This window comes from Acetobacter sp. AC2005, assembly GCF_037901235.1.
Classification (GTDB): domain Bacteria; phylum Pseudomonadota; class Alphaproteobacteria; order Acetobacterales; family Acetobacteraceae; genus Acetobacter; species Acetobacter oryzoeni.
Genome location: NZ_CP149627.1, coordinates 57672 through 251772, shown reverse-complemented (window position 1 = coordinate 251772; position 194101 = coordinate 57672). Strand labels below are relative to the sequence as shown.

General features: G+C 52.7%; 167 protein-coding genes, 25 pseudogenes, 1 riboswitch and 1 other annotated feature (1 of these 194 running past the window's edge). Of the genes and pseudogenes, 105 read left to right on the top strand and 87 right to left on the bottom strand.

The features are described 5' to 3' along the window. Positions 1-191: 191 nt before the first annotated feature. Positions 192-1214: an IS110 family transposase gene (locus QQM41_RS14925; RefSeq protein ID WP_339076906.1), complete on the bottom strand. Its 1023-nt coding sequence runs from the start codon at positions 1212-1214 to the stop codon at positions 192-194. 87 nt (positions 1215-1301) lie between these two features. On the opposite strand from QQM41_RS14925, the pseudogene QQM41_RS14920 reads away from it, so the two are divergent. Continuing rightward, positions 1302-2093 (top strand): annotated as a pseudogene (locus QQM41_RS14920) (IS1380-like element IS1380A family transposase); the annotation flags it as partial. Between the two features lie 261 nt (positions 2094-2354). Then, on the top strand, positions 2355-3377 hold the full coding sequence (locus QQM41_RS14915; RefSeq protein WP_087652277.1) for an IS110 family transposase: 1023 nt from the start codon (positions 2355-2357) through the stop codon (positions 3375-3377). Between the two features lie 546 nt (positions 3378-3923). Here the strand turns inward: QQM41_RS14915 and QQM41_RS14910 are convergent. After that, the gene (locus QQM41_RS14910) at positions 3924-4964 is read right to left on the bottom strand and encodes an IS110 family transposase (RefSeq protein WP_339078246.1); all 1041 of its coding nucleotides are present in this window, start codon (positions 4962-4964) and stop codon (positions 3924-3926) included. A 14-nt stretch (positions 4965-4978) separates the two neighbouring features. Between QQM41_RS14910 and QQM41_RS14905 the strand changes: the two genes are divergently transcribed. From QQM41_RS14905 to QQM41_RS14880, 6 genes are all read left to right on the top strand, one after another. Continuing rightward, positions 4979-5305 carry a hypothetical protein gene (locus QQM41_RS14905; protein ID WP_339078245.1) on the top strand — a complete coding sequence of 109 codons (327 nt, stop codon included), beginning with the start codon at positions 4979-4981 and terminating at the stop codon, positions 5303-5305. A gap of 122 nt (positions 5306-5427) precedes the next feature. Continuing rightward, complete coding sequence (locus tag QQM41_RS14900; RefSeq protein WP_029604385.1) at positions 5428-6861, top strand: DUF6880 family protein; 1434 nt, start codon at positions 5428-5430, stop codon at positions 6859-6861. A 105-nt stretch (positions 6862-6966) separates the two neighbouring features. Further along, a complete protein-coding gene (gene vapB, locus QQM41_RS14895; protein WP_086653942.1) occupies positions 6967-7191 on the top strand; it encodes a type II toxin-antitoxin system VapB family antitoxin in 225 nt (74 codons plus the stop codon). After that, positions 7191-7595, top strand: a complete 405-nt coding sequence (vapC, locus tag QQM41_RS14890; RefSeq protein WP_124306977.1) for a tRNA(fMet)-specific endonuclease VapC — start codon at positions 7191-7193, stop codon at positions 7593-7595. Before vapB ends, vapC begins: the two co-directional genes overlap by 1 nt. 162 nt (positions 7596-7757) lie before the next feature. Beyond that, positions 7758-8003 (top strand): type II toxin-antitoxin system CcdA family antitoxin, encoded by a 246-nt coding sequence (locus QQM41_RS14885; protein WP_080587162.1) that lies wholly within the window; start codon positions 7758-7760, stop codon positions 8001-8003. Continuing rightward, positions 8004-8255: a CcdB family protein gene (locus QQM41_RS14880; protein WP_339078244.1), complete on the top strand. Its 252-nt coding sequence runs from the start codon at positions 8004-8006 to the stop codon at positions 8253-8255. Here QQM41_RS14880 and QQM41_RS14875 read toward each other — a convergent pair. Beyond that, positions 8244-9454, bottom strand: a protein-coding gene (locus QQM41_RS14875) for an IS3 family transposase (protein WP_339078243.1) whose coding sequence is annotated in 2 segments (ribosomal slippage) — positions 8244-9157 and positions 9157-9454 — 1212 coding nt in all. Because the reading frame shifts where the segments join, the coding sequence is not laid out codon by codon here. The two genes, QQM41_RS14880 and QQM41_RS14875, sit on opposite strands and share 12 nt — an antisense overlap. Then, positions 9060-9176 (bottom strand) — a sequence feature (AL1L pseudoknot). (Overlaps the previous gene by 117 nt.) A gap of 52 nt (positions 9455-9506) precedes the next feature. Here QQM41_RS14875 and QQM41_RS14870 point away from each other — a divergent pair. The 4 genes and pseudogenes from QQM41_RS14870 to QQM41_RS14855 form a co-directional block, all read left to right on the top strand. Then, positions 9507-9617, top strand: a pseudogene (locus QQM41_RS14870) (plasmid maintenance protein CcdB); the annotation flags it as partial. A gap of 284 nt (positions 9618-9901) precedes the next feature. After that, positions 9902-10195: a hypothetical protein gene (locus tag QQM41_RS14865; RefSeq protein WP_124298041.1), complete on the top strand. Its 294-nt coding sequence runs from the start codon at positions 9902-9904 to the stop codon at positions 10193-10195. 697 nt (positions 10196-10892) lie between these two features. Beyond that, on the top strand, positions 10893-11243 hold the full coding sequence (locus QQM41_RS14860; RefSeq protein ID WP_124297963.1) for a hypothetical protein: 351 nt from the start codon (positions 10893-10895) through the stop codon (positions 11241-11243). Beyond that, a complete protein-coding gene (locus QQM41_RS14855; RefSeq protein ID WP_339078242.1) occupies positions 11204-11890 on the top strand; it encodes a DUF3883 domain-containing protein in 687 nt (228 codons plus the stop codon). Before QQM41_RS14860 ends, QQM41_RS14855 begins: the two co-directional genes overlap by 40 nt. A gap of 88 nt (positions 11891-11978) precedes the next feature. Here the strand turns inward: QQM41_RS14855 and QQM41_RS14850 are convergent, their stop codons facing one another. Continuing rightward, on the bottom strand, positions 11979-12578 hold the full coding sequence (locus tag QQM41_RS14850; RefSeq protein WP_124297961.1) for a hypothetical protein: 600 nt from the start codon (positions 12576-12578) through the stop codon (positions 11979-11981). Positions 12579-13027: 449 nt separating this feature from the next. Between QQM41_RS14850 and QQM41_RS14845 the strand changes: the two genes are divergently transcribed. Then, entirely contained in the window at positions 13028-14101 is a 1074-nt protein-coding gene (locus QQM41_RS14845) for an alkene reductase (protein ID WP_339078241.1), read from the top strand. A 217-nt stretch (positions 14102-14318) separates the two neighbouring features. Here the strand turns inward: QQM41_RS14845 and QQM41_RS14840 are convergent, their stop codons facing one another. The 6 genes from QQM41_RS14840 to QQM41_RS14815 form a co-directional block, all read right to left on the bottom strand. Further along, the gene (locus QQM41_RS14840) at positions 14319-15056 is read right to left on the bottom strand and encodes a SprT family zinc-dependent metalloprotease (RefSeq protein WP_339078240.1); all 738 of its coding nucleotides are present in this window, start codon (positions 15054-15056) and stop codon (positions 14319-14321) included. Positions 15057-15058: 2 nt separating this feature from the next. Next, entirely contained in the window at positions 15059-18355 is a 3297-nt protein-coding gene (locus tag QQM41_RS14835; RefSeq protein WP_339078239.1) for an HsdR family type I site-specific deoxyribonuclease, read from the bottom strand. A 29-nt stretch (positions 18356-18384) separates the two neighbouring features. Beyond that, on the bottom strand, positions 18385-19524 hold the full coding sequence (locus tag QQM41_RS14830; RefSeq protein WP_339078238.1) for a restriction endonuclease subunit S: 1140 nt from the start codon (positions 19522-19524) through the stop codon (positions 18385-18387). Next, on the bottom strand, positions 19514-21040 hold the full coding sequence (locus QQM41_RS14825; RefSeq protein ID WP_339078237.1) for a type I restriction-modification system subunit M: 1527 nt from the start codon (positions 21038-21040) through the stop codon (positions 19514-19516). Before QQM41_RS14825 ends, QQM41_RS14830 begins: the two co-directional genes overlap by 11 nt. A gap of 35 nt (positions 21041-21075) precedes the next feature. Continuing rightward, positions 21076-21672, bottom strand: a complete 597-nt coding sequence (locus QQM41_RS14820) for a restriction endonuclease subunit S (protein WP_339078236.1) — start codon at positions 21670-21672, stop codon at positions 21076-21078. 235 nt (positions 21673-21907) lie between these two features. Continuing rightward, positions 21908-22995 (bottom strand): IS3 family transposase gene (locus QQM41_RS14815; RefSeq protein ID WP_339078235.1). Its coding sequence is split into 2 segments (ribosomal slippage): positions 21908-22734 and positions 22734-22995, totalling 1089 coding nucleotides; the frame shifts between segments, so codons are not numbered across the junction. Between the two features lie 149 nt (positions 22996-23144). Between QQM41_RS14815 and QQM41_RS14810 the strand changes: the two genes are divergently transcribed. The 4 genes and pseudogenes from QQM41_RS14810 (at position 23145) to QQM41_RS14795 (ending at position 24991) form a co-directional block, all read left to right on the top strand. Next, a complete protein-coding gene (locus QQM41_RS14810) occupies positions 23145-23507 on the top strand; it encodes a hypothetical protein (protein ID WP_012813198.1) in 363 nt (120 codons plus the stop codon). A 213-nt stretch (positions 23508-23720) separates the two neighbouring features. Continuing rightward, a complete protein-coding gene (locus tag QQM41_RS14805) occupies positions 23721-23981 on the top strand; it encodes a type II toxin-antitoxin system RelB/DinJ family antitoxin (RefSeq protein ID WP_003618686.1) in 261 nt (86 codons plus the stop codon). Then, positions 23978-24272 (top strand): annotated as a pseudogene (locus QQM41_RS14800) (type II toxin-antitoxin system RelE family toxin). The gene QQM41_RS14805 and the pseudogene QQM41_RS14800 overlap by 4 nt, the downstream one beginning before the upstream one ends. Positions 24273-24457: 185 nt before the next feature. Then, a complete protein-coding gene (locus tag QQM41_RS14795) occupies positions 24458-24991 on the top strand; it encodes a hypothetical protein (protein ID WP_006117365.1) in 534 nt (177 codons plus the stop codon). A gap of 69 nt (positions 24992-25060) precedes the next feature. On the opposite strand, the gene QQM41_RS14790 is transcribed toward QQM41_RS14795, so the two are convergent. From QQM41_RS14790 to QQM41_RS14780, 3 genes and pseudogenes are all read right to left on the bottom strand, one after another. Then, complete coding sequence (locus tag QQM41_RS14790) at positions 25061-26818, bottom strand: oleate hydratase (RefSeq protein ID WP_006117366.1); 1758 nt, start codon at positions 26816-26818, stop codon at positions 25061-25063. Positions 26819-26863: 45 nt separating this feature from the next. Continuing rightward, positions 26864-27682, bottom strand: a complete 819-nt coding sequence (locus QQM41_RS14785; protein WP_006117367.1) for a YoaK family protein — start codon at positions 27680-27682, stop codon at positions 26864-26866. A gap of 363 nt (positions 27683-28045) precedes the next feature. Next, positions 28046-28288 (bottom strand): annotated as a pseudogene (locus QQM41_RS14780) (IS5/IS1182 family transposase); the annotation flags it as partial. A gap of 94 nt (positions 28289-28382) precedes the next feature. Between QQM41_RS14780 and QQM41_RS14775 the strand changes: the two are divergent. Together QQM41_RS14775 and QQM41_RS14770 are read left to right on the top strand one after the other, a co-directional pair. Then, positions 28383-28985: pseudogene (locus QQM41_RS14775) on the top strand (IS1380-like element IS1380A family transposase); the annotation flags it as partial. 74 nt (positions 28986-29059) lie between these two features. Continuing rightward, positions 29060-30100 carry an IS110 family transposase gene (locus QQM41_RS14770; RefSeq protein WP_012813095.1) on the top strand — a complete coding sequence of 347 codons (1041 nt, stop codon included), beginning with the start codon at positions 29060-29062 and terminating at the stop codon, positions 30098-30100. 543 nt (positions 30101-30643) lie between these two features. On the opposite strand, the gene QQM41_RS14765 is transcribed toward QQM41_RS14770, so the two are convergent. Next, the gene (locus QQM41_RS14765; protein WP_339076906.1) at positions 30644-31666 is read right to left on the bottom strand and encodes an IS110 family transposase; all 1023 of its coding nucleotides are present in this window, start codon (positions 31664-31666) and stop codon (positions 30644-30646) included. An 87-nt stretch (positions 31667-31753) separates the two neighbouring features. Between QQM41_RS14765 and QQM41_RS14760 the strand changes: the two are divergent. The 6 genes and pseudogenes from QQM41_RS14760 to QQM41_RS14735 all read left to right on the top strand — a co-directional run. Beyond that, a pseudogene (locus tag QQM41_RS14760) lies at positions 31754-32545 on the top strand (IS1380-like element IS1380A family transposase); the annotation flags it as partial. A 261-nt stretch (positions 32546-32806) separates the two neighbouring features. After that, entirely contained in the window at positions 32807-33829 is a 1023-nt protein-coding gene (locus QQM41_RS14755; RefSeq protein WP_041247965.1) for an IS110 family transposase, read from the top strand. Positions 33830-34099: 270 nt separating this feature from the next. Beyond that, a pseudogene (locus tag QQM41_RS14750) lies at positions 34100-34390 on the top strand (integrase core domain-containing protein); the annotation flags it as partial. A 435-nt stretch (positions 34391-34825) separates the two neighbouring features. After that, entirely contained in the window at positions 34826-36259 is a 1434-nt protein-coding gene (locus QQM41_RS14745) for a cytochrome ubiquinol oxidase subunit I (protein ID WP_006115551.1), read from the top strand. Between the two features lie 2 nt (positions 36260-36261). Beyond that, complete coding sequence (gene cydB / locus QQM41_RS14740; protein WP_006115550.1) at positions 36262-37281, top strand: cytochrome d ubiquinol oxidase subunit II; 1020 nt, start codon at positions 36262-36264, stop codon at positions 37279-37281. After that, positions 37268-37417 (top strand): DUF2474 domain-containing protein, encoded by a 150-nt coding sequence (locus QQM41_RS14735; RefSeq protein WP_007397858.1) that lies wholly within the window; start codon positions 37268-37270, stop codon positions 37415-37417. Before cydB ends, QQM41_RS14735 begins: the two co-directional genes overlap by 14 nt. A gap of 66 nt (positions 37418-37483) precedes the next feature. Here the strand turns inward: QQM41_RS14735 and QQM41_RS14730 are convergent, their stop codons facing one another. Both QQM41_RS14730 and QQM41_RS14725 read right to left on the bottom strand, forming a co-directional pair. Beyond that, on the bottom strand, positions 37484-38248 hold the full coding sequence (locus QQM41_RS14730) for a type IV secretory system conjugative DNA transfer family protein (RefSeq protein ID WP_339078233.1): 765 nt from the start codon (positions 38246-38248) through the stop codon (positions 37484-37486). A 56-nt stretch (positions 38249-38304) separates the two neighbouring features. Continuing rightward, positions 38305-39392, bottom strand: a protein-coding gene (locus QQM41_RS14725; protein WP_339078232.1) for an IS3 family transposase whose coding sequence is annotated in 2 segments (ribosomal slippage) — positions 38305-39131 and positions 39131-39392 — 1089 coding nt in all. Because the reading frame shifts where the segments join, the coding sequence is not laid out codon by codon here. 218 nt (positions 39393-39610) lie between these two features. Here QQM41_RS14725 and QQM41_RS14720 point away from each other — a divergent pair. Beyond that, the gene (locus QQM41_RS14720; RefSeq protein WP_339078231.1) at positions 39611-40258 is read left to right on the top strand and encodes a transposase; all 648 of its coding nucleotides are present in this window, start codon (positions 39611-39613) and stop codon (positions 40256-40258) included. A 216-nt stretch (positions 40259-40474) separates the two neighbouring features. On the opposite strand, the gene QQM41_RS14715 is transcribed toward QQM41_RS14720, so the two are convergent. Then, positions 40475-41497 (bottom strand): IS110 family transposase, encoded by a 1023-nt coding sequence (locus tag QQM41_RS14715; RefSeq protein WP_339076906.1) that lies wholly within the window; start codon positions 41495-41497, stop codon positions 40475-40477. A gap of 87 nt (positions 41498-41584) precedes the next feature. Here QQM41_RS14715 and QQM41_RS14710 point away from each other — a divergent pair. From QQM41_RS14710 to QQM41_RS15755, 4 genes and pseudogenes are all read left to right on the top strand, one after another. After that, positions 41585-41977, top strand: a pseudogene (locus QQM41_RS14710) (transposase); the annotation flags it as partial. Positions 41978-42068: 91 nt separating this feature from the next. Then, positions 42069-43454, top strand: coding sequence for an IS1380-like element IS1380A family transposase (locus QQM41_RS14705; protein ID WP_339078230.1), 1386 nt, complete (start codon positions 42069-42071; stop codon positions 43452-43454). A 171-nt stretch (positions 43455-43625) separates the two neighbouring features. Continuing rightward, a pseudogene (locus tag QQM41_RS15760) lies at positions 43626-43906 on the top strand (recombinase family protein); the annotation flags it as partial. A 60-nt stretch (positions 43907-43966) separates the two neighbouring features. Beyond that, positions 43967-44122, top strand: a complete 156-nt coding sequence (locus tag QQM41_RS15755) for a helix-turn-helix domain-containing protein (protein WP_012813215.1) — start codon at positions 43967-43969, stop codon at positions 44120-44122. A gap of 313 nt (positions 44123-44435) precedes the next feature. Here QQM41_RS15755 and QQM41_RS14695 read toward each other — a convergent pair whose 3' ends face one another. Beyond that, the gene (locus QQM41_RS14695; protein WP_003631418.1) at positions 44436-45209 is read right to left on the bottom strand and encodes a TSUP family transporter; all 774 of its coding nucleotides are present in this window, start codon (positions 45207-45209) and stop codon (positions 44436-44438) included. A gap of 191 nt (positions 45210-45400) precedes the next feature. Here QQM41_RS14695 and QQM41_RS14690 point away from each other — a divergent pair, with 191 nt between their 5' ends. Further along, positions 45401-46651, top strand: a complete 1251-nt coding sequence (locus QQM41_RS14690; RefSeq protein ID WP_012812328.1) for an IS701-like element IS1452 family transposase — start codon at positions 45401-45403, stop codon at positions 46649-46651. Between the two features lie 123 nt (positions 46652-46774). Here QQM41_RS14690 and QQM41_RS14685 read toward each other — a convergent pair. From QQM41_RS14685 to QQM41_RS14605, 17 genes and pseudogenes are all read right to left on the bottom strand, one after another. Next, positions 46775-47662 (bottom strand): annotated as a pseudogene (locus QQM41_RS14685) (outer membrane beta-barrel protein); the annotation flags it as partial. 282 nt (positions 47663-47944) lie between these two features. Continuing rightward, complete coding sequence (locus tag QQM41_RS14680) at positions 47945-48967, bottom strand: IS110 family transposase (RefSeq protein WP_041247965.1); 1023 nt, start codon at positions 48965-48967, stop codon at positions 47945-47947. Between the two features lie 261 nt (positions 48968-49228). After that, positions 49229-50614, bottom strand: a complete 1386-nt coding sequence (locus QQM41_RS14675) for an IS1380-like element IS1380A family transposase (RefSeq protein WP_339078229.1) — start codon at positions 50612-50614, stop codon at positions 49229-49231. A 16-nt stretch (positions 50615-50630) separates the two neighbouring features. Beyond that, on the bottom strand, positions 50631-50915 hold the full coding sequence (locus tag QQM41_RS14670; protein WP_408874589.1) for a hypothetical protein: 285 nt from the start codon (positions 50913-50915) through the stop codon (positions 50631-50633). 7 nt (positions 50916-50922) lie between these two features. Then, positions 50923-53820, bottom strand: a pseudogene (nirB, locus tag QQM41_RS14665) (nitrite reductase large subunit NirB). Between the two features lie 29 nt (positions 53821-53849). Then, positions 53850-55505: an alginate export family protein gene (locus QQM41_RS14660; RefSeq protein ID WP_339078228.1), complete on the bottom strand. Its 1656-nt coding sequence runs from the start codon at positions 55503-55505 to the stop codon at positions 53850-53852. 33 nt (positions 55506-55538) lie between these two features. Continuing rightward, positions 55539-56759: a nitrate/nitrite transporter gene (locus tag QQM41_RS14655; protein WP_339078227.1), complete on the bottom strand. Its 1221-nt coding sequence runs from the start codon at positions 56757-56759 to the stop codon at positions 55539-55541. 483 nt (positions 56760-57242) lie between these two features. Continuing rightward, positions 57243-57947 (bottom strand): VIT family protein, encoded by a 705-nt coding sequence (locus tag QQM41_RS14650; RefSeq protein ID WP_168455090.1) that lies wholly within the window; start codon positions 57945-57947, stop codon positions 57243-57245. A 56-nt stretch (positions 57948-58003) separates the two neighbouring features. After that, positions 58004-59356 carry a HAMP domain-containing sensor histidine kinase gene (locus QQM41_RS14645; protein ID WP_339078226.1) on the bottom strand — a complete coding sequence of 451 codons (1353 nt, stop codon included), beginning with the start codon at positions 59354-59356 and terminating at the stop codon, positions 58004-58006. Beyond that, on the bottom strand, positions 59353-60024 hold the full coding sequence (locus QQM41_RS14640; RefSeq protein WP_339078225.1) for a response regulator transcription factor: 672 nt from the start codon (positions 60022-60024) through the stop codon (positions 59353-59355). The genes QQM41_RS14645 and QQM41_RS14640 overlap by 4 nt, the downstream gene beginning before the upstream one ends. Further along, on the bottom strand, positions 60024-63098 hold the full coding sequence (locus tag QQM41_RS14635) for a CusA/CzcA family heavy metal efflux RND transporter (RefSeq protein ID WP_339078224.1): 3075 nt from the start codon (positions 63096-63098) through the stop codon (positions 60024-60026). Before QQM41_RS14635 ends, QQM41_RS14640 begins: the two co-directional genes overlap by 1 nt. Further along, positions 63098-64252, bottom strand: a complete 1155-nt coding sequence (locus QQM41_RS14630) for an efflux RND transporter periplasmic adaptor subunit (RefSeq protein WP_339078223.1) — start codon at positions 64250-64252, stop codon at positions 63098-63100. The genes QQM41_RS14635 and QQM41_RS14630 overlap by 1 nt, the downstream gene beginning before the upstream one ends. Next, positions 64249-65484, bottom strand: a complete 1236-nt coding sequence (locus tag QQM41_RS14625; protein ID WP_006115452.1) for a TolC family protein — start codon at positions 65482-65484, stop codon at positions 64249-64251. The genes QQM41_RS14630 and QQM41_RS14625 overlap by 4 nt, the downstream gene beginning before the upstream one ends. 18 nt (positions 65485-65502) lie before the next feature. Next, positions 65503-65973 carry a hypothetical protein gene (locus QQM41_RS14620; RefSeq protein ID WP_012813266.1) on the bottom strand — a complete coding sequence of 157 codons (471 nt, stop codon included), beginning with the start codon at positions 65971-65973 and terminating at the stop codon, positions 65503-65505. 268 nt (positions 65974-66241) lie between these two features. After that, positions 66242-66540, bottom strand: a pseudogene (locus QQM41_RS14615) (recombinase family protein); the annotation flags it as partial. A gap of 115 nt (positions 66541-66655) precedes the next feature. Then, a complete protein-coding gene (locus QQM41_RS14610; RefSeq protein WP_012812328.1) occupies positions 66656-67906 on the bottom strand; it encodes an IS701-like element IS1452 family transposase in 1251 nt (416 codons plus the stop codon). Continuing rightward, positions 67869-68408, bottom strand: a complete 540-nt coding sequence (locus QQM41_RS14605; protein WP_012813355.1) for a phosphate-starvation-inducible PsiE family protein — start codon at positions 68406-68408, stop codon at positions 67869-67871. Before QQM41_RS14605 ends, QQM41_RS14610 begins: the two co-directional genes overlap by 38 nt. A gap of 1227 nt (positions 68409-69635) precedes the next feature. Between QQM41_RS14605 and QQM41_RS14600 the strand changes: the two genes are divergently transcribed. Together QQM41_RS14600 and QQM41_RS14595 are read left to right on the top strand one after the other, a co-directional pair. Then, positions 69636-71126: a tyrosine-type recombinase/integrase gene (locus QQM41_RS14600; RefSeq protein WP_006115745.1), complete on the top strand. Its 1491-nt coding sequence runs from the start codon at positions 69636-69638 to the stop codon at positions 71124-71126. Between the two features lie 491 nt (positions 71127-71617). Then, positions 71618-72541: a replication protein RepA gene (locus QQM41_RS14595; RefSeq protein WP_003631062.1), complete on the top strand. Its 924-nt coding sequence runs from the start codon at positions 71618-71620 to the stop codon at positions 72539-72541. A gap of 730 nt (positions 72542-73271) precedes the next feature. Here QQM41_RS14595 and QQM41_RS14590 read toward each other — a convergent pair. Beyond that, positions 73272-73970, bottom strand: coding sequence for a hypothetical protein (locus QQM41_RS14590; RefSeq protein WP_019088965.1), 699 nt, complete (start codon positions 73968-73970; stop codon positions 73272-73274). Further along, the gene (locus QQM41_RS14585) at positions 73967-74602 is read right to left on the bottom strand and encodes a ParA family protein (protein WP_081461418.1); all 636 of its coding nucleotides are present in this window, start codon (positions 74600-74602) and stop codon (positions 73967-73969) included. The genes QQM41_RS14590 and QQM41_RS14585 overlap by 4 nt, the downstream gene beginning before the upstream one ends. A gap of 454 nt (positions 74603-75056) precedes the next feature. Between QQM41_RS14585 and QQM41_RS14580 the strand changes: the two genes are divergently transcribed. From QQM41_RS14580 to QQM41_RS14500, 17 genes and pseudogenes are all read left to right on the top strand, one after another. Beyond that, positions 75057-80183: a DEAD/DEAH box helicase family protein gene (locus QQM41_RS14580; RefSeq protein WP_339078222.1), complete on the top strand. Its 5127-nt coding sequence runs from the start codon at positions 75057-75059 to the stop codon at positions 80181-80183. Positions 80184-80369: 186 nt separating this feature from the next. Continuing rightward, entirely contained in the window at positions 80370-82286 is a 1917-nt protein-coding gene (locus QQM41_RS14575; RefSeq protein ID WP_339078221.1) for a ParB N-terminal domain-containing protein, read from the top strand. A 74-nt stretch (positions 82287-82360) separates the two neighbouring features. Beyond that, the gene (locus QQM41_RS14570) at positions 82361-82852 is read left to right on the top strand and encodes a DUF3085 domain-containing protein (RefSeq protein WP_339078220.1); all 492 of its coding nucleotides are present in this window, start codon (positions 82361-82363) and stop codon (positions 82850-82852) included. Between the two features lie 237 nt (positions 82853-83089). After that, complete coding sequence (locus tag QQM41_RS14565) at positions 83090-83491, top strand: DUF6876 family protein (RefSeq protein ID WP_003630451.1); 402 nt, start codon at positions 83090-83092, stop codon at positions 83489-83491. 103 nt (positions 83492-83594) lie between these two features. Then, complete coding sequence (locus QQM41_RS14560; RefSeq protein ID WP_231869329.1) at positions 83595-83933, top strand: hypothetical protein; 339 nt, start codon at positions 83595-83597, stop codon at positions 83931-83933. 777 nt (positions 83934-84710) lie between these two features. Beyond that, positions 84711-84872: a hypothetical protein gene (locus tag QQM41_RS14555; RefSeq protein ID WP_155738466.1), complete on the top strand. Its 162-nt coding sequence runs from the start codon at positions 84711-84713 to the stop codon at positions 84870-84872. A gap of 22 nt (positions 84873-84894) precedes the next feature. Further along, positions 84895-85800, top strand: a complete 906-nt coding sequence (locus tag QQM41_RS14550; protein WP_061490295.1) for an ArdC family protein — start codon at positions 84895-84897, stop codon at positions 85798-85800. Between the two features lie 12 nt (positions 85801-85812). After that, positions 85813-86187 (top strand): hypothetical protein, encoded by a 375-nt coding sequence (locus QQM41_RS14545; protein ID WP_339078219.1) that lies wholly within the window; start codon positions 85813-85815, stop codon positions 86185-86187. 43 nt (positions 86188-86230) lie between these two features. Then, positions 86231-86626 carry a hypothetical protein gene (locus tag QQM41_RS14540; protein ID WP_064776428.1) on the top strand — a complete coding sequence of 132 codons (396 nt, stop codon included), beginning with the start codon at positions 86231-86233 and terminating at the stop codon, positions 86624-86626. Between the two features lie 355 nt (positions 86627-86981). After that, positions 86982-87281 (top strand): annotated as a pseudogene (locus tag QQM41_RS14535) (single-stranded DNA-binding protein); the annotation flags it as partial. Between the two features lie 34 nt (positions 87282-87315). Beyond that, a complete protein-coding gene (locus QQM41_RS14530) occupies positions 87316-87537 on the top strand; it encodes a hypothetical protein (protein WP_339078218.1) in 222 nt (73 codons plus the stop codon). 194 nt (positions 87538-87731) lie between these two features. Beyond that, positions 87732-88910 carry a DUF3991 and TOPRIM domain-containing protein gene (locus QQM41_RS14525; protein ID WP_339078217.1) on the top strand — a complete coding sequence of 393 codons (1179 nt, stop codon included), beginning with the start codon at positions 87732-87734 and terminating at the stop codon, positions 88908-88910. Between the two features lie 124 nt (positions 88911-89034). Then, positions 89035-89604, top strand: a complete 570-nt coding sequence (locus tag QQM41_RS14520; RefSeq protein WP_281855815.1) for a hypothetical protein — start codon at positions 89035-89037, stop codon at positions 89602-89604. Further along, a pseudogene (locus QQM41_RS14515) lies at positions 89601-90461 on the top strand (ATP-dependent helicase). Before QQM41_RS14520 ends, QQM41_RS14515 begins: the two are co-directional and overlap by 4 nt. A gap of 57 nt (positions 90462-90518) precedes the next feature. Then, positions 90519-91550: a tyrosine-type recombinase/integrase gene (locus QQM41_RS14510; RefSeq protein WP_339078216.1), complete on the top strand. Its 1032-nt coding sequence runs from the start codon at positions 90519-90521 to the stop codon at positions 91548-91550. Between the two features lie 4 nt (positions 91551-91554). After that, on the top strand, positions 91555-93780 hold the full coding sequence (locus tag QQM41_RS14505; RefSeq protein ID WP_339078215.1) for a site-specific integrase: 2226 nt from the start codon (positions 91555-91557) through the stop codon (positions 93778-93780). Next, positions 93777-95996, top strand: a complete 2220-nt coding sequence (locus QQM41_RS14500; protein ID WP_339078214.1) for an ATP-dependent RecD-like DNA helicase — start codon at positions 93777-93779, stop codon at positions 95994-95996. The genes QQM41_RS14505 and QQM41_RS14500 overlap by 4 nt, the downstream gene beginning before the upstream one ends. A 202-nt stretch (positions 95997-96198) precedes the next feature. Here QQM41_RS14500 and QQM41_RS14495 read toward each other — a convergent pair. Further along, positions 96199-97337 (bottom strand): IS3 family transposase gene (locus tag QQM41_RS14495; protein WP_124297756.1). Its coding sequence is split into 2 segments (ribosomal slippage): positions 96199-97094 and positions 97094-97337, totalling 1140 coding nucleotides; the frame shifts between segments, so codons are not numbered across the junction. A gap of 331 nt (positions 97338-97668) precedes the next feature. Here QQM41_RS14495 and QQM41_RS14490 point away from each other — a divergent pair. Next, complete coding sequence (locus tag QQM41_RS14490) at positions 97669-98781, top strand: Fic family protein (RefSeq protein WP_339078213.1); 1113 nt, start codon at positions 97669-97671, stop codon at positions 98779-98781. A gap of 50 nt (positions 98782-98831) precedes the next feature. On the opposite strand, the pseudogene QQM41_RS14485 reads toward QQM41_RS14490, so the two are convergent. Continuing rightward, positions 98832-99731, bottom strand: a pseudogene (locus QQM41_RS14485) (tyrosine-type recombinase/integrase); the annotation flags it as partial. 66 nt (positions 99732-99797) lie between these two features. Here QQM41_RS14485 and QQM41_RS14480 point away from each other — a divergent pair. The 4 genes from QQM41_RS14480 to QQM41_RS14465 all read left to right on the top strand — a co-directional run bounded on the left by QQM41_RS14480 (position 99798) and on the right by QQM41_RS14465 (position 102747). Beyond that, positions 99798-100885, top strand: a protein-coding gene (locus QQM41_RS14480; RefSeq protein ID WP_339078212.1) for an IS3 family transposase whose coding sequence is annotated in 2 segments (ribosomal slippage) — positions 99798-100059 and positions 100059-100885 — 1089 coding nt in all. Because the reading frame shifts where the segments join, the coding sequence is not laid out codon by codon here. A 178-nt stretch (positions 100886-101063) separates the two neighbouring features. Beyond that, entirely contained in the window at positions 101064-101678 is a 615-nt protein-coding gene (locus QQM41_RS14475; RefSeq protein ID WP_035366740.1) for a hypothetical protein, read from the top strand. An 11-nt stretch (positions 101679-101689) separates the two neighbouring features. Next, positions 101690-102052 (top strand): ABC transporter substrate-binding protein, encoded by a 363-nt coding sequence (locus QQM41_RS14470; protein ID WP_088365132.1) that lies wholly within the window; start codon positions 101690-101692, stop codon positions 102050-102052. A 59-nt stretch (positions 102053-102111) separates the two neighbouring features. Then, on the top strand, positions 102112-102747 hold the full coding sequence (locus QQM41_RS14465) for a hypothetical protein (RefSeq protein ID WP_003631237.1): 636 nt from the start codon (positions 102112-102114) through the stop codon (positions 102745-102747). On the opposite strand, the gene QQM41_RS14460 is transcribed toward QQM41_RS14465, so the two are convergent. Then, the gene (locus tag QQM41_RS14460) at positions 102702-103280 is read right to left on the bottom strand and encodes a nuclease-related domain-containing protein (RefSeq protein ID WP_035366739.1); all 579 of its coding nucleotides are present in this window, start codon (positions 103278-103280) and stop codon (positions 102702-102704) included. The two genes, QQM41_RS14465 and QQM41_RS14460, sit on opposite strands and share 46 nt — an antisense overlap. A 616-nt stretch (positions 103281-103896) precedes the next feature. Here QQM41_RS14460 and QQM41_RS14455 point away from each other — a divergent pair. Both QQM41_RS14455 and QQM41_RS14450 read left to right on the top strand, forming a co-directional pair. Further along, a complete protein-coding gene (locus tag QQM41_RS14455) occupies positions 103897-104601 on the top strand; it encodes a hypothetical protein (protein ID WP_339078211.1) in 705 nt (234 codons plus the stop codon). A gap of 167 nt (positions 104602-104768) precedes the next feature. Next, entirely contained in the window at positions 104769-105422 is a 654-nt protein-coding gene (locus tag QQM41_RS14450; RefSeq protein WP_176703016.1) for a hypothetical protein, read from the top strand. Between the two features lie 552 nt (positions 105423-105974). Here the strand turns inward: QQM41_RS14450 and QQM41_RS14445 are convergent. Both QQM41_RS14445 and QQM41_RS14440 read right to left on the bottom strand, forming a co-directional pair. Continuing rightward, complete coding sequence (locus tag QQM41_RS14445) at positions 105975-106550, bottom strand: MucR family transcriptional regulator (protein WP_339078210.1); 576 nt, start codon at positions 106548-106550, stop codon at positions 105975-105977. Between the two features lie 123 nt (positions 106551-106673). After that, positions 106674-106958, bottom strand: coding sequence for a hypothetical protein (locus QQM41_RS14440; RefSeq protein ID WP_339078209.1), 285 nt, complete (start codon positions 106956-106958; stop codon positions 106674-106676). Positions 106959-107004: 46 nt separating this feature from the next. Between QQM41_RS14440 and QQM41_RS14435 the strand changes: the two are divergent. Beyond that, positions 107005-107799 (top strand): annotated as a pseudogene (locus QQM41_RS14435) (IS5 family transposase). Positions 107800-107805: 6 nt separating this feature from the next. Here QQM41_RS14435 and QQM41_RS14430 read toward each other — a convergent pair. Beyond that, entirely contained in the window at positions 107806-108156 is a 351-nt protein-coding gene (locus QQM41_RS14430; protein ID WP_339078208.1) for a hypothetical protein, read from the bottom strand. Between the two features lie 554 nt (positions 108157-108710). Between QQM41_RS14430 and QQM41_RS14425 the strand changes: the two genes are divergently transcribed. The 7 genes from QQM41_RS14425 (at position 108711) to QQM41_RS14395 (ending at position 112979) form a co-directional block, all read left to right on the top strand. Continuing rightward, positions 108711-109391 carry a hypothetical protein gene (locus tag QQM41_RS14425; protein ID WP_124297879.1) on the top strand — a complete coding sequence of 227 codons (681 nt, stop codon included), beginning with the start codon at positions 108711-108713 and terminating at the stop codon, positions 109389-109391. Between the two features lie 795 nt (positions 109392-110186). Then, entirely contained in the window at positions 110187-110675 is a 489-nt protein-coding gene (gene ssb, locus QQM41_RS14420; RefSeq protein WP_070325413.1) for a single-stranded DNA-binding protein, read from the top strand. A gap of 62 nt (positions 110676-110737) precedes the next feature. After that, positions 110738-111175, top strand: a complete 438-nt coding sequence (locus tag QQM41_RS14415; RefSeq protein ID WP_339078207.1) for a plasmid protein — start codon at positions 110738-110740, stop codon at positions 111173-111175. Further along, positions 111172-111588, top strand: a complete 417-nt coding sequence (locus QQM41_RS14410; protein ID WP_087652305.1) for a hypothetical protein — start codon at positions 111172-111174, stop codon at positions 111586-111588. The genes QQM41_RS14415 and QQM41_RS14410 overlap by 4 nt, the downstream gene beginning before the upstream one ends. A gap of 70 nt (positions 111589-111658) precedes the next feature. Further along, positions 111659-111931 (top strand): antitoxin, encoded by a 273-nt coding sequence (locus QQM41_RS14405; RefSeq protein WP_064776521.1) that lies wholly within the window; start codon positions 111659-111661, stop codon positions 111929-111931. Then, positions 111928-112338 (top strand): type II toxin-antitoxin system VapC family toxin, encoded by a 411-nt coding sequence (locus QQM41_RS14400; protein ID WP_042788834.1) that lies wholly within the window; start codon positions 111928-111930, stop codon positions 112336-112338. Before QQM41_RS14405 ends, QQM41_RS14400 begins: the two co-directional genes overlap by 4 nt. Before the next feature lie 353 nt (positions 112339-112691). Next, positions 112692-112979, top strand: a complete 288-nt coding sequence (locus QQM41_RS14395) for a hypothetical protein (RefSeq protein WP_003630486.1) — start codon at positions 112692-112694, stop codon at positions 112977-112979. 63 nt (positions 112980-113042) lie between these two features. Here QQM41_RS14395 and QQM41_RS14390 read toward each other — a convergent pair whose 3' ends face one another. The 6 genes and pseudogenes from QQM41_RS14390 to QQM41_RS14365 form a co-directional block, all read right to left on the bottom strand. Next, positions 113043-113222, bottom strand: coding sequence for a hypothetical protein (locus QQM41_RS14390; RefSeq protein ID WP_003630485.1), 180 nt, complete (start codon positions 113220-113222; stop codon positions 113043-113045). Between the two features lie 6 nt (positions 113223-113228). Beyond that, positions 113229-113582 (bottom strand): hypothetical protein, encoded by a 354-nt coding sequence (locus QQM41_RS14385; RefSeq protein WP_081273974.1) that lies wholly within the window; start codon positions 113580-113582, stop codon positions 113229-113231. Between the two features lie 59 nt (positions 113583-113641). Then, a pseudogene (locus QQM41_RS14380) lies at positions 113642-114444 on the bottom strand (hypothetical protein). A gap of 96 nt (positions 114445-114540) precedes the next feature. After that, positions 114541-115005 carry a hypothetical protein gene (locus QQM41_RS14375; RefSeq protein WP_042788843.1) on the bottom strand — a complete coding sequence of 155 codons (465 nt, stop codon included), beginning with the start codon at positions 115003-115005 and terminating at the stop codon, positions 114541-114543. A gap of 2 nt (positions 115006-115007) precedes the next feature. Then, complete coding sequence (locus tag QQM41_RS14370; RefSeq protein ID WP_061500709.1) at positions 115008-115856, bottom strand: hypothetical protein; 849 nt, start codon at positions 115854-115856, stop codon at positions 115008-115010. 117 nt (positions 115857-115973) lie between these two features. Next, complete coding sequence (locus tag QQM41_RS14365) at positions 115974-116690, bottom strand: hypothetical protein (protein WP_185327961.1); 717 nt, start codon at positions 116688-116690, stop codon at positions 115974-115976. Between the two features lie 500 nt (positions 116691-117190). Here QQM41_RS14365 and QQM41_RS14360 point away from each other — a divergent pair, with 500 nt between their 5' ends. From QQM41_RS14360 to QQM41_RS14330, 7 genes are all read left to right on the top strand, one after another. Beyond that, entirely contained in the window at positions 117191-117937 is a 747-nt protein-coding gene (locus QQM41_RS14360) for a BRO family protein (protein ID WP_003630480.1), read from the top strand. A 45-nt stretch (positions 117938-117982) separates the two neighbouring features. Next, a protein-coding gene (locus QQM41_RS14355) for an IS5 family transposase (RefSeq protein ID WP_339076994.1) occupies positions 117983-118779 on the top strand; the annotation gives its coding sequence in 2 pieces (ribosomal slippage) (positions 117983-118322 and positions 118322-118779; 798 coding nt in all). 97 nt (positions 118780-118876) lie between these two features. Then, positions 118877-119155 carry an HU family DNA-binding protein gene (locus QQM41_RS14350; RefSeq protein WP_035366198.1) on the top strand — a complete coding sequence of 93 codons (279 nt, stop codon included), beginning with the start codon at positions 118877-118879 and terminating at the stop codon, positions 119153-119155. 8 nt (positions 119156-119163) lie between these two features. Next, positions 119164-119466 carry a WGR domain-containing protein gene (locus QQM41_RS14345; RefSeq protein WP_042788847.1) on the top strand — a complete coding sequence of 101 codons (303 nt, stop codon included), beginning with the start codon at positions 119164-119166 and terminating at the stop codon, positions 119464-119466. A gap of 85 nt (positions 119467-119551) precedes the next feature. Continuing rightward, the gene (locus QQM41_RS14340) at positions 119552-119860 is read left to right on the top strand and encodes a hypothetical protein (protein ID WP_012813124.1); all 309 of its coding nucleotides are present in this window, start codon (positions 119552-119554) and stop codon (positions 119858-119860) included. Further along, positions 119857-123063, top strand: coding sequence for a MobF family relaxase (gene mobF, locus QQM41_RS14335; RefSeq protein ID WP_087652306.1), 3207 nt, complete (start codon positions 119857-119859; stop codon positions 123061-123063). The genes QQM41_RS14340 and mobF overlap by 4 nt, the downstream gene beginning before the upstream one ends. A 92-nt stretch (positions 123064-123155) precedes the next feature. Beyond that, the gene (locus tag QQM41_RS14330; RefSeq protein WP_157668618.1) at positions 123156-123299 is read left to right on the top strand and encodes a hypothetical protein; all 144 of its coding nucleotides are present in this window, start codon (positions 123156-123158) and stop codon (positions 123297-123299) included. A gap of 147 nt (positions 123300-123446) precedes the next feature. On the opposite strand, the gene QQM41_RS14325 is transcribed toward QQM41_RS14330, so the two are convergent. Genes QQM41_RS14325 through QQM41_RS14280 form a run of 10 tightly spaced genes read right to left on the bottom strand, consistent with a single transcriptional unit; the run spans position 123447 to position 132714 of the window. Continuing rightward, complete coding sequence (locus QQM41_RS14325; protein ID WP_339078206.1) at positions 123447-124730, bottom strand: DUF1173 family protein; 1284 nt, start codon at positions 124728-124730, stop codon at positions 123447-123449. Next, complete coding sequence (locus QQM41_RS14320) at positions 124727-127078, bottom strand: type IV secretory system conjugative DNA transfer family protein (protein ID WP_231111233.1); 2352 nt, start codon at positions 127076-127078, stop codon at positions 124727-124729. Before QQM41_RS14320 ends, QQM41_RS14325 begins: the two co-directional genes overlap by 4 nt. 3 nt (positions 127079-127081) lie before the next feature. After that, positions 127082-127714, bottom strand: coding sequence for a hypothetical protein (locus QQM41_RS14315; RefSeq protein ID WP_012813300.1), 633 nt, complete (start codon positions 127712-127714; stop codon positions 127082-127084). Between the two features lie 12 nt (positions 127715-127726). Beyond that, entirely contained in the window at positions 127727-128875 is a 1149-nt protein-coding gene (locus tag QQM41_RS14310) for a hypothetical protein (protein ID WP_087652310.1), read from the bottom strand. Further along, the gene (locus QQM41_RS14305) at positions 128872-129387 is read right to left on the bottom strand and encodes a lytic transglycosylase domain-containing protein (protein WP_012813302.1); all 516 of its coding nucleotides are present in this window, start codon (positions 129385-129387) and stop codon (positions 128872-128874) included. Before QQM41_RS14305 ends, QQM41_RS14310 begins: the two co-directional genes overlap by 4 nt. Beyond that, positions 129387-129821: a hypothetical protein gene (locus QQM41_RS14300; RefSeq protein WP_064776532.1), complete on the bottom strand. Its 435-nt coding sequence runs from the start codon at positions 129819-129821 to the stop codon at positions 129387-129389. The genes QQM41_RS14305 and QQM41_RS14300 overlap by 1 nt, the downstream gene beginning before the upstream one ends. Continuing rightward, the gene (gene icmT / locus QQM41_RS14295) at positions 129818-130066 is read right to left on the bottom strand and encodes an IcmT/TraK family protein (protein WP_081273971.1); all 249 of its coding nucleotides are present in this window, start codon (positions 130064-130066) and stop codon (positions 129818-129820) included. The genes QQM41_RS14300 and icmT overlap by 4 nt, the downstream gene beginning before the upstream one ends. Further along, entirely contained in the window at positions 130066-131232 is a 1167-nt protein-coding gene (locus tag QQM41_RS14290; protein ID WP_064776517.1) for a type IV pilus twitching motility protein PilT, read from the bottom strand. The genes icmT and QQM41_RS14290 overlap by 1 nt, the downstream gene beginning before the upstream one ends. Beyond that, positions 131229-132263: a type IV secretory system conjugative DNA transfer family protein gene (locus QQM41_RS14285; protein ID WP_064776516.1), complete on the bottom strand. Its 1035-nt coding sequence runs from the start codon at positions 132261-132263 to the stop codon at positions 131229-131231. Before QQM41_RS14285 ends, QQM41_RS14290 begins: the two co-directional genes overlap by 4 nt. Then, on the bottom strand, positions 132256-132714 hold the full coding sequence (locus QQM41_RS14280; RefSeq protein ID WP_064776515.1) for a DotD/TraH family lipoprotein: 459 nt from the start codon (positions 132712-132714) through the stop codon (positions 132256-132258). Before QQM41_RS14280 ends, QQM41_RS14285 begins: the two co-directional genes overlap by 8 nt. A 137-nt stretch (positions 132715-132851) precedes the next feature. Here QQM41_RS14280 and QQM41_RS14275 point away from each other — a divergent pair. The 3 genes and pseudogenes from QQM41_RS14275 to QQM41_RS14265 form a co-directional block, all read left to right on the top strand. After that, positions 132852-133070 (top strand): annotated as a pseudogene (locus tag QQM41_RS14275) (transposase); the annotation flags it as partial. Positions 133071-133408: 338 nt separating this feature from the next. After that, complete coding sequence (locus QQM41_RS14270) at positions 133409-133678, top strand: type II toxin-antitoxin system RelB/DinJ family antitoxin (RefSeq protein WP_012813307.1); 270 nt, start codon at positions 133409-133411, stop codon at positions 133676-133678. Then, the gene (locus QQM41_RS14265) at positions 133650-133955 is read left to right on the top strand and encodes a type II toxin-antitoxin system RelE/ParE family toxin (protein ID WP_019089371.1); all 306 of its coding nucleotides are present in this window, start codon (positions 133650-133652) and stop codon (positions 133953-133955) included. The genes QQM41_RS14270 and QQM41_RS14265 overlap by 29 nt, the downstream gene beginning before the upstream one ends. A 222-nt stretch (positions 133956-134177) precedes the next feature. Here QQM41_RS14265 and QQM41_RS14260 read toward each other — a convergent pair whose 3' ends face one another. From QQM41_RS14260 to QQM41_RS14215, 10 genes are all read right to left on the bottom strand, one after another. After that, positions 134178-137261, bottom strand: coding sequence for an ATP-binding protein (locus tag QQM41_RS14260; RefSeq protein WP_124306709.1), 3084 nt, complete (start codon positions 137259-137261; stop codon positions 134178-134180). Between the two features lie 12 nt (positions 137262-137273). After that, a complete protein-coding gene (locus QQM41_RS14255) occupies positions 137274-137900 on the bottom strand; it encodes a hypothetical protein (protein WP_042788885.1) in 627 nt (208 codons plus the stop codon). Between the two features lie 11 nt (positions 137901-137911). Next, on the bottom strand, positions 137912-138358 hold the full coding sequence (locus QQM41_RS14250; RefSeq protein WP_042788886.1) for a hypothetical protein: 447 nt from the start codon (positions 138356-138358) through the stop codon (positions 137912-137914). A 91-nt stretch (positions 138359-138449) separates the two neighbouring features. Beyond that, the gene (locus QQM41_RS14245) at positions 138450-138986 is read right to left on the bottom strand and encodes a hypothetical protein (protein WP_042788888.1); all 537 of its coding nucleotides are present in this window, start codon (positions 138984-138986) and stop codon (positions 138450-138452) included. A 10-nt stretch (positions 138987-138996) separates the two neighbouring features. Beyond that, positions 138997-140175 carry a hypothetical protein gene (locus tag QQM41_RS14240; RefSeq protein WP_339078285.1) on the bottom strand — a complete coding sequence of 393 codons (1179 nt, stop codon included), beginning with the start codon at positions 140173-140175 and terminating at the stop codon, positions 138997-138999. A gap of 72 nt (positions 140176-140247) precedes the next feature. Continuing rightward, complete coding sequence (locus tag QQM41_RS14235; protein ID WP_087652315.1) at positions 140248-141483, bottom strand: DotG/IcmE/VirB10 family protein; 1236 nt, start codon at positions 141481-141483, stop codon at positions 140248-140250. Beyond that, a complete protein-coding gene (locus QQM41_RS14230; protein WP_339078284.1) occupies positions 141483-142463 on the bottom strand; it encodes a DotH/IcmK family type IV secretion protein in 981 nt (326 codons plus the stop codon). Before QQM41_RS14230 ends, QQM41_RS14235 begins: the two co-directional genes overlap by 1 nt. A 4-nt stretch (positions 142464-142467) precedes the next feature. Continuing rightward, positions 142468-143103 carry a DotI/IcmL/TraM family protein gene (locus QQM41_RS14225; RefSeq protein WP_087652353.1) on the bottom strand — a complete coding sequence of 212 codons (636 nt, stop codon included), beginning with the start codon at positions 143101-143103 and terminating at the stop codon, positions 142468-142470. A gap of 133 nt (positions 143104-143236) precedes the next feature. Then, a complete protein-coding gene (locus tag QQM41_RS14220; protein ID WP_339078283.1) occupies positions 143237-144043 on the bottom strand; it encodes a hypothetical protein in 807 nt (268 codons plus the stop codon). 498 nt (positions 144044-144541) lie between these two features. Then, positions 144542-145387: a helix-turn-helix domain-containing protein gene (locus QQM41_RS14215; RefSeq protein WP_064776538.1), complete on the bottom strand. Its 846-nt coding sequence runs from the start codon at positions 145385-145387 to the stop codon at positions 144542-144544. A 222-nt stretch (positions 145388-145609) separates the two neighbouring features. Here QQM41_RS14215 and QQM41_RS14210 point away from each other — a divergent pair, with 222 nt between their 5' ends. Genes QQM41_RS14210 through QQM41_RS14180 form a run of 7 tightly spaced genes read left to right on the top strand, consistent with a single transcriptional unit; the run spans position 145610 to position 152436 of the window. Beyond that, positions 145610-146077, top strand: a complete 468-nt coding sequence (locus QQM41_RS14210) for a hypothetical protein (RefSeq protein ID WP_231111235.1) — start codon at positions 145610-145612, stop codon at positions 146075-146077. A gap of 27 nt (positions 146078-146104) precedes the next feature. Continuing rightward, entirely contained in the window at positions 146105-146488 is a 384-nt protein-coding gene (locus QQM41_RS14205) for a hypothetical protein (protein WP_156474797.1), read from the top strand. Then, positions 146485-147048, top strand: coding sequence for a hypothetical protein (locus QQM41_RS14200; RefSeq protein ID WP_062144919.1), 564 nt, complete (start codon positions 146485-146487; stop codon positions 147046-147048). The genes QQM41_RS14205 and QQM41_RS14200 overlap by 4 nt, the downstream gene beginning before the upstream one ends. After that, on the top strand, positions 147048-148223 hold the full coding sequence (locus tag QQM41_RS14195) for a hypothetical protein (protein WP_339078282.1): 1176 nt from the start codon (positions 147048-147050) through the stop codon (positions 148221-148223). Before QQM41_RS14200 ends, QQM41_RS14195 begins: the two co-directional genes overlap by 1 nt. A 14-nt stretch (positions 148224-148237) precedes the next feature. After that, on the top strand, positions 148238-149614 hold the full coding sequence (locus QQM41_RS14190; protein ID WP_339078281.1) for a hypothetical protein: 1377 nt from the start codon (positions 148238-148240) through the stop codon (positions 149612-149614). 7 nt (positions 149615-149621) lie between these two features. Then, complete coding sequence (locus QQM41_RS14185) at positions 149622-152015, top strand: DotA/TraY family protein (protein ID WP_339078280.1); 2394 nt, start codon at positions 149622-149624, stop codon at positions 152013-152015. 25 nt (positions 152016-152040) lie between these two features. Then, a complete protein-coding gene (locus tag QQM41_RS14180) occupies positions 152041-152436 on the top strand; it encodes a hypothetical protein (protein ID WP_087652319.1) in 396 nt (131 codons plus the stop codon). Between the two features lie 381 nt (positions 152437-152817). On the opposite strand, the gene QQM41_RS14175 is transcribed toward QQM41_RS14180, so the two are convergent. From QQM41_RS14175 to QQM41_RS14165, 3 genes are all read right to left on the bottom strand, one after another. After that, entirely contained in the window at positions 152818-153432 is a 615-nt protein-coding gene (locus QQM41_RS14175; protein ID WP_339078279.1) for a hypothetical protein, read from the bottom strand. Beyond that, complete coding sequence (locus tag QQM41_RS14170; RefSeq protein WP_339078278.1) at positions 153429-154442, bottom strand: thiol:disulfide interchange protein; 1014 nt, start codon at positions 154440-154442, stop codon at positions 153429-153431. The genes QQM41_RS14175 and QQM41_RS14170 overlap by 4 nt, the downstream gene beginning before the upstream one ends. A gap of 69 nt (positions 154443-154511) precedes the next feature. Beyond that, the gene (locus QQM41_RS14165) at positions 154512-154790 is read right to left on the bottom strand and encodes a hypothetical protein (protein WP_259330958.1); all 279 of its coding nucleotides are present in this window, start codon (positions 154788-154790) and stop codon (positions 154512-154514) included. 337 nt (positions 154791-155127) lie between these two features. Between QQM41_RS14165 and QQM41_RS14160 the strand changes: the two genes are divergently transcribed. The 4 genes from QQM41_RS14160 (at position 155128) to QQM41_RS14145 (ending at position 158981) form a co-directional block, all read left to right on the top strand. Then, the gene (locus QQM41_RS14160; RefSeq protein WP_052013654.1) at positions 155128-155406 is read left to right on the top strand and encodes a DUF2312 domain-containing protein; all 279 of its coding nucleotides are present in this window, start codon (positions 155128-155130) and stop codon (positions 155404-155406) included. Positions 155407-156171: 765 nt separating this feature from the next. Next, the gene (gene repC, locus QQM41_RS14155) at positions 156172-157491 is read left to right on the top strand and encodes a plasmid replication protein RepC (RefSeq protein ID WP_301273845.1); all 1320 of its coding nucleotides are present in this window, start codon (positions 156172-156174) and stop codon (positions 157489-157491) included. A 153-nt stretch (positions 157492-157644) separates the two neighbouring features. Further along, positions 157645-157938: a hypothetical protein gene (locus QQM41_RS14150; RefSeq protein ID WP_061498350.1), complete on the top strand. Its 294-nt coding sequence runs from the start codon at positions 157645-157647 to the stop codon at positions 157936-157938. Beyond that, on the top strand, positions 157935-158981 hold the full coding sequence (locus QQM41_RS14145; RefSeq protein WP_339078277.1) for a Fic family protein: 1047 nt from the start codon (positions 157935-157937) through the stop codon (positions 158979-158981). The genes QQM41_RS14150 and QQM41_RS14145 overlap by 4 nt, the downstream gene beginning before the upstream one ends. A 12-nt stretch (positions 158982-158993) precedes the next feature. Here QQM41_RS14145 and QQM41_RS14140 read toward each other — a convergent pair whose 3' ends face one another. The 3 genes and pseudogenes from QQM41_RS14140 to QQM41_RS14130 all read right to left on the bottom strand — a co-directional run. Further along, positions 158994-159857, bottom strand: a complete 864-nt coding sequence (locus tag QQM41_RS14140) for a winged helix-turn-helix domain-containing protein (RefSeq protein WP_339078276.1) — start codon at positions 159855-159857, stop codon at positions 158994-158996. A 573-nt stretch (positions 159858-160430) separates the two neighbouring features. Then, on the bottom strand, positions 160431-160904 hold the full coding sequence (locus tag QQM41_RS14135) for an SGNH hydrolase domain-containing protein (protein WP_339078275.1): 474 nt from the start codon (positions 160902-160904) through the stop codon (positions 160431-160433). Between the two features lie 526 nt (positions 160905-161430). Further along, positions 161431-162315 (bottom strand): annotated as a pseudogene (locus QQM41_RS14130) (acyltransferase family protein); the annotation flags it as partial. Positions 162316-163246: 931 nt separating this feature from the next. Between QQM41_RS14130 and QQM41_RS14125 the strand changes: the two are divergent. Continuing rightward, the gene (locus QQM41_RS14125; RefSeq protein ID WP_087636501.1) at positions 163247-163579 is read left to right on the top strand and encodes a type II toxin-antitoxin system PrlF family antitoxin; all 333 of its coding nucleotides are present in this window, start codon (positions 163247-163249) and stop codon (positions 163577-163579) included. A 2-nt stretch (positions 163580-163581) separates the two neighbouring features. Then, positions 163582-164073 (top strand): type II toxin-antitoxin system YhaV family toxin, encoded by a 492-nt coding sequence (locus QQM41_RS14120; protein ID WP_124297984.1) that lies wholly within the window; start codon positions 163582-163584, stop codon positions 164071-164073. A 434-nt stretch (positions 164074-164507) separates the two neighbouring features. On the opposite strand, the gene QQM41_RS14115 is transcribed toward QQM41_RS14120, so the two are convergent. Next, a complete protein-coding gene (locus QQM41_RS14115) occupies positions 164508-164747 on the bottom strand; it encodes a hypothetical protein (protein WP_087652266.1) in 240 nt (79 codons plus the stop codon). Between the two features lie 423 nt (positions 164748-165170). Here QQM41_RS14115 and QQM41_RS14110 point away from each other — a divergent pair, with 423 nt between their 5' ends. From QQM41_RS14110 to QQM41_RS14095, 4 genes are all read left to right on the top strand, one after another. Beyond that, on the top strand, positions 165171-165986 hold the full coding sequence (locus tag QQM41_RS14110; protein ID WP_339078274.1) for a DNA/RNA non-specific endonuclease: 816 nt from the start codon (positions 165171-165173) through the stop codon (positions 165984-165986). A 27-nt stretch (positions 165987-166013) separates the two neighbouring features. Next, complete coding sequence (locus QQM41_RS14105; RefSeq protein ID WP_339078273.1) at positions 166014-166715, top strand: MucR family transcriptional regulator; 702 nt, start codon at positions 166014-166016, stop codon at positions 166713-166715. A gap of 287 nt (positions 166716-167002) precedes the next feature. Then, a complete protein-coding gene (locus QQM41_RS14100; protein ID WP_035366767.1) occupies positions 167003-167311 on the top strand; it encodes a hypothetical protein in 309 nt (102 codons plus the stop codon). A gap of 7 nt (positions 167312-167318) precedes the next feature. Next, complete coding sequence (locus tag QQM41_RS14095; RefSeq protein ID WP_003631295.1) at positions 167319-168176, top strand: restriction endonuclease; 858 nt, start codon at positions 167319-167321, stop codon at positions 168174-168176. A 110-nt stretch (positions 168177-168286) separates the two neighbouring features. On the opposite strand, the pseudogene QQM41_RS14090 reads toward QQM41_RS14095, so the two are convergent. Further along, positions 168287-168481, bottom strand: a pseudogene (locus QQM41_RS14090) (IS5/IS1182 family transposase); the annotation flags it as partial. 89 nt (positions 168482-168570) lie between these two features. Between QQM41_RS14090 and QQM41_RS14085 the strand changes: the two are divergent. Continuing rightward, positions 168571-169218, top strand: a complete 648-nt coding sequence (locus QQM41_RS14085) for a transposase (protein WP_339078272.1) — start codon at positions 168571-168573, stop codon at positions 169216-169218. A 216-nt stretch (positions 169219-169434) separates the two neighbouring features. Here the strand turns inward: QQM41_RS14085 and QQM41_RS14080 are convergent, their stop codons facing one another. Then, positions 169435-170457, bottom strand: a complete 1023-nt coding sequence (locus QQM41_RS14080; RefSeq protein WP_339076906.1) for an IS110 family transposase — start codon at positions 170455-170457, stop codon at positions 169435-169437. An 87-nt stretch (positions 170458-170544) separates the two neighbouring features. Between QQM41_RS14080 and QQM41_RS14075 the strand changes: the two are divergent. Continuing rightward, positions 170545-171336: pseudogene (locus QQM41_RS14075) on the top strand (IS1380-like element IS1380A family transposase); the annotation flags it as partial. Positions 171337-171614: 278 nt separating this feature from the next. On the opposite strand, the gene QQM41_RS14070 reads toward QQM41_RS14075, so the two are convergent. Continuing rightward, positions 171615-172376: a reverse transcriptase family protein gene (locus tag QQM41_RS14070; protein ID WP_339078271.1), complete on the bottom strand. Its 762-nt coding sequence runs from the start codon at positions 172374-172376 to the stop codon at positions 171615-171617. 113 nt (positions 172377-172489) lie between these two features. Then, positions 172490-172792, bottom strand: a complete 303-nt coding sequence (locus tag QQM41_RS14065; RefSeq protein WP_339078270.1) for a helix-turn-helix transcriptional regulator — start codon at positions 172790-172792, stop codon at positions 172490-172492. Positions 172793-173774: 982 nt separating this feature from the next. On the opposite strand from QQM41_RS14065, the pseudogene QQM41_RS14060 reads away from it, so the two are divergent. Beyond that, a pseudogene (locus QQM41_RS14060) lies at positions 173775-173927 on the top strand (transposase); the annotation flags it as partial. Between the two features lie 279 nt (positions 173928-174206). Here the strand turns inward: QQM41_RS14060 and QQM41_RS14055 are convergent. After that, on the bottom strand, positions 174207-175229 hold the full coding sequence (locus QQM41_RS14055; RefSeq protein ID WP_087652186.1) for an IS110 family transposase: 1023 nt from the start codon (positions 175227-175229) through the stop codon (positions 174207-174209). Positions 175230-175490: 261 nt separating this feature from the next. Continuing rightward, positions 175491-176282, bottom strand: a pseudogene (locus QQM41_RS14050) (IS1380-like element IS1380A family transposase); the annotation flags it as partial. A gap of 87 nt (positions 176283-176369) precedes the next feature. On the opposite strand from QQM41_RS14050, the gene QQM41_RS14045 reads away from it, so the two are divergent. After that, on the top strand, positions 176370-177392 hold the full coding sequence (locus tag QQM41_RS14045) for an IS110 family transposase (protein ID WP_339076906.1): 1023 nt from the start codon (positions 176370-176372) through the stop codon (positions 177390-177392). A 216-nt stretch (positions 177393-177608) separates the two neighbouring features. Here the strand turns inward: QQM41_RS14045 and QQM41_RS14040 are convergent, their stop codons facing one another. After that, positions 177609-178256, bottom strand: a complete 648-nt coding sequence (locus QQM41_RS14040) for a transposase (protein ID WP_339078269.1) — start codon at positions 178254-178256, stop codon at positions 177609-177611. A gap of 93 nt (positions 178257-178349) precedes the next feature. Here QQM41_RS14040 and QQM41_RS14035 point away from each other — a divergent pair. Further along, positions 178350-178721, top strand: a pseudogene (locus QQM41_RS14035) (integrase core domain-containing protein); the annotation flags it as partial. Between the two features lie 87 nt (positions 178722-178808). Here the strand turns inward: QQM41_RS14035 and QQM41_RS14030 are convergent. Beyond that, positions 178809-180908, bottom strand: coding sequence for an FUSC family protein (locus QQM41_RS14030; protein WP_339078268.1), 2100 nt, complete (start codon positions 180906-180908; stop codon positions 178809-178811). A 189-nt stretch (positions 180909-181097) separates the two neighbouring features. Between QQM41_RS14030 and QQM41_RS14025 the strand changes: the two genes are divergently transcribed. Further along, entirely contained in the window at positions 181098-181745 is a 648-nt protein-coding gene (locus QQM41_RS14025) for a transposase (protein WP_339078267.1), read from the top strand. A gap of 216 nt (positions 181746-181961) precedes the next feature. On the opposite strand, the gene QQM41_RS14020 is transcribed toward QQM41_RS14025, so the two are convergent. Then, on the bottom strand, positions 181962-182984 hold the full coding sequence (locus tag QQM41_RS14020; RefSeq protein WP_339076906.1) for an IS110 family transposase: 1023 nt from the start codon (positions 182982-182984) through the stop codon (positions 181962-181964). A gap of 87 nt (positions 182985-183071) precedes the next feature. On the opposite strand from QQM41_RS14020, the pseudogene QQM41_RS14015 reads away from it, so the two are divergent. The 3 genes and pseudogenes from QQM41_RS14015 to QQM41_RS14005 form a co-directional block, all read left to right on the top strand. Then, a pseudogene (locus QQM41_RS14015) lies at positions 183072-183863 on the top strand (IS1380-like element IS1380A family transposase); the annotation flags it as partial. A 261-nt stretch (positions 183864-184124) separates the two neighbouring features. Beyond that, a complete protein-coding gene (locus tag QQM41_RS14010) occupies positions 184125-185147 on the top strand; it encodes an IS110 family transposase (RefSeq protein ID WP_339078266.1) in 1023 nt (340 codons plus the stop codon). Positions 185148-185935: 788 nt separating this feature from the next. Further along, a protein-coding gene (locus QQM41_RS14005; protein ID WP_082779839.1) for an IS5 family transposase occupies positions 185936-186732 on the top strand; the annotation gives its coding sequence in 2 pieces (ribosomal slippage) (positions 185936-186275 and positions 186275-186732; 798 coding nt in all). Between the two features lie 354 nt (positions 186733-187086). Here QQM41_RS14005 and QQM41_RS14000 read toward each other — a convergent pair. Further along, positions 187087-188460, bottom strand: coding sequence for an Nramp family divalent metal transporter (locus QQM41_RS14000; RefSeq protein WP_012813165.1), 1374 nt, complete (start codon positions 188458-188460; stop codon positions 187087-187089). A gap of 185 nt (positions 188461-188645) precedes the next feature. Between QQM41_RS14000 and mntR the strand changes: the two genes are divergently transcribed. After that, positions 188646-189161 carry a manganese-binding transcriptional regulator MntR gene (gene mntR / locus QQM41_RS13995; protein ID WP_339078265.1) on the top strand — a complete coding sequence of 172 codons (516 nt, stop codon included), beginning with the start codon at positions 188646-188648 and terminating at the stop codon, positions 189159-189161. Here the strand turns inward: mntR and QQM41_RS13990 are convergent. After that, on the bottom strand, positions 189148-190878 hold the full coding sequence (locus QQM41_RS13990) for an ABC transporter ATP-binding protein/permease (RefSeq protein WP_339078264.1): 1731 nt from the start codon (positions 190876-190878) through the stop codon (positions 189148-189150). The genes mntR and QQM41_RS13990 overlap by 14 nt on opposite strands. Positions 190879-191092: 214 nt before the next feature. After that, positions 191093-191313, top strand: a riboswitch (cobalamin riboswitch). Positions 191314-191428: 115 nt separating this feature from the next. Here QQM41_RS13990 and QQM41_RS13985 point away from each other — a divergent pair. The 3 genes from QQM41_RS13985 to QQM41_RS13975 all read left to right on the top strand — a co-directional run. After that, complete coding sequence (locus QQM41_RS13985; protein ID WP_339078263.1) at positions 191429-193021, top strand: carbohydrate porin; 1593 nt, start codon at positions 191429-191431, stop codon at positions 193019-193021. Between the two features lie 145 nt (positions 193022-193166). Then, positions 193167-193385: a CbtB-domain containing protein gene (locus QQM41_RS13980; RefSeq protein ID WP_003627697.1), complete on the top strand. Its 219-nt coding sequence runs from the start codon at positions 193167-193169 to the stop codon at positions 193383-193385. Positions 193386-193408: 23 nt separating this feature from the next. Continuing rightward, positions 193409-194101, top strand: the 5' portion of a protein-coding gene (locus QQM41_RS13975) for a CbtA family protein (RefSeq protein ID WP_339078262.1). The gene runs 42 nt beyond the window's last position; only the first 693 of its 735 coding nucleotides appear in the window; it begins with the start codon at positions 193409-193411; the stop codon falls past the right edge of the window.

The following is a 194101-nucleotide window of genomic DNA, read 5'->3' as shown; positions in this document are numbered from 1 at the left end:
GTTGATGTGGCCTTTCAGAAGCCACTGGCCGGTATGGTGATCAGCGGATCAGATCCAAATCTGCGGGGCGTGCTTGAAAGTACGAAAAGACATACTGGTTTTTCCGATCCGGATCAAACGATCATGCGCCCATTCAGGTCATCGCCCTCTCACACCCCTACCGGTTCCATCCGCGGGAGCCGAGCCATCGCTCAGGCTGCCACGGACAGGGCCGGATCCCGATAATCCTCCTGTTTCGTTGCCATGGCCCAGATTGCCCTTGCCATCCTGTTGGCCAGGGCAATCGCTACCAGCATACGGGGCTTGCGGGCCAGCATCCGTGCCAGCCAGCTTCCCGGTGCTGGGCCCTTGCGACTGGCCCAGTTCACCTGGGTCATGGCACCCATGATGAGAAGCCTGCGGATATCAGCCTGTCCGGCTTTTGATATCCTCCCCAGCCTTTCCTTTCCGCCAGATGAGAACTGCCGGGGCACCAGTCCCAGCCACGCAGCAAAGTCGCGCCCGCGCCGGAAGGTCTGCAGGTCAGGCGCAAAAGCCTCAACCGCAAGAGCGGTCAGAGGACCCACTCCAGGCATGCTCTGCAATCTGCAGGCGGTTTCACTTCCCTGGGCAAGCATCCTGATCTTCTTTGTTCTGGCATCAATTCGCACACTCTGCTCCGAAATCTGTTGCAGCAGATCAAGGCATTCCTGCCTTACAAGCTCTGGCAGAACTGCCTCATCCAGCATGGCCTCAATGCGTTTGATATGCGCAATCCCCTGTGGCACGACGAGACCGAATTCATACAGAACGGCACGCAGGGCATTCACCAGTTCCGTGCGTTGGTGCACCAGACGCTCGCGGGAGCGAAAGAGAACGCTTCGGGCCTGCTGCGCTTGAGTGCGCGGTTCGACAAAGCGCATTTCCGGCTGACGGGCCGCAATGACGATCGCTTCCGCGTCGGCAGCATCGTTCTTCTGCCGCTTCACGAAAGGCTTCACATACTGCGGAGCGATCAGTCTGACCTCGTGACCAGATGCCGCCAGTTCGCGGGCCCAGTAATGCGCGCTCCCGCACGCTTCAAGAACGACCAGAGCAGGCGGCTGCGTTGCCATGAACTGCATAAACTGCTGACGACGCAGCTTTTTGCGAAACATCACCTCGCCCGCACGCGAAGCTCCATGAACCTGGAAAATGGTCTTTGCCAGATCAACGCCAATCACTGTATCCTTCATCTGCCGTCCTTTCACGCGGTTGTTTTTACTCAACGACCATTCTGGCACATTGCGATGCCGTGCGGGGAGGACGGCAACCACCCCATCTGCGGGGACCATCTCCTCAGCGCTACCCTGCGCACGGCAGACAGGGACCCGGGGAAGGAAGCACTGGCAGACATCCGCCGGATCGTGGAGCAGATCAGGAGCCGTTGGCCTCGGGTGCGTATCCTGGTGCGTGGGGACAGCGGTTTCGCCCGGGACAGTCTGATGACATGGTGCGAAGACAACCACGTTGACTTCCTGTTCGGGCTTGCAGGCAACACCCGCCTGTATGACCGGATTGCCTCTTTGTCCGCTGAGGTTCGTGACGAAGCCGCCACGACAGGCAGAGCGGCGCGCGGTTTCGCCTCCTTTGACTGGATCACAAAGGACAGCTGGACGCGCCGCAGGCGGGTGGTGGCCAAGGCCGAATGGCGCCACGGCAACCGCTATCATCGCTTTATTGTCACCACGCTACCGCAGGGAATGTCCGACCCCCGCCATCTCTACGAACAGATTTACTGCGCACGCGGGGATATGGAAAACCGCATCAAGGAATGCCAGATGGATCTGTTCTCAGACAGGACCTCGTCCCACACCATCCGGGCCAACCAGCTCCGGCTGTGGTTCTCGGCCGCAGCCTATGTCCTGCTGACCGCTCTGCAAAGACTGGCCCTTGGCCAGACCAGCCTGGAGACGGCGACCTGTGGCACCATACGCGCACGACTGCTCAAAATCGCGACACGTGTAACGCTCAGCGTCCGTCGGATTGTCCTGTTCATGCCGGACATGTTCCCCTGTCAGCACGAATTCGCCCTCGCTCATGCACGATTGCGAAGGCTCCGGCAGGCCATCTGAAGAAACAGACAGTGCACAGACCACATAGCTTCCACCAACACTGCCTTCTCAGGCCGTGACACCCTCACTGCGTTCAGAACCCGCCGCCAGAAGCAGAATATCGTCAATATTCCAGATCGGGCTCCTGTGGGATGACTGAATTCTACAAAATGACCCGAAATTGCCTCAAGTGTGAGATGGGGTGGTTGCCGTCCTCCCCGCACGGCATCGCAATGTGCCAGAATGGTCGTTGGAAGAAACGACTGCGCGAAAGGACGGCAGATGAAGGATACAGTGATAGGCGTTGATCTGGCAAAGAACATTTTCCAGGTTCATGGAGCTTCGCGTGCGGGCGAGGTGATGTTTCGCAAAAAGCTGCGTCGTCAGCAGTTTATGCAGTTCATGGCCACGCAGCCGCCTGCTCTGGTCGTTCTTGAAGCGTGCGGGAGCGCGCATTACTGGGCTCGCGAACTGGCAGGAGCTGGTCACGAGGTCAGACTGATCGCTCCGCAGTATGTGAAGCCTTTCGTGAAGCGCCAGAAGAACGATGCTGCTGATGCGGAAGCGATCGTCATTGCGGCCCGTCAGCCGGAAATGCGCTTTGTCGAACCACGCACTGAAGCGCAGCAGGCGCGTGGCGTTCTTTTCCGGGCCCGGCAGCGTCTGGTGCACCAGCGCACGGAACTGGTGAATGCCCTGCGTGCCGTTCTGTATGAATTCGGTCTCGTCGTGCCACAGGGGATTGCGCATATCAGACACATTGAAGCCATGCTGGATGAGGCGGTTCTGCCAGAGGCTGTGAAGCAGGAATGCCTTGATCTGCTGCGACAGATTTCGGAGCAGAGTGTGCGGATTGATGTCAGAACAAAGAAGATCAGGATGCTTGCCCAGGAAAGTGAAAACACCTGCAGATTGCAGAGCATGCCTGGAGTGGGTCCTCTGACCGCTCTTGCGATTGAAGCTTTTGCGCCTGACCTGCAGAGCTTCCGGCGCGGGCGCGACTTTGCTGCGTGGCTGGGGCTGGTGCCCCGTCAGTTCTCATCTGGCGGAAAGGAAAGGCTGGGGAAGATATCAAAAGCCGGGCAGGCTGATATCCGCAGGCTTCTCATCATGGGCGCCATGACCCAGGTGAACTGGGCCAGCCGTAAGGCCCCTGCACCGGGAAGCTGGCTGGCACGGATGCTGGCCCGCAAGCCCCGTATGCTGGTAGCCATTGCGCTGGCCAACAGGATGGCACGAGCCATCTGGGCCATGGCAACAAAACAGGAGGATTATCGGGATCCGGCCCTGTCCCTGGCAGCCTGAGCGATGGCTCGGCTCCCGCGGATGGAACCGGTAGGGGTGTGAGAGGGCGATGACCTGAATGGGCGCATGATCGTCTGATCCGGATCGGAAAAACCAGTGGATTTCTCTGTGCTTTAAAGCACGCCTGTGAGATTTGGATCTGATCCGCTGATCACCATACTGGCCAGTGGCTTCTGAAAGGCCACATCAACAGGCCTTACAGAAGACCGCACACGATCACACGTCAATATGGGTCAGAAAACTCTTGCATAACGGACGGCAACCATATGTGGACGGCTCCCCCTTGCAAGGGGCTAGGCAAGAAAATGATCGGATCTTTGCTTCCATATGTCCGGCCTGTTGATGCGGCCATAGGGTCGCTGGCCAAGATGGCTTCCGCAGCGTGAGCCCCAAACACAGAAGAAGCGGTCTTTGATGACCACTGGTTGCCACGGGTTTTCTCACGCCATGGATCGATCGATCACACCATCTGCTCTATTACTTGCAAGCCACGACCTCAGCTCGGCACGAGAGCGTCAAATGTCAGCGCATCGTGCCAGGCTAAGCTCAAACAGCAGCTGCGCCGGGTTGCTGCAGAAGGCGCTTATAGTGTTCGCCGCTGACCATCAGTTTCCAGGCAATCCGCGCAATCTTATTGGCAAGGGCCACCGCTGCGAGTTTCGGTTTTTTGCGCTCCAGCAATTCACGTAACCAAGATGAGGCATTCTTCCCATTGGTCCGCCGGGCATGCGACACGACTGCGGTCGCGCCAACCACCAGCGTGCTTCGCAAGACCTCATCGCCAGCGCGTGTGATTCTGCCAAGCCTTGTTTTTCCACCGGTTGAGTGATCCCTGGGCGTCAATCCGATCCAGGCCGCAAAGGCTCGACCCGATTTGAACAGATGCGGATCAGGCGTTTTCATCATCAGCAGCGCTGCGCCGATCGGACCAACGCCCGGAATTTTCGCAAGACGCTGACTGCATTCGTTGGCGCGGTGCCATGCCATCACCTTGCCCTCAAGCTGTTCGATTTCACCTTGCAATTCAGCATATTCCTTTGCGTGAAGGGCAAACAACTCGCGCGTCAATGTGGGCAGGCTTTCGTCCGCAGCGATCCGATCAAGGAGTGCCTCAATCCGGCACATGCCTTTGGGCGCCGTGATCCCAAACTCGGCAGCATATCCCCGGATCGTATTGGCGAGCTGTGTGCGGTTCCGGATAAGTCGTGCCCGCATTCCAATCAGCATCAACGCTGCCTGCTCTTCCTCGCTCTTGAGCGGGACGAACCGCATTGTAGGCCGACTCATCGCTTCACAGAGGGCTTCCGCGTCGGCGGCATCGTTTTTCCCGCGCTTGACATAAGGCTTCACGAGCTGCGGCGCGATCAACTTCACTGTGTGTCCCAGATACGAGAGCACCCGCCCCCAGTAATGGGAGGCGCCACAGGCCTCAATCGCGATTTCAATCGGGGGCAGTTTCTCAAAAAACTTTACCATCTCCCGGCGGGATAGCTTCCTGCGCAAAACAGGCTGCTCCTTCGCGTTTACACCGTGCAATTGGAAAACACTTTTTGACGTGTCCATGCCAATACGGATAATTTGTTCCATGGGTGGCCTCCTCTGTGAGTTCTGCAACGACTTCACCTTGGCACATCGCGATGCCGTTGGGAGCCGTCCACCCCATCACAGAAGAAATCCGCGTCGATCATCTCGAACGGGAAGGGCTTCGGATTGAGGCAGTTCCTGTGCCATCTCTGTCGCCGCCAGCGCTGGTCGCGGTGACTCTGGCCGCGTTCCTGGCTGCACGAGAAAGAACAACCTTGGCAGAAATCATGCAAAACGTGATCGACGTGCCGCCAGAAAAAGAGCTGCTTGTTATGCTCAAAAATGCAGGATGGGAGTCACGAAGGACTGCCACCGGGCGCTTCTGGGTGAAAACCAGGGGGTGAATAGCTGACATCGGATACGTCCGTCCGGCTTGGATGGGCGTATCCGATGAAAGGAAGGCCCTGACACGCCGGACCAACACTGGGCGATTGCGCTTCCTGAGGGAGAGCCATAACCTGCTTCCATGACTCGAAATCCCTCTGAAAAGCCCAAGTCCCGTGCCTCAGCGAAAGTCGGCACGACTGTCACGAAGGATAATCTGAAGGCGCTTGGTGCGGACCGACTTGCGGATCTGCTCATCGAACTGGCAGGGCAGGACACCGCACTGACCCGCAGGCTTCGCATGGCGCTGACAGCGGTTCACGCGAAGGATAAACTCGGCAAGGAGATCGAAAAGAGACTGCGCACGATCCAGCGTTCCCGTGGGTTTCTGCCCTGGGACCGGATCCGTCCTCTGGCTGCTGAACTTGATACCTTGCGGCAATCCATCCTGGGTGACGTTGCCTCTGCCGATGTCGGGCAGGCCATTTCAGCCATGAGGCTGCTTGTGGAGATTGCCCCATCCGTCTACGAGCGCTCGGACGACAGTTCCGGATACCTGTCGGACGTCTTCCGGGAGGCCGCTTCTGATCTTGGCGTTCTCTGGGGACGACAGGCCAACCGGGATCCCGCCATCGTTGTCACAGACCTTCTTACGCTTCTCGATGATGACGGGTATGGCACCTGTGATCGTCTGCTCGCCGCGTGCGGCACGGCATTAGGCGAAACGGGCGCAGCCATGCTCAGAACTATGCTTCTGGCACGACTGCGCGACCTTCCTGCGTCAAAGGGGAATAGCGATTATCATACCGACATCGCGCGTATGCAGGTGATCAGGCACCTGCGGGATCTTGCGGATGCCATGGGTGACGTTGATGCGTATAGTGAAGCTGTCAGCCTGAGTGACCGCCAGTATGCCTATACCGGCGACGTCGCACGCCGCTTGCTGGACAAGGGGCGCGCCCGGGAGGCACTTGACTGGCTCGACCGGGAAACTGAAGAGAACTCTCGCTTTTACAAGGAAAACGACGATCTGCGGATTGAAGCATACGAGGCCGTTGGAGACCGAGACAAAGCTCAGGCTCTGCGATGGAACGTTTTTCGGGAACGCCTGAGCCTGCCGCACTGGAAAGCCTATCAGCGTCATCTCAGTGATTATGATGCGATCGACGCCGAAGAGCAGGCACTCGATCACATCCGGAATTTCCCGAATAGAAGCGTGGTCCTGTCTACTCTTCTGGAATGGCCCGCTCTCGACGAAGCTGCCCGTCTCGTGCGGCATCATACAGCGGAACTGGACGGACGGGACTACGGGACGCTGCGTCCGGCAGCGGAACGTCTATCTGAAGCTTATCCCAACGAAGCGACGCTGCTCTACCGTCTGCTGGTCGAGGCCGTGCTGGACAGGGCGCTTTCCCGTTACTACGCCTATGCCGCAAAGGATCTTGCGTCCTGTCAGCGACTTGCACCCATGTTGACCATGGCTGAAGGCATGGAATCCCATGAAACGTTCATGACCCGGTTGAAGGCTTCACATAAGCGCAAACTGGGATTCTGGTCATTGATCGCCGTGCCCTGAGAGCAGGGTTGGGGGAAAATGGTCTGGCCAGTATTGCGAGCGAATTCCATTGTTACCCGGCAAGAGTTTGGATATACTGTCGGCATATCCCAAATGGAGGTTACGATGCTCACCCGCACGACGCTCTTTCTGTCCAATCGCTCTCAGGCCGTGCGTCTTCCCAAAGCGGTTGCGTTTGACGCCAGCCTGAAAGACGTCGTGATCATCCCGGACGGTGCGCGTCGCATAATCGCGCCCGCGAATGCCGCTTGGGACGATTTCTTTGCCGCGCCGGGCACTCCACTGCCTGAGCGTGATCAGCCGAGGATGCAGGAACGCGAAAGCTTCTGATGCTTCGTTATCTTCTGGATACAAACTTTTGCATTCGTGTCCTGCGTGATCGTCCGCAAGGCTTGCGTGAGCGTTTCAATGATAACGCCGAGGCGCTCTGCATCTCGGATGTCGTGCTTTACGAACTTCTCTATGGAGCCGAAAAATCTCACGATCCGGCAAAGATTCGACGTGAGGTTGAGCATTTTGCCGCACGTCTGTCTGTTTTGCCGTTTGATGATGACGCCGCAGCCCATACAGCGGAAATCAGGGCAGAGCTGGAAAAGCGTGGCTGTGTCATCGGCCCATACGATTTGATGATTGCCGGGCACGCTCGAAGCAGGGGGCTTGTCGTTGTGACTGGAAATCTACGAGAATTTACGAGGGTAGATGGGTTGCGATCTGAGGATTGGACGGCCGGTTAAGGGATAAGTGGAGCTTCTGCTTCGGCTTCTGCCTCATGTCAGACGTAACAGGAATTGCTGGAGTTTTCTGAAAGCAGGCATATAGCGAGATGATAATATGCGCATGGAAATGTGTATAAATATGTGCTATGTTTCAGTTCTCATGTAAATAGGATCAAAGCTATGGTTCGTGTGCACTCCACCAGCCCGTTGCGTCGTCCCACTAATGTGACGTTACCTGCTCAGTTACTCGAAGAAGCCAGATCGCTTGATCTCAACATATCGCAGGCCTGCGAACAGGGGTTGAAGTCAGCGATCGCTTCGGTTCGTGCTCAACAATGGCTCGCAGAAAATCGCTCCTCTCTTGAAGCATCCCGACAGTATGTCGAAAAGAATGGTCTTCCTCTGGCGGATTATCGGAACTTCTGAATGGCGCGTTTTGATGTGTATTGTTTGGCCGGACGAGGTGAAGCGCGTTTCGTTTTAGATGTGCAGGCAGACCTGCTGGACGAGTTGGGCACCCGCATTGTGGTGCCGCTTTTATCACAGAAAGTGGCACCCAGGCCGGCAAAGAGACTGAATCCGATTTTCGTAGTCGATGACCAGTCGTTCGTTATGATGACACAGTTTGAATTGCCCCGGGTTTTGTGGAGACGTTTTTTATCTGATTTAAGCGGCTAATGCATGTGATTTCTGTTGTGCATAAAAGCGTGCCTCAGCTTCTGCTGGCGGGATGTTTCCAATGGAGGACAGGAGCCGCCGATTATTGAACCAGTCGACCCATTTAAGTGTTGCCAGTTCAACAGCTTCCCTGTTTTTCCATGGCCCCTGCCGATAGATGAGTTCGGTTTTGTAAAGTCCGTTAATGGTCTCTGCTAAGGCGTTATCATAGGAATCCCCAACACTGCCGACAGAAGCAACGAGCCCCGCTTCAGCCAGTCTTTGCGTGTAACGAATGGACACATATTGACAGCCGCGGTCGGAATGGTGGGTCACTTTTCCCTCAGGTCGCCTCTGGCACAGAGCCTGCTCGAGAGCATCCAGCACGAAGTCGGTATGAGCCGTTGAGGAGACGCGCCAACCCACAATAACCCGTGCGAATACATCAATGATGAAGGCCACATAAACAAAGCCCTGCCATGTGGAAACGTAAGTAAAATCCGAAACCCAGAGTCTGTTGGGGGCAGGAGCATGAAACTGGCGCTGCACCAGATCCTGCGGACACGGACGTTGCGGATCAGGCCGTGTGGTTCTGACCCCCTTGCCACGAATGACGCCTTTCAGCCCCATCCGGCGCATCAGCCGCTCTACCGTGCAGCGGGCGACATCCAGACCTTCACGTCTGAGCTGATGCCAGACCTTGCGCGCTCCATAGACGCAGAAATTATTATTCCACACTCTACGGATGTCATCGCACAGTTCTTTGTCTTTCTGGCTGCGCACACACGGATTTTTCTGTCTGGCAACAGTTGCATAATAGGCAGATGGTGCAATCGACAGAACCCTGCAGATTGACCCGACACCATATGTCTGCCGGTGCTCCTCAATGAAGCGTGTCATGGCTTGAAGATGCGGTCGAGTTCTCCTTCCGCAAAATATGCCGACGCCTTACGCAGGATTTCATTGGCCTGCCGCAATTCGCGGTTCTCTCGCTCCAGTTGCCTGATCTTCTCTCGATCAGGCAGGTCACTCACCGCAGGCGCATTGGCCCGTTCATGCAGACGGGTCCATTTTGACAGCGTGTCAGGGTGAATATCCAGCTTTGGGGCGATCATCATCACTGCAGACCACCGCGAAGGATGGTTCTTCTCTTCCTCCAGAACCATGCGGGCTGCACGGTCACGAAACTCAGGCGGAAAACGCTTCGATTTATTGCTCATGAATTCTTCTTACCTCACGGGTCTTTCTGTCTCCACAAAACCCGGGGCAATTCAGTTTATGGCTGCTGTACCTGACCGTGATCTGAAAAAAGTCGTGACGTCATTGTCTCTTTATCAGGATGAAATCATCCAGGCTATTGATCTACTTTTAACTGGTTTCTGAGGGAGAGCCTTGGTCGGCTTCCGCCTCATCCAAGACATTACGAACGTCGTAGAACAATCTGCAAAGCAGACAAGAACTGACCAAATGTCTGTGCCTAGATTCTGGCAGGTAGCAGAGTGGTGGCTTTTAGAAATTAATTGGTCATTACGCGCCTCCTGTGGACGACGCTGCCTGAAGAGCTAGCGGAGCATAGTATAGGAATAAGGTCTGTCTAATCGGGCCATCTTTCATTAAAGATCTAGGGCTATGTAAAGAAACGTAAAACGTAAGGGAAGAGAGCAGAAATGACAGAACCAGATAGTCTCCGTCGAGGTGGAAAATTGCCACGAGACCGAGAAGGGTATGATGTAGGTACAGTTCGTGATGGTCACGGAAATATAATAGTCCGTCGACATGGTCCCCAAGGGGATGAGGACTGGGGGATTATGAGGTGGAATATAGATCTGGGGGAATATATATTTGAGAGCTCAAATGATGAAACTGCCGCTTCGGATGGCATTAGTGGGGATGAAGCTTTTGTTTTTGGCAAGGTTGTAATCAATGCGGGTGGTACACTACCTTGTTGGATTCCTGAATAAAAAATGAAAAACCAATAATATTGGAGGAAAATTATGACGGATACATTTGATATTTATATGCATTCTATTGCTGATCGCGATAAAATTTTGGAGAATATCTCATGTGCTTTACAAAAACCGGGAGCGAGCATTTTAGTTGATCGCCATGATTTTAGTAGATTGTTCGGGTACTCAAACTTCTGTGATGGCACGAGAGGTCTCGCAGAACAGTGGTTTAATAGCCTAAGTAGAGGAACGTTCGGTCACCTCAAAATTGATTATGCTTCACGAACCTCTTGGGGGAACGACCTTTTGTGTCTGAGTGTGTATTAAGCGGTAGCTTCGTCAGCATAGTAACTCTCATAACAGCAAAAGCGCGATATAGTTATACCTGACAATAAAATAACCTCTTTATCTCTCTTTTGCTTATCCCGGCCAAACAGCTTGTCTGCTCAGTGAGTGACAGTAGACAGGCTGTAGGCGTCCTCGTCTCGGACATACATAACGATGAACAGCTTTCCGCTTAGTCGACATGAGCAGCAAGGTGTATCTCGACCAAGTTGGGTCGATAGCAGAGCATCATTTTGTGAGGTCAAACGGCAATTGCTGACGCTTCCATACCCGAAACCGGTGGTGGATAACATCTGAGCGCTGGTGCGCAGAAAATATTCTGCACATAATCTACTAGATAAATGATGGGGCAATTAGGAGCTATCAATTGGCGAACGTGATTTGGGTAAACCATGGCTGGGCGGACTACTATCAAGGAGATGCAGTAGACGGAAACTATGCTTGGATTTCCGATGGTGGCGAGGGCCACGAAGCTTTCAATTTCTTGCCCGGCACCGATGGACGATATTACGGGTATGTGCCGCCCCAGGGGCGGTATGAGGGCTCTCCACACGACGAAACTGAGAGTTTGTGGACCGTTGTGTTCTTCGCCAAGCATGGCAATCAGAAGGGGGTCCATATCGTCGGCTGGTATGAAGACGCTCAATTGGTCGGAAAAAAAATGATGGCTCGGCGTTCGTGCGCCCGGAATACAAAGAGAAAACCGGCTTTAGGCTAGACACATCAGGCCAAAAATTTAGCTATTCGATTGTAGCCGATAAGGCTTTCCTTGTTCTTCCTAGTGATCGGACAAACCCGATTTCTCATCCCAACATCAAGCAATCTAAGTATTCGTACTTACTCCGTCCCGGCGAGAAAAAGCCGGCGACAGATGCAAAAGCCGAAATTCTTTCCGAGATCAACAAGCGTCTAACGACCCTACGAAAGGTCGCTATCACCCAGCCGAACCGAAGCAACGTTAAAACCAACATTGAGGACGATTCTGATCCACTAATCAATTTCGGAACCGCGGAGCAGCGTAAGAAAGTAGAAATGGCGGCTGAGGAGGCGGCCACGACGTACCTCGACGAACTCGGCTACACCGTCGTCAGGCGTTCTGACGAGAAAATAGGCTATGATCTGCAGGCCATCCCCAAAGATGGCGGACAGGATTTGTACGTTGAGGTCAAGGGCACATCGGGAAGCATTTCTCGGTTCTTCATGACCCCGAACGAGTTGTTGTTTTTGACTGCTAAGGGATGGCGCTTCGCGCTGGTGACGGACGCTTTGACCAAACCAGCGATCGAGTTCCTAGACCGTCGGCAATTCAAGGCGCGGTTTGATCTGCAGCCGGGCGTCTGGATCGGCGCGGCCAAGGAGAATTAAGCCAGCGTGTCCGTTTTCCTTTCACATCCCAGTTCAGGGGCCCCGCAAAGATCTGCGTGTTGTCTCTCTCCTAGGCAACGCGTGAAGATCAATCGTTTGACGTCTCGTTCATCGTGTCCACAATTGAGGATTCTTTGTCTTCCATTGAACTGTTCGAGAGAGCCTGGCGAAGATCAACTTTGAGATCGGAAGCCATGCTAAATATGTATTCGACTTTACTGCCAATGATGTCGTCGAGAAGATTAACCGCCATCGAGGCAGCTGCCTCGAAGGCAACCGGATTGTCAAACACACGAGGAACCACTGCCACGTTCGTATTTACATGGGCGATGTAGCGGTTACGATGCGACACTTTAAGATCGTTAACCAACGCACGGTACGTTTTGATCTTTCTGTTAAGATCGCTGGTACGCTTGGAATCTAGGCCTTCGCGTTTCAAAGCAGCAAACAGCGTTTGGAACGATCGATTGTTTCTGGTGTCGTCATCGAGTGCTGTTAATCGACTCACGATATCCCTGACAGCACTCTCCAGCAGAACCCAGTCCACTACGAACGCCTCACGGGACATTTTCCCGAGCCCCTCGAACCGACGGCGAGTCACATATGAGTATACTGTGATCAGCAGCCAGAGGACATCTTGCTTCAAGCCTTCGCTGATTATTTCGGATGAGTCGTATTCTTTTGCCATGGAGCTCAACATCTAGGGAGGCTAGCGCTATTTCTTTGTAAACGCGAAACTCGACCGTGACCATGTGGCAGTGATGAAAAAGTGTATCGACCAGATGTCCACGCCGATGATATGGGGACCAACGACTATAACTAAGTGCGCCGCCGACGAGCCGCCCCCGCAATCTCATCTACAGCTTTTATCAAGACCGGACGTTCGCTGAAGCGTATATGGAATACTGGTTCTTGTCGAAAGCTGCTAGGAACCTGAACGGTTACGAATCTCCGCTTTTGTTCATTTCTGCCCAATAGCCGCCATTCCGATTTCCCCCCAAATCTGCCTGTCGGCTTCACCAATTCAGCAGACAGGCAGTGCTCACCTCAAGTCAGACGAGGTTGTAAGCCTTCTGTTGTATTCCTCGTGAGGCTTCCCAAATTCATAGGAACTGCGTCTTTTAAGAAGGATCTGTCATGACCAGCCTGTTTGAGCCGATTGAACTGGGAAGCATTTACGCCAAAAACAGAATTCTCATGGCGCCGCTGACACGCGGTCGGGGCACCCGTGATCATGTGCCCACCCCCATCATGGCCGAATATTACGCGCAACGGGCCGGAGCCGGTCTGATCATCTCAGAAGCGGCCGGGATCAGCCGCGAAGGTCTTGGCTGGCCGTATGCGCCGGGCCTGTGGTCGCAGGAACAGGTGGAAGCCTGGAAGCCCATCACCGCCGCAGTTCACGCCAAGGGCGGAAAGATTGTGGCCCAGCTCTGGCATATGGGTCGGATGGTTCATTCCAGCGTGACGGGCCAGCAACCTGTGTCCTGCTCGGCGACAAAAGCGCCTGAAGCCCTCCATACTTACGATGGCAAGCAGGCTCCCGAAGTCGCCCGCCCTCTCACCAAGGAGGACATTGCCCGCATCCTGAACGACTACGAAAATGCTGCTCGCAATGCCCTTCAGGCAGGCTTTGACGGTGTGCAGATTCATGCCGCCAACGGTTATCTGATCGACGAATTTCTGCGGGACGGCACCAATCATCGTTCCGACGAATATGGCGGTTCGCCGGAAAACCGCATCCGCTTCCTGCGTGAAGTCACCGAACGCGTGATCGCAACGATTGGCGCGCACAAAACGTCAGTAAGGCTGTCCCCCAATGGCGATACGCAGGGCTGCATCGACAGTCATCCAGAGCAGGTTTTTGTGCCGGCCGCAAAGCTGCTGAATGACCTCGATATCGCTTTCCTTGAACTGCGCGAGCCCGGACCGAACGGCACGTTCGGCAAGAGCGACCAGCCCAAGTTGCATGGTCCGATCCGCGAAGTCTTCAGGAAGCCGCTGGTTCTGAATCAGGACTACACACGGGAAGAAGCGATCGAGACAGTCGCTACCGGTGTTGCGGACGCCATTTCGTTTGGTCGGCCTTTCCTCGCCAATCCGGACCTCGTGCGTCGTCTGGAAGACAATCTGCCCCAGAACAAGGACGATATCCGCACCTGGTACTCGCAGGGTGCAGAAGGCTATACGGATTATCCGCTTGCTCGCTGATACCCTATTTTTCCCGCAAGTTCCTTCCAATGGAAGGAACTTGCATTTGAACTATAGAAAATATTTAGCCGCCGACGTGATACTTGTCGTGAAGTAGGCGAAATCACCTGAATAGTTCTACTCCCTGCCATGAATGTGAACACTGCGAAAGGCTGTTTTCGGTAACTCTATCCCGATAGCCGACTGTCTGTTTCCCCCCCATAGCGGTCAAAGCGCACTAATTTTGCAACATCATTTCTGCCATCCCATCCAACCGTACCTTATGTCGTTCCCAGTCCGGCATGACACGCGCCAGAAGAGCCCAGAAGGCAGGTCCATGATTGTGCTCCTTCAGATGACACAGTTCATGCAGGATCACATAATCAATGCAGTCACGCGGGGCTTTGATCAGATGCGGGTTCAGCGTGATGGTCCCACCCGGTGAGCAATTGCCCCACTGCGTCTGCATCACCTGGAGCTTCAGGGCAGGGGGCGAGGTGACCCAGAGTGCTGACGGCAGCAGCGCATCAAGGCGGTTCCGAAACACATCCTGCGCCCGCGTAAAATACCAGAGTTCCAGCAGCTTCTGAATCCGTAAGGTATCGCGTTCCTGCACGGACACCTCCAACCGTCCACGCAACATCCGCACGGTCTCTGGCGCATCAGGCTGATGATGCACTTTCAACAGATGCCGCCGCCCCAGATAGAAATGGCTTTCCCCACTGACATACATGCGTGGCGTGGCATGTTCCTGCACCGCCCGGAAGTCCCGAAGCTTCTGCCATATCCAGCGGGTTTTCTGTTTTAACGCCCGTTCCAGATCGACATCGGGGGTGCCTTCGGGAACAACCACCTGCACAGTCAGGTCGGGATGCACCTTGATGCGCAATGTCGTTCCAGGACGAGCACGGGGCAGCAGTTCCACCCGGATATGCTCACCCCCATAGGTCAGAATACGCTGGTCCTTGCCGCCCATGCTTAGCCACGCACTGTATCAGCAGGGCCAGCCCGCATGATCTGGATAACCTGTTCAATGATCTCCTGCGCCTTGTCCACGCCAAAGCCCGCTTTCTGGCCCGTGCTGAACAGGAGCGGCAGCAGTTCCTTCCTGACCGCCTTTTCCATATCCGGGCGGCTGAGGGAGTTCTCCCGCACCGCCTTGTCCACGATTTTGTCGATCTCGAACGCCAGATCAATCCAGCGCCGTTTCTCCTCATCCGTCTGCTTATGGTTGAAGATGGCAGCGAGTGTTTTGAGGAATACGCCATAATAGGCCTGCGCATGGCGGTGCCCGTCAAAAACAGACGGGATGTTCTCCAGCTTGCGGTTGGCCACCTGTTCCTCAAACTCCTGGAACAGCATGAACTGCTTGAGCGGATGATCAAACAGGCTTTCCGCTTCTGCGATCACCTTGCGCAGCAGGGCCGAGAACGCTTCCTTGGCATAGGGGTCATCCTGCATCTCGTGGTCGATCATCTTCGTCACACGGGTGCGGATCAGATCGGTCTCATTACGGGTCTTTTCTTCGCTCCAGGTCTCAGGCTGGTTGTCTTCAGGCTTCTGGCCCATCTTGCCGACTGCATAGAGCCCTTCGGATTCATGGACCTTTACACCGGCCACATGCCGGTCCAGCAGCTTTTTCACCTGTTCGGCATACTGGTCAAAATCGACTTTTTCACCGGTATCCTGCATCACCATCTGCCGCAGGCTGGTCAGTTGCTTCAGTGTTTCCTTGTAGGTGGCGCGGTCCTTTTCCGTAAAGCTGGTGTCTTCAAAGAACGCCACGGATTGCAGTGCCACCTTCAGGCACGCGGCAAACTTTGTCAGCGCCTCATAGAAATCATCCCGGCGCTTGAGGTTCACATCCACCATCTGGCCGTGCTCTTCCACCATGCGCGGCATGAGCACGGCACGAAGCTGCTGGATGTCACTTTTATTCTTCACCCCATCAAAAATGGCCCACAGGGCTTTGTGTAGGGCAGGGAGTTCACGGTATTCCGTGCTCATCTGGCTATAGAGGCCGGCAATATCCTTCGGGTCATACCCGCCGACATTCTCGGCCGCCAGTTCATCATATTTGGCCAGTGTGGTGTCCAGCTCTGCCAGGATGCCGCGATAGTCAATCAGCAGCCCGTGCTTCTTCTGGTCATGCAGCCGATTCACGCGGGCAATGGCCTGAAGCAGATTGTGCTGCTTGAGGGGCTTGTCGATATAGAGCACCGCGTTCTTCGGTTCGTCAAAACCGGTCAGCAGCTTGTCGACCACGATGATGAGCTTGAGATTGGGATCGTTCTCAAAGCGGTCAATCACATCTCGCGTGTAGTCTTCCTCGCTCTGGCTGCCGACATTCTCCTTCCACCAGCTCTGGATTTCGGGCTGCTTGCGCTCATCCACTTCCGTATGGCCTTCGCGCGTATCGGGCGGGCTCATGACGATGGCACTCTCGAACAGACCCACCTCGTCCAGATACCGTTTGTAGCGGATGGCGGAGAGCTTGCTGTCACAGGCCAGCATGCCCTTGAGATCCTTGTCGATATTGTTATCAAAATGCGTTGCCAGATCCATGGCAATCAGCCGGATGCGGTCATCCGCCTTGTAAACCTGATTGGCGCGGGCAAAACGTTTCTTGAGGTCCGTGACCTGTTCTTCGGTCAGCCCCTGTGTGATGCGTTCGAACCAGGCATCAATGGCCTCATCATTCACGTTAAGATCGGGCTTGCGTTCTTCATAGAGCAGGGGCGTCACTGTCCCGTCCGCCACGGCCTGCTGCATGGTGTAGGAGTGGATGATCTTGCCAAAGCGGTTGGTGGTCTCGCTGCCCTTGAGCAGCGGTGTGCCAGTAAAGGCGATGAAGGCGGCGTTGGGCAGGGCATGCTTCATGCGGGCATGGTTCTCACCGCCCTGACTGCGATGGCCTTCATCCACCAGCACGATGATGTCTGCACTGTCATTATGGCATTCGGGATAGCCGGTGGCAGTGTGGAACTTGTTGATGAGCGAGAAGATGATCCGCTCCTGCCCATGCCCGATCTGCTGCGCCAGACGGCGGCCAGAGGTGGCGAGTGCCTCTTCCTTGTCCTTCTTGTCCGCCAGTTCACCTCCTGTGGAGAAGGTGGTGCTCAACTGGCGTTCCAGATCCTTGCGGTCTGTCACGACAATGATGCGACACTGCTTGAGGTCGTCATCCAGAATGAGGGCGCGGCTGAGGAACACCATGGTGAAGGACTTGCCAGACCCCGTGGTGTGCCAGACCACGCCGCCTTCACGCCCGCCATCGCTGCGGCGGGACTTGATGCGTTCCAAAAGGCGTTTGATGCCAAAGACCTGCTGATACCGGGCGACGATCTTGCCGGCCTTGCGGTCGACCAGCGTGAAGTATCGCGTCATGTCCAGCAGGCGCTCGGGCGAGAGCAGGCCAATCAGCAGCCGGTCCTGATCCGAGACATGCAGCGGGCGGGAGGCCCAGTCCTCGAACCATATCCGGGCCGGGGGTTTTCGATCAGCAAACAGCGCGTCTTTCTGGGTATCCGAAAGCGGCGTGTTCTTGAGCGCCTCCATCTGGCTTTCGGGAATGTCCTCTTCTTTCCAGCTGGCCCAGAACTTCTTGGGCGTACCGCAGGTGCCGTAGCGCCCGTCATGCCCGTTGATGGACAGCAGAAGCTGGCTGTAGGCAAAAAGCTGGGGGATTTCATCCTTGTTCTGGTTGCGAATGCTCTGGGAAATCCCGGCCTCTACCGTTGGACCTTTGCCCGGCTGGCCATCGGGGCGCTTGGCCTCGATCACGGCCAGTGGAATGCCGTTGACGAAGCAGACAATGTCCGGCCTGCGGGTCTGGGTCAGATCCGTGCGCAGGACGCTGAATTCCTCGGTGAAGGTAAAGCTGTTGTTCTCCGGGTTCTGCCAGTCGATCAGAGCGATGGTCGGGTTGGCCTTGTGCCCGTTGATGAACTCGGGAATGGCAATGCCGAACAGCAGATGCGTGGTCATCTTGTCATTGGCATCGCGCAGACCGGAGACAAAATCCGGATGTGTGACGTGGGAGACCAGTGTGTTGATCGCCTGATCGGACAGGCCGTGCTCCTGTCCTTCAAACGTGAAGCGCCGTTTTTTCAGCTCCGCCCGCAGGAGTGTGTCGAGCACCACGGCATCCTGTTTACCGCCCCGCAGGGCCAGCGCCTCGGATGGTGGCAAAAACCGCCAGCCGAGGGTGCTGAGCAGGGCCAGTGCGGGAAGTTTGGCGCTGTATTCTTCCTGAAATTTGGGAGCGGGAGCCATGTTTTCAAATATCCTGTTTCTGAAATGCCTTAATCGACCTTCACGCGACGCTTGCCCGTGAGAAGCTGCTGCATCAGGGCTTTCTTTTCCTGACGCAGGCGCGAGAGATCGGATTCAATCGCTGCGATTTCTTCGTCCGCTGTGCTTAGGACAGTAGCTATGACTTCCTGTTCGGGAAGTGGGGGAGTTAAAACAGAAAAGTCCTTTAATGTTCCGAGCTTGATATATGGCATTGCCCCATGTTGTTTTTCCTTTGAAATATCTAAAGGCAAGAAGAACTCTATGAAATGTAGAAGGAAAAATACTGATATATTCGTGAAATCACTCAATATATAAGTTCTCTGATAAGCCTCGAATTTTCCGTTGTAATAATGTGTTTTTCCGACTTCTCCATTTCCTGCGATGAGTATGGCTTCGCACTCATAAGAGTAATTATTGCTAAACGTATGCTGTTTTGCACAGGTGAAAAAAGGATATTTCCCATTTTCACACCCTTCGTTTACATCTTTTTTGCCTGTTTTTATCTGGCAGAAATTAGACAGTGTCTTTTTCTTCCACGCCCCCGTGAACCCCGGCAGGCGTTTTTTGCCTGTGAGGAGTTGCTGCATGAGGGCTTTTTTCTGCTGCTGGCTGTTGGCCAGAAGCTTTTCAGTTCCCTCAATCGCACGATCCCACGTCGAGAGGATCGCCGCGATCTTCTTCTGTTCGGGGAGAGGGGGGGTTGCTATGGAAAATCGTTCTATAAAATTTTTTGGGACCCGTTTTTGTCCGGCGGATCCCTGCATATTCATTTCACCAAGAGTTCGAAAGCGCTCGGACGTCGTTATGTAGTAGATGAATTTTCCATCTGCATTGGGAGACGGACGTAAAACGTGAAATTCGGTGCTGCCAAACCCATGTGATGTTGGAAGTTTATCTAGATAGCCACCTTTCCCATTTTCGAAGCATGGCGTAATTTTGGCAACAAGAATGTCATGTTCCTGAAAGTATGAAAATCCATTCTTTTCTTTTTTAAAGTGGTGTAGTGTGACGCGAGATATTTTTGCATCATTTGATACTCCGTCCATAGAAATGAAAGAGGTTAGTGAAGCACTTTGAATATGAGGGCATTTTGGGTTCAATGTACAAAGATCACCAAGTTTTTCACTTTTCCACCCCTCAGGAAGCATAACCCAGCTCCTTCAGATAAGCGTCCATCTGTGCTTCCAGCTTTGCCAGTTCCGCCTTGATCTCCGCCCGTTCCTTGCGCACGGCGTTCAGGTCAATCTCCTCTTCTTCCTCAAACGTATCGACATAACGCGGAATGTTCAGGTTGTAGTCGTTCTCCCTGATCTCGTCCGGCGTGGCGAGGTGGGCGTATTTGTCCACGTCCTTACGGGCACGGTAGGTGTCCACAATTTTCGTGATGTTCTCTTCGGTCAGTACGTTCTGGTTCTTGCCCGCCTTGAATTCGCGGCTGGCGTCAATGAACAGCACGTCCTTCGTCTTGCGGTCCTTGCGGAAGATCAGGATGGCAGCCGGAATCCCCGTGCCAAAAAACAGCTTTTCCGGCAGCCCGATCACGGCATCCAGCAGGTTTTCCTCAATCAGCTTCTGGCGGATCCTGCCTTCCGAACTGCCCCGGAACAGCACGCCATGTGGCACGACCACGCCCATGCGGCCGGTGCGGTCTTTCAGCGTGGAAATCATGTGCAGGATGAAGGCGTAATCGCCCTTGGTCTTGGGCGGCACGCCACGGGCAAAGCGGTGATGCACGTCTTCCGCGGCGTCTTCATGTCCCCATTTGTCGAGGCTGAAGGGCGGGTTAGCCGTCACCACGTCAAAGCGCATCAGATGGTTCTTGTCATCCAGCAGCTTGGGACTGCGGATGGTATCGCCCCATTCAATGCGGTGGTTGTCCTCGCCATGCAGGAACATGTTCATCTTGGCAAAGGACCAGGTGGAGCCAATGGCTTCCTGCCCATACAGGGCGTAATCCCGGCTGCCCTTGTGGTTCTGCGTGACCTGCTTGCCGCACTTCATGAGCAGGGAGGCCGAGCCACAGGCCGGATCACAGATGCTCTCACCCGGTTGCGGGTCCAGCAGACGGGCCAGCAGTTCACTCACTTCCGGCGGGGTGTAGAACTCGCCCGCCTTCTGGCCACCGCTGGCAGCAAAGTTCTTGATCAGGAATTCATAGCCATTGCCGATCACGTCCAGATTGCCCACGCGCGAGGGACGCAGGTTCAGGTCCGGTTTGGCAAAATCTTCAAGCAGATGCCGCAGAACGGTGTTTTTCTGCTTTTCATCACCTAGTCTATCCGAATTGAAGCTGATGTCCTGGAAGACGCTCTTGCCTGCGTCTTTCAGTTTGGTGCCATTGGCTTCTTCAATGGCGTGCAGCGCCTTGTCAATCCGCTCGCCATTGCCTGGGGTGTTGCGCTCTTTATAGAGTGTGTAGAAATCGGCACCTTTCGGCAGAACAAAGCGTTCCTGCGCCATCATGGCTTCAATCAGTTCGGGATTGTCGCCATATTCCTTTTTGTAAGTGTCATAATGATCCTGCCACACATCGGAGATGTATTTCAGGAACAGCATGGTCAACACGTAATCGCGATAGGTGTCAGGGCTGACAGTGCCACGGAATGTGTCACAGGCGTTCCACAGCGCCTTGTTGATGGTGTCTTGTGAAATCTGCTCGGTCACGAACTCAAATCCTGTTTCAAAACGTCAAGGGAGTGTCAGCCCGCCAGAAGGTCTCTGGCAAGCCCAGTCATGATCTGCTGGTTGGTCTGGCGCAGGCGGTGCAGAAGATCTTCCTCGCGCTGCATGGCGTTGGCCAGACCCACAATCTGTTCCTGTCGGGGCAGGGGAGGCAGCACAACGGGCGTGGCCTCCAGCACCGGCCGGGCAATGTTGCGCACAAGGGTGGAACTCTGGGCGTTCTGTTCCAGATGCCGCTGGGCTGGCTCCTGATTGAGCCACCATGCCAGATAGGCGGGCAGCACATTCGGATGCATTACGCGCAGAAGGAAGAAGTGCGGGGCCGCAACGGCCTGAAGGCTGCCGATGCTCTCATTAACCAGAACTGCCAGTGACACATTGCCACGGGCCGGAAAGAGAATATCACCCGGACGCAGCCAGTCGGGTTCACGCCGACCGGCTACCTCGGTGCGCACGCAGGACGTCCAGTCCACTCCTGAAGAGGAGGTGTCCCGCATCTGCACGACAGCTGTTTCAACTCCCGCAACGGGGTCAATCCGTCCTCTGAACGGGTGCCCCGCCGAGATGCTGGCGACTGCCACTAAATCCATTTTCTGTGCGCCATTTGGTTTCATGTGATTGTGGTAGGCGATCGGGAGGGCACCGTCAACAGGTTTTTGCCATTAGCTTTCGTGCAGAGAAACGCTCCCGAAAATTTTGTCTTTATGGGGTAATGACGCGTCATGACGGTGTCACTTGGGTGTCATTTCTATCGCACCTTTGGTGCTCTCTGAGAGGCCGGAATGACGGCGTCATGACGCCACCTTAAATGGTAATCCCCCCATTTTTAGTGGGGCATTGAATGAGACTTCAGGCAGCTGTTTTTAGTTTCTGGGCGGGGGTTAGCCCGCTGTTCCCCATGTTGGGTCTGTCATGGTTATATGTCCAGAGCCATTGTGTTGCGACCTCCTGCACGTCCTGAATGCTTTCAAACAAATACTGCTCCAGCCATTCCTGCCGGACAGTTCTGTTGTAGCGTTCAATAGAGGCGTTCTGCTGCGAATTACCCGGTTGCGTATAGATCAGGGTAATCCCCTGTTTTTCGGCCCATGAAACCAACGTATGACTGACATATTCAGGGCCATTATCCATTCGGATGGCTTCTGGCCTGCCACGCCACTCCATAACCTGTTCCAGACAGCGGACAACCCGACAGGCTGGCAGGGAAAAATCAACCTCGATCGCCAGTCCTTCACGATTGAAGTCATCCAGAATGTTCAGGAGCTGAAAAGCACGTCCATCCATCAGCCTGTCCGCCATAAAATCCATGGACCAGACCCTGTTGGGAAGGGCCGGAACCGACAGCTTTTCAGGCTTTTCGCGAACCAGACGCCTGCGGGGTTTAATCCGCAGGTTGAACTCCAGTTCCCGATAGATCCGATAAACCCGCTTATGATTCCAGAGCTGTCCCTGCACATTGCGCAGATACAGGAAACACAGACCAAATCCCCATCTCCTGTGAGCCTGGGTCAGTCCCACCAGAAGAGCGGCAATCCTGTCGTTCTCCGCTGCCAGTCGCGGACGATAGCGAAAGCAGGTCTCGGATATCCCAAAAATCCGACAGGCCAGCGCAATGCTGACCCCATGATGCGCCACAGCCTGTGCGGCCAGTTCCCGGCGCTGGGCTGGCCGCTTCATTTTTTTCCAAGGGCTTCCTTCAGGATATCCGTCTGCATGCTCAAATCCGCATACATGCGCTTCAGCCGACGGTTCTCCTCTTCCAAAGCCTTCATCTGACTGATCATCGAAGCATCCATGCCGCCATATTTCGCGCGCCACCGGTAAAACGTGGCGTTGCTAATCCCATGCTCCCGGCACAGGTCAGGAACCGGGACACCGCCCTCAGCCTGGCGGATCACACCCATGATCTGGGCGTCACTAAAGCGATCACTCTTCATCAGAATCTCCTCAATTCTTACGCTGAGAAAATTCTCATTCAAAAGTCACTCTTTTTATGGGGGGATTACCCTACTTCGTCGAACCAAACCTTTCTGGTCGCGCGGCAACCCGGCCTGAGACCTATCGGTCCTTCGGTCTCCGGTTTCCCATGAAAAAGCGAAGCGACACAAAAGAGCAATTTAAACGCAGGGTTTCCGGCCAGCAGGAGAAAGACACCCCCGGTGTACAACAGGAAGGCGCTTACTGGCTGCTTGGTTCGAATGCAACGCAAGCCGGGTCTCTTCATTGCGACCTCTGGCGCGGGCGGGCGATTGACCTCGCCTTGCATGATGCTATTGGGGTCTATCCTGTTACCGGCTGGTGGAAAACTCATCCCGGTCAGAAGAGGTTCAATGACAAGGGGCGTTATGCTTTGGTTGTTTCAATTTCCGCACCTGGACATAATGTCGATATGCATGCTGAGATTAGTGCCATCGTTGCCGCCAAGATAGCCTCGATGGTCACTTCGTAACCATTGGCTTGAGAAGTATGGTGGATTGCTTCTGAAGTTTCTTTGCGCATTGTCCTTTAAGTGCCGAGTATTTTGCCGTCTGTGAACGCCTCTTTTCTGCCGTTTCCGCAACCGATCAGGTTTCTCGAATGTAGACATCAGCATCGACCATCTTTCGCTTCATTTGTACCAACAGCTGTGATACATATGTGCATACACGCAAGGAGGCTTTGTATGTCTGCTGTTACATTCCGGGTAGATGAAACGCTGAAGGCAGCCGCAGTTAAGAAGTTGTCGGCTCAAGGCATTTCACTTTCTGACGCACTGCGCGATACGCTCGCGTATATTGCTGAAACGGGTCGCTCTCCCGTCAAGCGGAGGCTTGTCACAGACGAGGATGCGGAGCTTATCGAGATTGTGCGCGAACGCCTAAAAAACCCTGCCCAAAAGCATCGTATGACTTTTGCAGAGCTTAAGAACCGTCATCGCGAATGAAAGAGTATTGTCTTGAATTCGACGACAGAGCACTCAGCAGAGTGGGATGCTCTTGACGGCAGCGTGCGTAAGAAATTTGAAAAGAAGCTGGAAAAGCTGATCTGGAACCCTCACTCTCCAGGAAACGAACTGCATCGCGACCTATCAGGGTTTTATAAGATCAAGCTTCTGAAAGATGGTTACCGCCTTGTTTATCAGGTCATCGACGAACGGATCGTCATCTATGTAATTGCCGTTGGCCGGAGAGCCGATAATGAGATTTATGAACTGGCTTCGAAGCGAACAGAGTGAATTTACTTTCTTGGTAGAAAGTCAGCTCCCGCCTCATGTCGGTCATACAGTTGGTCAAATCGCTTTCCGTATAGCAGACACGACCATTACAAATTCCACTTGCCATCGAGGTGGCTATAAAGATGTCGGCAGCGTCGAGAGAGCGATCGGAGATAGTCGCATGCTTCACTACCTAAATTCTTAAAATGGATGAAGCAGATTTTTCAGCGGGCGATATCCGCATCATACAGGCGATGGCTGACTTCCAAATGGCCCTCAGCGCGCTCGACTTCGTTTCAGAGGTCAGTCCTGATGAACCGATTTCGCGGATCGAGCGTCGGCGCCTACGATGCTTTGAGGACGCCGCTGTCGTCGCATACTGGCGACCATTTTCCTACTCAAATGGGCTGCCAAAGCTCACGCTGGAGACGTTAGGCATCACGGCTACCACCGAGCAGTTGACCCTCCACGAGCGGCTGAAGGAGAGGCGTAACAAAGTCATTGCTCACACGGATGTCGATCGTATGCGCCTTGTGCTCAGCACATTCAGAGTGTCTGAAGATTCAGAAATCATGATGCCTCAATATAATTTCGACGATGCGCTAGAATTCTACCCGAACCTAGATACATTAATCATGTGGATACGCATCCTACATCAGGCCGCTACCAGAGCGATTTTCAAGCGCGTGCAAGGGCGGCGAGAGATTCATTTCAAGCGCGACCACACCGACCAAGGTTAGCCGAAGGCCCCTCTCTCACCGCTTTTGCAGACCGGCGGCTTTCGCGTAACGATGCCCCAAAGCCGACCTTCAGTTTACCCCCCAAACCAGCCCGTAGCGCTCCAGCAGATCGTCAATCTCCGTTCCGTGCGTCAGATGCCGGATCAGCCCCGACGCCGGTACCTTCTCTCCGTCCCGCAGTTCCGCTGCCGCCTGTAGCAGCATCCGGACATCGAAAATGCCGCCCGACACTTCCGGCACAGCCCGCCTGACGCCACACAGCGTATAGACCGCCTCCATCGCCGTGCGGACGGAATATTCCGTGGTGAAGACCGTATCGCGTGGCGTTTCGGTGAACTGCCCCAGAAAGGCCAGGTTGACGCTTCCATCCGGCACCACGTTCGGCCGGTCCGCCGGTGCGCGCGGCATGAACTGCGCCGTGATGAACGGCATCATGCACGGACGCGTCGTCGCCCCTGTCGCTGCCATATCGTCGATCTGGTCCATCGGCACGCCCATATGGAACAGCCACTCACGGGTGATTTCCTCCCCCGTGCAGTCCTGCATGGGCTTTTTCACGTAATCACCCGGCACGTCACTGAACAGACCATAGAGCCAGGCCACCACCTGACTTTCGGGCTGCCCTTTGAAATGGGGCTGACGGCTGACCACCCAGCTCATCAGCCAGGATGAATCGGCAATCGTGACCGGGCCACCCGTGATGATTTTCCCAGAAAACGGATCACGCCCCGTAATCCGCTTTACAAGCTCAGGAATCCGCGCATCCCGGGTCGTAACGGTTGCCGACAGCCAGCGGGATTTTGTTGTATCGCCACAGAAAACATCCGGGTTGCCGAATGCGGAATCCTGCGCTGCGATATTCCGCCAGAGCTGCCAGATGCTCCCCTCTTCGATAGCCGTGTCAATCGGCGCAGGTGTATGATGGTCGCCCCAGCGCGAATTCTCCACCATGGAACCGTTGGTCACGAACACCAGTTCCTCTGGCCCAAGATCAACACCGGCGGACGCGCCATTGTCCAGCCAGTCGAGATGGGTCGCAACTTTCTTTCCGCCAGAAACATCAACAGCAACATTTGTCACCTTCACGCCATGACGGAACACGACGCCCTGATCGGCAAGCCATGTGGCCAGTGGTTGGCTCAGGGATTCCTGTTGGTTGTATCTGGTGAACTTCAGCGTATGCAGATCCTTCAGTCCGAGAATCTGATGCACGAACCGTGCGAGGTAACGCTTCATCTCAATAGCGCTGTGCCAGGTCTCGAACGCAAACATCGACCGCCAGAACAGCCAGAAGTTCGAAGCCATGAAATCGCCGGACAGCACATCCGCGATCGTCTTTCCCGCCAGTTCGTCCTCATCGGTCAGAATGAGGGTAATGATCTCGCGTCGCGCCTTTCCCGTGAGCGTCAGCCTGTCACGATCAGCGAGGGGCTGCCCTTGATTACACATGGCGCGGATCGGACTGGTGGATGGATCGGCCTGATTGACCTGCCAGACCTCATCCAGCACCGATGCGCCGGGAATTTCCAGAGACGGAATGGAACGGTACAGATCCCACAGACACTGGAACTGCTCTTCCATCTCCCGACCGCCGCGGATCAGCCAGCCGGTCTCCGCATTCCCCGCTCCGTCCAGCGCGCCGCCGTCGCTGTCCGAGGCTTCAAGAATGGTGATGGCTGAAGGCGTCATGCCTGCATCCCGGATCAGGAACGCCGCCGCCGCCATGCCCGCCAGTCCTCCGCCCACGATCCACGCTGACCATCCTGCCATATCCTGTGGCGCAGGGGGTTGGACAAAAGCCTCATAATTGCTGTGGGCATATCTCATGGCGCGTGTCCTTTTCCGGAAAAGGGCCGATGGCGGGCGGCATTGCTATTCATACGACCCCCAATGACCCGATCTGTCCTTGCGATGTATCAAGTGCTGTAAACAGGAATACCTCTCCCCGCAAGAGGGGACCGGTGCCGGTTTATGCTCCACCACAGGCTCATGCGACAGCGCGCCCGGCAGGGAAAGGCAGGCCAGAAGCCCCGCCAGAACCAGAAGAAACAGACCGGACCACCAGCCATACAGAAAGGCGCCGGCCACGCCGCCCAGCGTGAAGGACAGCACGATGGCGGCATGCAGACCCAGGCGTTCGCGCGTACCGGTCCGTCGGGCCGGGTCAACCGGATGGAAAAACCCTTCCAGCCAGTCCGCCAGTTCCAGCCCCACATCGGTGAGCATTCCTGTCATATGGGTGGTGCGGACACGCGCCCCGGAAATGCGTGTGACCGTGGCGTTCTGGAGCCCCATGAGGAAACTCAGCCCGTAGGCCAGCACCGGATCCCGTGGCTGGGCCGAAAACAGAAAATCCACAGCCCCCAGAAGCCCAAGCAGGCAGGCTTCCAGCAGAATGCTCCGTGCGTAGATCGACGGCAGGTTGTGGCGACGGCCCGCATTGACCAGCAGCGCGGACAGCACCGCGCCGGCGACGAAGGCCAGTATCAGACCGCAGCAGGACAGGACCAGTTCCATGCGCCCTTCATGCAGGCCACTCGCCAGTGCGGAGACATTGCCTGTCATATTGGCCGAATAATAGCCTACGGCCAGAACCCCGGCAGCGTTCACTGCACCGGCGATGGCCGCCAGCGTACAGCCCAGACGCCTGTCGATGCTGGCGTTGCGCTCCGAGCCCTCGTGAACAAGCACCTGGAGGGATCGAAGAACCGTTTGTCGCGTTTCCCTAGATGATGACAAAGATCACATTGACGCTGCTTCGGGCCGTTTTTTGAAGCCTAATTGACTGCAAAATGTTCCCTCATTCCTGACAAAAAATACCCTGGTTGATTGCACTTGAATCTGTACGAACGACCGTTGGCACGCGCAGGTGGCTTGGCCACCTTTGCAAACGATCGTTTACGAATGTCTTCTTGAATTGTAAAAATGGACTCAGAAGGAGCTGGAGGGTTCGAAAAACCTTTGACTGAGTGCTCTTGTGCGTGATTTCAGGTTCCTTATCCTGATTTTTGCTCTGCGATTTGAGCAGACCGGGGAGTATCGCCACCGGGGTGACTACGTGCCCGCATTCAACCTCTCGAGGAAGAGGAAGCGGCGCATGTTGTAGACAATATTGGCCAGGCCGATCCTCATTGTGGCCCGGGTGATACCCACTGTTCGGACGAACAGCCCTGTCTGTGATTTCTGATCGGCAAAGACATGCTCGACACGCGAGCGGATCACCGACTTCCCTGCATTGGACCGTTGGATATGGCGTGGCATAGGCTTGAGATGCGGCTTTTTCCTGTGAACCTTCGACGCGGAAATCTCACAGAAGGGTTGTACATCGGGTTAGATTATGAAAAAGTCTATTTTGTGTAAAAGAAATTTTCGTAAGCTATAAGAAAACCCGATGCAGACAGAGTGTAGCGCAGGCGCGTATGAATTTCCAGCCTCCTGTGGACGGCGTGTTGTGGCCCGTTTTGACGGGGGTCGCATGAGTTCGGATGGGGGCGTCATTCTGGTGAAGCAGGCTGATGACATTCTGGGTCTCAGCCGCCGCTTTGCTGCCTGTTTTCGCGATAAGCGGCATCCCGGCTTTGTGGAATACCGGGTTGAAGACCTTGTCCGTCAGCGGATCATGGGCCTGGCACTGGGCTATGAAGATCTCAATGATCACGATGCCCTGCGGCATGACCTGATCTTTGGTCTGGCCTCGGGCCGTCTGTCAGGAGGCCGGGCAAACTGCGCAGCACTGGCAGGAAAATCCACGCTGAACCGGCTGGAGCGCAGTGGCCACAAGGCAGATCGTTACTGCCGCATCATTGCTGATCATGAGGCCCTGGCTACCCTGTTCGTCACGCTCTTCCTTGACCAGCATGAGCACGCACCCGCCCGGATCGTTCTGGATGTGGATGCCACCGATGACCGTATCCATGGCCATCAGGAAGGCCGCGCCTTTCATGGATATTACGGCCATAACTGCTATCTTCCCCTGTATGTCTTCTTCTGTGATGGGGTGGACGGCTCCCAACGGCATCGCGATGTGCCAAGGTGAAGTCGTTGCAGAATTCCCAGAGGAGGCCACCCATGGAACAAATTATCCGTATTGGCATGGACACGTCAAAAAGTGTTTTCCAATTGCACGGTGTAAACGCGAAGGAGCAGCCTGTTTTGCGCAGGAAGCTATCCCGCCGGGAGATGGTAAAGTTTTTTGAGAAACTGCCCCCGATTGAAATCGCGATTGAGGCCTGTGGCGCCTCCCATTACTGGGGGCGGGTGCTCTCGTGTCTGGGACACACAGTGAAGCTGATCGCGCCGCAGCTCGTGAAGCCTTATGTCAAGCGCGGGAAAAACGATGCCGCCGACGCGGAAGCCCTCTGTGAAGCGATGAGTCGGCCTACAATGCGGTTCGTCCCGCTCAAGAGCGAGGAAGAGCAGGCAGCGTTGATGCTGATTGGAATGCGGGCACGACTTATCCGGAACCGCACACAGCTCGCCAATACGATCCGGGGATATGCTGCCGAGTTTGGGATCACGGCGCCCAAAGGCATGTGCCGGATTGAGGCACTCCTTGATCGGATCGCTGCGGACGAAAGCCTGCCCACATTGACGCGCGAGTTGTTTGCCCTTCACGCAAAGGAATATGCTGAATTGCAAGGTGAAATCGAACAGCTTGAGGGCAAGGTGATGGCATGGCACCGCGCCAACGAATGCAGTCAGCGTCTTGCGAAAATTCCGGGCGTTGGCCCGATCGGCGCAGCGCTGCTGATGATGAAAACGCCTGATCCGCATCTGTTCAAATCGGGTCGAGCCTTTGCGGCCTGGATCGGATTGACGCCCAGGGATCACTCAACCGGTGGAAAAACAAGGCTTGGCAGAATCACACGCGCTGGCGATGAGGTCTTGCGAAGCACGCTGGTGGTTGGCGCGACCGCAGTCGTGTCGCATGCCCGGCGGACCAATGGGAAGAATGCCTCATCTTGGTTACGTGAATTGCTGGAGCGCAAAAAACCGAAACTCGCAGCGGTGGCCCTTGCCAATAAGATTGCGCGGATTGCCTGGAAACTGATGGTCAGCGGCGAACACTATAAGCGCCTTCTGCAGCAACCCGGCGCAGCTGCTGTTTGAGCTTAGCCTGGCACGATGCGCTGACATTTGACGCTCTCGTGCCGAGCTGAGGTCGTGGCTTGCAAGTAATAGAGCAGATGGTGTGATCGATCGATCCATGGCGTGAGAAAACCCGTGGCAACCAGTGGTCATCAAAGACCGCTTCTGTGTTTGGGGCTCACGCTGCGGAAGCCATCTTGGCCAGCGACCCTATGGCCGCATCAACAGGCCGGACATATGGAAGCAAAGATCCGATCATTTTCTTGCCTAGCCCCTTGCAAGGGGGAGCCGTCCACATATGGTTGCCGTCCGTTATGCAAGAGTTTTCTGACCCATATTGACGTGTGATCGTGTGCGGTCTTCTGTAAGGCCTGTTGATGTGGCCTTTCAGAAGCCACTGGCCGGTATGGTGATCAGCGGATCAGATCCAAATCTGCGGGGCGTGCTTGAAAGTACGAAAAGACATACTGGTTTTTCCGATCCGGATCAAACGATCATGCGCCCATTCAGGTCATCGCCCTCTCACACCCCTACCGGTTCCATCCGCGGGAGCCGAGCCATCGCTCAGGCTGCCACGGACAGGGCCGGATCCCGATAATCCTCCTGTTTCGTTGCCATGGCCCAGATTGCCCTTGCCATCCTGTTGGCCAGGGCAATCGCTACCAGCATACGGGGCTTGCGGGCCAGCATCCGTGCCAGCCAGCTTCCCGGTGCTGGGCCCTTGCGACTGGCCCAGTTCACCTGGGTCATGGCACCCATGATGAGAAGCCTGCGGATATCAGCCTGTCCGGCTTTTGATATCCTCCCCAGCCTTTCCTTTCCGCCAGATGAGAACTGCCGGGGCACCAGTCCCAGCCACGCAGCAAAGTCGCGCCCGCGCCGGAAGGTCTGCAGGTCAGGCGCAAAAGCCTCAACCGCAAGAGCGGTCAGAGGACCCACTCCAGGCATGCTCTGCAATCTGCAGGCGGTTTCACTTCCCTGGGCAAGCATCCTGATCTTCTTTGTTCTGGCATCAATTCGCACACTCTGCTCCGAAATCTGTTGCAGCAGATCAAGGCATTCCTGCCTTACAAGCTCTGGCAGAACTGCCTCATCCAGCATGGCCTCAATGCGTTTGATATGCGCAATCCCCTGTGGCACGACGAGACCGAATTCATACAGAACGGCACGCAGGGCATTCACCAGTTCCGTGCGTTGGTGCACCAGACGCTCGCGGGAGCGAAAGAGAACGCTTCGGGCCTGCTGCGCTTGAGTGCGCGGTTCGACAAAGCGCATTTCCGGCTGACGGGCCGCAATGACGATCGCTTCCGCGTCGGCAGCATCGTTCTTCTGCCGCTTCACGAAAGGCTTCACATACTGCGGAGCGATCAGTCTGACCTCGTGACCAGATGCCGCCAGTTCGCGGGCCCAGTAATGCGCGCTCCCGCACGCTTCAAGAACGACCAGAGCAGGCGGCTGCGTTGCCATGAACTGCATAAACTGCTGACGACGCAGCTTTTTGCGAAACATCACCTCGCCCGCACGCGAAGCTCCATGAACCTGGAAAATGGTCTTTGCCAGATCAACGCCAATCACTGTATCCTTCATCTGCCGTCCTTTCACGCGGTTGTTTTTACTCAACGACCATTCTGGCACATTGCGATGCCGTGCGGGGAGGACGGCAACCACCCCATCTGCGGGGACCATCTCCTCAGCGCTACCCTGCGCACGGCAGACAGGGACCCGGGGAAGGAAGCACTGGCAGACATCCGCCGGATCGTGGAGCAGATCAGGAGCCGTTGGCCTCGGGTGCGTATCCTGGTGCGTGGGGACAGCGGTTTCGCCCGGGACAGTCTGATGACATGGTGCGAAGACAACCACGTTGACTTCCTGTTCGGGCTTGCAGGCAACACCCGCCTGTATGACCGGATTGCCTCTTTGTCCGCTGAGGTTCGTGACGAAGCCGCCACGACAGGCAGAGCTGCGCGCGGTTTCGCCTCCTTTGACTGGATCACAAAGGACAGCTGGACGCGCCGCAGGCGGGTCGTGGCCAAGGTCGAATGGCGCCACGGCAACCGCTATCATCGCTTCATTGTCACCACGCTACCGCAGGGAATGTCCGGCCCTCGCCATCTCTACGAACAGATTTACTGCGCACGCGGGGATATGGAAAACCGCATCAAGGAATGCCAGATGGATCTGTTCTCAGACAGGACCTCGTCCCACACCATCCGGGCCAACCAGCTCCGGCTGTGGTTCTCGGCCGCAGCCTATGTCCTGCTGACCGCTCTGCAAAGACTGGCCCTTGGCCAGACCAGCCTGGAGACGGCGACCTGTGGCACCATACGCGCACGGCTGCTCAAAATCGCGACACGTGTAACGCTCAGCGTCCGTCGGATTGTCCTGTCCATGCCGGACATGTTCCCCTGTCAGCATGAATTCGCCCTCGCTCATGCACGATTGCGAAGGCTCCGGCAGGCCATCTGAAGAAACAGACAGTGCACAGACCACATAGCTTCCACCAACACTGCCTTCTCAGGTCGTGACACCCTCACTGCGTTCAGAACCCGCCGCCAGAAGCAGAATATCGTCAATATTCCAGATCGGGCTCCTGTGGGATGACTGAATTCTACAAAATGACCCGAAATTGCCTCAAGTGTGAGATGGGGTGGTTGCCGTCCTCCCCGCACGGCATCGCAATGTGCCAGAATGGTCGTTGAAAGAAACGACTGCGCGAAAGGACGGCAGATGAAGGATACAGTGATAGGCGTTGATCTGGCAAAGAACATTTTCCAGGTTCATGGAGCTTCGCGTGCGGGCGAGGTGATGTTTCGCAAAAAGCTGCGTCGTCAGCAGTTTATGCAGTTCATGGCCACGCAGCCGCCTGCTCTGGTCGTTCTTGAAGCGTGCGGGAGCGCGCATTACTGGGCTCGCGAACTGGCAGGAGCTGGTCACGAGGTCAGACTGATCGCTCCGCAGTATGTGAAGCCTTTCGTGAAGCGCCAGAAGAACGATGCTGCTGATGCGGAAGCGATCGTCATTGCGGCCCGTCAGCCGGAAATGCGCTTTGTCGAACCACGCACTGAAGCGCAGCAGGCGCGTGGCGTTCTTTTCCGGGCCCGGCAGCGTCTGGTGCACCAGCGCACGGAACTGGTGAATGCCCTGCGTGCCGTTCTGTATGAATTCGGTCTCGTCGTGCCACAGGGGATTGCGCATATCAGACACATTGAAGCCATGCTGGATGAGGCGGTTCTGCCAGAGGCTGTGAAGCAGGAATGCCTTGATCTGCTGCGACAGATTTCGGAGCAGAGTGTGCGGATTGATGTCAGAACAAAGAAGATCAGGATGCTTGCCCAGGAAAGTGAAAACACCTGCAGATTGCAGAGCATGCCTGGAGTGGGTCCTCTGACCGCTCTTGCGATTGAAGCTTTTGCGCCTGACCTGCAGAGCTTCCGGCGCGGGCGCGACTTTGCTGCGTGGCTGGGGCTGGTGCCCCGTCAGTTCTCATCTGGCGGAAAGGAAAGGCTGGGGAAGATATCAAAAGCCGGGCAGGCTGATATCCGCAGGCTTCTCATCATGGGCGCCATGACCCAGGTGAACTGGGCCAGCCGTAAGGCCCCTGCACCGGGAAGCTGGCTGGCACGGATGCTGGCCCGCAAGCCCCGTATGCTGGTAGCCATTGCGCTGGCCAACAGGATGGCACGAGCCATCTGGGCCATGGCAACAAAACAGGAGGATTATCGGGATCCGGCCCTGTCCGTGGCAGCCTGAGCGATGGCTCGGCTTCCGCGGATGGAACCGGTAGGGGTGTGAGAGGGCGATGACCTGAATGGGCGCATGATCGTTTGATCCGGATCGGAAAAACCAGTGGATTTCTCTGTGCTTTAAAGCACGCCTGTGAGATTTGGATCTGATCCGCTGATCACCATACCGGCCAGTGGCTTCTGAAAGGCCACATCAACAGGCCTTACAGAAGACCGCACACGATCACACGTCAATATGGGTCAGAAAACTCTTGCATAACGGACGGTAACCACAGAAGAAATCCGCGTCGAACATCGTCTGACGAAACCCAATCATCCCTGGACCAATGGTCAGGTTGAACGGATGAACCGGACAATCAAAGAGGCAACCGTCAAACGCTTCCATTACGACAGTCATGAGCAGTTGAGGACACACCTCAACGACTTCATGGCAGCTTATAATTTCGGGCGAAGGCTCAAGACGCTGAGTGGCCTCACGCCTTACGAATACGTCTGCAAAATATGGACTTCAGAGCCAGAAAGATTCATCATCAATCCAACCCATCAAACCCCGGGACCAAACACCTAACTCCGGTGTAAAAGTCATACCTTCTTCCGAGGAAATGATCGGACGGGTCAATCAGGCACTCGGTCGCTGGATTGGTCTTAAGGAAGTCCACTTCGTCAGACATCTGCCCACGACTGTCTCAGGAAAGATCACGCGGAAACTCCTGTTGGTATCTTAACGTTATCAGTCTCGTATAAGATCATTTTTATGAAAAAATGGCGAACTCATACCAGACAATCCGAAGACTCTGCACTTATCAATATGTCATGGTTGAAGGATTATTAGAAAGATGACTGTATGATAACCAAAGACGTTTCCAAAACCAAAACGGAACAGATATACACGCCTATCAGGCAGTGCGAATATTATAACAATAAAACCGTCTGACAGTCTGTCATTTATGGAAATTTTACGTTTCTTATAAATGCGGCTGGATCACGATTTGGGGAATTACCCATGCAACCATCTCACGATATCGCGCTGCTTCTGGCACGCTTCCAGTTCGCCTTTACCGTAGGCGTTCATATTGTTTTTCCCGCCTTCTCAATCGGACTGGCTGCCTATCTGGCCGTGCTGGAAGGATTATGGCTTAAAACCAGGCGGTCAGCTTATCTCGACCTCTACCGATACTGGATCAAGATATTCTCGATCGTCTTTGGCATGGGCGTCGTCTCCGGGCTGGTCATGTCGTATGAATTCGGCACGAACTGGTCGGTCTTCTCCCGGAAAGCCGGCCCTATTACAGGTGTTCTCCTATCGTATGAAGTCATGACAGCCTTCTTTCTCGAGGCGGGCTTCCTCGGGGTCATGCTCTTTGGCATGAACAAAGTAGGACGCGGCCTGCATTATGCAGCAACATGCTGTGTCTCGGTCGGTACACTCATCTCGATGACATGGATCCTAGCGTCAAACTCATGGATGCAGACGCCACAAGGATACACAATTGATGCTGCTACCGGTCGCTTCATACCCGCAGACTGGCTTGCCATTATTTTTAATCCCTCTTTTCCTTTCCGGCTTGTGCATATGGGTCTGGCGGCCTTTCTTTCGGTTGCCTTTATAGTAGGAGCGACAGGGGCGTGGCATCTGCTCAAGGCACGCCGTGCGGGCACACAGGCGAGCGAACCGGTGCGCCTGATGTTTTCCATGGCAATGTGGATGGCTGCCTTCGTTGCCCCGCTACAGGTCCTCGCCGGTGACGCCCATGGGCTGAACACGCTCAAATACCAGCCGGTCAAGATTGCCGCGATGGAAGGGGATTGGGAATCAGAAGCGCGTGCCCCGGAACTGCTGTTCGGTATTCCCAACATGAAAACCGAACATACGGATTATGCTATCAGGCTGCCGCTGGCCGGGTCACTCATCCTGACACATAGCCTGAATGGTAAAGTACCGGGCATGAAGGATTTCCCGCGTGACCAGCGGCCGCCTTCTCCCGTGATCTTCTTTTCCTTCCGCATCATGATCGCGCTGGCGATGCTGATGGTTCTTGTCGGGTTCTGGTCGCTCTGGTTAAGGCGCAGAGGAACCCTGTTTAGCAGTCCAGGATTTCATCGGGTCGCCGTATGCATGGCGCCCACCGGTTTCATCGCATTGTTGTGCGGCTGGGTTACGACCGAGGTCGGCCGTCAGCCCTGGACCGTCTACGGTCTGCTCAGGACATCCGACAGTGTTTCCCCAATCGCCCTGTCCAATATGGCGCTGACGATGACCGTCTTTGTTGTGGTCTACGTAATCGTATTCGGATCAGGGATCGGCATTCTGGGCCGCCTGCTGGCACGCGCGCCACAAGAAGGTGAACATGAAACCAGCCCCTCTCACGCCCCGAATATTCTGGCCACAAGCACTCATCCCAAAGTCATCAATCCCTCTTCTGGCGAAGGAGCCTGAACATGATGGACGTCGCATACTGGCTTCCGATCATATGGGCCGTTATTCTGGTCGCTGCGATCACCATCTATGTCATCCTTGATGGCTTTGACCTTGGCATTGGAATGCTGTTCGCCGTAGAGCGGCATGAAGCCCGCAGGGATGTGATGGTCAACACCATCGCCCCTGTATGGGATGGGAACGAAACGTGGATGGTCCTTGGCGGTGCTACGCTCTATGGGGTCTTTCCTGGGGCCTATTCAACACTACTCCCTGCGTTCTACCTGCCGATCGTGCTCATGCTGGTTGCCCTGATCTTCCGTGGTGTGGCCTTTGAATTTCGTATCATGACACGCGGCACTGGACGCGAAAAACTGTGGGACGCTGGCTTCATGGCAGGATCGGGCATCGCGGCCTTCTGTCAGGGCGCAATCCTTGGAGGGGTCGTCCAGGGAATCAAGGTCGTGGACGGGGCTTTTGTTGGCGGTTCACTGGATTGGCTAACCCCATTCAGCGTGCTGTGCGGAGTGGCCGTCATGTGCGGTTATGCCCTACTGGGTGCAACCTGGCTTATCTGGCGTACGACCGATGTGCTGGAAGCCTCCTGCCGGAAATGGGCGAAGCTGCTGGCGATCGGGCTGTTTGTATGTATCGTAGCTGTCAGCCTGTGGACGCCCATGTTGCACGCACCCTACCTGCGGCGCTGGACCGAGTGGCCAAATATCGCATTTGTCGCACCTGTTCCTCTTCTGGTAATCGCACTGGGTTTTCTGCTGACCATCGGTCTGCGCCGTGGACATTCCAAAGGACCTTTCCTGTGTGCTCTCGGATGGTTCTTTCTCTGCCTGTCCGGCCTCGGGATTACGGTGTGGCCATATGCTGTTCCACCCGAGTTGACGCTGTGGGATGTATCATCTCCCCCTTCCAGTCAGTTTTTCCAACTGGTCGGCACCGTCATCTTGTTGCCGATCATCCTGACCTACACGGTTTACTCCTATCGCGTGTTCCGCGGAAAGGTAACGGAAGCAGATGGCTATCATTGAAATCGTACAAGGCAATGGGGACAACGCGCCCCGGCGACTTAGCCAGCGTATCGGCTGGTTCATCGGCATCTGGGCGCTTAGCACAGTAGCGTTATTCGTAAGTGCCTCGCTTGTTCACCTGATCGTACCAAAATGACTAAACCTGTGGTTGTTTTGACAACCACAGGTTCATTTTTCAACATTGATTATACCCTCTCGAACCTCACCCCAAGTGCTTATTAAACCGATTAGCTGCAATCTTTTCCCTGATTTCAGGCCGCCGGAAATAGATCGGCATTCCACAACGCAATGGGCGACCGCCCCGAACCACAACAAACGCTTCATCCACCCGCGCATCATTGAGCAACTCTTCACGGCGGATCAGGGGACGACTAATTTCGTGGTAGCTGGTGTTCGTACCGCGTGAGCGGTTGCCGGCTTCCCACCCCTTTCCCGACGTGCCGGAATTACTACCTTCGGATGTCGCCATGACGCCATACTGACCAAAGGTTTCTTCTAGTTCCTTTGCCGTATCGAGGTCAGAGATCGCAACATATGTCCGATGCGCGGCCGCCTCGTACCATGCCCGCTTTCCCTCGCGCCCCCATTGTTCTTCAAGCTGGCCGACCGACTGGTAAAGTAGCCTCAGAGTGATGCCATATTTCCGGCCTGCATCCCGCGCCGTTGCCATGATTCGCATCCGCCCAAGACGAGCAACCTCATCCAACAGGAAAAGAACCCGATTCTGGATGTTGCCATCTGCCTCATAAACAGCGTTCAACAAGGCTCCAATGATCGTGCGGCCGATTTCTGGTGTATTTTCCAAGGCTCGCAAGGGCAACTGCACGAAAATATCCGTCTTGCCGTCTACCAGGTCAGACGACCGGAAACTATCTCCTGACACGAGATCTGAGAAAGCGGGATTACTGAGCCAGGATTTCTTGTCATCGGCATTGCCATACACGCCGGAGAATGTCTTATCGACCAATCCCTTAAGCGTGCCGGGGTAATCCCCCCATTTTTAGTGGGGCATTGAATGAGACTTCAGGCAGCTGTTTTTAGTTTCTGGGCGGGGGTTAGCCCGCTGTTCCCCATGTTGGGTCTGTCATGGTTATATGTCCAGAGCCATTGTGTTGCGACCTCCTGCACGTCCTGAATGCTTTCAAACAAATACTGCTCCAGCCATTCCTGCCGGACAGTTCTGTTGTAGCGTTCAATAGAGGCGTTCTGCTGCGAATTACCCGGTTGCGTATAGATCAGGGTAATCCCCTGTTTTTCGGCCCATGAAACCAACGTATGACTGACATATTCAGGGCCATTATCCATTCGGATGGCTTCTGGCCTGCCACGCCACTCCATAACCTGTTCCAGACAGCGGACAACCCGACAGGCTGGCAGGGAAAAATCAACCTCGATCGCCAGTCCTTCACGATTGAAGTCATCCAGAATGTTCAGGAGCTGAAAAGCACGTCCATCCAAAAGTCTGTCCGCCATAAAATCCATGGACCAGACCCTGTTGGGAAGGGCCGGAACCGACAGCTTTTCAGGCTTTTCGCGAACCAGACGCCTGCGGGGTTTAATCCGCAGGTTGAACTCCAGTTCCCGATAGATCCGATAAACCCGCTTATGATTCCAGAGCTGTCCCTGCACATTGCGCAGATACAGGAAACACAGACCAAATCCCCATCTCCTGTGAGCCTGGGTCAGTCCCACCAGAAGAGCGGCAATCCTGTCGTTCTCCGCTGCCAGTCGCGGACGATAGCGAAAGCAGGTCTCGGATATCCCAAAAATCCGACAGGCCAGCGCAATGCTGACCCCATGATGCGCCACAGCCTGTGCGGCCAGTTCCCGGCGCTGGGCTGGCCGCTTCATTTTTTTCCAAGGGCTTCCTTCAGGATATCCGTCTGCATGCTCAAATCCGCATACATGCGCTTCAGCCGACGGTTCTCCTCTTCCAGAGCCTTCATCTGACTGATCATCGAAGCATCCATGCCGCCATATTTCGCGCGCCACCGGTAAAACGTGGCGTTGCTAATCCCATGCTCCCGGCACAGGTCAGGAACCGGGACACCGCCCTCAGCCTGGCGGATCACACCCATGATCTGGGCGTCACTAAAGCGATCACTCTTCATCAGAATCTCCTCAATTCTTACGCTGAGAAAATTCTCATTCAAAAGTCACTCTTTTTATGGGGGGATTACCGAACGGCACCCTTAACATCAGGTTAAAACACTCAAAGATTACGGATGCCGTCGACGCGGAAATCTCACAGAAGGGTTGTACATCGGGTTAGATTATGAAAAAGACTATTTTGTGTAAAAGAAATTTCCATAATCATCAAGAAAACCCGATGCAGACAGAGTGTAGCGCAGGCGCGTATGAGTTTCCAGCCTCCTGTGGACGGCGTGTTGTGGCCCGTTTTGACGGGGGTCGCATGAGTTCGGATGGGGGCGTCATTCTGGTGAAGCAGGCTGATGACATTCTGGGTCTCAGCCGCCGCTTTGCTGCCTGTTTTCGCGATAAGCGGCATCCCGGCTTTGTGGAATACCGGGTTGAAGACCTTGTCCGTCAGCGGATCATGGGCCTGGCACTGGGCTATGAAGATCTCAATGATCACGATGCCCTGCGGCATGACCTGATCTTTGGTCTGGCCTCGGGTCGTCTGTCAGGAGGCCGGGCAAACTGCGCAGCATTGGCTGGCAAATCTACACTGAACCGGTTGGAGCGCAGTGGGCAGCAGGCAGATCGTTACTGTCGGATCATTGCTGATCATGAGGCCCTGGCTACCCTGTTCGTCACGCTCTTCCTTGACCAGCATGAGCACGCACCCGCCCGGATCGTTCTGGATGTGGATGCCACCGATGACCGTATCCATGGCCATCAGGAAGGCCGCGCCTTTCATGGATATTACGGCCATAACTGCTATCTTCCCCTGTATGTCTTCTTCTGTGGTTGCCGTCCGTTATGCAAGAGTTTTCTGACCCATATTGACGTGTGATCGTGTGCGGTCTTCTGTAAGGCCTGTTGATGTGGCCTTTCAGAAGCCACTGGCCGGTATGGTGATCAGCGGATCAGATCCAAATCTGCGGGGCGTGCTTGAAAGTACGAAAAGACATACTGGTTTTTCCGATCCGGATCAAACGATCATGCGCCCATTCAGGTCATCGCCCTCTCACACCCCTACCGGTTCCATCCGCGGGAGCCGAGCCATCGCTCAGGCTGCCACGGACAGGGCCGGATCCCGATAATCCTCCTGTTTCGTTGCCATGGCCCAGATTGCCCTTGCCATCCTGTTGGCCAGGGCAATCGCTACCAGCATACGGGGCTTGCGGGCCAGCATCCGTGCCAGCCAGCTTCCCGGTGCTGGGCCCTTGCGACTGGCCCAGTTCACCTGGGTCATGGCACCCATGATGAGAAGCCTGCGGATATCAGCCTGTCCGGCTTTTGATATCCTCCCCAGCCTTTCCTTTCCGCCAGATGAGAACTGCCGGGGCACCAGTCCCAGCCACGCAGCAAAGTCGCGCCCGCGCCGGAAGGTCTGCAGGTCAGGCGCAAAAGCCTCAACCGCAAGAGCGGTCAGAGGACCCACTCCAGGCATGCTCTGCAATCTGCAGGCGGTTTCACTTCCCTGGGCAAGCATCCTGATCTTCTTTGTTCTGGCATCAATTCGCACACTCTGCTCCGAAATCTGTTGCAGCAGATCAAGGCATTCCTGCCTTACAAGCTCTGGCAGAACTGCCTCATCCAGCATGGCCTCAATGCGTTTGATATGCGCAATCCCCTGTGGCACGACGAGACCGAATTCATACAGAACGGCACGCAGGGCATTCACCAGTTCCGTGCGTTGGTGCACCAGACGCTCGCGGGAGCGAAAGAGAACGCTTCGGGCCTGCTGCGCTTGAGTGCGCGGTTCGACAAAGCGCATTTCCGGCTGACGGGCCGCAATGACGATCGCTTCCGCGTCGGCAGCATCGTTCTTCTGCCGCTTCACGAAAGGCTTCACATACTGCGGAGCGATCAGTCTGACCTCGTGACCAGATGCCGCCAGTTCGCGGGCCCAGTAATGCGCGCTCCCGCACGCTTCAAGAACGACCAGAGCAGGCGGCTGCGTTGCCATGAACTGCATAAACTGCTGACGACGCAGCTTTTTGCGAAACATCACCTCGCCCGCACGCGAAGCTCCATGAACCTGGAAAATGGTCTTTGCCAGATCAACGCCAATCACTGTATCCTTCATCTGCCGTCCTTTCACGCGGTTGTTTTTACTCAACGACCATTCTGGCACATTGCGATGCCGTGCGGGGAGGACGGCAACCACCCCATCTGCGGGGACCATCTCCTCAGCGCTACCCTGCGCACGGCAGACAGGGACCCGGGGAAGGAAGCACTGGCAGACATCCGCCGGATCGTGGAGCAGATCAGGAACCGTTGGCCCCGGGTGCGTATCCTGGTGCGTGGGGACAGCGGTTTCGCCCGGGACAGTCTGATGACATGGTGCGAAGACAACCACGTTGACTTCCTGTTCGGGCTTGCAGGCAACACCCGCCTGTATGACCGGATTGCCTCTTTGTCCGCTGAGGTTCGTGACGAAGCCGCCACGACAGGCAGAGCTGCGCGCGGTTTCGCCTCCTTTGACTGGATCACAAAGGACAGCTGGACGCGCCGCAGGCGGGTCGTGGCCAAGGCCGAATGGCGCCACGGCAACCGCTATCATCGCGGAAATCTCACAGAAGGGTTGTACATCGGGTTAGATTATGAAAAAGTCTGTTTTGCACAAAAGAAATTTCCATAATCATCAAGAAAACCCGATGCAGACAGAGTGTAGCGCAGGCGCGTATGAGTTTCCAGCCTCCTGTGGACGGCGTGTTGTGGCCCGTTTTGACGGGGGTCGCATGAGTTCGGATGGGGGCGTCATTCTGGTGAAGCAGGCTGATGACATTCTGGGTCTCAGCCGCCGCTTTGCTGCCTGTTTTCGCGATAAGCGGCATCCCGGCTTTGTGGAATACCGGGTTGAAGACCTTGTCCGTCAGCGGATCATGGGCCTGGCACTGGGCTATGAAGATCTCAATGATCACGATGCCCTGCGGCATGACCTGATCTTTGGTCTGGCCTCGGGTCGTCTGTCAGGAGGCCGGGCAAACTGCGCAGCACTGGCTGGCAAATCTACACTGAACCGGTTGGAGCGCAGTGGCCACAAGGCAGATCGTTACTGCCGCATCATTGCTGATCATGAGGCCCTGGCTACCCTGTTCGTGACGCTCTTCATGGACCAGCATGAGCGCGCACCCGCCCGGATCGTTCTGGATGTGGATGCCACCGATGACCGTATCCATGGCCATCAGGAAGGCCGGGCCTTTCATGGGTATTACGGCCATAACTGCTATCTGCCGTTATACATCTTCTGCGGAGACCATCTCCTGAGCGCCACCCTGCGCACGGCAGACCGGGACCCGGGGAAGGAAGCACTGGCAGACATCAGCCGGATCGTGGAGCAGATTAGGAACCGCTGGCCCCGGGTGCGTATCCTGGCGCGTGGGGACAGCGGTTTCGCCCGGGACAGTCTGATGACATGGTGCGAAGACAACCACGTTGACTTCCTGTTCGGGCTTGCAGGCAACACCCGCCTGTATGACCGGATTGCCTCTTTGTCCGCTGAGGTTCGTGACGAAGCCGCCACGACAGGCAGAGCTGCGCGCGGTTTCGCCTCCTTTGACTGGATCACAAAGGACAGCTGGACGCGCCGCAGGCGGGTGGTGGCCAAGGCCGAATGGCGCCACGGCAACCGCTATCATCGCTTTATTGTCACCACGCTACCGCAGGGAATGTCCGACCCCCGCCATCTCTACGAACAGATTTACTGCGCACGCGGGGATATGGAAAACCGCATCAAGGAATGCCAGATGGATCTGTTCTCAGACAGGACCTCGTCCCACACCATCCGGGCCAACCAGCTCCGGCTGTGGTTCTCGGCCGCAGCCTATGTCCTGCTGACCGCTCTGCAAAGACTGGCCCTTGGCCAGACCAGCCTGGAGACGGCGACCTGTGGCACCATACGCGCACGACTGCTCAAAATCGCGACACGTGTAACGCTCAGCGTCCGTCGGATTGTCCTGTTCATGCCGGACATGTTCCCCTGTCAGCACGAATTCGCCCTCGCTCATGCACGATTGCGAAGGCTCCGGCAGGCCATCTGAAGAAACAGACAGTGCACAGACCACATGGCTTCCACCAACACTGCCTTCTCAGGCCGTGACACCCTCACTGCGTTCAGAACCCGCCGCCAGAAGCAGAATATCGTCAATATTCCAGATCGGGCTCCTGTGGGATGACTGAATTCTACAAAATGACCCGAAATTGCCTCAAGTGTGAGAAATCCGCGTCGAATCTATCGTGAAAAAGCTAGTGGGGCAGATGCAAACCGTGCAGAACTTCAGAAACTCATCGGTAATCTGAAAGAGGGACAATCAATTGTGGTCACTCGCCTTGATCGGCTGGCACGCAGTACGTTTGATTTATTCGCTATAGTTAAAAGTATTACCGAAAAAAAGCTCAGTTTTACTCTTTGGCAGAACCATGGACCGATACAACTACCAGCACGGGTCGGCTTATGCTTGCTGTCCTTGGAGGTTTAGCTGATGTCGAAAGAGATTTAATACGAACGCGCACTTCCGAAGGACGCGCCAGAGCCATCGCGCAAGGGAAAAAGATGGGGCGACCAAGTCTTGTCACCCCGTCACAACGACTTGAAATTATCAAAAAAAGAAAAAATGGCGAAAAATTGGAACAAATTGCAAAAGCTTTCGGCATAAGTTCGGGAACGGTCTATCGGATTGCCTCACAGGCCTTAAAACATAACTCATAAAGAAATTAAGGACCTGATTTCTTCCAATATCGCCATTTTTTTGATTGATATTGGATCATAAATACCTTGCTTTTGATCATTCCCTTTAATGCCCGATTTCAGCACAACTTGGGATTTAAGTTTATTCGAGAATTTGTTATAATATCATAAGCCAAGAGCCTGTCCGCTACCTATGGCGGCTCTTGGTCTGATATCTATTCTATCTTCGCTGTGAACTCTAAACTCGCAAACATCTTCATATCGCATCTTACCGATGCTGAAGGGCGAACGGGATACGAGAGGGGATATTCTCAATATTCATTCACCATTAAGGTTAAAACATTTTCCACAATGGATTATCGGGATTGGCAAGAAGCTTGACCGTAAGGGCCAAGGACATAATAACCAGCAGAGGTCGGATACCTTTGCCGCCATATCTGATTGCCAACCATGCTCCGACCTGGTTTCCAAGAATATTTGCTCCTGCCATTCCAAATCCGAGCATCCATAATACCTTTCCGCCAACAATCATGGCCGTAAGACCCGCGACATTGGTTAAAAGATTGATAAATTTGGTATTTGCAATTGCACGAACTAATCCAAGGCCAGCAAAAGCAACCAAGACAGTTGTTAGAAATGATCCCGTACCAGGACCAAAAAAACCATCATAAAATCCTATGCTGGTCATACATAGTGTAATCCCCATACGTCCAAGGCGAGCGTGGCGATCTTCCCCACTCAAGGGAGGGGCCAATAGAAAATAAGCAGCCATTCCGATTAACAAAAGCGGTACAATTGCTGATAAAAAGATAGGATTTACAAATTGTACGACCGTTGCGCCTGCAAGCGCTCCCAGGAAAGCTCCTATGGCTGGCAAAACAAATTGTCTGATATCGACATGCCCTGCCCTCAAAAAGGTCAGAAAAGCCGAAGAGGTCCCAATCGTGCTTTGCAGTTTATTGGTGGCAAGAGCCGAAACAGGTGGAATACCAGCCGCCATCAAAGCGGGAATTGTCACAAGACCGCCCCCACCCGCAAGAGCATCTATCCCACCAGCCACAAATGCGCTCGATATGAGAAACAGGATTGTATCAAATGTGAATTGCATGGTGAAAAACCAACTCGGACTCAAATATCTCTAATTAAAAAAACCGAATATTCTGAAGGCATCAGCATAGCCCCCCTCTACGATGGAGGAAATAGCGATATCAATGTAATCTGGCTGAATACGATCATCTCCTACCTGACCACTAGCACTACAGTTGCATTTTGTGTTGAGTTCTGAATCTATGGGTAACCATGATTCAGGATATGATGAGTGGCGGTACGTCTGTTGAAGAGACGCTGGAATTATGGGCGCGCTCGCTTCGGTCCGCCAAGGATCGGATGGCGCCGCTGTTCACGCAAAAACGTGTCGTAGATTCGGCCTGTGCTTTTCTTGATGTTTTGATTGGCAATGAACCACGCAAGACGGGATGGATGCGAGCGGAAGCCGCAGGAGATCCTGGTCCATGGCGGCAGCAGGCGCTTCTGGGACGCGGGCACTGGGATGCCGATGCCCTTCGTGACGTCGTCAGGGATTATGTGATTGAGCATCTGGGCACTGAAGAGGGCGTGCTGGTCATTGATGAGACCGGTTTTCTGAAGAAGGGTCAGGCGTCCTGCGGTGTGGGGCGGCAGTATACGGGATCTGCCGGCAAGATCACGAACTGCCAGATTGGTGTGTTTGGCGCTTATGTTTCGGAACGGGGGCATGCCTTTATTGACCGCGCCCTGTATCTCCCGAAAGACTGGACATCAAAGCCTGAGCGTCTGAAGCGGGCCCACGTTCCCGATGACGTGGTGTTTGCAACCAAACCGGCGTTAGCCTCGATGATGATTGAGCGAAGTATTGAGGCCGGTGTGCCGTTCCGCTGGGTTGCAGCAGACAGCGTGTATGGCGTGGGCGACGTAGAACGCACGCTTCGCCGGGCAGGAATTGGATATGTGCTTGGGGTCAAGGGCAATCACTGGTTCGGATCATGGGCAACGGAACCGCTGATTGCCGGAGAGGCGAAAGATATTGCAGCAGGACTGCCAGACCAGGCCTGGCGTCGTCTGTCAGCGGGGCACGGCACAAAAGGTGAGCGACTTTATGACTGGGCGTATCTTCCGCTTGCTGATCTGGATGCTGAAGAATTTGACTGCCCTATAGCCGGACCATGGACACGTGGCCTGTTGATCCGCCGAAACATCGCTGACGGGGACCTTGCCTATTTTACGACCTGGAGCCCGAAAGGGACAACCACGCAGGAACTCGTGAACGTTGAAGGGACGCGCTGGAGGATCGAAGAAGGGTTCGAGACGGCCAAAAACGAATTTGGTCTTGATCATAACGAGACCCGCTCCTGGCATGGTTGGCATCGGCATGTCTCTCTGGTCATGCTGGCCTATGCCGTCATGGCCAGTGTCCGTTACCAGGCAAACTCACTGAAACCGAAAAAAACACAACTCAGAACACGACAGTCCTTGTCCGCTGGTCCATTCAGGAGATCAGGCGCCTCGTCGTAAAACTTGCACAACGCAGACTACCCGTCTCTCACATCCTCAGATGGTCCGTCTTTCGACGAACGCATCAGGCCAGTGCTATCCGCGCTCACTCACGACACAAAATGCAACTGTAGTGCTAAACACCTAGAAAGACCAGGTTGCATCACAGCTGAACCAGAGCATGTTGTTTGTGCCGTTATTGACGGTTGGGTTCTGCACGGTTCCGGCCTGGTTGAATGGGTGCGTGCCGTTAAGGGATTTATCCAGCCGGATTTCAGGCCGGATGGTAAAGCCCCCCAGAGCCAGCTTCTTGTTCACGAACTCTGGCCGGTAGGAGACACCCAGCGTCAGTTCGCCATAGGTTGTGGGCAGAGCGTTGTAATAGGGAAATGGCTGGTTGCTGAGTGCTTGCGTGAGGGAGTTGAAGCTGGAATATTCCGTAATCACCCCACCCGTGTTGTCACGGAAGATTTCACCTCGTGCATTGAATGTCAGCCAGGGGTGGATGTCGTAGGAAAAGTAGGTTGTGACCCCATAGGCATCATCGCGCAGGGAATCATCGTGCAGATAGGTGCCATCCACGGAGACGGTCATCTTATCATTGATATGATACGTGGCCATAACGTCCGCATTATACTGCATGAGGCTGTTGGCCTGCTTGCCAATACCCGCACTCACCCACCCTGTGGGAGAGACAATGGTGCGGCCATTGTTGCCCTGTGGTCCAAAGTGCCCGATGGCATGCACATCCAGCTTGCCATCCATCAGCTTGTTCCACGCCAGACCAAAATAGCCCTTGGGCTTGTTGTTGTTGCCAGAAGCGCCAAAGGTTGTGGAGTTGCCTGCATCCACCCCCAAAATCCAGTCCATGTGGCGTGTCAGATGCATGGTGGCCAGAATACCCACTGTCTGAAACGGCACGATATAATCTGATGCGTAGTTGTAGGTGTAGAACGGCCGTGCCAGAGCGGGCGTGCCTTCCGCGCCCATAATGCCGTACATCTGGCCGATCTGCACATCAATGCCGCGCTTGACGCGGATTTCTTCTGTGGTTACCGTCCGTTATGCAAGAGTTTTCTGACCAATATTGACGTGTGATCGTGTGCGGTCTTCTGTAAGGCCTGTTGATGTGGCCTTTCAGAAGCCACTGGCCGGTATGGTGATCAGCGGATCAGATCCAAATCTCACAGGCGTGCTTTAAAGCACAGAGAAATCCACTGGTTTTTCCGATCCGGATCAAACGATCATGCGCCCATTCAGGTCATCGCCCTCTCACACCCCTACCGGTTCCATCCGCGGAAGCCGAGCCATCGCTCAGGCTGCCACGGACAGGGCCGGATCCCGATAATCCTCCTGTTTTGTTGCCATGGCCCAGATGGCTCGTGCCATCCTGTTGGCCAGCGCAATGGCTACCAGCATACGGGGCTTGCGGGCCAGCATCCGTGCCAGCCAGCTTCCCGGTGCAGGGGCCTTACGGCTGGCCCAGTTCACCTGGGTCATGGCGCCCATGATGAGAAGCCTGCGGATATCAGCCTGCCCGGCTTTTGATATCTTCCCCAGCCTTTCCTTTCCGCCAGATGAGAACTGACGGGGCACCAGCCCCAGCCACGCAGCAAAGTCGCGCCCGCGCCGGAAGCTCTGCAGGTCAGGCGCAAAAGCTTCAATCGCAAGAGCGGTCAGAGGACCCACTCCAGGCATGCTCTGCAATCTGCAGGTGTTTTCACTTTCCTGGGCAAGCATCCTGATCTTCTTTGTTCTGACATCAATCCGCACACTCTGCTCCGAAATCTGTCGCAGCAGATCAAGGCATTCCTGCTTCACAGCCTCTGGCAGAACCGCCTCATCCAGCATGGCTTCAATGTGTCTGATATGCGCAATCCCCTGTGGCACGACGAGACCGAATTCATACAGAACGGCACGCAGGGCATTCACCAGTTCCGTGCGCTGGTGCACCAGACGCTGCCGGGCCCGGAAAAGAACGCCACGCGCCTGCTGCGCTTCAGTGCGTGGTTCGACAAAGCGCATTTCCGGCTGACGGGCCGCAATGACGATCGCTTCCGCATCAGCAGCATCGTTCTTCTGGCGCTTCACGAAAGGCTTCACATACTGCGGAGCGATCAGTCTGACCTCGTGACCAGCTCCTGCCAGTTCGCGAGCCCAGTAATGCGCGCTCCCGCACGCTTCAAGAACGACCAGAGCAGGCGGCTGCGTGGCCATGAACTGCATAAACTGCTGACGACGCAGCTTTTTGCGAAACATCACCTCGCCCGCACGCGAAGCTCCATGAACCTGGAAAATGTTCTTTGCCAGATCAACGCCTATCACTGTATCCTTCATCTGCCGTCCTTTCGCGCAGTCGTTTCTTTCAACGACCATTCTGGCACATTGCGATGCCGTGCGGGGAGGACGGCAACCACCCCATCTCACACTTGAGGCAATTTCGGGTCATTTTGTAGAATTCAGTCATCCCACAGGAGCCCGATCTGGAATATTGACGATATTCTGCTTCTGGCGGCGGGTTCTGAACGCAGTGAGGGTGTCACGGCCTGAGAAGGCAGTGTTGGTGGAAGCTATGTGGTCTGTGCACTGTCTGTTTCTTCAGATGGCCTGCCGGAGCCTTCGCAATCGTGCATGAGCGAGGGCGAATTCATGCTGACAGGGGAACATGTCCGGCATGGACAGGACAATCCGACGGACGCTGAGCGTTACACGTGTCGCGATTTTGAGCAGTCGTGCGCGTATGGTGCCACAGGTCGCCGTCTCCAGGCTGGTCTGGCCAAGGGCCAGTCTTTGCAGAGCGGTCAGCAGGACATAGGCTGCGGCCGAGAACCACAGCCGGAGCTGGTTGGCCCGGATGGTGTGGGACGAGGTCCTGTCTGAGAACAGATCCATCTGGCATTCCTTGATGCGGTTTTCCATATCCCCGCGTGCGCAGTAAATCTGTTCGTAGAGATGGCGGGGGTCGGACATTCCCTGCGGTAGCGTGGTGACAATAAAGCGATGATAGCGGTTGCCGTGGCGCCATTCGGCCTTGGCCACCACCCGCCTGCGGCGCGTCCAGCTGTCCTTTGTGATCCAGTCAAAGGAGGCGAAACCGCGCGCCGCTCTGCCTGTCGTGGCGGCTTCGTCACGAACCTCAGCGGACAAAGAGGCAATCCGGTCATACAGGCGGGTGTTGCCTGCAAGCCCGAACAGGAAGTCAACGTGGTTGTCTTCGCACCATGTCATCAGACTGTCCCGGGCGAAACCGCTGTCCCCACGCACCAGGATACGCACCCGGGGCCAGCGGTTCCTAATCTGCTCCACGATCCGGCTGATGTCTGCCAGTGCTTCGTTCCCCGGGTCCCGGTCTGCCGTGCGCAGGGTGGCGCTCAGGAGATGGTCTCCGCAGAAGATGTATAACGGCAGATAGCAGTTATGGCCGTAATACCCATGAAAGGCCCGGCCTTCCTGATGGCCATGGATACGGTCATCGGTGGCATCCACATCCAGAACGATCCGGGCGGGTGCGCGCTCATGCTGGTCCATGAAGAGCGTCACGAACAGGGTAGCCAGGGCCTCATGATCAGCAATGATGCGGCAGTAACGATCTGCCTTGTGGCCACTGCGCTCCAGCCGGTTCAGCGTGGATTTTCCTGCCAGTGCTGCGCAGTTTGCCCGGCCTCCTGACAGACGGCCCGAGGCCAGACCAAAGATCAGGTCATGCCGCAGGGCATCGTGATCATTGAGATCTTCATAGCCCAGTGCCAGGCCCATGATCCGCTGACGGACAAGGTCTTCAACCCGGTATTCCACAAAGCCGGGATGCCGCTTATCGCGAAAACAGGCAGCAAAGCGGCGGCTGAGACCCAGAATGTCATCAGCCTGCTTCACCAGAATGACGCCCCCATCCGAACTCATGCGACCCCCGTCAAAACGGGCCACAACACGCCGTCCACAGGAGGCTGGAAACTCATACGCGCCTGCGCTACACTCTGTCTGCATCGGGTTTTCTTGATGATTATGGAAATTTCTTTTCTACAAAACAGACTTTTTCATAATCTAACCCGATGTACAACCCTTCTGTGAGATTTCCGCGTTGAGGGCGGATCAGCGCCTGATGCAGGCGCTGATCGGAAAGAAGAGGTTTGTCACAGGAACTTCCTTTGGTGCAAAGACGGCCGCCATTTGCAGGATGTGCTGTATCTCCCCGCACCTTTGCAATACGGTCATTCTCCACTTCCAGTATAATCCCGCATCCTACCCCACAATAAGGGCAAACCGTACGGACTTCTTCCCGCGCCATAATTAGGTCAGGCCAAGAGAGTTTCCGGCGTATATTCGTTTATTTTTGCCCGGATCATCACTTTCCCATTTTCCAAACGGGCATCCCATGTCCGTAAACGGATAGCCGGGTCTTCCAGGCACTGCCCATCCTCCAAACGGAAGTGCTGCTTATAAAGGGGAGATGCCACAACCAGTTGCCCTTTCAGATCCCCCATAATGCCGCGTCCAATAACATTGGCATTCGAAAATGGGTCATGGTTGTCAATCGCATAGACCTGCGCTGGTGCAACCTCTGTTTCTGGCAAGTAGAATAAAGCTATCTGATTACCATCATACCATGCCACAACACCTGATTTTGCAACCAGATCATCCCCTTGGCACAATTCTGTCCATTCTATCGGGCCTGCTGATGATGTGGTTTCTGGCAAATTGTCTGCCGGACGAACCTGATCACGCTCGGCAACGGTACGAATATTCGGATCCGGCCGCCGATCATTAACGAAGGTACGGAACCTCTTGAGTTTTTCGCGATCTGTCAGCGCATCGCGCCATTCACAGTGGTAGTTATCAACTACCATCTGCATCTGTTTCTCTAGTTCCGTACAAATACCCAAACTGTCAGCGATAATAACTTCACGAAGATAATCCAGCCCGCCTTCCAGGTTTTCCCGCCATACAGAGGTACGCTGGAGCTTATCTGCCGTACGGATATAAAACATCAGGAAACGATCAATATATTTCACAAGTGTTTCAGAATCCAGATCTGTTGCGAAAAGTTCCGCATGGCGGGGGCGCATACCGCCATTACCGCAAACATAAAGGTTCCAGCCATTTTCTGTGGCAATAACACCGACATCCTTGCTTTGAGCTTCAGCACATTCACGGGTGCATCCAGAAACGGCAAATTTCAGTTTATGCGGCGCACGCAAGCCTTTGTAGCGATTTTCCAGGTCCAGCGCCTTACCCACGCTATCCTGCACACCATAACGGCACCACGTGCTGCCCACGCAGGACTTCACCGTTCGGGTGGATTTGCCATAGGCTTGCCCGGTCTCAAACCCGGCATCCATCAATTCGCTCCAGATATCGGGGAGTTTGTCCAGTTGCGCACCAAACAGATCTATACGCTGGCCACCGGTAATCTTGGTATAAAGGCCGTATTTTTTGGCCACCTGCCCCAGAACAATCAGCTTTTCCGGTGTTATTTCTCCACCTGCAATACGGGGTACCACCGAATATGTTCCGTTTTTTTGCATATTGGCCATGAATGTATCATTCGTGTCCTGCAGCGGAATATAGAGAGGGTCTGTAATAGGTTTATTCCAGGCCGAAGCAAGGATTGAACCAACCGCAGGTTTGCAGATATCGCAACCCAAACCGCCATTGCCATATTGCGCCATAAGATCCTCAAACGTCTGAATCCCATGCACACGGACAAGCGCGTAAAGATCTTGGCGTGTATAGGAAAAATGTTCGCATAGGCTATAATCAACGGTAATGCCGCGTGCTTCCAGCTCCGTTTCAAATACATTTTTAAGCAAAGCTGAACATCCGCCGCAGCCCGTACTGGCTTTGGTGGATTGTTTCAGCCCTGCCAAGTCCGTACAGCCGTTCTCAATGGATGCGCAGATCGCTCCTTTCGTCACATTATGGCACGAACAGATCATGGCTGTATCAGGCAGCGCATCTGCTCCTAGCAGATCTGCTCCTTCCCCCCGCGGCAGGATGAGTGCCGCTGGATCTGCCGGGGGTTTAATATCATTCTGTACACATTGGAGAATGGTATCATAATAGGCATTGTCTCCCACAAGCACGGCACCAAGCACATGATGCCCATCTTCAGACAACACAAGGCGGCGATAGGAACCGTCTATTTCTCCAATAAATCTGTAACTGCGGCACCCCGGTGTACGACCGTGTGCATCTCCAATAGAGCCAACATCAACCCCCAGAAGCTTGAGCTTTGTGGACATATCCGCTCCGGCAAAGGCCACCTGCTCCCCTGCCAGTATGGATGCCACCGTACGGGCCATTGTATAACCTGGGGCAACCAGCCCAAAAACCTGCCCATTCCAGCAGGCACATTCCCCAATAGCAAAAATGGCTGCGTCAGAAGTACGGCATGTATCATCAATTACAACCCCGCCACGTGACCCGATAGCCAGCCCACATTCACGTGCCAAACGGTCCTGAGGACGAATGCCGGCAAAAAAAACGACCAGATCCGTTTCCAGAAACGTTCCATCGGCAAAAACAAGCCTATGCCTGTAGTTTTCTCCTGCAACAATTTCCTACGTGGCATGTGCGGTGAGGACATTGATCCCAAGGGCTTCAATCCGCTGTTTCAATGCCTGTCCGCCATCTTCATCAAGTTGCACCGGCATAAGGCGTGGTGCAAACTCCACCACAGCGGTGGACAAACCTAGCCCAGCCAATGCATTTGCGGCTTCCAGCCCAAGCAGGCCGCCGCCAATAACCACACCATGTGTAGCGCCATTGGCTGCTGCCCGGATCATGTCAAGATCATCAAGTGTCCGATAAACCAGCCCGGCTGTACCGGTGTTACCGGGTATGGGCGGCACAAATGGCGTAGAGCCGGTGGCAAGAATAAGCGTGCCATAAGGTAGAACGCCCTCGATGCTTTCAACCGTTTTGGCATCACGATCAATATGTTCCACCCTCACACCACGATGGAGTGTCAGGCCATGATGTGTATGAAAGTCGTCTTTATGCAGGCGCAATGCCAATGCATCTTGCCCACTCATATAATCAGTGAGATGCACACGATCATAGGCATCGTGAAGTTCATCACCAAAAATATGGATAGCGTGTGTTTTATGCAAACCATGCGTAACAAGCTGTTCAGCACAGTAATGCCCCACCATGCCGTTACCGATAATGACAATGTTTTCTGTAGTGATCATGACCGTCTCTCCTATTGTAAGGCTTGGCATCAGAATTTGAATTCCATGGTTTGCATATAAAAAGCGCCATCTTTTGCCCCGGCTTGTCTCATGCCATTCGAGGCCACAAATCCGGCGATATCATGTGTCCAGGTCCAATGTGGCGCAAAGTTCCATGCAATCTGTGTTTGTGGTGTGGCCCCAATAAACCCACCAGAAAGATTGTTGCGCCATGAGTATATTTTGCCAGTTCCATAAACAGCATCCTGCGTACTTTCCCGCCAGAAGACCGGCACATGCAATTTGAGAAGCAGATGAGGAACAGGCGTGGCCGTAATGACCGGCCCGACACCAATCAGGTTCTGAGATGTCAGGGCAAGCGTGACATCATTATAATAAGGGAAAGGAAAATATGGGGTCGCAAATGTTCCAACAGCACCATCCTTGCTATGATAGGACCCGCCAGAAAACATGTCTGCCTGCAATGAAAAAGACGGTGCAGATTTCAGATTTTTTGCTGTCCAACCAAATACACCATTAACCGCACAGGCACGAACTGCACGTGTTGCCCCCTGACTGGCTGCCGGGCGAAACTCTCCCCCCTGAAACACCCCTGTCAGGCTCACATTAAATGGCCCAACATTGCCCCAGATACGTGAACCAACATTATCGCGCCGGGTTGAACCACTTTGTGTGCCCGTTGTTGTGGAAATAGCCGCAGGTGTACCGTTAAATAGATACCCTATGAAAAAAACATCTGCAAAAATCTGGCTTTTTTGCCCCATAACGGTAAAGTTGGGCAGTGCTGTGGATGTATAAATGCCATACATGCGGGCATTATAATTTGTACCATCCGCAAAAACGTTACGAGGCAACTTGTTTGTTTGCATGAAATCAAACAGATCCATGCGGAATGATTTCCAAACCGCATATCCACGAAATCCATCCCATGTTTGCTGGGCATTCGTCAGATCTCGTGACGACTGCATGGACAAAGGAGCATCAAGAAAAACTTGCCTGCCCCCTATTGCTCCCATTTTTGCGCCCAGCAGGTTGCCTTTAACTTCCAAAATGCCTTGTTGAAGATCCAACCGTTCGCGCTGAACACCAGTTTGATAGCCGTAATAATTCGAACCACCAGCCACGCCCCAAAGAAATTCGGCATATGCACGAATATGTTCACCAATATGCAGATCTGCACCATACTGGTTACGGAGTAGAACACGGTTTGCATTGGTTTTGCCGGCAGTGCCCATCATGGGCTGGTTTTCAAAAATATAGCGTAAGCGTTCTTCTCCGTTGATCGATAGCCAGATATCACCATTATCTGTCAGCGGAATGTATTTCAGACGGTTAAACCAGTCTGCACACCTTTTTGCTGGGGACATGGTTGCCAAGTCACTCCAGTCTTCCGCCCAACGGGGCTGCCCAGGCCCCCCTATGATGCCAAAACCGGAGGCTACACCTTTACCTGTATTAAATACTCCCCAATCTGGACTATGTGGTGTTGAATTGGAATAAGGCGCTTTCTGTTTGAGCGCAGGCATGATGGTGCTTTTGGCAAGAACCTGCGCATTCGTTGTCTGCTTGTTTGCAGGCTGAGCATTATCTGCCCAAGCTGTCTGGTGCAGGCACAATCCTGCCAGCATAGCCACCGATGCGGTAGAAAAAGAGACCGAATGGGACGAAAAGAAAATACGGGTCACAGCAGTATTCCGGCTCTGGTAGGAAGGGAAGGATTACAGGGCACCAGGAGCATTTGCTCCCGTCGGAATTCCGTTGCTTTTGGCCATCCAGCGCCGACGGCAAAAACTGACACATGCAAGTGCAGCCAGCGCAATAACAGCAAAGCACAAAAACCCTGGGCCATAAGAGCCCGTCATCTGCCGGGCTGCGCCAAGGGATGACGCAAGATAGAACCCACCAACACCACCGCTCATACCCACCAGACCGGTAAGAATGCCTACACGTGTTGGAAAACGCGTAGGCACAAGCTGGAACACGGCGCCGTTTCCCAAACCCAGCACAAGCATGCCAAGAAAAAAGGCCGGAAAAGCAAGCCAGATTGTAGGAAGCCCGACCCCGATCACGGCAAAAATGCCCGCAGCAAGCGTATATAAAATGCTCAGCGCGCGTTCACCGCCAATACGGTCTGCCATGGCCCCTCCCAAGGAGCGCACGAACGAACCAACAAACACAACCAAAGCTGTGCAAGTACCCGCAATAGCGGGAGACAGACCATATTGATCGTTAAAATAAATTGTCAGAAATGAAGCCAGCCCGACAAAGCCACCGAACGTAACACCGTAGAAGAACATAAGCGCCCAACAATCGGCATTGCGCAAAACAGGCAGCCACGTTGTCAATCTGCCACCAACCCGACGTTCTGGTGGTTCACTGGCTAAAAAGCAAAAGACAATCAACACAGCCATCAATGGCAGAGTTGCCAACCCCAGAACATTAACCCAGCCGTAAAGTGCAGCCAGGCCGGGAGCAAACAAGGAAGCAAGCGCAGTGCCAGAATTACCAGCTCCGGCAATCCCTAGCGCAGTTCCCTGATATTGTGGTGGATACCAGGCAGAAGCAAGGGGAAGAGCAACAGCAAATGATGCACCTGCCACGCCTAGCACCAGCGCTACACCAAACAGCGCTGCGTAGCTGTGTGGAGCTACAAGCCATGTAACAAACAGCCCCGCGATAACAAATATCTGTGCACCAATTGCCACACGGCGCGGCCCAAAATGATCAACCAGCGCACCAGCAACCACACGTAATAAGGCACCAGCCAAAACAGGCGTGGCCACCAGCAGTCCTTTTTGGCCAGCATTCAGATGCAGATCATGTGCGATCGAAATACCCAGCGGCCCCAGAAGAACCCACACCATGAAGGAGACATCGAAGTAAAGAAAGGCCGCAAGCAAAGTGCGCGGATTACCTGCTTTAAGAAATCCTTTGTCCACGTCATCGCATCCAGTCTCCGTCATTAACATGAACGGAAACGCCTTTTTCAGGCACGGAGACCGTCGTTGGCCGTCCGGGTATCGTCGTGACCGATGCCGTCATTTCCCTATCATTCACCGCCATTGGCAAACGAAGTAATGAGAAATGTGCTTCCTTTCATTCGCACATACAACGATACGATGTCAAAACATTTTAACAGCATGCTCCATCTCTTTATGAAGCCTGCTTTTGAAGCAACGTGGCATAATCACTTCTTGATGCGGCTGAAGAGATCGAAGGTGAGACTTTCGAACTCCTGCCATCTTTTAGGCGGCAGGAATGGACGGGAAAGAACGTCAGTCATACCGATGACTTTAGACGTTCGCGGTTCAATCGCGCTCACTATCATCTAAAATAAAATCCAAGGAACTGAGATATTTATGTCCACTTTACAAGATATATTTATCATCATGTCATCTCTGAACGGGCAAATGATAATTTATTTACGAACCACCAAATATTTTCCCAACAAAAGTTGTTCCCACCATAGCGACAATACCCCAAAATATGACACGCAAGGTAGGCCGCAAAGGTGCAGCACCACCTGCACGGGCTCCCACAACTCCAAGTAACGCCAAGCTTATAAGTGAGACTGCAGACACAGCCCATGATACAATAGATGAAGATGAGAGTAATGCAGCCAACACCGGGAGTATTGCACCAGACGAAAATGCCCCAGCCGATGCACAGGCCGCTTGTATTGGTCGTGCAGATGTTGCATCGGAAATACCCAATTCATCACGGGCATGTGCCCCCAATGCGTCATGCTGCATGAGCTGCTGTGCAACTGTGCGGGCCAGAGCATCATCCAGCCCACGCTGGCGATATATATCAGCCAGTTCGCCAACTTCGGTATCCCAACTGCTACCGAGCTCCTGCTTTTCACGAGCAAGATCAGCTTTTTCTGAATCTGCCTGCGAACTGACAGAAACATACTCTCCTGCAGCCATAGACATGGCTCCGGCCACCAGGCTTGATATTCCAGCCAGCAAAATATTTTCCCGACCAGCATGTGCGCTGGCAACACCCATAATAAGACTGGATGTTGACAGAATACCATCATTCGCGCCCAACACAGCAGCCCGCAACCATCCCAAACGGGATGTTGCATGCGTTTCTTTCTGGCTGTTCAAGATATTATTTTCCATATTTCATCAAGAACACAATACACCACCAACATGACGCAAACCTGAACGCGTTACTGTCAGGTTTCTTCAGACAGCAATATGATTTCTGGGTTAGGGAAACACAGTGAAACACTTAATCCCCGCGCAGAACCAGTAAGAGGTGATTGTAATTGCAAGCGCGCATCCATCTGCCTGGCAATATTACTGGCGATTGCTAAACCAAGGCCGCTGCCATTGCTGGAACTGCCACCACGCACAAATGGGCTTGTCAGTTGGGCCAATGTATCCGGGGCCAAGGCAGGACAATCATTAATAACGTCAATACAGCCCTCAGGTTTTACCTCAACCTTTACTGGCATATCGGAAGTGCCATGCAAGAGGGCATTTTCAAGCAGATTGCGCAACAGAATACCGGTTGCGTCCATATCTCCATAAACAAAAATATGTCCAATACCCTTGGCTTTTAAATTAATACTCCGGCCATCACGTGGTAGATGCCCCAGATCATCAACCAGCACATATAATACGGCCAGCAGATCAAAACGATCTCGCCGAAAAGCAACGCCAGAAGATGCACGTGAAAACTGTAGAAGTTTTTCAACCGTTCGGGCCAATCTCTGGGTACGATCTGCTATAATTTCCACCCGCTTATTAGCCGAAGATCCTTCAGGCAGCATACGCCCCAGCATCTGCACCTGCGCAAGAAGGGCCCCAAGTGGGTTACGCAATTCATGCGCTGCACTTGCTGCAAAAGCGCGTTCAGTAGAAAGTGCTGTTTTCAGGCGGGATAGAAGCGTGTTTACGGCATGCTGGATGGAAACCAGTTCGACCGGCAAATCAAGTGATGAAATAGGGCTTAAATTGCCACTGCCACGAGATTGCATTTCATCATGCAAACGGTTCAAAGGTCGCAACGCCCGGCGCACAATCAGCCGCACCAGCACCCAAATTACGGGCAGAAAAATCAGTATCGGCAAGACCGCTATGGCCGTAGCACGCCATGTGGCCCCTCGCCGATGCAACGTGGGCTCACCAACAAGCACGCGATAAGCCGTGGCCGTAGGTGCCGCAATATAAACCCTGAACAAAGGGGTATTGGCAAAACCTGTATGAATATCAGACACAAAAGGTTCAACCGGTGCATTTTGAGAACGCAGAACAACATGGCCAGATTGGTCAACAACCTGATACGCGAGTGTTCGTGGCCCCACATCAGGCACCCATGCCACGTTGTCTGACTGGGCTTTATGCGGCTGTATGGTGATGATAGTCTGCAAACGTTCGGATACTTCCTGCAAGGAATTGTCCAGACGTTCTGTGATTTCGTAACGCGTAAAACCAGCAACGGCGATACTGAGGGCAAGAAAGCTCAGCGTGACCACACACAGAACACCACTGACAATCCGGGTCGCAAGGCTCCAGTTTTTCATGCGTCTGCTCTATCGGTCAGGCAATAGCCCCGGCCACGAACAGTTTTGATAACCGTATTGCCAACCTTTTTACGCAGGCGGCTAATAAAAACCTCAACCGTATTACTGCCAACATCCTGATCTAGCGCATACAAGGCTGTATCAATCTGATGGCGAGAATAAATGCGTCCGGGCCTGCGTGAGAGCAATTCCATAATCGCCCATTCCCGTGCTGTTAACTCAAGTTCCATCTCATTACGCGTTACGGAACGATTTTCGCGGTCAATAACAATCTCGCCTATCTGGTAGCTGACCTGCCTGCGTGGCGTGACGTACCGGCGCGCGACAGCTGCAATCCGGGCTACAAGTTCATTCAGGTCATAGGGTTTGACAATGTAATCATCCGCTCCATCGGACAAACCTGCAATCCTGTCACTGATCTGGTCTTCTGCCGTTGTGATCAGAATGGCGGTATCAAAGGACGTACGGCGGATCTCACGCAGCAGATCGCGCCCATTGCCATCTGGCAGCCCAAGATCCAGCAGCATGAAGTCGTAATCCACGGTTGCTACGGCTGCACGTGCATCTTCCAGTGTCATGAACCAGTCTACAGCATGCCCATCCTGCCTTACACGCTCCTGCACGGCGGCCCCAAGATCGTGCTCGTCTTCCACAATGAGGATACGCATCAGTTCTGAACCTCCTCTCGCATGACACGAGCATACAGGGATGGCAGCACCAGCAGGGTCAGCAGCGTGGATGTCACCAACCCACCAATCACCACGCTGGCCAAAGGCCGCTCCACCTCTGCGCCTGCACTTTCAGAAAACGCCATGGGAAAAAAGCCAAGGCTTGCTACCAATGCTGTTGCCATAACCGGCCTGAAGCGGGATTTGGCTCCCGCAAAAGCCGCCTGCGCCACGGCCATCCCTCGTGCGCGCAAGGCGGCTATTTCGCTCACCAGCACAACGCCATTCAGGATAGCCACCCCAAACAGGGCAATAAATCCAATACCGGCTGAAATGCTGAAGGGCATTCCACGTAATGTCAGCATAATAATGCCGCCGGTTGCAGCCACAGGCAGATTGATAAAAACCAAGAGTGCAGGCCGGATTGCGCCAAAGGTTACAACCAGCAATGCAAATATCAGACCAAGAGCTATCGGCAGAACAATTTCCAGACGTTGCACGGCTGAGTGCAGGTTACGGAACTGTCCATCCCATTGCATGGTGTAGCCCGATGGCAGATGCACATCATGCGCCACACGCATCTGCGCTTCAGCCACAAAGGAGGAAAGATCCCGCCCACGCACATTGGCCTGCACCACCATGCGGCGGCGTACACCATCACGACTGATACGTGGTGTACCGTCAACTTCATGCACATGCGCCACTTGTGAAAGCATGACATTCCCCTGTCCATCCATACGCCGAACAGGCAAAGCAGCAATAGCTGCTGCTGAAGCCACATGGCGGCTGTTCAGGCGCACCTGCGTGCTGATAATGGCATTGCCAACAATAACAGGCCGCGCACCAATATGGCCGCCTATGGCTTCTACCGTATCCAGAATATCCTGCACTGCCACGTTGCGGCTGGCAGCCTGTGCGCGATCAATGTCCACCACAACCAGCGGCACACTGCCATCACCCGCCGCAGCCACATCTGCAGCACCTTTTACACTTGAGATAGCAGCTACAACCTTGTCCCCCAGAGTGGCAAGTGTTGCCAGATCATCACCAAAAATCGAAACTGCAATCTGTGTTCTTACGCCAGAGAGCAGATCATCCATGCGCATCTGCACCGGCTGGCTCCAGGAATACAGCGCATCTGGCAATTCTCGCCGCAGCGTCTCATCCATTGCAGCCACCAGCCCGGCCTGCGTGCGCGCGGTTTTCCATGTTGATGGTGGATTGAGAAGAATGAAGCTGTCAGTCTCATTCACACCCATCGGGTCTGTGGGAATGGCGGATGTGCCTGTATTGCTGACAACCGTTTTTACTTCAGGAAACCCCTGCAGAATCTGTTCCTGCCTTGTCACCGATGCAAGCACTGTCTCCAAAGATGCTGAGGGCAGACGTGTGGTGGTAACAGCCAAAGCCCCTTCATCAAGCTGGGGAATGAACTCCCCGCCCAAACGTGTTGCAAGACCTGCCGATAACACCAGAACGGCCAGCGTGCCCCCAAACAGAAGCCGCGGATGTGCTTCTCCCCACTCTGTCAGATGTGCATATGGAGCACGCAGGCGAGCAATCAGCCATGTATCTCCTTTTGGCCGCACACGCGCCAGAGCCAGAACCGCAATTACGGGAATACAGATGAAGCAGTAAGCCAGCGAAGCTAGAAGCGCCATGATAACCGTTTGCGCCATAGGCCGGAACATATGCCCTTCAATGCCCTGCAGGGTAAGAATAGGCAGATAGACCATAATAATGACCAGTATGGCGAAGCCCACAGGCCGCATGACCTGCTGAACGGATGAGACAACCAGCGGCATAAACGCGGCTTCCGGCTCCTCCTCCCGCCTTGAAAGAATATGCTCAATAACTACCAATGAGCCATCAACAATCATGCCAAAATCAATTGCGCCAAGGCTAAGCAAATTGGCTGAAATGCCAAAATACCGCATACCGGCCATGGCGCAGACAAGAGCTACTGGAATAACGGAAGCAATCACCAGAGCGGCCTTCCAGCTTCCAATCACAACCACAAGCACCGCTATCACCAGCACGGCACCCATCAGCAGGTTATCGCGCACGGTCGCGATTGTTTGCCCGGTTAATGTGGCGCGGGTATAATAGGGCTCCAGCGTAACACCCGTTGGTAGGGATTGCCTTATGCTTGGCAAGGCACGATTGATGGCGGCCAATGTGGCGTTGGAACTTGCACCACTTTCCATCATCACCACGCCAATCACAATTTCACCCTGCCCATCACGGGTGACTGCGCCAAGGCGTGTGCGTGCGCCAGTTGTAATGCGCCCAAGATCTCGCAAACGTATGATGGAGCCATCGGCATTGGCGCATACGGCAATGTTGCCAAAATCCGCAAGGCTGCTGATCAACCCACGCCCGACAACACTTTGCTGTTCGGCATGATGGGTGATCCACCCACCGCCTGATGCCGCATTGTTTGCATCTACCGCGCGATAAACCTCACTCACTGAAAGGTTGCTGGCAATCAGCCGAGCAGGATCCAGCACAACCTCATAAGTTTCTTCCGCGCCACCATTGACGTTTACATCCACAACACCCGGCACAAGCCGCATCTGCGGCACTACCGTCCAGTTCATGATCCGGTTGAGTTCCATAAGTGAGCGCCCTGTCCCCTTGATCTGGAACTGCATGATTTCACCCATGCCCGTTGCAAGCGGCCCCATGCTTACAGTAATGCCCGAGACAGATATGGAGGCCCGTGCCTGCTGGATGCGCTCATTCACACGCGTGCGGTCAAGATTGATATCCGTGTCATCAGCAAACTGCACATAAACAACCGAAACCCCACCACGGGAAACAGAGCGCAGATCTGTGAGACCGGGAATACCGGTCATACTGGCTTCAACCGGAAAGGTGATCAGTTTTTCCACTTCCTCGGTCGCAAGGCCTGGAGCCACAACGGATACAAGAACCTGTTTTGGGGAAATATCAGGCACAGCCTCCACTGGCAGTTCCAGCACTGCCATCATACCTGCCGCCAATATCAGAGCCAATCCACCCAGCACCAGCATGCGGGCCCGCAGCAAAGCTTCCAGGTATTTACGGGCCATCAGTCTGCGTCCATTCCGGCCAGCCCGATGATTGATTTCAGGGCAAAACTGCCGTGGCTGACCACTGCCTCACCCTCTTCAAGGCCTGAGCGCACAACTGCATGCATGCCATTATCCAAGGCCACATCCACCACCACGGGCCGGTAATGTGTTTGATCCGCCTGCACAAATATGACGTTATGGCCATCAATTTTCTGAATAGCCTCTGCCGGCACAATAATACCCGTTACACTCTCACGCTCCGTCAGGCTGGCATCCAGCACCATGCCTGGAACCAACACACCAGTTGGGTTGGAAACACGGCTGATAACACGCACCAACCCTGTTTGCGGGTTGGCCATGCCATCCACTGTATCAATCCGGGATGTGATGGCACCATCGTTGGTCTCTGTGGTCTGTAATCCACCGGGCTGAAGACGTGCTGCCTGTTCCGGCGTAATGTCCGAAACAATCCACACGTCAGACAGATCCGCTACGCTCGCCACGTTTGTGGTTGGGGTTAGGTCTGCTGCAACAGATGTATCCAGCGTTTGCACCATACCATCAACCGGAGAGATCAGGGTTGATACCTCATCCTGCTGTTTCCGACTGCTTTGTTCAGAAGATGAATTGAACTCCTCATTAAACCGATGACCCAATGTATCCACATCTGCCTGTCGGGCACGCATGGTTGCATCTGCCTGCGCCAGAATATCCTGCCTGCGGCGCAGCTCTGCCAATGAAAGAGTTTGACCAACCAGTTGTTTTGCGCGCTGCACTGCGGCTGCGGCATCATTTCTACTGGCAATGGCGGCGGTTAACGCGGCACGCATCTGAATGGCTTGCAGTCGTGCACCATGGAGAGAATGATCCTGATAGCGCAACAGGACCTGTCCTTTACGGACCGAAGCACCTGGCTGCACCAAAACGTCCAGCACTTTGCCGCTTCCGGCTGGATGAATATACACAAGCCGCGTGGTATCGGGCATAACCCGGCTGATAACTGGCAGAATGCGAGAAACCTTACCGGATTTGGCAAAGGTCACTGTAATACCTTCATTTTTTATCGCTGCCATATCTAGCGCGACAACCGAAGGGAGTATCTGATCTTCGGCATTGGCGAGAGGTGACATACAAAAACACACAGCGAAATACGCAAGGATGCGTCCTTTCATGGTGTAATCCCCATGGCAATCATCATACGCAGCGTTGCGACATGCCACTCTACCTCAGCACGGGCGTTGGCAAATTGCGCATTGCAGGCAGCCTGTTCTGCCTGCATGACAGTTTCGAGCGTTGCCTCTCCCACCCGCCAGGCATGCTCTTCTGCCGCTGCACGCTTTTGCATATTTGCCGCGGCTATACGGGTGGTCTGCCGGGCAGCTGTGGCGGCCATCAGCCGAGCCCGCACACGGGATATTTCCAGATGTACCATGCGCCGGGCCTGTATTTCCTGACTATTGGCAGAAGCAAGCCTGTTGCTGGCCTCAGACATAATCGGTGTATTCCGGGCCTCGCTTGGTAGTGGGATGCTGAAGTTGACACCAACCCGGTCATCCCATGGGCTGCCATACTGTTTTTCATGAATCACATCGATACCCAGTTCTGGATTGGGCATAAAAGAGCGGCGGGCAAGCTTCATATTAGCTTGTGCAGCTTCTACATTTTTGTGTGCGGCTTTTACGCGCGGATCATTGTCTTCCATATCACGCGGTTCCACAAACCGCACATGTGCCATATCTGCACCATGAGAAAGATCAACCTCAACTGGCTGGGCAAATAAAACTTCCAGTTCAGCCTGAGAATTTTCCAGATATTCTTGCGCCAATGCCTGTTCATTACGGGCATTTTCCATTTCTGACTGTGCTATCTGGCTTTCCGAAGATGAAGATTCACCCACATGCGCAGAATGGGCAATCAAACTGTTTATCCTGCTTGCATACTCATACAGTTGATGTGCCGCCTTTAAACGTTCCTGCGCAATCTGTGCTTTGGCTGCCCCATCCAATACCCTTATGGAAAGCGACAGGTATTCAACATTTAGCTGCTCATCCAGAGATGCGGCTTCAGCACTTGCAACCTGACGTGTGGCACTTCCCTGCCCTGGTAACCAGAGTGGTACGGACACCCCTCCCTGATAAGTAGTGTACCCTTCATTACTCCCGATTGCATGGTCATCCATATATTCACCGGACAGAGTTGGTCCGCCAGCAAACCATGATCCTGCTGCACTGCTGCGCGCCTTTGCAGAATGATGGCCAACCTGCAATTCAGTGCGCACAGGATCAACCGCCCAAGCCATATTAACGGCTCTATGAAAATCTATTTTTTCTGGCATGTTCTGGGCATTTGCAGAAAATATGCCGAACGAAAATGTCACAATACTTAACAGCAGGATTTCACGCATGAGGTTACACGCAGCCTCCTACGGAATAATCGGCTTGTTATGCGTAATTCGGGAGGCGAGGTCATTCCATAGATTGACCGTTGCCAAGTTGATGTCGCCTTTTATGGATGAAGGTGACTGGGTGCGTGAAAAAGACGTCAGAGCCATGCGTTCACCAATCACAAAACGCCCTTGCGAAAATAATGTGACGGAAAGCGATCCCAACCTCCCCTGCCCGGCCGGACGCTTGATAGACACCCGCATATGTGGTGGTGGCACAGCAATGGCGTGAAATGCCTGAAGTTCTGTTTCTCCTGTAGGGCAGGCAACGCTTTGCAAAACTGCATGCCGTAAAACAGAATGTGGATAGCCCGCATATGAGCCATCTATATGCAGAAGAATACCTTCTTCCGTTCCCTTACAGATACTTTCTGTTTCGGTATAAGAGACACATCCGCACAGGCTGAGTGTTATCAGAATTGACAATCCGTAACGTATCACCCGTTGCATAACCTGTACTGGCCTTCCTAATACGATCACAGCACGCCATCATTGTGTTGGCGTCTTTGCCCCTATAACGCGCAAAGATGACGTGAACCTGAATGGCCACCAGACAACGGTTTCTACGGAGAAAGAAAATTTCTCATCACATCGCTCAGCTTCCTATTCCGAGTATCCAGGCTTTGGTCACGGAAACAGTGGCCGGCATCCATCGAGCTTCAGGAAAAGGAATGCCTCGTCAGGTCAAAGTCCTGATTTTTGCAAAAATCAGAATTTATTATAAGAAGGATCTATATTTTCCACGCGCAACCCGCGATGCAGTGCTTTCACTAATCTCATAGAAAGCTGCAATAGATTTTAAAGTTTCACCTTTTAAGCGTCTATCAATAATTTCCTGTCTTTGGACATCTGTCATGCGACAAGGACGTCCCATTTTTTCCCTTGCCGGATCGCTCGAATGCGTCCTTCTGATGTACGTGTACGAATTAGATCGCGTTCCACATCGGCAAGTCCACCCAAGACTGCAAGCATAAGCCGACCTGTACTAGTAGTAGTGTCAGTCCATGGTTCTGCTAGCACTACAGTTGCATTTTGTGTCGTGAGTGAGCGCGGATAGCACTGGCCTGATGCGTTCGTCGAAAGACGGACCATCTGAGGATGTGAGAGACGGGTAGTCTGCGTTGTGCAAGTTTTACGACGAGGCGCCTGATCTCCTGAATGGACCAGCGGACAAGGACTGTCGTGTTCTGAGTTGTGTTTTTTTCGGTTTCAGTGAGTTTGCCTGGTAACGGACACTGGCCATGACGGCATAGGCCAGCATGACCAGAGAGACATGCCGATGCCAACCATGCCAGGAGCGGGTCTCGTTATGATCAAGACCAAATTCGTTTTTGGCCGTCTCGAACCCTTCTTCGATCCTCCAGCGCGTCCCTTCAACGTTCACGAGTTCCTGCGTGGTTGTCCCTTTCGGGCTCCAGGTCGTAAAATAGGCAAGGTCCCCGTCAGCGATGTTTCGGCGGATCAACAGGCCACGTGTCCATGGTCCGGCTATAGGGCAGTCAAATTCTTCAGCATCCAGATCAGCAAGCGGAAGATACGCCCAGTCATAAAGTCGCTCACCTTTTGTGCCGTGCCCCGCTGACAGACGACGCCAGGCCTGGTCTGGCAGTCCTGCTGCAATATCTTTCGCCTCTCCGGCAATCAGCGGTTCCGTTGCCCATGATCCGAACCAGTGATTGCCCTTGACCCCAAGCACATATCCAATTCCTGCCCGGCGAAGCGTGCGTTCTACGTCGCCCACGCCATACACGCTGTCTGCTGCAACCCAGCGGAACGGCACACCGGCCTCAATACTTCGCTCAATCATCATCGAGGCTAACGCCGGTTTGGTTGCAAACACCACGTCATCGGGAACGTGGGCCCGCTTCAGACGCTCAGGCTTTGATGTCCAGTCTTTCGGGAGATACAGGGCGCGGTCAATAAAGGCATGCCCCCGTTCCGAAACATAAGCGCCAAACACACCAATCTGGCAGTTCGTGATCTTGCCGGCAGATCCCGTATACTGCCGCCCCACACCGCAGGACGCCTGACCCTTCTTCAGAAAACCGGTCTCATCAATGACCAGCACGCCCTCTTCAGTGCCCAGATGCTCAATCACATAATCCCTGACGACGTCACGAAGGGCATCGGCATCCCAGTGCCCGCGTCCCAGAAGCGCCTGCTGCCGCCATGGACCAGGATCTCCTGCGGCTTCCGCTCGCATCCATCCCGTCTTGCGTGGTTCATTGCCAATCAAAACATCAAGAAAAGCACAGGCCGAATCTACGACACGTTTTTGCGTGAACAGCGGCGCCATCCGATCCTTGGCGGACCGAAGCGAGCGCGCCCATAATTCCAGCGTCTCTTCAACAGACGTACCGCCACTCATCATATCCTGAATCATGGTTACCCATAGATTCAGAACTCAACACAAAATGCAACTGTAGTGCTAACCAGTAAACGATGCCCAGGGCCAAAACTGCGACAGAGAGCGCGAACAATTCCATGGCGGACACCTTATTCAGATCCAGCAGGATGAATTTACGGGCAACTGCTAAAAGGGCGATCAGAACGATGGTTCTCACCCGGATAACATTCTCGTGCTGGGCCAGAACGACAAGCAGGGAATGTTTAAATTCAAGGGCAATAATGACGGTAAAGATCGCACCAAAAATTTCCTGAAAGATCTCCTGCTTGATGGGATCGATCCCGATGTCAACGATCAGATGCCAGACCGCGCTGATCAGATGAACTGTCGCTATGGCAGTGACAAGCATGATGAGGGCAATCAGTATCAGAATAATGGCCTGTTCAAAGCGTTCATAGAATGTCAGACCATTAAACAGCCTGACCAGACGCGACCAATCCCTGCTGTGCCAGGAACGTTTCATGGAGATTTCTTCCATAACCGTTTTCCCATTAGATAATTGATATAGTTTTAAGTGTTTGGCTTTTCTTTCAATAATCTTGAGCGTCCTCACTCAGGACATGAACCGGACCACGATCGCTTATTGACTATTTGAGTTACCTCTCTTTTTCTTACGAGAAGAGACTACGCTAACGGCTAATGTCGACTTCAGATGCAGATAAATTACCTGTTGATCCTGACAAGGAGAAACTCGCCGAACCTCTGGATCCGGCTGATATGGGCACCGATTTCCATGCAGTCCCATGTGCTCTCCTAAGGGGTTGACTACCCCTCAAGCCGCACTTTCTCTCAGGAAACGATAATGATGGCTCTATCATTCCCAATGAATGCGATACAAAATCGTAATTATTCCAATATTGTCGGAGCGCTACGAGGTTAAGCAAATGGATTATGCTCGACATCTCCCTTTCCCTCTATCTTGAATACAATATTCCGAAACACGGGGCCTTTTATGGAAGGCCCAGCAGCCCTCTCGTTTTAATAAAAACCCAGACGAAAACGGCATCTTTGAGATAGGATGTACGTTTACGTTTTACGCCGCTATCGATGTCGATCGCGCGTTTTTTGCAGATAATGGCAAACGGAACGCAAAATCAGAAGCCAGAGGATCGCACCCAGCTGGGGCAAGTTTACCCCTCTGGACGAGACTTGCCAGCAAGGCACGAAGTCTAGTCCCAAGGACGCCGGTATAGGTCTGGAGTGATGTCAGAGTTACGCCCCGTCCATCATGGCCCAGACGGCGAAACAAGGAGATGACACGCTCTTCCAGCACATCATCACCAAAGATGGGACATGTTATCATCACACGCCTCCATCCAATCGGTTGCGCCTTTTCCGAGAAACCGTACGCAGAAAGCAGCGATAGCGTAAATAGAGTCTTTTCAGTTTCGACATCCATATCCTCCTATTAAAGCAACATGGATCTCAATCGTTTAGCTCAGGACGCTTAAGGTCAGACCCGAAGGCGTCTGACACACCTAAGATTGGAAGGGATTTTTCCCTCGTCAAGTGGTCCAAAAATATAGAAATTTCCTCATTATACGGGTGATGGAGCAACCTAGGAATATCAAGGGTATCGCAGGCTATCGGATGAAGAGACAAGAAACTGTTTGAACAGATTTTCTGAATCTCAAAGTTTCAGAGAGAACTTCGAAAACAAGTTTACTTCTGGTCTAATCTCCCAAGATCATTAGAATAACGAGTCATGCTTGATACCCTGCATATAACTGGCTCCTGGCCGGTTTTACGTTCTTATGTTCTTGAGCAGGTAGATCGTCTGACCTGCCAACGTCTGAATGATCCCCAGGCCTCAATTGATGTTTTGCGGCCTATTCTCTCGACGGCACATTTTTCCCCACCGCTTCCTGTGCTGATCGCCGGCAGTGCACTTCCCGATGGATCCTTCCTGCCAGATACCGAATTGCCCCGCCATGCGGAACATGCCGCCGCTGCAGGAGAAGCTGTCAAGGCGACCTTTCCTACTTTGCCTTCTGGCTATCAGATCGAACTGGCGTTGGAAATTGACTGCGAAAAGCTGGCGTTCGTTGCCACATTGGTGTCATCCAAGATCAGCAGTAACAGTGGCCCACGAGCCGAGAAAGAAGACACTTCAAAGATTCTGCCTCCCGCACCTATCGGGCAGGCTCCAGCCAACGTAACACGCTGGTTTTCAGCATTGTGCGAAATCGATATACCAGAGCACGATGGGCGGCTTGAAACATCGCAAGCAGCTGTGGGAGCATTCGTGCAACATGGCAAGTCCGCAAATACGCGGCGCGCCTATCGTTCAGCTATTAAGGGATGGTGTGCCTGGACAAACCGTCATGGTCTCCCTGCCCTGCCCGCACGCAGCACAGATGTGGCGACCTATCTCGCAGATCTTGCGCTCCGTGGTCGCAAGCCGACGACGATCGAACTGCATCGTGCAGCACTTCGCTACCTCCATCACATCGCTCAACTTCCTATCCCGACTGCCCAGGCTTTGGTCACGGAAACAGTGGCTGGTATCCATCGATCTCCTGGCAAGGAAATGCCGCGGCAGGTCAAAGGTCTGACATGGGACATGATGTGCGAAGTGATTGATGCAATCCCGATGACCACATTGGTAGACGCACGCGATCGAGCAATCCTCCTGATCGGCTATGGTGGGGCGTTACGACGCTCGGAGTTGGCGTCTATTCGGCTTGAATACGTCACTCTGGATGATGACTGCATGCGGATTACGCTCCCTCAATCCAAGGGCGATAAGCAGAACAAGGGCACTGTGGTCGCCATTCCCCGTGGTATTACGCGCTTTTGTCCAGTTCGTGCGTGGGAGACGTGGTTACGGCTATCGGGTCTTAAACCGCGCAAGAAAACGGCAAACGACCATTCCACGACTGCGGCCTTTCCACGCATCTGGTCTCCTGCGGCCTCGAAACCAGGTGTGTCACCCCCTCTCCCGAAAATTGGCACACAAAGTCTCTCTGACTGGTCTGTGGCCAAGATCATCAAACAACGATGCCTTGCCGCCGGCCTCGAAGGAGACTTTAGCGGACATAGTCTGCGTCGTGGGGCCATCACGACGGGGGCGCAAGACAATTACGATCTGATGGCGCTCAAGCGTTTCTCGCGTCACCGGGATTACCGAGTCCTGGAAGCTTATATTGAGGATGATCAGGCCCTAACCCGACATCCAGGAAAAAGTCGGTTTTGAATCGATATAGGCTTAATTCTGCCTTTCCTAATCTCAAAAACGAAGAAAGGCCGTCGCCTGATATTTCAAAATTCAGATATCTAAAATCGATGCATGAAGAATTTTTACACTCACAGTAATTCCTGCTTTTTGGGAGCCGACTCGTATTGGAGGTAATTTGGACTCTCTCCACGGGTATAAAATATATCCGTGACCCTTCGGTTTCATTGGACTCTTTCCACGATGTCCAACTTTTATCAAGCGGACTTATCCACAATCTAGTTTACGCACCAAATCTTATCCTTTGGACTCTACCCGCGATAAGTTTGGACTCTCTCCACGATAATGGGCTTATCCCTTGGACTTTGCCCACACATAAACTAATAAAGAATCAAATAATAACAAATAGCTTTTGCGGACAGAGTCCAAAGAACCGTGGACAGAGTCCAAATTCCTTCTCGTGGACAAAGTCCAAATTGACGAACAAATTTTCCTTATGACATTGTTCAAGTATGGGACAGATTCATAGCTTACTAGACAGATTTGGCGTTGAAGAAATGCGGCGATTAGCCTCACTTGAGGATAAAACGCAACGCCTGTGTGTCGAAGCCGCTCATGAAGTAATGTCTGATGAAGATCAGGCTATTGGTATAGCTCATGCAGGATTTGCAATGGCCGCTTTACCACATAAAAAAATCTCAGAATCTATTTGGCGCCGCGAAGGAGGTTCAATTCAACTTCTAGTAGAAAGTGGCTTAGATAAAGAAAATAAAGCCGTAGGCGTGCCATTTGGCGCAATGGCTAGACTTATCCTTCTATATCTACAAACACAAGCTGTAAGAACCAGATCCAGAGAAGTCGAGCTCGGATCCAGCATGAATGCTTGGTTAAAAGCAATGGGTGTTTCAGTTGGTGGCAAAACCTATATTGCCGTCAGAGATCAAGCTAATCGTATTAGTCGATGCCGTTTGACGTTCACTAGAATAAATGCTGGTGCAGAAATTATAACTAACGGTGCGTTTGTCCGTGACGCCATCATGCCAATTGAATCTGAAAATGGAAACCAACTATCATTTTGGAAAGAAGCCGTAAGACTAGATGAAGGCTTTTATGAGAGCCTTATTGAACATCCACTTCCTCTTCGTGAAATCGCAATTCGACAAATATCTAATAAATCTAAGGCTATCGATATTTATATCTGGTTGGCGTACAGATTACATGTACTTAACGATCCGCTTACTTTAAGTTGGAATACGTTAAAAAATCAGTTCGGCCCGGAATATAAAGAATTACGATATTTTAAAAAAGACATTGTTACTCCGCTTAAAATTGCTCTCTCAGTCTACCCGGAAGCTAAGGTACAAATGGACGATAAATATGGAATCATTCTTTATCCTTCTCCACCTCCAATTCCCGAAAAGCGAATTGGAAAGTAAATTTACATGTTAATAAGAAAAAATATATTAGTATTGCAGGAAGATTTTAGATTAACTACTTTTCGATAAGCGCAAATTAAAATTTTTGCAAACTTTGTGGACAGAGTCCAATCCTTATTACGAACGTAAATTTCTTACCGTAATAAGATCAATTTCTAAGAAACTTTCGTCACATCTAAACATTACCATTCATTTTTGAATTATTTTTGGACTCTGTCCACAATGAGGGATCAGCATTGGAAAGTCCATTATCCAATCCTCCGTTAACATACATTTTTTTAACCAGAAATCACAGGCATGACTATTTATCCGCATGCATCTTATCATAACGGGCTTTCCATAAAGATCAGCTTGCTCTTATTACCCATAATAGCGCACCGTTTCTCTTTTTCTCGAGAGAATTAGCCCTGCGGATCGCAAGAGAAAGCACAAAATCCTCGCAGTTCAAGTTGCTGCGCCAAAAACAGCCCGTAGTCCATCGAATGATATGTTAGAAATCTGAAATGAGAAGCCAGAAGCACTAAACTATAGTCTTGCTATCCCTCCAAATGTTAGTTTTTAACGAGTTTGTCACGATGATTACTCCTGTTAATTTAATGGGAAATACTCCGACATCAGTAAGACAATATTTGAATTCCCGCTACGACTTGTATGAATATGTATATGCTTACAAAACGTAGCGGATTCATCTAGAATTATGCTTTCTATTCGCAATAAATGAATGAGCTTATTAATCCTCATCAAGTAATGTTTGGATTTCTTTGAGACGAGTTCTTATCGCGATTAGCTGCTCAAGCATATGCCTTCGGGTAGATTTTAATCGCCGAGCCTCAGTAGATAATGCAGCAAAATCAACATGCGAAATATTCCGTTTGATTGATTTACGAAAAGCAATGATGGCTGACCTTGAAGTGTTTGGACCCACAAGACCTTGCGCACGAGCAATATCGAGCTCTTCTGGTGCAAGTAGACTTAATTGATAGGCAGCACTATATGAGCCAGGCAAAGAAGTCTCATCAAGACGGCCGCTATCTACGACATGAGCAATGCGTCTAAATTGAGAAGCAACAGGTTCTGAAAACGGAAAAAATTCTTCGAAGCTTGATTTAAGTCGATTTTTTTCTTCTCGAGAAAAAAGTACGTTATCGAGCGTATTTAATGCCCGTCCAATCTCCAAAAATGAACGCGCAGCCCTTTCCCATGCAGCATTAACGGCTCGTTGAGTTTCAAGAATAACGCGAATACGTGCTTGATCATTTGCCAGTTCAGTGCCAGAAAAAACGCTACTGATAGTCTCTAAGGTTTCCGATGATACAATAGTTAATTCCCGTAACTCTTGGGGACGGGCATCGAATGCAGGCACTTCATCTGCATCCAAATCCTGTAGAGCTCGCAGAGAAACGCCCCGCCTTGAAGTTGCTTTGCTCATAAATCCAACTCCTGCTTTAGGTATGCCCACAACGCACCGAAAGCTTCAGCATTTTTCGGTTTACTTAGGTCCATCACTCCAAGCCCTTTACCATTTGCTAAAGATATTTCTTCAGCTTGTGATATTTCTATTGGGCAGACTGGACCTACATTCATTAATTTTGAACGAATAGTCGCGTAGGAACGCGCACGTATATTAGCTCGATTAATAATAAAAGCCGCTTTTACATCACTTTGTTTCAGATGTCGCATCCATGGAGCGACACTATCAAAGTCATCTTGGGTCTGTTGGCAAGGTACAAGAACGAAATCAGCCCCTTCACACAGTCCGAGAATCGCGGTCATATTAATTTCTATTGATGGCGGTGTATCAATAACAATAAAGTCAGCTGTAGAATTACGCGCTTCTTTCAATGCGCCTCGCCAGTCATCTAGCATTACGCGACGCACTGGAATTTCCGAGACGCCAGAGATTCCAGCTCTGACGCGTTCACGTCGCTCTGCCCAGGTGGCTAGAGTTGCTTGTTTATCCATATCAAGACCGAGTACATTTTTCCCTGCCCTTGAAGCTAAAACCAAGATATTTCGTGACAAGGACGACTTACCTACTCCTCCTTTGGGAGAAGATAGCATTATTATAGATTGTCGGTGATTGTTTTTTGGCCTTACCATTGTGACCTCAGATCATGAGATAAAAACACGCTAAAAACGTGTAACCTAATTGCAGTATACCCGCAAAACATAACGTAGGCAGATAGATATATCCAGAATTTTTACACCGTAAAAATTTTACGGCGTAAAATAATGCGGTCAAATATACCATACACCAGCCCTGAGCATGTGGCGCAAGTGGTTGGTGCTCGCCATGCTCGCCCGCTACGCGGTCTGTGCGTGGCTCCGCTCCCGGCGCAGAGCGCCGCACTTGCCCCACCCACTCCGGCCCGGTTGTCAGGAAAGTATCAAGGAGAAGGAATAAGGAGAGAGTAAACACTCCCAGTCCTGCACTTGATCCCGACCAACCCAGCAATCAGGCCCCCGACCCTCAGAAGAGGTGTCGGGCGAAGCCGATTGGACGGAGTGCGCCATCATGTCCATGTCAGCCTCGCAACTCAATCTGTTCGATACCACTGTTCTTTCCGGTGAGCTCGCATCCCTCTGGTCTCTAGACGATGACCAGCCCATTCCCGAAGTCTGCATCCCCTCCCCTCACCCTTTCCGTATTCCACAGCGCGATTTCCGGCTGAAGGGACTGCGTGGTCTTGCAAGCGGATGGAAAGCTCGTGCTGAAGGTAATCTGGCTGCGATTGCCCTTCTTGGGGAACTTGAACGCGAGGATCGAAACGCCACGGCAGCAGAGCAGGACGTGCTGGCCCGTTTTACGGGCTTTGGCGCTGGTGAACTGGCCAACAACCTTTTCCCTCCAACAGGCAGAGAGGTACGCAAGGGATGGGAAAGTCTTGCTTCAGAACTTGAACAACTTACGACGGAGACTGAAAGGGCTGGCCTGCAGCGCGCCACGCAATATGCCCACTACACACCGGAACTGATTGTTCACTCGATGTGGGATATGGCCCTGCGTATGGGGTTTCGGGGCGGTTCGGTGCTTGAACCGGGATGTGGCACGGGGCTCTTCATTGCCGCACGACCTGAAAAACTGGAAGGCAAGATCGCTTTTACCGGCATTGAGAACGATCCCATCTCTGCCCGTATCGCGCGCAAGCTCTATCCGAACCAATGGATCCGCAGTGAGGACTTCACGCGTGCCCAGCTCCCACAGGGCTATGATCTGGCGATTGGCAATCCCCCGTTCAGCAACCGCACAGTGCATGGTCGTGAGGGACTGGAGAGGCAGGGTCTGAGCCTCCATGATTTCTTCATCGCCCGTTCGCTCGAAGCTCTGCGTCCAGGCGGGATCGCCCTGTTCGTGACCTCTCGTTACACATTGGACAAGACGGATCCGAATGCCCGACGGATCATTGGCGAGAGCGCTGACCTTCTTGGCGCAGTACGTTTACCTGAAGGCGCAATGCGGGACGATGCCGGAACTGATGTCGTGGTCGATGTACTGGCATTCCGCAAACGAGAAATGGGTGAAGAGCCGTCAAACGAGAGCTGGGTTGAAACTGCAGGCATCCCAGACTCAGATGAGGGGAATGGTCCGCTCGTCATAAACCGGTATTTCCATGACCATCCCGAACAGGTGCTCGGCAGTCATATCTGGACGACAACGCAGTTTGGTCCCGGTTACACATGCTCTGCCACCGCCGGCGCAGAACTAGACCTTCTTCTTCCGCAAGCCCTGAACCGGATAGCACCCAACACGCATTTCCTCCCCCCACGCGAGGCCCGCATTGTCCGACCAGCCGGTGAGGGCGTCACTATTGGAACTGCAGCAAGTGGGGCGGACCTCAAGGAGGGAAGCTACTTTGTTGATCGGAGTGTGCTGCACCAGATCATTGAGGGACAGGCGCAGATCGTGCCGATCCGCAAGGCAGGACAGACAGAAGGGATTTTTGCCAAACATGCGCGGATCATTCGTGCGCTGGTGCCCATCCGTGATGCCGCGCGAAGTGTGTTGCGGGCGCAGATGCAGAACCTGCCTTATGGAGCGCAGCAGCGCACTTTGAAGACGGCGTACCAGAGTTTCGTGCGAGAGTTTGGCCCCATCAATCATACCCGCACCACGCTACGCGAGAACCCTGAAACTGGGAAAACACGCGAAACCCAGCGGCGCCCGAACCTGCAGCCTTTTATGGATGATCCTGACGTCTGGCTGGTGGCTTCGATTGAGGAGTATGACGAACGCACGGACACGGGCCGCATGGGGCCGATATTCTCTGAGCGTGTCATTCATGCACCGACAGAGCCTGAAATACACGGAGCCCATGACGCGCTGGCTGTGTCCTTGCATGAAACGGGTCGTGTGGATCTGCCTCTCATTGCCGAATTGCTGGGACGGAGTGAAGCCGATACGTTGGCTGAACTGGGTGAGAGCATTTACCTCGATCCGGAATGCAGCGCGCAGGGCAGGGACGTCTGGGTCACGTCTGATGAGATGCTCTCAGGTGCGGTGCGCACCAAACTGGCGCTCGCACGCGAGGCCGCACATCATGATCAGCGGTATGCACGCAATGTCAGCGCCCTTGAAGGTGTGCAGCCTGCTGATCTGCGTCCCTCTGAAATTACAGCCCGTCTGGGAGCACCGTGGTTGCCCGTCACGGACATTCAGGACTTCGTACAAGAGGTCATGGGGATTGAAACAACCGTTCGTCATACCCCGGAAGTGGCATGCTGGAGTATCAATCGTGCGCCGTTTCTGTCTCGCGCTGAAGCAACATCCGTCTGGGGCACGGAACGACGCAATGCAGCGGAACTTCTGGAAGACGCGCTCTCTCAGTCCATTCCCAAGATCTGGGATCATTGGCGCGATGAGAATGGCAACGAACGACGCGAACTCAATACACAGGAAACGGAAGACGCCAAGGAAAAACTGGCGGCTATCAAGAGCGCGTTCGAAAAGTGGGTGTGGCAGGATCCCGACCGGTCTGACCGTCTCGTAAAGCTCTATAACGAGACCTACAATAACCTTGTGCCGCGTGCCTTTGATGGCAGTCATCTGCGTCTGCCTGGAGCGAGCAGTGTGATTACCCTGCGTGCTCATCAGAAGCGCGTGGTTTGGCGGATTATCGCTTCAGGACGCACCTACATGGCGCATGCTGTGGGGGCAGGAAAAACCTTTTCCATGGCGGCTGCCGTGATGGAGCAGAAACGCCTTGGACTGATCAGTAAGGCCGTTATCGTGGTTCCCGGCCACTGCCTTGCACAGATGGCGCGTGAATTTCTCATGCTCTATCCCACGGCGAGAATTCTCGTGGCGGACGAGACAAATTTCGTCAAAGCAAAACGTCAGCGTTTTATTGCCCGCGCAGCAACCGAAAACTGGGATGCGATCATCATAACCCATGACGCTTTCAAGTTTATTCCAGTTGAGGCGGGGTTTGAACGGGAGATGATTGAAGACCAGATTGCGTCATATGAGGCCATTCTGTCTGGCCTGGATGGCGATGACCGCATCTCCCGCAAGCGCATTGAACGCATGAAAGAAGGGATGGAGTCAAAACTGGAAGGATTGGCCGCCCAGAAAGATGATCTCCTTCATATGGGCGAAATGGGCATTGACCAGATCCTTGTCGATGAAGCCCAGCTCTTTCGGAAACTGTCCTACGCCACCAATCAGTCCGATCTGCGAGGTGTCGATCCCAATGGCTCTCAGCGTGCATGGGATCTGTTCGTGAAAACCCGTTACCTCGCGAAGACGGATCCAACACGTCCGCTGATTATGGCTTCAGGTTCGCCGATTACGAATACCATCGCCGAATTGTGGAATGTCGGGCGGTATATGGATCTGGATGCTCTTGTCGCACGCAATTTGCATGAATTTGATGCGTGGGCCGCCAACTTTGGGGAAACACGCACCGAACTGGAGCTTCAGCCTAACGGTCTCTACAAACCGGTCACACGCTTTACCGAATTCGTCAATGTGGCCGATCTGATGGCCATGTATCGTGACTTTGCGGACGTCGTTCAGTCTGATGAGTTGTCCCGATATGTAAAGCTGCCCTCAGTAAAGAGCGGTAACAGACAGATTGTCGTGGCCGAGAGCACAGAAGACTTTCGGGCATTCCAGCAGACCCTTGCAGAACGGATGCGCGCGATTGAAGCCCGTTCAGGTCGTCCTCAGAAGGGGGACGACATCATTCTGAGTGTGATGAATGATGCCCGGCATGGCGCGATCGATCTGCGGTTTATCGCACCATGGGCGGATAATGACCCGCATTCCAAGCTGAATGTGATGATCCGGAAGGTGTTTGAAATCTGGCATGAGACATCTGCCAATCGCTACACCAATCCCGAGACGGGTAGGGCCTATGATTTACCGGGGGCGGTGCAGATGATCTTCTCCGACCTCGGCACACAGGCCTCCCAGAGCAAGCGTGGGTTCTCGGCTTATAACTGGATCAGGTCAGAGCTGATCCGCATGGGTATCCCGGCCGAGCAGATTGCCTTCATGCAGGACTACGACAAGGCAGCAGCCAAGCTGCGTCTGTTTGGTGATCTCAATGCAGGCCGTAAGCGTATCCTGATCGGTTCAACAGCCACAATGGGAACGGGAGTGAATGCCCAGCAGCGCCTGAAAGCCCTGCATCATCTCGATGTGCCCTGGCTTGTGGCCGATATCATGCAACGGGAAGGTCGGATCGTGCGTCAGGGCAACCAGCATGACGAAGTGGAAGTTTACGCATACGCCCAGCAGGGATCTGTGGACGCCACCAACTGGCAGCTGCTTGAACGCAAGATGCGTTTTATCGGTCTTGCGATGTCGGGAGATCGAACCATTCGCCGGATTGAGGATGTGGGCGGTGAAGGCAACCAGTTTGCAATGGCCAAGGCGCTTGCATCAGGTGATATGCGTCTGATTCAGAAAGCAGGTCTGGAAGCCGATATTGCGCGTCTTGAGCGTTTGCAGGCCACACACTTCGATGATCAGTTCAATGTGCGTCGCCAGATCCAGAGAGCTGAACGCGACATCAGGACAGCGCAGACACGCATTCCGAAAATTGAGGCAGCACTCAATCAGCGGATATCCACGAAAGGGGAGGCGTTTGCGCTGCATCGTGACACCACGGTGGTTGAGAGCCGTGAAAAAGCTGGGGCATGGATACTGTCGCAGGCGCGGCTTGCTGAACGGGAAGGCCGGACCGGGCAGTGGAGCATGGGTCGGATCGCCGGATTTGAAGTGATGTGCGAAGCTCATGAACAGCAGTTCAGAACGTCCGACAAGAGAAAACCAGAAGTAGTCTCCTCCCTCTATCTGGATACACCTGCAGGAGACATTGAGGTCGAGACCGATCGTGAGACCAAGCCTCTGGGACTGATTTCACGGATTGAGCACGCAGCCTTACGTCTGGACAGCGATCTGGCTGAAGCACGTCGCAGTCTGGATGAGGCACAGCGCCGACTGCCAGCTTATCGCTCACGAGAAGGACTTCCTTTTGCGGAAGCCGACGATCTCACGGCGAAATGTGCCGAGCTATCCGCATTGGATGCTGAGTTGGAAGCGGAAGGCAAGGAAAAGGAAGCTGCGCTGAAATCGGCGACAGCAAATGATGATACTGCTTCTGCTGTTGCAGAGAAAATAGAGGAGGTGGCCTGAGAAAAAAGGAAAACAGAAATCCGAAAAGGGAAGGGCGGGCCACAGGCCGCCTACACGCCGCAAGGGTTCGCCCCGTTCCGGGGCCTCGCTGACGCTCGCCCTTGCCCCGTGTAGGCGTCTGCGGCGGTGCCGAAGGTATGAGGTCAGAAAATTACACCTCATGACCCTGAAAGTGAGGAGCGTATCATGACGGAACTTCGCCGCGTCGATCCCAGAACACTCGTACCAAACCCGAACAATCCACGTAAGACCCAGCCAGATGCTCGTGCGGAACATCAGCTTGCGCTGAATATCAAGACAGTGGGCCTGATTCATGCGCCCTGCGTGCGGGAACTTGAGGATGGTCGGTTGATGATTGTCGCTGGTCACAGACGGGTGCGGGCCTGTATTGCTGCGAAACTGGACGAAATTGACGTGCATGTCCGTTCTGGTGATGAAAAAAGCGATACGATGGCCGCTGTTGCCGAGAACGTCGTGCGTGCCGACATGGCGGAATCCGAACAATGGCGTGGTGTGCTGGATATGCGCGAGAAGGGCGCTTCTGATACAGAAATCTGTCGGGCTTTTATGGTCACACCAGCCTATCTCCGTGGCCTGATGCTGTTATCCCAGATTCATCCGCCCATTATTGCGGCAATAGATGGTGGGATTGGGCCTTCCTATACGGAACGGAACGCAATTGCGCGCACGCCGCTGGAGCGCCAACGCGATGTATGGGCCGAGATCTGGGCGGAAAGCGCTGACGAAGGATCAGATCCGGCCGACTATGAGATGAGTAGGGAAGATGCCGCACATTTCGACTGGTCAGACTTTGTAAGATATCTTGATCAGGTCGAGTTATATGCTCGCGACTACGAGTTTGACGACGAGACTGCCAAAGAAGCTGGTGTCGTCTGGGAAGAAGATCTCTTCGGGCAGGGTGGAGAAGATAATCGATACTGCACCCAATATGCCGCTATGTTTAAGGCGCAGCAGATCTGGGCCGAAAAAACCAGACCTGAAGGAACCATTTACCTCCAGAGCAACGAATACGGGGAAGGAATTGCACCAGACGGATACCGGAAGGTGGGGTCCTGGGAAATGGAACGGGACGGAGATATCCTGGCGATCTGGCTTAACCCACGCACACTGCAGATTCAAAAAGGGCGGCTACGCGAACTGGGAGAACAGTCAACCCGCAGGACAGAAAGTGACGCACTTTCTTTACCGTCAGCCCAAAACCCCGAAAAACCTAAAGAGCGCGCTGATATTTCAGGTACAGGGCTTAAAATTATCGGTGAGGTCCGTACTCAGGCATTGCGAGAGGCACTGGCAGCGGCCCGCGAGAGCGCGGACCCATGGGATCTGATAGGGGCGTTCCTGCTGGCCCTGAGTGCTGACAATGTGAATATCCATGGAGATAACACTTATGATCCCTATGGTGCGGCTTCCGAACGGGACCGGGCCGTTGCAAGTGTCTTTCCAGAGGGCGTGCTCGTGCGCGATCCGGCAGTGCTCCGGAACGCTGCTCTTGAAGTGCTCTGCAGTTTCATGAACTGCGAGGTGAGCATGCATAGTGGAAGTGGACTGCCTGCCCAGATTCTTGGTGTGCTGTTCAATGCCGATGCCCATATGCCGACGATGGCTTTTGAGGATTTCCTCAAGACTTACAGCAAACCTGGGATTACCAAGGCAGTCCAGGCTGAAGGACTGGAAGAAAAACCCACGGGAAAGGCGATGCGTGAAGCCTTGATGGCGCACGTTGGTGAAAAACGCTGGGTGCCCGAACCTGCGACGTTTGCAGCCGGCATTCCGGCATGGAAAGCCAAAATAAAAAAACAGGCAGCGCGTGCAGCAGCACGGGCCCAATTGGACGCACAGACTGAAGAAGATGATGAGATCGATGACCAGTCATCAGACATGGAACACTGTGACGAACAAGATGTGGCTGAAGCTGATGAAGAGACGCTGACACCTGAGGAAGACGTGTCAGCAGATGACACATCGTCTGTGTCTGAGACGACTTCCTCACACACCGAATTACCAGATGATCCACGCATACCGACACAACTTGCAGAGCTGGCGCGCAAGATGCCTGAGCATCTTGAAATCATCATGGTCTGACAAATACAGGCGGCCCATCGAACGGGCCGCCTTTTTTATGTCCATCCAGAGGCATGTTTTAAGGAAATACCGTCATGAAACTTCATTTTGATCATGCGCTCGTGACACAGTTGCTGGCTCACGCTGAAGCAGCAAAAGAGCATACGCCCACCTTTGACCAACTCTATGAGCCCACCTTTCTAAAAGATGGGAAAGAGACACAGTCGCCGTCTTATGATGACATCGATCTCACCAAAGTTCCTGCCGGGCTGATGCTGGTGGGAGATAACGGAATTTATCTGATGTCGAATGGCAAGCCTGCGCTCAAGGATCCTGAACGCACAGGGAACCTTATCGCCTATGCTTTTGAAGCTGATCCACAAAAGAAGCCTGACGATTGGTGGCACGTGAAACGAGCAGCCTTTGGTGGTGATGACGGGGCAGAATTTCTTGCAGCCAAAGCCATCAGGAATGCACTTGAAGCGACCAAAGGAGGCCGCTTCTGGCTTGATGTGTCGCCGACACGGATTTCCAGTCCCTATCTTGCGCCACCACGTCGCAAACGTGCGTTGGCATCAAAAAAATAGGAAAAGATAAAAGGCAATATGAGAGCAGGAGAGAGCCATAGTCTGCTGTCTGGAGCAAACGGTTGGTTCTCCCCATGCTCGACCGCAGTGCGGTCTGCGCGTGGGTCCGATCCCGGCGCTGCGCGCCGCGTTTGCTCCAGCCTACAGACTATGCCCCGCGTGGAGATGTCAGGAAATGCAACCCGATATCCAGAAATATGCATTTCCAGAAAATCATCGTTTTCAAGGAGAGTTTTCATGTCTGCAACGCTGGAACCGACACACGCCATTACTTCTTCTGCTCTTGCTGGATTTACCGGGACTGTTCGCTACTATCGCTGGCATAGCGGTCTTCTGCTGACAGATGGCGCCCATTATCTTGCAGCCAATGGTGCCGCGTGGCTGATTGATATACTGGCAAGCGTTCAGCATATGCCGACTATGCGTGAGGAAGATCGACAGTTCTGGACCTTGAAGGTTGATCTCGAAAAACACACAGCCGTTATTATTTGTACCGATGGAGATAAGACAGGGGATGGGGAAGTCGAACTCTATCGTCAGGACATCCCGTATACTGATTTCCCCCTAAAGGAAGCCAAATTATTCGCTTTCAGTGAGCCCGGCATAGGGCGCATTGTCCTGCTTCCCAGCGAATACTGAAAACGCTGACGCTCTCTACTGGAAGGCCGCCCTAAAGGGCGGCTTTTTTATATCTGTCATCCAACAGCACCATAAAATACAGTGGTGATAGGGACGTTTTGAAATGAGCAAGACACTCGATGTCACGCGACAGACATGTGGTCGATATGTTGTCGAAACTTGCCTTCGGCCTGATGGAGCCGTTTTTTTACGCACCCCGGACATATTCCCGGTCAATGCCCGCAACTGGCATGGTCCGTATGACACTATGGACGCTGCCATAACTGATTTTTTGGACCGGACGGCAATACCGAAGATCACACGTAAGAAACTCTCCTCTCTGCGCGATCACGGCTATGCCGGGGATGTTGGTGGAAAGGAGATGATCCTCCATCTTGATCGCTGGACCGGAGCCACAACACTCAGTGATTTCGAATTGGTCGAGGAGAGCGTCCAGACCTGATTCCCTTTCATTCATATCTCTCAAAAAATCAGTCAGGAGAATGATCTCATGTTGAAACACAGGATCGTTTCTGGAAACCACTGGCCCCGTCCTGCAAAGCCAACCCGCTGGATTTGTACAGATGAACCGGTCACATGTCGGCGTTGCCACATCGAGTGGCTGGACGGCGACCCGGCATTATCCATTGAGTGTCCTGGCTGTGGTGCGGAAGCTGGCTACCCTTGTCAGCGGCCACAGGGGGGAAATGAACGCGTCTGTTTCCAGCGTGACCGTCAGGCTATTCGTGATGGTTTGCTGATGCCGTGTGAAGGATTATCGTGGGATGGACGTCACGATAAACGCCTGATGATGACCTTACATCCTTACCCTCACGCCATTCCAATCATGAGTGGCGCACCCGTAAGCCGGTTTTCTGCGTAAGTGTGTCCAATATGGCCACACTTTCAGCTTTCTCGTGATCAGGAAGAGGTCTTTTCTAACATGAATGATCTGGCACGTCATGCTCTGTTTAATACGTGCAGTCGAAAATAATGAGCTGGCGTTAGCCTGATCACTCCCAGATCAGACAGAAAATTTGATCAAAAAAATAAAGAGAAAAACGGGAAAACTAAGAATGAGCACCAGAGCGCCGTGGCGGGGGCAAGAGGTGGGTTCTCGCCATGCTCGACCGCAAGCGGTCTGTGCGTGGCTCCGATCCCGGTGCTGACGCACCGCTCTTGCCCCCGCCACACCGCTCCGGTTGCGCGAAGGTATCCAAAAGAAAAAAGGACACCGACGATGCGCGATACGAAACTCCCTCTTCCCACAACAGCACGCGATTATCTGGAACTCGCAGGTTTCCTGGCAGGAACAATTCTTCTGGGGCTGACACTTATCATCCTGATCTGCGGCCCAGCCTTTGTGCTCCCTCACAGCATGACCTTTGCCGGTTTGGGTTAACGTCTAAGGAGAGGAATGGATCATGACCAAGCATGAACGTATTGATCTCTATCAGGATGTGACCAACCGGATAGTGGAGCAGTTAGAAAACGGAGTGGCCCCGTGGGTGCAGCCTTGGTCTAGTACCGCTTCAGGCCCGTCACTCCCACTCAATGTCACCACTGGTCGCCGCTACAGCGGCATCAACGTGCTGCTGTTGTGGGGAACCGTGCAGATGTGTGGTTTTACCTCCCAGAGATGGCTGACGTTTAACCAGGCACGCAAAGTTGGCGGGAGCGTCAGAAAAGGTGAAAAGGGCACGACCGTTTTCTATGCGGACAGCTTTGTGCCCGGTGGCAAGGAGGCTGAAGAGGAAGCGCGTGCCGTTCAGTTTCTGAAGCGCTATACGGTTTTCAACATTGACCAGTGCGAACACCTCCCCGAAGACATGACAGGAACTGTCGCATCGTTACCGGAACGAGAAACCGTCCCTCATGCAGAAGCTCTGCTGCAGGCCACTGGTGCGGATATCCGAATTGGTGGGGACAAGGCATTCTATGCCCCTGATCCAGACTATATTCGGCTTCCCCCACAGAATGCCTATTTTGAGCAGATTAACTGGTATCGCACAGCTTTTCACGAGACTGCACACTGGAGTGGCCATAAGAGCCGTCTCGACCGTGACCTCTCAGGACGGTTCGGCTCACACAAATATATGGCTGAGGAGATTGTGGCTGAGCTCACAGCGGCATTCGTTCTTGCCGAGTTGAACATTACGCCGACAGTGCGACACGCTGATTACATTGGAAGTTGGATTTCACTTCTGAAGGAAGACAAGCGGGCCGTTTTTACGGCAGCCCGTCTCGCGTCACAGGCAGCGGAATACATACTGGCGTTTCAGAGTAACGATAGCTGTTTAGCTGCACCATTTTCACGGATGGTGGCCTGAATGGGACAGGGGATGCGGGCACTTGTGTCCGTATTCTGGGCTAACCCGAATACGATGCCCCCTCCAACAAGTGACACACTGCCGGACGGCAAGAGTTTATGGCTCTGCACCATACTGGACCGGACTGTAGAGCGTGAGATCATTTCTCACTATGCCCCGCGTGTCCGCCCTGGTTCAGGATGGTCACACGGTTGGTCTCCTTTGCTCGACCCACCCAAACGCTGGAGTGGCACACGCAAAGCGGCAGCACGTCGGCGAAATCTACGCCGACGGCTGGAAAAGGCAGTTCCACTCTTTGCCGATCAGTTCGAAGAACAGGAACTTCAACGCCGGCCTGACTACTTCGATGCCGACAGCATTGAGCGAGAACAGTGCAATAAAAACTAATGACTGATTGCACAAAATACCTACCCACGGGAAAACACGTATCATGAATAGACAGTATTACACGTCACCTTTTCAGGGTGGGGACAATCCGTTGCGCGTCGGAACCATAGCGCTTGGTGCAATCTATCACATGCCACTTGGCGATTATATCGGTCCTCGCGAGCCATGGATCGTCGAAGCATTTTTGAACGGCCAGTATCATGCCGCCCGTCGTGATCCTCTAACAGGCAAATGGCTCAGTGTGTTTGTTAGCAGCCGGTCAGATCGGGCTCAACTTCGTAATCTTGCTACAGGAAAACGAATGACATTGGCCACTCACTGGTTAGTCAGCAACGCACGTCAATTTGGTGATGACAACGCTTATCCCAACCTGCCCGATACCGAACGGTTTTACAGAAAATCTCAAATAAAATGGGAAGAAAGAAGGAATAATAAATAACAGAAAAGAAGAAAGAAAAGAGAAGACAACACACTGCCGCACATCTTTCCGGGTCAGTGCGGTGTGAAGCGACCGTCGTCGGGGTCAAGCCCCAAGCCTTCGGTCGTGACGGCACCGTGAAGCCGCACGCGGCTTCCGCACCACTGCCGTCCCGAGGGCCTGACCCCGACGCCTATGGCCGCTTCTTAAGGACCGCACCCGGAAAGATGATGCGGCAGCGGGCCGTCTCAAATCCGGGAAAAACAGAAAGAAAATCTGTCATGGGCGGAACGGTTAATCGCGTCATCCTTGTGGGAAATCTCGGCAAGGATCCCTTACGGGAAGATCAGGAAAATGGGGGAAGCGGGTTTCTTTCCCCTTGGCGACCTCAGAGATCTGGTCAGATCAGTCTCAGGGCAAGCGGAAACAAATGCGGGAATGGCATCAGATTGTCTGTCTCGATCAACGTCTTGCAGACATGACGATGCGCAAATGCCGAAAGGGCACGCAGGTTCTGGTTGAAGGACGCCTACGCGCCACACTCGTCAGTGAAGGGCCGGCTCAGTGGGTGCGAACCGAGATCGTCATTGATGGGTCTGGTTGCGACATCACAATTCTTGAACTCAGCAAACCGACCAGGCGGAAGGTCAAAAAACCACGGGTTCGCAAAAACTGAAATCCAGAAATTAAAACAGCAAAGGACAAACGTCATGACGATGCAGATGCAGATGACCCCCTTATCTTCCGTACGCCCGAATGCACGTTCGAGCTGGCGCCAACTGTCGTCTGAAGCCTCCTTCCTGGATTACAGTATCGGCTGCCATGCTCTTCCGTCCCGATTTGAGGCGGCCTTGCGGCGCAAAGCGGAGCGGGCACGGCGTAAAGCCTGGGAACACATGCTTGATAGCAGTCACCCGGAGCGTCGGTCATGAACACATCACAAATCGTCATTGACCATAATTTTTCAAACTCGTCGCATCATGCACTTGCAGGATGGATCTCCGAGAGGGGAGAACCGACATGCACCGAACTGCCTGCAGGCCGACTGCCAACGGTCAAACGTGCTTACAAAAGACTGGGCTCACGGAAAGAAAACAAAGCTTTCAGGCCTCGGGGAGTGCTGGTCATGGGAGATAACCGTGCCATCGACGCACAACGGGATGAGCTTGCAACACTCCGTGAGCGTGTTCGGTGCGAACTGGTCCTTGAACGCGAAGGCTATCGTCTTGACAAAGAAGCCACAGCGCAACGGTCGGCCAAAAACCTCAAATTCCGCCGTGGTGAAGGCGAAATCATCATTGTCAACCACGGTGGTAAGGGCTGGTGGGATCCGACAAATCCAGATCGTAGCGCGCGTGGTGATGTCATCAAACTTGTTCAACACCTCAAGCCCGGTCTTAATCTTGGTCATGTTCGGCGCGAGTTACGCAACCTGATCGGTCTGGAGCCTAGCTACGAAGTCAAGGAACGGATCAAACCGACTTCGATAGATGCGAACCAGAAACGTGACCCAGCATGGATGTGGGAACATCGTAATCCACCCCAGCAGGGATCAGCTGCATGGCGCTATCTTTCCGAAGAGCGAGGATTGCCAGATCGCATACTGGATGCAGCCGCAAAACAGAACCTGTTACGAGAAGGTCCAAACGGGACAGCCTGGTTCGCACATCGTGACAACCAGGGAGCTTTAAGCGGCATGGAAATGCGTGGGCCGGAATATCGAGGGTTTTCGACAGGAGGCATTGGTAAGCGGTTATTTCGGTTTGAATCTGATCCGGGTGTGCCACCGTCTCGTGTTGTCATTGCTGAAGCAGCAATAGATGCCCTGTCTTTTGCCTCTATGGACCGTTTTTCCCGCAACACGCTTTACTTGTCCACGGGTGGGGGCATGAGTCCAGAAAGTGTTGCTGAGCTGAAGGACATGCTGGCGGACGTGGCCAAACGGCCAGAAGGCCGTTTGGTTATCGCGGTCGATAATGATCACCAGGGCGATCACTATGCTGCACTATACTCAAAAATGGCTCAGGAGGTCGGGTTGTGGAATGGGCGGGCCTCCCCCAAAGCACCCGGATCTGACTGGAATCAGGTTTTAAGGGCACGCGGCAACAAGGAAAGTTCGGCTCCTCGCCCTTTTGGGGAACTGGCGGGGTCAGTGACATCCGCCACGTCAAACCCTCAGGTCGCAGCAGGATGGGTGGATGACCTTAAATCACGCAAACGCCAGCAATCTGAACAAGTCCTTCAGGCAGATCAGGCCGCGCCTTCTGTAAGGCGCTCTGGTGGCCCCTCATTGGGAGGTCGATAACGTCATGTTCGCTCAGAATCATCATGACCAAAGAAGCGAAATCCACGACCCAAGGTGGAGACGCGCAATTCTGGAAGTTTTCAACAGTAATGAACCCGCCAGAAGAGTCTGGGAAAAGCATTGTGTGGATGCTGCGAAGGCACCCTGCCAGTTCGTCAGTTGTACGGATGGCACTCGTGATCTGATCGGTGTGGTGATCGGGGGAACTCTCTCAGATGCTGAAGACACAAGGCTCTGGGACTTGGAGTGTGCGTTCACCATGCTCACTAAAGATGCCGAAATCCTGATTGTTAAAGGCTGGTACGCCACAGCAGTCGAACAGGTCGTTGAGGATATCACAGGAGGAATTGAAGCCATGAAATCAAACGAACAAACATATCGCGATGACGTTCTTGACCTTCTGGTTATCAAGGCGGGTCTTGCGCAGCAGCTTGATCAGTCCCCAGCGGCAAAAGCGTTCTGGGATATCCATCTTGAACGCCTTGGGGCAGCAAAATGGCCAGAGGGGCCTTTGCCACAATGTCTTGTGCGTTTTGATGAGCGAACCGGTGCCAAACTCGGTCTCGTTATCAGTGGCGTCTGGGTCGAGCGTTTGGGAGACTGGGATCTGAATGAACCATTTCTTGTGCTCTCAACGGATGGAGAAATCCAGCGGTGTGAGGGGCGCGTTGTAGAACAGGTCAGTGTGTTATGAGCGCCTCGCTGAGCATCCCGCCGCGGCTCGCTCCTGTGCTGGACGACCTCACTCCAGCGCAGCGTGCTGCAGCTTTGGCGCTAGGCCGCGTTCTGGTGCTTGCTGGTGCTGGGACAGGGAAGACTAAGACCCTGACGGCTGGTGTCGCCACGCGGATCGAACTGTATGGCATGGAGCCATCACGTATTCTCTGCGTGACGTTTACCAACAAGGCGGCCCGCGAAATGCGGGAACGGATTACACGGGCTTGCGGAGAGGGGATGGCACCTTCATGGCTCGGCACATTCCACGCGCTGTGCGCGCGCCAGTTGCGTGCTGAACCAGACATTGCCCATTTGCGGCCAGGATTTGATATCAGGGACGCGGATGACGTGCTGGCAATTGTCCGCCGTCTGATCAAGTCTGTTCCTGTTGAACAGCTACCGCGTCCGATGGAGGGCGAGCCGGGAGATGCGCGTCAGATTACCAAGATGGCAGAACGTATCTCACGTCTGAAGGAAGAGCTGGTGACGCCTGAAATGGCGGGGCATCATGTGGAGGCCATGATTGCGCGGGCGCATGCCCAGAAGCGTTTCGTTGATGATGCAGGCTGGCGTTTTGTTGTCGGGTTGTATGCACGCTATCAGAGTTTGCTGCGTGAGCAGAATGCCGCGGATTTTGGCGATCTGCTGATGTGGCCTACCTTGACCATGCTTCAAAACGAGATCTATCGCTATCGGTAGTCCCGCCGTTTTACAGCTGTCATGGCCGATGAATTTCAGGACGTGAACCGCGCCCAGTTTCTCTGGCTCAAAATGATCTCTGAGGTGTCAGGAGAGCTTTTTGCTGTGGGCGATGATTCACAGAGCATCTTATAAGTTAGTTGGAATACATCGGCTTGAATCTATACCTTCGTGTTGCAAAGGGAGGGTACGATGCCTGAGCCTAAATGGTCACGATATCCGCAGGTTTCTGAGAACTCTCAAGGATGCTTATGGCTTTCGTTGCTCGACAATCTTGGCCGTTCGCCCGCTACCATAGACGCCTATGCCAGAGGTCTGGAACAGTATCTGTTTTTTTGTGAGGCAGCAGGTGTTGCTCCTGAGGCAGCAACTTTGAGTCATGTTTCACTATTTGTAAGGTATTTACGTGGAGAAGACGTTCCTTTCCTATCCACTCGCGCTGCTGTGAGCAATGCTACGCTTCATCAGCGCCTGTCCGCCGTCCGACTTTGGTATGATCATTTGGTCTTTGAAGGAATCAAACATCGAAATCCGGTGCCGCGAGGGCAGGCTGTTGCAGGACGGGGGCCACTCTCTGAACATGTCGGGTTTCGATATGGTTTGGTACGTCGTTCCAAACTGTTGCCGCATTTGCCGTCCGATCCAGAATGGGGACGCTTGCAAGAAGTGGTCGCACAGGACACGGTGAGAAACCGTCTCATGTTTGCACTGGCGTATTACGGCGCATTGCGCCGAGAAGAATTAGTAAATTTGCGCGTCTCGGATATCGACCCAGCGAGACGTCTGCTCACCATTCGGGCCGAAACAAGTAAAAGCGCCCGCCCGCGTGTGGTTTGTTATTCAGCGGTGCTCTGTCCTGTGTTGGCGGTATATCTGCATCGGAGGCGCAACGCAGCGACCCATTCAGCAGCCCTGTTTCTATCTGAGTCAGATCGGAACTTTCGGCAGCCTATTACGAAGTGGTCATGGAGCAAAACTGTCAGACGTCTTGCTCTTCAGGCTGATATGCCATTGTTCAGTACGCACACTTTGCGTCACCTGAGATTGACGCATCTGGCCCGTGCTGGCTGGTGTCTACACGATATTGCGACCTATGCTGGGCATCGCAATGTTCAAAGCACGACACTCTATATCCATCTTTCCGGTGAAGATCTGCTTCGCAAGATCGCAAACTCAGTCGAACAAATGGATATGAAGCTTGGTAACAGGGTCTTCGGAGGATAGAAAAGTGGCAGAATTTCAGGCTCCTCACGTCCCATCCAAATACAAATTCCACATTAATCTCGATGAATACGACAGACGGGCGACATTGTCTGCAGACGAATTAAAAGTTGTCAGACGTTGGAAAGAAGAAAATCTTGTTATTACAAAACGGCAGGTTCCGCGTCTTCATAAGCCTCTGACGGACATCCTGTATCGCAGCAATCTCGACCGCGCTAACAGCCATCGTGCTTTGAAGTATTTGCTTCTGACGGTCGCACACCAGGAAAAACCCTACTGGGGGTGGAGTGAAGACCTCTGGGTTGAGATTATCAATAATAGTCCTGTTCTGAAAAAAACCGGAATGGTACCGCAGTTGATTGCAGTCGCTTATCTTCTGTGTGGTTTTCGAAGCGTGTACAAAATTCAACGCAATGTGGCGACGGCTGTCGTTGCCCGCTTGGTTTTTGGAGCGGAGATTGTTGATACAGAATGTGAGCGTCTGTTCTCGGCCCTAACCCGTGTCGGCTTCGTCTGTCAGACCGTTCGGCCCCTCGTACCATCAGTATTTGCTGCAGTTGCATTACAAGGCGAGAATCCAAAACTCGAAAGTTTTGACAGGAAGATACTGGAACATACACGAGAGTGTTACACAGGAAATCATATCGCCAAGCGGATTGGAATATTGTCAAACGGTTTGGCGGCAATGGGGCTTACATCGAAGGTTATTCATTTCCGGGCATACCAACCTCGTCATGGAACTGAAACTGATAATATCAATCCTGAGTGGATGACATGGTGCCGACGTTGGTTGGAAACAACAACGTTGCGAGAAGGGTCGAGGCGAGCAGTTTACAACACTCTAACCCGTATCGGAATCTGGTTGGGTCGCGAGCACCCTGAGGTCACAGGACCAGAGCAATGGACGGTATCGGTATGTGCCGACTATCTCGCCGCCGTCGACAGGTTACGTGTTGGCGATTGGGGCGGTTCCACCTTTGATTATCGTCTGATCCCAACAGTTGGCCAGCCTCTGCAGGCTCCAACGAAAGTTGCTTATTATCAGGTTATGCGCCGGTTTTTATCTGATATTCAGAGTTGGGAATGGGCGCGGCTCAGGTGTAATCCGCGATATCATCTCTCGACACCGAAGAATATTGCGAAATATCTTGGCGTGAATCCCAGGACCATAGATGATGCTTCTTGGCTGAAACTGACCTGGACCAGCTTCAACATTGAACCAGACGATCTTTCTCCTGACTGTTTCTATCCATTCGCCCTGTTGCAGGCAATCGCCGTGGTGTGGACACATGCAGGCCTTCGGAGCAATGAGATCGCCCGACTTCGGGTCGGCTGCACGCGCGAACAATCAGAGGATGTGGTTGATCAGTCTGGCAACGTCGTTCCGGCAGGGCAGGTCTGCTGGCTTGATGTTCCGGAAGGCAAAACTTCGGTTGCGTACACCAAACCGGTCGGCCATGCTGTTCATAAGTACATTACGGCCTGGATGAAAAAACGTGCGTCACCCCGCAAACATCTTGATCGGAGAACCGGTGAACATGTGCATTTTCTCTTTCAACTTCGAAACAGGCCAATCGCGAAGGAAGTTTTAAATCAGACTGTTATCCCGCTTTTGTGCAAAAAGGCTGGTATTCCGATTGAGGACAGTAAAGGCCGTATTACAAGTCACCGTGGACGGGCTTCAGCCGTTTCTATGCTGGCCAGTGTTCCGCAAGGAATGACAATATTCGATTTGGCAAAATGGTGCGGCCATACGTCCGTTCAATCGACGATGAGCTATGTTCGGTCGAAACCTACGCAATTGGCGAGTGCGTTTGCCAAGGCGGATCAGGCGGCGCGGATGATCGAAATTGTTATTGATAAGGAGGTTATTGTGGCAGGCGCAACGAAGGATGGAGCACCTTGGAAGTATTACGATTTAGGTGATTCTTACTGTAGCAATGCGTTTTGGAGCACTTGTCCGCATCGCATGGCATGCGCACGCTGTTATTTCAATATTCCGAAGCCAAGCGCCAAGGGCGTTGTCCTGGCCGCTCAGCAAGCAGCCAATCGTTTACTGGAAGAGGTCTGGTTAAGCCCAGAGGAACGGGATGCCGTGTCCGGAGACGTTGAAGCATTGGAGGGAATGTTAAACAAGCTTCGAGATAAGCCAGCGCTGGATGGCCGAACGCCTGGCGAAATTTCGGCAACATGCGGTTCCCAAGTGTCCTCTCCGTTCACAGAATCAGAATGACCAGTGCCGTGGTTGGAGAACAATGCCAAACGGAAGCGCTGGCCGGCCTCGTGGAGCGGGTGACGTTCCACAATGCCGAGAACGGTTTCTGCGTCCTGCGGGTGAAGGTGCGGGGGCAGCGCGATCTGGTCACTGTCGTCGGCCATGCCGCCATGATCTCGGCGGGTGAGTTCGTGCAGATGTCGGGGCGCTGGTTCAACGACCACACCCACGGCTTGCAGTTCAAGGCGGAGTTCCTCAAGGCCAGTCCGCCGACCACGGTCGAAGGCATAGAGCGCTATCTCGGCTCGGGCATGATCCGGGGCATTGGTCCCGTCTATGCCAAAAAACTGGTGAAAGCGTTCGGCGAGGCCGTGTTCGACCTGATCGAGCAGGAACCGCATCGCCTGCGGGAAGTGACAGGCATTGGTCCCAAGCGGGCCGAACGGATTGTCGGTGGCTGGGCAGACCAGAAGGTGATCCGCGAGATCATGCTGTTCCTGCACAGCAACGGCGTCGGCACGTCGCGGGCGGTACGGATCTTCAAGACCTACGGGCAGGATGCGGTCAGACTGATCAGCGAGAACCCCTATCGGTTGGCGAAGGACATCCGGGGCATCGGCTTCAAAACCGCCGACCAGATCGCCCGGAAGATGGGGATCGCGCCTGATGCCATGATCCGGGTGAGGGCCGGGATCTCCTATGCCCTTGGTAAGGCGATGGATGAAGGGCATTGCGGCCTCCCGGTCGGTGAACTCCTGACCAGCACCGCCGAACTGCTGGAGGTCGCCGCCCCTCTGATCGAAACAGCCCTCGCGCTGGAGCTGGAAGCGGGAGACGTGGTCGCTGATAGCGTGGGAGAGACGAGTTGCATCTTCTTGGCTGGTCTCTATCGCGCGGAGCAGAGCATCGCCGAGCGATTGCGCGCCTGCGCCGTGGGTCGGCCGCCCTGGCCGGAGATCGATGCTGAAAAGGCCATGACTTGGGTGGAAGGCAAGACCGGACTTGCCATGGCGCCCAGCCAGCAGGAAGCGGTGCGCCTTGCACTGCGTAGCAAGGTGCTGGTGATCACGGGTGGTCCTGGCGTGGGCAAGACCACGCTGGTCAACGCCATTCTGAAGATCGTGACTGCCAAGGGCACAGACGTGCAACTTTGCGCGCCGACCGGCCGGGCGGCGAAGCGCCTGTCGGAAAGCACGGGGCTGGAAGGCAAGACCATCCATAGACTGCTGGAGACGGATCCGGGCAATGGCAGTTTCAAACGGGACGATACCAACCCGCTGACCTGCGACCTGCTGGTTGTGGACGAGGCCAGCATGGTCGACGTGCTGCTGATGCGTTCCCTGCTGCGCGCGTTACCTGACAGCGCGGCTCTGCTGATCGTCGGCGACGTGGACCAGTTGCCTTCTGTCGGACCGGGGCAGGTGCTGGCCGATATCATTGGCTCCGATGCTGTCCCTGTGGTGCGCCTGACCGAGGTGTTCCGCCAGGCGGCACAGAGCCGGATCATCACCAACGCGCACCGGATCAACGAAGGGAAGATGCCGGAGCTGAGCGCGGAAGAGGGATCGGATTTCTATTTCGTGGAGGCGGCTGAGCCCGAGGTCGGACTGCGCAAGTTGCTGGCCGTGGTGAAGGACCGCATCCCGGCGCGGTTCGGGCTGGACCCGGTCCGCGACGTGCAGGTGTTGTGCCCGATGAACCGGGGTGGGCTGGGCGCACGGTCGCTGAATATCGAGTTGCAGCAGGCGCTGAACCCGGCAGGCGACGTGAAGATCGAGCGGTTCGGCTGGACCTACGGTCCCGGCGACAAGGTGATGCAGATCGCCAACGATTATGACCGGGACGTCTTCAACGGGGATCTCGGCGTTATCGACAAGATCGATGTGGAAGAGGGCGAACTGACGGTCTTATTCGATGGACGGGAGGTCGTTTACGGCTTCGGCGAGTTGGACGAACTGGTGCTGGCCTACGCGACGACCATTCACAAGAGCCAGGGCTCGGAATATCCGGTAGTGGTCATCCCGCTGGTGACGCAGCATTATACGATGCTGGCGCGGAACCTGCTTTATACCGGTGTTACACGGGGGCGGAAGCTCGTCGTGCTGGTCGGGCAGAAGAAGGCTCTGGCCATAGCTGTGCGAAATCAGGGCGGAAGGCTACGTTGGTCAAAACTGAGAGACTGGCTGGTGGGTACGTCAGGTACAGGTCATCTATCCCGCCTAAAGAAACCTTAAAATTGCTTTTTTGAGGTTGTGAAATTGTATTCCACATAAATTCATGGCGTGGAGCGAAAATAGGATTTATCCGGGGGTTTTCAAAAGAATTTCCAGACGCGCAGACATTTAAACTGGAAGAAAATTTCCGATCGACAGGTCATATACTTGATGCATCGAATGCATGGACTTGTGACGGTTTTGTGCCGGTATGTGATCTCTTTTACGCGGCTCTGGCCTCGAAAGCGAGGGGGCTGATACTCCCGAGATAGGAATGGCGCCGTCGCGAATTATAGAAGCCGTTGATGTATTGAAAGATGGCGGCAGTTGCCTGATGCCGTGTTGGCCAACTTTGTCTCCAGAGCATTTCGGCCTTGAGGCTCTTGAAAAAGGTCTCGACCACGGCGTTGTCGTAGCAGTTTCCCTTGCCGGACATAGACGGTATCATCCTGTATTCCATTAATTTTTTCTGGAAATCATGGGAGCAGTATTGGCTGCCGCGATCAGAATGGAAAATGCAGCCAGACAACGGATTGCGTAGATGTACCGCCATATCGAGCGCCCTGATCGCGAGGTCCTTTCTCATCCGGTCACTGGCGGCCCAACCGATAACGCGGCGGCTGAACAGGTCAATGACGACGGCAAGGTAAAGCCAGCCTTCGCTGGTCCAGATATAACTGATGTCGCCTGCCCATTTCCGATTGGCGGTATCGGCCATGAAGTTGCGGTCCAGAATATTGTCAGCAAAACCAAGGGAATGCCGACTATCGGTCGTAACTTTGTGCCGACGTGTACGCACGGGACGAATATCGTTGGCTTTCATCAGTCGCCCCACACGACGCTCACCAACATCAAGCCCTGCTTCCTTGAGTTCCATGGTCATCCGCGGACGACCATAGGTCCGGTTGCTCAGGGCATAATGCTCGCGGATATGCGCTAGAACCTTCAGGTCAGTGCGCTGGCGCTCGCACAGGGGCCTGGAAACCCACGCCCGATAGCCACGCGTCGAGACTTGCAGGACCCGACACAAGCGCACGATGGGCCAGCGGTCACGATGTTCCCTGATAAACGCGAACCTCACGTCTTTTGGCTCGCGAAGAACTGCGTGGCTTTTTTTAATATGTCCCTCTCCTCCCGCAGAACACGGTTTTCCAGGCGAAGACGCTCGTTCTCCCGGGCGAGGTCCATCTGCGTTTCAGACACTGTCGCTGTCAGATCGCTCGACCGATACTGCGAAATCCAGTGGCTCAGCGTTGATTTGCCAATCCCCAGATCCGCCGCAACCCGTGCCCTGGGCAAACCGCTGCTCAGCACGATCCTGACCGCCTCACGGCGAAACTCTTCCGTCTGCTTCAATGCCATGGTCTCATGCCTTTTCCTATTGAAAGCTTTAAACGCTTAGTCAACCGGCACAAAACCGTCACAAGTCCAGGTTAACCCTTGACCAAGATATTCCGCTTTTCCCCAATTGCCGTCATTTTCCGTCGGGAAGAAGGGTGATCTGGTGTTGCTGCCGGAATAAAAAACCGTCACAGCTTTTCGGGAGGGGCGGTAAAGGCAGCGGGAACTTCTGTGACAGATGTTCGACCAGTGTGTGCAGAAATAACGGATTTATTCGCCGCATATCATGCGGATATAGCCTTGCGGTTTGCGGTAATTAAGCGCCATATTCTCCGCAAGGAGTGCAGGGAATATGGCGCGGTATATTTATCAGCACGGAAACTGGCCGGACTTTCGGTGGGACAAGGATACCATTGCCCATGAACTGGCCACGGTGCGTCATCGGCAGGGACGCCTCCTCGGCCGTATGGAAAGCCTTGGCTTCGATTTCAGGTCGGAGGCCGTGCTCCAGACCCTGACGGAAGATGTCATCAAGTCGAGCGAGATCGAGGGCGAAAACCTCGATCGTGAGCAGGTACGGTCTTCCATTGCCCGGCGACTGGGCATGGATATTGGCGCGCTGGCACCGGTGGATCGGGATGTCGAAGGCGTTGTGGAGATGATGTTGGATGCGACCCGGCATTATGCTGATCCGCTGACCGAGGAAAGGCTGTTCGCCTGGCATGCGGCTTTGTTTCCCACTGGCCGAAACGGCATGTCACGCATTCTGGTCGGAGAGTGGCGTGACGACAAAACCGGCCCGATGCAGGTCGTGTCAGGCCCTGTCGGACGGGAGAATGTTCATTATGAAGCGCCGGCAGCCAGCAGAGTACCCGCAGAGATGCAGGTCTTCCTCAACTGGTGCAATACCGGGCAAGCGCTGGATCCTGTGCTGAAGGCAGCCATCGCACATCTGTGGTTTGTTACCATTCATCCGTTTGAAGACGGAAACGGGCGCATGGCGCGGGCCATCGGCGACCTCATGCTGGCGCGCTCGGAACACACAGATCAGCGTTTCTATAGCCTGTCAGCCCAGATCCGTCAGGAGCGGAAGGATTATTATGCAATCCTTGAGGCTACACAGAAAGGGGATATGGACATCACGGCCTGGCTGCACTGGTTTCTGGGGGCTCTGGATCGCGCCTTTGATCGCGCTGAACTGGTTCTGGGAAAGGTCATCCAGAAGGCCCGTTTCTGGGATAATCTGGCCGGACAATCGATCAATGACCGGCAACGCCTTATGCTGAACCGTCTGCTCGATGGGTTTGAGGGCAAGCTGACCTCATCCAAATGGGCGAAGCTTGCAAAGACGTCACCGGATACAGCCCTGCGTGATATCAATGATCTCGTATCGCGCGATATTCTGGCCAGGGAGGCTGCAGGAGGAAGGAGCACCAGCTATGTGCTGGTTGTTCCCGAGACGTAAAACGCGGATCGATGCTGACGGACAGGCCGCTGATTGGGTATGATCGGCATTTAGGCCTGTATCCTTGCATCGGTGAGCGCGGATGAAATGCGCAGGGCGACCTGATCCGTCGAGCGTTTGACATTTTCTCGCTTCAGATGGGCGTAGCAGGAGGTGGTCTTGATGTCGCTATGGCCCAGCATCCGGCCAATCATTGTCAGGTCCGCTCCCATCTCCAGAGCATCCGATGCAAAGGAATGACGGAGATCGTGGAGCCTGACGCCATCCAGGCCTGCCGCCTTGCGGATACGACGCCACGGCTTTTGCAGGTCAGTGAGATATTCGCCAGCCTTGCGTCCGGTGATGACATAGGGATTGTCGGGCAGGCGAGGGGTGGCCTTCAGGACATCAACCGCCGCCTTGCCCAACTGGACAGTTTTTGCTCCGGTTTTGCTGTCGGGGAGGCGCAGTTCGGCTTCACCCAGCCAGACATGCGCCCACTGGAGCGTCTGGATTTCCCGCAACCGGCAACCCGTGAGGGCAAGTAGACGGATGGCCCGTGCCGCTTCGGGCATATCTTCGGCGGCCTCGTCGAGGCTGCTTCCTAGACGGGCATACTCTTCTCTGGTGAGGAAACGCTCGCGTCTTTCCTCCCGGTAGCGTTTGACGCCCCGGCATGGATTCACACCATCCTGGCGGATACCCCACAGATTGGCGAGGCTGAACATTTTTGACAGCACGCCCAGCGTCCGGTTGGCCTGATAGGGGATATGCCGGAAGCTGCCATGAAATTCGACGACTTCAGCCCGCGAAAGGTCAGCCATCCGCCAGCTTCCGAATTTCGCCACAATGAACAGTTCCACCGAGCGTCTGTACTCTCCCCGTGTTCTGGGTTTCAGGTGGACATCGACATATTCGTCGAGAAAGCGTCTGGAGAAGCTCGTGACAGTCATGGCCTTGCGATCGTCGGTAATCCCCCCATAAAAAGAGTGGCTTTTGGATGAGAATTTTCTCAGCGTAAGGATGAGGAGATTCTGATGAAGAGTGGTCGCTTTACTGACGCCCAGATCATGGGTGTGATCCGTCAGGCTGAGGGCGGTGTCCCGGTTCCTGACCTGTGCCGGGAGCATGGGATTAGCAACGCCACGTTTTACCGATGGCGCGCGAAATATGGCGGCATGGATGCTTCGATGATCAGTCAGATGAAGGCTCTGGAAGAGGAGAACCGTCGGCTGAAGCGCATGTATGCGGATCTGAGCATGCAGACGGATATCCTGAAGGAAGCCCTTGGAAAAAAATGAAGCGGCCAGCCCAGCGCCGGGAACTGGCCGCACAGGCTGTGGCGCATCATGGGGTCAGCATTGCGCTGGCCTGCCGGATTTTTGGGATATCGGAGACCTGCTTTCGCTATCGTCCACGACTGGCGGCGGAGAACGACAGGATTGCCGATCTTCTGGTAGGACTGACCCAGGTTCACAGGAGATGGGGATTTGGCCTGTGTTTCCTGTATCTGCGCAATGTGCAGGGACGTGTCTGGAATCATAAGCGGGTTTATCGGATCTATCGGGAACTGGAGTTCAACCTGCGGATTAAACCCCGCAGGCGTCTGGTTCGCGAAAAGCCTGAAAAGCTGTCGGTTCCGGCCCTTCCCAACAGGGTCTGGTCCATGGATTTCATGGCGGACAGGCTGATGGATGGACGTGCTTTTCGGCTCCTGAACATTCTGGATGATTTCAATCGTGAAGGACTGGCGATTGAGGTTGATTTTTCCCTGCCGGCCTGTCGGGTTGTCCGCTGTCTGGAGCAGGTTATGGAGTGGCGTGGCAGGCCAGAGGCTATCCGAATGGACAATGGCCCTGAATATGTCAGTCATACGTTGGTTTCATGGGCCGAAAAGCAGGGGATTACCCTGATCTATACACAACCGGGTAATCCGCAGCAGAACGCCTATATTGAACGCTACAACAGGACTGTCCGGCAGGAATGGCTGGAGCAGCATCTGTTTGAAAGCATCCAGGACGTACAGGAGGTCGCAACACAATGGCTCTGGACATATAACAATGACAGACCCAACATGGGAAACGGTGGGTTCACACCCGCCCAGAAACTAAAAGTAGCTGCCTGAATTCTCAGTCAGAACCCCACTAAAAATGGGGGGATTACCGTTCTCCTTTAGGGATGAGTATTCCCTCTCATCATGCGACCAGATTCACTTTTTTAGACGAATCTGGCGAGACTAAGTTTTTCGTCGCATCCTGTGACGCAAAGATAGGGGCTCACGGGAATAAGGAGACGAAACTGTTATGCAACATGGCGTCAATCCGAGTTGTGACGCGGTAAGCACCTGGGAAGATACTGGAATACAGGGTGAGCACCTGAAACTGGAGGAAACATCCACCAGCGTGGTGACATTCCGCACTCCAAGTTCACCAGAGGTGAGAGCGCGTTATAGGCAAATTGCCCAGGATGGAGAAGGAGACGTACCGCACCCCCGTTTTGGTGACGGATGGCGGTTGCGTGTCGATATCCTGAGTGAAGATGGCAGCATAGTCGATGGGAGCGTCTTTTTCAGACTGTTCCGGGGACCTGAACAGATCGTCAGACCATATTTGTTAGGGCTGATGACATGGGACGAAGACATGCGTCTTGGAGCGTTGATAACTGCCAGTTTACTGGGTTCCCTTGGATATGCTCAGGGAAAGATCAACCCGACAGAGAAACCCAAAGAAATCAAAAAGAGCGGCATACTTCCCCAACTTATTACCCTGATTTCAAACACGCCGCATGGGCCGCGTCCATCTGAAGCTCCGCATATGATGGAACTCATTCACGAAATTGCCGCCGTGCTCATGCAGGAAGTAAAGCGGCGGGTTGGAGAAATCGCTCCCCCACCACCTATGGTGAAATTCTGTCTGTGAAAGAACTTATTGTGAAATTAACGTATAGCCTGCCACTGGCAGCTCTTTCTGGTTTGATGACACTGTCACAGCCGGCTTCAGCGCAAAACATGATCAGCAGCGGGACGAGCCAGTTTGCGCCAAAAACCACGCCACACGCTGTTCCCACTCTCTTTTCAGAACACCCGGCTTCTTTGGAGCAGTTGCTGAACTCTGGATATGAAATCCGTTCCAGCGCAAGTAGCGAAACAGGTTCATCCATGATTCTTTTCCGGCCGGCCCAGCCAGACCAGAAGGCATCATGGGTAAGGTGTGAATTGATTGGAGACAGGAACGGCAACGTTGTGTTGCGTTCGAGCCATAATGTTACATCAGACTGTCGCAATTTGAACTGAGAAGACCAAGCGTCTTGCGGTATTAAACTCTCGTTTTTAGTCAACCACACAGGTCCGTTATGACAACCAAGAAACCATCTCGCACCAAAAAACCAGTCGTATCCAAAGCTCCAGAAGATCCTGCACGGCATCGTTATACAGAAGAAGAAATGGATGCGCTTATTGATAAAGCGTGGCCAGAGGAAAAAGTGGAGGCGTATTTCCGAGCCGAGCGAGAAGATGCACCCATTCCTGTTGTGCATGATTTTGCCGTCATGAGGCCCCAGACAGCACGGCTGGCGAAGGCTCTGGCCGACATGTTTCCTGGCCAGTTCAAAGGCGTGGAAATCGGCGCATGGCCCCCGATCAATGCGGAAGATGGCATGATAGACGTGATCTATCTCGGTGAGAGCTGGATTGTGCAGCTTGGATATGACGGCTACGAGCCTTCAAGACTGGGATTTGTTAATGCGACATGTGACGGGCTGGACTACGAGGAAGCTCTGGAAATTGATTGTGGTCTCTACCAGCAAGAGGGCTTTGATACCTACGAGGCAGCGTTTCCGTTGACAGATGAAGACCGAGAGGAATTCATTGATTACATGCAACGCAATTTTAACCGACCGGCCGAAAAGGTCATTCTTGTTCGAGAAGATGATCGCGAAGCAAATCAGGCAAATGGGGATAAGGTCGTTCCTTTCCGCAAGCCCTCATGATGTTTTGCTGCTTCAGTTAGACGATCCCAGGCATGCTGGAGCAGCTCTGAAACAGAGTTGTTCCGTAGGTTTTCCAGTTCCTTCGCAAACGTTTCACGTGTGTGGACCACAGAGAGAAGCTCCGGAGCAACTTCTGCAGGCCCCGTCATGACAATTCTGCTGAGTGTCTGAATGCCAGGATCTATGTGACGGACAATCTCGTACACTGCGGCACAATGACTGGCATTCTGTCGCAGAGGGCTGTAGATTTTCTCTGACCAGCCAGAAGGCAAGGTTTGCTGCCAATAATCGTTGCGAACATCCCCACTCAATCGGCCTCGTAAGTGCTTTGTTTCAACGACGAGGATGCCAAGAGGCGTCAGAGCCACATGATCAATCTGAGTTGGGTTTCCTGATCGGGTTGGCAACACAATATCATGGTGACTGGGTAGACCATATTCAGCAAGAATGTTCCTGACGTCCGTCTCACCTTTGCGCCCCTGAATGTCAGATTTGAAAGCTTTCAAGAACGAGTTTTCTCGTGCAGACCTCATGGGAGCCCCGTATCGCCGACGCATTAGATGTCCTCCATTTTCTGGGATACCCGCAACACTTTCTTGCGGCGCCTGGCTTCACGCTGGCGTGCACAAACTAACTCGCGATTTCGAGCATAGTATCGTTGATGCTTTGACATGTTATCGCCAGAGGTGCGCGGATAATGAGTTGTTTTGTGCGGGGAACCGTTGGGTGCAATGACAATGTTTTCAGTTTCGACAGGGGACGTCATGACCGAATGGTTCGACAGTTTGCTCTCAACAGACTGGGGACTGGATTTTCGCGGCATTACAAACTCCTCACTGATCGGGAACCAGTTTGGAGTGTGCTGATGCGACGAAAAATACTCATTTTTTCAGGAAAGAGACTTTTATGATGCCTTGAGCACACAGAACAACACGCTCGCCGCAATGGTGCGGCCTGGCGGCCCGCGCCCTTAATGGCGCGCCATTGCCCCGACCGGTTGTCTGTGCCCCACGAAATTGGGACCTAAATCAAAGGATCCCAATGATGAGTATATCCACAATATCAGTCCAGACACTCACTGGCCCAGCCTCGCTCCTCAACAGGCTCGTGAAAGAGCTAGTTGAGGGATACTGTCACTCCGAAGACATCATGTTTCTGGATGAAAAAACGGTTCAAGTCACACTGTATAATGGCTCTGGATCGACCCTTCTCCATCATGCAGACGCTCTTTCTGTGGAATATCCAGCACTGAATATCCGTGCCGTAGAATGGGTTGATTGTTTCGAGGACGTCAGTGTTGCTTATTGGAAGTGCGAACGTAAAATCTATCAGTGTGATATGTGCGAGATCGTATCGTGTGAGAAGCCTGAAGGCTACAGTGGACCGTTAGCCGATAAAAGGATCAGGTTCTGGCAAGCTGTGCCCGATTTAAAGGTGGCGATACAGCATATCCTGCCTGATTACGATCTGATGGCTCTCTCAGGGCTTATTACGTTGTCTGGCGGCTGGCTTGCCCTGCACAATGCAGACAGCAAAGTTCTCTTGCGGCTCCCTTCGCAACCCGACCTGAACGATGGATGCCTTGTCCAGCTTTCATCTGAAATAGGGCGCGTTGCTATCGTACAGGGCATAGATCGCTATGGATGTTGCGCTTCTGAACAGTCTGTTGCCTATGCGGATGTAACAGCCCGTTGGCCCGAGTTGCGACCGTTTCTGCGCTCGTATTGGCGCTCAGGAAAAAAGCAGCGCAGGCGCAATAGAAGATGGTGTCAACTTCAACAGAGAAAGGCTGGAAAGCCCATGAAGTCGAGATTATCGCTTAGGCACAATGAGGAACAGGAGATTCCTTTCTAAGACAGGAGCCCTCTGACCGAAACGGTCTCTCGCATCAAGCGGTGGCTCCTCGTCCGTCTGGCTGCGCCAGACGGCCTGCGGTGCCGGCGCTGTGCGCCGCGCATGACCCGACAGCCCGCTCCGGTCCGACCTGAAGAGGTTCATAACTCTTAAGAAAGCGACATCTCATGTCCTATCGTATTGTTTATGACCTCGCAGCCACGAGGTTTTCTACGGACACTCTAAACGCAGTTTTCCCAGATCATGGGTTTTCGAGTGACCAGTATCTCTTCTTCGAATTAGGCGGTGACAACAACCTCTATGAATCCTATGCGTCCCGTCAGCGCATCCTCCAACGGCGTGTCAGAAACTGGTCACTGATTGCAATGGGAGCAGAGTGGGAAGTCATGCGTCAGCTCGTCACTTTTGCTGCGTCATGTGAAGGGGGTGGTATGCGCTTCAGTGGGGCATCTGACACCGCTGCCGAGACATACATCCGCAAATGTAGGGCAATAGTCTCTGAGGCAGTAACGCCTGATACCCTCTTGCAAAAAATGGGCTGTGGAGTGTCTTTGCAGATTGCGACACTCGGTGACGAGTGTCCTGAGTGGAGAAAGAGGAAAATTGAGACGCTGACAGCGCTCCTTGGCCAGCCTAAAGGAACAGACACTCACCAATGGTTTGTCCGGCCCTTGCATGAAATGAAGGATGCGGCGGCTTTATTTGCCTTTGGCTACATGGATGGCCGGCCAATTTATAACATGGCGAGCGTCTCAGTCATCCACCAGTCCAAACTGCCTCTGATGAAAGACTTGGCAATGCGGAAACCTTTCGCATTCTAGCGCCAGAGTTATCCCACCTGCATAGCCTGTCTTGCAGGTGGGAGGAGAATGCTTCACCGTATCTTCGCGGCTTTCATCATGTAACCCCAGGCTAACATACCCGTCACAGTGGTAGGAATCATCATCCATTGGGCGACGGTCGTGTGCCCAGAACAGGCAAGGCCAATGGCGGCGCAGCCAATGGCTATTTCTGCAAACCCGCTAAGTCACGCCTTGGGTTATGGTGCGTGTATTATCGTTGAGATCCATCATCAAGTGTTTTCCTTGTTAGGGCACATTGCTGAACAATGAGTCCGAACCACCACACAATGCCGCCAGAAAGGCGGGTACTGTAAGTAAACAGAATGCGAGTATACACTGTCTGCGTTCGCTAAACCAAAGCCAGGTGACGATGAAAATCACAACAGAATAAAGCAACAGAAATAAAAGTACGTTTATTCTCAGGCTATTACTGTCCATTTCTCGTTTTCCTTTTCGCGTGCGATGTCTCTGGTGTCACCCATCGTCATGCGACCGAAAACGAGAAATGGTTTTTCTGTAAAACGCTCGGATTTATTTCGTTTTCCGACCGCGTGCCTTCCGGTCTGAGGGGATGTCTGCTTCACCTGATAAGAGTGTCGCATTGGTGTCATCGCCACGTCGCCCCAGAGAGTTGCGCTTGGCAATGGCGGCCCGCTGTGCGGAATAGTTTGGGGCCACCATGGGATATTCTGGGGGCAATCCCCAGCGTGCGCGGTACTCTTCAGGCGTCAGGTTGAAATGTCTCTGAAGGTAGGATTTCAGCATCTTGGTTTTCTTACCGTCCTCAAGACAGACGATATAATCGGGAAAGACCGAGCGCTTGATGGGGACCGCCGGTGTGCGGTCCTGAGATACGATTTTTTCGGGAGCTGGTGGTGCAGGTGTGACGTCAGGGACCGGCGCAACGGAAGGCCTTTTGGCTTTCTCTGGCTTTTCAGGAGCAGGTTGGGAGAGTGAGAGTGTATCGAGCGTCGCATAGACTGATCTGATCAGATCTGGAAGGGCTTCGGCGCTGACCGTGTTGTGGCCAACGTAGGCTGATATGATTGTAACGGTCTGCTCCACCTTTTGTGTGTCAGGTTCGTGAACGGATGCGGACTCTGTCATTGCGCCTGTCTTTCTGTTATCTGAATGTCGTCTCAATAGTAAATCTCTGACCTGTAATGGAAAAACCCATTTAACATGTCGTAAATCATAGGCAAGGTATTGCTGCTATCGCGTACAGGGTGCTTAATCCGCCAACGATCCTTTGGCTTGGTCGTTGCATTTCATACAGGGCACGCCCTGCAGAACATGTGTTTTGTTCCGACGTTCAAGCCAGCCACTTTCCCAACCACAGCGGGCGCATGAAAACAGGGCAACGCATGTATTGCCCGGTTCGTAAATACAGCCGTGATCTCCAACATCACTCATGTGTGCCAGGTAGCGCCGTGGTGCGCGCGGCTTGCGGTATCCAAATAGATCGGCCTGACGACTGGATGCTCCTGGCTGGGAGGAAGGCGTGTGTCTGTCCATGAGGTTAGGGCCTGTTAGATCTTGAATTTCTTCCCATATTGTAGGGATGGAAGAAGGAGACAGAACAGGCACCTTTACGGACGAGACATGGGCGATCTGGGAACCTCTGATTGAGGAGGTTCGCCCGAGGGGCAAGACGCCGCCACATGATCTGCGGCGGACGATAGCAGCGATTTTCTGACGTCATGAGAATGGCGCGAAATGGCGGAGTATCCCCGCTGAACTGGGTCCGTGGTGGCGGGCTGCGCAGCTTTTCATCCGCTGGGCGAAGCTCGGCGTATGGGAGCGGCTGCTCGCACTGGTTCAGGAACAACAGGAAGTGGCATTCGGAATGACTTTTCTGGATGGCACGAACATCAGGGCTCACCACAAAGCGGCGGGAGCCCAAAAAAAGGGGCCTCTTTCGAAGAGCGAGACCATCGTGAAGCACTTGGCCGCTCTCGCGGTGGCTATGGCACAAAAGTCTGCGTGATCGCTGATGGACATGGAAAAGCCTTCGGTTTTGCGCTGGCCCCTGGACAGGCTCATGAACTGCCTCTGGCACCAGCCATGCTCGACAGCCTTCCCGCCACTCCCCTGTGGGTAGTAGCGGACAAGGGCTACGCGTCGAACGCCATGCGTGAACGGATATGGGACATGGGAGCGGCCAGCCATTCCCGCGAAACGACGCGATGGCCCGGTCGCCTGCCCCAAATGGGCCTATCGGTGTCGGCATCTCGTTGAGAACCTCTGGGCTCGCCTCAAGGAGTGGCGCGCTGTCGCAACCAGATATGAAAAAACAGCAACGTCGTTCCTCGCGGTCATCCACATCGCTGCCGCAGCAGACTGGATCAAGCCCTAACAGGCCCTAGCCCATCCCTGAAAAAACAGCATAGTCCTTATCTTTGTGGATATCCATGCAGAGATCCACGATGAAGGCGAGCGTCTCATGCGATGTGTCAGGGCCATCCAGCCAATGCGCCTGATTGTTTTCGGATACCAGAAGCCAGATTTGGAAGGCACAAGGTGTCGTGATGTAAATGCCTATGCTCGCGAGTGCCGCCACAACAAGGTCCACTGTCGCAAGTTCATCACGAGGGGCAAAGCTGATCTCATCCGATCCCACTGCGTTCTGATGCGCGATTTTGACAAGCTGTTCCAATGCCGATTGCAGATGCGTGGGAAACATGCTGCTGATCTGGTCTCTATCGCTGATCATCAACGAGGTCCTCTTCCTTTCACGTCAGTAGTGGACACTCTAGAAGGGCATTATGCGACCAGATAGGAAAATGACGGCTGTAATGTCATCGTGATTTTGCTGTCCGCTGACTGAAAGGTTGTGTGCTTTGTACATTTCCTTTCGCCGCAAGCCCTGTCGTCTGTGAAAAAGTGCCGAAAAGGCCCGGGGGCGCCCCTGTCGGGGTGCGTTCGCCCAGCATCTCTAGGCGGCAAAGCCGCCAAGAGATGTCGAGCCCCCTAAACGGGGTCTCGCCACTTTCGTGCTAATGCTCACCGCCATTCTTTCTATACTCGCCTCTCCCACATCATTGAAAGTAAATAAAGGGTGCACGGAAAAGAAAGCAGAAGTAAATACCTCTGTAAATAGAAATAAATTGAGTATTTTCTTGTATTTATTGCATTTTGTTCTTGCAATACTTGGGCGGTTTGTACTATCTTTTACTTGTGAGAGGGAAATACCTCCCAAACACAAAGCGCCCCGCGCCAGTGCTGGAATCACTGAAACGGGGCTAACGCCAGACAGGAGTAGAATTCATGTCAAACGCTGCTACCGCTATCGCTCAAGCCCACACCGAAGCGCAAGAAAAGAAAGCCGCAAAGGCCACAAAAAACGCATCCCGCGCCCGGTCCTTTCAGGAAACCGTGGACCGCAAGGCCGCAGCCCCCATCGCAACCCTTGAAGCCGTCAAGGCACTCATTCCCACCGATGTACAGGCAGCAGCTATTGCCCGCGCCTTTGCCATTGATGAAGTGGACACCGATGAAGTGTTCGGTGCCGGTTACAATTCCGTGATGGACGAAATCAAGATCATGGAACCCATTCTTGCAACCACCGTAAACGGTGAAAAGAATTATCGCGCTCTTGAAATGCACATGCAGCGCATCGTGGGAGCCCGCGTGGCCTCTGCTTTCGGGCAGGCCCAGTTTTACGAAACCAAGCGGCAGGCCGCCCGTGAAATGTCCTCTGGCTTTACAAACGAAAACCGCGACGAAGATCGCATGGGCATCGATGGACAGGCAAACCGCGCCGCCTTTGCCCGTGAATTTGCCGCCCAACTCGGCATGAAAGCCTATGGCCTTTCAGCCCTCGCAGACGGTGCCGCCAAGGCTTACGCGGAATACTTTGGCTCTGAATGGAAGCCCTACAGCCGCACTTCCGCCCGCTCTCTTGATCGCCAGATCGCCGATGCACAGGCCGACGCCCTTGGCTTCTGATACAGCGGCCGGGCGGCTTCGCCGCCCGGTTTTCATCCTTCACACCGGAAAAAATGGGTTGGACACGCAGCAGATTACAGACCGAGAGCGCCGCCTTTCTCTTGTGCCTCGCACCCGCGCGGGGAAAAGGGGGCCAGCAGAGCTGGCCAACTATGAACGGCCGGGGCGCAGCCCCGGCAGCTCTTGGACTGTCCTCACACTCTTACGCTCCAGGTCTCCTATGTGATCTGCTTGCTTCTGCTCATGAAGGGGATCACTGCACCCCTTGTCCTCTTCATGTGAGGCTGGATGTGGAGCAGGGCGTTCTAGGTGGTCTCACGCTTTTGGCCGCCAGTTTGAATCGTCCTTGTCACGATAGCCATATCCTTGTGTTTCCTGTCGGGTTGCTTCCTTTCCCTCAGCCTGTTCCAACCTTGGTTCGTGATCCTCTGCATTGTCCGGGGCGCCCCTGCCGGGGTACGTTCGCTCAGCATCTCTAAGCGGCAAAGCCGCTAAGAGATGTCGAGCCCCCTCAATCGGGGTCTCGCCACTTTCGTGCTAATGCTCACCGCCGTCCTTTTCTATACTTGTTTATTACTTTTATATTTGTAAGTAAATAAAGGGCATGCGGAAAGAAAAGGTTTGTTATTGGCGGTTTAATTTGAAAAAAACCTATTTTTATTTGCTGTTTTTTATTATTTTTTCTTGCCTTGCGCCCGTATTCGTAATATCTTTTACTTGTAGGCGGAAGAAACAACACCGCCAACGGCCAGTAAAGCCGGTTTTTCAGAAGTATAGCTGTGTAGGAGATGTGTTATGGCTGGTTCCGTTAATAAAGTTATTCTTGTCGGCAACCTCGGCAAAGACCCCGAAGTGCGTCACTCCCAGTCGGGGCAGAAGATTGTTTCTTTCACCCTGGCCACGTCTGATACGTGGAACGACCGCCAGTCTGGCGAACGGCGTGAGCGCACCGAATGGCATCGCATCGTTATTTTCAATGAACGTCTGGCAGATGTGGCGGAACGCTTCCTGCGCAAGGGCCGCAAGGTCTATCTCGAAGGCTCACTCCAGACACGGAAATGGCAGGGGCAGGACGGCAAGGACAACTACACCACCGAAATTGTGCTGCCTCGTTTTGGGGGCGAGCTGACCATTCTGGATACGCGGCACACTGAGGAGGGTGAACAGAGTGGCGGATACAGCAACGCCCCACGGAACTCTGGCACCCGCGATAACGGTGGTCAGGCCGGTGGGTGGGATGCGCCGCAGTCAAACGCTGGTCTCGATGACGAGATCCCGTTCTGAGTGCCCTTTTTTTCCTCTAAGGCCGGGGAGGTGCCCCGGCCAGTTCAGCCGGAGTATTCCTCATGTGTGATGTCGCAGAACTGTATGAAACAGCCAATTCCGCAGCCAGCATGGGCTGTGGCTGCTCTTATGAACTCTATGTTCAGAAACTGACAAGAGAGATTGATCTCACAGCCTCTCATCTCGCTCCCGATCAGGCTGCCGCTCTGCAAGAGTATGCCAGACAGAAAGGGGACTATGCCCCAGACGCCGATGAGGGGCATCTTGAGGGGTTCTGCTGTCACGGCATTGAATACGGCTGCTGCCCCGCAGGATGCGAAGCACCAGAAGAGGATGAGTGGGAGAGTGAAGACGAAGAGGCTGCCAGAATAGCCCTGAATGAGGAGATCATGGCAGAAATCGAGGCAGAGGAAGAGCTGGCCCGTCTGTCCGCCATTGCTGTACGTGATGCCCAGGTGCTTGACCGGATCAGCTCAATCCGCAGGAGATTGGCAGCATGATGCAGCTTGTCCAGGAACTGGGACGGACGGCATTTCATATCGTGAATGGGATGCCCTCACCTTCCTTTGTCACTCTTTCCACACTCAGGCGGTTTGAAGGGCTGTTGCTTGATATTCAGGAAGACAAGGAAGCCACTGCGCTGCTTCGGTCTTTGGTACCAGAGCAGGACCCAACGCCACAGGATGTTGCACGCGGGCTGGCCGACCTTGTTCCACTCCGGTTCCAGTTGCGTGGAGATCAGTCCTTCAGGCCCTTTTCAAGAGGCAGTGCGCTGGCCTTTATCGCTGCACGCCGAGACGAAGCTCTTGTGGAAGGGTTGCAGGGCCTCGCCGAGCCCCTCTCACTCGCAGGAGCGGAATACATGGTGCACTACTTGCGGGGGCAGGATGGGGTGGTCGTTGGCCACCTCTGAAGGCAATCAAAAGGCTTGAAGCCTGAGTGTTTGGCATATACAATAAGGGATATACACACAGGAGGCCATTATGCCAGTTCCTAAAGTGACTCCCCGACCACGCGAAGTAAAACTGTTCTGGAACAACCGCAGTCAGGCAGTGCGGATTCCGGTTGAATTTCAAATGCCAGGAGACCGGGTGCTGATCCGCCGTGACGGTGAGAAACTCGTTCTGGAGCCAGTGAAAACGCCTTCTACGCTGAAGGAGCTTCTCATGACATGGCGTGAAGAGCCGCAGCTCAGGCCCGAAGATGATTTTCCTGATATTCAGGACGTTGCCGCCACACCGGAAGATATTCTGTGAGCACCTATCTTCTTGATACCAACATCATCAGTGATCTGGTTCGCAATCCTTCCGGCTTATGTGCGCAACGCATTGAGCTTATCGACCCCGGCGACCTTTGCACCAGCATCATTGTGGCTGCTGAGTTGCGTTATGGATGCGCAAAAAAAGGCTCTGCGAAGCTATTGAACCGGGTTGAGAGCGTGCTGGCTTTTATCCCCGTCCTGCCACTCGATATTCCTGCTGACGGTGAATACGGTGGCATCCGTGCCGAACTCGAAGCCGCAGGGCAGACGATCGGCATGAATGATCTGCTCATCGCGGCGCATGCCTACACCCTCAAAGCAACTCTGGTGACGAACAACACACGTGAGTTTATGCGTATCAGAGGCTTGAGGCTCGAAAACTGGCTGGAGAATGAGACGTGACTGTCTTTTGCCCCACTGGACCGTCACAGTGCCTGGGTCAGAAGTTATCGGCATCGTGGAAAAGCTCTGCGGCGGCAGTCCAGTTTGCGAGAGAGGTATGTCATGAATCTTGCCCGTGCAATCATGATCCGCAAGGAGCGGAAACGGCAACGCAGAGAGGGTGCGACCCGACGAGAGAAGTTGTCCGTCTCGCCTTTGCTGTGGGACACTCTGGCAGCTGATCGGCAACTCCAGCAGACATGGAGGGCAGAAGGGGTGCCATTTTGGAAGCGGCTGCTCAGGGCATTCATAATTCAGGGCTAAAACCCATCTGAAGGTTGGTCGGTCGCATCATGGCCAGCCAACATCACACTATGAAAACGACAGACACCCCCTCTTCTTCCGAACGCCCAGCTCTACGGCTTTCAGGCCGCCGACTGTTCCAGTGTCTCATGGTGTTGGGCTGGACAGAACGTCTCGCGGCCGAGAGATGCGATATGCATCGCACACAGTTTCGACGCGCTATTGCCGGGACATCGTCATTGCCTCCTGATCTCTCAGCATGGTTGCTTGATCTGGAAGCAGCAATTCTAGCGCGGCCTTCGCCCCGTAAACGATTGCATGACCCGGCTTTTCAAGAACACAGCCTGATCACCGTCTGAACCACAAAAAAAGCCGCCATAGGGCGGCTTTTCTGTGGGACAGAACTGATGCAGAAGACGCTTTCAGTGTCCAGAGAGATAGGCTTTGGCAATCACCATGCCCAACGTCACTGCTTCAGCTATGGTGAGGCCGACTGCTTGCCTGCGTTGGATAAAGCTATTGCTGGCTTCATATTTTCGCCCACCCGTGAAGATGAGCGCAGACGCCATACAGGGCAGGAGCAGTAACGCAAGAAGATCCATGTTGGCCTAATGCCCGAAAACGAATCCTAGCTTCCCGTCATCCATTACGTAGGGCGTACATGTGTTCCCCGGATGAACCTTAGCATAGGGTTTGACATATTTGGCTGGAACCCATCCAGTTTTGAATGCAAGGTTCATGCTCTGAACATAGCCATTCGTTTCTGGAACGTTCGTGGCTACGGGTAGAACACCAAGCGCTGGTGCTATCATCGGCGCTCCATCGCGAGGCTCAGTCTGGAGCGGGATGGGATGATCAAAATTCATCATGACAGAATCAGGCGCATCAAGCGCCATACAGACATATCCCGATACCGGCTTGATAGGCTTATGTTCTGCAGCCATCACGATTACAGGCGTCATGTGCAAGATCGCCATTCCTAAGGCGAGACGTAGATGTTTCAGTGTCATGCTGTCTTATCCTACGAGCTGAGAATTGGAGAACTGGCGGCGGAGCCCATCTTTGCGGCGATGGAAGATTTCCACTGACCGACTGTTTCATCTGATGAGATTCCGTTGCTAGCTAGCTGGTTACTGGGAACATAACTGGACATCAATGCGCTGTCATTCGCAGTAGCGATTTGTGCGCCTCTCTGTGGGCCGAAATTGTAATAGGCTCGTGTGTCTAGGGCGGTTGGGTTGCTAATTCCAGCGTTTTGTAGCGTGGTTGCGCATCCTTGAGATACTGTGCTGCAGCAACCGCCTGAGTGGCCGGATCCTGCTGGCCAGATACTCCCGTGTTGGTAATACTGGATGCAAGGCTGGGGTTAGAGGCCAACGCCTTTTGCAGAGCTTCATTGTAGGTGCCGTTCGACATTTGAAATGCACCAGTAATGGATGAGTTGCCATTTGCTGTATAAACGTTACGACATCCTGACTCGACAACGCACGTCGCCGCCAGAGCATCTGGGTTGACCCCAAGGGCACTGGCATTTTGGGCTGCTGCATATCCCCACGACTGGGAATACATCGATTGCAGAGCATCAGTTCCGCTGCCATTGGATGTCGTTGTAGAGACTACGGACCCACTCCCGCTGATCTGCTGTGTTGTTGAGGGGGTCGGTGGTGTCCAGCCTCCCATCCCAACTTCCTGATAGGTTGCATTGACCGTTGGCGGCAGACCTGCAGGGACATTGACGGTCTGTGCCAATGCAGGATAAATAAAGAAGGAAGAGCCAAGCACAGGCCAGACCTTCCATGCGGATCGTCTCTTTCTCACGAGCATCTCCTCTGGTTGCGATGCAGTGATTTTTCCCCATCATCATGCGACGGAATTAAAAAAAGAGCGGGCAGGGAAAGTGTGTCCATTATGGTCACACTTTCACGGAAGACGTCCCAGCACGAAACCGATGAGAACAAGCACCATTCCCCAGAAAATGATGAGGCCAGTTGATCGCCATTGATACCGGTCGGCGATCAATTTTGCCCGCCGACTGATCTCAGGTTGCAAGGATTGGAAAACCTTGCTGACGACATCCAGAATGCGTTGCTCAACCATCCGTTCGTTGATCTGGTTCAGCGCCTTCGCAGCATCCACACCGTCCTGCAAGGTCAGCTCGATTGAGCGGCGTTCTGCTTTAACCAGGACGAGAGCCTCATTCAGGCACCTGGGCATCGCTTCGAGTGTGCGGTTTTGTGCCTCTAGCACGGCCAGTATGGCCAGGAAGAAACGCCCGTTCGCAGTATCCGGCCTGACAGTGAAGTGCTGAAGCGCATGCTTCAGCTCCTCAATCGCCTGCGCGGGAGTGGGTGGATTGTCCGGCTGTCTGTCGTTTTTCTGACTCATGGCTACTCAAAGTCTTTCGGGACAGGCAGGCCTTTGGGCATGTCGGGAAGGAGACTAGGGTCAATCTGTGCAAGAAACTCGGGAAAAGAGCGATGAAACCAGACTTCTGCGCGCATCCGGTCAAAAAGACCGCTGGGTGGATGGCCCTCGACGTTCTTGTCATCAATGAAGTCTGCGTAGGACATGCGGCGGTCCGTGATTTCGTCCATACCGTCCAACTCGGGCAAGAAGTAAATTCCGCCATCGTCATCTGACGCATCTACCGTGGCGTTCATGACTGCCGGTGTCTGACGGATTTTGTCGAAGTGGCTGTTGTTTGTGTAACCCAGCGGCAGCAAGCCACGGTTCATCACGATGATGCTGTGGCCGGGAAGGAAGCGCCGTTTTTCCTGAAGATCCTGCAGATAGTCCGCGTCAGCCAGTTCTGTGCCGAGCATATAGACCACAACGACCTTGATCCCCAGTTTGGACAGTTGCGGCACAAGAGGGGTGCTGTTGATGATTTCGTGGAAGGCCGTCCATCCGCCGCCGATATCGAGTATCACGTCCTTCTGTCGCTTCACCATGCCTTCGATCTGTTGCTCCAGCCAGGATTTCTGTTCCTTGAGATTGCCGGTAGCAGGTTTCTTTGCATTGGGATGGAAGTGCGAGATGGAGTGGGAGACATTCAGGTGATCCGTGTTCCAGACCTCCACATCGCCCCCTTGACGTATAACGGTTTCCGTCAACGCATTCAGGAAAACAGTCTTGCCCGTGCGCTGCCGACCAACCGCAGTCAGGAGCACGGGAGGTTTTGTACGGGCAGGCTTGGCGGGTTTGGCCTGAGCTTGGTCCACTTTGGTTGCAGTCATTGAATCGTCCTCATTCTGGTACGGCACTTCTCAGTAAGGAGTGTGCCGTTCAGAAGGATTTCATCGTGTCATCATGCGACCAGATAGGATTTCTGGAAAAAAATTCAAAAAACCCGCTCAGTCAGAATATTCTTCTTCTTCTCTCTCGCGAGGCGATTTGAATTCCAGCTCTTCGTCGGGAACATCCTCACCAGCAAGGAGGCGGTCATAAATGGCCCGTCTTTGCTTGATGATCTCCCGAAGACCAGGCAATTTGGCTTCCCCTTCCCTTGCAAGCATTGGAGCCCCTTGATTGTCGTTCAGCCGGATCTGCTCTTTTGCCATCGTGAGGTCGAATTTCGCCTGACCAAGGGTGAAGCGGGCTTTGTCAATTTTCTCCTTCATAGTCTTGGAGGCGTTGGCCGGCAGTTTGTCGCGCTTGACCGTCAAAGCCTGACTTTGTGGAGCTTGCTGGACGGGTTGAGCGTCAGGTTGGGGTATCTCAACGAACTCGGGTGTCCAGTCAGCAGGTAGTCGGCTGGGCATGATGGGCCCTGGCTCAGAAGGAGAAACTTGCCCCCGATGACGTTCCTGCTTGTTCTGTTTGTGTGAAATCGCACGACAGACAACCCGCCATTTGCGTTCAATCTTTTTAAGATCCTGACGTGACGTGCCAATATTGATCCCATCATCAGCAGCCACAGTTGCGACGATTTTCCAGCTTGTTGTAACGAGCCGCAGTTCGGCAATAGCGTCGTGATGTTGATATAACCACTGGTACAATTCTCCACTTAGCGGCGGGCAGCTCGATTGTTGGGCGAGTTTGACGAGTTTTTCTCTTACAGACGCCATCATGTCCTCCTTGCTTCATGTCAGCATGTCTTTTCATCATGCGACCGAAACCCCCTCCCCATAATTTTCCTGTGGATGGCCGTACGTTTGCCGTCTGATCGCCAGTGGTATGCCCCTCGCTTGCCGCCATGATGCCGTCTGGTGTGCCGTTACATTGCCGTAGGGCTGCCGTGGTGTTGCCGATGGGATTGCCGCATGATTGCCGCCGGGTCTGCCGTAGGGTTTTTTAGGGCCTTCATACACCATTGCACCCTCAGTGCGGCGGCTTCGCCGCCAGGATTGGGCGAACGGAGAAAGGATGCCATTACTAATGGCTACCTTTGTGCTGAAACTTGGTTGCCAGAAATGATTCACTCGACTTGAATTTGCGGTTCACTACGTAAAATCAGTTAGGATGCCGGATAGTGGATTTGTGTATTTTCCGTCGCATGATGACACGATGAAATCCCTTCTGAACGGCACACTCCATACTGAGAGGAGCCGTACCAGAAGAGGACAATTCAATGATTGCAACCAAAGATGAGGTAACAAAGACAGGAACGATTGAGGCTTTGCCTATATTGACCTTCGAAGCAGCTTCAATTCGATCCATACAAAAGGACGGTCAACGGTGGTTTGTCGCTATGGATGTTTGCCTCGCTTTAGGACTCTCTCGTTCGAGAGCCGCTGTTTCTAGATTAGACGATGATGAATCTGCCTTCGTTTTGATCCCAACGGCTGGTGGGCCACAAAAAACCCATATCGTGAGCGAGAGTGGCGCGTATCATCTCACGTTTGCTTCCAGAAAACCCGTGGCCAAGAAGTTTCGGCGTTGGGTGACGGAAGAGGTCTTGCCACAGATCCGTCGCACGGGAGAATACCGGCCTGATGCAGGTGCGCAGGCCGACAATGGCTCACCCAAGCTTGAGATCAGCGCGGCAGATCTGCGTCTTCTGGCGGAGTTGAAAGAGGGTGATATCTATCAAGCAACCCGACACCTGGTGACCCGCATGAACGGAAAGTTCTCCGTTGAAAGAGCACTAAGCGAGGCCAAACGCCCGTGGTCCTATGATCTGGATATTCTGGAACTCATTCATCTGGTGAAGCTTGTGCAAATCAGTTGGTTTGCTCTTGGACAGAATAGTGAGAGGTCTGACCAAATGCGCCAGTATATGTGCCGTTTGTCAGCTGTGATGCGGCTACTTGATGATAAGCTGGGTACGGGTCCCTACTTTGAGCCGGTAACGTCTGCATCATCAGTAAGGTCATAAATTCTAGGGCCTGTTAGATCTTGAATTTCTTCCCATATTGTAGGGATGGAAGAAGGAGACAGAACAGGCACCTTTACGGACGAGACATGGGCGATCTGGGAACCTCTGATTGAGGAGGTTCGCCCGAGGGGCAAGACGCCGCCACATGATCTGCGGCGGACGATAGCAGCGATTTTCTGGCGTCATGAGAATGGCGCGAAATGGCGGAGTATCCCCGCTGAACTGGGTCCGTGGTGGCGGGCTGCGCAGCTTTTCATCCGCTGGGCGAAGCTCGGCGTATGGGAGCGGCTGCTCGCACTGGTTCAGGAACAACAGGGAGTGGCATTCGGAATGACTTTTCTGGATGGCACGAACATCAGGGCTCACCACAAAGCGGCGGGAGCCCAAAAAAAGGGGCCTCTTTCGAAGAGCGAGACCATCGTGAAGCACTTGGCCGCTCTCGCGGCGGCTATGGCACAAAAGTCTGCGTGATCGCTGATGGACATGGAAAAGCCTTCGGTTTTGCGCTGGCCCCTGGACAGGCTCATGAACTGCCTCTGGCACCAGCCATGCTCGACAGCCTTCCCGCCACTCCCCTGTGGGTAGTAGCGGACAAGGGTTACGCGTCGAATGCCTTTCGTGAACGGATATGGGACATGGGAGCACGGCCAGCCATTCCCGCGAAACGACGCGATGGCCCGGTCGCCTGCCCCAAATGGGCCTATCGGTGTCGGCATCTCGTTGAGAACCTCTGGGCTCGCCTCAAGGAGTGGCGCGCTGTCGCAACCAGATATGAAAAAACAGCAACGTCGTTCCTCGCCGTCATCCACATCGCTGCCGCAGCAGACTGGATCAAGCTCTAACAGGCCCTAGCATCGTGAGACTGGAAGGTAAGCTCTTGTAGTCAGGTTGTTAAATCTACTATCTTCCAGTCCACCATTACTCATGTTGGGACATCAGATGAACAGCCAGGACTTGATTGAACGTATTGTTGCTACAACGGATATTCAGAAGAAGGATGCAAAAGCGGTTTTGGAAACCGTTTTTGCTGCGATCACTGAGGCTGCCAGCAAAGGCGAAGAAACAACCATTCCTGGCTTTGGAAAATTTGTTGTGCGCCACACTGCCGAGCGCAAAGGGCGTAATCCGCAAACGGGCGCTGATCTGGTGATTCCTGCATCCCGTAAACTCGCCTTTACGCCAGCAAAGGCCGTCAAGGATGCTCTGACGGGAAAATAAGACCATCCGTGGCACCACAGAAGCGGCGGAATGATCTGGTGTTGTCAGATGGAGAGTTCCTGCAACTTCCTCTTTTTCCGGACGCCGTTTCTCTGGTGCGCATATCCCCACCTTGCAACATGTGGCGCTATTATGATCTATCCATCCAACAGGATTTGTTCGGTGGCGCGTTGCTTATCCGCCGATGGGGCAGGATAGGGGCACCTGGAAAGGTAAGACATGACCTTTTCCCAGATGCCGGAGCCGCAGCCAATCAGCTTGCGGTTATATTCCGGAAAAAACTCAAGCGCGGTTATATCGTTAGACCTTGAACGTCGTCTTTTTCTATCCATCCTTTTTCGTCGCATGATCATTGATGATCCTGTTCATCCGTTTTGAGGAACAGGACATACTGGAATGACAGGCTCTGACGAACCCACCCATGCCGCGTGGCGTGCTCATGTGGATGAGCAGTTTGATGCAATCCATGAATCACTTCGCGCACTTCATCAACGCCAGACACTTATTCTCGAATTACTGACCCCAGAAGAGCGGGAAGGCCCAACTCTGGATGACCTGCTCGCACGCATTGTCACCTTGATTGCCGATCAAAGGCCCGTTCTGCGTCGCATTGACCACACTACAGGCACGGCTCTGGATCTTCTTGAAGGACGTTCATCTCGCACACCCCCGGATACAAATGCGGATGAGGTCCCCGAAGAATGATGACATTCCGGAAAATCTCTGCGGGCTGTAGAGGTCAGGTTATCTCGAACTATTACCTGCAGGACATTCCTGATCCTGATATTGATTTTCGTTTGGATCCGACCAAAGCACCAGATAGCGATGGCGCACGTCTGACAAATTATTATACAGGCCGCGACGGGCGTGCATCATGGCGTCCGGATATGTCGTGGCGTGCGGCTGAGGCCCTAGGCATTGACCGTTTCAAGCCACCAACCCGAGAGCAGCTTTCCCATCTCTATGAAGCTAGACGGGCCGATAATGGGGAGGAATGGTCAGCACACCAGCGTAAAATCAGCGCATATGATCTGACATTGGCCCCTCATAAGTCTGTAACTCTGGCTGCAGAGTTTGCGGAAACAGACGCAGAGCGTGCCGCTATCTGGCATGCCATGCAGGTCGCGAACGACGAGACTATGCGTTATGTCGCCCGTGAACTGGGGCTAGCCAGACGGGGCCGGGGAGGGAAGGACGGTGCCGAAGAAGGACATGTTGCGTGGGTAACTTACCGCCATACCACAGCAAGACCAACAGTCGAGGCGTTAGACCCCGAGAGCAATCAGACCTACCTGATTGATATGCCGACCGGTGGTGATCCTCATGCTCATTTTCATAACACGATGTTCAATATGGTTGTCACAGATGACGGTCATGTTGGATCCTTGGATACAAAACAGCTCCGATCTCGTGTCCACGAGTTTGGTGCTTACTTCCAGGCTATTCTTGCCCAGGAATTGCGTAAAATTGGTATTGCCCAGACGTATGACGCCAATGAACAGGCAACCGTCGTCTCAGCGGTGCCACAGGAAATTTCCGATTTTTTCAGCAAAGGTCGCCGCAACGTCCTGAAAGCCGCTCAGTCCTATGCCTCTGAACAGGGGCTGGAATGGGATAAACTGTCCATCGAGCGGAAGCAGAAAATGCTTTCCATGGCAGGATTAGCCGCCCGATTGGGTAAGGATCTGGACGCTGACGACCACGATATTTGGAAGCGGCAGGCGAAGGAGCTTGGTTGGGTTGAGCAAAGCCTGATGGGTCCAGAGATTGATCCGGGCTTAGATCGACAGCAACGACTTGATCAGGCATGGCGTTTTGTTGCCAGACATCTGGAAAAGGAATTTGAGACGGCTGCGGTCATAGATCATCAGAAACTCCGAACCTATGCCGCGCGAGGGCTCATAGCGACAGGTATTGAAGGTGGAATTTCTGATATAGATGACGTCGTTGACTTGACGGAAAAGCGCGGGATCGAAGTGCGTGGCCAGAAAGTGCAGCTTGTTATCAAGATGAAGGGCGACCGCGAACGGGTCACACATACCGAGCAGATCAGACTGGAGGAAGATCTGGCCATCCATATTGCTCGTGCCGCGGCTGACAGGAGTGGGGCTCTCGGAAAGGAAGCCATTGAGGCTGCCATTGCGCGCTCAGGGCTGGACTTTACCTCGGAACATGGCCATGCACAGCGTCAGGCTGTGCTCACTTTGGGTCAAAGCGGCAGGATTGCCATGCTTACGGGTGTGGCCGGAGCAGGGAAGACCACCCTGCTGAAGCCACTGGTGGATGCGTGGCGCAATGATACTCAGGGAAACCCATCAGGAAGGCGTATAATTGGCGTGTCCAATGCGTGGCGTCAGGCTGATGCTATGAAAGACGCAGGTATTGAGGAAACATATGCCCTTTCTCCTTTTCTGGCCCGTATTGATCGGGGCGACCTCAAGTTGGATGAGCATACCGTCATAGCCCTTGATGAAGTAGGGCAGGTGGCACCGCGTCAGATGTTGAGGCTTCTGGAGCTGCAACGTGATACGGGACTGACCTTACGTATGATGGGTGACAGAGAACAGGCACAGGCTATCGAGGCCGGTGATGCTCTGGAGATCATCAAGCGGGTGCTGGAGCCAGAAGATCAGGCCGAGTTGCTTTCAACCGTACGTCAGAAAACAAAGCGCAATCGTGAAATTGCAGCGCTCTTTCGTGGTGAAGAGCCTAGTGATGAGCAGCTAAAAGCGCTTGAGACCAAGGGCAAAGCCGTCGCCGCTGAGACTGATGCGGATCGTGACGATGACATCAGAAACCGTTTTCATACCGAGGAGGTCAGGCAGGCCATCGAGATGAAGCGCCAGGACGGCAGCATCAGTTTAGTCACCGGAGACCATCAGAATGTTCTGGAGACCATCGCTCAACATTATGTTTCTTGTAGAGATGCCCTGAAGGCCGAAGGCCCTAAGGCTGATGGATCATTCAAGACGATCACCATGTCAGCGCTGACGAACAAGGATGCTGCTGATCTCAGTCTTGCGGTACGTCAGGTACTGCAAAAGCGCGGTGAGATCGGTGCGGACGAAAAGATCATCAAAGCCATAGATCAACGTGGCGAAGAGTATGACATGGCTTTGGCTGCTGGAGATAAAGTGCGCCTTTACCGTCGTGTCTGGGGTCGAGTGGGCGATAAACTGAGCTGGGTGGGTAATAACGGTGACATTTGTGAGGTTATTAACGCTTCAGACGCCGGTCTGAAACTGAGGTTGGCGGATGGGCAGGAAGCACAAGTGGAATGGCGCCGTCTATCAGATCCACGCTCTCATCGCGTTTTGTTGGGATTTGGTCATGCCATGACAATTGATGCCGCTCAGGGGCTGACCTCTGATGAGCATATCAATGCCATGCCGCGTGGTGTCGATCTGGCAACAGGATTTACGTCGTATGTTGCGGAAAGTCGTGCGCGAGGGACAACGTGGACGATGATATCTGATGGTGCAACTTTTGAAGCGGTCAGGAACGGTCGCGCCCTGGGTGATCAGGAGCCAATCACCAGTGAACAGTTGTGGGATTATGTTGCCAAGAAGATGGCGCATAAACCCTACAAGGCATTGGGAATGGATCTGCCTCATAGAAAGAGAAAAGCGCGTGACAAGCGGGTACGTGAACTCATTGAGATCGGCCGGAAAATGGAACAGGCGCGCATTCAAGGACGTGATGTTGGGCGAGAGAACCTCATGGCTATCAGAGGGCGTCAGATTGATGTCGCACATGGTGATGTCATTAGCCGTCTGGACGCGGAACTGAAGAAGATACTGGATAAGGCTCCTAAGGTCATGAGCCGCAAGGAGCTGGATCTACGTCAGAACTATGCGCAAATAGCGACAACAACGGTCACCTCTCAATCACCGAGACCCCTGTCCTGAAATTTGCTTCACTCAAACGTGATGCTTTAGAATTATAAGTAGGACATAATTAAGAAAACTTGTTGTTATTTCATCAGGAATAATTCAGAAAAATGGAAAGTCAGCGTGATGTTGCAACACAAGTTTTTTATGATCCATACGTATCACCACCTTCAACTGACCGGATGCAACGTGCCGAAGAAGCAGACCCGATAGAAAAGGCACTTAAAGCTGGAGAATTGGAATATACTCCATGAAGTATTGCAAGAATATTGCGTTGGCTGTGTTATTTTTAATAAAAACAGGATCGGAATAAATTCCGTCCTGTTTTTATGGATGTTGAAAAGCAGCTTGCCCGGTAAAGGCGGTCAAGATGGGTTCAACAGGTGACATGTATATTTTGGTTAGAAAGCGTCAGGAAAAGGCGGAATGGGTGCGTTATGGGCAGCGTCCCATGACCACCAGTTGTCAGAACCAAATACTCGCGCGTAGTAGCTTTCTTTCTCAGCTTTACGTGCGAGATATTTTTCATCCGTTCGCCCGAATACTTCCATTGGACAGCCCTCCCTTTCTCTGACATCTGTCAAAATGAAGTCTGGCCGGACAAGGTCTCTTGTCGCATCGAAGCGGAGAGGCTTAATGAAGCTCCGCTTCTGATTGACGAGTAGATCTGCGATATTTGCCTCGAAACGGCTTTCGACAGGAATGAGTTGGTCAGTTGTTGTCATCAGAGCCGCATCATCAACCTGAACGGTACTGAAATTAGTGTATTTCCCCTTTTTTATCGGGTCTATGGTGACGAGGAACAAGCCAAAGACGGACAGCCCTTCCTCATTACGAAAAAATTCTGCCAGTTCTCGTGGATACGATCTTTCCACTCGCTCCCACCTCGATTGTGAAATCGTCATGAACATACGGTAACCGTCACGAATTCCAGCTAATTCGATATTCTGTCCTTTGCCATAAGGATTAGCCTGAGCGCTGCTCAAACGCCCAATCACATACAGTCTTAATTTTTCTGAATGATTTCTAATTGTCCTGTGCGTAGAGTACAAAATATTCCGATCATCTGATACGACTGGACACAGTACCTGATCCAGCCTGATGCCATGTTGGATCTTGATGTTTCGAGATGTTGCGTAGGCTCGTCTGAGGGCTTTGGAATCAGTTCGGTGTCCATTAAACTGCGGTCGCCAATAGTGCAGGCCGGCACGCTCCCACAGGAGGTGCAGCAAACCAAGAGTGGTCATGCGTCTCTGCGTTTTGCCGCCAGATCTTGTTCCTACAGGCGTGGAAGACGGAGCTTGCGAATTCACAGGACTGTTGCGTTTCAAAGAACTGATCAGTTTAACACTGACTTCATGCTCTGTGTCCTCTTTGACTACGCCTTCCACATAAGCAGCCTGCCCGCTTTTTTCGGGGTTTGGTTTATAAAATGGACAGGTTGGCTGGTGATACGGCCCCGTATTTTGCATGCATGCAAAATGATACGTTTCACCACGTTGTTTTATCTGTAGCTCCAGATAACGTCCCTGATGGACGCACAGGCAATGTGCCTTTTCTCCGGGACCTGCTTTGCTATTGTCAGCATGCTTTGCCTTGAGTCGGCGCTGATATCGCTCTGGGTCTGTCTGTTTCCATTCCAGAGACAGTTTCTCTCTACCAGGGAGAACAACAATATCATTCATGCAACGAGCCTTTTTGAAAGTGTGTGTATCTGACGGGCTAGTTCTGTATGGTCAATAGTTTGCGGAATATCGTCCTCAAATCGCTTTTGGGCATCCTTCACGAGATCGTAAACACCCAGCAGAAGCAGCGCCTGCTTACGCGCGATGCCAGGGCGTGGATCAATCGCGCGTTCTATCGCGTCCAGTGTCCCAAGAAGCACACCATCCAGGGGCGGGCGGGGAGAAGGAATTTTTTCATAGCCGGGTTTTGGATTCATGGCCGCGTCACGCAGCATCAGCGAGAAGGGGGTTCTTTCCTCTTCCGGTCGTCGAGAAGGGAAGTTGACCAACGTATTGTCATTCCCTGGAATAGCTTCGACGGAGAGACCGACAGTCGCCTGCGCAATGATCGGAAATCTCCTTCCAATAGCTGCGGGTGTGTTGCCTGCCGATTTGACCTCTGCAACCAGACGCTCAAAGGCAGGTTCCGTTACTGGCGCATGGAGCTCCGAACGATAACTGCCGTTTTCGATGGTTTCCAGCACAGCTCGGGTTTCATCGTCCGGTGCACTGCCATCCAGCACCAGCGGAGCGGACAACATAACAGGTTGCGCTGTACGGATGACGCCTGTTCGTCCGTTGACGGCCGCGAAGAATGTCTTGGAATGGACGACCTTGCCACCAAACATGGTGATCGCCTCGCCTTCAATAAGGGATTGTAGATCTGCCCATGGAATTCGTGCGACTTCGCGGATTTCTGCACCGCGACCTTCGCGATAACTGCCTGCCGAATTGCCCTCATAGTGAGTGGCTTGTGTGACTTCCACACGGTCTGCCTGCTTTTCGATCCACTCGCGCGTCCTCATGGCGTCCTGCAGACGCATGGCATGGGTCAGATTGGCATTTCCCAAAAGCGTAAATGCCTTATCTCCAATCCGGCTGGTCAGGCCCGGCAGATCCTGAAATCCCAACCAGAACATGCAGTTCAGGCCGCGTCCCATAGCGAGCATCCGGTCCATGCCATCTGTGGCGTAGGCACTCAGTTCGTCGAAGAAAAACTGGTAAGGCGCATCCCCTGATCCGGCCTTGAGTTTGAAGATCTCGGAAGCAGGACCATTGAGGCGGGCACCAAGGAGTTGAGCCATAACAGCCCGCACTGATGCTACGATGATCTTCCCCAGTCCTGCCAGCGTGTCAGAAGAGTTCTCCAGTGACGGCAGGATCACGACCAGAACACGACGGTTGAGCACCACATCACGCATGTCGATATCGCCGTTTTCACATTTGAAAATATGCCCAAGCGAAACAGCGAACTGGGTGAAGATTTTGGAGAAATACATGGTCGCAAAGCCATGTTGCTCAGAAGGACGGCTTTCTTTCTGCTGATTCCATTCCAGCCCGATATCGTAGCCGGGAAGCTCACCCAGATAGGCCTGAAAAGGATAGAGTACATCATCAGGAATGTCTGGAACCGGGATCTTGATGGGCTGTGGCTGACCGGGGCTGCGGACAAGGAAGATCTTGTGTCGGGCCAAGGTTGCCAGCCAACGCAATTCCGTTGCGAAACGGATGGTTTCAATGTTGATGGAGATACCATGCCGATCGCGCATCCAGACCAATGCAGGCGTCAGTGTTCCGATCAGATTGACGGCACGGTCGCGGAAGACGCCGTTGGCATCGTTGGAAACAGGTTCACCCAACTGACTGACCAGCATTTCGCGGATGGCGTCAGCATTGCCTGTCGCAAACGGATTAAACGTATTTGATTCCCGGATGGAGCTGGCGGTCAGAAGATTGAGGGTCAGGAGTTGATCATCCAGCCCGAAGCGTCTGAGGAGTGCTGCGACATCACCATAGACCGTATTGTCGCCTTTCCCATCTATCAGCAGAAACCCAGACCCATGAGAGAGGGGATTGGCCATCAGGGAGAGCGCCGAGGTTGTTTTGCCGGCCCCTGTTGTTCCAGGCATGGCGGCATGCTGGCGGCCGGCATCAGAGGAGAACCAGAGTTGCTGGCCTGTATGCGCATCAGTGCCCAGATAGATGATCCCGCCCGCTTTCTTGGGTTTGCGTGTGCTGGGATCGAGATCATGTGCATCAGGAAGTTCTGAATATCGCGGCAGATGAAAAGGAAGCAACGGCTTGCGGGTAACAACCCAACACGTCAGGAGAAGAGCTAGAGGAAGGGTGAGACCGACCAGGGCGGGGATAAACCAACTCAGCCCGGCCACAATCAGGAGCACAAAGCCTGACGAGGATGTCCGCATTTCCGCTGTAAAACGCTCGAACAGCGGGCGGGTATCACGGTAGGTCGCACCCCGCTTGATTTGTTGATGGCCAAGTGGACCACCAATCTGACGTTTCACCATCGATCAGGGCTCCAGACCGAACGGAGAGTTGCTTTTGGAACTGGTGTCAGATGAGCCGGGTTGGGGCAGACCCACGACTGGCGCGCCTTTTATGGTCGGTGCAACGCCAGCTGTTGGGGCACCCCCTTGATTCAGCCCGGCTCCAGTTGGGCCTGTTCCATCAGGTCTTTGTTGGGGAAGCCCTATACGGTCTGATGCTATTGCCCGTTGCGTATCTCTGACGGTTTCGTTAACGCTTCGCGGTCCTTCTTGACCGTCTGGACCGTACCCGCCTGAGGGAGATGAGGCCCCGATCGGCCCACCGGAGAGCGGCGGTAGCATGGGTTGCTGGGGTATCGTATTTCCGGGATCCTGCATCATGGGCGTAGGTATCTGTGCTGGTCGGGAACCGATGATCACAATGGCAGCAATGACCCCGAGCGCGACACCTGGCGCATAGTTTCTGAGGCAGTTTTTCCATCCAGATGGTGACGCAGCAGTTGGGGACGTGGACGGTAAGGCATGGGCTGGCGGAGAAAGAGGATGGGGCTGAGGGTGTGTCAGATAATCCTTTTTGCTGACAGTCATGGTGTTGGAGTGTCCAACGGTGATGACGATAGGGGGCTGACCTTCGGTTTCAATGGTGATCGTGGTCATCTTGGTTGTCCTTCAGCTCTGATCTGAATTTTTCTGGAGTGTTGCGACAGCAACCGAAACGGTTGGCGTGTAGATCGGGCGACGTGCCTTGCGTTCGGCTTCCCAGTGGGCACGTGCACCGGCTGCTTCAACACGGGGATTGGGGTGGACGTCTTCCTCAGGCCGCTCGTGAGGGAAACCCAGTGAATGCAGAGCGTACCAGAGAGATCGATCTATCAGCTTGACGATTGCAAAGGCTGGTGGCGCCAGAACGCCTGCCTTGCGCCGTGCTTCGGTCAGAAGGGTCATAAGCGCAGTCGTGGTCCATCCATTGCGAGCGCAAATCGTATCGATTTTCGCACTTACACCGGGAACACTCAGCTTTTCGTCGGCAATGGAGATAATTTCGCTGGGAACAGAAAGGGCTGATTTGGGACCCTCTGGTCCATCCAGTCCGGCCTTGCGCAGACTTTCGGATAGCCGACCAAGCAGATCCATCGCCTCAGCCCGTTCCTGGCTATGATGAGCGATGAAGGCAGCGAACAGAACGCGTTCAACGGGCGTGGCCGCGTCAAGTCCGGTCCAGTGCCTGCCAAGTTGCGCCGTAAACGCCGAAATGGCGCCTGCCTCGCTGAAATGACCGTTCCGATCTGTAGCGAACCGAGCCCGCCATTCATGGGCGTGAAGCGCAGGATCCGCAGGGCGGGGCATTCCTTGGGCTGGAGCCACCAATTTGGTCAGGCGCCGCTCGGCGAAACCACGCAGTGTCGGAAACATACGGGCCTGGACTTCAATCAGTCCCTCAAGGTCAAGGGCTTTAGCGAAGCGACCAGGCGTTGCTCTGAAGATGCATGTGATCCCCAGCGCAGCAATGATGATGGCAACAGGCCAGCGCAATGCGCTGCCCAGTATCATCAAACCGTACCAGAGTTGAATGGCCCGCACATGCTCTGGCGACCACGAGGCTGTTACGAGCTGCTGGCGTAACTGAACGAGCGGCTGTGAATGCAGGTGCAGGAAGTCAATCTGCCAGACGAGTGCTCGGATATACAGCAGGGAGATCTCGGCGTGCCAGTTGGACCACACCATGTAGGAAAGTCCGGCTCCGCCAACAATAATGGCAATGATGGAGAACAGGGCATAGTCATCGCTGGATGACCAGGGAGTGCTACTGCTGCTCATGACGCACGTCCTTTGCGGGCACGTACCATCATATCCGTTGCGATGTGGTAGAAACGTCTGAGATACGCTTCTCCGTAACGTGGGGTATGTGAGTGGTAATAGGCGACAGCCTGCCAGAGATCTCCATGCGTCTCGGACAGAGCCTGTCCCAGGATCCAGCTTCCAGCCTCGATATTGGCGCAAACATTGTCTCGTAATGCCGTGTAGGTACGGAGCGGCGTGCTGTGCCAATGTGCTGCGACCTTGCGAACCCAGGTCGAATTGACCTGCATGGGCCCCAGATCCACCGTGCCATTGGAATTGGTGCTCACCATCCCTGGACGCCCGTTTTCGACATAAAGCAGAACGAGGAGAACGCCAGCAGGCACGCGCGCATTGGATGCTGCAGCCGTGAGACAGGCCTGTACACGTTGTCCCTGCACAAAGGCATCGTCCTGTGCTGTCTGGGCGTGCGAGATGCGCGTAAGTCCGAGTGCCAGAAATGTGGCGGTAAGAAGCGAGAGGCTTTTCATCAGCTTGCCTCCTGAAGTGGTACGGGAACAGTCTGTAGACGGGATCGGGCGTTGCCCCAGAGCTCGACTAGATCGTTCAGACGCAGCGTCTCTTCGTTCAGGGCAAGTGTTTCGAAAAGGTCTATGATGCACAGCATCAGTACAGACCATGATCCGGCCCGTATGCCGTGGAGAGAGTAGCCCAGTGTGGCCTCAGCATTTTCGCGCACATCAAGCGCAAAACCGGTGCCTGTCAGGTCAAACCAGAGCGCTTCGGCTGCCACGACAATGACAGGAAGATAACCATCGGCACGGGCGATTTCCTCGTGACTGACCGAGGCCTCTTGTCCGGTAGCACGATCGACCACAATGGCTGGACGTTCAATTTCTGACAGAAGGGTAAGGACACCATGTGCGACATCATCAACCCGCACGATGGAAGCAGATATGTTCATGAGTATCTCCGTCGCTTCCATGTCGGGACTGCCGTGCGTCTCCTGCCAATGAGCCAGCGGCGCGCCGTCCGCAGGGCAGCAGGCAAGGTGAGCCCAAAAAACGAAATGGTGCCAAAAAAGGCTGTGCCCAGCACTCCGATGATCAATGTTGTCCAACTCCAGTGAACAACTGCCAGCAAAATGGGCAGACAGCTTCTGGCGTCCAGAATAAGAAACTTTACGGGTAAGCCTGTTCCGCGCCACATCAGTCATCTCTCCTTTTTGCCATGAGTGCGGTTTCTTCGGTGATCAGGCCCTGTTCGAGGCGGGCATCGATGGCACGCGCATAGCTTTGGCCATCCGTTTTCAAGACATCATTGATGAACTCGGGCCAGCATTGTGGATCGGTGCGCATCAGCCTGAAGCGCAGGTCGCGGTCAAAGGTCAGGAATTCGCGGATCGCCACACGACCTCCTCCTTTGCGTGGGAGGAGACGCTGGTTCAGACAGAAGCGCATTGATTGGGCCAGAGCGGAGACAAGATTGTCACGTTCTTCACGGGCACAGAGTGAGACAGCCCGTTGCATCATGAGACCCACATTGTCTGCATGGATTGTTGTGCCCAAAATGCTTCCGGTGATCGCGCAGTTGATCGCGGCATCCATGGTCTTGTGATCGCGGCACTCACCGACAATCAGTTCTGTCATCTCCCGACGGGTCGTTCCGCGCACGAATTTCGCAAACGTCATGTGGGGCGGCCGGATCTCGGTCTGGGTGATTTTTGATCCCGTGGGAGACCGGATATAGTCCATCAGGAATTCGACTGGAGATTCTCCGGTTGCAATGTTGCAGTTTGCATCAGGCCGCATGACTTTTTCTTCGGCCAAAGCAAAGGTGAGAGATGACTTTCCTTGCCCGGTTGCGCCACCGATGAGTTTCATGCCCGACGGAATGTCGTTGCTGGCCAAAACTTCAGGTTCGACATTCTGAGAAGCTAGACTGGGCGGTCGGGAAGGAATAGGGCGCATGACGATGTTCACACCCTGTCCACGCATGACTTCGCACGGGGTGAAGTTCACTCGAAAACGCAGGGTTTCTCGCCGGTTGAGTGAAACGGAATATGCGCTATCCAGATCATGGTAGATGGCGAGCATGGACATCCCGTCCTGCGCATACATATGGCTGACAATGTCGGCAATTGCGAAGTCATCTGTCGCGCCACGTGTCGCACAGCGAACTTTCCCATGCACCAGAATGGTGACGGGATGGCCTGTCTTGAAATCGATACGGGAGGCGCCCAGCCGGTAGGCCCATTTCAGAAGGTCATCCAGTCCTGGCGCATATTTGCGGCGTTCAACCACCCATGTGTAGCCGGAACGCCCTTCGTTTTCCCAGGTTTCGCGTTCTTCAGGGGGAGTAATGATGACGTTCATCGGCAGCGCTCCGGGTAAAGAGGGGCAGAGAAGCCATATCCACGATCACGACGTAGCCCGCGAAGACCAGGTTGGCTGGTGATGCGCACAACACGATCCCCAACATGCAGGGTGTCGCCACCACCGACCGATGCCTTTTGTTCAAACACCACATGGGGTTCTTCAACTCTGCCGTTGGCCAGAAGAACCCGATAGCGGGCCATACCTACGATATCGCGCTGAAGGCGGGACAGGTCGGAGAGAAAAATCTCCGTGGCCTGCTTTTCTCCGGCAGCCCAGCCTTCCGCAACCCAGTCGTTCCAGTATCCCACTTCCTTTCTGTTCATGGGAAGAGCGGCTGCGGCAGGATGTTGTGGCTTGCGCCATGATCTGACCAGATAGGTTCGCCAGTTGGGCGGAGCTGATGTCAGCTGTGCTTCTCGGGTAATTTCAAAAACACATTGAGTTTCATGCGCGACCTGACCTGTGCCGTTGAGGGCGAATGCCATCTGGGCCTCGGTGACGATTGGGGGCTGCATAAGCGTCTGACCGCCCCCGATGGGCAGGACAAGGGAGCGAAAATCAAATGTCGCATCCAGTGTATCTTCATAGCGGCGCAGCATTTCATTGATGGCGAAACTTCGTGCTGCAAGCCCACCCTGAGCGCCATAGATGTGAGCCGCTTCCTGCAACGCCTCCTTGCGTCCGGGTTTTAAGCCGTCAGATCCTTCATCATTGGGGCGCGTGTTTTGCAGGGCTTCAAGAGACAGTGGCCGATCACCTCCAACAATCTTGTCGAGTTCCTGAGCGCCAGTAATCGGCTTGTTGGTCGGATTAGCCAATGCCGGCTCAGCCTGTTCAATGTCGTCGGCCGCTGGTTCTGGGGGCTGAGGCATTGGAACAAGAGTGCCATTGGGAGCTGGAGGTGGTGCGCTTGTCTTGAAAGGAATAAGGCGCCCGTCGATATGCGGTGCCTCCTCAGCCAGACCGGGCCGAACGAAGGTTGCCAGCATCGTGCAGGCCATAAGTGTGTAGTGGACAGTCTTACGCATGATAGACCACCGCAATCTGATGATGGAGGGGATCGACCTGAACTGTGGCCGCATCACCGGCCTGATCACCGAATGATCGGAGAATATCGATTACCGCAGTTACACTGTTTGTTTGGACGGGAATATCATGGCTTTTGCCAAATATGGTTACAGTGTAACCGATTTCCTTACCGAGCTTACGGACACCAGCATTCAGTGGTCCTTTCCAGACAAACCATATCCGACGATTGATATCATCAGGAGTGCTGGACTGGTCTGCGACGGGGACAGATGGTGAGGCATGAATCGTACCCAGTTCACGCAGATCCGCAGTGGTACTCGAAATGGAGCGTTGCAGCGCCAATTCCGGATTGGGCATGCCGGTCGTTTCAATAAGGCCGGATTTTATGTGCCCTGAACAGGCTGTAAGCCCGATAGTGAGGGTTGCGAATAGAAAGGAGGTCTTTTTCATGGTCAACTCCGTTTATGAAAACAGAGTGAGCCTTCATGATGCGACCAGTTTAAAAAAAATGGGTTCCAGAGGATTTAATCCCGCAAAAAAAGGCGTTAGAGCCTGTTAGCACTTAAAATTCTTTCTATCTTTTATAGATGGAAGGAGGAGACGGAACAGTCACTTTTACAGACAAGACATGGTCGTTCTGTGAACCTCTAATTGAGGCTGTTCGGCCGAGGGGTAAGACACTGCCACGGGATCTGCGGCGCACGATAGCAGCGATTTTCTGGCATCATGAGAACGGTGCGAAATAGCGGACTATCCCTGCTGAACTGGGTCCGTGGTGGCGGGCGGCACAACTTTTTATCCGCTGGCTCCAGATATGCTCGATATCCTTCCCGCCGTTCCTTAGTTGGTGGGGCGGACAAGGCACATTTAAGGGGAGAGAGCGTTGTCTTTTCTCCCATTTTCTATGAGCCTGAAATAAGAGCTTTACAAAAGGTAGATTTTAGCTATATTTTGAACGATGAAACAGATAAGGAGACCAGATTTCCCATCCCTCTAACGCCTGCCACATAAGGCTGTGAACAGCCTGCAAGACATCCATTTAAAGATGGACCCCAGATCAAAAGCAAATCCTAATGTGATTAGCTAAAAACAATCATATAATCGAATTGTTTTCTGTAGTGGATACAGGAGGCAAGGAAACATCATGACATCTTCAAATGCAATCTCTCAGGTCAACCTGAAAGTTAATACCCAACTAAAGGAAAACGCTTATGCGACATTAAAAGAACTGGGAACAACACCAAGCGATTTCTTCAGAGATATTCTCGAATACGTTGTGAGGGAAAAAAAATTGCCGATAAAACGGCTGACGGTATCCGACGAGGATGCCGAGTTTTACGCGCTTGTCCGTGAACGATTGAAGAATCCGGGCAAGATTCATAGGAATGTTGATCTTGAGTCTCTACTCCGTTGATATGTTGGATGCGGCCAAAAAAGAACTGGCCGCACTTCCTAAGACAGAAAACAATCAGATTATTAAACGTCTCATTAAGCTACAACATAACCCTCATATCCCGGCTTTAGCCCTGAGCGGCAATTTAGCTGGATGCTATGAAATCAAGCTGAGGACCGCTGGAATACGCGCCGTTTACAGTGTTGATGATGGAAAGATGACTTTGTTGGTCATAGCCATTGGTAAACGAGAGCGGAAACAGGTTTATAAGACAGCATCAGATCGATTTAACGAATGACATAACAGAAAAGCCGGTAGGAAATCCTACCGGCTTTTCTGCGAAAAAAAACATGAGTTCACACGTCTATTTAGTACATAATACCGGAGACGCATTTACCGGATACAGCTGAATAGGACCTAGATTTCTGGACGCTTATACACATCGCTGCAGCGAGAAATTGGATCAAGTGCTAACAGGCCCTAAGGAAAAGATATAATCATCCCCGTAGAGCCAGTGTTTTTATTCGGCAGCAATAGGTATATCGTTATCATGATCCATTGAACGAACTCTATCGTGAACGCCAACGGCAATCCCGCGGCCTTCAAGAATTTCCTTGGCGAGATCATCAATCACGCCTAACTCTGCTTCTTCTGCCGACAGACCTGTTTCGTTAATGCGAGCATGCCGTCGTCGCGTGATTTCGCCTATCGCGGATCCATCGGGAAATACTACAGCGAGATACCGCAATGCCATTTGGGAGCCTATGGCGTTGAACAATCGTGATCTAAGTGCTGTATCTCCAGGGGTGGAACTAAAACTCCACAACTCAATAGGGCCGAGAACGTTGATTAGCTGAACTTCATACATCCCTTCAGCGGCATTGAGCTGCAAAAAGAAGGGAGCGCCATTCCGACCCGGGCCAGGGAGCGCATTTCTGACGATCCATGCACTGGCCGTGGTTAATTCCCATCGTGATATCAGTTGCTCAGCGTCTTTCCCATCGCCCTTTTTAAGCACCCAACGCCCCGTACTCTGTCCCATAAGATCATCAGAAAAATCTCGTGGACGTTGCGAAATAAACCCAAGCTGGACGCCGTGTTTTCGGCCTTCACGTGCGTCTCTTACTGCCTGTGCATTAACTTGTGGTGCCGATTCAGCACGATGCCATTCGTCGTAATCAAGGCGTTTGACCGCCTCCTTCATTTCCGTGAAACGCGCGAGGTGATAATCTCGCATTTTGGAGGGCATCACGGGTTCATCGGCATATTCTGGATGAAGGAAAAAGTTTCGCGCAATGAGATGTCGGGCAAGCATATACATCAAAGCCGTCTGACGATCGGCTGCCGCTGAGCCTTTGGGAGCAACTTCTGCTAGATCAATCATGATCACACGGGCATCGCCCAGATCGAGTTGGGTTGGGGCCGCTAATGTCGGAAAGTTCTTGATGACATTCATGATATAACGATCAAAAACATCAATTAGGCTTTCCCCTGTTTCAATCCTGATTTTTTCGTAACGCTTGGAAATTTCGGGTGTTCTGGCGGCTCGCAGCAGATCCTGCAGGACTGGCACGGCATGACGTTGAGCAATCCCGGCCATTCTGTAGTCGCCAACGTCAATCAAGGCGTCAACGACATCTCGCCACCAGGTTGGATCCTCTTCTCCACCGTGATGTGGCAATGTCAGGTTATGATGCTGGATGGCAGCATCAACCATAGGCTCAGTTCCGGGTCGGTAGAGTTTGGGTTCACCTCCCGAAACGTCCGTGCACAGACGGTATGCCTCATCAATCACGTCCTGTACAAGATGATCCATCCCTTCAAAGGGGGGCTTGCCCAGCGGCGTTGCAAGCAGGGAAATAAAGTTTTCAAGGAACACGCGCTCCAATGGGAGCGGGTATTCAAGTCCCAATTGAAGGTCAAAGACGTTGACTTCATAACCTTGGGTTTTCTGCATTTTCAGGTAAGCCGCTTCATGAGCGCGTTCTTGTCCCAGCGCAGCTTGCAGCAGTGAGACAAAACCCTGACCGCCGGGGCCAATATCCACTTTCCCGATGAACGGCAGTTTGGCACCGTTTCCCGAAAGAGCTGCTGAACTTAACACAAGACCAAGATTGATTGTGTTGCTCATCACGGTCTTTCCCCCACCGGGCGGCGCAACAATGATATCAACAATTGCCTCTCGCAGTCCTCCCCCAGTCGGATCGAAAGACCAGATTGACCCATCGGGCCTGCGGAAAAGAATACTCCCCCGTTGCCATGGCGATGCGCTTCGCACCCATGGCATCATGGTAAAAGCCTCGCCTAAAGGTGCGAGTGAGGGATTGGCGGTACTGCCCAGAGAAAGTGTTGGCACCGAGCCCATCGCTGCCTCCAAGGGGTCGCCACTAACCCGTGTTGTCTTACAGTTGCCCCATCCTTCAATCGCCTGTGATAAAGCTGAGGCCTGACGGCGCAATTTGGCATCCTCACCTATGGGAGCCCATGTTGCGGCCGTCATGCGTAGGCGAACGGAATTGTGGTTTTTCTTTTCCCGCATTGTCCTCAACGCGGCAAATGAACGGCGGATATCTTCGTTTCCCGGTAACATTGCCAGAAAACCTGCGCCGACCTCCTTCAGGGCGAAGGCGGCTCCACCACCGCTTTCCAAAATCATCGCACTGCGCCACGGGATACGCTTGCGTCCAAGGGTCGCTGACAATTCCGAAAATGGACGCGGATCTTCAGGTCCGAGTTCCATATCGACCGGCGCGTAGCAATAATCTCCGATGTTGACCAGTTGACCGCCTATGGTATCGGCATCCGCATTGAATATCTGGTCACGGATGGCAGGCCAGAGTTCCCCCTCAAGCAGAGGACCTTCCGCATCAGGGGCATCAGGCAGACGTGGCATAACACGGTCGCCTATCAGGCAGGGATTCCACTTTGAAGCTGCTGTTTCGCGATAAACAATTTCACGCGTGATGCGCAGAGCTTCATGCGGGTTGATGAGAGTGCAGGATATATCCAGACCATTCAAAGCGCCTTCAATGCGATGCACAGCTGCGGTGTGCCGTGCCAGCATGATTTCGCTGCGCAGGGCAAAGCGTTGGGTGTCTCCAATATTGGGAAACGCTTTTGCTGTTGCGGCCTGTTCTTCGGAAACCTGTTTGCGTTCTTCACGGCTCAATACACCCTTGCGTGTCCAGAGCACATAATACGCCACTTCTGAGCGCATGACATTTGGCCAACGCTTGCTTCGTTCACCAAGGAGGTCATTAAGATCCAGACCCTGTCTGGCGGCAATGGCACGGCAGGATCGGAGACAGAGTTGATCAATTTCCTGCAGAGCTGTGTCAGGGTCAGACAAGTACCATCCGACCAGTGCATGTCCTTTTTCTTCAAGCACACCCTGGAGTTCGATCCGCTGTTGCTCTGCCAACTCGGCAATTTCCTGTCGGGTGCACATCCGACGTAAACCGTTAATACGCAGCACAGAAATATATTCACCACGTTTGGTAACCAGATGATCATCGTGGGTCGTTTCAACGTCACAAAAAGATTGCAACGGTTGACGGAGTAAAAGGCTGAGGCCTGCAAGAAGGGTGGAGATATAGCCTGCCATTATCTGAACCTGTCAGGAGTTTTGAGGAAGAAGGCGTAAGCGCGCTTCCAAAATATCGGGATAGATGTCATCAGCGCCTTCGTAGAGACGACCCAGCGGTAAAAGCCTGAGATTTTGGCCCAGATAAGTCAGTCCTTGGGTCACCCCTTTACGGGATGTATCTGCCATTTGAAGTGCGATACTGACGTGGGATGGTGCTGAGGACTGCAGACGCCGGAATGTCTCATCCGACCTTGCCAGCAAGGTGCGAAATGTCTGTGCTGCGGCGATACCTTCGGGAGATAACATTCCTGGCTCACGCCCCGTGGCCAGAGTTGTGACGATCTGCGTCCATTCACGCAATTTTTTACCGCATGCCCTATAGAGAGCGAGATGGGCATAAGCTGTCAGGGCCAGGATCTGTCTTTGCTCGAATTCGGGACACCAGATCAGGATGCTCTCCCGATCTATGGAGGGACGGTTCAGGGATTGTAACAGGTTGCAGGGATGGCATATGTGCACGCCTGAACCGCCCCATGAAAAGCTGGCCCCGCCAAATGGGAGGCCACAGCACGCGCAAGTCGTGGTGCCAGCTTCTGCCTTTACGGGCTGAAGTCTTACAAAGGGATGGACGCAAAGGCGGAAGTCCGGCTGTGTCATGACCCTGTGCCTCAGTTACCGCCAGTGAACTGGTAGGCCTGTGCCTGGGTGCCGACTGTTGCCTGACCGCCAGAAGCGGTATTGGCAGCTTTGTTGACCCACTTGGGTCCGGTTGCAAACAGACCGCAAAGAACCAGTCCGGCAATCCCCATGCCAATCTTGCCAGGGGTACGGGTCTGCTGGTTGCGGCTTTCCCACAAAGCCCAGACGCCAGCGATAAAGCAGACAAAAGCAAGCACGTACATCACTGCGGCGGCAACCGTCCCACCGGTTGTCAGCCCTTCTTGAGACATGCTTTGAATCTGCTTGCCCAGTCCATCACCAGATGACTCTACAGCCTGTGCGAAGGCATGATTGGCTGCCAGTGCCAATGTCACACCACTGACGGCTGCCAGTCTCGATGTGCGACCGATCAGAGTGCGAGTGGACGGTGTTGGTTTTTCAATGAGTGCGTTCATTTGTTTTGCTCCGATTGTCATGACTCTGGGGTGATCCCCACGATTGAGAAAAGCTGTTCATCATGCGACGGAAAACAGGTTCTTTTCTCCGTCAGCTTGGCCAGTAGCTAAGCAGCCAGTTTGCTTCCTTGACCGGGTTGAGAAGAGCCACTCCCAAAGCAAACTGACAAACAAGACCCAGCTTGCTTCGGTTGTTCTTGCCGGTCATGGCGCCTTGCCAGGAGAGAAGGGCGAAAAAGGCGACCCACGCACCGAATGTTTCGAAAAACAACGAGAAATCTTTGACAATTTCTATGATGGCGTCGTGTGGTCCTGCCCCTGCGATCGGTGATGTGCCGTCTGTATATCCCGTGGGGGATGCAGATTTCAGGCTGACCTGAACATTCAGTTTTGCGGATGTCGCGGATTTCGTCAGTATCCGATCGAAGGCTGCAAAGGCACCTGAGAGGACAAGAGACAGGTAGGGCACCCATGGTTTGCCAACGAAAGGATTCTGAGGCTGGCTCTGCTGCCACATTCCCCATACGGCGACAATGAAGCAGTAGCATGCTGCGATATAGCAGGCCGTGGGGAGAAGCCACGATGCACCGATGGCAATATCATTGAGAAAATTGACGAGCCCTTCCACGTCTATCTCCTCAATTAATCAGACCATGATCAGTTTTGATCACCCAGTTGGTACCAGCCTGATAAATAGATTTAACGACACCATAGCCTCGCAAATTGGTTCCTGGCTCAACTTCATACTGGCTTTGCTCACCGGCTGGCGCGTTATCGTCCTGCACCATACCCAATAACGGTGAGGCGGAAACAATGCGGTAGTGCGGTACCCAGTTATGGTTAGGCCGCGCTTGTTCTGAGGTCGGTGTTGCCTGCGGAGGCCGAGAGGACGGGCTTGCGGAAGGAGGTGGTGGGCTATTTTGCTGACTGTTCATGGCAGCCGCTAACGCGCGTTTGGCCTGATCTGCGGCATTCTCTCTAGCCTGATTTGGGAGATCAGTTGCATCTGCGACAGCTTTTCTGGCTTCAAGCAGGGCGAGACGGCGCGTAAAATCCGCACGGGCTTTCAGCGCCTCGTCACGCTCCTTCTGAAGTTCCTGGCGGAGAGAAAGCATCTCTGTCCGTGTATTTTGGACGAGAGCTGCTTCCATGGTAACCAGTTGTAAGACATCAATCTGATCCTTCGAGCTCATGGGAGCCGCAATGAGGTGACGTGCGGTCTCGGTTGCTGTCTGTGGTGTCGAAGGAGGAGGCGGGGACACAGGATTAATTGCGGCGGCTTGTGCCGCCTGGAGTGGGGGTTCGGAACGAGCCTGAGCAGCGGCTGGTGTGTTTTGGGGGGTTTTTGCATGTGGCCCAGCAGCTATCATTGCGCTGAGATCATCAGTCGGTGCAGCCTGTTTGGTATTAGACGTCTGCTGGGGGCTTGCTACCTGAAGCTGGGGTTGAGAGTGAGGGGCAGGTTGGTGTTTCTGCACCACAGGTTGGGCCGGCAGCGTTTGGGCAGTCATACCGACTTCCTGTCCAACTGGCTGCAAGGTGCTGGGACTTGAATGAAAAGCCCACCAACCGCCGAAAAGTAGCAAAAAAACCCCTGAGGCTGCTCCTGCCATCAGGATACGTTTATCAGGCAGTTTCTTCTTTGCTTCCGCCTGCCCAGAATCTTCTGGGACAGTGTCTGCAATCTGGTCCTGTTCGTTCTCAGAGGGAGTTTGTTCTGAGGGTTCAACTGCGGTCTGCTGATTATGTGGACGTAGGTGCCGGATTGTTCCGGTATCATCCTGCGGAAATGCAGTCTGACGGGGTTCTGCTGACATGATCCTGTCCTTTGTAGATGAGACTAAGGACAGGATCACGCATCATGATGCGACGAGTTTAAAAAAACGGATTTAGTTTTTTGTTTCAACGTTGGTTGTAAACACGACACCAACACTGACATTTGCGGCCATATTAACTCTTGCCTGCGTTGGCATCTGTTGCATCAAGGCACTATTAACCTGGCTAGCTGCCTGTCCGGCCGCGACACCAAGTTGCTGGGGAAAATTGAGGCGTTGGACGTAATTGACGTTACCCAGTCCACCGATTGAACCAACGGTATTCGATGTTGTTTCAAGCGCGGACCCGAGACCTTGAACAAAGGCGGCGGCTCCTGGCAATATGAAGCGTTCGACGTAGAGTTGATCAACGCTCGACGCAACTGCTGCCTCCATTGTTTTAGGTGCTACGACCATCCCGGTGACAGTGAGTGGGTTACCTTTGTGGTAAACAGTTCTAACTGATAGCACCAAACGATTCATATGGCCGCCTGCGCGTGAGACGGAAGCTATCATTCTGTCGCCCGCAATCGGACCGGAATCCGCTTCCAGTACAATATCACCATTCAGATCGCTGTTTGTAGCGGTTACGGTGTGAGCATAAATCCCTCGACCTGCGGGGATCAGCACATGATTTTTGGACACAACCGAGTTGCTTGCAGACTGAGAAAGAGAGCTGGTTGATGATTTGTCGTTCTTGCTGCTATCGGTAGCATCGTTCTTAACCGTCAGATCCTCCTGAGTGAACATAACGGATGTGACTGGAATATGTCCCACCATACGATTTCGGAGTGCGTTAATGGCGCCCGTATACTTTGCTATAGCTGGGTTAGGTCCCTGACCGTCGGACGAAGGCGCTACTGCATAGGCTGGCGCAGTCTGGACAGGTGCCTGAACGGGTACTGGAGCAACTTGAGCAGAAGGAATTGGCAGGCGTTTCGCCATTGACGGATCCTCCTCCTCACCCACTTCATGAATTGGCTCTGGCGGGGTTACAGACTTTCCTGGGGCAAAATCAGGAGTGTAAGAGTTACCAGTCTTTTGGGCAGTGCGAGCACTGTCCTCAATCTCTTCGTGTCGTAGTTGCTCCTGTTTTGGCGTTGCATTGAGACCACCAGGCAAAGGGTTTATAGTCTGTGTCATACCCGCGTTGGATTGCGGCATGTCACGGTGATGAATGGAACTCACCGCTAGTACAACAATGACTAAAGACGCAACGAACCCGCCAATTATAAACAGCCGACGATTACCACCTTCTCCAGCGCGGCTAAGGATTTGTCTGAATTTGATCTGTTTGAAGTTGAAAGACATTACTGAGCCTCCCGAATGCTGGCCGAAACGGTGCGACCTGAATCTGACAGCAGAACATAGGGCGTCTCATGAAACGCATAGATGGTGTAACCACCTTCACCATGCTCTGAGCTATCCCATGCAGGTGTCATGAGAATGAGCTTGGTTCTCAGGTACATTTCGTTGCCAATTTTCCATGCTCGAACGTCGTCGGGGGAAACGCCTTCAACGCTTAAAGGAACTGCAGCGGCTGGTGCAATGCCACTTAACATCGCATTGAGATATGGGTCTCCTGTAGCAGGAGCACCGGGACGGGTATCAATCTCAACTTTTGCGTTGGGACCATCGCCTGCGACACGGACAGTCAGATTGTCATCGTATGAGCCACGACCGGCCAGCAACAGAAAGGAAATAGGTTTTGGGGCATCCTTCAGAGTGACCAACAATCCCCCGCGAGGCTGCAGCGACAGCGGTTGGATGTTAATCGTATTGCTGCCTTTGTAGGGGACGCAAACGTAAAACCCTGATGTTTCCACTGCCGGAGAACCAGACTTATCAGATGATCCATTGGCAGACGCACCACAATTAGTCCCACCAGAAGGATTGGCCGTCATACTTCCTAGATTCCAAGCAATCGGCCAGGGCTGTCCAGTGCGGTCTACAAACGAAATTGCAGTCGGATACCCCTTAGCAGTGAAAATTATGCTTGTTTGTTGGCCTGGTTGGAAAGATACACGAATAGCCGGTCTTACGTTCGGAGTTGCCATCTCGGTCTGAACAGCTTCTTGTGCGCGATCGACCTCCTTCAGCCGCTTGCCAAGCCTCATAATTTCCTCAGGTGTCAACGGAATTGCTTCACGTTCAGCCTGTTGACGTGCCAACTGATCCTGGTCTGGTAAACTATTGATCTGTGTCGATTGGTTGGCTGGCGCAGTCTGGGCGTGGGCTGCCATAGGAAGGAGGGCAAACGGAAGAATGAGGAGAGTTTTTACTATTTTCATTGCCTTAGTTCCCCATCGGCCCGACAACCAGTTGGCTTATGGCCAGCCCATCAGGGTGATCCATATCGTCAACTCGATCTATGATCATGGTCGCCATCAGTGTTTGGGTGTTCTGTTGGTTGACGTTTTCGCACGTCTGAATGAAAGGAAACTGGACTACGTAATGGGCGCGACCGTTCACTATTTTCTGGTCACGAATGGTCGCAGCGCGTGTCGGCTGCGCGAAGCATAGTAATTTGGCCTGTTTCAGCTTATCGAGATTACCTGCTTTAATAAAAGATCGCGCAAAACTGTTCCATCCATCAATGGTGTAATGCGCACCTGCAGTATTTAGCTGCGAAGGGTAGTCGCGATAGTTGATGTTATACGGTGCTATACCCCATCGTACAGCCCATGACAGGAGCTGATCCTGACCCAGAATAGGACTATCCAAAGGCACAGCGGGGCGCGGTGGGTTTTGTCCATCCACGAAAAAAAACTTTGGGCGTGGCGGATTGGCCCATACGTAAATATCATGAATAACGAACACCGTGAGCAGGGCACAGAGAGTAATATTTACCCACAATGATCTTTCAACAACACGTCCCTGAAAATCCGGGTCACTGAGACGCCGGAGAAGGGCCTGTTTCCGAATTTTCATAGCGTCCACCCCCCAAGAGCGCGGACAATTCTATTTAGACCTATCATTGATCTGTCCTTCTTAGATGTTTCTGAGGACAGCCTGATAGTTTCAGATGCGACCAGATGCTTTTATTTTCAGTTCTGTGATTTTTTTATGCTGCTAGATCGTATGCGGCTACGAGACCACGCAAACGGCGGGAGTTCCGGGCACGGCGGCTAATCCGACGCAATTTGCTATTTGTCCAGAAACGTGCCCCTTCCATGACGTTGCAATCCCGACGGAAAATGCCTCGCGATTGAATATAAGAGATCGCATTTTCGTAAATAAAGTAATCCAGTTTCTTACGTCTGGATTCAGGGATGCACTCTTCCAGGCTGGCATGAGACCTGATGGCGTCTGATGTGAGAAGAAAATCCTTAGCGATGATATGATGACTTTGAAGCGCAAAATAACGATAGGCGCATTCAATATTGGCAGCCTCATTCCAACGAGTTTTGTCTGATCTTTTGTTGCAGGTGATTGTCACAAGGTTTCTGCAGCAGCGCACACGGTAGGTTCGACCACGTAATTCTTCGCGTGTGAGCACACTGGCCTGCGCCCAGGTCAACAAGGTTTTTTTGTTAGATTTGAGAGCGCTATTGCGTAATTCTTTATTGTGTTTTTCTGCTGTCTCACGAGAGATTTGTGTACGGGCAGAAAGTCCCAATGCGCGACGTTTTCCAGAAACACTGGAACGGGAGCGCTTCAGTTTTTTGGCAATCTCCCCCGCCTGTTCGCCTCTGTTCCACATTTGACCGAGGATAATCAGTTCTTCTCTTTGCCATGCCTTTTGACGATCCGGCGCCCGGTAGCCATGCATGACGGGCGCTTTGTCCCAGCCTTCATATGCGGTTTCAGCTTCCTCAATAGTGACCCCAAGCAGTTCTGAGGTGAGTGTGAAATCACGCGTCAGACGCATAACCTTTCTGATCATTTGTAAGGTTACAGACTGAGGGATCCAGAAGCGATCATTTCTGGTGATGACAGCGCAATCAAGCATGACCAAATTCCGTCATAAGGTAACTGATTTGGTTCGCATAGCATGTTAACCGTTCAACAAGTCAACAAAAAACGCGACTAGAAAAACCCACCCGCAGATATTGAAATATATCTCTTCGTGGTATGACGATTGAAATTTGTTTTTAAGGTATCAATTTGATGATGTTTTTAGCCAGCTTGATAATTCTGTCCGTCATCAATCAAGTGTCTGTAATTTAAGGATATAATATATGTTGGGCGTTAAATAGAGTCTCTCTTCCGTAACGAAAAGGATGGTTGTGCCCGCTAGCGGATCTATATCACCCGCATCGCCGACATCACGCCATCGTGATTATTCCTGTAATTAATTTGTGAAATTTCGCTCTTGAATAACTTCGCCCCTTTCCCGACTGAGGAAAAACGGAGCGAAGCTTTAGCATTAATTAGTATTTGTATCGTTCAGTGCGTCAGCGGGGCTGGTTGTTCGACGTATGTATTCGAGTGTGGCCAACAAGTCGCTCACCTGACTGATTTGATCACCAGCAATCATAGATGCTGCACGCCGCTCAAGATCGATTTGTTGATTTGCAGCAACTTCATCATAACGTATAAAAAAAGCTGGGTGAACATTCAGTGCTTCGGCAAGCTGGTAGAGTGTCTGAAGAGATGGATTTTGCATGCCGGCTTCGATGACAAATATCGAGCCTAGAGCTACACCTGCAGTATTTGCCAGATCAGCCCTTGACCAGTCCTTTAATATTCTCAGGCTACGCAACCGCCGACCAAAAGTGATCAGGCTCTCAAGTGAATTCTGTGGGGCAACGTTATAGGTTTCTTCCGCCGTAAAAACAGCTAACGCAGCATCCACGTCAGGTTTCACAACCCGAGCGACATCCGTAAGAGATCTAATAAGATCCAGAATTTGAGGCTTGAAGGTTTTTAGATTGTCGGTCGATTGTAATAACAGCTTCACCTTGCTGGCGGTTAGTTTGGGTGGAAAATCAACGATTATACCTCCGTGTGACGGTAGAACCTTCATCGGATCAAGTTTCATGGCCTTTATCAGTCCTGCAACAGTCCCGACAGAAAAACCTTTCCCGTTTTCACGGCTTAATTCGAAATATTTTATAGTGGTTACCGTGACCCCTGAAATCAAAGAAAGTCTTTTCACCGATAGTCCAATTTTTTTACGATGTTCAGTTAGCTCTGTACTTACCCTCTTATATAGAAGACTATCGATAAACAGCCTTGCATTGGCCTGCGTCTCTTTCGGTTTCTTCGCCATTTCATAACTCTTTCTCGGCAGGCGCCCCGACCGCCATAAGATCGGGGACAAAACACCGTCATTAAGGTGCTTTTAACAGTGCGTGTGGTCCTTTCGTTCGTTAAACTCCACTCCACTCCAGTCAATACCAGTCAATACCTATATATCGAGTGTTAACTCGACTTAATATGCTTTTTGGTCGCATCATAACGGGTTTCATATGGTTTCAAAGGAGAGAAACCTATGATTATCCCCACTATCTGCCTTGCTATCGGCCTAGCCACCCCCAATGGTCACCACCTGTCAATGTTCCATCATGCGGCATTTGAGCTGGTTCAGCCTGGTCATTCGATACGTGCAGACACATTGAAGCTGAACGATACTGCATCGAGTGATAAACCCCGGCAAATGTCGGAAATGACGACAACGGATGTCACGGTTAAATCGACACATAACCATTTTCGTCGTGTTGATGGCTTTGGCCACCACGTACCTTTGGACTTTGCCGTAAGACAGATCGTGCCTCCTCACGTCAAAGTAACGTCTGCGCCGGATGTTGACCTCTCCCGGCAGGTGAACTGGGCAGGCGGAGATACATGGAACAGAGTGTTGGCCTCTACTGTGGCCCCTCTCGGTTACGCCATAGACGTTGGGCACAATTCCGTCCGAATTCTAACAAAAAAATCTGTTTCGTCGCATCATGATCACTGACGGTTACCTCAATACAGGAGGTAACCCATGGCGCAGGCGACAACACCGCACGGCAATCGAGACAGAACGCAACACGGCGATGTCTTGATGGCTCTTGAAAATCTTGCCCGAGACATTTCGCAGCACGGTTCTGATTACACTCTTCATCGTCTTCAGGACCCCGAAGTTCGATTAGTCTGGACCAGAACGCTAGAGTTAATACCACCCCAATACTGGAATGAACTGAGACAGGCTCTTGATGAGCTGACGGGTCCACATGGAAGTCTATCAGGGCTGCTTAGTGGGGATTCTCCCTTCACCAGAGGTGTCTTTGCTCGCGCAAGGGTGGAAACACTGGGCCGTCTGATTGCTCCTGAACGCTTGCAAACCCTCGCTAATATCATCCCCTCACATGCAAAGACTTCCTCATGAAGGTAAGAGATCACCTTTTCTCAGCCGTCATTCTGGCTGGGCTTCTGTCGAACCCTGCTTTGGCGCAACAGACTGAACAGGGCAGTGTCGGATGCGCTGATTTAACCCAAGCGGCGGCAAACGCTATCAACCAACGCGTTCAGGCTAATGATGCCTATGAAAAACAACCTGAAAGCGTCGGCGCGCTCTCCTGTCTGGACGGCTTCCTTCATGGTCAGGGCCTGAATGTCATCACGAGTGGCTTGGATCCTGCATCGCTCATCCAAAGTCTTGAAGACCAGTTGGGCTCGCAGATCTGTCAGGCTGCTCAGAGTGCATGGGGAAACGCTATGGGCGGCACACAGTGTAGCCTGAGTTTATCAGGCATCAATCTGGGCCTTGGTTTTGGAAACGTCGGCAGTGGCACGATGTGCCCTTCGCTCAATTTTGGCGGTGGTGGTCCCCCACTGGCATCAGGTGGAATTGGCACAACGGCGGGCTCAGGGTCGCTTTACGTTCAGAGCAATCCACTTCTGCCGGCCGGTTATAGCGCTAATAGCGTCATGGACGGAGTGTTCTGATGACGAAGCAGACAACTCGGACACTTCTTCTCGCTGCTGGCGTGTGCATAATGACCACCAGCTTGCAACCTCGTCAGGCATACGGATGGGGTGAGGCAGCTGTTGTGGCAGCGATCAAAGCCCTTCAGCAATTTACCGGCAAGCAGATGGATAAGGTTGGAGGTAACATCACCAACAGCCTCAATGACATGACTAATCCGCATTCTGTCTCGTCAATGATACGCGATGCAGCAACCCAGCAGGCTAATTATGCCAAAGGGCAAGTCGCCGCACAAAGTCGGATTGCCGATGCGCAGAACACTGCTATGGCGGCCTTCCTAAGACGACAACAAGAAACGGGCATCCGTGATGAACACATGATGTCGCCAGAATTCTGCAGCGGATTGGATAGTCAACAAGCGACAATGGCTGCAGCGAAAGCCTCCAGAACAGCCCTGGGAGCGATTACTACGATAGTTGAGCCGCGGGGGGAGGCAGCAAAGGGTACTCCTTCTTACTATGGCCGCGCGCAAGGGGTCGATGCCAATACAGTTTTCCATCTGAGGCGTTACTGCTCACAGGAGGATGTTGACGCCGGACTATGCAGTTCTGTTTCCCGACTGCCCAATGCAGATCAGCGGGCAAGCACGCTTTTTATGAGCGATACACTCTCTAGTGATGGTGCTGTCGATGCGGCCAATGATTACTCTACCAGCCTTATCCAGCCTGTAGCTCCAGCTGCAATCCGAGGAGAGCAAGCGAGTAGCACCATGGGTCGTGAGCAGATGATTCAACGGCGCTCATACAATGCCCGTATGTCTCTGGCACGGTTTATTCTCGCTTTTATAACGGCCCTTGAGACCCCTTCTGTATCGCTCACAGCAGATCAGAAGAAAGAAATGCAGGCAGAAGGGCTCCAGCCTCTTGATCGCGCATCATGGCTTCAGGCCATGAGTCTTGAAGTCAATCGCCGCGTATCCAGCGTTAGCTGGAATGCGTCATTACAGGCTATGCCAACCGCAAGTGTTCTGCGTGAAATCGCAACAGAGCTGGCACAATCAAACTATTTGGCCATGCAAAATTACCGCCTTGGTCTTTATCAGGCGTCGGTGGGTGCGACCGGTATCGCACAGACAGAGGAAGCTCATATGCAGCACGCCTCTAACAAAATGCCCTCTCCGACCATCAATCCTTAACACAAGGGAAAACTATGTCCGACACTCTGAAACAGACCACTGATCTAGCCAATGTCTTAGATTATTTGGATCGCACAAAAGGTGTAGTGCAGGAAAATGCACCCAACATCGCGCAGCGATTTGAACGATTAAAAGAACAGATTGGTCAATCTCATGAAGACGATCCGTATTTTCGGACCCTAGTCGCTTATGCCGTACAGGATTTTTCCCGCGTAGCTGGACAAGTTCTCCCTGACAGTCATCCCCTTGCAAAAGAGATGACAGAATTAGCGACATCAGCCCCTAATATTCAGTCAAAAGAGGTCCAACAGTTGATGGTCGAGACCTCCAAACTTAAAGACCAGAGGCTTGTCGATCAAATACGAGAAGTCGTTGATCAAGTCTCCTCTGGTATGGCTGATCCTGAGCATCCTGACGTGCTGTTTTCTCTGGACAAGATTCATGAGGCTATCAACGCAACTTCCCCAGAAAACCACGCCCCTGATGATATGCCAACAGCTGGTGGCGAACAGATGAAACCAGGACTCCATCCGTCTCCCGGAGGAGGGCAACCGGAAGGCAACGGGTCTCCATCAGAACAGACTGGCCCGAAGCAGGAGCCTGAGAGTGCTAAACCAAATACTGAAGGGGCAGCATTACGAGATCCAGCAGGCGGCGATAAGAACGCTAGTTCGAAAAAGCCGGAGCCTGACGCACAGACCGAGCCAGAGCAACCCGTGGTGCAGAAGATGAGCATGGGCGCAGCACTCGTTGGCGGCTTCTCTCGGCTGGCAGGCGCTTTAGCTAGTAAAATTGAAGCAGAACCCAGTTCTCTCTCTCCTGGATGGCTCGACAGAGCGCGTGAGAAGAGCAGCCAGCATGACGCGGCAAGAGCTGAGAACGATATGGATCGCACGGCTCAGCTGGGCTCAGAAGCCGTAGAAGCTATGCAAGCCCTGCGTCAGGGACCAGGTTCCAGCATTATGGCCGCGATCGCAGAAGCCGCGGCAAACAACCCCGGCGGGATGTCAGCAGTGCTATCTGAAATGAAACCTGGTGGGAGATATGAATCCCTCCATGGGCAATTCGTCTCCGAAAAAGAGAATAATCAGGCATTCGCTAGTAACCTCGAAAGCGCGGCCGAGAAGCTTGGGGCTTACGGAAAAGGAAGAGAAGCCGCCCAGAAAATTGCTGAAACCATGGGAACAACAACCCGCGTGGAACAGCGGTTTGCACAGATTGATGCCCAGATTGGTAAGGAAGCTGAAGGATTGCCCGGAACCAAACCAGGCACCTCAATGATTGAGGAACTAAGCGAAAAAGCTAAGGAACTGGTCAAAAAGGCTGCCGAAACCCTTGCTTCAATCTTTCGCGCCGCACCGACAAGTGGCCCAACAATGTCACCAGGCTGAGAAAACCATGACTAAGACGCTCCGAAGGGTTCTGGCAACAGCGATCATGGTGCTCGGACTCATAGCATACCTCCCATCTGCGTTAGCGCAGACAGGTTCTATTACTGGGGGGACGACGCAGAATTCCGCTGCGGGTTCTTCATCAGATGCATCCGGATCTCATACAGTGACCTGGGATTTGCTGGATCCGGGGAGCGATTGGGCTGCTGTCGTGGTGCGTTCCATTTTCCCAGTATTCTCGTCTGGTGATTCTTCTATTGGTTCCGAAAATACCGTCATTGGTACCATGCTTGCGTGGCTGTCTGCTTTTGCGGGCGTGATTGCCGCAGGTTGGGTGACTTACCTGTGGTTTACAACGAACTTTCGGGGCGCAGAGACAGCAAAATTATTGGGAGATAATCAATCCCAGATGTCGATTGTTAAGATCGGATTGGCTGCATTGATGATGTTTCCAACGGTATCAGGTTTTGGTGGTGGTCAGGCTGTAGTCGTTCAGGGCTCTCTCTGGTCCATTGGTATGGCAAAGACCATCTATCACTATGCTGAGAAAGCTATTGGGCCGGATGGAAAAGCCATCGCTACTCCTATCGTCCCAGGCACAAAAGGAATCGTTCTTAATCTCGTTAAAGATGAATTCTGCCGATCCTTGCTGAATGCTGCATCGAACAATCCCGATCTTATCCCCATCCCAGTAGGACGCACGATCAGGGGTATTTCTGGGAACTCAGAGGGGATTATTGTCAACTATGCCTATAACATGACTTTGGGTGATGGCACGCCCACGTGTGGCGCGATCAACCTTGAAACACCGGCAATGGGAAAGACCAACCTTGCTGGTGTGTCTGTAGACACAGCGACAATGCAGCGGAATGTTCTTGATGCTGTTCTTGCAGCAGATATCCGCGGGCAGGTGGAAACTGTTGCCCGTAATTTCTGGATGTCCAAGAAGACACAGGATCTCGCCCCATTGATGGATATCGTGACAACTGCGACAAATGATTACACGTCACGATTGACTGAGAAAGCGGCACAGATGCGCTCTGAACTGGAGAAATCAATCAGCGATCGTTCAACCACTTTAAACCAATGGGGACTTGGTACGAACGGAGATGCGACCAACACCGCCAACCGACTGGATAGCCTAAGCTGGTCTGGGGCAGGGGCCTATTATCTGGAGTTTGCCAGATTGAACGGTCAGACACTGAGCCTCATGACAGCCACCCCGAATGTCACAACTCCTAGTTACAGTGGCATTGGTTCTGCACTGTCTTCTGACGTAGCCCCTCTTATCCAGTCGGCACATACATTTCTGGGTAATATCGATGCCCTGGTTGACACAACGGATGGGATGAGTGCGCCGGGAGGTAACAGCGATCTCTATTCAGGGGCCATGCCTGGTGGCGATGGCTCAAGCACCGTCACGCAGCTCTTCCGTGCGCTGCATCTTAACGACTACGCACTGCAGATGCTGATAGGCTTTATGGAACCATCAGGTACTGGAGGCTACTGGATAGATCCTTTTGGGAACCTGATGTCGCTGGGACATTGGCTGATTACGATATCTGTTACGACCATGGGGACTGCTTCTGTCCTTTCTTCGACTGCGGGCACAATCAGCACTGGCATTCTATCCCTGATGGCAGGCCAGCCTGAAGGCGCAGTGGCGGCCGGGATTGGACACATAGCAATGCAGTTTTTCTCAACGCCTGTTATGCTTGGCTGTATGGCCATGTTGATACCAGGTTTGACAATGGCTTTTGTTCTCCCGATGGTACCTTATGTTATGTGGATGGCCGGTATCGCCAGTTGGCTCATTCTGGTGTGTGAAGCTGTTGTGGCAGCACCCTTATGGATGCTGGCGCACATGACACTCAATGGAGAAGGTCTGCATGGAAACGCACGTCAAGGCTATGCGCTCCTGTTTGATGTAGTGTTCAGACCGACCCTGATGCTGTTTGGCCTGTTTTTCGGCTACTTTGTGTTTGATGCCATGTCATGGCTGGTACATCAGACTTTCGGTGTGGCGGCAGGATTTGCTCTCTCGCACGGTTGGCTGGTCAGCAACTTTCTGGGCATGCTCCTTTTGGTATGGATGTTTGTGCTGCTCCACATGATCCTCGCACTTGCATCGTTCAGATTAATCGCAATCATCCCGAACCGTGTTCCACAAATCCTTGGTTTTGGTGGCGGTGAGCGAATTGATGTTGATGCGTTTAGCAGGGATGTTGCTGCGATTGGTATGGCCGGCGCGATGCAAAAAATGCAGGATGCTTTGAGACCAAATGTTAACGACCATGACAGCCAGAACGTACCACCAGCGAGCAATAAACAAAAATTATCTGGTGGAATTAGTCATAGCGGCGCTATTGGTATAGACACTACAATGAACAAAACATCGTAACTGAGGATATGAAAGGAGATCGCTAATGTCTGAGTCAGGTTTTGGTGCACTCTTCGCTTACGCCTTGGGACGAAATGCTACGGCTGATGCTGCTTTTTCCTCGGCTTTCAAACGTAAGATGAGTGGTGAGCGGACATGGCGTGATGCTTATCATGAATTGGAAATAGCTCATAATAAAGATGTAGACACAGCCCGCCAACAGTTTGCGAAGTATGAAGCGAGGATTGCAGAAAAAGAGAAGAAGCAGAAACATCTTGAACAACAGTTAGCAGCGGCAAATGCGGCGAAAGATGAACTGAAACGACAGCTTGATGCTGCGAAAGCTCATGCCATTATGCTTGATGATCGTTTGTTCGATCTTACACGACGCCATGTCAGGTTGTGCAAGCAAACTGGCACCAAAGAAACGTCATCTACATAGGTGTTTCTTGTCGCATGATGAGGCCGCATCGTCAGATCCACCACAATGGAGAAGACAATGCGGCCTTATTTTTATCTTCCGATTGCCCTGATGTTAGGTTTGACAGCCTGTGATGGGGGAAACGTTGAATCGGCGTCCCGCGCCCATGGTCCGATGCCCCCTAAGCTCCATAATTTGTATTATGAGCCCAACGGAGCATACGGCTCTGCAAGAGCTATCTGGGCACCACCAGTTTACAATCGCCAAGGCACCATCGTGAAACCTACGGATACACGTAACGATACCGGCCGGGAAGATTATGAACATTCGCCTTGGGCGACAGGAGCAAGCGGTGGCGATCAGAACGCCCCGCCAGGAACGTGGTAAATAAAAAGGGCCGCTCTATTTGAGCGGCCCTTTCATTATGGGCAGTCGGGGAAAAATACTCTCTGCTCTATCCATGAATTGTCTGAAAGTTGCGATCTGGCCTGTCCGTAACTGCCAGTTGAGTGAGCAATTCCACAAAGAGACTGACCCCAGAAGGGCGAGGAAAGGCAAGAACGCAATGGAGGCAAGAAGTCGGTTGCCTGTCCATGGGAAAAAAATCATTTCCAATGCCCACATCCCAAACAGCACTGTTGCAATCAGTCCAGCACTATAGGCCCGAATAAAGGTCTCTTTCTGCCGTCTCATGATAACAAGTGCCAGATCTTGGTCACTCAGGTGACTATATGAGACAGCCTGACGAATGCTGGGCAATTGCCGGCCGGCAACATCGGCCTGAGCAGGCCTGTCTAAAATCTCCTGCCTTTTGCCATTTACAGTATCTTCAGGATTTGGCCGCGCAGATAACTTTAGAATTGTCCAAAGCAACCTGATGACATTGAAATTACTTATTATACGCCGCCACCCAACAGCTTCCACGGGAGAGCCTGTGATGTGGGTGGCTACTTTAACCGAGGTCCGGATGATCCCTTTTTTCGTAGTCTGAGGCGGCGGGTTGTCTTTTTTGCTCATTGGCTCAACTCGCGCAGAAAAGACTCTTTATCAGTCGGGTTGCCCTCAAATCGGCCCAGTGACCCGTCTTTTTTGATCCATAGAAATGTTGGGGTTCCTTTCAAAGAGATACTCTTGGCAAAAGCCCCATTCGACTCCAGTTGGTCTGTTGCTTCAGTTGAAGGGGAGGCAGCCCGCTCATGTAAATGGCCGTCGATCCAGGCGCGCACCATATCCCGAGATGAATAGGACAACATGGCCTTGGCATTGAGGGTGCTTTCACCGCGATCTTCATAATCAAGAACTGAAAGGGGCACGACTTTCAGATGAAGTTTACCAGACTGGACCAGGGGCATGAGATTTTGAGCCGCCCGGATAGAGTACATGCACTGTGGATCTATCAACATGACTGCAGAGGGAGCAGAAACTAAACCCACCTCTCCTCCATGCAACGAAGCGAGAGCGGTTTCAGTAATCTGAGCATTGTCCATATGCACAGTTGGAACAGCTCCTGGGATGTGCTGGATCTGTTGCCGGGTGATATCCCGTCCAGATGCGTCCCAAAGTGAACCTGCTATCGCTGCCTGACCATCAGGCGCGGCATATATTACCTGAAAATGTGTCCCGTTCTGCAGAAACATCCCCCGTATACCTTGCCAGGGTTCGAGATCTGTTGCTCGCTTTCCTGACAAGGAACGTAAAGTATCATACGGCACAGGAATGGCCGTACCGCCTAATACCCCTCGACGACCTTTAGGCATGAAATAAACGAAGACACGATCTGACGTGTAAGCAACACCGGTCTCAAAACCATGAAACACACCTTGCCCCGAAAGCCGAGCACCTGAACCTGTAAGGTGCTTTAAGGCATCTTCCGTATCAGGTGTGTTTTCGTGTTGAGCAGGGGGCAGGAGTACCGCCGTGGCTGGAGATCCCGTTTTGCTATCACTAGAGACTGCGCATTGTTGCGCCCAGGCGAAGGTCGGAGCAACCAGCGTAACAGCAAGGGCAAGCGGATAGAAACGTAGCACGATATTCTCCCAACGTGATGTTGGGAGAAAATTTATCGGGTCAGGATGCGACCGAATGGTTTTTTTCCATTATTTCCAATCTTGGGCAATCATAGGAGGTATTGAGCTAACAGGCTCACTTGTTTCTTCTGGTAGTAGTGGTCTTATGATTTTCATAAAACGTGTAATTAGCTTACGATCGTTAACAGAAGCAGTGCGGCGATAGCGTCTGATGGCTTTGATGAGATATCCCCAGTGTTGCTGAGGATATATAATTTGCACCGCTTTAGAACCAATAGTAATTGGATAAGGTAAACCGGGCACAGAACGGCACATACTTGTTTCTAAAAAGAAAATAGCTTCTAGCACACAGGAAGGGAGTTCCTCCTTTAATAGTGGAGCCAGATCCGCAATACTTCGGTAGAACTCCCCATGCATAAAAAATACCCCTGATTTTATCGTTTTCTGACTAACACTTCCTTTCCGCAACGGACTGTTACGGTTTTTGACTGAATGTGCAGTCAAATAAACCATTTTTCATAAATGACTGGAAACCCCAGTACACGTAACCGTGATAGCTTTGGCTATCGGGGAATTTAGTATGTGTCGCTTTTGTCACAATAGATCACGCTATCGCCGTATTTTCTTTCTGTTCGGTCGCATCATTGGTTTGCATATTTTTTCCATAACGTGAGGAGGAGGAAATATGCTCGCTACGATTGAAAATCAGGAAACTGATTCAGATAGGCAGGTAGGCGGTATTGCTGCTGATCGGTTGCGTTCAATTATAGAACGAGTTGAACGTCTTGAAGAAGAGCGCAAAGCACTCGCAGCGGATATCAAGGACGTCTTCACTGAAGCAAAGTCAGCCGGGTTTGACGTTAGAACCGTCAAACAGATTATTCGCCTGCGTAAGCAGGAGCCCGCTGAGATTGAAGAACAGGAAACACTTCTCGACATCTATCGGCGTGCTCTCGGTATGTGAACTCGTTTCACTGGCCGCTAACTGAGCGTATTAATCTTCAATATAGCAACCTGACCCCTAATACGGCCATCGTGGAGTTAAAACCCTTGCAAGGAACTGATCCTGCGAGAACCATTATGGCTGTAAACCGCGACTGTACCGCCATTTCTGGTTTTGACGAGAAGGTTTGATTTGTGAATTTTCGAAATCCATCACTCAAGAATCCGGTGGGTGGTAGCGAGAGGAATTCGTTATTCCACGACTCCCTTTTGGGATCCGTCTAGTCCCGGTTTTCTGGGCATAAATGTCTGTTTTTGCACAAATAGTGGTGCTGTTTGTTGTGGAATCAGTCTCAAACATTTATGCCCTTGTGGTTGGTCGCATCTTGATTGTGCATCCTGTCGCATGACGAGCACATAGTGGGTGCGCCAACCAAAGGTCTCGTTTGCATCGGTTTTTCCTATTGTAAGGAAAAGATCGTGCAGTGAGGAATATGTAAGAGGTGATGGATAGGGCAGCCAGTGCGGCCTGCTTCGTCAGTATGACTGAGAGGAAGAATGAGCCATGACATAGTTTCCCCCAAAAACGACTGAGGCCCCGCTTTCGCGAGGCCTGCAGACACAAAGAACATTCCCAAGGGGATGTCGGAAGAAAAAAAGTTTGGCGACAATTTTTCTCCGACATTTGCCGTAAAATTGCAAGCCTTTTCTTGCCATAGGGGATGTTTGTCCTGCGGGTCAGGAGCGCGACGGGGGTTTTTTACCCATTCGTCGGAAAAAAAGAATAATGATAACAGAAGGTTACGCCCGTTCTGCGGGTATCAGGAAAATCACGCCTGCCATGGTTGCTGCGCGTACAACAGCTGAGGCCCTACCGCTGCAGGCTGTGGAAATGAGCGACCTTTATCGCTATTTGCGTCAGGGACGGTCGATTCTCGGCCTGACATGCCAACAGACAGAATTGCTCTGTTATCTGATCGCATTTACGCAACCTGCCGACTGGTCGGGTGAGGACGATGTTCTGCCCGTCTCGACGGCTTCCAATCTGGATATACAACAACGCTTCGACCTCGGCCGAACCCGCGTCAAAACTCTGTTGCGCGAACTTGCCGAAGCAGGGTGGCTTCTCTACCGGGATAGCCCCAACGGACAGCGATACAGGCGATCAGGCCCGTTTGCTCCAAGGGGACAGCAGGCTTACGGGTTTGATCTTTCTCCGCTCGCCCGCCGATTTGACGATTTAGAACGCGCAGCACAAACGGCTCTGTGGCGGCAACAGGAAGGTCGCCGCCTGCATCGCGAAGTCACGATGATTGCCAGAACCATCTATGCCCTTTTCCAGACGGCTGATGAGGCAGGGCTTACGGTAAAAGATAGACAACAGATACTCGCTCGTACCTCTGCGTTGGTCGGTCAGCGTGGGACAGATCGGGATCCTCAGTGGCTTGACCCCATATGTCAGGAGCTACGCCAGATTCACGATCAGCTGGAGAGGGATATTTCATATCTTCAAGAGGTCGAACATCACCCTGAGGAGACCAAAGCGTCTTCTCTTTTAACTGTGGAAAGTGACCCCATGGGGTCACCTGAGCGACCCCAATATACTAATACAAACCCATCCACATTAGCTAAAGCTACTGTAAAAGCAGACGGCTTCGCCGAAAATTGCATTGAAGCTACGCGTAGTCGGCCGTCCTCGTCTTCCCGTGTCGCAGAACATCAGGCGCCACCCCCTTCTGCGGCGGATCCATTGAGGGGATTCCGGGCCAAGCCGACATTCGTGCTGCATATTGCCCCGATTTTCCGTCAATATTGCAGTTCCGATAGGCCGGCCGAGACGCAAATCATCCAGGCGGCGCTCTATGCGTGCGAACAGTTGGGAATTTCCAGGCACGCCTGGGCTCAGGGACAAGCTGTTTTTGGGGATTATCCGAATGCAGTGGTGATCGCAGCAATTGCAGCACGGACAGATGCAGGAGAAGTCCGTTCACCGGGAGGACTGCTCCGTGCGATGATTTCGCGCTACCTGTCGGGTCAACTCGCACTGGATCGTACACTTTACGGGCTGGCGGAGAAGTTGAAAAACGGCCCGACAGTTGTGCAGTAAGCGCCGATCAGGTGTTTTCAGGCTCAAGCAAAAAAGGTGTTTTTGGTCGCATCATGCTCTGGCTGAGTCGTGATCGTAGGAGATCATACGATGCAGACGATAAGGGAGCTGTTTCCCCCTTCGCTCGGCACAACCGGGAGGACCGAGGGCACCATGCTTGAACCAACACGCTTTCCACGTGTCGAGCGTTATCGAGAAGAACTGGCAACCCTAAGGTTTGAACCCGTTTCAGTCGAAATGACGTCCTTTTACAAGGCTCTGGTTCAGGATGCGATTAGTGCAGCCGCCAAACAACACGATGACTCCCTCAAACATGTGGGGGAATTAAGATTAATGATGACGATCCTTATTAATGCGCGAGTGCCTGCTGATATTTTTTCAGATCTGCTCGATAGGCTCCTTGAGGAACAAGAGACGGATGTCATTCCTACGGAAGGAGATGAATGATGCCCGTCACCGACCCTTATCTCTATCCTGGCACGGAAGTTCTCGTGAACAAGAAGGGCTATCAGAATGCTGAACGCCTTCGCATTTTTGAAACAACCCGGTATCTCAGCCGTGCGATAACCATGCCCACGGATACCAACTCGACGTCCGCCCTTAAAGATTTGCATCATCATCTCTTTCAGGATGTCTACGACTGGGCCGGACAATACCGGACGTGCGACCTCGCTGTTGATGGTCGGAAAGGTCTTCATCCAGACCGGATTTCCCAGTCAGTTCAAAGCGTATTCCAAACCCTGAATGCCAATAATGGGTTGCGGGATCTCTCTTCCGACCGTTTTGCGCGGGGAGCTGCCACCCATATTGCCGCTTTGGATAAAATCCTGCCTTTTCGGCAAGGCAACCAGCAGGTCACCCTGCTTCATCTCTCACACCTAGCACGGAACGCCGGTCATAATTTTGATCTCAGCCAACTCAATCACGATCAATGGAACAGAGCCTGCAGCAAAGCATCAGTCAATGACGAGCGTCTTATGATGCATGCTATCGCGACGTTATTTAAGTCTGGCCGAACAATAACGCCCGACCAGGCGCGTCGGGAAGCGCTGTCGCTCCGTGATCCAGCACGCCAGGAACTGCAATCGGGGATTGATGCGGCCACCAGAACACTTAACGCAGGCCAGGCAGATAGTGCCACGTTGAAAGAGCTGAGGGGCTTACGGGGAGAACTGAAAGCTCTTGAGAGTGATACACAGGTTGGCACAGTTCTGCGTCATATCGATCAGGCCCAAAAGGCCGGCATTGAAAAGCTGACCGTTCTACCCGGACGGGACGGATCGGCGCGTGACGCCATCTATGCCATCGGTCGGGCAGCCGTTCGCAGTCTAGATTTGCGTGAGGATCAGCGAGCAGGGCATGGAATGAGTGCCGAACAGACACAATCTCCTGAATCGTGGTTCGATCGGGCCAGTCAGAAACTGTCTGCGTCAGAAGGAACGGCCCCGCAATCAAATGGGCCAAAATCGCGAGGCCCACAGATTGGATAGAACACTCTGTGCCTAATCAGCACGATAGCGGCGTATGATGCGTTCTGCGTTCTCTATCGCGCGCTCCAGCTCCTCATAATTTATGGGTGCAAACGTGGGCACTGGCTCCAAGGGCCGGATGTCCACGTCCTCCTCTGGAGGAGTGGTCTCCAGACTTTCGCTTTTTCTCGGCCGCCCGCGTTTCCTGCCGGGTAGGGGTCTTTTGGGAGGGCGCACGATCTCGCGGAGTGGTTCAAGTTCTTTCAGGGCGAATAATCGCCTTGCGGTGCGATGCGTGACTTCAACAATCAGACCATCTGACAGAAATCGTTCCAGATAGATGTAAGCCGCTTTTAGAGATAACCCCAGTTCGTCCGAGAGGCGTGTTGCAGATATCAGTGGGTATGCGGCAAGGATATCTATGACCTTATCGGCACGTGATGTGCTTCTCTGGGCACCTGATTGCATGCGTGCGTGACGCCAGCTTCGTTCGAGTGCACGCGTACGGTTTTCTACGGCCGTCATTTCATCATACAGACAGTTGAGGAAGCACGGGATCCATTCTGATGGTTCCCAGGGTGCATCCGCTATAAAAGCTCTGGCGCCAACAAGGGGAAGCGGAAAATGAAGGATATCCGTACGTCGCCAATGTCGGATCAAGGCTGCGCGCATTGGGGCACGGGCATGACCAGCTTCTACCCAGGCATGAAATGCAGTAGCAGCGCCAAGAAGAGGGCCTGATGCCTTGCTGTGTTCAGAAAGCCACCCCAGGGCGCTCTCTATCGCGTTGCGTTGTGCTTCATCTGGCTTAACGAGCCATTGGTATTGTGCAAAAGCAGCATGTGCCGCATCAACAGAGGACCCCCGCTCAAAGACATCAGAGCCGAGAGGTACCACTCTCAAGCCCTCAAGTTCGGCGGCAAGTCGCCAGGGATCTATGAGGTGGCCATCGACAGCTGCACAGGCACGTGAGGCTTCTAGCCGTTCCCGAAAGAGGATGGCAAGGAGAAGAGGGTGATGACGGAGCCGCTGATCAATGCGGCCGAATGCAATCGCCGTCTGGGTGAGGTTTTTATTCAGATGTCCATCTGAATGTTTGAGTGTTTCCGATCCAAACATGCTCAGATACAGCGGTTTGCATCATCATAAACCTCATTGGCGTCCCTGCGGCCAAGAGCGATGACTAATACAATGAGTTTTACCATCGTCCATCTGGTGCACCAGACGATACCCAGATGGGCGAAGCCTGATTTTGTAACAGCTCCGTAAGTCACCGGATAATTCGGCTGACAAAACATATGTATCAACTCACAGATTATCCAGCATGAAATTTATCTGGGGGTATTATGACTGACCGCAAATATGCACTATCATATGATGATAAAGTAGAAAATATTCTTGAGAGTTGTTTCAAACTCCTTATCTTTCACAATTAGATCAAACTGTTGGTATCATGAAAAATTGTGACCGTCAGGGTTTCGAAATATTTTTCAGGAAACCGGAAAAGTTTTTATAAAGAATTTCAGAACCGTAAACATTCAGGTGATCCTTGTCGCGATACAAGGGAATTCCATTTCTGACGGGAGAACAAGAGGTTAATTCTTCCGGACATATTTCTGAGAATGCATCAAACACATAAAGATTTTTGTGGTTTTCCTGAACATCTATCATAGCGTGCATGATGTCATTCAGGGGTTTTGCTTCGTCCTTTCGCTTGATGTCGCACGTCGTATTATTCGATTGGGATGGAGCGCAGTTATATAATGAATCAAATCTGAACATCGGGATGGGAGACATAATGATAATGGAGACATTTTTGGCCTCCAGAGATGATGTGATCTTTCCGACTTGCTGCAGCCAGTTCTCGATATCCGGCAAAGGTTTGATCTCGCCGTCTCGGGTTAGAAAAATTCGTCCCAGAACAACGAAATCGCCACTTTTCATCCGTGCAAGAGCTGCATTCCAAATGCTTTTGACGCTCTGGAGAAGAAATACCACCTGAGGCTGGGAAGGGCTCACCAACCGTTTCGACAAGATGAATGCCGTAACCAGACTTCTGTTGCAGTTGGGAAAGTAGTCCCATCAAATGACCTGCGTGACTATCTCCCATGACCCAAAGAGTGGGAAGGTTTTTATTCGCCGGTGGAATTGTACATTTCTCCATCGTGTTGCTATGTAGAGGGCGTTTTGGGAGTTCTACAGTACAGTAAAAAAAGTTGGTATGTTTTACAGGAAAATTCTCATATGAATCAGGAATATAACGAAACCCATTTATAGCAAGAGGATGGGGATTATGAGATTTGTGTAATGTAAATACATACAAAGACGAGAATAAAATGAGAGGCAATGACAATAAATATGAAAATACATTTCCTTTATTTTGTAAAAATGTCTTCAGGCGCTTTTCCAAAATGAAATATGACGATATGGACGTAAAGAATGTCAATAAAAGGAAGTTATAAAGATACGACGTGTTAGATTTCATATACAGATTGAGTAAAGATAGAATGGGCCAATGCCATAAGTATAACGAATACGATATTTTCCCTAAAAACTGTAATACGTTGCCACTCAGGAAAAGACGTGCCTTGTTTGTATGAGGTAGAAACAGGATCAGTACAGCTGTTGCCGGGGCTGCCAGAAAGCTCCACAGCACATTCTGATATTGCGGTAGAACGGCAGAAAAAATAACGCATAGAAAAGACAGGTAACAAATAACGCTTTTAATATTTTTCTGATCACGATTTTCGAAATGAAGGGACAAGAGGCATGCAATACATCCGATGCCAAACTCCCAAAAACGACCAAAAGGAAGCAGGTAGGCAGCGCCTCCCGTTGTATGTCCTGGCAGGATCATCAAAACGATGGCCGAGACTATTGAAAGTGCGCATATAGCGGTCAATGGAAAAAGTCTGGAAGTCTTTTCGTTAAAAAATCCGGTTATTTTCAAGAGACATGGATAGAGCAGATATATCTGCTCTTCTACGCCTAACGACCAGGTATGGGTAAAGGCATTCAGTTTTGTAGAGGGAGAAAAATAATCCTGGGATATTTTCCATAAGTAAAAATTGGAGAAACCGAATAGCGCGAGAAAACCGGTTTGAAGTGAAATCTGTGGCTGGGGATCAATTATCCAGACTGCAGTACTGCAAATGACAATATTCGTTAGCAGTGCTGGCGTGATGCGACGTAGTCGTTTGGCATAAAAATCATATAGGAGAGAGGGTAAACCTTTCCCGTGCCCATAATTAAATAAGCTTCCGGTAATCACAAATCCTGATATGACGAAGAATATATCTACACCCAGATATCCACCTGGAAGCCATTTGGTATTCAGATGATTGATGATGACCATGAGGATGGCGATAGCTCGTATCCCATCAATGTCTTTTCTATACGAGAATTTTTTCACGGTTTCTGAAAAAGATATGCTGCCAATATTCATTATTTCTACATGTTAAAATTAAAATATAATAGTTTTGTCCAACTCTTATAAGGAGCGTGTATCTTAAAACAAGTCTATCTCTCGTAAATATTTAATATATAATCCATTTATTATTGATGGTTTTTCGTAATTTCTTAAAATATTTTTTATATATAGGGAAATTTTATATATTTTATGAGTCTATAGTTTATATTTGAATGCTTCTACAGATCATCAAAATAAGTAAAGACTGATATTTGATTGTCCATCTTTCAGTTTAATAAACATGCTCCATAAGCCAAAAAACAAAAATTTCGCAGGCATCTGGTAAAGAAAAAGGCTCAAGGTAGATATAGGCGGCTTTCAGAGAAAGCTTCAGTTCAACCGAGATCCGTATTGCTGACGCCAAAGGATAGCCGTGCGGATCCGCACGTCATTCACCTCGATATCCCGCCAAGTAAAGCCCGGCAATAAATCGGGAAATTTCCTGATTGCGGTCATGTTTTTACCTGCATTGGTCCAGTGGACACACGGCAAAAAAGCAGAATATCAGGAAACCATTGTTTCCGTGATGAAGACCTGTTGATTATCTCCCTGCCGCGACTGACAACGGCGTCACTGGGTAGATCAGTTGGGACACTCATCAACACGGGCTTCTATCGTGGCTCTTTGGGAAAAAGGGCCGCAGACGCTCCATTTGTTCGTTCGTCAGCCAAAACAGGTCGCTCATCTCCAGTCACTTCACTGAGCCTGAATCAGATTTCCGCAATCAAATCATTAGATCCTGAGCCGAGGCATGACCATCTTGACAAAGTAAGGGAATTTCCTTACCTATAAAGAAAGTTAAAACTGGAGTTAAGCCATGGTCGACTTGCTGAAAGCAGAAAGCACTATCACCGCTAAGGGCCAGACGACTATTCCCAAGAGCGTCCGGAAGGCTTTAGGTGTAGACTATGGTGGGCGTATTGCGTTCGTCGTGGACGATCAGCGCCGTGTTCATGTCGAGAAGGCTACAGAAGAGACAAGCGATCCAGTCGTTGAGCGCTTCCTCGAATTTCTGGAGAAGGACATGCTCGACCATTCCCGTTCACGCCTTGTCAGCTTACCTGCCAGTCTGCCTGATCGCGTAGCCGCGCTCGTCGGGAATATGGACGTTGATCTCGATGATGAGATTGAAGGTGATGTGGCGCTCTGACTATGCTGACGATTAATGGCTGGACCATCCTCGCGCATCCGCTCTTTCTCGATCAGTTGGAAAAGCTCATCGGCGCTGTTGAAGAGTTGAAGGAAAAAAAGCCCCACGAATATCAAAAGAAACCGAGCACGAAGTTATTGGCCGCCTTGAACAAGCTGCTCTTCCAGTCAATCCCTACCGATCCGACAGCAGCCGTCTATAGACAAGGCGGAACGCTTGGTGAAGCGCACAAGCATTGGTTTAGGGCAAAGTTCGGGAATGGTCGCTTTCGCCTGTTCTTCCGCTATAGTTCGGCTGAAAAAATCATCATCTTCGCTTGGGTGAACGATGAGACGAAATTGCGCACCTATGGTTCAAGGACTGACGCTTACAAAGTTTTCAAGGCGATGCTACAGAAGGGCAACCCGCCAGACGATTGGGACGCTCTTTGTGCGGCTGCGTCCGATCAGGCTACAGTTGACCGGCTGGGTAAGTCCTCTCCTCCAAATTCGTGACGAATGCAGTTTAACGTTACAGCATTGCATATTGTCCTTTGGATCGGACTGTGGGCTGCGCCTGAACCATGCTAAGGATGCGTTTTCGCCATTAGGCTTAAATCCAATAGCGCAATGGCGGTTGGGGACACACGAAGCCTCGACCGTAAATCACGTTGGCAGCATGCTAACTAGTTTTGACGGTTAGGCATCAAGCGCGATGATAGCAGGACTATATCGCGCTGATTACTTCGGATATCCATCAGTTTAATCACGCCTGAATGTCATCAGGAAATGGCAAAGTCGGCCATTTACTTTACTTAAACTTACTTGACTTCAAACTCCGCCCTCTTCCCCATACCTACCTGCGATAATATCAATATCCCGCTAAACCATTATGAAGATGCGCTAAACGAACAGGAATAACGGGATATGCATACATTGATGATGCGGTATTAATCTGTCTGTTTTTGTTTGGAAATCTCGCCAAGGTGCTCAAGGATTGCCAGCAAAATGCGCGGTGCACCACGATAGCCTTCGTCTCCTTCCGTTTCCTTAATGTTAACCATGGCATCAAACAGGCGATAAGCTGGGCCATCCCTATTTGAGATAACTTCTTCAATCGCATCCAGGTCTAATTCGAGAGTTTTCTGTCCAGCGTTCCGTAGGGCAGTATATTTATCAAGCGCATCCACGAAATAAGGATCTGATGACCAATGTCTCGACATTCTGATGTGGGCCTTATTGTTCAAGTTTGAAACCATAGTACATATACTTTTTTATATCAGCCGAAATAATCTGTTCGTAAAGATGAGAAAGAACTTTCGCGCAGACAGAAATTCATTGCAAACTGACATTCTAGTGGTCGCTATTTCTATAACAGAATAATTATTTCGCATGTAAAATCGAGATGGTGTCTTAATATGTAGAAAATATTTTCGACAGGTGCGTGCGCAGAAGAATACACTTGCGTTGCCTTCTGAACGTCATCCAGTGCCAGCCGTATCAAGTAGGGCCAAACTTCGATGCTTCATAATCAGCATGCGTTGCAGATTTGAAGGACGTGTTGCAGGTAAACACGCGTGTATCTTCCGAAGTATCTCAAGGCGCGTAAAGGAATGCTGGATTTTCGACTTTGTCGAAGGGTAGGGAATTCGTGTTCATTCTGTTATCAGCCCCTCATGAGACGACTAGCCTTGATATTTCTCTGCGTCTTTTACGCAGGCTCCCTTCATGCAGAAGAAGATAACTGCAACGATTTTGGGGCGAATAGCCATCTACCAAAGATTGTAAATTCCAAGCTAAGCGTAGGCACTAAATTACTGTGCAACAAAGGCTATGCGGTCTTAGCTTCCTCTATTTCGCATGGCCCTCTCTGGTCTGCCGAACATCTCTGGTCGGATGATGTGGAGGCAGCGGAAAGGTTAAAAAGGGCAGGCCATTTCTATGCAGACACTCGGTTTGCGGGCAGCGCGGATTTACAGGACTATTATAACTCCATTTATGACCGTGGACATATGGCACCGAGTGGTGACCAACCTACAGAAGCATCCCAGGCAGAGACTTACGCACTCTCAAATGTGGTGCCTCAGACAGCCAGTCTGAATGAAGGCATCTGGTCACGTGTGGAGCGGCGTGTGCGGGATATGGCAGATGATGAAGGAGAGCTGTATGTGGTGACAGGTCCCGCTTTTCATTTGCGCCCTATTCAGACCATGGGACATGACCACGTGTACGTGCCGTCCTCAACGTGGAAAGCGGTTTATTCGCCCAGCAAGAATAAAGCGTCAGCGTATGTGTGTAAAAACGCACAACAGCATCCACACTGCACGCAGGTTACAGTCGCAACACTGATACGAAATGTCGGGATTGATCCGTTTCCAGGAGTGTCAGCGCAGATTAAGGCGCAAGCATGGAAGTTGCCCGCACCTTAATCGGATTTAAAGCCGCTGGATCTCGTTATGGAATTAACTGTTCCAATCAATGATATTCCAGATATATCGTGTTTTATCTATCGTCTTTTTAACTACATTGAAAAACTGAATTCTAGCAAAAACCGAATGTATATTACTTTTGGTAAACAATTTACTATTTATAATTTTTTTCTTATGTTGATACAGTTATCTTGTTATGAGGAAGATATTCCAAAGGATCTGAAAATTATGGTACATAATAAACACGTAGATAATTATTTGCATCATTTGACATGTGATATTGTCGTTGCTTATTTGTCTGGAAATGCCATACCATTTTCCGATGTACCTTTACTGATACAACAGATTTATCGTGCTCTTGCGGGCGTTGAAATGGACGTAAGTGATGATAAAGAACTAGTTCCTGCTGTGCCCATTAAGAAATCGGTGTTTCCTGATTATATTATCTGTTTAGAAGATGGGAAAAAGGTGAAAATGCTCAAACGCCATCTGATGTCAGCGTTTGGCCTCACCCCTTCAGCTTATCGTCAAAAATGGGGATTGCCGGCTAATTATCCGATGGTCGCGCCTGCTTATTCAGAACAACGATCACGTTTAGCGCGATCCTTAGGATTGGGGAATAACAAGTCACAAGAGATTACCGAGCTACAGCACGAAAAATCAGAAGAAGATGCCATTGTGACACGTTTACCTGAGGTCAAAAGGGGACGTAAAAAGAAACTCGGTTGATTAAGGCTGCTTTTTCCTGCCCCAATGATGATTTTATTCAATGAACAAGACAATAGGTCTTCATGGGGGGAACTGGTCGGTTTCCATGGTCTTAATTTTTGGTGTGCGAACTTTCTGGTTAAGTTATTTTGTGAACTGTACATTCAGGAAGGCATCCTTTTAAGGCCTTCTATCAAACGTAAGATTAACGTGTTATTATGTCCACGACATCGAAAAGAAGTGTGTTAGTGAAAATTATCTTTTGTTGAACAAAATATAAACAAAAGTCATTTGGTGGGGATCTATCTATGGACAATAATCTACTAAAAAAAATCAGAGATAAAGCCCTTTCTGATTTTCCGAATGATTACGAAACTGCTTTGTTTCAAATAGAAAATCAAATTCAAGCAATAAATGATATTAATAATTTTAAGGATGATGAAGTCCCTAATAATATTTTACTCGATATACAGAAAAAAGCACTTTCAGATTTTGATGATGACTTTGAGACAGCTCTTTATCAAATAAAGAATCAAATAAAAGCTTGGAAAAAAATAAATAAAATTGATTTTATAATCAAAAACAAACAACCTTTCCAAAATAAAAAATTGGGCTAAATTTCTAATGCCATTGTTGATATTATTTATAATATTTTGTTTTTTTATCGGTTTAGGGATTAAGATTTTTATAATCTCTCTTTCTGTAATTTTAGTGGCAGTTATGATTATAGTTCCTGCTTATATGATATTTTTAGAGGTAAATAGAACAAAAAAACAGATTGAACTGCCTGCACAAGAGAAAAAAATACTCCCATCAGAAACAAAGCCGGTAATTGTAGAAAAGAGAATTTGGACACAAGAACTGAAAAATAAAAGTCAAAATAAAATAAAATCAATAATAGATAAATATAAAATAAACCTCCAAATAGCTAGTAACAAATGTTTGAAAGTAAATAATTATGGTAGAGTAATAGATTCTGGATGGCAAGAAGAGATGGAGTTTTTTTTGAAGACGGAAGTTAGACCACTTTTATCATACTACGATAGAATTTACTTGGATGCAAATATTTATAATGTCTTTGATTATATAAATACTATTGTTTCAGAGAAAAAGAATGTTGAAATTTTAACTCCTTATGAGTATGAACAAAAGTGTGCTGATATTTTTATAATGCATGGTTGGAATGCTATTGTAACTTCTGGAAGTGGTGATCAAGGTGCCGATGTTATTGCGGAAAAAAATAATAAAAAAATTGCAATACAATGTAAAATGTATTCAAATACCGTAGGAAATTCTGCCGTTCAAGAGGTTTTTTCTGCAAAAAAATATTATAATGCAACAGAAGCCGCAGTGATAACTACTATTGGTTATACAAAATCAGCATTGGATTTGGCAAGAAAAACTAATGTTCATTTAATAACGGATAAAAATATTACTGATTTTATATTGTCTTTTGAGGTGGAGGGATCGATGAACCGTTGATTGATGCGCCTTTTTCTGGATTTTGGGTTTGTGGCGTTTTGATTAATGGTTGCCGTGGTAGCATTCGATCTGCATTTTAAGCTGATCGGAAGGTACCATCCGCTGAATTGCTATGCTGTGGCGCTGACGCGCTCTATGAAGAAGAAGCGGCGCATGTTGTAGACAATATTGGCTAGCCTGACCCTCATTGTGGCCCGGGTGATACCTACTGTCCGGATGAACGGTCCCGTTTGTGACTTTTGCTCGACAAAAAGGTGCTCGACGCGGGATCGGATCACCGACTTCCCTGCGTTGGATCGACGCGGAAATCTCACAGAAGGATTGTACATCGGGTTAGATTATGAAAAAGTCTGTTTTGTAGAAAAGAAATTTCCATAATCATCAAGAAAACCCGATGCAGACAGAGTGTAGCGCAGGCGCGTATGAGTTTCCAGCCTCCTGTGGACGGCGTGTTGTGGCCCGTTTTGACGGGGGTCGCATGAGTTCGGATGGGGGCGTCATTCTGGTGAAGCAGGCTGATGACATTCTGGGTCTCAGCCGCCGCTTTGCTGCCTGTTTTCGCGATAAGCGGCATCCTGCCTTTGTGGAATACCGGGTTGAAGACCTTGTCCGTCAGCGGATCATGGGCCTGGCACTGGGCTATGAAGATCTCAATGATCACGATGCCCTGCGGCATGACCTGATCTTTGGTCTGGCCTCGGGTCGTCTGTCAGGAGGCCGGGCAAACTGCGCAGCATTGGCTGGCAAATCTACACTGAACCGGTTGGAGCGCAGTGGGCACAAGGCAGATCGTTACTGTCGGATCATTGCTGATCATGAGGCCCTGGCTACCCTGTTCGTCACGCTCTTCCTTGACCAGCATGAGCGCGCACCCGCCCGGATCGTTCTGGATGTGGATGCCACCGATGACCGTATCCATGGCCATCAGGAAGGCCGCGCCTTTCATGGATATTACGGCCATAACTGCTATCTTCCCCTGTATGTCTTCTTCTGTGGTTGCCGTCCGTTATGCAAGAGTTTTCTGACCCATATTGACGTGTGATCGTGTGCGGTCTTCTGTAAGGCCTGTTGATGTGGCCTTTCAGAAGCCACTGGCCGGTATGGTGATCAGCGGATCAGATCCAAATCTGCGGGGCGTGCTTGAAAGTACGAAAAGACATACTGGTTTTTCCGATCCGGATCAAACGATCATGCGCCCATTCAGGTCATCGCCCTCTCACACCCCTACCGGTTCCATCCGCGGGAGCCGAGCCATCGCTCAGGCTGCCACGGACAGGGCCGGATCCCGATAATCCTCCTGTTTCGTTGCCATGGCCCAGATTGCCCTTGCCATCCTGTTGGCCAGGGCAATCGCTACCAGCATACGGGGCTTGCGGGCCAGCATCCGTGCCAGCCAGCTTCCCGGTGCTGGGCCCTTGCGACTGGCCCAGTTCACCTGGGTCATGGCACCCATGATGAGAAGCCTGCGGATATCAGCCTGTCCGGCTTTTGATATCCTCCCCAGCCTTTCCTTTCCGCCAGATGAGAACTGCCGGGGCACCAGTCCCAGCCACGCAGCAAAGTCGCGCCCGCGCCGGAAGGTCTGCAGGTCAGGCGCAAAAGCCTCAACCGCAAGAGCGGTCAGAGGACCCACTCCAGGCATGCTCTGCAATCTGCAGGCGGTTTCACTTCCCTGGGCAAGCATCCTGATCTTCTTTGTTCTGGCATCAATTCGCACACTCTGCTCCGAAATCTGTTGCAGCAGATCAAGGCATTCCTGCCTTACAAGCTCTGGCAGAACTGCCTCATCCAGCATGGCCTCAATGCGTTTGATATGCGCAATCCCCTGTGGCACGACGAGACCGAATTCATACAGAACGGCACGCAGGGCATTCACCAGTTCCGTGCGTTGGTGCACCAGACGCTCGCGGGAGCGAAAGAGAACGCTTCGGGCCTGCTGCGCTTGAGTGCGCGGTTCGACAAAGCGCATTTCCGGCTGACGGGCCGCAATGACGATCGCTTCCGCGTCGGCAGCATCGTTCTTCTGCCGCTTCACGAAAGGCTTCACATACTGCGGAGCGATCAGTCTGACCTCGTGACCAGATGCCGCCAGTTCGCGGGCCCAGTAATGCGCGCTCCCGCACGCTTCAAGAACGACCAGAGCAGGCGGCTGCGTTGCCATGAACTGCATAAACTGCTGACGACGCAGCTTTTTGCGAAACATCACCTCGCCCGCACGCGAAGCTCCATGAACCTGGAAAATGGTCTTTGCCAGATCAACGCCAATCACTGTATCCTTCATCTGCCGTCCTTTCACGCGGTTGTTTTTACTCAACGACCATTCTGGCACATTGCGATGCCGTGCGGGGAGGACGGCAACCACCCCATCTGCGGGGACCATCTCCTCAGCGCTACCCTGCGCACGGCAGACAGGGACCCGGGGAAGGAAGCACTGGCAGACATCCGCCGGATCGTGGAGCAGATCAGGAGCCGTTGGCCCCGGGTGCGTATCCTGGTGCGTGGGGACAGCGGTTTCGCCCGGGACAGTCTGATGACATGGTGCGAAGACAACCACGTTGACTTCCTGTTCGGGCTTGCAGGCAACACCCGCCTGTATGACCGGATTGCCTCTTTGTCCGCTGAGGTTCGTGACGAAGCCGCCACGACAGGCAGAGCTGCGCGCGGTTTCGCCTCCTTTGACTGGATCACAAAGGACAGCTGGACGCGCCGCAGGCGGGTCGTGGCCAAGGCCGAATGGCGCCACGGCAACCGCTATCATCGCTTTATTGTCACCACGCTACCGCAGGGAATGTCCGACCCTCGCCATCTCTACGAACAGATTTACTGCGCACGCGGGGATATGGAAAACCGCATCAAGGAATGCCAGATGGATCTGTTCTCAGACAGGACCTCGTCCCACACCATCCGGGCCAACCAGCTCCGGCTGTGGTTCTCGGCCGCAGCCTATGTCCTGCTGACCGCTCTGCAAAGACTGGCCCTTGGCCAGACCAGCCTGGAGACGGCGACCTGTGGCACCATACGCGCACGGCTGCTCAAAATCGCGACACGTGTAACGCTCAGCGTCCGTCGGATTGTCCTGTCCATGCCGGACATGTTCCCCTGTCAGCATGAATTCGCCCTCGCTCATGCACGATTGCGAAGGCTCCGGCAGGCCATCTGAAGAAACAGACAGTGCACAGACCACATAGCTTCCACCAACACTGCCTTCTCAGGCCGTGACACCCTCACTGCGTTCAGAACCCGCCGCCAGAAGCAGAATATCGTCAATATTCCAGATCGGGCTCCTGTGGGATGACTGAATTCTACAAAATGACCCGAAATTGCCTCAAGTGTGAGAAATCCGCGTCGAATTGGCCGCGTTTAGAATACGTGTGGACTGAAATTTTTCGTATCAATGTTATCAGATTAAATGAAATGTAAAGTCGCTTGAAAACGAGTTCATCTTGCATTTTCGACTTGTTTTCTCTGGGTTTCAAGACCTTTTAAACTTAGAGAAATTGTAATCCTGTTTTCCTCGTTTGTCTCTTGGTAAAGTTTTTTACGTAATAGATGCGACTTCTGATGTTGCCTGTTTGGTAGGCTTAAGCCCTCTTCATCAACGATAACTCCCGTAATTTCAGCTACTCCATTAAAGAAATTACGTTCTTTATGATAAACTAATCCACGAGCATGAATTTGTTTTTTAATTTCCCATAATAGCCAGTCAGGGACGACATTTCCTGAAATTGTTATATCATCGATGTAGACAGAAAGTTTGCATCCATTTCCAAGCGTTAGGCGGGAAATCTCATTCCACATGTCATAGAAAGAAAAAAATGATAGAATGGGGCTGACCGGACTGCCCGTTGCAAGATGACCATTCACTGTTAGTAGTCTGCCTAGAATAGACGCTATATCTCTTTCACATTGAAGAATATGGTTGAAAAACCAGAAAACGCGATGTTCAGGCGTTGCCGGAAAATAGGTTTTTATATCAAGAGTCCGAACTTGCTTGGCACCGATATGATGAGCAGCGTTGGAAACGTAAGAGCGCCGTTTTACAGGGCAGAATAAGAAATCTGGTGGTTCTATACGAGATAGAAGAACAGCCAAGCGTGCATGAATAGATCTTAAAACCCCTCGGGGTTCCTGAATTTCTCGTATTTTTTTTGTAGTGCCACGATAAAGCTCAAGGCTACGTTCGCTATATGGATGTTTCATCACAATAGCGTCCTTAAGTTCGGCAGAAGTTATTCCCAGAACCTCAGCGAGACGACGTCGGGAACGAATTTTGAATAACCTTGACTGATTAAGAAGATGTCTTTTGGGGGGCATTAGGCAACTTCCCTGCCTGCCTTAGCAGCGACCATTTGTAATAATGATAGAACTTTCGATGAGATGGTCAGTCTAAGTTTTTCTGATTTTGAGGGGTTGGCCATTTCTTCAGAAAAAAACATAATGGACGAGACAGGCATTTTGAATTCGCATGCATAACGCTGAAGTAAATCAAGCGTGGGTTTTTTCTTACCCTTTTCGATTTCCGAAAGGAAAGATGGAGCTATTCCAAGCTTTTCTGCGGTATTTTTTTGTGAGAGATCATGGAAAACCCGGATCATGCGTAAAGCGTCTCCAATCACAGGCTTTCTCCTAATCAGTAAGATGTTAACAGTTGGATTACCGGGCCTTGAGTTTCATTGCCTCTGGATAAATCGCAGTATTTCGTAAATCATACGAGATACTGCAATAATTGTCCGCAACACGAGTGGATTACAGCTAACGCGGCATATCGCTGCCACTGCTTGTCCCCACCTAGAAACCCCACGTTGCCTATCAGCACCTGACCAATTACTCATTGGCTTGTCCTCCATCACCACCACGAAATTGTGGTAGCCCGCCGAGATGGATTACTTGGGTGACAACGCTTTAAGCCCGGTTCTCCTTCCAGGCGCGGCTTCCACCGGGCCGCGCCCCCTCTGCGCCGACTGACGCTGACGGATGGGAGAGAGCTTTCGCTCTCCACGGATCGGAAAACGATCCAAACAATGACGGAAATCCCTCAGTTGCTGATAAGCATTATGAATGCATGATCGATCTTGGCACGTCAAGAATATAATTCGCTGAGGGCGAATTATATTTTGTGTAGGGCTATCGGCCTCGTTGGAGCTCAACGTAATTTGGAGGGTTCGAAATACTCTTTGGTTTTATGACCTGCTGTCGAAAACCAGAAGATAATGATAATCAAAGTTATTATTTATCAGCCGCTTATGAATCCATTTAATCTGGATAATGTTCTACCGAGGCCATAAAAATCCACTTATTAATGATAAAAATATCAGGCTAATTTCATGAGAATTTAACTGCGTATTCTGGTGGAAATTACGTCAGCAATGGGGGCGCAAGCCGCATGTTCGCTTACCGTGTGCAAAGCGGACATGGTTACATAGAAGCTTCGAGACGGTATTTTTTAGATATCAAGCTGTATATGAGGCCGTCGTAATTACGCTATTAAAATGCAAAGTTGGAAACTAAATCAGATAGCTTGTGTGGAAAGAGAGAAGTGGTCCCCATTTTTCGGACAGGGCGATAAGCTATCATCTGGCCTGAACGAGGACGGGTTTTATGGGCAAGGTTACGCGGAAACGGTATGCGGCGGAGTTCAAATCACGGGTTGCCCTGGAGGCGATCCGTGGCGAACTGACGCTGGCGGAGTTGGCGTCGAAACATGGCGTGCATCAGACGATGATCGCCCAATGGAAGCGCCAGGCGATCGACGCGGATTTCTTCTGTGGTTACCGTCCGTTATGCAAGAGTTTTCTGACCAATATTGACGTGTGATCGTGTGCGGTCTTCTGTAAGGCCTGTTGATGTGGCCTTTCAGAAGCCACTGGCCGGTATGGTGATCAGCGGATCAGATCCAAATCTCACAGGCGTGCTTTAAAGCACAGAGAAATCCACTGGTTTTTCCGATCCGGATCAAACGATCATGCGCCCATTCAGGTCATCGCCCTCTCACACCCCTACCGGTTCCATCCGCGGGAGCCGAGCCATCGCTCAGGCTGCCAGGGACAGGGCCGGATCCCGATAATCCTCCTGTTTTGTTGCCATGGCCCAGATGGCTCGTGCCATCCTGTTGGCCAGCGCAATGGCTACCAGCATACGGGGCTTGCGGGCCAGCATCCGTGCCAGCCAGCTTCCCGGTGCAGGGGCCTTACGGCTGGCCCAGTTCACCTGGGTCATGGCGCCCATGATGAGAAGCCTGCGGATATCAGCCTGCCCGGCTTTTGATATCTTCCCCAGCCTTTCCTTTCCGCCAGATGAGAACTGACGGGGCACCAGGCCCAGCCACGCAGCAAAGTCGCGCCCGCGCCGGAAGCTCTGCAGGTCAGGCGCAAAAGCTTCAATCGCAAGAGCGGTCAGAGGACCCACTCCAGGCATGCTCTGCAATCTGCAGGTGTTTTCACTTTCCTGGGCAAGCATCCTGATCTTCTTTGTTCTGACATCAATCCGCACACTCTGCTCCGAAATCTGTCGCAGCAGATCAAGGCATTCCTGCTTCACAGCCTCTGGCAGAACCGCCTCATCCAGCATGGCTTCAATGTGTCTGATATGCGCAATCCCCTGTGGCACGACGAGACCGAATTCATACAGAACGGCACGCAGGGCATTCACCAGTTCCGTGCGCTGGTGCACCAGACGCTGCCGGGCCCGGAAAAGAACGCCACGCGCCTGCTGCGCTTCAGTGCGTGGTTCGACAAAGCGCATTTCCGGCTGACGGGCCGCAATGACGATCGCTTCCGCATCAGCAGCATCGTTCTTCTGGCGCTTCACGAAAGGCTTCACATACTGCGGAGCGATCAGTCTGACCTCGTGACCAGCTCCTGCCAGTTCGCGAGCCCAGTAATGCGCGCTCCCGCACGCTTCAAGAACGACCAGAGCAGGCGGCTGCGTGGCCATGAACTGCATAAACTGCTGACGACGCAGCTTTTTGCGAAACATCACCTCGCCCGCACGCGAAGCTCCATGAACCTGGAAAATGTTCCTTGCCAGATCAACGCCTATCACTGTATCCTTCATCTGCCGTCCTTTCGCGCAGTCGTTTCTTTCAACGACCATTCTGGCACATTGCGATGCCGTGCGGGGAGGACGGCAACCACCCCATCTCACACTTGAGGCAATTTCGGGTCATTTTGTAGAATTCAGTCATCCCACAGGAGCCCGATCTGGAATATTGACGATATTCTGCTTCTGGCGGCGGGTTTTGAACGCAGTGAGGGTGTCACGGCCTGAGAAGGCAGTGTTGGTGGAAGCTATGTGGTCTGTGCACTGTCTGTTTCTTCAGATGGCCTGCCGGAGCCTTCGCAATCGTGCATGAGCGAGGGCGAATTCATGCTGACAGGGGAACATGTCCGGCATGGACAGGACAATCCGACGGACGCTGAGCGTTACACGTGTCGCGATTTTGAGCAGTCGTGCGCGTATGGTGCCACAGGTCGCCGTCTCCAGGCTGGTCTGGCCAAGGGCCAGTCTTTGCAGAGCGGTCAGCAGGACATAGGCTGCGGCCGAGAACCACAGCCGGAGCTGGTTGGCCCGGATGGTGTGGGACGAGGTCCTGTCTGAGAACAGATCCATCTGGCATTCCTTGATGCGGTTTTCCATATCCCCGCGTGCGCAGTAAATCTGTTCGTAGAGATGGCGAGGGTCGGACATTCCCTGCGGTAGCGTGGTGACAATGAAGCGATGATAGCGGTTGCCGTGGCGCCATTCGGCCTTGGCCACGACCCGCCTGCGGCGCGTCCAGCTGTCCTTTGTGATCCAGTCAAAGGAGGCGAAACCGCGCGCAGCTCTGCCTGTCGTGGCGGCTTCGTCACGAACCTCAGCGGACAAAGAGGCAATCCGGTCATACAGGCGGGTGTTGCCTGCAAGCCCGAACAGGAAGTCAACGTGGTTGTCTTCGCACCATGTCATCAGACTGTCCCGGGCGAAACCGCTGTCCCCACGCACCAGGATACGCACCCGGGGCCAACGGCTCCTGATCTGCTCCACGATCCGGCGGATGTCTGCCAGTGCTTCCTTCCCCGGGTCCCTGTCTGCCGTGCGCAGGGTAGCGCTGAGGAGATGGTCCCCGCAGATGGGGTGGTTGCCGTCCTCCCCGCACGGCATCGCAATGTGCCAGAATGGTCGTTGAGTAAAAACAACCGCGTGAAAGGACGGCAGATGAAGGATACAGTGATTGGCGTTGATCTGGCAAAGACCATTTTCCAGGTTCATGGAGCTTCGCGTGCGGGCGAGGTGATGTTTCGCAAAAAGCTGCGTCGTCAGCAGTTTATGCAGTTCATGGCAACGCAGCCGCCTGCTCTGGTCGTTCTTGAAGCGTGCGGGAGCGCGCATTACTGGGCCCGCGAACTGGCGGCATCTGGTCACGAGGTCAGACTGATCGCTCCGCAGTATGTGAAGCCTTTCGTGAAGCGGCAGAAGAACGATGCTGCCGACGCGGAAGCGATCGTCATTGCGGCCCGTCAGCCGGAAATGCGCTTTGTCGAACCGCGCACTCAAGCGCAGCAGGCCCGAAGCGTTCTCTTTCGCTCCCGCGAGCGTCTGGTGCACCAACGCACGGAACTGGTGAATGCCCTGCGTGCCGTTCTGTATGAATTCGGTCTCGTCGTGCCACAGGGGATTGCGCATATCAAACGCATTGAGGCCATGCTGGATGAGGCAGTTCTGCCAGAGCTTGTAAGGCAGGAATGCCTTGATCTGCTGCAACAGATTTCGGAGCAGAGTGTGCGAATTGATGCCAGAACAAAGAAGATCAGGATGCTTGCCCAGGGAAGTGAAACCGCCTGCAGATTGCAGAGCATGCCTGGAGTGGGTCCTCTGACCGCTCTTGCGGTTGAGGCTTTTGCGCCTGACCTGCAGACCTTCCGGCGCGGGCGCGACTTTGCTGCGTGGCTGGGACTGGTGCCCCGGCAGTTCTCATCTGGCGGAAAGGAAAGGCTGGGGAGGATATCAAAAGCCGGACAGGCTGATATCCGCAGGCTTCTCATCATGGGTGCCATGACCCAGGTGAACTGGGCCAGTCGCAAGGGCCCAGCACCGGGAAGCTGGCTGGCACGGATGCTGGCCCGCAAGCCCCGTATGCTGGTAGCGATTGCCCTGGCCAACAGGATGGCAAGGGCAATCTGGGCCATGGCAACGAAACAGGAGGATTATCGGGATCCGGCCCTGTCCGTGGCAGCCTGAGCGATGGCTCGGCTCCCGCGGATGGAACCGGTAGGGGTGTGAGAGGGCGATGACCTGAATGGGCGCATGATCGTTTGATCCGGATCGGAAAAACCAGTATGTCTTTTCGTACTTTCAAGCACGCCCCGCAGATTTGGATCTGATCCGCTGATCACCATACCGGCCAGTGGCTTCTGAAAGGCCACATCAACAGGCCTTACAGAAGACCGCACACGATCACACGTCAATATGGGTCAGAAAACTCTTGCATAACGGACGGCAACCACAGAAGAAGATGTATAACGGCAGATAGCAGTTATGGCCGTAATATCCATGAAAGGCCCGGCCTTCCTGATGGCCATGGATACGGTCATCGGTGGCATCCACATCCAGAACGATCCGGGCGGGTGCGCGCTCATGCTGGTCCATGAAAAGCGTCACGAACAGGGTAGCCAGGGCCTCATGATCAGCAATGATGCGGCAGTAACGATCTGCCTGCTGCCCACTGCGCTCTAGCCGGTTCAGCGTGGATTTTCCTGCCAGTGCCGCACAGTTGGCCCGGCTTCCTGACAGACGGCCCGATACCAGACCCATGACAGGATCATGACGTAAAGCGTCATGGTCATTAAGGTCTTCATAGCCCAGTGCCAGGCCCATGATCCGCTGACGGACAAGGTCTTCAACCCGGTATTCCACAAAGCCGGGATGCCGCTTATCGCGAAAACAGGCAGCAAAGCGGCGGCTGAGACCCAGAATGTCATCAGCCTGCTTCACCAGAATGACGCCCCCATCCGAACTCATGCGACCCCCGTCAAAACGGGCCACAACACGCCGTCCACAGGAGGCTGGAAACTCATACGCGCCTGCGCTACACTCTGTCTGCATCGGGTTTTCTTGATGATTATGGAAATTTCTTTTACACAAAACAGACTTTTTCATAATCTAACCCGATGTACAACCCTTCTGTGAGATTTCCGCGTCGAGGTTGATTTTTCCCTGCCGGCCTGTCGGGTTGTCCGCTGCCTGGAACAGGTTATGGAGTGGCGCGGCAGGCCAGAAGCCATCCGAATGGATAATGGCCCTGAATATGTCAGTCATACGTTGGTTTCATGGGCCGAAAAACAGGGGATTACCCTGATCTATACGCAACCGGGTAATCCGCAGCAGAACGCCTATATTGAACGCTACAACAGAACTGTCCGGCAGGAATGGCTGGAGCAGTATCTGTTTGAAAGCATTCAGGACGTGCAGGAGGTCGCAACACAATGGCTCTGGACATATAACCATGACAGACCCAACATGGGGAACAGCGGGCTAACCCCCGCTCAGAAACTAAAAACAGCTGCCTGAATTCTCATTCAATGCCCCACTAAAAATGGGGGGATTACCATCCCGCGCCCCACAAAGCGCGGGATTTCTTTTGTTGTCTATAGAATCTCATAGTTTCCAGTCCGCCAACCTACGACTGGCGACCACATGAGAGGAAAGTTCCGCATTAACGATGGCCATCGCGCCAATCACATCGGTCAATTTGGCTCTGAGCAAGGGAGACTTCTCCTTCTGCTCCCTTTCCCGAAGATGTTGCATCGCATCCGTTACATCTCCGGTTGAAGGCTGCGTTTTATGCAGCATAGACAAAAAGGAAGGGATCGCTTTCCGGATATGCGCCACAATGTCGGCAGGAAGCGCCTTGTCCGTGAGCTTTGACTCCAGATAAATCAGGTTTCTGCCTGCCGTCATGACCGCGAACGTACTGTGCAGCCACAGATCCACGCGTGCGAGATCCTGAGCTTTGCAGTGGGCAATGAAATTTTCCATCCCCTGAACAATCCCGCCAACCCACACCTGCTCCGAAACGCATTCGGGAAGTGTCGTGATTTCTTTCATCTTTTTACAGATGAACCGATCAAAGACTTTCAGAAAATGCCCCACGCCGAACGGCAGAAGATAGCGAAAGATCATACCGCCAAGACCAAGCCCCATCAGCAACGCCAGTGACGTGTTGAACCATTGGATTTCATCCACCCGGGAATGATTTTCGGGCAGAAGCATGAATGGGAAGAAATTCACGAAAGATGCGCCAACAGCGGCCGTAGCGGCATGACGGTTGACGAGGCCGCCAATGACCATCGGAATGGCCACAAAAAAACAGAACAGCGGATAATCCGAAGTGACCGGCATGATGAGAAATACCGGCACGACCGCTGCAAGCACCGCCCAGACCGCGCCAAAGAAGAATGTCTTGCTTGCCACCAGCGGATTGGGAAAAGCCGCGAAACGCGCACAGACGACGCACACGAACATCACCACCAGAGAGCCAGTCGGCCAACCTGTCACTTCCCAGATCAGAGCTGCCAGCAGGACGGATACAAACGAACGCAGGCCGTTGATCAGCGCTGCCCGCCAGTCAGGAAAACGCACGAGCCGAAGATGGGAAACGGTCTTGCGTTCGCTTTCCATCCCGCTGAAACAATGCATGAGGAGACTGAACTCGCGCATGAGAAGCACCAGTCCCTGAAGCACGATCCGTTGCTCGACAAGGAATGCACGATCAGCGCTTAAATCTTCCTGCGCTGCTGTTCTCGCGATGGAGGTTTCACAGTCCGCCACCAGCCTGTCGGTCTGATCACGAAGCACCTGCTCACCTTCCTCTGTGCTCAACAGATGGGGGACGTTCTCCAGTGTGGTGACGAAAGAAGCTATGAGCGGCGAGACTTCGGGGCCATTCTCATGCACCGAAAGCGAAAGTCTGGTTCTCATGCCCAGGCCACGCGAGAGAAAACGTGTCGCCTCTCCGAGCGTCCCCTGCGCATAAGCAATCATCGATCGGGAACGGCCGGTTTCGATCGCACTGAACTCGATCCGATCGCTCAGCGCCATGACATGCGAAAACGTATCGTAAAGGTCTCGCGCGGGCGGAGAGCGTTTGAGCAGGATTTCCCGCACGACCGACGCGGTCATGATGATGATTTCCCGCAGATACTGCCTGATGGCCGCGTGCGCCCGGCTGCTGGCGTTGGGTTCGCAGACCAGAGCCACGGTCATCTCGCAGATCACGCCTAGAATAATGTACGTGCTGCGCGCGATGGCGATCTGAAAGACGTGATCCGAGTCAGTAATGGCGGAAATTGAAATGATGGCGCAGGTAAAGCCCATCAGCACAAACATGTAGCTTCTGAAATTGGAACAGAGCGTTCCCAAACCGGCGCACAGGCCAATCCAGAACGCCAGCATTGGAAAGAACAGCCAGGGCTGCTGCGGCGCGGCGGACACCAGAACAATGGCGGCGACTGCGCCAAGCAATGTACCCACTATTCGCCAGTGGGCTTTTGACAGACTTTCCCCAATGGTTTTCTGGGCAACGATCCAGACGGTCATGGCCGCCCATTGAGGCTGACCAAGCTCCATCCACATGGCGATGCTGAGGGCGATCAGGGAAGTGATTGTGGTTCTGAGCGAAAAAAGAAAATCGGAGAGTGAAGGCGCGAAAAGCCATTCCCAATTCCAGATGGCCTGACGGAGTGTTTTCCCCTGCACAGTAATCGTTCACCCTCATCCCGAACCGTTATCAGCGTAGGAATAGCTGAACTACCCAAGAAAACAATCACGATTTTTTCAGGTGGAGGGATCGACGCGGAAATCTCACAGAAGGGTTGTACATCGGGTTAGATTATGAAAAAGTCTGTTTTGCACAAAAGAATTTTTCATAAGCAATAAACGAACCCGATGCAGACAGAGTGTAGCGCAGGCGCGTATGAATTTCCAGCCTCCTGTGGACGGCGTGTTGTAGCCCGTTTTGACGGGGGTCGCATGAGTTCGGATGGCGGTGTCATTCTGGTGAAGCAGGCTGATGACATTCTGGGTCTCAGCCGCCGCTTTGCTGCCTGTTTTCGCGATAAGCGGCATCCTGCCTTTGTGGAATACCGGGTTGAAGACCTTGTCCGTCAGCGGATCATGGGCCTGGCACTGGGCTATGAAGATCTCAATGATCACGAAGCCCTGCGGCATGACCTGATCTTTGGTCTGGCCTCGGGTCGTCTGTCAGGAGGCCGGGCAAACTGCGCAGCATTGGCTGGCAAATCTACACTGAACCGGTTGGAGCGCAGTGGGCACAAGGCAGATCGTTACTGTCGGATCATTGCTGATCATGAGGCCCTGGCTACCCTGTTCGTCACGCTCTTCCTTGACCAGCATGAGCACGCACCCGCCCGGATCGTTCTGGATGTGGATGCCACCGATGACCGTATCCATGGCCATCAGGAAGGCCGCGCCTTTCATGGATATTACGGCCATAACTGCTATCTTCCCCTGTATGTCTTCTTCTGTGGTTGCCGTCCGTTATGCAAGAGTTTTCTGACCCATATTGACGTGTGATCGTGTGCGGTCTTCTGTAAGGCCTGTTGATGTGGCCTTTCAGAAGCCACTGGCCGGTATGGTGATCAGCGGATCAGATCCAAATCTGCGGGGCGTGCTTGAAAGTACGAAAAGACATACTGGTTTTTCCGATCCGGATCAAACGATCATGCGCCCATTCAGGTCATCGCCCTCTCACACCCCTACCGGTTCCATCCGCGGGAGCCGAGCCATCGCTCAGGCTGCCACGGACAGGGCCGGATCCCGATAATCCTCCTGTTTCGTTGCCATGGCCCAGATTGCCCTTGCCATCCTGTTGGCCAGGGCAATCGCTACCAGCATACGGGGCTTGCGGGCCAGCATCCGTGCCAGCCAGCTTCCCGGTGCTGGGCCCTTGCGACTGGCCCAGTTCACCTGGGTCATGGCACCCATGATGAGAAGCCTGCGGATATCAGCCTGTCCGGCTTTTGATATCCTCCCCAGCCTTTCCTTTCCGCCAGATGAGAACTGCCGGGGCACCAGTCCCAGCCACGCAGCAAAGTCGCGCCCGCGCCGGAAGGTCTGCAGGTCAGGCGCAAAAGCCTCAACCGCAAGAGCGGTCAGAGGACCCACTCCAGGCATGCTCTGCAATCTGCAGGCGGTTTCACTTCCCTGGGCAAGCATCCTGATCTTCTTTGTTCTGGCATCAATTCGCACACTCTGCTCCGAAATCTGTTGCAGCAGATCAAGGCATTCCTGCCTTACAAGCTCTGGCAGAACTGCCTCATCCAGCATGGCCTCAATGCGTTTGATATGCGCAATCCCCTGTGGCACGACGAGACCGAATTCATACAGAACGGCACGCAGGGCATTCACCAGTTCCGTGCGTTGGTGCACCAGACGCTCGCGGGAGCGAAAGAGAACGCTTCGGGCCTGCTGCGCTTGAGTGCGCGGTTCGACAAAGCGCATTTCCGGCTGACGGGCCGCAATGACGATCGCTTCCGCGTCGGCAGCATCGTTCTTCTGCCGCTTCACGAAAGGCTTCACATACTGCGGAGCGATCAGTCTGACCTCGTGACCAGATGCCGCCAGTTCGCGGGCCCAGTAATGCGCGCTCCCGCACGCTTCAAGAACGACCAGAGCAGGCGGCTGCGTTGCCATGAACTGCATAAACTGCTGACGACGCAGCTTTTTGCGAAACATCACCTCGCCCGCACGCGAAGCTCCATGAACCTGGAAAATGGTCTTTGCCAGATCAACGCCAATCACTGTATCCTTCATCTGCCGTCCTTTCACGCGGTTGTTTTTACTCAACGACCATTCTGGCACATTGCGATGCCGTGCGGGGAGGACGGCAACCACCCCATCTGCGGGGACCATCTCCTCAGCGCTACCCTGCGCACGGCAGACAGGGACCCGGGGAAGGAAGCACTGGCAGACATCCGCCGGATCGTGGAGCAGATCAGGAGCCGTTGGCCCCGGGTGCGTATCCTGGTGCGTGGGGACAGCGGTTTCGCCCGGGACAGTCTGATGACATGGTGCGAAGACAACCACGTTGACTTCCTGTTCGGGCTTGCAGGCAACACCCGCCTGTATGACCGGATTGCCTCTTTGTCCGCTGAGGTTCGTGACGAAGCCGCCACGACAGGCAGAGCTGCGCGCGGTTTCGCCTCCTTTGACTGGATCACAAAGGACAGCTGGACGCGCCGCAGGCGGGTCGTGGCCAAGGCCGAATGGCGCCACGGCAACCGCTATCATCGCTTTATTGTCACCACGCTACCGCAGGGAATGTCCGACCCTCGCCATCTCTACGAACAGATTTACTGCGCACGCGGGGATATGGAAAACCGCATCAAGGAATGCCAGATGGATCTGTTCTCAGACAGGACCTCGTCCCACACCATCCGGGCCAACCAGCTCCGGCTGTGGTTCTCGGCCGCAGCCTATGTCCTGCTGACCGCTCTGCAAAGACTGGCCCTTGGCCAGACCAGCCTGGAGACGGCGACCTGTGGCACCATACGCGCACGACTGCTCAAAATCGCGACACGTGTAACGCTCAGCGTCCGTCGGATTGTCCTGTCCATGCCGGACATGTTCCCCTGTCAGCATGAATTCGCCCTCGCTCATGCACGATTGCGAAGGCTCCGGCAGGCCATCTGAAGAAACAGACAGTGCACAGACCACATAGCTTCCACCAACACTGCCTTCTCAGGCCGTGACACCCTCACTGCGTTCAAAACCCGCCGCCAGAAGCAGAATATCGTCAATATTCCAGATCGGGCTCCTGTGGGATGACTGAATTCTACAAAATGACCCGAAATTGCCTCAAGTGTGAGATGGGGTGGTTGCCGTCCTCCCCGCACGGCATCGCAATGTGCCAGAATGGTCGTTGAAAGAAACGACTGCGCGAAAGGACGGCAGATGAAGGATACAGTGATAGGCGTTGATCTGGCAAGGAACATTTTCCAGGTTCATGGAGCTTCGCGTGCGGGCGAGGTGATGTTTCGCAAAAAGCTGCGTCGTCAGCAGTTTATGCAGTTCATGGCCACGCAGCCGCCTGCTCTGGTCGTTCTTGAAGCGTGCGGGAGCGCGCATTACTGGGCTCGCGAACTGGCAGGAGCTGGTCACGAGGTCAGACTGATCGCTCCGCAGTATGTGAAGCCTTTCGTGAAGCGCCAGAAGAACGATGCTGCTGATGCGGAAGCGATCGTCATTGCGGCCCGTCAGCCGGAAATGCGCTTTGTCGAACCACGCACTGAAGCGCAGCAGGCGCGTGGCGTTCTTTTCCGGGCCCGGCAGCGTCTGGTGCACCAGCGCACGGAACTGGTGAATGCCCTGCGTGCCGTTCTGTATGAATTCGGTCTCGTCGTGCCACAGGGGATTGCGCATATCAGACACATTGAAGCCATGCTGGATGAGGCGGTTCTGCCAGAGGCTGTGAAGCAGGAATGCCTTGATCTGCTGCGACAGATTTCGGAGCAGAGTGTGCGGATTGATGTCAGAACAAAGAAGATCAGGATGCTTGCCCAGGAAAGTGAAAACACCTGCAGATTGCAGAGCATGCCTGGAGTGGGTCCTCTGACCGCTCTTGCGATTGAAGCTTTTGCGCCTGACCTGCAGAGCTTCCGGCGCGGGCGCGACTTTGCTGCGTGGCTGGGGCTGGTGCCCCGTCAGTTCTCATCTGGCGGAAAGGAAAGGCTGGGGAAGATATCAAAAGCCGGGCAGGCTGATATCCGCAGGCTTCTCATCATGGGCGCCATGACCCAGGTGAACTGGGCCAGCCGTAAGGCCCCTGCACCGGGAAGCTGGCTGGCACGGATGCTGGCACGCAAGCCCCGTATGCTGGTAGCCATTGCGCTGGCCAACAGGATGGCACGAGCCATCTGGGCCATGGCAACAAAACAGGAGGATTATCGGGATCCGGCCCTGTCCGTGGCAGCCTGAGCGATGGCTCGGCTCCCGCGGATGGAACCGGTAGGGGTGTGAGAGGGCGATGACCTGAATGGGCGCATGATCGTCTGATCCGGATCGGAAAAACCAGTGGATTTCTCTGTGCTTTAAAGCACGCCTGTGAGATTTGGATCTGATCCGCTGATCACCATACCGGCCAGTGGCTTCTGAAAGGCCACATCAACAGGCCTTACAGAAGACCGCACACGATCACACGTCAATATTGGTCAGAAAACTCTTGCATAACGGACGGTAACCACAGAAGAAATCCGCGTCGACATTCTGATGTGAGCCTTATTGTTCAAGTTTGAAACTATAGTACATATGCTCTTTTATATCAGCCGAAGTAATCTGTTCGTAAAGATGAGGAAGAACTTTCACGCGGACAGAAATTCATTGCAAACTGACATTCTAGTGGTCGCTATTTCTATAACAGAATAATTATTTCGCATGTAAAATCGAGATGATGTTTTGATATGTAGAAAATATTTTCGCCAGGTGAGCGTAGAAGAATACACTTGTGTTGCCTTCTGCACGTCATCCAGCGCCAGCCGTATCAAGTAGGGCCAAACTTCGATGCGTCATAATCAGCATGCGTTGCAGATTTGAAGGATGTGTTGCAGGTAAACCCGCGTGTATCTTCCGAAGTATAGCAAGACGAGTAAAGGAATGCTGGATTTCGACTTTGTTGAGGGGTAGGGAATTCGTGTTAATTCTGTTATCAGCCTCTCATGAGACGACTAGGGCCTGTTAGATCTTGAATTTCTTCCCATATTGTAGGGATGGAAGAAGGAGACAGAACAGGCACCTTTACGGACGAGACATGGGCGATCTGGGAACCTCTGATTGAGGAGGTTCGCCCGAGGGGCAAGACGCCGCCACATGATCTGCGGCGGACGATAGCAGCGATTTTCTGGCGTCATGAGAATGGCGCGAAATGGCGGAGTATCCCCGCTGAACTGGGTCCGTGGTGGCGGGCTGCGCAGCTTTTCATCCGCTGGGCGAAGCTCGGCGTATGGGAGCGGCTGCTCGCACTGGTTCAGGAACAACAGGGAGTGGCATTCGGAATGACTTTTCTGGATGGCACAAACATCAGGGCTCACCACAAAGCGGCGGGAGCCCAAAAAAAGGGGCCTCTTTCGAAGAGCGAGACCATCGTGAAGCACTTGGCCGCTCTCGCGGTGGCTATGGCACAAAAGTCTGCGTGATCGCTGATGGACATGGAAAAGCCTTCGGTTTTGCGCTGGCCCCTGGACAGGCTCATGAACTGCCTCTGGCACCAGCCATGCTCGACAGCCTTCCCGCCACTCCCCTGTGGGTAGTAGCGGACAAGGGCTACGCGTCGAACGCCATGCGTGAACGGATATGGGACATGGGAGCACGGCCAGCCATTCCCGCGAAACGACGCGATGGCCCGGTCGCCTGCCCCAAATGGGCCTATCGGTGTCGGCATCTCGTTGAGAACCTCTGGGCTCGCCTCAAGGAGTGGCGCGCTGTCGCAACCAGATATGAAAAAACAGCAACGTCGTTCCTCGCGGTCATCCACATCGCTGCCGCAGCAGACTGGATCAAGCCCTAACAGGCCCTAGTCGTTATTATTAAGCTGTATATGGTTGGGGCTTTCTTTTATGCGGGAAAGCCCCTTTCCGTCGCATGTTTGTTGCAGATGCAGTTCATTCGTCTTGGGAAATAGAATATACTGGAATAAAAGGCTTTGACGAATCCAGAAATGCTGAGAAGTGTAATCATGTAAATGAGTAGTTCAATGCAATTCATGGGGTATCCTCTTCCAAAAGTAAGTATCTGAGCCTCATTTTCGCGCTGTTCACTCATGCGCTGGAAGACGGATAGGCTTTGAAAGAATTTTCTACCTGTGTCGTGAAATAAATAATGGGGATTATATTGAACGTCATACTTTGATGTTAGAAATCTTTTAAAAAAGTGTATCATATAAAAGTTTGAAATTGAGAATAAGAATAACCGTAGCAACGCCCCAAGCAAGAATGGTTATTTTGCGAGAGATAGCAAGTTCTCCCATTTTGCGGCGGTCAGATACAAACATTACTAAAGGGATAACGGCAAAAGGGAGCTGCATGGACAGAATAACTTGGCTTAGCATCAGCAGTTCCCCCACGCCTTTACTGCCGTAAAGTGCGGTAACAACTATAACAGGAATAATAGCCAAGCCGCGTGTCAGCAAACGTCGCATCCAGTGTGGTATTCTTAATCTTAAAAAGCCTTCCATAATAATTTGCCCCGCCAATGTGCCGGTGACAGTTGAGTTAGTTCCAGCAGCCAGAAGGGCAACGGCAAACAGAGTGGAGGCAATGCCTAGTCCAAGAATAGGAGAGAGCAGGCGGTAAGCATCTTCAATTTCTGCAACATTTTGATGGCCTGTTGTATGAAAAGCCGCTGCGGCAACAATAAGAATGGCAGCGTTAATAAACAGCGCCAGCATAAGAGCAATTGTACTATCCCACGTTGCCCACCGAATGGCTTCTTTACGGCCGGGTAATGTGTGTTCAAAAGCCCGTGTCTGCACAATAGCGGAATGGAGGTACAGGTTATGTGGCATAACCGTAGCGCCAATAATGCCGATTGCAATGTAGAGCATTTGACTATTGGTTATAATTTCGGGGGAGGGAATAAAGCCTTTAAGCACTTCGGCAACAGGAGGGGCGGCAGCTACAATCTGCACGCCAAAACAGATAGCAATAATGCTGAGCAAACCGATAACAAATGCTTCCAGATACCTAAAGCCGCGGTTCATTAAAAAGAGTACGATAAACGCATCAAGAACCGAGATAATGGCACCGCCCAAAAGTGGAATACCAAACAAAAGCTGAAGCGCTACGGCTGTGCCAATAACTTCGGCCAGATCGCATGCAATAATGGCAAGTTCACATGCCAGCCACAGAACAATGTTAATGGCAGGCGGAAAGTGATCTCGGCAGGCTTGGGCCAGATCACGGCCAGTCGCAATGCCCAATCTGGCGGAGAGCGCCTGTAGTAGAATGGCCATTAGGTTTGAAAGCATAATAACCGCAAGCAGAGTATACCCAAACTGGGCACCGCCTTGTAAGTCGGTTGCCCAGTTGCCGGGGTCCATATATCCCACGGAAACCATGTAACCCGGCCCGATGAAAGCCAGAAAACGCTTGAACCAAGGTGTGCCGGCAGCTGGCAATTTAATGCTAGCAAAAACTTCCGGCAAACTTTGGCTGTCTGCATCGCCTGTTTTGGCAAAACGCCATGCAGATTTTTGTGGAGGCAACGGTGAAACTGAAGAGTGCGAGTCTTGGGTCATAAAACAAGACTAAACTGTACCTGATTAAAATATGCAATATGCTATATTACAAAGCACAGTGAAACTTTTGTATATTATGGGTTTGCATGACGCGTGATGTAAGATATTCGTCTTGGAATACTTTATTCTTTATGGAATATTGTTAACGATATGGAGCCAGAGTAGCTTTATAAAGCTGCTGGAAAATGGACATGCAGCAACGTTTCGATACGGTAGATACATTGCCTGATGCGCAAACGCATTCAGAAGGGTTTCGTGTGAGTCGTGAGGCACGACAACATGCCCTGATTGAAGATTATGTTGAACTCATCGCAGATCTTCTGGATGAAGGGCAAGAGGCGCGGCAGGTTGATTTAGCCATCCGGTTGGGTGTTTCTCAGCCAACGGTCGCTAAAATGTTGATGCGTCTGGGTGATGAGGGGTTGGTGGTACGCAAACCTTATCGTGGTATTTTTCTAACACCAGAAGGGCGCGAACTGGCAGAAAAAGTGCGCGCACGCCACCGTACTGTTGAGGCGTTTCTTCTGGCTCTTGGTGTAAGCCCATGCAATGCACGAATTGATGCCGAAGGGCTGGAGCATTATGTGGGAGCCGAAACGCTCAAAGCTTTTCGGCTCGCCATTGATGCTGATCTTGGTAATTTCATGCAAAAAGCCAGAAAAAATAAAGGTGCCAGCTCTCTGAATATCAGGCGCTTTTAAAGCGAGAGATATCAATAATCAGATTATGCTGAGCCTGTAGACTGGGTTTGTGTGTAACTGAAACAATGGTGATGTTTGGCAGACTCTGCCGAAGGTGTGCGTAGAGGATATTCTCGGCAGTTTCATCCAGATTGGATGTGGCCTCGTCCAGAAAAACCCAATCAGGTTTGTTAAGCAGGATACGGCCAAACATAAGCCGCTGCTGTTCTCCGGAAGAAAGGGTTTGTTCCCATATTTCCTCATCCTTTAGTCTGGGCGCAAGTTGGGGCAGGCCAATTTGCCTTAAAATCTGTTGCAACACAGTGTCATCGTAATTTTCTGCCTCTAAAGGATAGCAAAGGATCTGCTTCAAGTTTCCTAAAGGCAGATAGGGGCGTTGCGGCATAAACATCATGCGCAACTGAGGTTGGTGAATGCAGCCAGAAGCAAAAGGCCAGATATTGGCCATAACCCGTAAAAGTGTGGATTTTCCTATTCCCGAAGGACCTGCAAGAGCAATGCTTTGCCCATGAGGTAGGGTAAGAGAAACATTTTGCAGCAGAATACTACCATCAGGTTTGAACACATCCACATTCTGCAAAATCATGTCTGACAGATCGGGGATTGTCTGACGTTCTATGGTCTGTTCGTATTCTTTTGCTCTGACCATCATACGCTGAAACATGGCAAGGCGGATGACATTTGCACGCCATTCAGCAAGGGAACTGTATGAAGAAGCAATCCAGCCCAATGCACCTTGAACACGAGAAAAAGCCAGAACAAGTTGCATGAGAGTACCAAAGCTGATTTTTCCGGCAAAATATCGAACAGAACCAACAAGCAGTGCGAAATTACCGGAAAGCACTTCCAAGCCGCTGGTAAGCAGGCCTAACCACTTGCTACGCTTCATGATCAGGAAAAAATTATCATACACGGCAGTAAAACGGGATGTTAAGGCGCCTTGCTCTCTTTTGCTGCCACCCGTGAGTGCAATACTTGCCGCATGGTTGCGAATATGCACAAGAGCGTAACGAAAATCGGCTTCTACTTTTTGCTGCTGCGTTTGCAAGTTAATAAGTTTGCGCCCGCAAAAATGCGTTATAATGGTTGCAATAATCGAATAAATAAGGGCAACCCACAGAAAATAACCAGGAATACGCAAACCAAATATAACAAGTGGTCCTGATAATACCCATAACAAACCAATATAACTTACGAGTGTAATAAGGTTTGAAAAAAGACTGGTAAATTGCGTAAGGGTATCTGCTGCAAAACGATCAATATCTTCCTGTATGCGCTGGTCTGGATTATCAGCGCTGATATTCATGTTGGCAGCCTGCATGGCAATAAGGAAGGCTGTATTCTGGTGGAGCCATTGTTGGCTCATGCTGCGAGTCATCCATGTGCGCCAGCGTAATTGCAGAAGTTGCTGCAGGTATGTAGCATAAACCCCGGCCAGTAGGGCGGGAATGGCAATCAGGAAAAATCCGGGAACAAAACCTTCAAAGGTATGAGAATACCAGAACAAACCACGTAGAAATGTTGATAAATCTTTTTGTTGTAGGGCAGTATAATAGATATTGCGTGAAAAAGACTGCCATACATCCAGCCCCACCATAAGAAGCGTTAAGCCAAGAACTGCTATAATAAGCAACCATGCTTTCTTACGATCTTCAGAAGAAAAATACGGGCGGCTGAGGAACCATAAATCACCCATCATCTGAAAAAGTTGCTTCACCCGAATGTCCCAAGATCTTTGATAATTATGTTATGTTATAATATGTCCAAAAGGCAGTAAATTACCTTGTGGCATCTGCACACTGAGATGGTGAGGTTGGTAGTAATGCAAGTTCTTTCATAATCGGTTGTTTTGTACGAAGTGCTATTGGCTTGAAGATTGAATAATATATTTGCAAGGAGAGATTGAAATATGGCGCCAAAATAAGTTAAGGATTGCGCCAATTTGCAACGGTCCCGCGCAAGCGGGTTTGAAAGGGAATGCCGGAGTTTCAATTACTGAAACCTAGTCGGCAACTGCCCTCGCAACTGTAGGCGGAGAGCACATTACTTCATGGTCGCATAAAGCGGCAGCCACTGGTGGCAGCATCGGGAAGGCTGAGTAACGTGTGATGACCCGTAAGTCAGGAGACCTGCCGTTGTTGTCTAGTTTGATCGCCGGGCGAGGGAACCGGAGATGGATGATGTCATGTTTACTCTTCTGCCTTTGGCAGATTTCTTCTCAAATTTTTCAGGCATTCTCCCTTCACTTTGTATGGTGAAGCCAAACAATGCCTGACCTGACAAACAAAATATGGAAGAAATTTCCATATTCATTGCATTGCTTGCTCTTGGTTGCCGGCGTTTGGGGAACTCTACCTACTTTTGCACATGGTGAAGAAACACAAATCGAGGAAGATCGTCGTCGTCTTGGCAATTCTGGGCCGCTGATTGAGCAGATTGATCCGGCTACGGTGCGGGATTCCCAGCGTGCTTCAGAAGACGCGGCAGCAGAGAAAAAAGGCGATGACACCCCAGATATGAGCGACCACCTGCTGGGCAACATGTGGGGCGCGCGAGACTGGATGGCCAAACACGGTATCAGCTTTGACATTCAGGAAGTGGATGAGTTGTGGGGAAACACCACAGGTGGCACGGCTTCCAGGGCTGATGGCGCCAGTGGTTCGGGCACTGGCCCCGCCTATGATGGGGTAACCATGCCAACCCTGACGGTGGATCTGGAAAAGCTGATCGGGCTGAAGGGCGGCACATTCAACGTCAGGGCCCTGCAGCTGCGCGGGCGCTCCATCTCGCAGGATCATCTGGCCAACTTCAACCCCGTCAGCGGGTTCGAGGCCGATCGTTCCACCCGACTGTTCGAGCTGTGGTATCAGCAGTCCTTTCTGGACGGCAAGCTGGACGTCAAGATCGGGCAGCAGGATCTGGATACCGAGTTCCTGATCAGTGATTACGGGGCCTTGTATCTGAACTCCAACTTCGGCTGGCCCATGGCCCCATCGGTCAACCTGTATGCAGGGGGGCCATCCTGGCCGCTGTCTTCTCCGGCAATCCGCATCCGCTATCGTCCATCAGACAAGTTCACCTTCATGTTTGCCGCAGCGGATGACAACCCGCCGGGCAATCGCAACAACTCCTTTGGCATCCAGAACGGCGGCAACAGCGCAGATCCCACCAACCAGAACACCAATGATGAAGATGGCGCCAACTTCAACATGGGCACTGGCGCGCTGCTGATTACCGAACTGCAGTATGCCCTCAACCCCCAGCCTGATGACATGTCACACGTCACCAAGGATCCTGGTCTGCCGGGTATCTACAAGCTGGGCGGATATTACGATACGGCCAAATTCCCTGATTATCGCTACAACAATCAAGGCAAGGCTTTAGGGAGTGCGGCTGACACCACAGGCATTCCACGGTGGGATCGGGGCAACTGGATGGTATATGGCATCATTGACCAGATGATCTGGCGACCCTCGCTCCAGTCTCCTCAGTCTGTGGGCGTTTTTGCGCGTGCCACGGGCAATGGGGGAGATCGCAACATGATCAGCTTTGCCATTGATGCAGGCATCAACCTCAAGGCGCCCTTCAAGGGGCGTGACAATGACACGGTGGGTCTGGGCTGGGGTATTGGCCGGGCTTCTTCTGGCCAGCGGCGATATGATCGTAACTCCGGCGCGCCGGTGCAGGGTAATGAAAACCATCTGGAACTCACCTATCAGGCCCAGGTGATGCCGTGGTGGGTCATGCAGCCGGACTTCCAGTATGTCTGGCATCCCTCTGGCGGGGTGACTGACTGGACAGGTAACCGTCTCGTCGGGAACGAAGCCATCTTCGGCCTCCATTCCAATATCACTTTCTAGGGGAGGGGGGAGCAGCAGGCGTGTTCGGAATGCTCTTGCTGTCAGGCTTTGTCATTCTATGATGAGGGCCGACCAAACCATGACGTTCTGTTTCAAACTCTTTTGTGCCTGCTCCGGTAGGCTCTATTAAAAAGGATACAACACCATGAACACATCTGTTCATACGGCTATGCCGGTTGCGGCAGCGGGCCAGAGCATTCCGGTTCGCGCCATTCTGCCTTGGGCTGTTTTCGGCCTGATTGTTTCTGCACTGCTGATCTACTTTGTGGGTGCAGAGCAAGGTGCCACTTCCCTGATTTCCGGGCACGCCGTGCATGAGTTTGTGCATGATGGCCGCCATCTGCTTGGTTTCCCCTGCCACTAAGGCATTAGAAGAAAGTTTTACTCATGGTTGGTCGTCTTTTGGCCCGCGGCATGGTCGCGGGCATTCTGGCTGCATTGCTTTCTTTTGTATTTGCAAAGATTTTTGGTGAACCACAGGTAGCATTGGCCATTGCGTTTGAAGCGGCGCAGGATGCCGCGGCTGGTGCCGCGCCAGAGCCGGAAATTGTCAGCCGTGGTGTGCAGGCATCGTGGGGGCTGCTGACAGCCGTGCTGATGCACGGTGCTGCATATGGCGGTATTTTTGCAATTGTTTTTGCCTTTGCCTATCAGCGCCTTGCCGCATTAAGTCCGCGCAGTATGGCGCTGTTGCTTGCTGGTGTTGGGTTTTTAACATTTGTGCTGATCCCAGATCTAAAATACCCACCAAATCCACCGGCTGTTGGGCAGGAAGAAACCATTGGCCTAAGAACGGAAATGTATTTTGCAATGGTTGGCCTTGCCGTTGCTGTTTCCATGATTTCTTTGTTGGTGGGGCGTGCGCTGTCTCATGTCATAGGATATTGGAACGGTGTTGTGTGCAGCATTGTTCTGGGGATCGCACTTGTTGCTGCGGCGCAGTTTGGTTTACCTGATATCAATGAAGTGCCTGACAATTTCCCTGCTGTAGTGCTTTGGCGCTTTCGGGAAGCATCCATTGGAATGCAGATAGTTTTGTGGTCTGTTCTGGGGCTGGTGTTTGGTGCTCTGGCAGAAAAA

Excerpts from the sequence above, each read along its gene's own strand:
- QQM41_RS13980 (WP_003627697.1), top strand. The coding sequence starts at position 193,167 with ATGAACACATCTGTTCATACGGCTATGCCGGTTGCGGCAGCGGGCCAG.
- QQM41_RS14230 (WP_339078284.1), bottom strand. The coding sequence starts at position 142,463 with ATGAAAATAGTAAAAACTCTCCTCATTCTTCCGTTTGCCCTCCTTCCT.
- mobF (WP_087652306.1), top strand. The coding sequence starts at position 119,857 with ATGATGACATTCCGGAAAATCTCTGCGGGCTGTAGAGGTCAGGTTATC.
- QQM41_RS14540 (WP_064776428.1), top strand. The coding sequence starts at position 86,231 with ATGAATAGACAGTATTACACGTCACCTTTTCAGGGTGGGGACAATCCG.
- QQM41_RS14405 (WP_064776521.1), top strand. The coding sequence starts at position 111,659 with ATGCCAGTTCCTAAAGTGACTCCCCGACCACGCGAAGTAAAACTGTTC.
- QQM41_RS14370 (WP_061500709.1), bottom strand. The coding sequence starts at position 115,856 with ATGACTGCAACCAAAGTGGACCAAGCTCAGGCCAAACCCGCCAAGCCT.
- QQM41_RS14145 (WP_339078277.1), top strand. The coding sequence starts at position 157,935 with ATGATGCCCGTCACCGACCCTTATCTCTATCCTGGCACGGAAGTTCTC.
- QQM41_RS14630 (WP_339078223.1), bottom strand. The coding sequence starts at position 64,252 with ATGAAAGGACGCATCCTTGCGTATTTCGCTGTGTGTTTTTGTATGTCA.
- QQM41_RS14440 (WP_339078209.1), bottom strand. The coding sequence starts at position 106,958 with ATGGACAGACACACGCCTTCCTCCCAGCCAGGAGCATCCAGTCGTCAG.
- QQM41_RS14925 (WP_339076906.1), bottom strand. The coding sequence starts at position 1,214 with ATGAAGGATACAGTGATTGGCGTTGATCTGGCAAAGACCATTTTCCAG.
- QQM41_RS14265 (WP_019089371.1), top strand. The coding sequence starts at position 133,650 with ATGTTGATCTTGAGTCTCTACTCCGTTGATATGTTGGATGCGGCCAAA.
- QQM41_RS14225 (WP_087652353.1), bottom strand. The coding sequence starts at position 143,103 with ATGAAAATTCGGAAACAGGCCCTTCTCCGGCGTCTCAGTGACCCGGAT.
- QQM41_RS14820 (WP_339078236.1), bottom strand. The coding sequence starts at position 21,672 with ATGAAACCAAATGGCGCACAGAAAATGGATTTAGTGGCAGTCGCCAGC.
- QQM41_RS14455 (WP_339078211.1), top strand. The coding sequence starts at position 103,897 with ATGTTTCTGGATGAAAAAACGGTTCAAGTCACACTGTATAATGGCTCT.
- QQM41_RS14580 (WP_339078222.1), top strand. The coding sequence starts at position 75,057 with ATGTCCATGTCAGCCTCGCAACTCAATCTGTTCGATACCACTGTTCTT.
- QQM41_RS14315 (WP_012813300.1), bottom strand. The coding sequence starts at position 127,714 with ATGACCACGATCACCATTGAAACCGAAGGTCAGCCCCCTATCGTCATC.
- QQM41_RS14460 (WP_035366739.1), bottom strand. The coding sequence starts at position 103,280 with ATGAGGTCTGCACGAGAAAACTCGTTCTTGAAAGCTTTCAAATCTGAC.
- QQM41_RS14300 (WP_064776532.1), bottom strand. The coding sequence starts at position 129,821 with ATGAACATATCTGCTTCCATCGTGCGGGTTGATGATGTCGCACATGGT.
- QQM41_RS14805 (WP_003618686.1), top strand. The coding sequence starts at position 23,721 with ATGTCTGCTGTTACATTCCGGGTAGATGAAACGCTGAAGGCAGCCGCA.
- QQM41_RS14690 (WP_012812328.1), top strand. The coding sequence starts at position 45,401 with ATGATTCAGGATATGATGAGTGGCGGTACGTCTGTTGAAGAGACGCTG.
- QQM41_RS14625 (WP_006115452.1), bottom strand. The coding sequence starts at position 65,484 with ATGCGTGAAATCCTGCTGTTAAGTATTGTGACATTTTCGTTCGGCATA.
- QQM41_RS14845 (WP_339078241.1), top strand. The coding sequence starts at position 13,028 with ATGACCAGCCTGTTTGAGCCGATTGAACTGGGAAGCATTTACGCCAAA.
- QQM41_RS14695 (WP_003631418.1), bottom strand. The coding sequence starts at position 45,209 with ATGCAATTCACATTTGATACAATCCTGTTTCTCATATCGAGCGCATTT.
- QQM41_RS14185 (WP_339078280.1), top strand. The coding sequence starts at position 149,622 with ATGACTAAGACGCTCCGAAGGGTTCTGGCAACAGCGATCATGGTGCTC.
- QQM41_RS14190 (WP_339078281.1), top strand. The coding sequence starts at position 148,238 with ATGTCCGACACTCTGAAACAGACCACTGATCTAGCCAATGTCTTAGAT.
- QQM41_RS14290 (WP_064776517.1), bottom strand. The coding sequence starts at position 131,232 with ATGAACGTCATCATTACTCCCCCTGAAGAACGCGAAACCTGGGAAAAC.
- cydB (WP_006115550.1), top strand. The coding sequence starts at position 36,262 with ATGATGGACGTCGCATACTGGCTTCCGATCATATGGGCCGTTATTCTG.
- QQM41_RS14200 (WP_062144919.1), top strand. The coding sequence starts at position 146,485 with ATGAAGGTAAGAGATCACCTTTTCTCAGCCGTCATTCTGGCTGGGCTT.
- QQM41_RS14490 (WP_339078213.1), top strand. The coding sequence starts at position 97,669 with ATGGCGCGGTATATTTATCAGCACGGAAACTGGCCGGACTTTCGGTGG.
- QQM41_RS14205 (WP_156474797.1), top strand. The coding sequence starts at position 146,105 with ATGGCGCAGGCGACAACACCGCACGGCAATCGAGACAGAACGCAACAC.
- QQM41_RS14770 (WP_012813095.1), top strand. The coding sequence starts at position 29,060 with ATGGAACAAATTATCCGTATTGGCATGGACACGTCAAAAAGTGTTTTC.
- QQM41_RS14610 (WP_012812328.1), bottom strand. The coding sequence starts at position 67,906 with ATGATTCAGGATATGATGAGTGGCGGTACGTCTGTTGAAGAGACGCTG.
- QQM41_RS14220 (WP_339078283.1), bottom strand. The coding sequence starts at position 144,043 with ATGCGTCTGACGCGTGATTTCACACTCACCTCAGAACTGCTTGGGGTC.
- QQM41_RS14180 (WP_087652319.1), top strand. The coding sequence starts at position 152,041 with ATGTCTGAGTCAGGTTTTGGTGCACTCTTCGCTTACGCCTTGGGACGA.
- QQM41_RS14250 (WP_042788886.1), bottom strand. The coding sequence starts at position 138,358 with ATGAACGCACTCATTGAAAAACCAACACCGTCCACTCGCACTCTGATC.
- QQM41_RS14430 (WP_339078208.1), bottom strand. The coding sequence starts at position 108,156 with ATGATCAGCGATAGAGACCAGATCAGCAGCATGTTTCCCACGCATCTG.
- QQM41_RS14410 (WP_087652305.1), top strand. The coding sequence starts at position 111,172 with ATGATGCAGCTTGTCCAGGAACTGGGACGGACGGCATTTCATATCGTG.
- QQM41_RS14705 (WP_339078230.1), top strand. The coding sequence starts at position 42,069 with ATGCAGACAGAGTGTAGCGCAGGCGCGTATGAGTTTCCAGCCTCCTGT.
- QQM41_RS14150 (WP_061498350.1), top strand. The coding sequence starts at position 157,645 with ATGCTTGAACCAACACGCTTTCCACGTGTCGAGCGTTATCGAGAAGAA.
- QQM41_RS14620 (WP_012813266.1), bottom strand. The coding sequence starts at position 65,973 with ATGCAACGGGTGATACGTTACGGATTGTCAATTCTGATAACACTCAGC.
- QQM41_RS14195 (WP_339078282.1), top strand. The coding sequence starts at position 147,048 with ATGACGAAGCAGACAACTCGGACACTTCTTCTCGCTGCTGGCGTGTGC.
- QQM41_RS14640 (WP_339078225.1), bottom strand. The coding sequence starts at position 60,024 with ATGCGTATCCTCATTGTGGAAGACGAGCACGATCTTGGGGCCGCCGTG.
- QQM41_RS14585 (WP_081461418.1), bottom strand. The coding sequence starts at position 74,602 with ATGCTATCTTCTCCCAAAGGAGGAGTAGGTAAGTCGTCCTTGTCACGA.
- QQM41_RS15755 (WP_012813215.1), top strand. The coding sequence starts at position 43,967 with ATGGGGCGACCAAGTCTTGTCACCCCGTCACAACGACTTGAAATTATC.
- QQM41_RS14645 (WP_339078226.1), bottom strand. The coding sequence starts at position 59,356 with ATGAAAAACTGGAGCCTTGCGACCCGGATTGTCAGTGGTGTTCTGTGT.
- QQM41_RS14450 (WP_176703016.1), top strand. The coding sequence starts at position 104,769 with ATGTCCTATCGTATTGTTTATGACCTCGCAGCCACGAGGTTTTCTACG.
- QQM41_RS14385 (WP_081273974.1), bottom strand. The coding sequence starts at position 113,582 with ATGACGCCTGTAATCGTGATGGCTGCAGAACATAAGCCTATCAAGCCG.
- QQM41_RS14915 (WP_087652277.1), top strand. The coding sequence starts at position 2,355 with ATGAAGGATACAGTGATAGGCGTTGATCTGGCAAAGAACATTTTCCAG.
- QQM41_RS14650 (WP_168455090.1), bottom strand. The coding sequence starts at position 57,947 with ATGGAAAATAATATCTTGAACAGCCAGAAAGAAACGCATGCAACATCC.
- QQM41_RS14360 (WP_003630480.1), top strand. The coding sequence starts at position 117,191 with ATGATTGCAACCAAAGATGAGGTAACAAAGACAGGAACGATTGAGGCT.
- QQM41_RS14885 (WP_080587162.1), top strand. The coding sequence starts at position 7,758 with ATGGTTCGTGTGCACTCCACCAGCCCGTTGCGTCGTCCCACTAATGTG.
- QQM41_RS14310 (WP_087652310.1), bottom strand. The coding sequence starts at position 128,875 with ATGAGCAGCAGTAGCACTCCCTGGTCATCCAGCGATGACTATGCCCTG.
- QQM41_RS14000 (WP_012813165.1), bottom strand. The coding sequence starts at position 188,460 with ATGACCCAAGACTCGCACTCTTCAGTTTCACCGTTGCCTCCACAAAAA.
- QQM41_RS14560 (WP_231869329.1), top strand. The coding sequence starts at position 83,595 with ATGAGCAAGACACTCGATGTCACGCGACAGACATGTGGTCGATATGTT.
- QQM41_RS14125 (WP_087636501.1), top strand. The coding sequence starts at position 163,247 with ATGGTCGACTTGCTGAAAGCAGAAAGCACTATCACCGCTAAGGGCCAG.
- QQM41_RS14080 (WP_339076906.1), bottom strand. The coding sequence starts at position 170,457 with ATGAAGGATACAGTGATTGGCGTTGATCTGGCAAAGACCATTTTCCAG.
- QQM41_RS14790 (WP_006117366.1), bottom strand. The coding sequence starts at position 26,818 with ATGAGATATGCCCACAGCAATTATGAGGCTTTTGTCCAACCCCCTGCG.
- QQM41_RS14635 (WP_339078224.1), bottom strand. The coding sequence starts at position 63,098 with ATGGCCCGTAAATACCTGGAAGCTTTGCTGCGGGCCCGCATGCTGGTG.
- mntR (WP_339078265.1), top strand. The coding sequence starts at position 188,646 with ATGGACATGCAGCAACGTTTCGATACGGTAGATACATTGCCTGATGCG.
- QQM41_RS14100 (WP_035366767.1), top strand. The coding sequence starts at position 167,003 with ATGGACAATAATCTACTAAAAAAAATCAGAGATAAAGCCCTTTCTGAT.
- QQM41_RS14745 (WP_006115551.1), top strand. The coding sequence starts at position 34,826 with ATGCAACCATCTCACGATATCGCGCTGCTTCTGGCACGCTTCCAGTTC.
- QQM41_RS14160 (WP_052013654.1), top strand. The coding sequence starts at position 155,128 with ATGCTCGCTACGATTGAAAATCAGGAAACTGATTCAGATAGGCAGGTA.
- QQM41_RS14040 (WP_339078269.1), bottom strand. The coding sequence starts at position 178,256 with ATGCAGACAGAGTGTAGCGCAGGCGCGTATGAGTTTCCAGCCTCCTGT.
- QQM41_RS14390 (WP_003630485.1), bottom strand. The coding sequence starts at position 113,222 with ATGGATCTTCTTGCGTTACTGCTCCTGCCCTGTATGGCGTCTGCGCTC.
- QQM41_RS14095 (WP_003631295.1), top strand. The coding sequence starts at position 167,319 with ATGCCATTGTTGATATTATTTATAATATTTTGTTTTTTTATCGGTTTA.
- QQM41_RS14425 (WP_124297879.1), top strand. The coding sequence starts at position 108,711 with ATGTCAAACGCTGCTACCGCTATCGCTCAAGCCCACACCGAAGCGCAA.
- QQM41_RS14755 (WP_041247965.1), top strand. The coding sequence starts at position 32,807 with ATGAAGGATACAGTGATAGGCGTTGATCTGGCAAAGAACATTTTCCAG.
- QQM41_RS14475 (WP_035366740.1), top strand. The coding sequence starts at position 101,064 with ATGCAACATGGCGTCAATCCGAGTTGTGACGCGGTAAGCACCTGGGAA.
- QQM41_RS14010 (WP_339078266.1), top strand. The coding sequence starts at position 184,125 with ATGAAGGATACAGTGATAGGCGTTGATCTGGCAAGGAACATTTTCCAG.
- QQM41_RS14850 (WP_124297961.1), bottom strand. The coding sequence starts at position 12,578 with ATGGCAAAAGAATACGACTCATCCGAAATAATCAGCGAAGGCTTGAAG.
- QQM41_RS14025 (WP_339078267.1), top strand. The coding sequence starts at position 181,098 with ATGCAGACAGAGTGTAGCGCAGGCGCGTATGAATTTCCAGCCTCCTGT.
- QQM41_RS13985 (WP_339078263.1), top strand. The coding sequence starts at position 191,429 with ATGCCTGACCTGACAAACAAAATATGGAAGAAATTTCCATATTCATTG.
- QQM41_RS14830 (WP_339078238.1), bottom strand. The coding sequence starts at position 19,524 with ATGCTTCCTGAGGGGTGGAAAAGTGAAAAACTTGGTGATCTTTGTACA.
- QQM41_RS14105 (WP_339078273.1), top strand. The coding sequence starts at position 166,014 with ATGGAATTAACTGTTCCAATCAATGATATTCCAGATATATCGTGTTTT.
- QQM41_RS14865 (WP_124298041.1), top strand. The coding sequence starts at position 9,902 with ATGACAGAACCAGATAGTCTCCGTCGAGGTGGAAAATTGCCACGAGAC.
- QQM41_RS14330 (WP_157668618.1), top strand. The coding sequence starts at position 123,156 with ATGGAAAGTCAGCGTGATGTTGCAACACAAGTTTTTTATGATCCATAC.
- vapB (WP_086653942.1), top strand. The coding sequence starts at position 6,967 with ATGCTCACCCGCACGACGCTCTTTCTGTCCAATCGCTCTCAGGCCGTG.
- QQM41_RS14880 (WP_339078244.1), top strand. The coding sequence starts at position 8,004 with ATGGCGCGTTTTGATGTGTATTGTTTGGCCGGACGAGGTGAAGCGCGT.
- QQM41_RS14020 (WP_339076906.1), bottom strand. The coding sequence starts at position 182,984 with ATGAAGGATACAGTGATTGGCGTTGATCTGGCAAAGACCATTTTCCAG.
- QQM41_RS14365 (WP_185327961.1), bottom strand. The coding sequence starts at position 116,690 with ATGATGGCGTCTGTAAGAGAAAAACTCGTCAAACTCGCCCAACAATCG.
- QQM41_RS14325 (WP_339078206.1), bottom strand. The coding sequence starts at position 124,730 with ATGAATGATATTGTTGTTCTCCCTGGTAGAGAGAAACTGTCTCTGGAA.
- QQM41_RS14465 (WP_003631237.1), top strand. The coding sequence starts at position 102,112 with ATGACAACCAAGAAACCATCTCGCACCAAAAAACCAGTCGTATCCAAA.
- QQM41_RS14545 (WP_339078219.1), top strand. The coding sequence starts at position 85,813 with ATGCGGGCACTTGTGTCCGTATTCTGGGCTAACCCGAATACGATGCCC.
- QQM41_RS14715 (WP_339076906.1), bottom strand. The coding sequence starts at position 41,497 with ATGAAGGATACAGTGATTGGCGTTGATCTGGCAAAGACCATTTTCCAG.
- QQM41_RS14735 (WP_007397858.1), top strand. The coding sequence starts at position 37,268 with ATGGCTATCATTGAAATCGTACAAGGCAATGGGGACAACGCGCCCCGG.
- QQM41_RS14305 (WP_012813302.1), bottom strand. The coding sequence starts at position 129,387 with ATGAAAAGCCTCTCGCTTCTTACCGCCACATTTCTGGCACTCGGACTT.
- QQM41_RS14570 (WP_339078220.1), top strand. The coding sequence starts at position 82,361 with ATGAAACTTCATTTTGATCATGCGCTCGTGACACAGTTGCTGGCTCAC.
- QQM41_RS14320 (WP_231111233.1), bottom strand. The coding sequence starts at position 127,078 with ATGGTGAAACGTCAGATTGGTGGTCCACTTGGCCATCAACAAATCAAG.
- QQM41_RS14110 (WP_339078274.1), top strand. The coding sequence starts at position 165,171 with ATGCTGGATTTTCGACTTTGTCGAAGGGTAGGGAATTCGTGTTCATTC.
- QQM41_RS14550 (WP_061490295.1), top strand. The coding sequence starts at position 84,895 with ATGACCAAGCATGAACGTATTGATCTCTATCAGGATGTGACCAACCGG.
- QQM41_RS14285 (WP_064776516.1), bottom strand. The coding sequence starts at position 132,263 with ATGCGTAAGACTGTCCACTACACACTTATGGCCTGCACGATGCTGGCA.
- QQM41_RS14590 (WP_019088965.1), bottom strand. The coding sequence starts at position 73,970 with ATGAGCAAAGCAACTTCAAGGCGGGGCGTTTCTCTGCGAGCTCTACAG.
- QQM41_RS14375 (WP_042788843.1), bottom strand. The coding sequence starts at position 115,005 with ATGAGTCAGAAAAACGACAGACAGCCGGACAATCCACCCACTCCCGCG.
- QQM41_RS14135 (WP_339078275.1), bottom strand. The coding sequence starts at position 160,904 with ATGAAAAGTGGCGATTTCGTTGTTCTGGGACGAATTTTTCTAACCCGA.
- QQM41_RS14350 (WP_035366198.1), top strand. The coding sequence starts at position 118,877 with ATGAACAGCCAGGACTTGATTGAACGTATTGTTGCTACAACGGATATT.
- QQM41_RS14900 (WP_029604385.1), top strand. The coding sequence starts at position 5,428 with ATGACTCGAAATCCCTCTGAAAAGCCCAAGTCCCGTGCCTCAGCGAAA.
- QQM41_RS14240 (WP_339078285.1), bottom strand. The coding sequence starts at position 140,175 with ATGTCAGCAGAACCCCGTCAGACTGCATTTCCGCAGGATGATACCGGA.
- QQM41_RS14525 (WP_339078217.1), top strand. The coding sequence starts at position 87,732 with ATGGGAGATAACCGTGCCATCGACGCACAACGGGATGAGCTTGCAACA.
- QQM41_RS14070 (WP_339078271.1), bottom strand. The coding sequence starts at position 172,376 with ATGAAACATCCATATAGCGAACGTAGCCTTGAGCTTTATCGTGGCACT.
- QQM41_RS14055 (WP_087652186.1), bottom strand. The coding sequence starts at position 175,229 with ATGAAGGATACAGTGATAGGCGTTGATCTGGCAAGGAACATTTTCCAG.
- QQM41_RS14395 (WP_003630486.1), top strand. The coding sequence starts at position 112,692 with ATGAAAACGACAGACACCCCCTCTTCTTCCGAACGCCCAGCTCTACGG.
- QQM41_RS14445 (WP_339078210.1), bottom strand. The coding sequence starts at position 106,550 with ATGACAGAGTCCGCATCCGTTCACGAACCTGACACACAAAAGGTGGAG.
- QQM41_RS14810 (WP_012813198.1), top strand. The coding sequence starts at position 23,145 with ATGAAAAAGCGAAGCGACACAAAAGAGCAATTTAAACGCAGGGTTTCC.
- QQM41_RS14765 (WP_339076906.1), bottom strand. The coding sequence starts at position 31,666 with ATGAAGGATACAGTGATTGGCGTTGATCTGGCAAAGACCATTTTCCAG.
- QQM41_RS14175 (WP_339078279.1), bottom strand. The coding sequence starts at position 153,432 with ATGAGCAAAAAAGACAACCCGCCGCCTCAGACTACGAAAAAAGGGATC.
- QQM41_RS14795 (WP_006117365.1), top strand. The coding sequence starts at position 24,458 with ATGGATGAAGCAGATTTTTCAGCGGGCGATATCCGCATCATACAGGCG.
- QQM41_RS14085 (WP_339078272.1), top strand. The coding sequence starts at position 168,571 with ATGCAGACAGAGTGTAGCGCAGGCGCGTATGAGTTTCCAGCCTCCTGT.
- icmT (WP_081273971.1), bottom strand. The coding sequence starts at position 130,066 with ATGTGGCGCGGAACAGGCTTACCCGTAAAGTTTCTTATTCTGGACGCC.
- QQM41_RS14235 (WP_087652315.1), bottom strand. The coding sequence starts at position 141,483 with ATGTCTTTCAACTTCAAACAGATCAAATTCAGACAAATCCTTAGCCGC.
- QQM41_RS14215 (WP_064776538.1), bottom strand. The coding sequence starts at position 145,387 with ATGGCGAAGAAACCGAAAGAGACGCAGGCCAATGCAAGGCTGTTTATC.
- repC (WP_301273845.1), top strand. The coding sequence starts at position 156,172 with ATGATAACAGAAGGTTACGCCCGTTCTGCGGGTATCAGGAAAATCACG.
- QQM41_RS14575 (WP_339078221.1), top strand. The coding sequence starts at position 80,370 with ATGACGGAACTTCGCCGCGTCGATCCCAGAACACTCGTACCAAACCCG.
- QQM41_RS14120 (WP_124297984.1), top strand. The coding sequence starts at position 163,582 with ATGCTGACGATTAATGGCTGGACCATCCTCGCGCATCCGCTCTTTCTC.
- QQM41_RS14340 (WP_012813124.1), top strand. The coding sequence starts at position 119,552 with ATGACAGGCTCTGACGAACCCACCCATGCCGCGTGGCGTGCTCATGTG.
- QQM41_RS14835 (WP_339078239.1), bottom strand. The coding sequence starts at position 18,355 with ATGGCTCCCGCTCCCAAATTTCAGGAAGAATACAGCGCCAAACTTCCC.
- QQM41_RS14840 (WP_339078240.1), bottom strand. The coding sequence starts at position 15,056 with ATGGGCGGCAAGGACCAGCGTATTCTGACCTATGGGGGTGAGCATATC.
- QQM41_RS14510 (WP_339078216.1), top strand. The coding sequence starts at position 90,519 with ATGCCTGAGCCTAAATGGTCACGATATCCGCAGGTTTCTGAGAACTCT.
- QQM41_RS14565 (WP_003630451.1), top strand. The coding sequence starts at position 83,090 with ATGTCTGCAACGCTGGAACCGACACACGCCATTACTTCTTCTGCTCTT.
- QQM41_RS14210 (WP_231111235.1), top strand. The coding sequence starts at position 145,610 with ATGATTATCCCCACTATCTGCCTTGCTATCGGCCTAGCCACCCCCAAT.
- QQM41_RS14045 (WP_339076906.1), top strand. The coding sequence starts at position 176,370 with ATGAAGGATACAGTGATTGGCGTTGATCTGGCAAAGACCATTTTCCAG.
- QQM41_RS14595 (WP_003631062.1), top strand. The coding sequence starts at position 71,618 with ATGGGACAGATTCATAGCTTACTAGACAGATTTGGCGTTGAAGAAATG.
- QQM41_RS14670 (WP_408874589.1), bottom strand. The coding sequence starts at position 50,915 with ATGGCGCGGGAAGAAGTCCGTACGGTTTGCCCTTATTGTGGGGTAGGA.
- vapC (WP_124306977.1), top strand. The coding sequence starts at position 7,191 with ATGCTTCGTTATCTTCTGGATACAAACTTTTGCATTCGTGTCCTGCGT.
- QQM41_RS14555 (WP_155738466.1), top strand. The coding sequence starts at position 84,711 with ATGCGCGATACGAAACTCCCTCTTCCCACAACAGCACGCGATTATCTG.
- QQM41_RS14280 (WP_064776515.1), bottom strand. The coding sequence starts at position 132,714 with ATGAAAAAGACCTCCTTTCTATTCGCAACCCTCACTATCGGGCTTACA.
- QQM41_RS14415 (WP_339078207.1), top strand. The coding sequence starts at position 110,738 with ATGTGTGATGTCGCAGAACTGTATGAAACAGCCAATTCCGCAGCCAGC.
- QQM41_RS14720 (WP_339078231.1), top strand. The coding sequence starts at position 39,611 with ATGCAGACAGAGTGTAGCGCAGGCGCGTATGAGTTTCCAGCCTCCTGT.
- QQM41_RS14675 (WP_339078229.1), bottom strand. The coding sequence starts at position 50,614 with ATGCAGACAGAGTGTAGCGCAGGCGCGTATGAGTTTCCAGCCTCCTGT.
- QQM41_RS14270 (WP_012813307.1), top strand. The coding sequence starts at position 133,409 with ATGACATCTTCAAATGCAATCTCTCAGGTCAACCTGAAAGTTAATACC.
- QQM41_RS14255 (WP_042788885.1), bottom strand. The coding sequence starts at position 137,900 with ATGACACAGCCGGACTTCCGCCTTTGCGTCCATCCCTTTGTAAGACTT.
- QQM41_RS14680 (WP_041247965.1), bottom strand. The coding sequence starts at position 48,967 with ATGAAGGATACAGTGATAGGCGTTGATCTGGCAAAGAACATTTTCCAG.
- QQM41_RS14605 (WP_012813355.1), bottom strand. The coding sequence starts at position 68,408 with ATGGAAGAAATCTCCATGAAACGTTCCTGGCACAGCAGGGATTGGTCG.
- QQM41_RS14530 (WP_339078218.1), top strand. The coding sequence starts at position 87,316 with ATGACGATGCAGATGCAGATGACCCCCTTATCTTCCGTACGCCCGAAT.
- QQM41_RS14600 (WP_006115745.1), top strand. The coding sequence starts at position 69,636 with ATGCTTGATACCCTGCATATAACTGGCTCCTGGCCGGTTTTACGTTCT.
- QQM41_RS14260 (WP_124306709.1), bottom strand. The coding sequence starts at position 137,261 with ATGGCAGGCTATATCTCCACCCTTCTTGCAGGCCTCAGCCTTTTACTC.
- QQM41_RS14500 (WP_339078214.1), top strand. The coding sequence starts at position 93,777 with ATGACCAGTGCCGTGGTTGGAGAACAATGCCAAACGGAAGCGCTGGCC.
- ssb (WP_070325413.1), top strand. The coding sequence starts at position 110,187 with ATGGCTGGTTCCGTTAATAAAGTTATTCTTGTCGGCAACCTCGGCAAA.
- QQM41_RS14910 (WP_339078246.1), bottom strand. The coding sequence starts at position 4,964 with ATGGAACAAATTATCCGTATTGGCATGGACACGTCAAAAAGTGTTTTC.